169 protein-coding genes, 1 pseudogene, 2 riboswitches and 1 other annotated feature (1 of these 173 running past the window's edge) are annotated in these 192313 nt (G+C 48.8%); of the genes and pseudogenes, 45 read left to right on the top strand and 125 right to left on the bottom strand.

Annotation, left to right across the window (positions count from 1 at the left end; translation table 11 throughout):
• Positions 1 to 390 precede the first annotated feature (390 nt).
• Positions 391 to 1332 carry a glutaminase A gene (gene glsA, locus MRBLPE1_RS16760; protein ID WP_364147204.1) on the top strand — a complete coding sequence of 314 codons (942 nt, stop codon included), beginning with the start codon at positions 391 to 393 and terminating at the stop codon, positions 1330 to 1332.
• An 83-nt stretch (positions 1333 to 1415) separates the two neighbouring features.
• Here the strand turns inward: glsA and MRBLPE1_RS16755 are convergent, their stop codons facing one another.
• The 5 genes from MRBLPE1_RS16755 to MRBLPE1_RS16735 form a co-directional block, all read right to left on the bottom strand.
• Positions 1416 to 1979 (bottom strand): YkvA family protein, encoded by a 564-nt coding sequence (locus MRBLPE1_RS16755; RefSeq protein ID WP_364147200.1) that lies wholly within the window; start codon positions 1977 to 1979, stop codon positions 1416 to 1418.
• A gap of 98 nt (positions 1980 to 2077) precedes the next feature.
• Positions 2078 to 3940 (bottom strand): ABC transporter ATP-binding protein, encoded by a 1863-nt coding sequence (locus tag MRBLPE1_RS16750; RefSeq protein WP_414698878.1) that lies wholly within the window; start codon positions 3938 to 3940, stop codon positions 2078 to 2080.
• A complete protein-coding gene (locus tag MRBLPE1_RS16745) occupies positions 3933 to 5663 on the bottom strand; it encodes an ABC transporter ATP-binding protein (protein WP_364147198.1) in 1731 nt (576 codons plus the stop codon). The genes MRBLPE1_RS16750 and MRBLPE1_RS16745 overlap by 8 nt, the downstream gene beginning before the upstream one ends.
• 177 nt (positions 5664 to 5840) lie before the next feature.
• On the bottom strand, positions 5841 to 6761 hold the full coding sequence (locus MRBLPE1_RS16740; protein WP_364147196.1) for an ArsR/SmtB family transcription factor: 921 nt from the start codon (positions 6759 to 6761) through the stop codon (positions 5841 to 5843).
• Between the two features lie 87 nt (positions 6762 to 6848).
• Positions 6849 to 8360 (bottom strand): alpha-N-arabinofuranosidase, encoded by a 1512-nt coding sequence (locus MRBLPE1_RS16735; protein WP_364147193.1) that lies wholly within the window; start codon positions 8358 to 8360, stop codon positions 6849 to 6851.
• 322 nt (positions 8361 to 8682) lie between these two features.
• On the opposite strand from MRBLPE1_RS16735, the pseudogene MRBLPE1_RS16730 reads away from it, so the two are divergent.
• Together MRBLPE1_RS16730 and MRBLPE1_RS16725 are read left to right on the top strand one after the other, a co-directional pair.
• A pseudogene (locus MRBLPE1_RS16730) lies at positions 8683 to 9486 on the top strand (sensor domain-containing diguanylate cyclase); the annotation flags it as partial.
• 19 nt (positions 9487 to 9505) lie between these two features.
• Positions 9506 to 9595 carry a hypothetical protein gene (locus tag MRBLPE1_RS16725; protein WP_364147191.1) on the top strand — a complete coding sequence of 30 codons (90 nt, stop codon included), beginning with the start codon at positions 9506 to 9508 and terminating at the stop codon, positions 9593 to 9595.
• A 116-nt stretch (positions 9596 to 9711) separates the two neighbouring features.
• On the opposite strand, the gene MRBLPE1_RS16720 is transcribed toward MRBLPE1_RS16725, so the two are convergent.
• Positions 9712 to 10464 carry a YceI family protein gene (locus tag MRBLPE1_RS16720; RefSeq protein ID WP_364147188.1) on the bottom strand — a complete coding sequence of 251 codons (753 nt, stop codon included), beginning with the start codon at positions 10462 to 10464 and terminating at the stop codon, positions 9712 to 9714.
• Between the two features lie 224 nt (positions 10465 to 10688).
• Between MRBLPE1_RS16720 and MRBLPE1_RS16715 the strand changes: the two genes are divergently transcribed.
• Positions 10689 to 12140: a SpoVR family protein gene (locus MRBLPE1_RS16715; RefSeq protein WP_364147186.1), complete on the top strand. Its 1452-nt coding sequence runs from the start codon at positions 10689 to 10691 to the stop codon at positions 12138 to 12140.
• A 103-nt stretch (positions 12141 to 12243) separates the two neighbouring features.
• On the opposite strand, the gene MRBLPE1_RS16710 is transcribed toward MRBLPE1_RS16715, so the two are convergent.
• Positions 12244 to 13506, bottom strand: a complete 1263-nt coding sequence (locus tag MRBLPE1_RS16710; protein ID WP_364147183.1) for an erythromycin esterase family protein — start codon at positions 13504 to 13506, stop codon at positions 12244 to 12246.
• 181 nt (positions 13507 to 13687) lie between these two features.
• On the opposite strand from MRBLPE1_RS16710, the gene MRBLPE1_RS16705 reads away from it, so the two are divergent.
• The gene (locus MRBLPE1_RS16705; protein ID WP_364147180.1) at positions 13688 to 15121 is read left to right on the top strand and encodes a hypothetical protein; all 1434 of its coding nucleotides are present in this window, start codon (positions 13688 to 13690) and stop codon (positions 15119 to 15121) included.
• Between the two features lie 61 nt (positions 15122 to 15182).
• Here the strand turns inward: MRBLPE1_RS16705 and MRBLPE1_RS16700 are convergent, their stop codons facing one another.
• From MRBLPE1_RS16700 to MRBLPE1_RS16675, 6 genes are all read right to left on the bottom strand, one after another.
• A complete protein-coding gene (locus tag MRBLPE1_RS16700; RefSeq protein WP_364147177.1) occupies positions 15183 to 15671 on the bottom strand; it encodes a YhcN/YlaJ family sporulation lipoprotein in 489 nt (162 codons plus the stop codon).
• A 157-nt stretch (positions 15672 to 15828) separates the two neighbouring features.
• Positions 15829 to 16719: a transglutaminase family protein gene (locus MRBLPE1_RS16695; protein ID WP_364147174.1), complete on the bottom strand. Its 891-nt coding sequence runs from the start codon at positions 16717 to 16719 to the stop codon at positions 15829 to 15831.
• Positions 16716 to 17711, bottom strand: a complete 996-nt coding sequence (locus MRBLPE1_RS16690) for an alpha-E domain-containing protein (protein WP_364147171.1) — start codon at positions 17709 to 17711, stop codon at positions 16716 to 16718. Before MRBLPE1_RS16690 ends, MRBLPE1_RS16695 begins: the two co-directional genes overlap by 4 nt.
• Positions 17712 to 17727: 16 nt before the next feature.
• Positions 17728 to 19185: a circularly permuted type 2 ATP-grasp protein gene (locus MRBLPE1_RS16685; protein ID WP_364147168.1), complete on the bottom strand. Its 1458-nt coding sequence runs from the start codon at positions 19183 to 19185 to the stop codon at positions 17728 to 17730.
• Between the two features lie 227 nt (positions 19186 to 19412).
• A complete protein-coding gene (locus MRBLPE1_RS16680; RefSeq protein WP_364147165.1) occupies positions 19413 to 20417 on the bottom strand; it encodes a globin-coupled sensor protein in 1005 nt (334 codons plus the stop codon).
• Between the two features lie 237 nt (positions 20418 to 20654).
• Positions 20655 to 22550 carry a PrkA family serine protein kinase gene (locus MRBLPE1_RS16675; protein ID WP_364147162.1) on the bottom strand — a complete coding sequence of 632 codons (1896 nt, stop codon included), beginning with the start codon at positions 22548 to 22550 and terminating at the stop codon, positions 20655 to 20657.
• Between the two features lie 241 nt (positions 22551 to 22791).
• Here MRBLPE1_RS16675 and MRBLPE1_RS16670 point away from each other — a divergent pair, with 241 nt between their 5' ends.
• Positions 22792 to 23517, top strand: a complete 726-nt coding sequence (locus tag MRBLPE1_RS16670) for a DUF2161 family putative PD-(D/E)XK-type phosphodiesterase (protein WP_364147159.1) — start codon at positions 22792 to 22794, stop codon at positions 23515 to 23517.
• Here the strand turns inward: MRBLPE1_RS16670 and MRBLPE1_RS16665 are convergent.
• From MRBLPE1_RS16665 to trmL, 3 genes are all read right to left on the bottom strand, one after another.
• Complete coding sequence (locus MRBLPE1_RS16665) at positions 23501 to 24697, bottom strand: PLP-dependent aminotransferase family protein (protein WP_364147157.1); 1197 nt, start codon at positions 24695 to 24697, stop codon at positions 23501 to 23503. The two genes, MRBLPE1_RS16670 and MRBLPE1_RS16665, sit on opposite strands and share 17 nt — an antisense overlap.
• Before the next feature lie 433 nt (positions 24698 to 25130).
• A complete protein-coding gene (locus tag MRBLPE1_RS16660; RefSeq protein ID WP_364147154.1) occupies positions 25131 to 25379 on the bottom strand; it encodes an AbrB/MazE/SpoVT family DNA-binding domain-containing protein in 249 nt (82 codons plus the stop codon).
• Positions 25380 to 25554: 175 nt separating this feature from the next.
• Positions 25555 to 26019: a tRNA (uridine(34)/cytosine(34)/5-carboxymethylaminomethyluridine(34)-2'-O)-methyltransferase TrmL gene (trmL, locus tag MRBLPE1_RS16655; protein WP_364147151.1), complete on the bottom strand. Its 465-nt coding sequence runs from the start codon at positions 26017 to 26019 to the stop codon at positions 25555 to 25557.
• A 150-nt stretch (positions 26020 to 26169) separates the two neighbouring features.
• On the opposite strand from trmL, the gene MRBLPE1_RS16650 reads away from it, so the two are divergent.
• Complete coding sequence (locus MRBLPE1_RS16650) at positions 26170 to 26892, top strand: response regulator transcription factor (protein ID WP_364147148.1); 723 nt, start codon at positions 26170 to 26172, stop codon at positions 26890 to 26892.
• A gap of 106 nt (positions 26893 to 26998) precedes the next feature.
• On the opposite strand, the gene serC is transcribed toward MRBLPE1_RS16650, so the two are convergent.
• From serC to liaF, 11 genes are all read right to left on the bottom strand, one after another.
• Positions 26999 to 28084 carry a 3-phosphoserine/phosphohydroxythreonine transaminase gene (gene serC / locus MRBLPE1_RS16645; RefSeq protein ID WP_364147145.1) on the bottom strand — a complete coding sequence of 362 codons (1086 nt, stop codon included), beginning with the start codon at positions 28082 to 28084 and terminating at the stop codon, positions 26999 to 27001.
• A gap of 216 nt (positions 28085 to 28300) precedes the next feature.
• Positions 28301 to 29725: a type I glutamate--ammonia ligase gene (glnA, locus tag MRBLPE1_RS16640; protein ID WP_364147143.1), complete on the bottom strand. Its 1425-nt coding sequence runs from the start codon at positions 29723 to 29725 to the stop codon at positions 28301 to 28303.
• 411 nt (positions 29726 to 30136) lie between these two features.
• Positions 30137 to 31198 carry a 3-deoxy-7-phosphoheptulonate synthase gene (gene aroF, locus MRBLPE1_RS16635; RefSeq protein ID WP_364147140.1) on the bottom strand — a complete coding sequence of 354 codons (1062 nt, stop codon included), beginning with the start codon at positions 31196 to 31198 and terminating at the stop codon, positions 30137 to 30139.
• Between the two features lie 288 nt (positions 31199 to 31486).
• Complete coding sequence (locus MRBLPE1_RS16630; protein ID WP_364147137.1) at positions 31487 to 32461, bottom strand: 4-hydroxy-3-methylbut-2-enyl diphosphate reductase; 975 nt, start codon at positions 32459 to 32461, stop codon at positions 31487 to 31489.
• 37 nt (positions 32462 to 32498) lie between these two features.
• Positions 32499 to 34022: a sensor histidine kinase gene (locus MRBLPE1_RS16625; RefSeq protein WP_364147134.1), complete on the bottom strand. Its 1524-nt coding sequence runs from the start codon at positions 34020 to 34022 to the stop codon at positions 32499 to 32501.
• A 3-nt stretch (positions 34023 to 34025) separates the two neighbouring features.
• The gene (locus MRBLPE1_RS16620) at positions 34026 to 34718 is read right to left on the bottom strand and encodes a response regulator transcription factor (RefSeq protein WP_364147131.1); all 693 of its coding nucleotides are present in this window, start codon (positions 34716 to 34718) and stop codon (positions 34026 to 34028) included.
• Positions 34719 to 34801: 83 nt separating this feature from the next.
• Entirely contained in the window at positions 34802 to 36481 is a 1680-nt protein-coding gene (locus MRBLPE1_RS16615; RefSeq protein ID WP_364147128.1) for a S1C family serine protease, read from the bottom strand.
• Positions 36482 to 36676: 195 nt separating this feature from the next.
• Positions 36677 to 37090 (bottom strand): YugN family protein, encoded by a 414-nt coding sequence (locus MRBLPE1_RS16610; protein ID WP_364147125.1) that lies wholly within the window; start codon positions 37088 to 37090, stop codon positions 36677 to 36679.
• Between the two features lie 75 nt (positions 37091 to 37165).
• Positions 37166 to 37804 (bottom strand): response regulator, encoded by a 639-nt coding sequence (locus MRBLPE1_RS16605; RefSeq protein WP_414698891.1) that lies wholly within the window; start codon positions 37802 to 37804, stop codon positions 37166 to 37168.
• A 23-nt stretch (positions 37805 to 37827) separates the two neighbouring features.
• A complete protein-coding gene (locus MRBLPE1_RS16600) occupies positions 37828 to 38862 on the bottom strand; it encodes a sensor histidine kinase (RefSeq protein ID WP_364147120.1) in 1035 nt (344 codons plus the stop codon).
• A gap of 6 nt (positions 38863 to 38868) precedes the next feature.
• Positions 38869 to 39888 carry a cell wall-active antibiotics response protein LiaF gene (gene liaF, locus MRBLPE1_RS16595; RefSeq protein ID WP_364147117.1) on the bottom strand — a complete coding sequence of 340 codons (1020 nt, stop codon included), beginning with the start codon at positions 39886 to 39888 and terminating at the stop codon, positions 38869 to 38871.
• 270 nt (positions 39889 to 40158) lie between these two features.
• Here liaF and MRBLPE1_RS16590 point away from each other — a divergent pair, with 270 nt between their 5' ends.
• A complete protein-coding gene (locus MRBLPE1_RS16590) occupies positions 40159 to 41454 on the top strand; it encodes an ammonium transporter (RefSeq protein WP_364147114.1) in 1296 nt (431 codons plus the stop codon).
• A gap of 65 nt (positions 41455 to 41519) precedes the next feature.
• Here MRBLPE1_RS16590 and MRBLPE1_RS16585 read toward each other — a convergent pair whose 3' ends face one another.
• The 10 genes from MRBLPE1_RS16585 to metA form a co-directional block, all read right to left on the bottom strand.
• Positions 41520 to 41903: a hypothetical protein gene (locus MRBLPE1_RS16585; RefSeq protein WP_364147112.1), complete on the bottom strand. Its 384-nt coding sequence runs from the start codon at positions 41901 to 41903 to the stop codon at positions 41520 to 41522.
• An 80-nt stretch (positions 41904 to 41983) separates the two neighbouring features.
• The gene (locus tag MRBLPE1_RS16580; protein ID WP_364147109.1) at positions 41984 to 43150 is read right to left on the bottom strand and encodes a methyl-accepting chemotaxis protein; all 1167 of its coding nucleotides are present in this window, start codon (positions 43148 to 43150) and stop codon (positions 41984 to 41986) included.
• Positions 43151 to 43444: 294 nt separating this feature from the next.
• On the bottom strand, positions 43445 to 43573 hold the full coding sequence (locus MRBLPE1_RS16575; protein WP_255314595.1) for a hypothetical protein: 129 nt from the start codon (positions 43571 to 43573) through the stop codon (positions 43445 to 43447).
• A 60-nt stretch (positions 43574 to 43633) separates the two neighbouring features.
• The gene (locus tag MRBLPE1_RS16570) at positions 43634 to 44233 is read right to left on the bottom strand and encodes a 3D domain-containing protein (protein ID WP_364147106.1); all 600 of its coding nucleotides are present in this window, start codon (positions 44231 to 44233) and stop codon (positions 43634 to 43636) included.
• A gap of 61 nt (positions 44234 to 44294) precedes the next feature.
• On the bottom strand, positions 44295 to 46232 hold the full coding sequence (gene thrS, locus MRBLPE1_RS16565) for a threonine--tRNA ligase (protein WP_364147103.1): 1938 nt from the start codon (positions 46230 to 46232) through the stop codon (positions 44295 to 44297).
• 435 nt (positions 46233 to 46667) lie between these two features.
• Positions 46668 to 47600 (bottom strand): putative sporulation protein YtxC, encoded by a 933-nt coding sequence (locus MRBLPE1_RS16560; protein ID WP_364147100.1) that lies wholly within the window; start codon positions 47598 to 47600, stop codon positions 46668 to 46670.
• Between the two features lie 177 nt (positions 47601 to 47777).
• Positions 47778 to 48914, bottom strand: a complete 1137-nt coding sequence (mqnC, locus tag MRBLPE1_RS16555; RefSeq protein ID WP_364147097.1) for a cyclic dehypoxanthinyl futalosine synthase — start codon at positions 48912 to 48914, stop codon at positions 47778 to 47780.
• Positions 48915 to 49080: 166 nt separating this feature from the next.
• Positions 49081 to 50253, bottom strand: coding sequence for a trans-sulfuration enzyme family protein (locus tag MRBLPE1_RS16550; RefSeq protein ID WP_364147095.1), 1173 nt, complete (start codon positions 50251 to 50253; stop codon positions 49081 to 49083).
• A 3-nt stretch (positions 50254 to 50256) separates the two neighbouring features.
• Positions 50257 to 51420, bottom strand: coding sequence for a PLP-dependent transferase (locus MRBLPE1_RS16545; RefSeq protein ID WP_364147092.1), 1164 nt, complete (start codon positions 51418 to 51420; stop codon positions 50257 to 50259).
• 26 nt (positions 51421 to 51446) lie between these two features.
• Positions 51447 to 52364 carry a homoserine O-acetyltransferase MetA gene (gene metA / locus MRBLPE1_RS16540; protein WP_364147090.1) on the bottom strand — a complete coding sequence of 306 codons (918 nt, stop codon included), beginning with the start codon at positions 52362 to 52364 and terminating at the stop codon, positions 51447 to 51449.
• A gap of 100 nt (positions 52365 to 52464) precedes the next feature.
• Positions 52465 to 52574, bottom strand: a riboswitch (SAM riboswitch).
• 307 nt (positions 52575 to 52881) lie between these two features.
• Here metA and corA point away from each other — a divergent pair.
• The 5 genes from corA (at position 52882) to MRBLPE1_RS16515 (ending at position 57175) form a co-directional block, all read left to right on the top strand.
• Positions 52882 to 53817 carry a magnesium/cobalt transporter CorA gene (corA, locus tag MRBLPE1_RS16535; protein ID WP_139996439.1) on the top strand — a complete coding sequence of 312 codons (936 nt, stop codon included), beginning with the start codon at positions 52882 to 52884 and terminating at the stop codon, positions 53815 to 53817.
• Positions 53818 to 53968: 151 nt separating this feature from the next.
• Complete coding sequence (locus MRBLPE1_RS16530; protein ID WP_364147088.1) at positions 53969 to 54871, top strand: LysR family transcriptional regulator; 903 nt, start codon at positions 53969 to 53971, stop codon at positions 54869 to 54871.
• A 41-nt stretch (positions 54872 to 54912) separates the two neighbouring features.
• Complete coding sequence (locus MRBLPE1_RS16525; protein ID WP_364147086.1) at positions 54913 to 55722, top strand: histidinol-phosphatase; 810 nt, start codon at positions 54913 to 54915, stop codon at positions 55720 to 55722.
• A gap of 155 nt (positions 55723 to 55877) precedes the next feature.
• Entirely contained in the window at positions 55878 to 56723 is an 846-nt protein-coding gene (locus MRBLPE1_RS16520; protein ID WP_364147084.1) for a DMT family transporter, read from the top strand.
• A gap of 143 nt (positions 56724 to 56866) precedes the next feature.
• Entirely contained in the window at positions 56867 to 57175 is a 309-nt protein-coding gene (locus MRBLPE1_RS16515) for a winged helix-turn-helix transcriptional regulator (RefSeq protein WP_053371996.1), read from the top strand.
• A gap of 224 nt (positions 57176 to 57399) precedes the next feature.
• On the opposite strand, the gene sdhB is transcribed toward MRBLPE1_RS16515, so the two are convergent.
• The 3 genes from sdhB to MRBLPE1_RS16500 are packed head-to-tail and all read right to left on the bottom strand — an operon-like array spanning position 57400 to position 60620.
• Positions 57400 to 58164, bottom strand: a complete 765-nt coding sequence (sdhB, locus tag MRBLPE1_RS16510; protein ID WP_364147082.1) for a succinate dehydrogenase iron-sulfur subunit — start codon at positions 58162 to 58164, stop codon at positions 57400 to 57402.
• 2 nt (positions 58165 to 58166) lie between these two features.
• The gene (sdhA, locus tag MRBLPE1_RS16505; RefSeq protein ID WP_364147079.1) at positions 58167 to 59924 is read right to left on the bottom strand and encodes a succinate dehydrogenase flavoprotein subunit; all 1758 of its coding nucleotides are present in this window, start codon (positions 59922 to 59924) and stop codon (positions 58167 to 58169) included.
• A gap of 24 nt (positions 59925 to 59948) precedes the next feature.
• Positions 59949 to 60620, bottom strand: coding sequence for a succinate dehydrogenase cytochrome b558 subunit (locus tag MRBLPE1_RS16500; protein WP_364147077.1), 672 nt, complete (start codon positions 60618 to 60620; stop codon positions 59949 to 59951).
• 303 nt (positions 60621 to 60923) lie between these two features.
• Here MRBLPE1_RS16500 and MRBLPE1_RS16495 point away from each other — a divergent pair, with 303 nt between their 5' ends.
• Positions 60924 to 61832, top strand: coding sequence for a LysR family transcriptional regulator (locus MRBLPE1_RS16495; RefSeq protein WP_364147076.1), 909 nt, complete (start codon positions 60924 to 60926; stop codon positions 61830 to 61832).
• A gap of 30 nt (positions 61833 to 61862) precedes the next feature.
• Here MRBLPE1_RS16495 and MRBLPE1_RS16490 read toward each other — a convergent pair whose 3' ends face one another.
• The 3 genes from MRBLPE1_RS16490 to MRBLPE1_RS16480 are packed head-to-tail and all read right to left on the bottom strand — an operon-like array spanning position 61863 to position 65144.
• Positions 61863 to 63092 (bottom strand): cation:proton antiporter, encoded by a 1230-nt coding sequence (locus tag MRBLPE1_RS16490; protein WP_364147075.1) that lies wholly within the window; start codon positions 63090 to 63092, stop codon positions 61863 to 61865.
• A gap of 29 nt (positions 63093 to 63121) precedes the next feature.
• A complete protein-coding gene (locus MRBLPE1_RS16485) occupies positions 63122 to 63784 on the bottom strand; it encodes a potassium channel family protein (RefSeq protein ID WP_364147358.1) in 663 nt (220 codons plus the stop codon).
• A gap of 19 nt (positions 63785 to 63803) precedes the next feature.
• Positions 63804 to 65144 (bottom strand): TrkH family potassium uptake protein, encoded by a 1341-nt coding sequence (locus MRBLPE1_RS16480; RefSeq protein ID WP_364147073.1) that lies wholly within the window; start codon positions 65142 to 65144, stop codon positions 63804 to 63806.
• A gap of 92 nt (positions 65145 to 65236) precedes the next feature.
• Positions 65237 to 65437: riboswitch (cyclic di-AMP (ydaO/yuaA leader) on the bottom strand.
• Between the two features lie 245 nt (positions 65438 to 65682).
• On the opposite strand from MRBLPE1_RS16480, the gene MRBLPE1_RS16475 reads away from it, so the two are divergent.
• On the top strand, positions 65683 to 67311 hold the full coding sequence (locus tag MRBLPE1_RS16475; protein WP_364147070.1) for a type II CAAX prenyl endopeptidase Rce1 family protein: 1629 nt from the start codon (positions 65683 to 65685) through the stop codon (positions 67309 to 67311).
• Here the strand turns inward: MRBLPE1_RS16475 and uvrC are convergent.
• Complete coding sequence (uvrC, locus tag MRBLPE1_RS16470; RefSeq protein WP_364147068.1) at positions 67280 to 69178, bottom strand: excinuclease ABC subunit UvrC; 1899 nt, start codon at positions 69176 to 69178, stop codon at positions 67280 to 67282. The genes MRBLPE1_RS16475 and uvrC overlap by 32 nt on opposite strands.
• A 205-nt stretch (positions 69179 to 69383) precedes the next feature.
• Between uvrC and MRBLPE1_RS16465 the strand changes: the two genes are divergently transcribed.
• A complete protein-coding gene (locus MRBLPE1_RS16465) occupies positions 69384 to 69530 on the top strand; it encodes a YqzM family protein (protein ID WP_364147066.1) in 147 nt (48 codons plus the stop codon).
• 161 nt (positions 69531 to 69691) lie between these two features.
• Here the strand turns inward: MRBLPE1_RS16465 and MRBLPE1_RS16460 are convergent, their stop codons facing one another.
• The 8 genes from MRBLPE1_RS16460 to MRBLPE1_RS16425 form a co-directional block, all read right to left on the bottom strand.
• On the bottom strand, positions 69692 to 71641 hold the full coding sequence (locus MRBLPE1_RS16460) for a hypothetical protein (protein WP_364147063.1): 1950 nt from the start codon (positions 71639 to 71641) through the stop codon (positions 69692 to 69694).
• A gap of 181 nt (positions 71642 to 71822) precedes the next feature.
• A complete protein-coding gene (locus tag MRBLPE1_RS16455) occupies positions 71823 to 72065 on the bottom strand; it encodes a YezD family protein (protein ID WP_364147060.1) in 243 nt (80 codons plus the stop codon).
• A gap of 25 nt (positions 72066 to 72090) precedes the next feature.
• The gene (cysW, locus tag MRBLPE1_RS16450) at positions 72091 to 72972 is read right to left on the bottom strand and encodes a sulfate ABC transporter permease subunit CysW (RefSeq protein WP_364147058.1); all 882 of its coding nucleotides are present in this window, start codon (positions 72970 to 72972) and stop codon (positions 72091 to 72093) included.
• Between the two features lie 16 nt (positions 72973 to 72988).
• Positions 72989 to 73822: a sulfate ABC transporter permease subunit CysT gene (gene cysT / locus MRBLPE1_RS16445; protein WP_364147056.1), complete on the bottom strand. Its 834-nt coding sequence runs from the start codon at positions 73820 to 73822 to the stop codon at positions 72989 to 72991.
• Between the two features lie 34 nt (positions 73823 to 73856).
• Complete coding sequence (locus MRBLPE1_RS16440; RefSeq protein WP_364147054.1) at positions 73857 to 74972, bottom strand: sulfate ABC transporter substrate-binding protein; 1116 nt, start codon at positions 74970 to 74972, stop codon at positions 73857 to 73859.
• A gap of 406 nt (positions 74973 to 75378) precedes the next feature.
• On the bottom strand, positions 75379 to 76335 hold the full coding sequence (gene dnaI / locus MRBLPE1_RS16435) for a primosomal protein DnaI (protein ID WP_364147356.1): 957 nt from the start codon (positions 76333 to 76335) through the stop codon (positions 75379 to 75381).
• 18 nt (positions 76336 to 76353) lie between these two features.
• Complete coding sequence (locus tag MRBLPE1_RS16430; RefSeq protein ID WP_364147052.1) at positions 76354 to 77889, bottom strand: helicase DnaB; 1536 nt, start codon at positions 77887 to 77889, stop codon at positions 76354 to 76356.
• A gap of 104 nt (positions 77890 to 77993) precedes the next feature.
• Complete coding sequence (locus MRBLPE1_RS16425; protein ID WP_364147050.1) at positions 77994 to 78284, bottom strand: YuiB family protein; 291 nt, start codon at positions 78282 to 78284, stop codon at positions 77994 to 77996.
• Positions 78285 to 78448: 164 nt separating this feature from the next.
• On the opposite strand from MRBLPE1_RS16425, the gene hemQ reads away from it, so the two are divergent.
• Positions 78449 to 79195: a hydrogen peroxide-dependent heme synthase gene (gene hemQ / locus MRBLPE1_RS16420; RefSeq protein WP_364147049.1), complete on the top strand. Its 747-nt coding sequence runs from the start codon at positions 78449 to 78451 to the stop codon at positions 79193 to 79195.
• Between the two features lie 69 nt (positions 79196 to 79264).
• Here hemQ and MRBLPE1_RS16415 read toward each other — a convergent pair whose 3' ends face one another.
• The 3 genes from MRBLPE1_RS16415 to MRBLPE1_RS16405 form a co-directional block, all read right to left on the bottom strand.
• Positions 79265 to 80251, bottom strand: a complete 987-nt coding sequence (locus MRBLPE1_RS16415; protein ID WP_364147048.1) for an aminoglycoside phosphotransferase family protein — start codon at positions 80249 to 80251, stop codon at positions 79265 to 79267.
• A 244-nt stretch (positions 80252 to 80495) separates the two neighbouring features.
• On the bottom strand, positions 80496 to 80762 hold the full coding sequence (locus MRBLPE1_RS16410) for a hypothetical protein (RefSeq protein ID WP_364147045.1): 267 nt from the start codon (positions 80760 to 80762) through the stop codon (positions 80496 to 80498).
• Positions 80762 to 81955: an NAD(P)/FAD-dependent oxidoreductase gene (locus tag MRBLPE1_RS16405; RefSeq protein WP_308994441.1), complete on the bottom strand. Its 1194-nt coding sequence runs from the start codon at positions 81953 to 81955 to the stop codon at positions 80762 to 80764. The genes MRBLPE1_RS16410 and MRBLPE1_RS16405 overlap by 1 nt, the downstream gene beginning before the upstream one ends.
• A gap of 331 nt (positions 81956 to 82286) precedes the next feature.
• Here MRBLPE1_RS16405 and MRBLPE1_RS16400 point away from each other — a divergent pair, with 331 nt between their 5' ends.
• The gene (locus tag MRBLPE1_RS16400; RefSeq protein WP_364147044.1) at positions 82287 to 83288 is read left to right on the top strand and encodes an NAD(P)/FAD-dependent oxidoreductase; all 1002 of its coding nucleotides are present in this window, start codon (positions 82287 to 82289) and stop codon (positions 83286 to 83288) included.
• Between the two features lie 390 nt (positions 83289 to 83678).
• Here the strand turns inward: MRBLPE1_RS16400 and sda are convergent, their stop codons facing one another.
• The 4 genes from sda to MRBLPE1_RS16380 form a co-directional block, all read right to left on the bottom strand.
• Positions 83679 to 83825 carry a sporulation histidine kinase inhibitor Sda gene (gene sda, locus MRBLPE1_RS16395; RefSeq protein WP_308994439.1) on the bottom strand — a complete coding sequence of 49 codons (147 nt, stop codon included), beginning with the start codon at positions 83823 to 83825 and terminating at the stop codon, positions 83679 to 83681.
• Positions 83826 to 84183: 358 nt separating this feature from the next.
• Complete coding sequence (locus tag MRBLPE1_RS16390; RefSeq protein WP_364147042.1) at positions 84184 to 84855, bottom strand: YheC/YheD family protein; 672 nt, start codon at positions 84853 to 84855, stop codon at positions 84184 to 84186.
• 156 nt (positions 84856 to 85011) lie between these two features.
• Positions 85012 to 85476: a DUF2269 family protein gene (locus tag MRBLPE1_RS16385; protein ID WP_364147039.1), complete on the bottom strand. Its 465-nt coding sequence runs from the start codon at positions 85474 to 85476 to the stop codon at positions 85012 to 85014.
• Between the two features lie 245 nt (positions 85477 to 85721).
• Complete coding sequence (locus MRBLPE1_RS16380) at positions 85722 to 87896, bottom strand: DNA topoisomerase III (protein ID WP_364147037.1); 2175 nt, start codon at positions 87894 to 87896, stop codon at positions 85722 to 85724.
• A gap of 224 nt (positions 87897 to 88120) precedes the next feature.
• Here MRBLPE1_RS16380 and MRBLPE1_RS16375 point away from each other — a divergent pair, with 224 nt between their 5' ends.
• Complete coding sequence (locus tag MRBLPE1_RS16375) at positions 88121 to 89269, top strand: metallophosphoesterase (RefSeq protein ID WP_364147035.1); 1149 nt, start codon at positions 88121 to 88123, stop codon at positions 89267 to 89269.
• Between the two features lie 102 nt (positions 89270 to 89371).
• Here the strand turns inward: MRBLPE1_RS16375 and MRBLPE1_RS16370 are convergent, their stop codons facing one another.
• The 5 genes from MRBLPE1_RS16370 to MRBLPE1_RS16350 all read right to left on the bottom strand — a co-directional run bounded on the left by MRBLPE1_RS16370 (position 89372) and on the right by MRBLPE1_RS16350 (position 94226).
• Positions 89372 to 90175 (bottom strand): hypothetical protein, encoded by an 804-nt coding sequence (locus MRBLPE1_RS16370; protein ID WP_364147032.1) that lies wholly within the window; start codon positions 90173 to 90175, stop codon positions 89372 to 89374.
• Between the two features lie 39 nt (positions 90176 to 90214).
• Complete coding sequence (locus tag MRBLPE1_RS16365; protein ID WP_364147029.1) at positions 90215 to 91255, bottom strand: FecCD family ABC transporter permease; 1041 nt, start codon at positions 91253 to 91255, stop codon at positions 90215 to 90217.
• Positions 91252 to 92265, bottom strand: a complete 1014-nt coding sequence (locus tag MRBLPE1_RS16360; protein WP_364147028.1) for a FecCD family ABC transporter permease — start codon at positions 92263 to 92265, stop codon at positions 91252 to 91254. The genes MRBLPE1_RS16365 and MRBLPE1_RS16360 overlap by 4 nt, the downstream gene beginning before the upstream one ends.
• A 195-nt stretch (positions 92266 to 92460) precedes the next feature.
• On the bottom strand, positions 92461 to 93744 hold the full coding sequence (locus MRBLPE1_RS16355) for a stalk domain-containing protein (protein WP_364147025.1): 1284 nt from the start codon (positions 93742 to 93744) through the stop codon (positions 92461 to 92463).
• Positions 93745 to 93767: 23 nt separating this feature from the next.
• A complete protein-coding gene (locus tag MRBLPE1_RS16350; RefSeq protein ID WP_364147023.1) occupies positions 93768 to 94226 on the bottom strand; it encodes a hypothetical protein in 459 nt (152 codons plus the stop codon).
• A gap of 286 nt (positions 94227 to 94512) precedes the next feature.
• On the opposite strand from MRBLPE1_RS16350, the gene MRBLPE1_RS16345 reads away from it, so the two are divergent.
• Positions 94513 to 96123, top strand: coding sequence for a helix-turn-helix domain-containing protein (locus MRBLPE1_RS16345; RefSeq protein WP_364147020.1), 1611 nt, complete (start codon positions 94513 to 94515; stop codon positions 96121 to 96123).
• A 60-nt stretch (positions 96124 to 96183) separates the two neighbouring features.
• Here the strand turns inward: MRBLPE1_RS16345 and MRBLPE1_RS16340 are convergent, their stop codons facing one another.
• The gene (locus tag MRBLPE1_RS16340) at positions 96184 to 98121 is read right to left on the bottom strand and encodes an ABC transporter permease (RefSeq protein WP_364147018.1); all 1938 of its coding nucleotides are present in this window, start codon (positions 98119 to 98121) and stop codon (positions 96184 to 96186) included.
• A complete protein-coding gene (locus MRBLPE1_RS16335; protein ID WP_364147015.1) occupies positions 98108 to 98875 on the bottom strand; it encodes an ABC transporter ATP-binding protein in 768 nt (255 codons plus the stop codon). The genes MRBLPE1_RS16340 and MRBLPE1_RS16335 overlap by 14 nt, the downstream gene beginning before the upstream one ends.
• Positions 98876 to 99068: 193 nt before the next feature.
• Here MRBLPE1_RS16335 and MRBLPE1_RS16330 point away from each other — a divergent pair, with 193 nt between their 5' ends.
• The 3 genes from MRBLPE1_RS16330 to MRBLPE1_RS16320 all read left to right on the top strand — a co-directional run bounded on the left by MRBLPE1_RS16330 (position 99069) and on the right by MRBLPE1_RS16320 (position 101713).
• Entirely contained in the window at positions 99069 to 99740 is a 672-nt protein-coding gene (locus MRBLPE1_RS16330; RefSeq protein WP_364147013.1) for a response regulator transcription factor, read from the top strand.
• A complete protein-coding gene (locus MRBLPE1_RS16325; RefSeq protein ID WP_364147010.1) occupies positions 99737 to 100774 on the top strand; it encodes a sensor histidine kinase in 1038 nt (345 codons plus the stop codon). The genes MRBLPE1_RS16330 and MRBLPE1_RS16325 overlap by 4 nt, the downstream gene beginning before the upstream one ends.
• Before the next feature lie 189 nt (positions 100775 to 100963).
• Positions 100964 to 101713, top strand: a complete 750-nt coding sequence (locus MRBLPE1_RS16320; RefSeq protein WP_364147008.1) for an MBL fold metallo-hydrolase — start codon at positions 100964 to 100966, stop codon at positions 101711 to 101713.
• Between the two features lie 448 nt (positions 101714 to 102161).
• Here the strand turns inward: MRBLPE1_RS16320 and uvrA are convergent, their stop codons facing one another.
• Positions 102162 to 104675 (bottom strand): excinuclease ABC subunit UvrA, encoded by a 2514-nt coding sequence (gene uvrA, locus MRBLPE1_RS16315; RefSeq protein WP_364147005.1) that lies wholly within the window; start codon positions 104673 to 104675, stop codon positions 102162 to 102164.
• A 159-nt stretch (positions 104676 to 104834) separates the two neighbouring features.
• Between uvrA and MRBLPE1_RS16310 the strand changes: the two genes are divergently transcribed.
• Positions 104835 to 105542, top strand: a complete 708-nt coding sequence (locus MRBLPE1_RS16310) for a MerR family transcriptional regulator (protein WP_364147002.1) — start codon at positions 104835 to 104837, stop codon at positions 105540 to 105542.
• Between the two features lie 17 nt (positions 105543 to 105559).
• Here the strand turns inward: MRBLPE1_RS16310 and MRBLPE1_RS16305 are convergent, their stop codons facing one another.
• Positions 105560 to 105889 carry a low molecular weight protein tyrosine phosphatase family protein gene (locus MRBLPE1_RS16305; protein WP_364147353.1) on the bottom strand — a complete coding sequence of 110 codons (330 nt, stop codon included), beginning with the start codon at positions 105887 to 105889 and terminating at the stop codon, positions 105560 to 105562.
• A gap of 5 nt (positions 105890 to 105894) precedes the next feature.
• On the bottom strand, positions 105895 to 107139 hold the full coding sequence (locus MRBLPE1_RS16300) for a helix-turn-helix domain-containing protein (RefSeq protein WP_364147000.1): 1245 nt from the start codon (positions 107137 to 107139) through the stop codon (positions 105895 to 105897).
• Between the two features lie 162 nt (positions 107140 to 107301).
• On the opposite strand from MRBLPE1_RS16300, the gene MRBLPE1_RS16295 reads away from it, so the two are divergent.
• Positions 107302 to 109575 carry a beta-glucosidase family protein gene (locus MRBLPE1_RS16295; RefSeq protein ID WP_364146998.1) on the top strand — a complete coding sequence of 758 codons (2274 nt, stop codon included), beginning with the start codon at positions 107302 to 107304 and terminating at the stop codon, positions 109573 to 109575.
• Between the two features lie 122 nt (positions 109576 to 109697).
• Here the strand turns inward: MRBLPE1_RS16295 and MRBLPE1_RS16290 are convergent, their stop codons facing one another.
• Together MRBLPE1_RS16290 and MRBLPE1_RS16285 are read right to left on the bottom strand one after the other, a co-directional pair.
• Positions 109698 to 109991 (bottom strand): hypothetical protein, encoded by a 294-nt coding sequence (locus MRBLPE1_RS16290; RefSeq protein ID WP_364146997.1) that lies wholly within the window; start codon positions 109989 to 109991, stop codon positions 109698 to 109700.
• Between the two features lie 84 nt (positions 109992 to 110075).
• Positions 110076 to 111194: a saccharopine dehydrogenase family protein gene (locus MRBLPE1_RS16285; RefSeq protein WP_364146995.1), complete on the bottom strand. Its 1119-nt coding sequence runs from the start codon at positions 111192 to 111194 to the stop codon at positions 110076 to 110078.
• Positions 111195 to 111406: 212 nt separating this feature from the next.
• On the opposite strand from MRBLPE1_RS16285, the gene MRBLPE1_RS16280 reads away from it, so the two are divergent.
• Positions 111407 to 112489 carry a helix-turn-helix transcriptional regulator gene (locus tag MRBLPE1_RS16280; protein WP_364146992.1) on the top strand — a complete coding sequence of 361 codons (1083 nt, stop codon included), beginning with the start codon at positions 111407 to 111409 and terminating at the stop codon, positions 112487 to 112489.
• A 113-nt stretch (positions 112490 to 112602) separates the two neighbouring features.
• Here MRBLPE1_RS16280 and MRBLPE1_RS16275 read toward each other — a convergent pair whose 3' ends face one another.
• From MRBLPE1_RS16275 to MRBLPE1_RS16265, 3 genes are all read right to left on the bottom strand, one after another.
• Positions 112603 to 113019 carry a VOC family protein gene (locus MRBLPE1_RS16275; protein ID WP_364146990.1) on the bottom strand — a complete coding sequence of 139 codons (417 nt, stop codon included), beginning with the start codon at positions 113017 to 113019 and terminating at the stop codon, positions 112603 to 112605.
• A gap of 172 nt (positions 113020 to 113191) precedes the next feature.
• A complete protein-coding gene (locus MRBLPE1_RS16270) occupies positions 113192 to 113446 on the bottom strand; it encodes a DUF7667 family protein (protein WP_364146987.1) in 255 nt (84 codons plus the stop codon).
• A gap of 215 nt (positions 113447 to 113661) precedes the next feature.
• Entirely contained in the window at positions 113662 to 123027 is a 9366-nt protein-coding gene (locus MRBLPE1_RS16265; RefSeq protein ID WP_364146984.1) for a family 43 glycosylhydrolase, read from the bottom strand.
• 199 nt (positions 123028 to 123226) lie between these two features.
• Between MRBLPE1_RS16265 and MRBLPE1_RS16260 the strand changes: the two genes are divergently transcribed.
• On the top strand, positions 123227 to 123577 hold the full coding sequence (locus MRBLPE1_RS16260; RefSeq protein ID WP_364146981.1) for a hypothetical protein: 351 nt from the start codon (positions 123227 to 123229) through the stop codon (positions 123575 to 123577).
• A gap of 121 nt (positions 123578 to 123698) precedes the next feature.
• On the opposite strand, the gene MRBLPE1_RS16255 is transcribed toward MRBLPE1_RS16260, so the two are convergent.
• The 4 genes from MRBLPE1_RS16255 to MRBLPE1_RS16240 all read right to left on the bottom strand — a co-directional run bounded on the left by MRBLPE1_RS16255 (position 123699) and on the right by MRBLPE1_RS16240 (position 128040).
• Entirely contained in the window at positions 123699 to 124286 is a 588-nt protein-coding gene (locus tag MRBLPE1_RS16255) for an NAD(P)H-dependent oxidoreductase (protein WP_364146979.1), read from the bottom strand.
• 87 nt (positions 124287 to 124373) lie between these two features.
• Complete coding sequence (locus MRBLPE1_RS16250; RefSeq protein WP_364146977.1) at positions 124374 to 125495, bottom strand: Ger(x)C family spore germination protein; 1122 nt, start codon at positions 125493 to 125495, stop codon at positions 124374 to 124376.
• Positions 125492 to 126568 (bottom strand): GerAB/ArcD/ProY family transporter, encoded by a 1077-nt coding sequence (locus tag MRBLPE1_RS16245; RefSeq protein WP_364146975.1) that lies wholly within the window; start codon positions 126566 to 126568, stop codon positions 125492 to 125494. The genes MRBLPE1_RS16250 and MRBLPE1_RS16245 overlap by 4 nt, the downstream gene beginning before the upstream one ends.
• A 17-nt stretch (positions 126569 to 126585) precedes the next feature.
• Entirely contained in the window at positions 126586 to 128040 is a 1455-nt protein-coding gene (locus MRBLPE1_RS16240; RefSeq protein ID WP_364146972.1) for a spore germination protein, read from the bottom strand.
• Between the two features lie 174 nt (positions 128041 to 128214).
• Here MRBLPE1_RS16240 and MRBLPE1_RS16235 point away from each other — a divergent pair, with 174 nt between their 5' ends.
• Positions 128215 to 128979, top strand: a complete 765-nt coding sequence (locus tag MRBLPE1_RS16235) for a VCBS repeat-containing protein (RefSeq protein ID WP_364146970.1) — start codon at positions 128215 to 128217, stop codon at positions 128977 to 128979.
• A 98-nt stretch (positions 128980 to 129077) separates the two neighbouring features.
• Positions 129078 to 129461, top strand: coding sequence for a collagen-like protein (locus MRBLPE1_RS16230; protein ID WP_364146967.1), 384 nt, complete (start codon positions 129078 to 129080; stop codon positions 129459 to 129461).
• Between the two features lie 72 nt (positions 129462 to 129533).
• On the opposite strand, the gene MRBLPE1_RS16225 is transcribed toward MRBLPE1_RS16230, so the two are convergent.
• The 6 genes from MRBLPE1_RS16225 to erpA form a co-directional block, all read right to left on the bottom strand.
• A complete protein-coding gene (locus MRBLPE1_RS16225) occupies positions 129534 to 131477 on the bottom strand; it encodes an ABC transporter permease (RefSeq protein WP_364146965.1) in 1944 nt (647 codons plus the stop codon).
• Positions 131452 to 132228 (bottom strand): ABC transporter ATP-binding protein, encoded by a 777-nt coding sequence (locus tag MRBLPE1_RS16220; RefSeq protein WP_364146964.1) that lies wholly within the window; start codon positions 132226 to 132228, stop codon positions 131452 to 131454. The genes MRBLPE1_RS16225 and MRBLPE1_RS16220 overlap by 26 nt, the downstream gene beginning before the upstream one ends.
• 124 nt (positions 132229 to 132352) lie before the next feature.
• On the bottom strand, positions 132353 to 133450 hold the full coding sequence (locus MRBLPE1_RS16215) for a sensor histidine kinase (protein ID WP_364146962.1): 1098 nt from the start codon (positions 133448 to 133450) through the stop codon (positions 132353 to 132355).
• Positions 133447 to 134178 carry a response regulator transcription factor gene (locus MRBLPE1_RS16210; protein WP_364146959.1) on the bottom strand — a complete coding sequence of 244 codons (732 nt, stop codon included), beginning with the start codon at positions 134176 to 134178 and terminating at the stop codon, positions 133447 to 133449. The genes MRBLPE1_RS16215 and MRBLPE1_RS16210 overlap by 4 nt, the downstream gene beginning before the upstream one ends.
• A gap of 825 nt (positions 134179 to 135003) precedes the next feature.
• Complete coding sequence (locus MRBLPE1_RS16205; protein ID WP_364146957.1) at positions 135004 to 135309, bottom strand: hypothetical protein; 306 nt, start codon at positions 135307 to 135309, stop codon at positions 135004 to 135006.
• Positions 135310 to 135439: 130 nt separating this feature from the next.
• Positions 135440 to 135802 (bottom strand): iron-sulfur cluster insertion protein ErpA, encoded by a 363-nt coding sequence (gene erpA, locus MRBLPE1_RS16200; RefSeq protein ID WP_364146954.1) that lies wholly within the window; start codon positions 135800 to 135802, stop codon positions 135440 to 135442.
• 245 nt (positions 135803 to 136047) lie between these two features.
• On the opposite strand from erpA, the gene mqnE reads away from it, so the two are divergent.
• Together mqnE and MRBLPE1_RS16190 are read left to right on the top strand one after the other, a co-directional pair.
• Entirely contained in the window at positions 136048 to 137151 is a 1104-nt protein-coding gene (gene mqnE, locus MRBLPE1_RS16195; RefSeq protein ID WP_364146953.1) for an aminofutalosine synthase MqnE, read from the top strand.
• 62 nt (positions 137152 to 137213) lie between these two features.
• Complete coding sequence (locus tag MRBLPE1_RS16190) at positions 137214 to 138281, top strand: NAD(P)/FAD-dependent oxidoreductase (RefSeq protein WP_364146950.1); 1068 nt, start codon at positions 137214 to 137216, stop codon at positions 138279 to 138281.
• A gap of 6 nt (positions 138282 to 138287) precedes the next feature.
• On the opposite strand, the gene MRBLPE1_RS16185 is transcribed toward MRBLPE1_RS16190, so the two are convergent.
• On the bottom strand, positions 138288 to 138548 hold the full coding sequence (locus MRBLPE1_RS16185; RefSeq protein WP_364147352.1) for a YuzB family protein: 261 nt from the start codon (positions 138546 to 138548) through the stop codon (positions 138288 to 138290).
• Between the two features lie 98 nt (positions 138549 to 138646).
• Here MRBLPE1_RS16185 and MRBLPE1_RS16180 point away from each other — a divergent pair, with 98 nt between their 5' ends.
• The gene (locus MRBLPE1_RS16180) at positions 138647 to 138892 is read left to right on the top strand and encodes a NifU family protein (RefSeq protein WP_054026871.1); all 246 of its coding nucleotides are present in this window, start codon (positions 138647 to 138649) and stop codon (positions 138890 to 138892) included.
• A gap of 117 nt (positions 138893 to 139009) precedes the next feature.
• Here the strand turns inward: MRBLPE1_RS16180 and MRBLPE1_RS16175 are convergent, their stop codons facing one another.
• The 17 genes from MRBLPE1_RS16175 to MRBLPE1_RS16095 form a co-directional block, all read right to left on the bottom strand.
• Complete coding sequence (locus MRBLPE1_RS16175) at positions 139010 to 139786, bottom strand: SDR family oxidoreductase (RefSeq protein WP_364147349.1); 777 nt, start codon at positions 139784 to 139786, stop codon at positions 139010 to 139012.
• Positions 139787 to 139810: 24 nt separating this feature from the next.
• Positions 139811 to 140512 carry a Cthe_2314 family HEPN domain-containing protein gene (locus MRBLPE1_RS16170; RefSeq protein WP_364146947.1) on the bottom strand — a complete coding sequence of 234 codons (702 nt, stop codon included), beginning with the start codon at positions 140510 to 140512 and terminating at the stop codon, positions 139811 to 139813.
• Positions 140513 to 140713: 201 nt separating this feature from the next.
• On the bottom strand, positions 140714 to 141640 hold the full coding sequence (locus MRBLPE1_RS16165) for a COX15/CtaA family protein (RefSeq protein ID WP_364146945.1): 927 nt from the start codon (positions 141638 to 141640) through the stop codon (positions 140714 to 140716).
• A 157-nt stretch (positions 141641 to 141797) separates the two neighbouring features.
• Positions 141798 to 142145, bottom strand: a complete 348-nt coding sequence (locus MRBLPE1_RS16160) for a thioredoxin family protein (RefSeq protein ID WP_364146943.1) — start codon at positions 142143 to 142145, stop codon at positions 141798 to 141800.
• A gap of 53 nt (positions 142146 to 142198) precedes the next feature.
• Positions 142199 to 143818: a copper amine oxidase N-terminal domain-containing protein gene (locus MRBLPE1_RS16155; protein ID WP_364146940.1), complete on the bottom strand. Its 1620-nt coding sequence runs from the start codon at positions 143816 to 143818 to the stop codon at positions 142199 to 142201.
• A gap of 396 nt (positions 143819 to 144214) precedes the next feature.
• Positions 144215 to 145849: a putative polysaccharide biosynthesis protein gene (locus MRBLPE1_RS16150; RefSeq protein WP_364146937.1), complete on the bottom strand. Its 1635-nt coding sequence runs from the start codon at positions 145847 to 145849 to the stop codon at positions 144215 to 144217.
• Between the two features lie 21 nt (positions 145850 to 145870).
• Positions 145871 to 146596 (bottom strand): ThuA domain-containing protein, encoded by a 726-nt coding sequence (locus MRBLPE1_RS16145; RefSeq protein ID WP_364146935.1) that lies wholly within the window; start codon positions 146594 to 146596, stop codon positions 145871 to 145873.
• A 23-nt stretch (positions 146597 to 146619) separates the two neighbouring features.
• Positions 146620 to 147102 (bottom strand): DUF456 domain-containing protein, encoded by a 483-nt coding sequence (locus MRBLPE1_RS16140; RefSeq protein ID WP_364146932.1) that lies wholly within the window; start codon positions 147100 to 147102, stop codon positions 146620 to 146622.
• 7 nt (positions 147103 to 147109) lie between these two features.
• Positions 147110 to 147862, bottom strand: a complete 753-nt coding sequence (locus MRBLPE1_RS16135) for a Cof-type HAD-IIB family hydrolase (RefSeq protein WP_364146930.1) — start codon at positions 147860 to 147862, stop codon at positions 147110 to 147112.
• 173 nt (positions 147863 to 148035) lie between these two features.
• Positions 148036 to 149463 carry an ABC transporter substrate-binding protein gene (locus MRBLPE1_RS16130; RefSeq protein ID WP_364146928.1) on the bottom strand — a complete coding sequence of 476 codons (1428 nt, stop codon included), beginning with the start codon at positions 149461 to 149463 and terminating at the stop codon, positions 148036 to 148038.
• A 160-nt stretch (positions 149464 to 149623) separates the two neighbouring features.
• Entirely contained in the window at positions 149624 to 150493 is an 870-nt protein-coding gene (locus MRBLPE1_RS16125) for a metal ABC transporter permease (RefSeq protein WP_364146925.1), read from the bottom strand.
• Positions 150490 to 151431, bottom strand: a complete 942-nt coding sequence (locus MRBLPE1_RS16120) for a metal ABC transporter permease (RefSeq protein WP_364146922.1) — start codon at positions 151429 to 151431, stop codon at positions 150490 to 150492. The genes MRBLPE1_RS16125 and MRBLPE1_RS16120 overlap by 4 nt, the downstream gene beginning before the upstream one ends.
• A gap of 1 nt (position 151432) precedes the next feature.
• Entirely contained in the window at positions 151433 to 152242 is an 810-nt protein-coding gene (locus MRBLPE1_RS16115; RefSeq protein WP_414698877.1) for a metal ABC transporter ATP-binding protein, read from the bottom strand.
• A gap of 33 nt (positions 152243 to 152275) precedes the next feature.
• A complete protein-coding gene (locus MRBLPE1_RS16110; RefSeq protein ID WP_364146919.1) occupies positions 152276 to 153235 on the bottom strand; it encodes a metal ABC transporter solute-binding protein, Zn/Mn family in 960 nt (319 codons plus the stop codon).
• Between the two features lie 203 nt (positions 153236 to 153438).
• A complete protein-coding gene (locus tag MRBLPE1_RS16105) occupies positions 153439 to 155517 on the bottom strand; it encodes a peptidoglycan D,D-transpeptidase FtsI family protein (RefSeq protein ID WP_364146917.1) in 2079 nt (692 codons plus the stop codon).
• Between the two features lie 48 nt (positions 155518 to 155565).
• On the bottom strand, positions 155566 to 156714 hold the full coding sequence (locus MRBLPE1_RS16100; RefSeq protein ID WP_364146916.1) for a transglutaminase-like domain-containing protein: 1149 nt from the start codon (positions 156712 to 156714) through the stop codon (positions 155566 to 155568).
• Positions 156715 to 156719: 5 nt separating this feature from the next.
• Positions 156720 to 157169, bottom strand: coding sequence for a hypothetical protein (locus MRBLPE1_RS16095; RefSeq protein WP_364146914.1), 450 nt, complete (start codon positions 157167 to 157169; stop codon positions 156720 to 156722).
• A 161-nt stretch (positions 157170 to 157330) separates the two neighbouring features.
• Between MRBLPE1_RS16095 and MRBLPE1_RS16090 the strand changes: the two genes are divergently transcribed.
• Together MRBLPE1_RS16090 and MRBLPE1_RS16085 are read left to right on the top strand one after the other, a co-directional pair.
• Entirely contained in the window at positions 157331 to 158506 is a 1176-nt protein-coding gene (locus MRBLPE1_RS16090; protein ID WP_364146912.1) for an MFS transporter, read from the top strand.
• A gap of 399 nt (positions 158507 to 158905) precedes the next feature.
• Complete coding sequence (locus tag MRBLPE1_RS16085) at positions 158906 to 159277, top strand: toprim domain-containing protein (RefSeq protein WP_414698890.1); 372 nt, start codon at positions 158906 to 158908, stop codon at positions 159275 to 159277.
• On the opposite strand, the gene MRBLPE1_RS16080 is transcribed toward MRBLPE1_RS16085, so the two are convergent.
• Together MRBLPE1_RS16080 and cyoE are read right to left on the bottom strand one after the other, a co-directional pair.
• The gene (locus MRBLPE1_RS16080) at positions 159274 to 159882 is read right to left on the bottom strand and encodes an SCO family protein (protein ID WP_364146907.1); all 609 of its coding nucleotides are present in this window, start codon (positions 159880 to 159882) and stop codon (positions 159274 to 159276) included. The genes MRBLPE1_RS16085 and MRBLPE1_RS16080 overlap by 4 nt on opposite strands.
• A gap of 23 nt (positions 159883 to 159905) precedes the next feature.
• Positions 159906 to 160784, bottom strand: a complete 879-nt coding sequence (gene cyoE, locus MRBLPE1_RS16075) for a heme o synthase (protein WP_364147346.1) — start codon at positions 160782 to 160784, stop codon at positions 159906 to 159908.
• Positions 160785 to 161024: 240 nt separating this feature from the next.
• On the opposite strand from cyoE, the gene MRBLPE1_RS16070 reads away from it, so the two are divergent.
• Both MRBLPE1_RS16070 and gerQ read left to right on the top strand, forming a co-directional pair.
• Positions 161025 to 161447 carry a cell wall hydrolase gene (locus tag MRBLPE1_RS16070; protein WP_364146906.1) on the top strand — a complete coding sequence of 141 codons (423 nt, stop codon included), beginning with the start codon at positions 161025 to 161027 and terminating at the stop codon, positions 161445 to 161447.
• A 37-nt stretch (positions 161448 to 161484) separates the two neighbouring features.
• Entirely contained in the window at positions 161485 to 162120 is a 636-nt protein-coding gene (gene gerQ, locus MRBLPE1_RS16065) for a spore coat protein GerQ (RefSeq protein ID WP_364146905.1), read from the top strand.
• Here gerQ and MRBLPE1_RS16060 read toward each other — a convergent pair.
• Positions 162117 to 162419: a hypothetical protein gene (locus MRBLPE1_RS16060; protein WP_364146902.1), complete on the bottom strand. Its 303-nt coding sequence runs from the start codon at positions 162417 to 162419 to the stop codon at positions 162117 to 162119. The two genes, gerQ and MRBLPE1_RS16060, sit on opposite strands and share 4 nt — an antisense overlap.
• A gap of 88 nt (positions 162420 to 162507) precedes the next feature.
• Here MRBLPE1_RS16060 and MRBLPE1_RS16055 point away from each other — a divergent pair, with 88 nt between their 5' ends.
• Complete coding sequence (locus MRBLPE1_RS16055) at positions 162508 to 163494, top strand: metal-dependent hydrolase (RefSeq protein WP_364146901.1); 987 nt, start codon at positions 162508 to 162510, stop codon at positions 163492 to 163494.
• A gap of 163 nt (positions 163495 to 163657) precedes the next feature.
• Here the strand turns inward: MRBLPE1_RS16055 and MRBLPE1_RS16050 are convergent, their stop codons facing one another.
• Positions 163658 to 163870 carry an alpha/beta-type small acid-soluble spore protein gene (locus MRBLPE1_RS16050; protein WP_054023438.1) on the bottom strand — a complete coding sequence of 71 codons (213 nt, stop codon included), beginning with the start codon at positions 163868 to 163870 and terminating at the stop codon, positions 163658 to 163660.
• A 133-nt stretch (positions 163871 to 164003) separates the two neighbouring features.
• Between MRBLPE1_RS16050 and MRBLPE1_RS16045 the strand changes: the two genes are divergently transcribed.
• Complete coding sequence (locus tag MRBLPE1_RS16045) at positions 164004 to 164180, top strand: DUF5325 family protein (protein WP_364146899.1); 177 nt, start codon at positions 164004 to 164006, stop codon at positions 164178 to 164180.
• A gap of 34 nt (positions 164181 to 164214) precedes the next feature.
• On the opposite strand, the gene trpS is transcribed toward MRBLPE1_RS16045, so the two are convergent.
• Positions 164215 to 165204 (bottom strand): tryptophan--tRNA ligase, encoded by a 990-nt coding sequence (trpS, locus tag MRBLPE1_RS16040; RefSeq protein WP_364146896.1) that lies wholly within the window; start codon positions 165202 to 165204, stop codon positions 164215 to 164217.
• A 55-nt stretch (positions 165205 to 165259) separates the two neighbouring features.
• Positions 165260 to 165526: a binding site (T-box leader), on the bottom strand.
• A gap of 120 nt (positions 165527 to 165646) precedes the next feature.
• Between trpS and MRBLPE1_RS16035 the strand changes: the two genes are divergently transcribed.
• Both MRBLPE1_RS16035 and MRBLPE1_RS16030 read left to right on the top strand, forming a co-directional pair.
• Entirely contained in the window at positions 165647 to 166666 is a 1020-nt protein-coding gene (locus MRBLPE1_RS16035; protein WP_364146894.1) for a permease, read from the top strand.
• Positions 166663 to 167559, top strand: a complete 897-nt coding sequence (locus MRBLPE1_RS16030; protein WP_364146891.1) for a TIGR03943 family putative permease subunit — start codon at positions 166663 to 166665, stop codon at positions 167557 to 167559. The genes MRBLPE1_RS16035 and MRBLPE1_RS16030 overlap by 4 nt, the downstream gene beginning before the upstream one ends.
• 53 nt (positions 167560 to 167612) lie before the next feature.
• Here the strand turns inward: MRBLPE1_RS16030 and MRBLPE1_RS16025 are convergent, their stop codons facing one another.
• Positions 167613 to 168017 (bottom strand): O-methyltransferase, encoded by a 405-nt coding sequence (locus tag MRBLPE1_RS16025; RefSeq protein ID WP_364146889.1) that lies wholly within the window; start codon positions 168015 to 168017, stop codon positions 167613 to 167615.
• A 517-nt stretch (positions 168018 to 168534) separates the two neighbouring features.
• Between MRBLPE1_RS16025 and MRBLPE1_RS16020 the strand changes: the two genes are divergently transcribed.
• On the top strand, positions 168535 to 169797 hold the full coding sequence (locus MRBLPE1_RS16020) for a methyl-accepting chemotaxis protein (protein WP_414698889.1): 1263 nt from the start codon (positions 168535 to 168537) through the stop codon (positions 169795 to 169797).
• 59 nt (positions 169798 to 169856) lie between these two features.
• Here MRBLPE1_RS16020 and MRBLPE1_RS16015 read toward each other — a convergent pair whose 3' ends face one another.
• Together MRBLPE1_RS16015 and MRBLPE1_RS16010 are read right to left on the bottom strand one after the other, a co-directional pair.
• Positions 169857 to 170675, bottom strand: coding sequence for a (2Fe-2S)-binding protein (locus MRBLPE1_RS16015; protein WP_364146884.1), 819 nt, complete (start codon positions 170673 to 170675; stop codon positions 169857 to 169859).
• A gap of 79 nt (positions 170676 to 170754) precedes the next feature.
• Complete coding sequence (locus MRBLPE1_RS16010; protein ID WP_364146881.1) at positions 170755 to 171648, bottom strand: fumarylacetoacetate hydrolase family protein; 894 nt, start codon at positions 171646 to 171648, stop codon at positions 170755 to 170757.
• A gap of 142 nt (positions 171649 to 171790) precedes the next feature.
• Here MRBLPE1_RS16010 and MRBLPE1_RS16005 point away from each other — a divergent pair, with 142 nt between their 5' ends.
• Positions 171791 to 172612 carry a polysaccharide deacetylase family protein gene (locus tag MRBLPE1_RS16005; RefSeq protein WP_364146878.1) on the top strand — a complete coding sequence of 274 codons (822 nt, stop codon included), beginning with the start codon at positions 171791 to 171793 and terminating at the stop codon, positions 172610 to 172612.
• Positions 172613 to 172666: 54 nt separating this feature from the next.
• Here the strand turns inward: MRBLPE1_RS16005 and MRBLPE1_RS16000 are convergent, their stop codons facing one another.
• The 9 genes from MRBLPE1_RS16000 to yicI all read right to left on the bottom strand — a co-directional run bounded on the left by MRBLPE1_RS16000 (position 172667) and on the right by yicI (position 181610).
• Complete coding sequence (locus MRBLPE1_RS16000) at positions 172667 to 173305, bottom strand: 3D domain-containing protein (RefSeq protein WP_364146876.1); 639 nt, start codon at positions 173303 to 173305, stop codon at positions 172667 to 172669.
• Positions 173306 to 173427: 122 nt separating this feature from the next.
• Positions 173428 to 174282, bottom strand: a complete 855-nt coding sequence (locus MRBLPE1_RS15995) for a CAP domain-containing protein (protein WP_364146873.1) — start codon at positions 174280 to 174282, stop codon at positions 173428 to 173430.
• A gap of 232 nt (positions 174283 to 174514) precedes the next feature.
• Positions 174515 to 175201, bottom strand: a complete 687-nt coding sequence (locus tag MRBLPE1_RS15990) for a peptidoglycan recognition protein family protein (protein WP_364146871.1) — start codon at positions 175199 to 175201, stop codon at positions 174515 to 174517.
• Between the two features lie 134 nt (positions 175202 to 175335).
• Complete coding sequence (locus MRBLPE1_RS15985) at positions 175336 to 176172, bottom strand: DUF4097 family beta strand repeat-containing protein (protein WP_364146869.1); 837 nt, start codon at positions 176170 to 176172, stop codon at positions 175336 to 175338.
• Positions 176169 to 176726 carry an HAAS signaling domain-containing protein gene (locus MRBLPE1_RS15980; protein WP_364146867.1) on the bottom strand — a complete coding sequence of 186 codons (558 nt, stop codon included), beginning with the start codon at positions 176724 to 176726 and terminating at the stop codon, positions 176169 to 176171. The genes MRBLPE1_RS15985 and MRBLPE1_RS15980 overlap by 4 nt, the downstream gene beginning before the upstream one ends.
• On the bottom strand, positions 176723 to 177043 hold the full coding sequence (locus MRBLPE1_RS15975; protein WP_364146864.1) for a PadR family transcriptional regulator: 321 nt from the start codon (positions 177041 to 177043) through the stop codon (positions 176723 to 176725). The genes MRBLPE1_RS15980 and MRBLPE1_RS15975 overlap by 4 nt, the downstream gene beginning before the upstream one ends.
• 213 nt (positions 177044 to 177256) lie before the next feature.
• Positions 177257 to 178279: a Gfo/Idh/MocA family protein gene (locus tag MRBLPE1_RS15970; protein ID WP_364146862.1), complete on the bottom strand. Its 1023-nt coding sequence runs from the start codon at positions 178277 to 178279 to the stop codon at positions 177257 to 177259.
• 31 nt (positions 178280 to 178310) lie between these two features.
• Entirely contained in the window at positions 178311 to 179081 is a 771-nt protein-coding gene (locus tag MRBLPE1_RS15965; RefSeq protein ID WP_364146860.1) for a sugar phosphate isomerase/epimerase family protein, read from the bottom strand.
• Between the two features lie 207 nt (positions 179082 to 179288).
• A complete protein-coding gene (gene yicI, locus MRBLPE1_RS15960) occupies positions 179289 to 181610 on the bottom strand; it encodes an alpha-xylosidase (RefSeq protein WP_364146858.1) in 2322 nt (773 codons plus the stop codon).
• Positions 181611 to 181779: 169 nt separating this feature from the next.
• Here yicI and MRBLPE1_RS15955 point away from each other — a divergent pair, with 169 nt between their 5' ends.
• The 3 genes from MRBLPE1_RS15955 (at position 181780) to MRBLPE1_RS15945 (ending at position 184209) form a co-directional block, all read left to right on the top strand.
• A complete protein-coding gene (locus MRBLPE1_RS15955) occupies positions 181780 to 182691 on the top strand; it encodes an AraC family transcriptional regulator (protein WP_364146856.1) in 912 nt (303 codons plus the stop codon).
• Positions 182692 to 182837: 146 nt separating this feature from the next.
• A complete protein-coding gene (locus tag MRBLPE1_RS15950) occupies positions 182838 to 183065 on the top strand; it encodes a 3-dehydroquinate dehydratase (RefSeq protein ID WP_308994349.1) in 228 nt (75 codons plus the stop codon).
• 244 nt (positions 183066 to 183309) lie between these two features.
• Positions 183310 to 184209, top strand: a complete 900-nt coding sequence (locus MRBLPE1_RS15945) for an ArsR/SmtB family transcription factor (protein WP_364146854.1) — start codon at positions 183310 to 183312, stop codon at positions 184207 to 184209.
• 3 nt (positions 184210 to 184212) lie between these two features.
• Here MRBLPE1_RS15945 and MRBLPE1_RS15940 read toward each other — a convergent pair whose 3' ends face one another.
• The 6 genes from MRBLPE1_RS15940 to MRBLPE1_RS15915 form a co-directional block, all read right to left on the bottom strand.
• Positions 184213 to 185844 carry a response regulator gene (locus MRBLPE1_RS15940; RefSeq protein WP_364146851.1) on the bottom strand — a complete coding sequence of 544 codons (1632 nt, stop codon included), beginning with the start codon at positions 185842 to 185844 and terminating at the stop codon, positions 184213 to 184215.
• Complete coding sequence (locus MRBLPE1_RS15935) at positions 185837 to 187660, bottom strand: cache domain-containing sensor histidine kinase (protein ID WP_364146849.1); 1824 nt, start codon at positions 187658 to 187660, stop codon at positions 185837 to 185839. The genes MRBLPE1_RS15940 and MRBLPE1_RS15935 overlap by 8 nt, the downstream gene beginning before the upstream one ends.
• Positions 187661 to 187670: 10 nt before the next feature.
• Positions 187671 to 188975: an ABC transporter substrate-binding protein gene (locus tag MRBLPE1_RS15930; RefSeq protein ID WP_364146847.1), complete on the bottom strand. Its 1305-nt coding sequence runs from the start codon at positions 188973 to 188975 to the stop codon at positions 187671 to 187673.
• A 36-nt stretch (positions 188976 to 189011) separates the two neighbouring features.
• Positions 189012 to 190766, bottom strand: a complete 1755-nt coding sequence (locus MRBLPE1_RS15925; protein ID WP_364146846.1) for a family 43 glycosylhydrolase — start codon at positions 190764 to 190766, stop codon at positions 189012 to 189014.
• Between the two features lie 102 nt (positions 190767 to 190868).
• Positions 190869 to 191702, bottom strand: coding sequence for a carbohydrate ABC transporter permease (locus tag MRBLPE1_RS15920; protein WP_364146844.1), 834 nt, complete (start codon positions 191700 to 191702; stop codon positions 190869 to 190871).
• Positions 191703 to 192313, bottom strand: partial view of a carbohydrate ABC transporter permease gene (locus MRBLPE1_RS15915; RefSeq protein ID WP_364146842.1) — the 3' portion only. Its footprint extends 286 nt past the window's final position; the window shows 611 of its 897 coding nt (coding positions 287-897); its start codon lies beyond the right edge, outside the window; it ends in the stop codon at positions 191703 to 191705.

Raw genomic sequence — 192313 nt, 5'->3', positions numbered from 1 at the left:
CAAACTCTCCAAATTGGTGTTTGAAATGCTCATTACTTTTTATCGCTTTTCTAACGATCCGTTAGGATCGTAAGGGCAGTTATTACTCGTTGTTCAGTTTTCAAAGAGCAATCTTTTTTCTTTCGTTTGAATCGTTTGTTTCGCTTGTCGTCCGCGTGTTTCTCTCGGCCGGAATTAGAATATATCATGCTACCGCCCAATTGGTCAAGCATTTATTTAAAAAAACTTTTCAAAGCATGTTTTTAACCATATCGGGCTGTATCGAACCTTCGTATTCATGCACCCTATCAAAGGAACAACTTTATAATCGTTTAGCTGTTGTTATAAAATAAGTAGGTGACGAAGCCAATTACTCGATCATTCAAAACGTTGTACGGGAGGAGTAACAAAATGTCATTGCCTGAAATGGAACGTATCAAGGCCCTGCTGCCGCAATGGGTGGAAGAAAGCCGGCAACAATGCAGCTATGGCAAGGTAGCCTCCTATATACCCGAGCTGTCCAAATCGCCGATCGGTGCATTAGGGATACATTTGATCAACTCTAAAGGATACTCCGTTTCCGCTGGCGATACGGAGCTGTCTTTTACTATGCAAAGCATTTCTAAAGTCTTCACGCTCATTCTTGCGCTTATGGATAACGGGGAAGAAGCTGTATTTGATAAAGTCGGAATGGAGCCTACCGGCGACAACTTTAATTCCATGCTTAAGCTAGAGCTTGTACAGCCGGGCATTCCTTTTAATCCTCTTATCAATGCAGGTGCGATTGCGATCTCATCCTTGATTGCGGGAAAGGATCCTAAGGAAAAATCCGGCCGCGTTCTCGAATTCATGCGACTTCTTTCTAATAACCAAGCACTGGATTATGATCTGGATGTTTACCGTTCGGAATCCGCTACCGCCAATTTAAATCGTTCGATGGCTTATTTCCTAAAAGACAACGGCGTGCTGCAAGGAGAGGTCGAGGATGTCCTCGACGTTTATTTTCGGCATTGCTCCATCCGTATTACCTGTTCGGAATTAGCCCAGATGGCTTTGGTTCTTGCCCATAATGGCATAAACCCCCTTACCGGAGAAGAACTTATCCCCCGTCGTTACGTCCAAATTGCCAAAACGTTCATGACTACATGCGGAATGTATAACGCGTCAGGCGAATTTGCGATTCAAGTCGGATTGCCTGCCAAAAGCGGCGTTTCCGGCGGTATCTTAACGCTGGTACCCGGGAGATACGGCATTGGATTGATCGGACCCTCCTTGAATCGGAAAGGTAACAGCATTGCCGGCGTTGCCCTTCTCGAAACCTTGTCGCAGGAGTTTGATTGGAGCTTATTCTAATTGTAGGCTTCTCCTCTTATGAAAAGAAGGATGGCACCTATGCGAAAAAGTCCGCAGGGCCATCCTTCTTGTTTCCCATTATTCTATTGTTGATGGTCAATCAGCTTTACGCCTTTGTTTAATACAAAAAACTGTTCTGCTCTCTCACGGTGATCATCCGTAATTTGGCCGCTGATCGCTTTGTACGCAATAAACACGGCAGTTGCGTCGTCAACAAAGCCTGCTACCGGAAGGAAATCAGGAATAAGGTCCAAAGGCAAGATCCAGTAAGCTAATGCGCCGATTGCCGTTGCTTTGGCTGAAATAGGCGTTTTCGGATCAGCCGAGCAATAGTATAGCGTCACAACCTCCTTGGCAAAAGGAACTTTAGCGGCATGCCGCTTCACTTTCGCCCAAAACCCTTCCTCAACGTACTTCGTTTGTTTCTCGTGGTCTCCGATTTTGCCGATCCACTTATTTATGTCGACTTCCTCTAACGGTTTTTCTTTATTCAAATCCAAGGATGTCTTTAGCTCCTCCTCGGCTATCTCAAAGGGAACGGATTCTTCGATAAGCTTCGAGCCGCAAGCGGAGCATTCCACATCCATCAGCCTGTTTGCATCGACATCGTTGTTGTGTCCGCAGTTGGCGCACTGTGCAATAGTCATATGTCCCACCTCCATGTTATACCTACTTATACTCGCAATCCCTGAAAATAGTTGCAATTTCCGTTACGAATCAGCTTTGTACGGCGGCTGCTAGAAGGTTAGCTCGTTTCGTTCAACATGCCATTCTTCAGCTGTCCGTTAACCAACGAGCTATAGAAGCCTTGTCGTGCCAGAAGCTGCGAATGGGATCCTTTTTCGATAATGGCACCATCCTGAAGGACCACAATTTGATCCGCTTGCTGGATCGTATTCAAACGATGGGCGATCACAAAGCTCGTTCGGCCTTGCATCAAACGCTGCATCGCCTCTTGGATTTTAATTTCCGTAACGGTATCGATACTGCTTGTCGCTTCGTCAAGCACGAGAATGGAAGGATTGGCAAGTATGGCTCTGGCTATCGCAAGAAGCTGCTTCTGTCCTTGGCTGATCCCGCTGCCATCCGTTTTAAGCACAGTGCTATAGCCGGATTTCAAACGGGTGATAAACGAATGGGCATTGGCAAGCTTCGCAGCCTGTTCAACCTCTGCATCCGTCGCATCGAGCTTGCCGTACCGGATATTCTCATGTATCGTACCTTCGAACAAAAAAGGATCCTGCAGCACAAAAGCCATATGCGAGCGCAGATTATCACGCTTGATCATTCGGGTATCGTGACCATCGATCAAGATCCGGCCCGAGCTTGGATCATAAAACCGGCATAAAAGCTGGATTAACGTCGTTTTGCCTGCTCCGGTAGGACCTACTAGCGCGATGGTCTCTCCCGGGGTCAATTCGAAGCTTACGTCGCTAATCGTTGATGCCCGTCCTTCGTAAGCGAACGTTACCCGGTCAAAAATAACGCTCCCCTTTACTTCTGCCAGCTCCTTAGCAGCGCCTTCGTCCGCCCGTTCCTCCTCTTCGACTAGCACGTCAAACACCCGCTCCGCGCCGGCAACGGCGGACAGCAGCGTGTTCCACTGGTTTGCGAGATCATTAAGCGGCCTCGTAAACTGCCGTGAATACTCCGCGAATATAATAATGGTACCTACCGTGATTTGATCATTCAATACAAAAACCGCGCCGATTCCGGCAATAATGGCAAAGCTCAGGTTGTTGAGCGCATTCATCAGCTTGGGAATGAAGCCGGAAATGGCCTGCGCCCAGAAGCCCGAAACGCGAATTCGCTCGTTGCGCATCTTGAAGGCGGCTATAACCGTGCGTTCCTGGGAAAAGGCCTTCACGATGCGCTGTCCAGATAGCGTCTCTTCAATATATCCGTTCAAATCACCTAGATTGCGCTGCTGGGCTTTGAACAGCCGCCCCGTTTGCTTCGTTATCCATTTCATTCCCAGCACCATTAGGGGCACAACAAGAAACGTCAACAAGGTCAAAAGCGGGCTAAGCGAGAGCATGACGCTCACCGTGCCAATGAGCAGAAGCATGCTGGAGAACACTTGGATAACCGAGCTGTTTAAGGATGCGCTGACATTTTCAATGTCGTTTGTCACCCGGCTCATCAGCTCGCCATGCTGGCGTTTGCTGAAATAGGGGATCGGCAGCTTGTGCAGGTGCTCAAACAATTGAACGCGCATACGGTATACGGTTTTTTGCGAGATCGCAATCATCCATATGCTCTGTAACCACATTGTCAAAGAATGAAACACATAAACAATTGCCATTCCAATAAGAAACACCGCAAAGCCGCTGTCCCGGTTGATCAAAAAATGATCGATTGCCGTGCCCGCCAAATAAGGACCAAGCAAGGATAAGGCGGAGCTTAGCACTACCATGATGATGACAGCCGCTAGTTTCCCTTTATATTCAAAGAGATAATTCCACATTTTCTTCAGCGTGCCGGACATGTTCTTCGCCCGCGGCTTGCTTCTGGCATGGCCGCCTCCGGCCATCTGGTCTTTTGATTCCGCCATCTTGCCGTCAAACGGTTTAGCATATTGAAAAGGTTCTTTCAATCGTTTAAGCACGGGATACACCTTCCTTCCCGAACTGTGATTCATAAATTTTCTGATACAAAGGCGACCCTTGGATAAGCTGCTCATGCTTCCCCTGTGCCAAAAGCTGCCCGTCATCTAGAAGCAGAATGGAGTCTGCCGACAGCGTAGAGCTGATTTTTTGCGTAATGAGGAATGTGGTGCATTTGATATGCTTAAGCGCTTGCAGAAGCGCCGACTCGGTCTGGACATCCAGAGCGCTCGTACTATCGTCCAGCAGCAAAATAACCGGCTTCCTTACCAGAGCTCTCGCAATCGTAAGACGCTGCTTCTGTCCGCCTGACAGGTTGACGCCCTTCTGACCCACAATCGTATCGTATTGCTCCGGAAGCTTCATTATCGTGTCATGGATTTGCGCAAGCTTCGCTGCTTCTATAATTTCATCAAGGGTAGCGTCTTCTTTACCCCAGCGTATATTCTCTTCCACCGAGCCCGTGAACAGCATAATTTCCTGCGGCACGTATCCAATCTGCTTGCGGAGATGCTCGAGCTTCATTAAGCGGTTATCTTTGCCATCCACGCTTATTTCTCCAGACTGCACATCGTACAAACGCGGGATCAGCTGGATGAGAGAGGTTTTTCCCGATCCGGTTGCGCCCATTATGGCAATCGTCTCGCCTGGTTTTGCCGAGAAGGATATATGCTGCAGCACATGCTGATCCGAATCCGGATATTCAAAAGATACGTCCTTAAACGAAACATGCCCCTCACGCGGCTTTAAGCCTTCATCGCTTTCCGCCGTGTCGGTCAAGTCAATATTCGTGAGCAAGACTTCTTCTATTCTTTGAGCCGATGCGCGCGCTCTTGAGAAGTTCACCACGATCATCGACATAATGGATAACGCCGCCGTCGTTCTTGTCGCGTAATTGACGATTGCGATAACTTCTCCGACCGTTGCTCCGTTTGTATCAAGCTCAATTCCGCCAAACCAAAGAACAGCCATGACGCTCGCATTCATAAAAAGAAGAACGATAGGCATCGTAGCTTCCGTAAGGCGAAGCGCTGCAACGGTCCGGTCCATCAACTGCCCGCTTGAACGCGCAAACCGTGATGATTCATGCCCCATTCGAACGAATACGCGGACAATTCTCATTCCGATCAAATTTTGCTGCATGACGCTGTTCACCTGATCGAGCTGCTGCTGTACGGAGCGAAATAATTTTTCGCCCTTCTTAAGCACCCAAAGCAGAAAAATTCCAAGAAACGGTATAACGGCGACAAGCCAAATCGCAAGCTTAGGCTGGACGACAAATGCCATCACAATGCTTCCGATGACGAGCAGCGGAGCGCGCAGCATAATACGCAAACCCATAAAGACCGTATTTTGCAGCTGCGAAACATCGTTTGTAAGTCTCGTAATAAGCGATGATTCCGGAAAAAGGTTAAAATTTGCGAACGAGAATGATTGTACCTTTTCGTATAAACGTTCCCTTAAATCATATCCAAAGCTTTGGCTGACGTGAGAGGCGTAAAAGGAGCTGAATATCCCTGCTGCAAATGCAATAACAGAGCAGCCTATCAAGAAGCCGCCCCACTGCAGCACGACCGCCAGATTATCCTTACCGATCCCGTCATCAATGATTTTGGAAATAATATAAGGCTGAAGCAGCTCCACCATAAGCTCTACCAGCATTAGCAGCAGAGCCACATAAACAGCTAAACGGTACTTTTTTAGAAAAGCGAACATGGTCAGCATCTTTGATCCTCCGGGTAATCATGGCATTATCTAGCTATTACACCCATTATATCTTCTAGATATTAGAAATGGCATATCGGAAAATAAAATAAACGGCGGATTCCGTGCATTTGATAACGCGGAGGCGTGAGGTGAGGAGAGCGGGGTGAAGCGCGGCTTCAAAGCAGTTAGACTGCCTTAGACGCCGCGCACATCCTCGTAAAAGACCCGAAACATAATGTCGTGATTGTAATTGCCGAAGCCTTTTCCGTACAAGGTTAAGCCGCCGACATGCACGGCATCCTCTTTTACGCCTATACGGAATGTCCAAAAATTGCGCTCAAGCCCGATTTCCCCGATGCTAATGGACGACATGTGCTGTCCGTCGATCAAGGTGCCGTTCTCTTGTATGCGTATCACCTTAAGCAAGCCGTATTGATTGACGCGGTCTCCCCACCAAGGAGGCGAGAAACGTCCTCTGACTTCGCCATAATCGCCCGGGCTCGTCCACATGCCTATGTCCTTGCCATTGAGCGAGAAATCAATGTCCGAAGGCCAGTTCTCGTTGACGCCCGGAGCTTCAGAGCCAAGTTCCAATGTAATTTCCAGCGCAATCGGACGCTGTCCAGCAAGCAGGTAATTCGGCACCTTGTATTCCACGTAGCCTTTGCCGAACCACAAAATGCCGGCATTCATTCTCTCCGGCTCCAAGAAGAAGCGCGGATCGTCAAATTGGCCGATCAGCTTGTCTACCGTCGCGATGCCGCAGGTCGGAAACACCTCGAACTCCGTAAAATGTCCAACAGGCACGCTTACATCATGCACCTTCTTCACATCCAGCGTAGGATGCGGAAGTTCAATCGCAATGGAACGTTCCGCGAGGGTGCATATTTTGTGAGTGCCTCCCTGCTTGCGCACCATTTTGGTCTGAACGATTCCTGCTTTTTCCAGCTTTCGGATATGCATCGTGACAATCGCGCTGCTCAGGCCAATGGCCTCGGCCAGCTCCTTGACGTTCATCATATCCGTTGCAAGCAGATTAATAATGGAAAGCCTTACCGGACTGGCTAATGCTTCATATAAAGGCAGCCATTCCTCGTTTGTATTGGCATGTATCATCGTTGACCCCTCCTCTCTCTATTCTATAATAAGAGAAGGGCATCCCAAAAGCCGTATTATCGGCTTCCGGATACCCCGTTTGTTTTTTTATGAAAGCTTAATGCGGATAACGTTCCACGATGCTTTGCCAAGCGTCGCTTGAATTTTTCCGCCGTCAGCAAGCGCAGCGTTCCCTGCTGTATGCGGCGTTACGCGGTTAGGCGCATCTGCCGTGTTTGTCATTTTCAGATCCTCATGCTCAAGCACGATATGCTCGATAATCTGGAAAGCGCCGAAGCTGCGAAGATCGATTTCAAAAGGCAGCGCTTCGTCGATATTGCGGTTAACCGCAAAAATCGTCACTTCCTCTTTCTCTTCGTTATGCACGGCTACCGTCTCCAGGTAAGGAACATCCGTGAAATCCTTTGTATCATGCTTAGGCGATTTCACAAGCGGCACAAGAACCGTTCCACGGCCGAAAATGCTTGCGTGCATGTACGGATAATAGATCGTTTGCTTCCAAGCAGGACCGCCGTTTTGCGTCATGATCGGTGCGATAACATTAACCAGCTGCGCGATACAAGCCATTTTCACGCGGTCAGCACGCTTCAGCATGCTGATCAGCATACAACCTACCACAAGCGCATCCTCATGATTATACACATCTTCAAGCTGCGGAGGAGCAATTTGCCAAGGATCAAGTTTTTTATCTTGAGCGTGGGAGTGGAACCATACATTCCATTCATCGAAGGACAGATTGATTTTTTTCTTGCCGCGTTTCTTCGCTTGCACAAAATCACAGGTTGAGATAACCGTGTTAATGTAAGAATCCATGCTCATGGATTGCGCAAGGAAGTTTTGCGTATCGTTATGCGGGTTACCGTAATACTGATGAATAGACACATAATCTACTGTATCATAAGCCAGATCAAGCACCGTAGATTCCCATTCCGGGAATGTAGGCATACCGATATGAGAGCTTCCGCATGCGATCAGCTCGATGGTCGGATCGACCCAACGCATCGCTTTACCTGTTTCGTTAGCAAGACGGCCATATTCTACCGACGTTTTATGGCCAATTTGCCACGGTCCGTCCATTTCGTTGCCCAGACACCAGGTTTTTACGTTATGCGGGTCCTTGTAACCATGCTGGATACGCAGATCGCTCCAATATGAGCCTGATTTATGATTGGAATACTCAATCAAGTTACGCGCGTCATCAATGCCGCGAGTACCCAAATTAACGGCCATCATAGCATCAGTATTCGCCTTTTTGCACCAATCCATAAACTCGTTGAAGCCGATCCAGTTAGGCTCTACCGTTCTCCATGCCAGCTCAAGCCTTTTCGGGCGTTGGTCAACCGGGCCGACGCCATCCTCCCAATTGTAACCGGATACAAAATTGCCTCCAGGATAACGGACGATCGGAACGTCAAGCCCTTTTACAAGCTCGAGTACGTCGGAACGGAACCCCTGCTCATCTGCTTGCGGATGGTCAGCCTCGTAAATGCCTCCATAAACCGCACGCCCCAGATGCTCTATGAATGAACCGTATATGCGTTTGTCTACTTCTCCAATTTGGAAATCCTTATCCACGATCATTGTTGCTTTGTCTGCCATGATCATCCACCTCACATCAATTAATAGTTTCATTAATTAGTTAGTCAATCATTAATATGAATTCATAATATTATTTAACTACAGGTTCGTAATTAATTCAAGTATTAATTTTAGTGTATATGAATTTATATATATGTAAATTCATATTTTGTAAACATTCGCTTTAATGCAATTTCTGATTAGAAAGTAGCACATAGAAAAATATATAGTTCATTTATCCCATTTTTCATCATTTGTTCCTTGAGTTACTCCTCATTTTAGACTACTATGGAACTAATTAGGTAAAACCCTGGTTTCAACACTACGGCAGGAGTTGAGATACATGAGCAGTACTTCACGCTCACTAGAAGATGCAGCCGACCATATCATCGACACCTTGAAGCACTTTCTACAAGTAGACACCATATTCATCACAACAGACGTTGGCCATGGCAGCAGAATCATCCGGGCAATTAACCATCAAGATAGTTTGACGCAAAGCAATCCCATCCTGCCATTGTTACAAAGCTACGGCAGCCTCATTGCGAAGCAATCCGTTCCCCTACTCATCATACCTAACACACTCGACGACCAGCGCACTGCCTCTTTACCGGTCACCCAACAGCTTGGAAAAGGTTCGTTAGCCGGCATGCCTATAAAAACAGATGACGGCCAATCGATCGGCGCCATTTGCGCGTTAAACAGCGAGCCTATCCATCTAGATGAAAGGCAGCTCGGTTTCCTCGAATCCATGGCTGCTTTTGTTGCTTATATTTTGGAACTCGAAAATGCAAGCGTCACCGATAGCTTAACCGGATTATACAACCGGCGTTATTTGTCCCATTTGTACTTTAACGGCTCGGACAAGCAGTTCAGCGTAATGTTTATCGATATCGACGACTTTAAAGAGGTTAATGATTCTTTCGGACATGATTTCGGAGATCTGCTGCTGCTTCAAATCTCTGCAAGACTTAAACAGAACGTCCGTAAAACCGATATTCTCGTAAGGTACGGCGGAGATGAATTCGTTATTTGCTTTCAGCATTTGGTCGACAATCAGGATATCGAATTCGTAGCCGGCAAAATAAAGGATTCGTTCAAAGAGCCGTTTACGATTAGCGGACAAACCATCCGAATTAATTTCCGCAAGCATTGGCATCAGTTCCATGCAGGGGACAAGCAACAGCCTAAAAGACCTGATCAGCGACGCCGACCAGGCGATGTACGACATTAAACTAAATGAAAAAAACCTTTGAAAAACCAGCCTCGCTCGGAGATGTTACTCCAAGCTGGCGGTTCTGCAAAGGTTTTTTATTTTATAGGCGTATGTTCAGATTGCTTAGCAATGAGCCTTTTATTTCTGAAAACTGCTTTATTTGTTAAGTAAAAGCCTTAGCTCGACGGTTAGATTATTTTCCGTTTCCATAACGACCGTATGCGGATTTTTCATGCCAAAATCACCAAAGGTCACGACCGTGCTTGCTTCAAGCTTCAATGAGCCTTGATCGTATGTTGTTTTACCCGTAAATGCAACTTCCTTCGTAATTCCCTTAACCGTAAGCTCTCCTGTAATACTTACATCGTAGACCTCGCCAGATTTCCATGCTGTCGGCAATCCCTCAAAGGAGGTTGCCTTAAATTCAGCATTCGGAAATTGGGTTGTATCTAAGTATTCCGCCTCTGAAATATGCTTGTCCCGCTGCGCATTTCCAGAATCCATACTCGTCACATCTACGGTGCCTTCTGCTTTCGTTTGAGCAGGATCAGAGGAATTCAGCTCCCATGAGCCCGTTACCTTATTAATCTCGTAATTGACGGTATCCCTAGAGGTTGTTACCGAGAAATAAACCTTTGAATCGCTGCCGATCGTCCATGTCCCGTCTACGTCAGTAGCGTCACCTGAGGCCTCCGCGCCGTTATCTGCCGATGCCGCCGTGTTGTCTGCATTTCCTGAATTTCCTGAATTTCCGGATATGACCCCACTGTTGTCTTCTGCAGGAGCTTCCGCAATGACACTTTCGATTTCTACATGATTGCCGGTTAACTGATCATAAACATAATAGAGAGCACCACCAATCACGATAATCATTATAGCTGCCAGCATGGCTATCTTTTTGTTTTTCATCTCGTTCCCTCCTGGATTTTTTCGCGGATGGCGTCTGTGCTCAAGCTCATTCGCACAACCACACTACGCATTGTAATGTAAGTATCTGAGAGCAATCTGAAACAAACCTTAAAATAACATGAAAAAATTTACAGTTAAGCCGTTTAAGCTGCCATCGTCATAACCTTGGCCATTCTTTCATAAACATGGTATGAATCGTATTTACGAGTGCGGAGGGATGACGGATGAAACAGGATGAGATTCGCGCGCTGGAGCGATCCATCGATGAAATAACCGAAATAGCGCAAGGGTTTGGGCTCGACTTTTACCAGATGCGCTACGAGATTTGTCCTGCGGATATCATTTATACGTTTGGCGCTTACGGCATGCCGACCCGCTTCAGCCACTGGAGCTTCGGCAAAACCTTCAACAAAATGAAGATGCAATACGACTTTGGCTTAAGCAAAATCTATGAGCTCGTCATCAATTCCAATCCCTGCTACGCCTTCCTTCTCGACGGCAACTCCTTAATCCAAAACAAACTCATCGTCGCGCATGTGCTCGCCCACTGCGATTTTTTCAAGAACAATGCCCGCTTCGGCGTGACCAACCGCAATATGGTCGAGAGCATGTCCGCTACCGCTGAGCGTATCCAACAATATGAAATGGATTACGGTACCGAAGCCGTCGAGAAATTTATCGATGCGATCCTTGCGATTCAAGAGCATGTCGACCCGACGCTTATTAAGCCTTACCAGCTTGATAAGAAGCGCTACATTGAGATGGTTCAGAAGGACAGCGAGCGTTCTGAATGGAACATTCCTGCTTCCCAGTATGACGACCTATGGAATCTCGATCCCGATCGAACGGCTGCCGCCGCTTCTGCCGCTCAATCCCAGGCCGCCGATGCCAAACGATTCCCGCCGCGGCCGGAGAAGGATGTCGTCTGGTTCATCGAGGAATATTCACCGGCGCTTCAAGACTGGCAGCGCGATATTTTGTCCATGTTGCGCGACGAGATGCTCTATTTCTGGCCGCAAATCGAGACTAAAATCATGAACGAAGGCTGGGCTTCCTACTGGCATCAGCGCATCATCCGCGAGCTCGATCTGACGAGCGACGAGACGATCGAGTTTGCCAAGCTGAACTCCTCCGTCGTCCAGCCATCCCGGCACAGCCTGAATCCTTACTATTTGGGGCTCAAAATATTCGAGGATATCGAGCGACGCTTCGATAACCCAACCCCGGAAGAACAAAGGCGCTTCGGCCGCGTTCCCGGGAAGGGCAGGGAAAAAATGTTCGAGGTGCGCGAGCTCGATTCCGATATCTCCTTCCTCCGCAACTATTTGACAAAGGACTTAGTGAACGACCTCGATCTTTATATTTTCGAGAAAAAAGGCCCGGAATGGAAAATTACCGATAAGTCTTGGGAGAACATTCGCGATCAGCTCGTCTACTCCAAAGTAAACGGCGGCTTTCCGAGCTTAATGGTGAAGGACGGCGATTTCAACCGCGTGGGCGAGCTTTACTTGATCCATGAATACGAGGGCATGGAGCTTGATCTCAAATATGTGGAGCGCACGCTGCCGCATGTCGTTCAGCTTTGGGGGAAAAACGTGCATTTGGAGACATTCGTTGAAGATAAAAAGATCGTGTTTAGCTGCGATGGGAAGAAAACGAGCCGGAAGTTTGTATAACTCATTTCTAAATGTTGATCTCATCGGTTAATTAGCTGAATGATCATAAAAAGGGTGCTCCTATAGGGCACCCTGTTTCACTTATCTCAGAACCTTTTCGGTTTTAATAGTGATAAATCCCCTGCTTTAAAGGAGAGAGGGCATGCGATTCGTCTACATACACAAAAGCATCGTATCGCTCGGCCATCTTCGACGGGACATAATTTCCGCGTTCGCGCCTAGGATTGTATACGACACCAATAGCCCGATGCCCCAGCGGCTCATCGAATAACGCAAGGTTATGGTCAAACACCAGAAGCTTGTCGTAGGCCCCTGCCTTATGAAGCAAATCTTCCCAGCTGCCCTGCTGAGCCTCCGGTACGTTCATCGTTTTTATTTCTCCGCCCCAATGGTCGGCTGCAATCACGGTTCCGCGGTGCGTGCCGAATCCCACAATATAGATCCGATCAACGCCGTACTGCTCACGGAGCAATTGGCCGACGTTCACCATCCCGTCGGCTTCCATATCCGTGGCTCTAGCATCGCCGACATGCGTATTATGCTCCCAGACAATGACTTTGGCATCCTTTCCATGAAAGGCTTTAATGCGATTAAGCGCCTCCACCATATGCCGGTCCCGAACGTTCCAGGAATCCGGTCCGCCTTGAACCATGGAATGGTAATACCGTTCAGCATTCACCGCAACCAAGGCATTCAATTCATCGCTCAGAGCCGATTCATCTTCTCCCTTGCTTAGCTGTCTTTTGGCCTGAAGCTCTTTCAAAAGATGAACCACCTCCTCCTCGCAGCCTTCCGATAAGAAAGCTGCCGAAACCCCGTACTTTTGCGGATCGCGGTTGTGGGGATCAAAACATTCAAACGCCCTTTGCGCCGCTTCCAATTCCGGTGATCCCGTTCTCTTCAGATGGCTGAGTATTTCATCCATGGACTCCCATAGGCTGTATACATCAATCCCATAAAAGCCAATCTTTCTTTCATCCGATCGAGTCTTGTTAACATCATACAGCCATTCCGTCAAATCCATGACTTCGTTATTCGCCCACATCCACGTCGGCCAGCGATTGAAATCACGAAGGGCTTCTCTAGCGTTTGCGACAGCGTCCGGGTATTGCTTAATGTAACGGTTCAACGTGTAACAAGAGGGCCAGTCCCCTTCAACGGCAATGAAGGAGAAGCCTTTTTCCAGGATCAAACGTTTCGATAATTCCGCACGCAGCGTATAAAATTCAGAGGTGCCGTGCGAGGCTTCTCCCAGCAGCACAAAATCAGCATCTCCGACCGCTTGAACGATCACGTCCAGATCATCCGCGCTTTCGAGCTTTACCGACCGGCTTTTTATTTCTTCCAATATTTTCTCGCCATTCACTTGCGTTCATCCTCCTACTCTTTTATTTCAGTAACCGCCTTGCTTTCCGCTATAGCCTTGCCTTGAAGATCCTATATTATGTGGCCGGAAGAGGTGATGCCTGACTGAATTCGGGTTTGAAATACGATAGAAGCGTTTATTATCCCTTACGTTGATTTACGCGATTTAGGAGGAATTTAAGATGTTAGAGCCTGTCATAGAGGAGAAGCAGCTTGATGCTGCATTATTCCAATTTATTTTTCCATTCTCATTAAATAAAAATTGCCAGGATAAGCTTCAAGCCCAGCTTCGAGCCGATGGCTACACCCGGTTTTCCTTGAAGAAAACTGAATTAGAAACGGAATATTACGGCGAACCCTACCGGGTGTCTCATTTGAATATGGAGCGTTATTATTTGCCCTTCACCAATAACATGCTGTTTCCGCATTCTGAGAAACAAGCCGGCCTGCACCGTTTTTCCAAATCGATGAAGCTTCATTGCAGCTTCAAATCTGAATATCGAAATTTTGATTTCATCGTACAATCAACCGATGTGTTCCTCTGTCCTTTCGATCTTGGTTTTATTACTGTGCGAATCGAAATTCCCTGCAGCGATATCACTTTTACGGATGCATTGGAGTTCACGAAACGCTTCAGGGTGCTGCAGGATATGAACAGCCAAGATAAAGCGGCAAGGTGGATATCGGAAAAGAAGACGTTCGATGACGTCGAAGATTTTTTATTCGAGGTGCTTGTTCCGGGGATGATTCCCTACTTGAATTCCGATGAGCTCGAGGGAACTTATTTTGCTAAACATCCTTTTTTCGTAGATGAACGCATGTACGTGCAAGGTCTATTTGCTTTTAAAAATAAAAGCGATATGACGAAGGCAGACTTATTCCGCGCCTCTCAGATCGACGGCGTCGACAAATACGATCAGCCTTATATCAGCTCATCCAGCATGGATTATATTGACCGTTATCTTGATGAGCATTCTTATGACCGCTGGGCACCCAACACCTTTTATATCACGCACGAAACATCGTTTGTTTGCGTCACGAATGAAGATGAAAATATCAGAACACAGCTCGCGAATCATATGTACGGTGAATATTACTATGCCCTTTTGATTAATCTGTTCCATAAAATCGTGCTCCTGAAATTGTCCAATCAATACTCTCAGGTAAGGCTGGATAAAAATCAGGATAAAATTGAAGAGCTGATTCGGTCGATTACTACTTTTTCAGCCAAATATTACTTTAATGAAGTCGTCTCCCAGTCGCAGGGAAAAGAGATTTTCATCCAACTCCGCCGCCATTTCGGGAACATTGACCTTTATGCCGATGTAAAGCATACGCTCGCCGATTTGTATAAATACCAAGAAAATTTCACGGCGAAGCGCAGTAATTATTTGCTGCTTATCCTAACAGTCTATACTGTAGTTAGCGGAATTTACGGAATGAATCAGGTTATTGAGGATTTAAAAGGGGACATTGACTGGGGCAAGCTGCAGGGATACTCGGTTTTTGAGCATATCGCTTTTGTTCTAACCATTTCTGGGATAAGCATTGCTTTATGGCTTGGATTCACTACGATCTTCCAGCTATTCAAAGAGCAGCTTAAGAAAAAGCATTAACGAAAGCGTATGTAAAGGCCGGCAGCTCCCGAAGCAGCTGCCGGTTCGTATTTTTTTATCTTCAAGGCCCGGTTACCCCATCGCCAATATCGCGTATGATGTCAGCTACATCATGGGCAAAGGTTTTTATAGGATGGCCATTCGTCAAGCCGTTATCCAGTTTCCCGATCTTATCGTGTATCCCCCGCTCTGCGGTTACATGGATGTTATACACGGGATATTGGCCTTTTAAAGCCGCGTAAACCTGTTTCTCAATAATCGCTCTTTTTCCCATATCGGATACATCCAAGCCAACGAGCGCCTCTCTTTTATGCAGGACGACCGTTGCTTTGTTCACCCCAGTGACCTGATCCGCGCGATTCGCCAACTGCTTGGCGCTATGCGATAAGTCCAAACCGTTAGGCAATGATTTGGACTCCAACCGATTCCTATTATTTTTTGCCCGCATCGCATTTTCGTTCACCGTATGGTTTTGTCCGCATGCCGCCAATGAGCAGCCCAATACCACAACCATAAATGAAGTAACGACAGGCTTAAATGATTTCAACACGCTTAAGCACCTCCTGCTTGATGCTTATAAGGTTTGCTTCTGCCCATTATTCATACATGGAAATGTCTATATTTCATTAAAGCCAACAAAAAAGAACAGTCGACCGTATGCTCTCTGGAGCGGCCGCTGTTCCTTTTATCCTTGTCTATTCATCTGATTAATCCTCTACATTTCTAACATCGACCGATACATGCAGCACCTGCTCGCCTGTACCTCTATAAACCCCTTTGACCGGCACGATATCTTTATAATCCCGTCCGTGACCGAGCTTCACATACCGCTCTCCCACAGGATCGGCATTCGTCGGATCGAAGCTGCACCAGCCGAGACCAGGCACAAAGGCCTCTACCCAAGCATGGGAGGCTTGCTCGAAATCCGCGCTTCCGCCTTGCAAATCGCCTACAAAATGATAGCCGCTCACATAGCGGGAAGGAATATGGAAAGCTCTGCAGCCTGCAATCATCAAATGGGCAAAATCCTGGCATACCCCTCGTTTGCTGAGAAACATTTCCGAGGTTTTTGTTTTTACGTCCGTTGCTTCTGGGTCGTAAATGAATTCCGTTCTTATCTTGGCAGATAACGCGCTTAGCCAGTCCAGCACGCTGATGAGGCCGTTCTCATCCTTATCCGGGATTTCATTCGCAAATTGTTCTACCTCGTTCGTGACTGCGGTATATTCAGTGGTCAGCAGAAATTCGGTAAACCGGTCAGCTGCTGCGTCCGTTCTTAGCCAGCTCCATGCCTGCTCCGGCGAACGCTTGCTTAAGTATTGGGCTCTCTCCTCGGAGGTAGGCGCCTGCTTCGTTACGACCGTCATGGATGTTCGTATCGTAAGTTTTTTATGTGGACCGTTTACCGAGAAGGCATGTACCCGGTTTCCGAAATAATCCTCGTAAGTAAACAATGAAGCATTCGGCTCGATGGATATCGCCTGCTGGTAGCAGGATTGCCGTTCATTCGTACTCGGCGTAAGCCTGATCTCATTGACACTGTCCGTTACCGCTTCCGCGTATTCGTATTGGGTCACATGTGAAATACTCAGCTTCATGCGCTTGCCTCCCCCATGCGAAAAAAGGTTTTGGCGAACGCCATCCCCAGCTGCTGGCAGGCATCTAGCAAATGAGCCACGATCATTCCGCCTCGATCAATGACCATGTCTTCCCGCTCCAAGCATGCCAAATCCGCTTTCACTTTGCCTACTTGGCGAATGACTCTCTCATGTGCCGTACGCAGCTGTTTATCCTGCAGCTCGATATGGCGCATATGGTCATCCAGCGTATGAAGCGCGAAATGAAGGGAACGCGGAAAGGCGCTGTTCAGCACGACAAATTCAACGATGGATTCAACGGATATCCCGTCCGCATAATAACGGCGGAATGCCTGGTAGCCGCTGACGGAACGCAGGACAGCCTGCAAATACGGATAGGCGCTTGCGCTGTTCCAGCCTTCGTTGCTTGCTGCGTTGCCTACCGCTTTAATAATTCGCAGCGTATTTTCCGATCGCTCCAGGTATCGCCCGCATTCAATGAAATGCCATTCGTTTTCCCTTGGCATGACCGATTGGCTGACCCCTTGGAACAAAGCGGTCCATTCCTTGATTCGCATGAAAAATAAATGCGGGGATTCGCGAAGCAAATCATCCGGCTGCTTCTCCCTCAGCCATAGATAGAATGCATTCGTCACATCCCACATTTCGCTAGGCACCTTCTCTCGAAGCGTGCGCAAGTTGCCGCGAGCATGGCTGACGCAAGAGACTAGGGAGTTCGAATTATCCCGGTCCAGCGTCGTATAGAAAAGCACATCCCGTTCGTTATAGCTGCCGTATTGCTGCTCGAAGTCCTCGCGGCTGCCCAATGCGTCCACGATTCTTGCCCATTTTAAAATGGGCTCCGCAGCTTCTCCTTCGGGTTTATCATCGATGCCTGCGGCGGCTTCATCTCCTTGAAGATGATAGTGAACATCGATCAATCTAGCATGGTTCTCGGCACGCTCCATGTAACGGCCAATCCAAAATAATGCTTCTGCATTCCGGTTCAGCATCGCATTCCCTCCATATTTATCGATTAAGGACCCACGTATCCTTGACGCCGCCGCCTTGCGAAGAATTGACGACAAGTGAACCCTCTGTCATCGCAACCCGCGTTAAACCTCCCGGAATGACATGCGTTTCCTCACCCATCAATGCAAAAGCCCGCAGATCAATGTGACGCGGCGTCATGCTGCCATTCACCATGACCGGCGCGCGTGAAAGCTTCATCGTCGTCTGAGCGATATAACGCCCCGGCTCGCGTTTGATTGCTTCGGCGAAGGTTTGCAGCTCCTTCGAGGTAGCGCTGGGCCCAATCAGCATCCCATAGCCGCCCGAAAGCGATGTCTCCTTCACAACGAGCTGATCCAAATGATCAAGCACATATTCGCGCTCTTCCTTACGCGATAAGATATACGTAGGAACGTTATGAAGGAGAGGCTCCTCGCCCAAGTAGTACCGAATCATGTCCGGAACATATGCGTAAACCGCCTTATCGTCTGCCACTCCCGTACCCGGCGCATTGGCTATCGCGATATTTCCCGCCCGATAAGCATTCATAAGACCAGGAACACCGAGGAAAGAGTCAGGCTGGAAGGCTAGCGGGTCAAGAAAATCATCGTCGATACGCCGGTAAATCACGTCTACCTGGCGTAGTCCCCGCAGATCCCGCAAAAAAATCTTGTGGTCTTTGTAGACAAGATCTCTGCCTTCAACGAGGTGAATACCCATTTGCTGAGCCAAAAAAGTATGCTCGTAATAAGCAGAATTATAAGCGCCTGGCGTTAGCAAGACGATCAAAGGATCCCGTTTGCCGTTTGGAGAAAGCGCGCGGAGCGAGCTTAAGAAGCAGTTCAAGCTGCGGTCAATGCTTTGTACGGAGCTTGATAAATATAAATCATGAAACAATTCATTCATTAACGTTCTTCCCTTAAACAGATAAGAAAAACCCGATGGCGAACGTAAATTGTCCTCAAGCACGTAATAACGGCCTTTTTCATCACGAATCAAATCAATACCCGATGCTGTAATATATACACCGCACGGAACTTGTAGACCAGCCATTTCAGGCCTGAAATAAGTATTGGATACGATCATGCGCCGAGGTATAATGCCGTCGGAAACGATTCGTTGTCCATGATACACATCATGGAGGAAAGCGTTTAGAGCACGAATCCGCTGTCTTACGCCGCGATCCACGCCTTCCCACTCATGCTTGGGAATAACGCGCGGGATGTAATCGAAAGGAATCGTTCGCTCGAGGGGTTCATTCTGGGCTCCGCTGTACAGCGTGAACGTAATGCCCTCTTCCATCATTCTTTGATTAATCGCATTTTGACGGACCGCAAGCTCTGCCGGCTTCATTCTCCCAAACAAACGATGAACCTTGTCATAGTGGGCCCGTACCGAAAGGTCCTTATCGAACATTTCATCGTAAAAGGTTTGAGAATCGTAAAATTGCGATTGCGACTGTTTGGCCGTCGACATGACAACCGCCTCCTCCATGATGGGCGCTGCACCGATTTGGTACGAACAAGTTAAACATTCGATCAATTATGTTATATTTATGTTAAAAAACTTAACAATTATAACCGAATCGCATCTTAATGTTAGGGTTATCATACTAAAATCTGAAAATTGTGTCAACTTATATAACACGAAAGCAGGAACCCTCGATAGAGAGAATTCCTGCTTTTTCTAAGCTGCGATTTATTCTAGGATTGATGTAATTGCTGCAGATCCTTCGTAACCTTATCGACCATGTGTACGAACGAAGCGAGCTCCTGCGAACGGGCCGCTTGATTGCGCGCTTCGACCGATGTCTGCTCGGACTCGTGACGTACGGCGGACAGCTTCTTGTCAATCTCTTCTAGCTTCGACTGTATCCCTTCGAGCGCATTGCGTGAGGATGATGCCAGCTTGCGCACTTCATTCGCGACAACTTCGAACCCTCGCCCGTTTTCTCCGGCCCTCGCCGCTTCGATTGCGGCATTCAGCCCGAGTAAATGCGTTTGATCCGATAAACCGCGAATTAATGAGCCCATTTCATGAATGCCGTCCAGTTCCTCACGAAGCTCTCCTAATAATGTATGCGTCTTATCCTGGGATTGCGATGTCGAAATTGCCGTTGCTGCAATAGATTGCGCACCCTCGTCCAATTCGAGCATAAGCGAAGCCAGCTCCTGCACCGCGCTGGTTACGGTTGTCAGCATGACGGAACGATTGTCCGCGAGCTCCTGAATTTTCTGCTGCTCATGCTGATTATAGGCTTCAAGTACGAATTGCGAATCGAGATTAAACAATTTCGCCAAAGCATGCACTACTTCCTGCCAGCCTTCAGGAATAACCTTTTGAAGCACATTCGCGGATATATCCAGATAAGTCATATAGGTTCCCAAATACCAATCCGTCGTTAATCCGATTCGCGAATGGACAGCACCTATCTTTATGCGGTTTTCAATATACGCTTGATCGATTATCCCTTCGGTAAGCGACATATAGTACCATCGCTGCGTTTCCTTCAGCCGTTCTACGCTGCTTACTTTTGAAATAATCGCAATTAGTTCGGGCTGTTGGCCGACACTGTCATAAAACCGATCAACCACTTCGTCAACGATCTTCTCGAAAATCGGTTTGCATTCAGCCAGTTTTTTTAAATCCTTCTCCGTAATCCCCGTGTACTCAAGCTGCTTCTGGCGTTCTGACGATACTTTAATCAATTAGTCCGACTCCTTCGGTGTATAGTTGATCGCTATCACCTATTATATCGGAAAATATACCCTTTTCATTATTATCAATATGAATTCTTTTTAAACCTATTCGCAAAGTAAAAAAGCCGATAGATTTTTTTCTATCGACCGGGATATCAGCGCGCTTTTACATCCTACTGTAAACTCTTTATTACAATTCGTAAGCGGCGAATGTTACCTGCAACATTCGCCGCTTACACTAACCCGTTACCTGTTTAACAGGCTTCCAACGTACCGGAGCAGTTCATTGGAACAAACCGGGCAGTACCCATGCTCATCCATAAGCCGTTTGGTGACTTCATTAATGCGCTTCAATTGGCTCTCATCCGGCGTTTTCGTGGAGGTCGTTATTTTCACGATATCCTTGAGATCGGCGAACAGCTTCTTCTCTACCGCCTCGCGCAGACGTTCGTGGCTCGTAAAATCGAATTTTTTCCCTTTCCGGGAATACGAGGATATACGAATCAGAATTTCTTCACGGAATGCTTTTTTCGCATTTTCCGAGACGCCGATTTGTTCCTCGATGGACCGCATGAGCCGCTCATCCGGATCCATCTCCTCGCCGGTTAAAGGATCCTTGATTTTGGCCCAGTTGCAGTAAGACTCGATATTATCGAGATAGTTCTCAAACAAGGTGCGGGCAGACTCCTCATAGGAGTAGACGAATGCCTTTTGAATTTCCTTCTTCGCCAGGAGATCATATTCCTTGCGCGCGACGGAAATGAAATTTAAGTACCGCTCACGTTCTTCCTTCGTGATAGAAGGATGGCTATCCAAACCTTCTTTCAGCGCGCGCAGCACATCAAGCGCATTTATACATTGCGTATCCTGCTTAATTAGCGCACTCGAGATTCGGTTTATGACGTAGCGCGGATCAATGCCCGTCATGCCTTCCTCTAAGTATTCATTTTGCATTTCCTTCAAGTCCGCTTCCTTGAAGCCCTCTACTTCCTCGCCATCGTACATCCGCATTTTTTTGACCAAATCCATGCCCTGCTTCTTCGTTTCCTTTAGCCTTGTCAGAATAGAGAAGATCGCAGCCGCGCGCAAGGCATGGGGCGCAATATGGATATGCCGCATGTCGCTCTGCGCAATCAGCTTTTTATAAATTTTCTCTTCGTCCGACACTCTCAAATTGTATGGCACTGGCATAACGATCATCCGGGAATGCAGCGCCTCGTTTTTCTTATTGCTAATAAACGATTTGTACTCGGATTCGTTCGTATGCGCAATAATGAGCTCATCGGCGCTTATAAGCGCGAAGCGTCCAGCCTTGAAATTGCCTTCCTGGGTCAGAGAGAGCAGATTCCACAAAAACTTCTCATCGCATTTGAGCATTTCTTGGAACTCCATCAAGCCGCGGTTCGCTTTGTTAAGCTCTCCGTCAAACCGATAGGCGCGGGGATCGGATTCGGATCCGTACTCCGTTATGGTGGAGAAATCAATACTGCCCGTGAGGTCGGCAATATCCTGCGATTTCGGATCGGACGGACTGAATGTTCCGATTCCTACGCGGTTATCCTCCGAAATAAACACACGCTCGACGAGCACGTTCTCGATGTCGCTGCTGTATTCCGTCTGCAGCCTCATTTGGCAGGATGGGCATAGGTTTCCTTCAATTCGGACACCAAGCTCCTTCTCGATATCAGGACGAAGCTCATGGGGAATAAGATGCAGCGGATCCTCATGCATAGGGCAGCCTTTAATCGCATAAACGGATCCCCGCTCCGTTCTGGAGAAACGCTCAAGTCCTTTTTTGAGCATGGTAACAATCGTTGACTTGCCTCCGCTAACAGGACCCATTAACAGCAGAATCCGCTTACGAACCTCAAGCCTGCGAGCTGATGAGTGGAAATACTCCTCTACCAGCTTCTCAATCGCACGATCGAGCCCAAAGATTTCTTGATCGAAAAACTTATACTGCTTACGGCCGCCAACATCTTCCACCCCGTGAGATTCAATCATTTCATAAACGCGTGAATGTGCAGTCATGGCCGGGGACGGGTCCTTCCTCAGCAACTCAATATAATCCTTGAATGTTCCTGTCCATGCAAGCTTCTCGCTCTCAGCCTGATACTCCGATATTCGCTTGAAAATGTCCATACCGTGCCTCCTCCCATCGCTTCCGCATTCCACTTATCATTCTACGCCCGGGATTTGTCTCTAGACGCTCTATCGAGTGGTGCCAACTTTTATTGAGATATAACAATCCTATGCTTATTCGGGGAGATAATTGCACACTATTTTTGTCCATCATCCATCAAAAAACGACAAGCCGACAGTTTCCTTTGTTATAATGGAGGCAAAAGCTTCGATTGAAACGAGTGGAGAGGAGAAAGGAAACGTGGCAGTCGCACGCGAGGAAGAGCTTTACAGCCCTATAAAAAAGCACTATGAGCAGCTTGGCTTTATCGTAAAAAGCGAGGTGCTGCATTGTGATTTGGTTGCCGTGCATCCGGATCACAATGAAACGATTATTGTCGAAATGAAAAAAACATTCAACCTCGCCTTGCTCCTGCAAGGGGTTGAACGTCTTCGGCTGAACAGCCATGTCGTGCTTGCCGTTGAACGGAACCGCAAAAAAAGCGGCGCCCACAACCAACGCTTCGGCGATTTAACGGAGCTCTGCCGCATGCTCGGACTCGGCCTGATGACAGTCACCTTTTACAAAACAAAGCCGCCGGTGATCGAGATGCTCTGCCATCCAGGCGAATTGCCGCAGCGAGGCGCAAGACGCAAGAAACAAGCGCAGCTGCTGACCGAATTCAGAGAGCGCAGCGGCGACTACAACGTAGGCGGGAGCACCCGCCGCAAGCTGGTGACCGCTTACCGCGAGAAGGCTCTGCGCTGTGCATACGCTCTGCACACCGCCGGTCCGCTTGCGCCGCGGGAGGTATCCGCTTTTACGGGCTACAGCCGCAGCGGCGAAACGCTTCGCAATAACTATTACGGCTGGTTCGAGCGCATAGGACGCGGCAAATACAGCCTGCGCCCGGAAGGCGCGGCTGCATTAGCCGAGTACGGCGAAGTCATCGCGGAATGGACGTCTTCGATCAGCTCCGCGCCGTAAATTCACCGATTGCTTCTACAAAACGCTCCACGCCTTGCTCCGTACGCGCACCCGTATTATACGTATAGTTCAATCTTGCGGTGTTGCGCTGAGGATGCTCGGCATAGAACGAGCTGCCCGGTACGAACGCAACGCCCTTTTGAACGGCGCAGCGAAGCAGTGCTTCCGCATCCAAGCCGTCTGGCAGCTCCAGCCACAGGAACATACCGCCTTTTGGTTTTATCCAGGATACGTCTTGAAGCCCCTGCCGCTTCAAAAGCTCATGCATTTCGATCATGCGCTCCCCGTATGATTTGGAAATCAGCCGGATATGGCCGTCTAAGTCGAAGCCTCTCAACAGCTCGCTCAAAATTTGCTGATCGATTGCGCTTGAATGAAGATCAGCCGCTTGCTTCGCTTTGGCTACCATACCGATAACGCTGCTGTCCCCGATCGCCCAGCCCGAACGCAGCGCCGGCGCAACCGTTTTGGAAAACGTGCTTGTATAAAAAACCGCGCCTTGCTCCGCTTGGCCCTCAAGCGAAAACAGCGTTGGAAATTGCTCGCTCGCATCAAAAGTAATATCCCCGTAAGGATCGTCTTCGATGATCGGCATATCATTTTGCTTACACAAGGCAAGCAGCTTCTTTCTCCGTTCCACGCTCCACACGCGTCCTGTCGGGTTCCCGAAAGTAGGCACAGCGTAAAGCAGCTTGGGACGATGCTCACGAATGAGCCGCTCGGCGTCCTCGGGTATGATCCCATCCTCGTCGCTCTCAGCCGCAATGACATTCAAGCCATGCAGCGCGAACACCTGCAGGCTGGCCAAGTAGGTAGGCTTCTCGACCAGGACAGTATCGCCAGGCTCGGTAAGCACGCCTACCAGCAAATCAATCGCCTGCTGCGAGCCCGTTGTCAAAATCATCTGCTCCGGATTCACATGCATTTGCTTCGCCGCCATACGCGAGCACAGCTGCTCGCGGAGCGGCATGTAACCTTCCGTCAGGCCGTATTGCAAAGCGCCCGTCCCAGCCGTAAAGACGCGGTCAGCCGCTTCTCGGATGGCTTGTACGGGAAACAGCTCCTCTGCCGGCAACCCTCCGGCAAACGAAATCATATCCTTGCCCTGCGTCAGCTTCAAAATATCTCTAACCGCTGACGATTTCAACTGCGATACTCTGGATGAAAAACGATAATTCATAGTATATGCTCCTCCTCGCAAGCTTAAAGCTTGCTATGCTCATACTCTCTATGTTAACAATGTGTTCACAACTTTTAAAGTTTTCTTTTTTGCCGACGTTGGTTATAATAAAGACAACGTACTTGGAGGTGTCCCACAGATGAACTTTATTATTGTCATGACTGTTTTTGCGTTGTTCATTACGGCGATGCTGACCAGCTCCTACAATGAAGACAAAACAAAAGGTCTATAAGCGGGCTGCGGACTGCTTGTAGCAAGCATGCGGTATCGGCCAAGCATTTGGCGGCCATCGCATCTTGATGAAGGAGTAAATGACATAAGTCTGATTTTATGTTTTTCTATTCTTTCCCCCAACAAAAATGAAGCTTCCCGATGAGCATCTTGCTCGACAAGGGAAGCTTCATTTCGTTAGAAAAGCATTCCGCTCCTCTGATTAATGCTGCAGAACTGCCATTTCCTCCATACATTCGCCACATACATAACGTTCCTTGAAATCACGAACTTCAACCATCGAACCGCAAAAAACGCATTTGGGACGGTAACGTTCCAAAATAATATGGTCACCTTGGACGAAAATTTCAACGGGATCGCCCTCGTTCATCAAATAACGTTTACGCAATGATTTTGGAAGTACAATACGTCCGAGTTGATCCACTTTTCTAACTACACCTGCTGGTTTCATCGCTTTCACCTCTTCTGTGTCTGGTTTCGCAAGTCATTTCTGGAAACCTCTGCGTTATAGTCTTTCGTGGGTACTTGGGATTTTCCTTCCTAATTTCATAATTTCTTAATATCCTGCAACTAATCCTTGTTTTTTGGCGAATAAATTCCAAAAAATGATAAATATAGCAGCATATTTATTCAAGCCCTGGAAAATCATTTTGCCTAAGCGCTTCATACACGATAATTGCTGCCGAATTGGATAAATTTAATGAACGCACTTTATCCGTCATCGGCATTCTGATACAAGTTTCCTTATTCGCGTCTATTAGCTCCTGGGGCAAACCCTTTGTTTCTTTTCCGAAAACAAAGAAATCGCCGTCCCGGTAATCAAATTGTGAATACGGCTTGCTTGCTTTTGTGCTTGCATAGAAAAAACGCCCTTGCGGATACGCCGCCAGCACCTCATCAAAGGAATCATGGTACTCGATCTGCACCGAATGCCAGTAATCGAGCCCAGCCCTCTTCAAGGTACGGTCGTCCGTATCGAAGCCGAGCGGTCTAACTAAATGCAAAATTGCACCGGTTGCGGCACATGTACGCGAAATATTTCCTGTGTTTGCCGGAATTTCCGGTTCTACCAATACGATATGAAATGACATAGCTTTCAATCTCACCTCTCATTTTGCCTATTATACACGAATTCGCCGAATATTTTTACACCCACTTTACGTACCGTTAATCTCAAGCATAATTTCCGCCTTCATAATAGGTAACAGAATAGGCGGATACACGTGAAGGAGAGCTGAACCATGCGAAAAAAGATTTTGGTCGTGGATGACGAGCCATCAATTTCGATGTTGATTGAATTTAACTTAAAGTTGGCAGGCTATGATGTACGCTGCGTAGGTGACGGGGAAGCCGTATTTGATATGCTGAAGCCCTTTCGTCCAGACTTGATCGTTCTTGACCTCATGCTGCCAAAAATGGACGGAATCCAAGTTTGCCGCGAACTGCGCAAGCAAAGCAATGCCGTACCGATCGTTATGCTAACCGCGCTTCAGGACGTAACGGACAAAATCGCCGGTCTCGACAACGGGGCCGATGACTATATGACAAAGCCCTTTAGCCCGCAGGAGCTGGTATCCCGCATTCAAGCAATATTCCGACGCGTTCAATCGCTGCCCGGCACCGCGGAAGACACGACTTTCAATATCGGCCGCTTAAAGGTTCAAGTGGAGCAACGCGAGGTTTTCATTGACGGTAAGCCCGTTGAGCTTACGCCAAAAGAATTCGAGCTGCTGCTATTCCTTTGCCGCCACAAAGGGAAGGTGCTCAGCCGCCAGCAGCTGCTACACGGCGTTTGGGATTACCATTTTCTTGGCGACACCCGCATTGTCGACGTTCATATCAGCCATCTGCGCGATAAAATCGAGAAAAATGCCCGTACTCCGGAATATATCATGACTGTGCGCAATGTCGGCTATAAGCTGAACGGACCGCATGTTGCCGAAAGCTCCGTCGCGCAGGCATAGACCCCGTTTAAGCGAAAACCAAAAGCCGCCCTGCCTTCTTCGAAGAAGGAGTGGGCGGCTTTTTATTGTATCCTAGCTCTTACGTCACTTATTGCTTTAGCCGGTACTAGCCGTTACGTTTTTGAAAATCAATCATGAACTGCTGAAGCGCTTGGCAGCTTTCGAGCGGAACGGCATTATACGTTGAAGCTCTCAGGCCGCCAACATCGCGATGTCCCTTCAAGCCAACAAAGCCTTCCTTCTCTGATTCTTTGACGAACAGGCTTTCAAGCTCCTCGTTCTGAATACGGAAAGTAATATTCATGAGTGAACGGCTTTGCGGCTGCGCACAGCCGATATAGAAGCCGCTGCTTTGATCGATAGCGTCATAGATGAGTTTCGTTTTGTCACGGTTGTACTGCTCCAGTTGAGCTACTCCGCCTTTGTCCTTAATCCATTGCAGCACCAGATTGACCATGTAAACCGAGAAAGACGGCGGCGTGTTGTAAAGCGAGCCGCTCTTCGCATGCGTGCTGTAACGGAACATCGACGGGATGGTTTTCGGACTGTTTTCCGCAAGGTCCTTGCGGATAATGACAACCGTAACACCTGATGGGCCTAGATTTTTCTGAGCACCGGCGTAAATGACGCCAAACTTGCTCACATCAATCGGTCTGCTCAAAATATCGCTGGACATATCGGCGATTAAAGGTACATCTCCTGTATCCGGGAACTCTTGGAACTGGGTTCCGCCAATCGTTTCATTCGATGTAAGATGAAGATAAGACGCGTTGCTTGGCACCTCGATCTCCGACAATGCCGGCATACGCATGAATTTATCGGATTCTGTCGAAGCCGCGATCACGGTTTCTCCGACAAGTTTCGCTTCTTTCAGCGCTTTGTCGGCCCATGCGCCTGTCATCACGTAAGCGCCTGGTTTTCCTGGGCTGAGAAGATTAAGCGGCAGCATGGCAAATTGCGTGCTGGCACCGCCTTGCAGCAAAAGCACATCATAATTTTCAGGAACTCCGAACAATTCACGAAGCAAAGCCTGCGATTCGTTATTCACGGCTTCGTACAATTTACTTCGGTGAGACATTTCCATAATGGACATGCCTGCATTTTGATAATCAACAAATTGTTCCTGCGCTTGCTTTAGTACCTCAAGTGGTATTGCGGCTGGTCCTGCATTAAAATTAAATGCTCGTGTCATCTTCGGATACCCACCTCTGTTTCTTTATATATGATATGGTTATGATAGCAATTTTGAAGGGCTGCATCAAGTGTAATCGGCAATTTCAAAAAACAAAAAGTCGAACGTATGACGAAATACTGACAAAAACATTCGGTTTTCATGCATCATTTCTTTAATTTTCATAAAAAAACGGGTCCTAGAAGGACCCGTTTTTTATATTTCTTAACGATCGGATTAGCAATCGTAGTAAAGGCTGAACTCATGCGGATGAATGCGGATTGCAACTGCTTTAGCTTCTGCACGTTTGATTGCTACATAGTTCTCGATGAAGTCTTTGGAGAATACGCCGCCTTCAGTCAAGAAATCGGAATCAGCTTCAAGAGCGTTAAGCGCTTCGTCAAGCGTTCCAGGAACGCTGCGAATTTCTTTTTTCTCTTCTTCCGGCAATTCGTAGATGTTTTTGTCGAAAGGACCATAACCAAGAGCAACCGGATCAAGTTTACGCTTGATGCCGTCCAAACCAGCAAGCAGCATTGCTGCGAAAGCAAGGTAAGGGTTAGCTGTGTTGTCCGGTGTACGGAATTCGATACGACAGCCTTTAGGCGTTACAGCTGCAATCGGAATACGGATTGCTGCGGAACGGTTACCTTTCGAGAATACAAGGTTAACCGGCGCTTCGTAACCAGGTACAAGGCGTTTGAACGAGTTCGTGCTTGGGTTAGTGATTGCGATCAAAGCCGGAGCGTGGTAAAGCACGCCGCCGATGTAGTGCATTGCAAGTTCACTAAGGTTTGCATACGCGCCTTTATCGTAGAACATAGGCTCGTCGCCGTTGAAGATAGAAGTATGAACGTGCATACCGCTACCGTTGTCACCGAAAAGCGGCTTCGGCATGAAAGTAGCCGTTTTGCCGTATTGGCGAGCTGTATTGTGAATGATATATTTGAATTTCATCAGGTTGTCAGCTGTTTTTGTAAGTGTATCGAAACGGAAATTAATTTCCGCTTGACCAGCTGTAGCAACTTCATGGTGATGACGCTCAACGCGAAGACCCGACTCTTGCAATAGGCGAACCATTTCGCTGCGGATATCTTGTTGGGAATCAACTGGAGCTACAGGAACATAGCCGCCTTTTACTGGAATTTTGGCACCTAGGTTGCCGCCTTCTTCTTTGCGGTTCGTATTCCAGCCAGCTTCTTCGGATTCAACCATGTACGAAGAAGAATTCATTGTGCTTTCATAGCGAACTTCGTCGAAGATGAAGAATTCAGGCTCTGGCGCGAAAAATGCTGTCGTACCAATGCCAGTCGTTTGAAGATACTCTTCAGCCTTTTGAGCGATGCTGCGCGGATCGCGGTCATAGCGGTCGCCTTCAGGTGTATGGATATTACACATAACGTTCAGTGTAGGGTGATCAGTGAAAGGGTCGATAAATACGGATTCTGTATCTGGAATCATTACCATATCGGAATTCTCAATACCACGGAAACCGTGGATCGATGAACCGTCAAAAGCTACCCCGTTTACGAAAGTATCAGCATCCACCTCAGCAGCTGGAAGCGTGATGTGGTGTGCATGACCAAGAAGATCTACAAAGCGGAAATCTACAAACATGATGCTGTTTTCTTTAATATTGTCCAAAACATTTTGAACTGACATTAATAATTTCCTCCATTTCCGAACATTAGCGTAGTGTTGAACAGGTATTGTTCAATTATTGCTCCAAATCCATGTCGTTATTATAAAACTAGCTCTCAATCTCCGTCAATAGCTATGTAAGGTATTTTTTAAAGCTATGTAAGCTATACTTACAGGTTTGTACAGTTGTTCACAAATACTCCTTATAAGGCAATTGCAAAACGCTGAAAACCCTGAGAAAACAATGGCTTAGCGGTATTTGAACGAATATCAGTCAGCGGCTTCGCCATGAAATGCTATCCTTGTTTAAAAATAGAAATCTTTAAAATCTGCCGCTTCGAATATTCGGGTTCTCTTCATCCGCTTCATGAACCTTATCCAAAAAACAACGCCTTGCCATCTTGGGATGGCAAAGCGTTGTTTGTTTTTTTATTAGATTTTCCATTCCTTAAATGCTTCTGCCGGCGCTTTTGGCGTATCGAATTGTTTCCCTACGATTGGCGCAAGTTTTTCTAGATCCTTCAAAAGATTAGCGAATTGGTCCGGGAACAACGATTGTACGCCATCGCCTGTCATTGAATTATCCGGATCGGTGTGCATTTCAACAATAAGTCCGTTCGCCCCTGCGGCAACCGATGCTTTGGACATTGGCTCTACCAATTCGCGGCGCCCGGTTCCATGGCTCGGATCCGATATAACCGGCAAATGGCTGAGCGATTGCAGCACCGGAATGGCCGACAAATCAAGCGTATTGCGAGTGTAGGTTTCGAACGTTCGGATTCCGCGCTCGCATAGCATCACATTCGGGTTTCCGCCTGCCAAAATGTATTCTGCCGCATTTAGGAACTCGTCATAAGTTGAGCTGAAACCGCGCTTCAGCAGCACCGGCGTTTGAATGGTACCCAGCTTGCGAAGCAGATCAAAGTTTTGCATGTTGCGAGTACCGACTTGAAGGATATCGGCGTATTCCGCGCAAACATCCACATATTCCGGCGTCATCACCTCGGTGATCGTCAGAAGCCCGTGCTTCTTGCCTGCTTCCGCCATCATTACAAGTCCTTCTACGCCTACGCCTTGGAAGCTGTAAGGCCCTGTACGCGGTTTGAACGCGCCTCCGCGCAATACCTGACCGCCCGCCGCTTTGACCAGGCGTGCGATTTCATCGATTTGCTCCGGTGTTTCAACGGCGCAAGGTCCTCCCATAATAACGAGGTTGCTTCCGCCGATCTTTACGCCTTTGATATCAATGACGGTATCGTCCGGATGAAAGTCGCGGCTTGCAAGCTTGTAGGATTTGGAAATTTTAATAACGTTTTCTACGCCTTTCATTTGACGCAAATGCTCGGCAAGCGTAGGCTCGGCTTTTCCGATGATTCCGATTACCGTACGGTCCGTACCTCTTGAGACATGAGCCTGCACGCCCGCTCTTTCAATATGGACAACGATTTCTGAAATGCGCTCTTCTGCAATGTTTGAATTTGTAATGACGATCATATGGATCACTCCTAATTAGTTTTGTTGGTTTTGTGAATCAAAGTGATTGAGGTATGGATTTGCGCTTTGCACCTGCTGTTCCCATTTCATTTTACCGCTTATACGCTTTATGACTTTTACGCTTCGTAGCTTTTATGCTTTTTAGCTTCTACGCTTTTAATCGCTAAAGTAAATATACAGGAGAACGCCCTTTTCGTCAACCCATAACCTAAAAAAAGAGAGAATGAGCGTACCGTAAGTTTTTACTTACGGTACACTCTTCTTCTCTCCGCGATTCGAATATTCCGTTTAATCTGCTTTCTCTGCGGTAGCGGTTGCCGTGGATTTCACCCGTACGTTAGGAAGCAGCTTATTCATATTAACCGTACGACGGATCTCCCATGTCTCTGGATTATTATGGTCGTACTGCTCCAAGTAGGTAATGACCTCTTTCGTCAACGGTGTCGGCGTGGATGCCCCTGACGTAACGGCTACGCGGTCAACCCCTTTGAGCCATTCCTGTTCAATCTCCGAAACATCGGAAACCCGGTAAGCCTTGACTCCCGCAATTTCTTCGGAAACTTGGGCAAGACGGTTCGAGTTGTTGCTTCTTGGATCGCCTACGACGATGCATAATTGTGCCTCGCCAGCCTGCTCCGCAACCGCTTCCTGGCGTACCTGGGTAGCCATGCAAATTTCATTATGAACCTCGGCCGACGGATAGCGCTCAAGAAGCCGGCTGATGATATGACGAATATCCCACTGCGACATCGTCGTTTGGTTCGTAATAATAATGCGTCCTTCGGGCACGTTAAGAGCTGAAATTTCCTCTTCGCGCTCGATGAGGTGCACCTGCTCCGGCGCAACGCCGATTGCCCCTTCCGGCTCAGGATGCCCCTTCTTGCCAATATAAATGATATGATAGCCATCCGCTGATTTCGCACGGATCAAATCATGTGTTCTCGTTACGTCAGGACAAGTCGCGTCAACGACGGACAGCCCTTTTTCGCGGGCACGCTGGCGTACCTCGGGCGATACGCCGTGCGCGGTAAAAATCACCGTTCCAGTATCGATTTGATCCAGAATATCGAGACGATTGGCACCGTCAAGCGTAATGACGCCTTCCTGCTCGAATGCATCCGTGACATGCGCGTTATGAACGATCATGCCTAATATATAGATGGGCCGCGGCAGCTCTAAGTTTTTGACCGTTTGCAAAGCCAGCACCATCGCATCGACTACGCCGTAGCAATAACCGCGCGGTGATATTCTAACGATTTCCATTCCTTGCACCTGCTTTCTGACCGGATATGCGCCTTAATTATAATTTCTTCATTTCATCCGTTGCTACTATTATAGACGAATGAGACGTGTCAGAAAAGCTTATTGGCAGCCAAATCGTAAACTTGGTTCCCTTGCCTTCGCGAGTCGTCACTTCAACGGAGCCTTGATGTTCGTCAATAATCCATTTGGCAATGGATAAACCGAGTCCCGTCCCGACCGTGACGCCCCTTGATTCGTCCGCCCGATAAAAGCGGTCAAAGATATGCGGAATCTCCTCCGGATTCATGCCGATGCCGGTATCTTCCACGACAAAGCCGATCTGCTGCTCGTTTCTGACTGCGCTAAGCTCAATCGAGCCCTCTGGCGTATACTTGAACGCATTCTCAATAAATATAAACAGCAGCTGCTGCAAATAGTTATGGTTCGCGTTTACGCGTATGCCTTCGAGTGCTGCGAGACTGCCAACCTTCCAATCCGCTGTACGCGGAAGCAATTGCGCACGACGGACAACTTCCTCAGTAAGCGGCAATAAATCAAGCGGCGTTTTCTCCATCGTATATCCTGCGTCAGCCCTTGCTAGCGCAAGCAGGTCATTTACGAGCGTGCTCATGCGTGTCGCTTCCGCGGAAATATCACTCATCGATTCCTTCGACAATTCCCATCGATCCAAGTCGAGCGGCATCCATTCTCCCGTTTCCGTATTCTGGTTCGTCTCACGCACCTTCGTCCACATGCGCTCCAGCAGCTCGATATTGCCTCTAATCGTCGTTAATGGCGTCCGCAGCTCGTGAGACGCATCGGATACGAATCTGCGCTGCGCTTTATAGGCTTCATCCAGCTCGTTATAGGCCATCTCAAGGCGCGCGAGCATAACGTTCAGCGTGCTGACGAGTCTGCCGATCTCATCCTTCGGCCCCATCGCCGGAATGCGGACACTGAGATCAGAGCCGTTTTCTATTTGCTGTGTCGCCTTGATGACTCTCTCGATTGGCCGTAGAGCCTGCCTAGCAATGAACAATCCGACCGTGAATGCAATTAGAACCACAATTAACGATGAAAAAATAAGCGTTGTGCGAACGCCATTCAAAAATTTCTCTTCGTTATAAGGAATTGTGCCAACTTGAAGCAGTCCTACTAATGATCCATCATTTAAAAAAATTGGACGTTGATGTATGATCATGCTGTACTTCTTGTTATTGATCTCAACTTGCTGCTTGACGATGCCCTTCTCCGGATTAGTTGAGGAATCGGCATATGGGATAACAAAGTCCATTTGTCGCATATTATAAGATTGTTTAATTGCACCTTCTTTATAATTTACGATTTGGATATACATGTCTTTTTCTTCAATTCGCGATTGGCGATCCAAATCCAAATCAAGCTGGTCCAAAAAGGTGGTACCGCCTGTGATAACAATATTATGATCTTGGTCCTTAAGCTGTTCTCTTATATCTGAGTAAGTATTCCAATTAATAAATAAATAAATTGTAATGCCAAAAACAAGCAGAGTCACTGCAAGCAAACCTGAATACCAAAGCGTCAGCCGAAGCCTGATCGACATAAATTACCCCGCCTCTCCGCGAAGCACGTAGCCGGTGCCGCGAACCGTCTGAATGAGCCGATTTCTGCCTCCATCCTCAACCTTTTGGCGCAGCATCGCGATATAGACCTCTAGCACGTTCGATTCCCCGCTAAAGTCATAGCCCCAAATTTTCTCCATAATCGCATCGCGCGTAAGCACCCGGCGCGGGTTCTGCATGAATAGAAGCAGCAAATCGTATTCCTTGGAGGTAAGCTCGATCCGGCGTCCGGAGCGGATCGCTTCCCGAGCATCCATGTCCAAAATCAGATCCTCATACAGCAGCTGGTTGCTGGATTGCTCGATCTTATCGGATTTGCGGCGCAGCAATGCGCGCGCTCGGGCCAGCAGCTCTTCGAGCGCAAACGGCTTAACCAAATAGTCATCCGCGCCTAGATCTAAGCCTTTTACCCGGTCGATCACGTCATCCTTCGCCGTCAGCATCATAATCGGTATGGTGCTTCCGCTCTCGCGCACGCGCCGGCATACTTCCCAGCCGTCTACCTGCGGCATCATTACATCCAAAATAAGCAAATCAGGCTCCGCTTTAAGCAGTACTTTGAGCCCTTCCATGCCGTTCGAAGCCGTAGTCACCTCATAACCTTCGAACGCTAAGCTCCTGCGAAGCAAAGATATGATTTTATCATCGTCATCCACTACTACAATATGCTGTCTCATCTGCTGTTCCCCCTCTATTTGCAGCAAAAAACGCAGAGCCTGCTGACACTCTGCGCTTTTTGATTTACATCGCTTGCTAATCCTTATTGTGCGCTTGCTGTATTCTTGTCGCCGATTTCTACCTGCAAATTCATCTCGCTGCCTTTACGAACGATATTCAGCTCTATTTTATCGCCGACCTTCTTCGTTTGTATCGCTGCGATCAGTTCTTGCGTATTCGCATATTTCTTGCCGTCGATACCGACAATTACGTCGAACTGCTGAAGCTCAGCCAGATATGCCGGTGAATTATAGTATACATTACGAACGATAGAACCTTCTACATTATCCATGCCCAACTGCTTCGCTATATCTGCCGTTACATCCTGCAGTTCCGCGCCGATGTAAGGTACAGCCGGCTTCGGAATCGTTTTATTGTTTTTCAAATTATCCAGCACTTCCTGGATCGTGCTCGTCGGAATGGCAAATCCGATTCCCTGCGCTTGCGAACTGACTGCCGTATTAATGCCGACAACTTCGCCATTTACGTTAAGCAGCGGACCGCCCGAGTTACCTGGATTAATGGAGGCATCCGTTTGCAGCAAGTGCTCGTATTTGCGCTCGCCCTGCGTATCTTGAATATCGATTGGGCGTTCCTTCGCGCTAAGTACGCCGACCGTTACCGTATGGTCAAAGCCATAGGGATTGCCGATCGCCACTACCCAGTCGCCGATATTAATATTGTCGGAGTTGCCAAGCGGAAGCGTCGGGAATGCTTTGTCCCCGGTAACCTTAAGTACAGCAAGGTCTAATTCATAGCTCGAACCGAGCAGTTCGGCCGTAAAAGGCTTTTCATAGCCCTGCACAATCACCTTGATTTGATCCGATTCGCCTACGACATGCTGATTCGTCAGAATATAACCTGTGGATTCAAAGAAAAAGCCCGTACCGATGCCTGATTGCTGCATTTGGCCTTCCTCGTTCTCCGTGCCTGTCTCCGGCTCCGTAGTTCCAGGATAGTCATCGCCAAAAAACTGGCGGAAAAACGAATCATCAAGCATGCTTCCGCTGTTGCTGCGCTTGGCAGTGTTTACGAACGTTTCGATTTTTACGACCGCCGGACTAGCCGTTTCAAACAATTGCGCAATATTATCCGGTCTTGCTGCTACCATTGCAGCCGATCCGGTTGTTCCAGCCGACGAAGCTGAACCCGAGCTTGGGCTATTTGACTGCGTATTTGTCGCAAGCGCCTGTTCCTTCGTAAACCAGTTGTTTAAATCTGCCGTATACATTAAAGACCCTACTAAGATAACGCCCGCTAGAAAAGAAGCGAACACGGCTTTAAACGATGTCCGGCGCTTTTCTCTTACCTGCCATGGCCCTTTAGCGGACTGCGGCGACGGGTTGAACGGCCGAATTTGCGATTGCACCGGCGGTTGCGGCCGCACTTGTTCAGGCTCCGCATAACCCTCTAGCTGACGATCGGGCTGCTGCGCATGTGAGGCCTCGGATTGCGCGTTTTGCGCAGTACCGTATGGCTGGTCTTGAATCAGCTTAGGCTTTTCCGATTGATAGCCTTGGTTGGAAGAACCATCGCCTTCCTGGGGGTTAGCCTTAAATGGTCCATACGAATAGTAGTAAGAGGGCTTAGCCGGTTGTTCCTGCGATTCATTGGAAGCTTCTGGATTGGTATTTATCCTGTTTTCGCTGTTTTCTGCACCGCCTTGTTCCTCATCGTTTTTGCGAAAAAAATCATCGAATCCCTTTTTGTTTTGATCATCCATGTACTTTCTCCTCCTTGAATCTTATTGCATCATGCCTCTCATTGGTACTCTTAACCACGAAGCATGTTAATTGATATAGTTCTATCATGCACATTCTACCTTAAAACAAACTTAAAAGGAATTTAAACAGAAATAAAAAAAACGCTCCAAATTGATTTTGGTAACGTTTTTTTTGTTGCAGCGCCGTATTAAAATTCAATGGGGAAAAAGCTGCTCCACGTCATGAAGAGCTTCCTTTGCCTGATCAATCCACTTTGGCTCTACATGCGCATCGGGATCAGCCGGGGCTTGAAATTGGTCGAACAGCGCGCCTGCTACGCGGACGGACGCTTCCGGATCATTCCCCTCCCGGTATAGATGCTTCAGCACATACGGTGTGCCGAGCTTTATCTTGGCTTCATTGTCGGTTTCGCTAACATCGATATTACCGGCCACGACCTCAAACGGAATGCGAAGCCATACCTTATGCCCTTCATCGAGAGAACGGTCAAAGGATCCCCGGTCATACTCCCAATTGCCGCCAAGCGTGAATCGCTGCGTCTCCAGCAGCTCCTTCGTCTCCAAAAAATGTTGCTCCCGCGACTCCAGCACGGACGAAATGGGTATCATGCAAGCTGCTCCTTTACACTAGCATATTTCGTATCTCTTTTTGCTAGTAGGTAGTATGCCCGCCCCATTCTTCCTTTATGTGCGATTCGCCCAGCCTTTGCGGTGAGCAAGCACAGCTAGCTGCGTCCGGTCGTCAAGCTCGCATTTCATCAGTAAATTACTCACATGCGTCTTCACTGTCTTGATGCTGATGTGGAGCTCTTCCGCAATTTCTTTATTCGACTGGCCGTCCGCAATCAGCAGAAGCACTTCCTTTTCGCGCTCCGTTAAGCCTTCGTCGCCTGTTTGCGCCGTCCGCTGTCTCAAACCCCTTGTCAGAGCTTGCGATACATCGGAAGTCATGACCGGCATCCCTTTATAAGCCCCGCTAATTGCATAAATAAGCTCCTCCGCGGATACCGTTTTAAGCACATAGCTGACGGCTCCGGCCTCTATCGCACCGTATACCTTGTCATCCTCAAGGAAGCTCGTAAGCATGACGATTTTCATATCAGGAAATTTCGAGATAATGGCCCTCGTTGCTTCGATACCGTCCATACCGGGCATCATGAGATCCATCAGAATAATTTGGGGACGCTTCTCCTCCGGGCTCGCAGATAACAGGTCGATAGCTACCTGCCCGTTGCCCGCCTCTGCAATTACATGAAATTTCGGCTCCAGCATCAGATAAGTCCGGAGTCCCGTTCTAACCATGTCATGGTCATCCACAATCATAATTTTTATAAGTTCAGATCCACTCACGATTCATGCTCTCCCTTCAACATTTTAGGCATCGTTACCTTAACTCGTGTACCGCCTCCGGGCTTGCTCCAAATTTCTGCTGCTCCGCCCAGCTTCTGTGCCCGCTCCTGCATCGTCGAAAGGCCATAAGATCCTCTCTTCACCTCATCAGGCTTAAAGCCAACCCCATCATCCTGCAAAATCATGATTACTTGCCGTTCCGTATCCGCCAGCGTCAAGGTGCACCCGTTTGCTCCCGCATGCTTCACGATATTAGCCATCGCTTCTTGGGCAATCAAGAAAAGCTGATGTTCCTTAGCTTCCGACAATCGCTCCTTTAAACGCCATTCCAGCTCGCCTTGCAGTTTATTTTGGTTGCAATAGTCCGGAAACCACTTATCGAGTGCTTCGTATAAGGTTCTGCCTTCAAGTTCCATCGGCCTAAGCTGAGCGATGAAATTCCTCATTTGTTTTTGAGCAAGATTAGACATATTCACAAGCTGCTCCAATACGGAATCCGCCCGTTCGCGGTCAACTAGCTGCAGCTTCGGAAGCGAAGAGGCGCACATATGAATCGCAAAAAGCTGCTGGCTTACCGTATCATGCAAATCCCGGGCAAGACGCTTGCGCTCCTCAAGCACGGCCGCTTCATTGGAGGCCGACTCCGTCATGACATACTCTTCGCCGCGCATTTGCAGCCACTTCAACTTTTCTTCCATTTGCTCCGCCAGCTCATTGAATTCGCGGTATACCTCAATAAACGAATTATGGCCGCCCTCCGTAATCCGTATGCCGTAATTGCCGTTGGCCGCTTGCTTCAACGACAAATGCAGCGTGTCGATGCGGCGCCCGATTCGCTGTGCTGCCCAGTAACCGAAAGCCGCGCTCACAAGCAGGAAGACGGAGGCGGCGCCTAGGCGCACTTCCGTCTTTCCCATTTCATCCGCAAGACCTATCCAAGTTACCGCCCCGAGCACGAGAGATACCACCGAAGCAATGACGAACATCCCAATGAGCTCCCATTTGCCGCTCCTCAAAAAACGTACCATCATGCGAAATCACCCAACCTTCGTGACACGCACATCGCCGATAAACGTGCTGACGATCAGCTTAATTTTTTTGTCCGTCTCGATGTACGAAGGCGATTGAATATTAATATTCGTAAACAAACCGCCCTCTTTTTGCCCTAATATCTTCACGTCGCCGATAAAAGCGCTTGATACGACCTGAACGCCTACTTCGTAGTCATTAGGCACATACACTTTTACATCGCCTATAAAGGAAGAAATATGAATTTTGGTTTCGCCCTGCGCTACCTGCGCTTTTGTTAAATCGAGCACCGTGTCACCAATGAAATGGGAAATATTGAGCGGTTTCAAATCCCAATAATCATGGCCAATGTGAATATCGCCAATAAAGCCCGAGCGCGTCTGCACGTTGGAGTCGCCATGGTTCCACCACTCCACATGCTCCTTATGGTTTCGTTTCCATTCCTGCGCATTTTTTTTGATTTCGGATTTGTGATGGTTCTTCCATTCCTTGAACTCTTTTTTACTGTGGGAATAATCCTGATGCCGACCTTGTCCGGCGTCTTCTTGCTTTAATTCCCGGTCTGGCGTTGGAATGGCAATTTTTGTAGGATCCGGATGCAGCGGAGGCGCCGGCGGAACCGAGTCTTCGTCCGGATAAGGACGGTACGGCTTCCAATCATCCGCCGGTGGAGTTTGGCGCTTCGATTTCGGCCTCCAAATCAAATTAATTCCGACTAAAATTACGGCCACTGGCCAAATATAAGGAACAATGTCACCGATGGACCAAGCGAACAGCTCTAAATTGCGACCCAGAAACACGCATCCGATTAACAGGACAACGGCTCCCCACCAGCTTGAGCCTGAGCCATGAGTCCGGGAGGATAACAGACCTCGAATACCGACTATGATAAGGATCACTGGCCAATACGTTGAAAAAAGATCTCCAAAATCAAAGGTCACGTGACCTGTTTGCCTAAGCAAAAACAATACGCCAACTGCAATGATGACTAATCCGGTGAATAACCGGTTTGCGAAATTCCCGTTCAAGCGGCCCCAGCTCCTTACGTTCCATCGTGGTTTGATAATTTTTGATAATCTTAGTATAACGGACCGCAATCCATAGAAAAAGGGACGACCGATTGAAATCGCTATCCGTCTCTAGACTGAGCTTTTGTTGATTCTATCCAATTCAAACCTAACATGCGTTATAAAACATCACCTAGAACGTTGACATTGCTCACTTCTTCTATTTATAATGATGAACGGATTAGGAGAATAGAGACAGCTATGCACGACATTAGGAACGGAGATGAAGCAATGGACGTTATCGAACTGTCAAAAGGACTGGATACGATCTGGGTCGTTTTGACAGCAGCCATGATCTTGCTCATGGAAGGCGGATTCGCTTTGCTTGAGGCGGGATTTGTCAGGCAGAAGAATGCCGTCAGCATTATCATGAAGGTGTTTGTCGACATCGCTTTCGGCGCACTCGTATTTTACTTTTTTGGATTCGCTCTCATGTACGGACAGGATGCTGGCGGTTTAATCGGCACAACCGGCTTCCTCATTAGCGGAGACCTGTCGCACATTGAATTAAATATTACTCATGAAACCTATTGGTTATTTCAATGCGCGTTTGTCATCGCGGTTATTTCTATCGTTTCCGGAGCGGTAGCAGAACGAATTAATTTTAGAGCCTATATTTTGTTAGCGATTGCTATGACCGGTTTCATCTACCCGCTAGCCGGACACTGGGTCTGGTCGGGCAGCGGCTTTCTGGGCAAGCTTGGCATGATCGATTTTGCCGGGTCAGCCGTCATTCATGCTCTAGGCGGTTTTTCAGCGCTGGCGGCCGCCATCTTTATTGGCCCGCGAATCGGAAAATTCAGCGCAGACGGCAAAGTAAACATTGTACCGCCATCTAATCTTCCGCTTGCGTCCGTTGGCGCTTTTATCCTTTGGTTCGGCTGGTTCGGCTTCAATGCGGGCAGCACGCTCAGCGCAACAAACGGTTCCATCGGCCACATTGCGATTACAACGATGCTTTCCGCCGCAGCAGGCGGAGCAACTTGCATCTTGTTTACAATGTTCCGCTACAAGAAGGCTGATCCGCCGATGGTAATCAACGGCTCGCTGGCCGGTCTTGTCGGTATAACGGCCGGCTGCGCTTTCGTTTCCGATATCGCCGCCATCGGTATCGGAGCCGTATCGGGAATTGCGATGGTGCTCGTTACCGAATGGCTGGAGAGCAAACAGGTTGACGATCCCGTCGGCGCCTTTGCCGTTCACGGCGTCAGCGGCAGCATCGGCACCCTTGCGGTCGGCTTGTTCGCAATGCCGGAATTAACTGAGGGCGTAGGCAAAGGATATTACGGACTGCTTTACGGAGGCGGCTGGAACCTGCTTGGCGTTCAGGCGCTCGGATTAGTCATCGTATCGGTATGGGGATTTCTATTGACATGGGGAGCGCTTTGGCTTATTCGCAAGATTATGCCAGTACGAGTCTCCAAGGATGAAGAGCTTATTGGACTTGATGTCGGCATCCACGGCGTTCCTGCTTACAGCCAGGAGCATGACTTCCTCGACGTTGACCAGTTAAAAAGCAGCAAATAAACCAAAAGAACCGTCTATGCCTCAGGGGCTTAGACGGTTCTTCTTTATATGCATGATTCGCTCTGTTATTCGTTCATCTCATTGGCGAGTTCGTAAGACACGGTAACAATATCCGTCGGAGCAGATACGTTCTTGATGGAACGGGCACTTTCAATTTCCAAACGAAGCGCGCGAACCTTTTCCATCGGTTTTCTTACAAAATGAATATATTCAACAGCCAGGTGGTGATCAGGTTTCTTACCCGTGAGCATTCTTCTGAGTGTAGACATCGATTGATAAGCGCGGTCTTCCATCATCCTTCTTTTCTCATAACGCTCAACCATTTGTTCAATTTCGGCTATTTCCTGCTCTTTCTTAGCAACGTAGGCATCAATAAAAGGAAAAACCTCGCCCGCTTTACGATGATGGGCAGCAATTACAAAGCCTGAATGAATAATTGGATCTGTCATGAGAATTCACCTATCTTGTCATGTTATTATTTCTTACATAAATAATAATACAACAAATTAAAGCCATTGAAAACTATTTTTTACGAGATGGAAATATCTGCGCCAATAACCCCGACCACTTTGCCATGCGCTTCAAGAATTGGAACTGAAACCGTCAAGCAGAGCTGTTTCGTTATCGCCGATACGTAAACTTCCGACTGGAAAACTTGCCCTGCAATTGCCCGTTTCCACCATTCCCTACCTTTTGCATTCAGCAAACCGGCTTCCGGCAAAGAAAATATAAAAGAACCATCCAATCGATTAGACCAAATCGCTTCGATCTCCGTCTTCGTTCGCAGCAACGAGGTCAGCTTGGTTTCATGCTCTGCTCTATCCAAAGCCGTTAATCGCGGATCTGCAGCGGTTGTTCGCAGCCATTCTTGTATGGCCGCGACGTTCACCTTTACCTCCTGGTCAGCCCTGCGGATGCCTACTTGCTCAACGGCCAGCGACAAATCCGAGGATGATCGCTTGAGGTTACGGCTGATGCGGTTCATGTTTCCGATTTGCTCGCGCTGCAGCTGATTCATTTGAAGCGTGCTGTCCACGCTTTGCAGCGTTTCATTGACCGAATGAACGACATCCTTGAGCATCAGCGTTGAATCTGCCATATGACCGGTTTGCTGTTTGCTGGCCGCGCTCGTCTGTTCAACCAGCTCGTCCACCTCTACGATTCTCGAGAAAATCACATCCATGCGCTCGCGGTTAACAGCCATTTCCGTTACTCCGCGTTCAACGGACAGCTTTTCCAAATCAACCGCATTCACTACCCGTTTTACCCCATGCTCGATTTGCTCTACGATCGCGGTAGAACGTTTAACAGCTTCTCCGCTTTGCTCTGCAAGCTTCTTGATTTGCTGGGCTACGACCGAAAAGCCCCTGCCATATTCCCCGGCATGCGCAGCTTCAATGGAGGCATTAAGCGCAAGCAAAGACGTTTGAGAGACAATTTCTTGTATAAATTGATTAATTTCATTTATATGGGAGGTTTGCTCGATCAGCTGACTGATATGCTCATCCATTGAACGGTTATTTTTGCTGAGCTCATTCATGACCTCATCCGTATTCGTCAGCGAACGGCAGACATCGAGAACGACTTCCTTCGTCTCTTTGCTCTTTGCGTTCAAATGAGAGGAAGCCCCGCTAATTTGTTCGGCAGCGGAGGCTACCTCCTGCAGCGCGGAGAACGCTTCCTCGATTCGGTTCATGGCAAGCGTGCTGATTGATCTACCTCGTCTACCGCGGCGTTTAATTGGTCAGAAATAACGACGGACTCGTTTAACAAGCGTGTCATTCGAGCACGCTCCTCCATGCTTTGCGCTTCAGCTGACTGAACTTTAGGATTGCGTGAAAACCACCTGGTTGCGGTACTCATGTCAGGTATTAAGCCCCTCTCGCTTGCTGATACAAAATTTCCCTAAATTATATATCAGCATAGGGCAAAAGAAAAGAGGAACCGCTGGGGTTCCTCTTCATTTCACGTCATTGCATGGCAAAAAATATTACTTCTCAGCTTTTTGTTGAGCTGTGTTTGCCGCTTGTTTGCCGGCAGCGTTATTTTGGTTAAACTCTTCGGCGAATTCTGCATTGTATTGATTGTTTTGGGCTTTATTGTTTTTGTTTTTAGCCATTGTAATCACCTCCCCGTTCAAAGATAGTATGGCAAATTCGCCGTTTATTATACGATCTTTTTACGACTCTAAATACGTCTGCGGGATAGGCTTTCCGGCTTCGATTGCCAGATTTATTTTATTAAGCCAGGCTTGCGAGAGCTTCCCTGTTCCGATCCGAAGTACCTCTACATGTACCGTGCGCTTGCCCCACTGCTCGTAAACCTGCTTGATCGTTTCAAAATACAAGTCGATACGTTTTCCTTTTATAGCCGATCCCGTATCCGCCACTACGCCATATCCGTAGCCGGGAATATACAGCAGCGTTCCGATCGGGAAAAGCTTCGTGTCCGCAGCGATGGTCGAGACTTGATCCCTGCGCACTTTCACGCCGGAATACGTTATGCCGTACAGCGGGTGTCCCGGACGTTTTCCCGTCGACTCCACGCCTGCAGTATAGCCTGTAGCGATAACCTCAACCGTATCGGGCTTTTCCTTTTTGGAAGCTGCCGTCTTTCCTGATTTCGCCAAACTAGCGCTCTTACCCGCTACATCGTTTGGCTTTGGCGATGAGGCTTCGGCTTGCGCCGAGCATCTCGTAATATTTAAACCGATCACGATGACTGCGATGAGCAGCAACGCGGTAAGACCTTTTCTGATATAAAAAAAGCTTGTGACCATCTGGGTTACTTCCTCCTCAGAAGAATAATGCCCCAATGGTCCAAGCTTTATGCGTTATTTCTTATTGTTCTTTGTCCGCGATCTGCTTCTGAAGCTGCGAAATCAGCTCCGCGACAGGGATCGCACCCAGGTCGCCTTCGCCGCGCTTGCGCACGGATACGGCTTCCGCCTGCATCTCGTTCTCGCCGACGACGAGCATGTACGGCGCCTTCTCCAGCTGTGCCTCGCGAATTTTGTAGCCCAGCTTCTCATTGCGGAGATCGCTTTCCACGCGGATTCCGCTTTCCTGCAGCTGTTCGGCTACTTTGCGGGCGTAACCCTCATAGGCTGTCGATACCGGAATCACTTTCGCTTGTACTGGCGAGAGCCACAGCGGCAGCGCGCCTGCGAAGTTTTCAAGCAGGAACGCAGTCATTCTTTCCATTGTGCTGATAATGCCGCGGTGGATAACGACTGGACGATGCTTCTTGCCATCCTCGCCGACATATTCAAGTTCAAAACGCTCAGGCAGCAAGAAATCGAGCTGTGCAGTAGACAGCGTCTCTTCTTTGCCTAACGCCGTTTTAATTTGAACGTCAAGCTTAGGTCCGTAGAAAGCCGCTTCGCCCTCTGCCTCGAAGAAAGGCAGCTCCAACTCCTCTACAACCTCGCGAAGCATCCGCTGCGACATTTCCCACATCTCGTCATTTTGGAAATACTTCTCCGTATCCTTAGGATCGCGGTAGGATAGGCGAAAACGGTATTCTTTGATGCCGAAATCCTCGTACACTTTGCGAATCAAGTTAACTACACGAGCGAATTCTTCCTTGATTTGGTCCGGACGGCAGAAGATATGGGCATCATTCAGCGTCATCGCACGTACGCGGTGCAAGCCGGTCAGAGCGCCCGACATCTCATAGCGGTGCATCGTTCCAAGCTCAGCAATCCTTACAGGCAGGTCACGGTAGCTGCGCATATCGCTTTTGAACACCATCATGTGGTGAGGGCAGTTCATTGGGCGAAGCACCAGTTCTTCGTTATCCATGATCATTTTCGGGAACATATCCTCGCTGTAATGCTCCCAGTGTCCAGAGGTTTTGTAAAGTTCTACGTTCGCAAGCACTGGCGTATAAACATGCTCGTAACCTAATCTTTCCTCTAGATCAACAATGTAGCGCTCCATCGTTCTGCGCAGCTTCGCGCCGTTCGGCAGCCAAAGCGGCAGGCCTTGACCTACCTCGCGCGAGAACGTGAACATTTTTAGCTCGCGTCCCAGTTTGCGGTGATCGCGTTTCTTCGCTTCTTCAAGGAAGTGCAGATGCTCGTCAAGCTGCGCTTTCTTAGGGAAAGCCGTTCCGTAGATCCGCTGCAGCATTTTGTTTTTGGAATCCCCGCGCCAATATGCACCAGCCACGCTTAGCAGCTTAAAGGCTTTGATGCGGCCTGTAGACGGCAAATGGGGTCCGCGGCACAAGTCAAAAAACTCGCCTTGATCATACATCGTAATAACCGAGTCAGCAGGAAGATCGCGAATAAGCTCCAGCTTCAAATGATCATCCAGTTCGGTAAAAATCGCCAGCGCTTCGTCTCTGCTGACAATGCGGCGACGGATATCAAGATTTTGCTGTGCGATTTTTTCCATTTCCTTCTCGATCTTTACAAGATCCTCCGGCGTCAAGGATTGCTCCATATCGATATCATAATAGAAGCCGTCCTCAATGACTGGACCGATTCCGAGCTTCACATTGGCATTTCCATATATGCGCTTGATCGCCTGCGCGAGCAAGTGAGCTGTACTGTGGCGATATACTTCTAGGCCGTCAGCCGATTCCACGGTTACGATCTCGATTGCCGAGTCAGCCTCGATAGGCGTATAAACGTCAACAACCTTGCCGTCTATTTTTCCTGCAATTGCATTTTTGCGTAATCCCGGGCTGATAGAGCCCGCAACTTCTTCAATCGTCGTGCCGGCAGCATATTCCCTAACTGCGCCGTCCGGCAATGTGATTTGAATGGCCATTATTGTTCATCCTCCAATTTGTAAGCAAGCGAATCGCCGCATTCCGTTTCCACAAGCAAAAAAGAACACAAAAAAAGCACGCATCCCTAAAAAGGGACGAGTGCTTGTGTGCTCGTGGTTCCACCCTACTTCGACTGCGCCAGCTTCTGTGAAGCAAGCTCTGCAGTCCTCGTATTATCTGGTAACGGAGATTTCCGGTACAGCATACTGCCGTGGCATATCTCAAAGAATGAGCGCCGCAGGTTGGGCTATACAGCTTCAAAGGGGTATATCTGCAGACATTACGGAAGGAAATTACAGCCGAGTTTCCTCTCTCTGGACCAAATATCACAAGCAGACACATGTCTTTGTCATTGCTGATTTCAACGTATATGTGTGTCATTATAGCTTGACTTTCCCGTTTGGTCAAGGGTATAACGATACCCGGCCATTCCTCTACGGCTGAACGAGCTCATCCAAGCTGCTGCTGCAGGATACGCATTGCACGCAAATCGTTACCCGCTGGTCAAAAATCGTTTCAATCGTGCGGATAACCTGCATATCAGGCTGCCTGGTGTGGATCGTGATATGTTTTGGAGATACGGCAATCAATGAACTGATTACCATATCCTCAATATTCATCTCCGTTTCAAGCATTTCCGCTACGATCCGGTCCGATGGAGGATTGGGGTCAAGCGGCTGAAAGCCGTTGTCGTAAAGCATGAAATCATGTCCGCCTTTATGCAGCAAATGCACCATAGGCAGCTTCGTGTCCTGCAGAAACACGAAATATTTTAACAGGGAAATAAACTCCTGGTATTGTTTATCTAACACATATTCGTCCAAGGCGTATTCAACCACCTCGGCTAACTCCTTGCGGTAAGGCTCCAACCTGAAGGCGGTAAAACCCTTCACGTTCAGCTGGGTGTTTTCTTGCAGAAATAGTTCAACTTCGGCCGCCACTTTATTTTTGCGCCGTAACCGGTCTGCATCCAGGAATTTGGTACCAAGTCCATCCCACTCCTTGCCGTGAAGCAAATCATGGCAATACTTTTCGATCGCGGCGGCATCCGCCGCATGATTGTTGCGATACTTTTTGCGAATAATCGCAGCCAGCATACCCGGCTCCAATTCGCTGACAACAAATTCGGCAACCGCTAACGCTGCAGCATGATAAACGGTTTGACTATGGGTCTTTAGCTGAAAATGTGGCAATATAGCCTGACACCGAACTTCAAGTTCGGATATTTGTAAAAACTCGATGACTTCAGGTTGATCCGTTGTCGAGCCGATATGTAAATCGACGAGCGTTTGTTCCTTCAATAGATCCATTAATTTATTTGCTGACTTTTGGAGACTTGCAGGTAACGATACCGTGAATAGCTCCATAAGCTCACCCCTTTCCTTCCTTATCAGTATATGGTGCCGCGTACGGGGATATACGATGAAGACATTGGAATGTAAGGGAAGCATGCAAACAAAAAAACGTTTGTCCAATGCTCCGTCCGGTAAAGGGGGAACATTAAACAAACGTCGAGTTTTCTATTCATTTTGCCTGAAGCGAGCTTAGTTTTGCATTACAAAATCAAGATCAGCTTTATCCGCTTCGTTATAAATTTTCAAAATATTATATTTCGTATCCCGCTGGGCTGGAATTTTGCCAACCTCGCGAATGAGTTCAAGAATAAGTTCGATATTCACTTTATGCGTAGTTCCGGCTGCCGAAACGACATTTTCTTCAATCATCGTGCTTCCGAAGTCATTGCAGCCGTAGGAGAGAGAAAGCTTACCCATCTCTGGTCCCATCGTTACCCATGACGATTGGAAATTCGGTATGTTATCGAGCATGATGCGGCTTGCCGCAACGATCCGCAGATACTCTTCCGGCTTAGCTTTCTCGAGCTTAAGATTCGTATTGTCAGGCTGGAATGGCCAAGAAATAAACGCCAAGAATCCAGTGGAATCATATTTGTTCGCGATACATTCATCTTGCGCGTCTCGAATGCGGAGCATATGCAGCGCACGCTCTTCAACCGTTTCGCCAAGTCCATACACCATTGTAGCCGTTGTGTTCATCCCATGGCGGTGAGCGGACTTCATGACATCCATCCAGTCCGTCCATGAGCCTTTCATCCGGCTGATCTTGCGGCGGGTGCGGTCATCCAATATTTCAGCTCCGCCGCCCGGCAAGGAATCAAGGCCGGCTTCATGCAGCTGCCGTATGACTTCATCCAGCGAAAGGCCGTCTGAAACGACCTTCATCTTCTGAATTTCCGCAGGAGAGAAGGAATGCATCGTAATATCCGGAAAATGCTGTTTGATTTTGCGCAGCAGGTCCAAATAATACGTAAACGGCAAATTCGGATTCGTTCCGCCTTGCATTAGAATTTCCGTACCGCCAACATTGACGGTCTCTTGAATTTTGTTCAATATGGTCTCATCCGGCAGGACGTATCCTTCCTTTGAGCCCGGCGCGCGATAAAAGGCGCAAAAGCGGCAATAAACATCGCATACGTTCGTATAATTCACATTCCGGCCAACGACAAAGGTCGTGATTGGCTCTGGATGATGTCTCAGCATGATCTGATTGGCTACATGCCCCATTTTCTCAATCTGATCTGAAGCAAGCAGCTCCATGCCTTCTTCGAGCGCAATTCGCTCGCCGCGCAATGCTTTATCCAAAATATGGTCTAACGTTCCCATTCCGCAAGACCTCCTTATTCCCGTTCTTAGTTAACAATCGATCACTTTATCCTATCATAAATCGTTGGTTGAAGTCACATGCCAAATGATGCTCTCTCGCCTTGAAATAAGGAAAAACACGGCGTGTTCCTAAGAACAACCGTGTTTTTCTTGCATTTCATCCCTTTTAGGCACGAAGCGCGTTATCTAAATCCTCGATCAGATCCTCTATGTCCTCAAGGCCCACCGAGTAACGGACCAAGCCGTCCGTAATGCCGCGGGCATGGCGAACCTCTTTTGGCATCGCCGCATGCGACATCATCGCCGGATAAGACAGAATGCTCTCTACCGCGCCCAAGCTTACCGCTACAAGCGGTATTTGAACCTTATTAAGCATGGCTTTTGCGCGTTCTCCGCTTCCAACGTCGAAGGAAACGACAGCTCCATAACCAAGCGATTGCTTCTCGTGAATGGCCCGGCCGGGATGGTTAGGCAGTCCAGGGTAATAAACGGCCGTCACTTCCTTATGCTCCGAGAGCCATTCCGCCAATCTGCGCGCGCTGCGCTCGCTGTGCTCCATCCGGGTCTGCAGCGTCTTCATACCGCGCATCAGCAGCCAAGACTCCTGTGCGCTAAGTACGGTGCCCATGCCGTTTTGAAGCTGCTTCAGGCGCTTGCCCAGTGCTTCGTCGGCGGTTACGGCAAGGCCGGCAAGTACATCGCTGTGCCCGCTTAGAAATTTCGTCGCGCTGTGCAGCACAATATCGACGCCAAGCTCGATCGGGCGTTGATGGTAAGGAGTCATAAACGTATTGTCAAGCATGGTAAGCAGCCCGTGCTCCTTCGCCCATGCCGCGGTCTCGGCAATATCCGTGATTTTGAGCGTCGGATTCGAAGGCGTCTCCATAAAGACCGCTTTCGTATTTGGCTTAAGCGCCGCTTTAACCGCTTCAAAATCGGTCATGTCCACAAAAGTGGATTCAATGCCGAGTCGGTCCAAAATCGATGTAAGCAAGCGGTACGTTCCGCCGTATACATCCTCCGTCACGATAACATGCTCCCCTTGGGACAGCAGCAGGAACGTCGTCGAGATCGCGGCCATGCCCGAGGCAAATGCGAAGCCGCGTGCTCCGCCCTCAAGCAGTGCGATATAATCCTCGAGCGCTTGACGGGTTGGATTGCCGGAACGGCTGTAATCATATTGCGGCGGCTCGAAAATATCATGGTGATGGAACGTAGACGCTTGAAAAATCGGTACGCTTGAAGCGCCCGTCTGTTCATCGATCTCAGCGCCAAAATGAAGCAGCTTGGTCGCAAAACGCCGATCCTGAGGTTTCTTATTGTTTGTCTCGTTGCTCATCGGTTATTGAACCTCCTCGATCTCGCGTTTTGCGGCTTCCAGCGCCTGCGCAAGATCAGCGATTAAATCATCCGCATGCTCAATACCGACAGAGAAACGAAGCAGGCGGTCATCCACGCCAATGGCTTGACGGATCTCAAGCGGAATATCCGCATGCGTTTGAACGGCCGGGTAAGTCATTAACGATTCTACGCCGCCAAGGCTCTCCGCAAAAGCAATGAGCTTGATGTGGCGGAGAATCGGCTCGATATAACGGGCATCCTTGAGACGGAATGAGAAAATCCCCGTATTGCCCGATGATTGCTTGTTCTGAATTTCATGGCCGGGATGATGCGGCAGAGCAGGATAATAAACATCTTCGACAGCCGGGTGCTCAAGCAAATAGTTCGAAATGGTTGTCGCATTGTACTGATGGCGCTCCATGCGAAGCGCCAGCGTCTTCATCCCTCTCATAAGCAGCCAGGAATCCTGAGGTCCAAGCACCGCGCCGATCGAGTTGTGAAGGAATGCCATTTCGTCGGATAGCTCTTTGCCCTTCGTTACGATGAGACCAGCCAGCACATCATTATGGCCGCCCAAATATTTGGTGGCACTGTGAATGATTATGTCAGCGCCAAGCTCGATAGGACGCTGGAAGAACGGCGTAAGCAGCGTATTGTCGACAATCGTAAGCAAACCCTTCGACTTCGCCCATGCCGCTACGCGTTTAATATCCGTTATCATCATGAGCGGGTTCGTCGGCGTTTCAATCAGCACCGCTTTCGTGTTTGGTGTCCACAGCGTCGCCATCGCATCGATATCGTTCGTATCCACATAAGACGCAGTCACGCCGAATCTAGACATAATCCGCTCAAGCAGGCGATATGTACCGCCGTACAAATCAAGCGATACGATCAAATGGTCGCCTTGGCTGAACAATGCAAAAATCGTTTGCAAAGCGGCCATGCCGGAGCTGCAGGCAAAAGCCGCATCGCCAGACTCTAATTGCGCGGCCGCTTCCTCAAGCACTGCTCGAGTCGGGCTTTTTGTCCGCGCATAATCGAATCCCGTGCTTTGTCCAAGCTTAGGGTGACGAAATGCTGTTGCTTGATATACGGGAAAGCTTATTGCGCCGGTGACAGGCTCTTTAACCGATCCAATTTGAGCTAAATGGCTTTCAATCTTCATTGTAAATTAGCACTCCTTTTTTATTATTAAATGCCCCCACCCAAATCAAACGGTGTTTGCTGGTATACATAATAGTTAAGCCAGTTTGAAAATAACAGGTTTGCATGAGCGCGCCAGGTTGACCGCGGCAAATTTGCGGGATTATCTCCCGGGAAATAGTTTTTCGGCACGTCTATGCGAAGCCCTTTGGCCTGGTCACGGTCGTATTCAAACTTGAGCGAAGTCGGATCGTATTCGGAATGGCCCGTAACGAATATTTGTTTGCCGTCCTTCGAAGCAACAATATATACGCCGGAATCCGGTGATTCCGATAAAATGTCCAGTGAATCGATCGAATCGATATCCTCTCTTCGAACCTCCGTATGGCGCGACTGCGGCACAAAAAACATTTCATCGAAGCCGCGAAGCAAATTTACGTTGCGTTTCTCGACGGTATGCGGATAGACGCCGAACATTTTGCTGTCCAAGTTATATTTCGGCACGTTGAAATGGTGGTAAAGCCCCGCCTGTGCCGCCCAACAGATGTGGAAGGTGGAAGTTACGCGTCTTGCGCTCCAATCCATGATCTCCTTTAATTCCTCCCAGTAGTTCACGTCCTCGAAAGGCATATGCTCTACCGGTGCTCCCGTAATGATGAGCCCGTCGTAATATTCATGGGAAATCTCATCGAACGTTTTGTAAAAGGATTCCAAATGCTCGGCCGAAGTGTTTTTTGACGTATGCGTCTTCGGATGCAGCAGTACGACCTCAACCTGAAGCGGCGTATTGCCGATGAGTCTCAGCAGCTGCGTTTCGGTCGTCTCTTTCGTCGGCATTAAGTTAAGGATGGCGATCCGGAGCGGCCTGATATCTTGATGATAGGCGATGCTTTCATCCATAACAAAGATGTTCTCGTTGTTCAAAATTTCTTTTGCCGGTAAATTGTCTGGTACTTTAATAGGCATGGTTTTCACTCCTTATTAGGCAGTATGACCGCTTGAACATGAAAAAGACCCTTTCTGCTGTGAGAAAAGGTCGTATGCTCAGTAAATAAGCCATCCGCCTCTCTCATCTCTCAGAAACATAAATGTCTCCGCAAGAATTAGCACCGTGCGTTTTTCACGCCGGTTGCCGGGCTTCATCGGGCTAGTCCCTCCGCCTGCTCTTGATAAGAAAGTAGTCTATTCAATTTTCCGCGGTTACATTTCACTTTCAACTTTAATGCATTCTGTTAATCGCGTCAAGAAGCTCCTTTGCATATCCTGAAGATATCCCTTGAAATCCGTTGTTTTTGTGCTTGAATGTAAAGCAGATGCGGGAGTATACTAGACAAGAATTATTTCATTTATTCCATTAATAAAGGGGTGCAAACGGACATGGAAGGCGACAGACCGAAGCCTGAAAACGATCGAATACGGTTACTGCCGGCCAAGTCCAATTCAGCCGGCAGTTTCCTCTAACGAAAGAAAGGAGTAACTCCGGATGAAAATACGTCTCGTAAGCAATGGCATTTTTACGACTATAGATGATATTAACGAAACTTTAGTTCCCTCCAAAGAGGGTTTTTACTGGATTGACGCTGACGTGGAGGATCTCGCCGTTCTCCAGCCGCTGTTCAGCATGCATGACCTGGCTGTCGAGGACTGCCTCAGCGAAGAGGAGCAGCGTCCGAAAATCGAAATTTATGAAAGCCATTATTTCATCGTGATTAACAGCATTCGTTTCGATGACGAAGAAATTTTTCTAAGGGCGCTCAATATTTTTCTTGGCCGCCACTTTATTATAACCGTCACGAAACAGAAGATTAATGAGCTCCGTTCGTTAAAGCCGGTGCTGTGGGAGCAAGAGGTAAGCCGTCCCGATTATTTCTTATACCATCTCGTCGACATTGTCGTCGATAACTATTTTCTCGTCGGCGACCGGATCGATAACCGGATCGAGGCGCTCGAAGAAGATATTTTGATGCATACCAAAAAATCGCATTTGAACGAAATCATCGGTTTGCGCGGTGAGATCTTGTGGCTGAAAAAGGTTCTTGGACCGCAGCGCGACGTTATTGCTACCCTTAATAAAAAGGACCTAAAGCTAATCGACGATCAGCTGCAAAAATATTTTAGCGATATTTATGAGAATGCGCTCAAAATTGCCGAATCCTTCGATACGTACCGCGATCTCATGGGCAACTTACGCGAAGCCTACCAGTCCAGCGTATCGAACCGCGCGAATGAAATCATGCGCGTGTTTACCGCGATTACGACGATATTCATGCCGCTCACCTTTATTACGGGAATATACGGAATGAACTTTGATTTCATACCGGGTCTTCATCTCCGCCTCGGTTCCTACATTTTGCTGGGCATTATGCTGCTGCTCGGAATTAGCATGTTCTTCATTTTCCGCAAGAAGGAATGGCTGTAACGAGCCGAAAATGGATAGGTTCAGAAGGACTGCAAGCGCTACGGCCATCATGCCTGAAGCGCCGCGGTCCTTTTTTGCCGATGGTACTTCTATCCTTTATAATAAGAAAATACATATTTGAACATTTTGTTCCTTTGAAAGGGGGATTGACGTGAACATTAGTCAGCTTGAAACACTCCTAACGATATCCAAAACGATGAGCTTCCGGAAAGCCGGCGAGCTGCTGAATTTAACCCAGCCTGCCGTATCGGCGCAAATCAAAAGCCTTGAGGATGAGTTCAAAACGGTCCTCATCGACCGTAATCAGCCAGTCACTTTAACGGATCATGGACAAGTATTTCTAGATCATGCCGAACAAATCCTTACGATTGTGGAAGAGCTTAAGCACAAGCTGTCCGATTTGAATTTAACGCCGCAGGGCCATATTCTTCTTGGAACGACTTCATCCATCGCCATCCAAATTTTGCCGCGCGTGCTATCCTATTTTCAAAATCAATTTCCGCTAATCAAAACAACAATACATTCCATGCCATCATCTCAGGTTATGACCAGCGTCGAGAACGGCTCCGTCGATATCGGAATTACATACCTTACCGAAAAAAATCCGAACGTAACCTCCTCCGTTCTTTATTACGATACATTCGAGCTCGTCGTATCACCATCTCATCCCATGAGCAAACTTGTGCATACGACCTTTGATACGCTCAAGGACATTCCGATGATCATGTTGGCTCCGGATACGCTTGGCCGCAAATTCATTGATCAAATATTCCGCAAATACGGCATACAACCGAATATTCTCATGGAGGTCTCGAGCAGCGAGGAAGTAAAGCGCATGGTAGAGATCAATTTGGGCGCGGCAGTCGTTTCAAAACTTTCCATTGCGAACGAGGTGCGGCTGGGTACTCTAAAGATGATTAAAGTAAACGAGCTGGATATGAGCCATCCCGTCGGTGTCGTCTATAAATCCGGACGCTACATCAATACCGCAATGCAGCAATTTCTTAGCGACTTAAAGGGCATGCCCGAGCATCAATTTATTAGCAGCGAATAAACAGCATCCCATTCCAGAAACCCGACAAGGAGAGAATACAAATGAAATTCGATTTACATACCCATCATGTGAGATGCGGCCACGCGAACGGAACAATCGAAGATTATATCCTTGCAGGCCTCGAAGCCGGGCTTCAGGTTATCGGCATCTCTGACCATTCCCCCTATTTCTACCATAAAGAGGATCAACCTTCGCCGGGCATCGCAATGGCAAGGAGCGATTTCGCAAACTACGTGCAAGAGGTGCTTCGTTTAAAGGAGAAATACGCAGGCAAGATCGAGGTTTTGCTCGGCATGGAATCCGACTTCTTCCCCCAGTACATCGAGAGCTATAAAAAAGCTTACGAAGGCGTACCCTTCGACTATTTAATCGGGTCGGTGCATCAAGTAGGCGAGGTGAGCATTTTTAACCGGAATCGCTGGAAAAATTTAAATGAAGAGCAGCATATCGAAGTGAAGCGGAGCTATTATGATCTGATTAAACAATCCGCGCGCAGCGGCATGTTCGATATTTTGGGTCACATTGACGCGATGAAAGGTTATTACCCCGCATTCTCCGACATTCCGGCGCAAGTTGAAATCGACGATACGCTGCAGACCATCGCGGAATGCGGAGTTTCCATCGAGATCAACACATCCGGCAGCACAAAGTATGTAGGAGGCTGGTACCCGTCCGATGCGATCCTGGAGCGTGCGCTCCATTTTGGCGTGAACGTGACCTTCGGATCGGATGCCCATCTGCCAAGCAGAGTAGGCGATGAATGGGAGCTCGTGGAGCAACGACTGAAGGAAATCGGCTTTAAGCATTGGGTTTATTTCCGCAAGCGCCAGCAGGTCATCGTACCGATATAAGCAGGCATGAGGACAAAAAAAATGGACCTGCACGCTGCAGGTCCCAAGTAATATATTAAAAAAGGGGGTCTTGTTTATTATAATAGCCCATTAATGTAATGAGACGATAACAGAACTATTTCAATTGTGTAACAAATTTGAGGGGTTGAACATCCATGTGGCTCATTACCGCCATCAGCAGCGCTATTTTATTTGGACTAGCAGGCTGGTGGATGAAGGTCTCGCAAATGCGCGGCGGCTCAACCAAAACGCTTCTGCTTGGACTATACGCATCCGGAACGCTCGGCTTTGGCGTTCATGCCGCGCTTGAAGGAACACTCGATCGGCTTTCCGAACCTCACATATGGATTGCGGGTTTGATTATAGGCGCCGGCTCCGCTTGGGGAAATGCCTTGTTTATGAAAGCCTTGTATTTTGGGCCGGCAAGCTTGACCTCCCCGCTGACGAACATGAACATCATCTTGGTCGTCGCGATGGCCACTTGGTGGTACCAAGAACCGTTAAGCGCTTCCGAGGCCGTTGGCATTTCACTGCTTCTGCTCGCGGTCATCTTCATTGCCCATAAACGGAAGGAACCGCTTACCATAACGGAAAAAAGGTGGTTCCTGCTCGTAGGTACCGCGATCATCATGTTCGCTCTCCGAAACGGCGGTCTCAAGGTGACCGAGGAGCTGGGATTCCCCAGTGCGCCGATTTTGTTAATTGCTTATGCCGTTTCGCTATGCTGGTTTTTAGTTCCGTCCAACGCTCCCGTATCCCGAAATGCAGAACGAACCGGACTTTGGTTAGGCATCGTTGCCGGTCTATTCTCATACGGCGGATTGCAGCTTTATGCGATGGCGCTTGCCACGGGCCAGGCGAATCTGGCAGCGCCTATCTTTGCAACGAACAGCCTCGTAGTTGCGGCCGGAGCCATTCTATATTACAAAGAAAAGCTTACGTTTGTGCAGTGGACAGCCTTTGCCTGCACCATCCTCGGTTTAATCATAATCCGATTATAAGGAATGGCGTATGCCTTCCCTTGTATCCTAACTTTTATATAGTAAATATATATTTTTGAAATAACACCTATTCCCACTCAAATGAACTTACTTTTAGTTTGTTCATATGCTACAATAGTATTACAAAAAGCGGGGTGATACGGTTGGATTATTCGACAATGTGCCCAAAGTATGAAGCCGCAGCCGACATATTAGGTAAGAAGTGGACTGGCAGAATTATTCGGGTTTTGCTCGGAGGACCTAAGCGGTTCAAAGAGATCAAAGAACAGATTCCCGAGATGAGCGACAAAATGCTAACGGACCGGATGAAAGAACTGGAAACGATAACGATTATTAAACGTCAGGTATATCCTGAAATGCCCGTACGCATTGAGTACGAGCTAACCGGCAAAGGCCGCGAGCTGGAGCCAGTCATTGAGTCCATTCAAAAATGGGGAGAACAATGGATGTAAATTAAGAAACCGCTGAGGCGGTTTTTTTTATTTTCACCTCGTGGAACCGAACGCGAATTTCACTCCTTTATCGGCACGGCTGGTAAGACTTCTTTACTCACTTCCTGTCCCTGACGCAATTGACAAAGGATTACTGATCCACTATCATTGATAATAATAATCAATATCATGTTCGTAAAAAAAGAAACCCTCGAAAAATCGAGGGTTTCCACAACTGGCTCTTCCTACATGCCGAGCCATTTCTTGAATAGATGTTTTGTCGTATCCTTGTTGATTGCAGCAATCGAAGTCGTGAGCGGAATGCCCTTCGGACATGCGCGAACACAGTTTTGCGAGTTGCCGCAGCCTTCGATACCGCCGTCAGTCATAAGCGCATCCAGACGTTCTTCTTTGTTCATCTCACCTGTTGGATGAGCGTTAAACAAACGAACCTGTGAAATGGCTGCAGGACCGACAAAGCTGTTCCGGTCGTTTACGTTAGGGCAAGCTTCGAGGCAAACGCCGCAAGTCATGCATTTGGATAGCTCGTAGGCCCATTGACGCTTCGTTTCAGCCATCCGAGGACCAGGACCCAAATCGTACGTACCGTCAATCGGAATCCATGCCTTAACGCGTTTTAGAGCGCCAAACATACGTTCACGGTTAATGACAAGGTCACGGACAACCGGGAATGTGCTCATCGGTTCAAGGCGAATCGGCTGCTCCAGCTTATCAACCAGCGCGCTGCATGCTTGACGCGGCTTACCGTTGATGACCATTGAGCAGGCGCCGCATACTTCTTCCAAGCAATTGGAGTCCCAGCATACAGGTGCCGTGCTTGCGCCGTCAGCTTTCTTCGGATTACGCTGAATTTCCATCAAACCGCTGATTACGTTCATATTCGCGCGGTAAGGAATTTCGAACTCTTCCGTATAAGGCTTTGAATCAGGAGTGTCTTGGCGCGTGATGATAAACTTAACCGATTTTGTAGCAACAGTCGTTTCAGCCATCATTATTCTCCTTTCTTCTTGTCGCTCGAGTAATCACGTTTACGTGGCTTGATTAAGCTCACATCGATGTCCTCGTACGAAATTTGCGGACCTTCCTTCGTCCATTTCGCAATCGTCGATTTCATGAATTGATCGTCGTCGCGCTCCGGGAAATCCGGCTTGTAATGTGCTCCGCGGCTCTCGTTGCGCAGCAATCCGCCAAGCGTCATGGCTTCAGACAGCTCAAGCATGTTCCAAAGCTGACGGGTGAATGCCACGCCCGCGTTGTTCCACTGCGCCGTATCATTAATGTTGATTTTCGAATAACGCTGCTTCAGCTCTTTGATCTTGTGGATCGTTTGCTCCAGCTTATCGTTAAAGCGTACAACGGTCATGTTGTTCGTCATCCATTCGCCAAGCTCTTTGTGAATGACATAAGCATTCTCGTTGCCGTTCATGTTGATGATGCTGTTGTATTTATCCGTTTGGCGCTTATTCTCGCGATCAAATACGGAGGAAGCAACATCTTCAGCTGATTTTTTCAAGCCTTTGATATATTCCACGGCCTTTGGTCCAGCTACCATACCGCCGTAAATAGCCGATAGGAGCGAGTTTGCGCCGAGACGGTTTGCGCCGTGATATTGATACTCGCACTCGCCGGCAGCGAACAAGCCTTGAATGTTCGTCATTTGGTTGTAATCGACCCACATGCCGCCCATTGAATAATGGACCGCAGGGAAGATTTTCATTGGAATTTTGCGCGGGTCATCGCCCATGAACTTCTCATAAATTTCAATGATGCCGCCGAGCTTCACATCGAGCTCCTTCGGATCTTTATGGGACAGATCAAGGTAAACCATGTTTTCCTGATTGATGCCGAGCTTCTGATCGACACACACGCTGAAAATTTCACGCGTTGCAATATCACGCGGCACCAGGTTTCCGTAAGCCGGATATTTTTCCTCAAGGAAGTACCAAGGCTTGCCGTCTTTGTAAGTCCAGATCCGTCCGCCTTCACCGCGCGCCGATTCGGACATCAAGCGCAGCTTGTCGTCTCCCGGAATCGCAGTCGGGTGAATTTGAATGAATTCGCCGTTCGCGTAGTTAACGCCTTGCTGATACACCGCGCTGGCAGCCGTACCTGTATTGATAACCGAGTTTGTTGTTTTGCCGAAAATAATGCCGGGACCGCCTGATGCAAGAATAACCGCATCCGCACGAACCGTGTGCACTTCCATCGAGCGCAGATCCTGCGCCGAAACCCCGCGGCAAATGCCGTCGTCGTCAACGACTGCGCCAAGGAATTCCCAGTGCTCGTATTTGTTGACCAAACCCGCTGCTTCCCAGCGGCGAACTTGCTCGTCCAGCGCATATAGAAGCTGCTGTCCTGTCGTCGCGCCCGCGAAAGCTGTACGGGAATGCTTCGTGCCGCCGAAACGGCGGAAGTCGAGCAAACCTTCGGCAGTACGGCTGAACATAACGCCCATACGGTCCATTAGGTGGATAATGCCTGGTGCCGCGTCGCACATTGCTTTAACAGGCGGCTGATTTGCGAGGAAATCCCCGCCGTAAACGGTATCGTCGAAATGCTCCCACGGAGAATCGCCTTCCCCTTTTGTATTAACAGCGCCGTTAATGCCGCCCTGTGCGCATACTGAGTGGGAACGTTTGACCGGTACCAGTGAAAACAGATCAACGTGTACGCCGGCTTCTGCCGCTTTGATGGTAGCCATCAAGCCGGCAAGACCGCCGCCAACGATGATAATTTTATTTTTAGCCATAACGCTTCGCTCCTTGTCTACAAACTAACCGATATTCGTAAATGCCAATGCCGCACTTGCAGCTTCTTTAAATTCGTCGCCGGTAAATGCGATAAGCGAAAGAATAAACAAAGCGGACACAATAACAAAAACGCCCATGCAAATGTAAGAAGAAATACGCTGTGCCTTCGGGCCGATCGTAATGCCCCAGCTGATCAGAAACGCCCAGAGTCCGTTGCTGAAGTGGAATACGGCTGCAAGCACGCCGATAACATAAAGCACGAAATACGCGGGGCTGCTCGCAATTTGATTCATCGTCGAGCCCAGCTCTTCATGCGTGATGTTGCCGAGATAGACTTGGATCCGAGTCTGGAATACATGCCAGAAGACGAATACAAAGGTAATTACCCCTGTAACCCTCTGTGCAGTAAACGCCCAGTTGCGTCCATATTTGAAGCGTCCCGTATTCGTGTTCGATTGGTAAGCGACGTATAAGCCGTAAATACCGTGAAACAATAGCGGGAGGTAAATGCCGAAAATCTCGAGCAGCGGCAGCACTGGCAAGCTGTTGATCAAATGTACGCCTTTGTCGAAGCCTTCAGGTCCGCGTTCAAACGCCTGGTAGTTGGTCAGACCATGCACGACGATAAAACCGCCGAGCGGAATGATCCCGAGAAGCGAGTGAAGCTTGCGCGAGAAATACGAGTTTCCTTTCATGTCATTCCTTCTCCTTTCAAAACTGTGAGTGCTAGCATGCTTTTTTTAAAATATAAGAATGTATCGGATATTCCTTTATACATTGCTTATATTTCAGCGCAAATGAAGCGCTGTGCCGCCGAGGGCTGGCATCAGCTTGTTACGCTTGGCAAATCATTCTACATTGTAACCCCAGCATGTACCTCCGTCAACAAAAGTCGACACATATTAGCCACACTTCCCATCCTACTCCTTTTCATCTTATAATGGAATTGCTTATTTTTTATAATTTCTTATAACAAAATGACATAAGGAGCTTCTTTCATGAATGAAGAGATGCATGTCTTCACCGTTATCGTCGAGCAGTCCAGCATGAATAAGGCTTCGGTATTGCTCAATTTGTCCCAGCCGGCGCTCTCCCGCAAAATAGCCAAGCTCGAGCAGGAGCTCGGTTCGCCGTTGTTTCGCCGGATCGGCAAACGGCTCGAGCTCACGCGGATTGGGCAGCTCACCTATGAATATGCCCTTGAGCTGCGCCAGCTTCATCGCAAATATTTGCAAACCTTATCGGAATTCACATCCACGGGACATACCACGCTGACGATAGGAGCAAGCCTAACGACTTTGCAAACGACGCTGCCTGATTTGATCCAAAGGCTGACGTCGGCTCATCCCGAAATCGATATTAAAGCGGTAACTGGCAAAACCCATGAAATTGTATCGCTTGTTCGCGACCATAAAGCGGATATTGGGATCGTAGCCTCCAGCATCGAGGATTCTACGCTCCGCTGCATTCCTTTATTCGAGGATCATTTATCGCTGGTGCTGCCGCGCAATCAGGTCATTACCGACAAAGGCGCATTAGGCATCCAAGATTTGACCGGCATGCCGATGATCTTGTTCTCCAAAGGCACGTGGTACCGGCTGCTTACCGATGAGCTCTTCGACAAGTACCATCTTCAGCCGGATGTGCGGATGGAAATCGATTCGTTTGAAGCGATTTTGCGCTTGCTTCATACCTGCAGGGCAGCAACGCTGCTGCCGCAATCCTATATGCGCAATCAGCTGCTTGAAGACAACGATCTCGCCGTCATTCCCATTCGCGAGCTCGAGGATACGAAGCGGACAACCTCGCTCATTCATGCCGATTCCGCCGCGTTAAGCCCTTCCGTTCGGCTTTGGATTAACGAGCTTGCCGCACGCTTCCCTACAAAAAAGGACATCAGCCTCTAAAGAGGCCGATGTCCTTCAGCATTTCCAATATTAAGCTTCCGAATCCATTCCGAGCTTTTTCGCCAGAAACGCGGTCGTGCTCGCTTGAAGCAGTACCGTCACAAGGATTGCCATTAAGGTAATTGAAGCGATTTTATCCGCATACTGTATGCCGGCGCTCGTGATCATGCCCGATAAAACAGCTGGGATAACGCCGGTCTCTCTCACCCACATCATAAATACCAGCTCATTTTTTTGCCAGGCTGCCTTCCGGTCAGGCAAGCTGCATACCAGAACCGTAATCGGGCGCGCGATAAGCATAAGCACCAATACGACCGCGATGCTTTGCCAGCCGTATTCGAGCAGCAAAGCAATATCCACTTGGCTGCCGAGAAGCACAAATATGAGCATTCGCAGCATCACCGTCACATTGTCGGAAAAATGGATGATTTCCGTTTCTTTTTCATCCAGTTGCAGCTTCAGCAGCCGAGGATTTCCCCATATCAGTCCCGCTACAAAGGTAGCCATAAACCCGCTCACATGCAATAAATCTCCAAACAAATACGCGGCTAAAGCCGTTGCCAGCATGGCGATGGTTGTGTAGTCCCGCAGGATGCCCAGCTTCAGATGAGCCACAACGAACACGGAAACAGCGCCAATCAATAAGCCTAAGGCAATGCCCCCGAAAGCCGTATAAGAGAATTCGTAAAGCAAAGGACCGGCCTCTAACGCCGATTTCCCTATAATCGCGGCGATTAAAGCAAATGTAATAATAGAACCGGTCGCATCATTAAAGGCCGACTCGCTTTCTACGGTTTCCCGTACCTTCTTCCTAATGGAAACCTGCCGGAACACCGGAATAATGGAAGCCGGATCCGTCGAGGCAATAACTGAAGCTGCTAGAAGCGCATACAGCCATTCCAAGCCGAAAATAAAATGGATAGCCGTGCCTACGACAGCAACGGTTATAAGCACGCCGGGAACGCTCAGTAACGCGACCGTCCATTTCACTTTACTTAAACCTGTTAGACTGATATTGCGCCCTCCATCGAATAATATGACGGTTGAGCCTACGATGAGTACGAGCTGGTTAATCAAGGAAGAGCTCGATTCATTTATCCAGTGCAAGCCTTGACCCAGCAGCATTCCTACTATAATAAATGCAGCCACATCGGGAATACGAAGCTGGAGCGCTGCGCGGCCTGCCAGCATACCGGCAATTACAATGAGTATAAGCAATATAAGCAAATGATGAATGACGGGTGTTGCTGCGGTTTCCAAATGCCTCTCACTTCCGTTCCTTAGGCTCCTTAACGTATGACCGTGGCTTCAAAATCTTCGATTTGCTCATTTGTACCAATAATAACCATAACATCCCGCAAAGCGAGTACGTCTGTTGCCGTAGGAGCAATAATAATGCCGTTTGGTTTATTGATGGCTACGATACTGCAGCCGAATCTGGCGCGCGGATTTAAATCATGCAGTGATTTACCATCCAGGCATTGAGGTACCGCAAGCTCCGCGATCGTATATTCCTTGGAAAGTTCGATATAATCAAGCAGGTTTGGCGAAACGAGCTGATGCGCGACCCTGATTCCCATATCTCTCTCCGGATAGACGACGCGGTCCACACCTATTTTCTCAAGCACGCGGCCATGAAGCTCGCTCATCGCTTTCGCTACAACCTGCTTCACGCCTAGGTCCTTAAGCAGAATTGTCGTCAAAATACTGGATTGAATGTCATCGCCAATGGCGACGACTCCGCAGTCAAAGTTCCGTACGCCGAGCGAACGAAGCGTTTCCTCATCCGTGCAATCTGCCGTTACGGCATAAGTAAGCACGCCGCTCATGTCCTGAACGGCCTCCTCGTCTTTGTCAATGCCGAGCACCTCGTGACCGAGCTCAACGAGCTCTTGTCCAAGGCTCGAGCCAAATCGACCTAATCCAATAATGACAAACTGCTTCTTTTTTATTCCCACTTGCGTATGTCTCCTATCCAATCGTAATTTTGCCTTCAGGATGCCGGTATAATTCTTTTTCCGTACGGGGCCCTAACGCATAAGCAAGCGTCAATGGACCAAGCCGGCCGGCAAACATCGTAAATGCAATGACTATTTTCCCCACATTGCTGAGCTCTGGCGTAACGCCAACGGATAAGCCTACCGTACCGAAAGCTGAGGTCGCTTCGAACAACAGCTTTAAAAAGGCCTGATCCTCGGTCATCGATAAGACCATCGTTACAATAATGACGAGCCCCAGTGATATTAAAGTAATGGTGAGCGCTTTGAATATCCTGTCTTTGCCGAGCCGGTACCGAAAGAAGACGATATCCTCGCGTCCGCGAATCATCGCGATTACGGCACCAACCAAAGTCGTAAAGGTGGTGGTCTTGATACCGCCGCCCGTTGAACCGGGGGACGCACCGATGAACATCAATATAATCGTAAAAAATACGGTAGCTTGACGAAGTGCCGTATAGTCGAGCGTATTGGCTCCGGCAGTCCTTGGCGTGACGGACTGAAAAAACGAGGACCAAATTTTACCACTCCAGTCTAATGAACCAAGCGTCTTCGTATTCGAAAATTCAAAAACAAAAATAACGATTGTACCTACGGCAATTAACGTTCCCGTCATGGAAAGGACGACCTTGCTGTGCAGCGATAGTTTTTGGTTTTTGCGGAATTCCATTAGATCAGACATCACGACGAAGCCCAGGCCTCCCGTTATGATAAGAAGCATAGCCGTAATATTGACGATGGGATCTTCTACATAAAGCGTAAGGCTGCGGTATCCTCCGAAAATATCAAACCCGGCGTTATTGAATAAGGACACGGCATGGAAAGAGCCGAAAAATAACGCCTTTCCTATAGGCATATCGAATGCAAACCTAAAAGAAAACAAGATAAAGCCGATAAGTTCGATAGCTAATGAATACCCGATCACCCGCCTGATCAGCCTTACGATCCCTTCCATGCTTGATTGATTCATCGCCTCCTGCAGCAATAACCGCTCGCGCAACGAAATTTTCTTGCGCAGCACGAGAGCGACAAGCGTTGCCATTGTCATAAAGCCGAGACCGCCCAGTTGAAACAGGCACATTAATATAACCTGGCCCGCGACCGAAAAATAAGTCCCCGTATCTACCACAACCAGCCCCGTTACGCAGGTGGCCGAAGTAGCCGTAAACAATGCGTCCAAAAAAGGGAGCCTTTCTCCGCTCGCCGAGGCAAACGGCATGGATAATAACAATGCGCCCAGCACGATAATAAGCGCAAACCCGCTGACCAATATCCGCGGCGGGGACCATTTCAACACATTCCAATCCAGCTTCATTATTCAACCTTCTTCTGCGTTAAGTCATAACCATGCATTATCTATATATAAGCATAAAAAAAAGCACTGAAACTCAAGTGCTCTGTGCGATGAGTCCTGTTCCAGGTTGCCTACGAGGTTAGCTGACGGATTCGGGCCTGGACAGGCAGCCCTATTCGGCGGCGGAAGTCGATGCTTCACCGCTAAAATTCACCCCATGCCGCCAAATGAGAATCGATTCTCTTGAATCTGATTCTGCGATGACAGCTTTATGGTTCCCCCGTTTTCCATAGGAAATTCGGCTTTGCTATGCGATTTGTATGACGTTAACGATTATAATCCCAAAGCAGTCACGATATAAAGGGGATGTTTGGGACAAACCAGACGATTTAAGGCCAAATAAGGGCATCGCGATGAAGCAGCAAGCATCAGGCTTGCCGGATATCGTTATTTCGCATTTTTTTGAAAGCAGACATGCTTTTTCATTGGATAATTCAGGGATTTATATGTTAAGGTAATGGAATAAGTTATTCATTAAAAGGACAGTTGAGGTGAACCCATGATTGATTCAATCAAGCCAAACGAATGGAAACGTTTTCTGTGGGCAGCGATTGCTTGCTTCCTCATTTACGTTGCGGTTGAAGTAGGCCCCATGATCGCATCCATCGTTACAGGCGAATTAAACACAAAAGTTATTGCAAAATCAGACGCCGAGGACCGCGCTGCTTCTTTCGCCGAGAAACACACAGGCCTAGAGGTGAAATCGGCCAAAGCGGTGCATCAAACCGATAAATTGATAAACGGCTACTTAAACAAACATAAACTGGTCAACACGTATAGCGATAAATACGATCCGAGCTTCCCTACGGATACGTTCCAAGTCGATTTGAAATTTACGGACGGTGGAAGCGGCTTCGTTTACGTACATATGCAAAGCGAAAAAATCGTCGCCTGGAACTTTCTTATTGACGGACCAGGGCTGTCTGACACCGATATGAATAAGGAAGTCGCCGCTTTTCTAAACACGCAAAGCTTCGGCGGCGCCGCATTTAAGGAGACCAGCATCAATGAAAAAGGTGAGTGGCACGGCGAAGCGCCTGCCGGTTACGTGATCGAAGAAGCTGCGCTCAATATCGATATCTATGCGCAGAACATAGATGGCAAAAACATGATCACCAAATACAAGCCGGCCTTCGCTGCCCCCGCAGACTATATCAAATATGTGAAGAAACAAGATAAATGGGCGGAGTTCCTTACCGGCTTCGGCTATATGTTCATGAGCTTTGTTCTCTTCGTTCTAGCCATAATTTACGCCGTGCTGTATCGAAAATTCACATCATTTAAATACGGCATTATTTTGACCGTCGTTTATTTTATCACTTACATTATTATGAATTTAAACGTTCTGGACGGCATTCGGGCTACGTTAGGCGAAAACGAGCTTGCCGGGCAGGCTGTTCTGTTTACCGCCATTTTCACGGTGCTGCTCACCATCCCGATGGCCGGGTCCATCTACATCTCGATCGTGGCCGGCGATGGCCTCTGGAAAGCCCAGGGCCGTGCCTTATGGCCGCGATTCGGGCAGAAGGGGTATGGGGATTATGTATGGCGGAGCGTCGGGCTCGCTTATTTATTCGCCGTTATTTTGTTTGCCATTCAATCGGTGATCTTCATTGCGCTCCGATTGACGATCGGTACTTGGGATACGTCTGATGTTACCCAATCGCCTTACAATATGGGCATTCTATGGCTAATGCCCGTACTCGCTTGGGCTGCAGCGATTTCGGAGGAAGCCGTTTTCCGCTTCTTCGGCATCGGATTATTCCGCAGATGGTTCAAAAACACATTTGCCGCAGCACTGTTTCCGACCTTGTTCTGGGCGCTTGGGCATGTGATGTACCCATTCTACCCGTCCTCGACGAGATTGATCGAGCTGATGATAATCGGCCTTCTATTCAGCTTTATTTTCGTCAGATACGGGTTCATTACGGCAATGTTCACCCATGCGATCTTTAACAGCGTAGCGGTTGGCATGTCCTTGCTTACGATCGGAACGGCGCCCAATATCATCTCGGCTATCTTTTTCTCGGTGCTTCCCGTGATCATTGCGTTTGTTCTCAAATATTTTAGCCGCAAAAAAGAAAAGAAGCCGTCATTTACGACGACTCCTCCCCTAGAGCAGCTATAATTTGCGAAGCTAATTTATCTCCAATAGACAGAGGCCGAAAGTCTTCGACTGAGGCCTCTTTTATTTTTTTGATGGAACCAAAATGCTTCAGAAGCAGCTTACGGCGCTTCTCGCCAATGCCCGGGATCGAATCCAGCTTCGATTCAACCATGGATTTAGCCCGCTGCTCGCGGTGAAACGTAATCGCAAAGCGATGCACCTCGTCTTGAATGCGCTGCAGCAAATAAAATTCCTGGCTGTCGCGCGGCAAAGGAACAATCTCCGCCGGATCGCCGGTCATGAGCTGCGCCGTCTTATGCTTCGCATCCTTCACGAGTCCGCACACGGGGATGAATAATCCAAGCTCATTCTCGAGTACGTCCAGCGCCGCCGAGATTTGACCCTTGCCGCCATCGACAACGATTAAGTCCGGAGGGGTGATCTCCTCCTTAAGCACGCGCTCGTAACGGCGGCGTATGACCTCACGCATCGTCTCGTAATCGTCAGGCCCCTTCACGGTCTTGACCTTGTATTTGCGGTATTCCTTGCGGTCTGGCTTGCCATCCGTAAAGACGACCATAGCCGAGACGGGATTCGTTCCTTGAATGTTCGAGTTATCGAAGGCTTCGATGCGTCGAACTTCCTCAAGGCCGAGCCAGCCGGCTAACGACTCCGACGCTTTGACGCTGCGCTCCTCGTCCCGCTCGATGAGACGGAATTTCTCGTCCAACATGACCTTCGCGTTGTCCGTCGCCATCGTTACGACCTCGCTCTTGCGTCCTCGCTGCGGCATTAGGACTTTAACCTTCAACCAGCTGTGCAGGGAAGCAATAACATCGTCCGCATGCGAGGATGCCTCCTCTGCGGCCGCTGAACCCTCTGCTGCTGCCGCTTGCTCATATTCCGGCGGCAAAGGCAGGAGGATCTGTTTAGGCAATGCAGGATTATCGCTGTAGTACTGCGTCACGAACGTCATGAAATCGTCGTAGGCTTCCCCGTAGTACGGAAAAGTCGTCCCATGCCTTTCGATCAGCTTGCCCTGGCGCATATAAAGAATCTGGACGCACATCCAGCCCTTATCCACAGCAAAGCCGAAGATATCGCGGTCAAGCGCATCGGACATCGTAATTTTCTGTTTCTCCATGACGGCGTCGATCGCAACCAGCTGATCCCGAAGCTCCTTAGCCCGCTCGAATTCAAGCTTCTCGGCCGCTTCCTCCATCTTGCGCTGCAGCTCTATTTTCACAACATCCTGACCGCCGTTTAGAAAACGCGAAATTTCTTGAATCATGCGGTCATACTCCGATTGCTCCACATCAAATTCACAAGGCGCGATACATTGCCCGAGATGGTAATACAAGCACACCTTATCCGGCAGCGTCTTGCACTTTCGCAAAGGATAGAGACGGTCAAGCAGCTTCTTCGTCTGCTGAGCCGCGTAGGCGTTAGGATAAGGGCCGAAATACTTGCCTTTGTCTTTGATGATGCGCCTGGTGACCTCAAGCTTCGGATGCTTCTCGTTCGTTATTTTGATGTATGGAAAGGTTTTGTCATCCTTTAACAGGACGTTATATCTTGGATGGTATTGTTTGATAAGATTGCATTCCAGAATAAGAGCTTCCATATTGCTGGAGGTGACAATGAATTCAAAGTCGCGAATTTCAGATACCAGCCGCTGCGTTTTCCCGTTGTGGCTGCCATTGAAATAAGAACGCACGCGATTTTTGAGCACCTTCGCTTTGCCTACGTAAATGATGACGCCTTCGCTGTTTTTCATAAGGTAACAGCCCGATTGATCGGGGAGCAGAGCTAGTTTGTTCCGTATCGTCTCCTTGGCCTCTGCAAGCTCCTGCTCCGCCTGCATCCGGTCCGTATGTTGTTGATCCATGCTCTCGCCTCCGACTGCCTAATGATTCTGTACACATTTTAGCATAATATGACCGTATTTTGTCTTACAATTGTCACCTCTATTGGCTTTACAACTGTTTGGCAGTTTGGGTATACTAATATAAGTTGAATAAACCGATACTACATAGACGACCGCTCAAGGTTGTGATTGAAGCAATCGGTCTTTTTCAAGGAGGACGTAGGCGATGGAAAACGTAAGAGACCCGCGCGAGCATTTTAACGAAGAGCCCCGCGATGACTTGATGGATGTCGTATTCGGCTTTGGCGGAATGCTCGGTTTTATGACCGTCATTTTCGCTGTTGCCGTAATCGTAAAGTTCATCATTTCGTAACAAGCGTAAACGGCTGACGCTGTCCTTGGCGGCAATAGCTCGTTTCGCAGTGAAATATAAGCATCGTATAAGTTTTAAATTTATACTTTCTTATATTTTTAAAAAAAGGAGCAGCATGCTGCTCCTTTTTTTTATTGCCGCTCCTTTTCCCTGTACGTTAGTCACGCAGCCGCATCCTCTTTTGGGGAACGAATCAGATAGGGATATAGCAAAATAAGTCCGAGCATATAAAGAAGAAGCGCAAAAAGAGCCGGCGAAAGATGCCAAAAATCAATATAGCCGATCGACAGATGCACGCTTAAGCCGGCATAGAAGCCCGGCGCCCCGGCAAGGAGCAGCGTCCACCATATCCAGCGTGAGCCCTGCTGAATCCCCCATAACGCCATGATAAGTATAGCTATCGCCGCACAAAGCAGCGCGCCGCCAAACCCCGCTCTGTCATGGGCTATTAACGGAATCAATCTTGCATTCGATTCATCCAGCTCAATAGAAGTCGTATCCAAATAAACGAGATCCGTCCGAACGAAAACCTCTGAAATTCCCACTGCTGATATCGTAATTCCGCCTATCGCAAGCGCAAAACCTAGAGCTACAAAGCAAAGCTGTCCCCATAATGCCCTGCGCCATAGCCTGTCGTTTCGTACGTTGACTGGCAGGCGGTATGCCCGGTCAGGATTGCTCCGCATCGCAAGCAAGAACATCGGCAATAGCACTGCGGCAGCCATCGCGTGCAGAGGGTCAAAGTAGCCGTACCCTACAAAAAGGAAAAAGCTCGCAAAGCCGACAATCCCTGAAGCGAGCAGCGCCGTCCTAGACCAATGCAGGCTGTGCCTTAATCCGTGCCTGGCTAACTGAAAATATAAAATGCCTATCGTAATCATCGTACCCGATAACGTGATCCGATCATGGGACATAAAATGCAGCAAATGATGATTGATATGATGCAGCTCCTCTAATGACATGCCTATGAAGGACAAATCGTAGGGCAGCAGCACCGTGGTTGCGGCTATGATCCAGGATAATAAGCCACCAAGCATCATGCCGGTGCCGAGCAGGCACATCCAGCCCCAATGCCTCCAGAAAGGAGCCGTCTCTTCTATCGGCTGATCCTTAACCTGCTCGAAGATGACGGCTTCGTTTATGCGCTTCGGAAGCCCGGGTCCCGCAAACACGAGGCCGCCATGAAGCATAATGGCGTTAGCCCCCGCTTGAAGCAAATCAAGAGCATCCTGCGGCTCATGTACGCCTCCGCCCGCCTTGATCACCCATCCATGCCCGCATGCCAAGCGCAGAAGCCTGATTTTAGATAAGCAATCGCCCTTTGCGGCTTTGCCTACTATGCATTCGCAGCCTGAACCAGCCTCTAAGCAAACGGATTCGCCAACGACGACCCCGCTCCAAAACCCTTTTTTCGATGATTCGATTAGCGCCAACAGCTGTTCGTTCGGATAATTGGAAGGCACATACAGGAACAACGGTGGATGCTCCCGGGGCTGGCTTTGCAGCAGGCTTGCGAATCTTTCCAGAATAGTGCCGGCATCCTCCCAGCCTCTAGATCCATAATTCACATCAATATAAAATCCGTGAGCGCCTGCAGCGGAAAGCTGATCCATCATGCTTACAAGCTCAAATGCCGCCTGTTCTGGCAATGCAAGCGGCATTGGCGCAATACGCACGAACTGGGGCAATTGATGTCCCGGATTGGCAATACGCCTAGCGAATCGATCAACGCCATCATTCTCATAATAGTCCGGGTATTGCACCCATTCCTTGACCGCATCTTTAACGATAGGTTTGTCGCAGCGGATCGGCTGCGCCGTGACTGGCCCGTGTTCGATAAAACCGATTCCGAATTGCGCAAAGGCTCGGTGAGCAATTCCCTCCGGATCAACGCCCCCGGACAGTCCAATCGGCGTATTTATAGAAACCCCTGCTATTTCACGCTCTAAAAGCGGCGACGGCTCCATATGGCCAAACGTCCGAACCACGAACGACCCGCCGGGTATTTTGCTTAGACCGCCGATGGCATGCAGCGTAAGCGCTCTGCTCAAACGGGCAGGAAGCCTAAATAGCAAAGGACGAAATAAGGTATGATAGCTCCAATCCGGCATGTTCATTCTCCCTGCAAGCTGCTTTTTCTTCCTTCCATTGTAGGAAACAATGGGCTTAGATACAATAAGAGCTTACTTTTCATATAAAAAAAAGGAGCGGTCCCAACGATTCTAGATCGCTTGGGTCAGCTCCTTGCTTAATTATTTCGTTATGGATTTGGTGTGCCGACTTAAAGATCAGCTACTGGACGATACGCAGCGCCTCGCCGGAGTTTTGGTTATCCCGCTGCTTTGCTTGCTGCTGGGACTCGGACGGGACCGGCTGCTTCTGAGAGGATCCGTCATAACGCGTTCTTTCCGTCCGGTCAATTTGTACGATTCTGCCGTCATGAACGGTAATCGTCACATGCCCATATTTCAGGCCACCCACCTGATCTGCGATTCGCTCCAGCCACTGTTGGTCTACTTCTAACGGTTTTGCCATACGAAACCCCTCCATTTAAATTCGTTTAGTCGGAACTTACGGCCTTTTGCTGGCCGGACTTCCATTCCACAATACTTTTTACGATCAACGTAATGACGGCAAGCATAACTAGCAAAGATGCGACCGCAAAGGATGCCGAAAATTGATATTCGTTATACAAGATTTCGATATGCAAAGGCAGCGTATTCGTTTCCCCGCGAATATGGCCGGATACGACGGACACTGCGCCGAACTCGCCCATGGCGCGGGCATTGCACAAAATCACGCCGTATAACAGTCCCCACTTGATATTAGGGAGCGTGACTTTCCAAAAAATCTGCCAACCCTTCGCCCCTAGGCTGGCGGCCGCTTCTTCCTCTTGTACGCCTTGCGCCTGCATGAGAGGAATAAGCTCGCGGGCTACAAAAGGAACCGTAACGAAAACGGTAGCGAGCACGATGCCGGGCACCGCGAAAATAATTTGAATGCCCCGCTCATCCAGCCATGGCCCGAGAAAGCCTTGCGCTCCGAATAGCAGCACGTAGATCAAACCGGAAATGACAGGAGATACGGCAAACGGCAAATCGATTAAGGTGATCAAAATATTTTTGCCGCGGAATCGGAATTTGCTAATTGCCCAAGCTGCCGCAACCCCGAATACCGTGTTAACAGGTACGGCGATCAACGCAACGATAAGCGTAAGCCTCAGCGCTGACAAGGCATCCGGCTCCGTTATGGAGTCGATGTATACGCCGGCGCCTTTCTTGAAGGCTTCGACAAATACGGATGCGAGCGGCAGCAATACAATCAGTCCGAGAAACAGCATGGCGATTCCAATAAGCAGCCAGCGGACGGGAGCCGATTCTGTTACATGCTGCGGGCGTTTCGAGGCTTCTTCATTTGTGTGTACGGTAATTGCTCCAGCCATTGTTATTGCCCCCTTCTCAGTCCGACACAGTGCGGCGGTTCATCCGCCACTGCAGTAGATTTATGACCAGCAGCATGAGGAAGGACACAACAAGCATGACAAGCGCAATGGCGGTAGCGCCAGCGTAATCATATTGCTCGAGCTTCGTCATAATAAGCAGCGGCGTAATTTCAGTCTTCAGCGGCATGTTCCCCGAGATAAAGACAACCGAGCCATACTCGCCGATGCCTCTTGCAAATGCGAGCGCGAACCCTGTTAAAAGCGCTGGCATCAGCTCCGGCAAAATGACCTTCCAAAACGTCCGCAGACGATACGCTCCAAGCATTACGGCCGCTTCCTCCGTCTCCTTATCCATATCCTGCAGCACCGGCTGCACGGTACGCACGACAAAGGGAAGACCAATAAAGATAAGCGCGATCGTAATTCCGATCGGCGAGTAAGCCACCTTTACGCCAAGCGGTTCCAAAAGGGAGCCTACCCAGCCGTTTGGCGCATAGATTGCCGTCAATGCGATACCGGCAACAGCTGTCGGCAGCGCAAAGGGCAAATCCACCAAGCTGTCGATAAGCTTTTTGCCCGGGAAGCGGTAACGGACAAGCACCCATGCGATTAATAGACCGAAGACCGCATTAACAAGCCCTGCAAAAAAGGCAGTAAGGAAGCTGACGCGATAGGAAGCGACTACTCGAGCATTGGTAATCGTGCTCCAAAACTCTGACCAGCTGAGTTCTGCCGTTTTGAAAAAAACGGCAGCCAGCGGAATTAATACGATAATGCCCAAGTAAAACAAGGTGAATCCAAGCGATAAACCAAAACCCGGAAGTACGTTGCGGGACTTGGAACCTTTCATGTGAAGTCAGCTCCAATCATGTTTAAATCATTCATTAAGAGCCCGGCGTGTAGATTTTATCGAAAATGCCGCCGTCAGCGAAGTGCTTCGTTTGTGCTTCTTTCCAGCCGCCAAAATCTTTATCAATCGTCAGCAGCTCCAGCGCTTTAAATTGATCCGCATACTTCGCGGCAGCAGTCTCGGAAATCGGACGGTAGTAGTTTTTAGCCGCAATTTCTTGCCCCTCTTCGGTGTATAGGTATTTCAGGTACGCTTCGGCTACTTCCCGGGTTCCTCGGTCATCAACTACTTTATCTACGACTGCTACTGGAGGTTCTGCCAAAATGCTCAAGGATGGATATACGATTTCGAATTTGTCCGGACCAAGCTCATTAATGGATAGGAATGCTTCATTCTCCCAAGCGAGCAGCACATCGCCAATGCCGCGTTCTACGAAAGTAGTTGTTGAACCGCGTGCGCCGGAATCCAGCACTGGCACATGCTTAAACAGCTCTGCGACAAACTCTTGCGCTTTGGCTTCGTCATTGCCGTTTTGCTTCAGAGCGTAGCCCCATGCAGCAAGGTAATTCCAACGGGCTCCGCCCGATGTTTTCGGGTTTGGCGTAATTACTTCAACTTTATCCTTGATGAGATCGTTCCAGTCTTTGATGCCTTTCGGATTTCCTTTGCGAACCAGGAATACGATTGTGGATGTATAGGGCGAGCTATTGTGTTCGAATTTAGATTGCCAATCCGCATTGATTAAGCCAGGCTCTACGGCTGCATCGATATCGTAACCAAGCGCAAGCGTTACAACATCCGCTTTCAATCCGTCGATAACGGCGCGGGCTTGTTTACCGGAACCGCCGTGTGATTGTTTAATCGTTACCTCTTGGCCGGTTTCCGCTTTCCAATGCTTAGAGAATGCTTCGTTAAAATCCACATAAAGCTCGCGAGTAGGGTCATACGATACATTTAGCAGCTCAACCGGAGGCTTTGGCTCTTCTTTAGCCGGTTCTTCCGTTGCTGCCGCATTCGTTGCCGAAGACTCGTTAGCGGGTTTGTTGGTTGCTTTGTTTCCGCTATTGCTGCCGTTTTGACCGCAAGCAGCCAAAACCAGCGCCAATGCCAATAAAATAACGACGGAACGAATATGAGTAATTTTCTTCATCTCTCCATACACCCCTTTTTAAATTAACAGGTCTGCAGAAACACGTAATAGCTCGATTCATAAAACGCGTTTCTCATTGATCGGTGTTTACTCCGGTTCGTCCGGTCGGAAACCATTATTCCTACCTGTTTAGTTGGTTATGGGAGAATCTTACCAGCGCCCCCCTTATACTGTCAATACTTAATTTCAAAAAAATGATAAGTATAATAAGTTTGCTTTATAATTGAGCTGTTTTTCGCTGCTTTGGTATGCCCTTTCATGATTTCCAGCCTTTCCGGACAAAACGTAACAGCCATTAAACCGATTTGGTTAAAAGCCATTAAGTTTGTTTGTTTGTTCTAAATAAAAAAAAGCTTCGGCAGCAGTATCCAATAGGATGCCGTTACCAAAGCTTTGCTTATTTATATTATTTTCGGCCGCGCTTATTCTCTCCCGTAACCATAACAACCTCGACATAAGGCTTTATACGGTCCATCAGCCGCTGTCCCTTGTGAAGCTCGTCGCCATCCTTGCTTGTGAAGCTGAAATGCTTCTCCAGCGCCTCCAGCTCGTAATTCGAGGTGTAGAACGTTGGCTTGCGCTGCATCCGGTAATTCAAGATCGCGCCAAGCACATGATCGCGGACCCAAGGGTTCAAATTCTCGGCGCCCATATCGTCAAAGATAAGCAAATCGGTCTCTTTCATCATTTCGACCGTTTCCTTCAGCTTGCCCGGCTCATGCATGAGCGACTTGAGATCCTCTACAAAATCAGGCATGTAGACGATGACGCCGGAATAACCGGCCTTGGCCAGCTCATGCAGCAGATAGCACATTAGAAACGTCTTGCCCGTGCCGAAGCGGCCTGCCAAATACAAGCCTTCCTCCTGCAAGCCCTGTTCTTTCGTGCGGTCGATATAGCGCAGAACCTGCCCGACGGCCTTTGCGCGCTCCATGTCATTCGTCAAAATCTCATCGGATGAATATCCCCGCTGCAGCGCCTTCTCGTCAATGTAAAAGCTTCGGACGCGGCTGCGGATTTGATCCTCCGTTTGGCGCGCAATAAATTTCTTGCATGACACTTTGCGGTCATAAAGCTGGGTTAGTCCGTTAATCGTATCCGAGCTAAGCAGCGTATAGTGTCCTTCGAAATCATTCGGGCATTTATCCAGCCCCGGGCAGTTGCTGCAGTTTCGATATTCGGTTACGTATTGGTAAACGCGGTTCAGATTAAGCCGGATCGTCCGCTCATCCAAATCCGGATATTTCACCCGCAGCTTCTCGACAAGCGGTTCCGCGAGCAGCTCGGTCAGCTTGTTCTCCGCTTGCTCCGAAAGTGCCTGACCTGTGGGCCATGCCTTTAGCAGCTCGCCCATTGACTCCATCATCTGCTCACCCCGCTTCTATGATTTGCCGTCTAATTTACGCGCGAGCTTCCGCAGCTCCTCAAGCTCGTCGGCTGAAACGGAAGCCGCTGATTGACCTTCCTGAACAATGGGAATCGAAGGCTTCCGCGATGTTCCTCTGCTGTTGCCTCCGCTGCGAGCGCCGCCTTTGGAGCCGTTATAGCCGCCTCCGGCATAGCTGGCTGCTGCTTCCTTGCGCCGTTCCTTGTCCTGTTCAACTTGAGCTTGCTCCCGCACGTAAATAACGGCCTTCTCGAATGTATCAATTTGTTTCACGAGCATATTCGAGGCTACCGCGTCCAAAAACGTCTTCGTTACTCTTTGAGCATCATTTGCTCCAATAACATAATGAATGAGTACATTTATAACGGGTCCTGCCAATTTATAATTAAGATCCATTCGTTCAAATACGCGTTCTATCCAATCCGGCACCGCGCCAGGGAAAAACCGCTGCAGAAAGCGGGTATGCGGTTCATTCCGCATCAGCATATTGTACTGCTGAACATCGCACCGGCCAAGCAGCTGGTTCGGAACCTGTAAATAATGCTGCTCCTGTACTTCGTATTCCTCCGTCAGTTCATCAGAATCAACCGGCTCTTCATTTGATACCACTTGCGTCCGAGAAAGCGTGCGCTGACGCTCGCCTTCCCGCTTCTTGTCCTGCCTGTAGAATTGGTTGGCCCGCAGTTGAAGCTCGTCAATATTCAGCTCGCCGCCTTCTCCGAAAATGCCGTCCTCATCGAGCAGACGGCATATATCTACGACAGCCAAGTTGTATTTGTAGGCCACATAATTGACCTGCGAGAGCTGCTCTTCGTTGCTTCGCAGCCGCTCTACAAACCGGCGATTCGCCGAATTCCGCGGAAAGCGCAAAATGATTTCCCCATAGGGGATCCCCGCTGTTGCCTGCGCTGATCTCGCGGCAGCTTGCCGCGAAGGCGCTACCTCTGTCAATGCTTGCTCAAGCTCATTGTCTACCGACTGCATATTCAGCTTAAACAGCTCGTAGAAAGGCACCGATATGTTTTCTTTCGTTAGCTGCGCGCCGGCCAGCTCATCCGGTTCATTGGCCCCGAAGGATTCTCGGAGCGATATGACCGCATATTTGCCGACCTTATCCCGCAGCAGCATCGTCAAGTGCATATTGCGAAAAAATTCAACCGGCGACAACGGCTGCGAAAGCTCGTATTCATAGATAACATCTGCATTATCGGGTACGCCTAGTCGAGAGGTTTGAAGCAAGCCTACCGCTTCAAGCTTGGATGCCTGCTCGATCAAATGCTTGCGGCCCCGCTCGTTCATTTCCAGCCCTAATCCAAGAAACAGCTTGCGCTGCGGTTCTATAGAAGAATAACCCGAAGTCCCCTCTGCGATTCCGTGATAAAGCTGCTGGTAAAATGCGACGGCAAAAGCGCCAATCATCGGCTGATAGATTAGCGACAGCATTTTATAGTCCAAGCTGCTTAGCGAAAAATCACGGAATATGTAATACCGATGATGCTCCGTGTAATGCAATATATTATTGATGCGCACTGCACCACTCCATCCCTTACTTTCATTCTATCATTTTAACATAAAAACCGATGCTCAGGACGAGTCGAAAAATAGAAAAATCCCCCGAATGAGGGATTTTCAGATTAAAACATTTTGTAGCCGCCCTTGCGCAGCGCTTGAATCGCCCATCCGCTTACGTACGCGCCGATCAGCGCACCGATAACCGGTATGTAATCAATGACCGTATAATGAGCAAAGTTCTCGATCGTGGCGGTCGCTGATTTATCCCACGGCGCCCATATGCCCAGTACGATTAAAGCGATAATAAACAAATATATCGGAAACCACGTTGTTTTTAACAACATATTCAGAATAAAGCCGATACCGAACATCATGACTAAAAACAGCACTGTTGCAATAATTAACTGAAGCATCCAGACTTCCCCTTTCAGACTCTCGATTATTAGTTTAATTAATGGTCCGGTGGAAGTCAATTACGTTAGGAGAAATGTCACAAGACCGCCATTTGCTCCGCTTGCCTAGATTAAGATACAATGATGGCAGCATCATTATGGAGCTTGAAGGGAGCATTTATACAATGAGTGAAGCAGCACAAACATTAGAAGGCTGGTACGCGCTGCATGATTTCCGCAGCATGGATTGGACAGCCTGGCGCCTAGCCGACGAAAACGAACGCAGCCGCGCGCTGGACGAGCTGCAATCGTTTTTGCAGCAATGGGCTTCGGTGGATGAAAATAAGCAGGGCAGCACAGCCGTATATTCGATTGTAGGTCAAAAAGCAGACTTTATGTTCATGCATTTGCGCGAAACGTTAGAGGATCTTAACGCAATCGAGACCGCGTTCAACAAAACGACCTTCGCTAGCTTTACCTATCCGGTGCATTCGTATGTAAGCATCGTGGAGCTCAGCAACTATATGGCGCAGCCAGGCTCGGATCCGATGCAGAATCCGGATATTATCGCTAGACTGAAGCCGTCTCTGCCAAAAGCAAACCACGTCTGCTTCTATCCGATGAACAAACGCCGCGACGGCCAAGACAACTGGTACATGCTCAGCATGGACGATCGCAAGGCGATGATGCGCAGCCACGGCATGATCGGCCGTTCCTATGCAGGCAAAGTAAAACAAATCATTACCGGTTCCGTCGGCTTCGACAATTGGGAATGGGGCGTTACGCTGTTCGCGGACGATGCTCTTCAATTCAAAAAGCTGATTTACGAAATGCGCTTTGACGAAGTAAGCGCGCGCTTCGCTGACTTCGGTGACTTCTATGTCGGCAATTTCTTAAACGGCGAGAAGTTCGCAGCAATGCTCGCAATATAGGTTTACAGCCTAACGCATAAATAAGACAGTCCGAGCCTTTCGATAAAGGCAGCTCGGACTGTCTTTTTATTATTCGAGATCGTCGATGCTTACTGCAATGAATTTAAGCGCGCTTCGATAATTATGCCGAGTGATATCCATTGCCAGCTGCCGGTTCGGAAACCCGCGATGCAGCAGCTTTAAACCGCTGGCTGTACAGGAGAGATGATGATACATTTTGTAAAACAACATCCGGTTCCGATCCAGCTGGTCATTCCCCAAATAAGAGTAAGCAGCTCCAAATCGAAACGTCAAAAAGCTGTGCTCATATTCGGAATCGTAATAGCGGCTTCCCTCAATATCAATTAAATAGGGCTCCAGCTTGTCATTCACCATGACGTGATCCGGGCCCAGCTCCCCATGAATAAAGCTGTATCGCTCTCTTGCCTCGATATTGGATTCCAGCTCATGCACTTTTTCCAGCAGCTTCATCTGATTTTCCTTGAATGCCGCTATATAATCCGAAGCATAGGCCAGGAGCTGCTCCGCTTGTTCCAATTCCTGCAAATGGCATTTGCCGGAATGAACTAAGCCAGCGTTTATCAATCCAGGGTAATCCCTCTCTAAGCTGTGCATCCGTGCAAGCATCGATCCGAGCTGCCCGAACACTTTCTCCTTAGGTTCCTCGTCAGCATTCAAAAAGCTCGCTGCATCCGGACCGTCGATATATTCGACAAAAGCAAAGTCAAAGGGATACCGCTCTCTTTTCTTGTTTATATAATAAATGCCAGGCGTCCGTATGCCATGCTTGCTTAAAAAAGCTTGATTTCCTTCGAATAGCCCGCATCCGTAGATGCGCTCGTTCTCTGGCAGCCTTTCGATTTCCTCTTGAAAAAAATTCATTGCCAGCTCCCAGACATACAGCATGAACATAAAACCATTCGTGCACTTCACTTTATAGACGGTTTTTTGAGCGCCTCCATGCCTGGTCGTAACTTGCTTGACCATATAGCCGGCACCAAAGGTTTCCTTTGCATGCTGCTGTAAATCTTCAATTGCCACTAAACAATCATCCATAGCTGCAACACTCCAATTCCTTTTTTTTGCTGCCGGCTGCTTTACTATAAATAAAATTCCGCCAAAAGAATAGACTGTTTCTTTCCCGCCTGTTATGATGTTGAATAAGTTCTTTGTAAAAATAGCGATACCTTTTCAAGCGTCTAGAGCATCTTCTAGATGCTTTTTTTTATGCCATTTGGCCAAAAAAAAGCTTTCGCGCTTGACCGGCATCGTGGCCGTATCAAGTGCGAAAGCCTTTATTTTAAATGTCGTCCTCATCCTCGTCTTCTTCGGCGCTTAGACGCTTTGCATCCAAATATTCTTGGGTTGCGCGGTCACGCTCGCGGCCTTTGTCCTTCAACCGCTCGATTGCCGGCTGAATCAGCAGGTCAACTTCCTTTTGCACCGTATAAGCCAAGTCGTAGCGCGTCTGCGATTCTAAGAAGGAACCGACCTCCATCAATGCGTTGTAACGATCCAGCTCATCTCTGGTGAGCAAACCCCGAACTTGTACGCTGCAGTGTCTCATTATAGGAATTTACCTTTACGAAGCACGAGTGAGATGCCGCCGATGATGAACAGGTAACGCAGATCGATTGCTTTTTTCAACCAAGCAGCTACGCGTCCCTTGTATTTTTTGCCGAATGCAATACCGATTGCTTCGCCTTTTCCGAGTGACGCCACCGTACCTTTGTTGCTGAACGTAAAGCCTTTAGGCGGCTGATTGCGAATGGAAGCGACAAGGTTATGCGCGCAAACGACACCCTGCTGCATCGCGATTTGAGCCGTAGGCGGGTATGGACGGCCTTCCGGGTTGAACATCAGCGAGTTGTCGCCAACGATGTAGATGTTTTCATTGCCGGGAGAACGAAGGAATTCATCCACTTTCACGCGTCCGCGCATCGTCTCAAAACCTGCTTCTTCGATCAAGCGGTTTCCGCGGATACCGCCGGTCCAAATCACGGTTGCGGATTTAATTTCTTCGCCTTCGCCGACAATAACGCCCTCCGGCGAGCATTCTTTGATTGCCGTGCCGATACGGAAAGTTACGCCTTTCTTAGTCAAAACGTCCATGCCGTATTCCACTAGCTCAGGGTCAAAACCAGGCAGCGCCGTTGGGGCCGCTTCGATATTGTAAATTTTCACAAGCGCCGGATCTACGTCGAACTGCTTGCAGAGCTCAGGGATACGGTCGGAAAGCTCGCCGACGAACTCGATGCCCGTAAAGCCCGCTCCGCCAACCACGAACGTCAAATAGTCCGTACGATGCGGTTCGCGTTTGAAACGAGCAAATTGATACTCGATATGTTCGCGAATTAAACGAACGGAATTGATGCTGCGAATATTCATGGCATGCTCGCCTAGACCCGGAATGCCGAATGTCTCTGGCTCGCCGCCAAGGCCGATAACCAAATAATCGTAAGACAAAGTGCCGTCTTCGAGAATGACTTTTTTGTCTTGCGGACGGATTTGCACGACGGTGGATTTCACGAAATCGATTTTAAATTCATCGATCAGTTTTGAAATGCTGACTCGCGCATTTTCCGGATTGTCCGTGCCTGCTGCCGGCATATGGAGATGTGTCGTAATATAATGATAGTCATGTTTATTTACTAATGTAACGTCGGCTTCATTGTAATTTAATTCTTTTTGCAGACGAAGCGCGGTCAAAATACCTCCGTACCCTGCGCCAAGAATGACGATTTTAGGTATGTTACTCATCGATTAATCCCATCCATTCCTCTTATCTTTGTATTTATACATTGTGAAAAATTACACATGCTAAACCGAATATCTATAATTATAAGTTCAGTGTGTTCTAAATAAAGCCATTTTATCAATGAATCGGAAACGGTTTGGCGACAACTTTCACCGCTCATAGCAACCAGTCCCGTGCTTAACATACATCAGAAATTTTACATAGTTTTCAGTAAAAGTTCAAGGGCAAATTATACGAAATTGTTTAGAACTCTATACAAATTAAATATTTCCTTCTTCTTCCGCGAAGCATTATAATGGTATTCGTAAAGCTTAAAATGCGGAGGTGGCTACATTGTCTAACCCTGAAACAGCAGTAAAACCCGTCGATATCTTAATTATCGGAGGAGGGCCTGCGGGACTGTTTGCTGCTTTTTACGGCGGTATGCGCCAGGCTTCAGTAAAGCTGATTGAGAGCATGCCGCAGCTAGGCGGCCAGCTTGCTGCTCTTTATCCTGAAAAATATATTTACGATGTTGCCGGATTTCCGAAAGTAACGGCCCAGGAACTGGTCGACCGCCTGATAGAGCAGCTTTCCCATTTTAAACAGGAGATCTGTTTGGAAGAGAAGGTCACTAACGTCATTAAGCATGACGAAAGACTCTTTGAGATTATAACAGACAAAGGCGTTCATTATGCCAAAGCCGTCATCATAACAGCGGGAGTAGGCGCATTCGAGCCGCGCAGGCTTGATTTGGCGGATGCCGCAAGATTCGAGAAAAAAAACCTTCATTATTTCGTAGGCGATTTGCAGCGGTTTAAGGGGCAAAAGGTGCTGATAAGCGGTGGAGGCGACTCGGCCGTGGACTGGTCGCTTATGCTGGAGCCGATTGCTGAGAGCGTGACGCTCATTCATCGCCGCGATAAATTCCGCGCGCATGAGCATAGCGTAGAAAATCTTATGAATTCCAAAGTAAACGTCCTTACGCCAAAAGAAATTACCATGCTCCACGGCGAGGACAGCATTTCAAAAGTGACGTTAACCGACGTCAAGACGTTAGAAACATCCGAACTCGACGTGGATGCCGTTATCGTTAACTTCGGTTTCATTTCGTCCCTTGGTCCGATAGCGGACTGGGGAATCCAAATACAAGGCGGATCAATACTTGTGGATACCCGGATGGAGACCAATATACCGGGCATATTCGCCGCGGGCGATATTACGACCTATCCCGGCAAGCTCAAGCTGATTGCCGTAGGCTTCGGCGAAGCGCCGACCGCCATTAACAATGCGAAGGTTTATGTCGATCCAAATGCCAAGCTGTCGCCCGGCCACAGCAGCAACATGAAACTTTAATGCTTCAAATTCGCTTTGCGTCTTTTAAAAAATAAACAAAAGGGTATCCTAACCTTGGCTTAGTTCATTCATGCACCTATCGCATACATATGCACGGTGTGCCAAGGAGGATACCCTTATGTTTTGTCCGGTTTGTAACGGGATTCAATCTCTGCATGTACGCTGCTCCTCTTGCGATAGCGCAATTGTCGACTGCGGTCGTTCATCCGATCTGACAGGTCCCTATGCACCCTATGAACAAATAGAGGACGAACCGCTTTTAAGTCAGGCCGTCGTGCAAAAAACTTTTTCCTGCATGCATCTTGTATATTGCCAGTCTTGCAATCAAACAACCGAGGTCTCGGTTATGGAATGGTAATCATGTTGTAAGGCAAAGTACTGCAGCAGGGATCAAGCGGTAATTTTGACGGCTTCCGGATTTAACCGTCTGCGCTTCATTTCAATCGCTAGCATTCGAATGAATTCCGGCTCCAGTTCAAACTGGATAGCTGCATAATAGGTGTCTACTAACATTTCATCAGACAGTAGCTCCAACACTACACACCCTTTCTTCCATACTTTGGTTATTGCTTTTTCATAGTAGCATGGCACTATTAGAAGGACAACAGCACTGGTTATACACAATATCTTGTGTATACGCTGTGCACAGCGTGTGCATATTCATTTATCGTTGAGCAAAATCAGGGTGTATAATGTGGATATAGTTATCCACAGGATAATTTTTCAATTTATCAATAAAAAACTTTAATCGGAATCTATAAATCTATTAATGGAATATATTGCCCCTCTATTGCATAGGACGGGATTCAAACAAAAAAATAGGGTGCCGCAGAGGTCAAACCGACTTCCGCGGCACCCTATTCGATTAAGCTGCATCACATGCTTTAAAGTGATTTTATTGCGGCCGCGTATTCACCTCGAAGATCCAAATATGGCCTTGTTTATCGATGCCGTAATCAAAACCCAGCTGGCCGATGCCTGGATATTTGGCTTCAAGCACTCCTGTCGACAGCACGGTGAGCTCCCGCATCTTCTGCTTCTTCTCCGAGACCTGCGCAGGCGACAAGGATCTGCTGATGCCCTGTGCCCCGGATACCAGCTTGCCGCCGCGGCATAAGTTTGTTACGAACAGCCCTTTTTTGGCAATCCGCCCCACGATCGAGCGATATACCCAGCCATTCTCCGTTTTCACGTATTTCACCCGATAGTCGATTGGCCTGCCATCTACCGTAGCCAAATTTATTCCTTTTTGAATCAGATAAGACCGGCCTCTCCGTTTTTTGTTTAGCGCTCCTATTAGCGCTCCAAAACTAGCAAAACGTTTGGTCTGCGAATAATAGGTATAAGAATATCCGTCGCTAGTGCGAGCTACCTTGATAACACCGTGTCCGCCGGCGCCAACGACCGGTTTCACGACAACCATTTGATGCGTATCGAGCATGGCTTTGAGATTATCCGCCGTAAATTTCCGTGTCGGAGGAATATGCGGCGCAATGCTCGAGTGGGAAAGCAAAGTCGCGGTCTTTACCCATTTGCTGGCCAGCTGCCTGCCTGAATGTCCACCCATTTCAATCTATCCCCTTTCCTATTGCTTCATCCATAGCATATGACAGAGTACTATCTGTCTCTTGGATGAATGTCATAGGTTAAGAGCCTTTATTGCTAAGTCTAGCAAATCGTGCTAGCCTTATTCCCAAAAACTTGTTCCGTTTATCGATCACGGTCACCCGGGCTTTACGACCATCAAGAACAAAACGATGATTGGAATAACCGTATTTACCGTCCCCCAGACATTCCATCGCTTTGAATATTGAAAATACTCGTCTGGCAGCTTGCCGGTTTGAATCCCTTGTTTGCTCAGCGTTTGCATTTGGAGCTGGCTTGGCAGCAAAACGACGCCCCACAAAATGCCGGATATCGCGAACAATAGAATAGACAGGGTGAGCCAGTTAAGCTCCGTGAAGGAATAGCCGTACGATTGCGCCGTCAAAACGCCGAATAGAACGAGGAGCACGATGCCTGGTATCGTAAAAATATAATCAGCCCGCATAATGCTCTGCGCCATATGATGCAGCTGCTGAGGGTTACTGCTGTTATCCTGCCTGATTTTCCAAAATGCGGTCGTTATAATGTTCCCTAGAAACAACACCGCTCCAAGCACATGTAAAAAAACGAATACGCGATCCATCCTCAACCGCCTCCTCCTTGCAATACTCGCAGCATAAATTGATAAAAATCCTCTTTCTCGAAAGCACGCGCCAGCGAAACGCCGGCCTCGGCCTGCATAGTATTACGGAGACACCTGCCTTAATCGGATTTTTGTTATTTCCAATATACAGACCGTCGCCCGGTTAGTAAACCATTTTTTCCCATCTTCTACACAAAAAACGGCAAGCCCCCCTAAATGGGAAATGCTTGCCTTTTCTCACTTTTTCACTTGTCTGTTTGCTTCTCCAGCGCTGCCTTGAGCTTATCCGCCAAGCTGTTCGACAATGATGTATTGTCGCTAAACTGCTCGATCAGCTTCTGGTTTTGCTTGCGGTTAACTTTGCCGCCCTGCTTGTCGCCAAGCATCTCAATCACGCTGCATGGCTTGCACTGCGCAAATTTTCCCGCCTTGCCGTCTTTGATTTCCATTTTCTTATGGCAATTCGGACAACGCTTGTTCGAGAGCATTGGTTCCGCAGCACGGCGGTAACCGCAATCGCGGTCCGAACAAACGAGCGATTTGCCCCGCTTGCCGTTAATTTCAAGCAAGGGCTTCTCGCATTCCGGACAGCGCGAATGCGTCAGATTATGCGGCTTGTATTCCTTCGTCTCCGCAATAACCTCCGACACCCATTTCGCCGCTTGCTGGCGGACATTTTTCATGAAAGCCGCCGGGTCGCCTATGCCTTTTGCAATGCGCTCCAGCTCTTGTTCCCATTTTGCGGTCAAATCCGGGCTCCTCAGCTCATTCACCACCAGCTCGATCAGCTGTTTTCCTTTGCCGGTCGGCATCAGCTTGTTTTGCGAACGCGTAATCGTATCCGTACCAAGCAGCTTCTCTATAATATCGGCTCTTGTCGCGGGTGTACCCAGACTATGCTTTTCCATACGGGTCAGCAGCGTCGCTTCGGTATAACGTGCCGGCGGCAATGTCCGCAGCTCGCGCAGCTTAGGCTGCTTAATCGGAATCGACTGCCCGATCGTGAGCGGCGGGAGCAGCTGTGCCGGCTGACGGTCGGCTTTGCCTTGTCCGGACTCGCCCGCTCCGTTGTCGTCCTCTTCCTCCTCCTCTTGGCTGGATGAATACGCATCGGACTGATAGATTTCCTTCCATCCTTTTTCTTTCTCGATCTTGCCCTTCGCATAAAGCGAATCCTTGCCAATGGTCAGCACGACGCTCGTCTCGTCATACTTGTAAGGGCCATAAAATAAAGCGATAAACCGTCTGACGATCAGATCATACAGCCTGCGCTCATCATTGGTCAGAGCTGAAATATTAACGAATTGCTCCGTCGGAATAATCGCATGGTGATCCGTTACTTTCGTATCATCGACAATACGCTTCGTAATCGGAAGCTGTATTCTTACCAGCTTACGGGCCAGCTGCGCGTAAGGGCCTACGGCGATACTCTCAAGGCGTCCTTTTAATGTAGGAACCATATCGCTCGACAAATAACGGGAATCGGTACGCGGATAGGTCACCAGCTTATGCTGCTCGTAAAGCTTCTGAAGAACGTTGGACGTTTGCTTGGCCGAGAAGCCGAGCCGTTTGTTCGCATCTCTTTGCAGCTCGGTCAGATCATAGGCCTGGGGATGGGGCTCGGATTTCTCCACCGTTCGAAGCTTGCTTACCTTTGCGCTTCCTTGTTTGATGCGGGCGGATATCGCCTCGGCCTCTTCGCGGCTCCACACTCTTCCGTCATGCGTATCCTGCTCGCGCCAAAGCGCAGAGAATGATCCGAATTCAGCCGATACATTCCAATAGGGCTGCGATTGAAAGGATTGAATTTCCTGTTCCCGGTCCATCAGCATCGCAAGCGTAGGGGTTTGTACGCGGCCCGCCGCAAGCTGCGCGTTGTATTTGGTCGTTAAAGCCCTCGTTACGTTTAGCCCGATCAGCCAATCCGCCTCTGCGCGGCAAACGGCTGAAGCATATAGATTGTTATATTCCTTGCCCGGCTTAAGGCTGTTAAAGCCGTCCTTAATCGCTTTATCCGTTTGCGATGAAATCCAAAGACGCTTGAAGGGCTTGCGCCAATGAACCAGCTCCATGATCCAGCGGGCGACGAGCTCGCCCTCCCGCCCCGCGTCGGTCGCGATAATAAGCTCGCTAATATCCTGCCGCTTGCACAGCTGCGCTACCACACGGTACTGCTGCGACGTCTCCTTCATGATCTTCAAGTTCATTTTCGGAGGAAGCAGCGGTAAATCTTCCAAATTCCAAGTTTTATATTTGGGGTCGTAATCCTCCGGCTCAGCCAGCGTCACCAAATGGCCAAGCGCCCAGGTAACGATATATTTAGAGCCTTCCATGTAGCCTTTTTGCTTCTGTCCGCAGCCGAGCACACGGGCGATTTCCTTCGCCACGCTTGGCTTCTCTGCCAGTACAAGCGATTTCATTTCATTATTCGCTCCATTCCGTTTAATGCTTCGTTCATTATGACGAAACGATACCATAGGCTTGCAGCCTGCGCAACGCCTATGCGCGGCTGCACGCGCTGAAGCGCTTGCCTAAGCTGGGGACGTTCCTCTCAATCTCGCATTTTTTGCTGCCGGGAATCCCCGTGTGCTATAGTAAATTCAGCTTATATGAAAACAGATTAAGAGCTGGGGAGCGTTGAAGGATGAAGCTGCGTTTTATTGCCATATTTTTTTGTGTGTTGCTTGTATACAGCGGCATATCCTTCTATATCGGATGGAATGGCTGGCTGTTCTTATCTGCACTTTTCAATTGGGAAAATGCAGGCTGGTATGCGTTAACGACTGCCATTATCGCTTATGCTTATATTATCGGCCGAGCTGCTTACCGTACGCCGCTGCGTCCGGTCGCGGAAGTGTTCAAGCTTATCGGTTCCTATTGGTTTGCTGTTCTTGAATACGCAGTCCTCATTTTGCCTGCTGCCAATCTTCTTTCGTTCCTCCTAAAGGCAGCTGGCGCCGGGACATCCATCTACGTCGTCGGTGTCGGAAGCATCGCGATTCTTCTCATGGCCGTTCTGCTCGTCCGCGGATCTTGGAATGCTTGGAGTCCCATTATTCGAACCTACCACGTACAGGTGCCTAAGCCTGCCGGCCAAATGAGCAAGCTGCGCATTGCGATGGCATCCGATCTCCATCTGGGCACGATAGTCGGCAATAAGCATTTGGAACGATTGCTCAGCAAGGTAGAACAAATCAAGCCTGATCTGATACTACTGCCAGGCGACATTCTTGACGATGATATCGAGCCCTTTCTCCGCAAAAACATGTCGGCTGTGCTCGGCAGGCTTAAAGCGCCTTTGGGCGTATACGCGGTTACCGGCAATCATGAATACATCGGCGGAAAGGTGCCCGAATTTATCGCGGCCATGGATGCCATCGGCATTCACGTCCTCATGGACGAGACCGCGCTTATCGCGGACAGCTTCTACGTCATAGGCCGCAAGGACAAAGCCTCCGCCGGCTTCGGCGGGAACGGAAGAATGCCTATCCGTGATTTGATTGCTCCTCTCGACCAGTCGAGGCCGCTTATCTTGCTGGACCATCAACCATCGGACATCGCTAAAGCTGCCGAGAACGGCATCGATATTTCCGTATCCGGTCACACGCATCGCGGTCAAATGATGCCTAACCACTTGATTACAAGAAAATTGTTCGAGTTGGATTGGGGCTACCTGAAAAAAGGCGCCCTGCATGCCATTGTCTCGTCCGGCTTTGGCACTTGGGGGCCGCCTGTTCGAATCGGCAGCCGGTCCGAGGTCATTCAAATCGAGGTGGATTTCGTAGGCGCCTAGAACAGCAATAGCGGCAACAAATGTGCTTATCCCTCCGTAAAGCGGCTCATAAGAGCCCTTCAACGCGGAGACAGCCATGGGTTGCCGCTATTTTTAGTTTAGTTAATCCACATCCGCGATGCGCCACTCGGCATCCTGTTCCTTCCCCTTCTGAAACACGTAAAGCGAACGGCTGCCCTCGCCGTTGTCTTTGGCTTCCGTAACCTCGACGACGGCTTCAAACAAAGCCTTTTGCTCTTTTATCGCAATTTCCCCTTCGGCCTTTATGCTCGTTACCGTGAAGCCGTTAAAGCTTCCGGTGCTTTCCCTCGCCTTGCGGGCGAAATCCGTGTAGAGCTCCAAAAGCTTATCGCGGTTGCCCTCATGCATATACTTGACTCTCAAATTAATGAGCTCGATAAGCGGACGCTCCGCTTCGGAATATAGCTTGCTGTCCAAATAAGCGGGCGTGAACTGCAGCGCATCGGGCTCAGCCGAAGGCAGAACCGGAATCGGAGCCGGTGATTCGCCGCTAACGGAATAAGCGCGCTCTAGCAGCGCTTGAAGCTTCGCGGACGAAGATTCTCTCAGCTTATATAACGTGCCTGTATCCCCGGCTTTCATGAAGAAGCCCGTATCATCGCTGTCGGCTACCCAAAGAAAATAGCGCCGATAGCCGAGCGTCACCGCGTATGGGGGATAAGTGACGTCAACCATGCCGGGCTGCTTCAACCCGAACCGGAACGCAGATTTGAATGCCCTTACGGTTTCCCGGTCTTTCCAAACCACCTGAGAGTTCGGCTCTGCTTTCTCGAATGTCACCATGCGCTCAACGATGACCTGATCCTCGCTTACCCAAAGCAAGAACATGAATAAAGCTGCTGCGGCAATAACAACGCCAATCGCGACTTTGAAACCACGCTTCAAACGGTTATCCCCCATTCGCCTGGTTCCGCCGTGCTGGCGTTACCTGTTATTTCTCGTACGGTACAGCAAATAAATAAAGAAAGGCGCGCCAATACCGGATGTGAACACGCCCACGGGTATATCGAGCGGCAGAAAAGCCGTCCTCGCGATCAAATCGGCTAAAGCGACAATGATACCGCCAATTAAAGCCGAGACCGGAATCAGCCTGCTCACCACGGGACCGACCATACGACGGGCCGCATGCGGGGCAATTAAACCGACGAAGCCAATTACGCCGCCTATCGCAACGGCCGAGCCTGCTAGGCCCACGCTTATTAAAATAAGAATGAACCGGTGCCGCTGCACGCTGCTGCCAAGCCCGATTGCCAGCTCGTCGCCAAGCAGCTGAATGTTCATCTGCCGCGTATAAAAAAATAAGATACCCATTAAGACGACGGTCCATGGCAAAAGGTTCCAGACATACGTCCAAGTTGATCCATATACCGTACCCGTCAGCCAAATATAGGAGGAGCTGGCCGAATAAGCAGGGCTGAATACGAGCATAAAGGTCGTCATGGCCGACAATAAAGAGGCGATTCCGATTCCCACCAACACGAGCCGAAATGGGTTTACGCCATTTTTCCAAGCGATAAAATAGATCAGCAGAGAAGCTCCCAAAGCCCCAATGATAGAGGCGACGGGTAAAAAATGAATGCTGACCGCGCTTGGCATATACGTTATAAAAGCTACCGCGCCCACGGATGCGCCGCCGGTAATGCCGACAACGTCAGGCGCCGCGAGCGGGTTGCGGATCACGCTCTGCAGTATTGCGCCTGCCACGGCAAGCGATGCGCCTACAAGAAAAGCCACGATAACCCGCGGCGCCCGCAGCGATTGAACGATCAGCACATGATCGGGGTTGCCTCTCCCGAACAGCGCATGCCACACGCTGCTGGGTTTGATGACCTGCTCACCCATCGCAAGGTTGGCCACCAACACGATAGCTGCCGCAGCAAGCAGCATCAGCGCTGCGCGCAGCGTTTTTCGATGATAGCGGTTAGAACGGCTTCCTGCTTTCCAAGTTCCGGCTGCTTGCTTCATTTGGCCATCAGCTCCTTACGCGCGATATAGATAAAGAATGGCGCGCCTACCGCCGCCGTCATAATGCCGACCGGAACCTCTTCCGGAAGGATCACGAACCTGGCAACCACATCGGCGAGCAGCAGCAATACGGCCCCGAATAACGCGCTGTACGGCAGAAGCCAGCGGTAATCCTGGCCGCAAACATAACGGGCAATATGAGGGATCACGATACCGATCAAGCCGATCGGACCGGCAACGGATACCGCGTCGCCCGCCAGCACAACGACAATGATTCCGGCAGCGAGCTTGATCAGCCCCGTGCGCTGTCCAAGTCCCTTCGCGGCCTCGTCGCCCATGGCGATCACGTTTAATTGTCTCGACAGCAGCAATGCGGCCAGCCAGCCGGCACCCATATAAGGCAGCACGGCCAGCAGCGTTTGCAGATCACGTCCCGCAATGGAACCGGCCAGCCAGAACATGACATCCTGCAGCCCGCTCTCGTTATGGACAAGCATTCCTTGCGTGAAGGAGGCAAACAAGGCCGTCATTGCAGAGCCTGCCATGATGATCTTAAGCGGCGACAGCCCGTCTCTTCCGAGCGAGCCCAGCGTATAAACCGCTGCCGCGGCAAACGCCGCCCCTCCGAATGAAATCCAGACGAGCATGCTCATTTGCGTTACCTTGAAAATAGTGATAGCCGCTACGATTCCGGCGCTTGCACCTGCATTAATTCCCATTACGCTTGGGGAGGCGAGCGGATTTCTAGTCACTGCCTGCATGATAGCGCCTGCCATGGCGAGGCTTGCACCAATCGCAGCGGCTATGAGCGCACGCGGCACCCTTGTCGTCATTACAACGACCTGCTCCATGGAGCTTTCATCGTAATCCGTAAGCGCAGCCGTCAAATCGCTCCATTTTACCGTCGTAAAGCCGAACCTCACGCTTGCTATGAAGCAGAATAGCAAAAGGACCAAGCCTAATAGCAATCCCGCGGCTTTCAAAATAAAGCTGTTTCTCCCATTATTCATTTCCTTGAACGCTCCCAAGTAAGGTTTGCCGGCAAAATACAGACGGCTCCCGCCATCCTGCGACGGCGAAAGCCCATAAGCGCGGAATCCTATAAAAGTTGTACTGGACATTCCTATAAGGTTTTATATTCGCACAAAAGAATGAGCGCGTTGGCTCATTCTTTTGTGGAATCCTATAGGCATTCCGCTTAACGTTTAGTTAAGGTCGAAGTAGAAATACAAATCATCAAGCATCAGCTTTGCAGCCATTGCGCCGCCCGATAAGTTCCAGGTTACTGCGTTGACTTTATAGTACTTTTTGTTTTTTACAGCGTTCAGATTTTTCCAAAGCGCGCTGTCAGTCCATTCCTTTTGGAACTTATAGATGGCGCCGTCCCCGTCCCAATCCGTTGTAAAGTCAAAGATATAATCGCCGTCGAGCAGACTCACCTGTTCTTTCGAGGTAACGTTAATGATTTCTTGCTTCGCAGCGAGCTGCGCCTTCGGCGTCGCAAATCCGAGTTCTTTGAAAATTTGGTAAGCGAAGCCCGAGTTGTAGGCGCGGGCGCTTCCGTTTGGATTAATGCGAATGATGGAAATTTCCGCTCCTTTATCTTTTGCGGCAAGCTTGCTCTTGAAATCGGCAACTTTGACTTTCCAATCCGCGATAAACTTAGCAGCGATTTCTTCTTTGTTCAATAAGGAAGCAGCAACCTGCAGATTATCCTGCCAATCAGCCAAGTCTTCCGTAACAATCGTAGGCGCGATCGCTTTAAGCTGGTCGTAAATTTTCTCATGGCGTACTTTTGTCGCAATGATCACATCCGGCTTCAGGCCAACGATTGCTTCTATGTTTGGCTGGGTTTCGTCGCCAAGCGTTTTTGTGCCGATTAGGCCGGAGCGGATATATTCGTAAAATGGCTGCTGCACATAAGACTCTACTGCGCCAACCGGCTTAACGCCAAGCAAAACGGAGATGTCTACGCCGCCGTTAAACAAAATAACAACGCGTTTTGGAACGCTGTTCAGCGTCGTGCTGCCAAGCGCATGCTTTATCGTTTTTTTCGTAACAAGCGCTGCAGTCGATGTTTTGGCATTCCAGCTTACCCATACGCCGAGCGATTCGCCGACGAAACGGAGAGGCACAAGCACGCTGCCCTTAATATTGGCCGGGGCCGTATCCATGGCTGTGGAAACACCGTTGATTTTAGCCGTTTTGCTGCCAAGCGTCAGCTCGACCTTTTGGCTGCCTTTTGTGATCGTTGCTTTTTTTGCTTTCGCGTCGTATTTAACCGTGCCGCCCAAAGTCTCGGCGATTGTACGGTATGGAACGAGCGTACGCCCGTTGATCATTTGAGGGGCAACGCCGAAGGAAACCTTTTTACCGTTTACGGTCACGTTGACGGCTGCAGCCGCTGCTGCCGAGGTAACCGGAATGACCGTAACCACCAAAGCAAGTATTAAGAGAAACCCGATGAACTTTTGTTTGACCGAAGACATTTAAAAACCACCTATCTTGTTTTTTATTGGACTTGCATCTTCTGCTTTATATCGCGGAAGCTTTGATAAAGCTTATAATCGAGCTGAATGATCAGCTCCTTGTCCCATTTGGCTGCCTTCGCTGCTTGTATGAGCCGGCCTAAATCTTCCTGCAGCATCTGTTGCTTGGCCGCATCGGCTGTCTCTATCGCAGGCTTCAACGCGTTCCACAAGCCTGCCATCTGCCCGGCATACTCCTTTGCCTCATCCGTTTGATCCGCTTCGACCGCTTGTTTTAGGGATTTGATCAAGCTCGACATATCCGAAATGCCGGTTTGCGTATCCGCGATTTTTGTCGGCGCGATGTTTGCGAACGGATCGCTCTGGTCAACCGCTTCGCTGCTTTGAACGTTATTCCCCTGTGTTTGTTCCCCCTCTTCACTGCCCGATGCTCCGCAGCCGGTGAGTACGACAATTAAGCATAATGCGTATGCTAGCAGCAAGCAGCTGCGTTTCCCGTTCCCCGCCTTGCCCAAAAATACGAAGTAAGAAATTGTTCCACATCCTCTCGCTATGTGAATGATAATCATTTTCATTACTATTCTAACGATCAGAATTTCCAAATTGTATACACGATATTGCCCGATTCACATGGACAAAAAAGTCAGCTTTGCCCCATAGCTTGAAAAATTGCTAGGTTTCTCTCCCTAACTTTGATAGGATATAATTGATAATCGTTCTCATACGCTTTACATTTTACTACTCTCCTATAAAAAGGAATGCATGCTATTGAATCCGGAAAACCGAGTTTTGTCCTATTTGCCTTTATCTTTGAAAGCTCACGAATACGGCGCCGGCTTTCGCTCGAAGCCTATCCAGACCGCGCGAACATCCATCGTCTTCGTTCAAAACGGCAGCGGATGCCTCTATATAAATGAACAGCGTTATCTGCTCAAAGCCGGCGCCTTCTTTTTCCTTCAGCCTGCTATGAAAATTCAACTAATGAATGATTCGGAAAACATTCTTCGCCTTCATTTGCTCCATTACCGGTCCGTCCAGCTGGACTTTGGCGATGATTTCATTCATGCGGCAAGCATGCCGTCACCGTTAAACGAGGGGGCGCTGCCCGTCCACTATTCGTCATCTGCGGTAACAGAGACGCTAGTTCTTCAGCTCCAGCAGGCTTTTAAAGAAAAAAGCAGGCTGAACGATATCAAAAAGCAGCTTGTTTTTTGCGAATTGCTTCTGCATTTACATACCTGCCAGAAATCGGACCGCCTTACGGTGAATGAATCCATCCAGCAAACGATTGCTTTTATGGAAGAGAAGTATGCGAAATCCATTCAAGTAAGCGAGCTCCCGGTCATTGCGGGCATGACGCCGAGCTCCTTTTGCCGCGCTTTCAAGAAAATAACGGGGCTGACGCCCGGCCATTATCTTACAAGACTGCGCATGGTACGCGCCAAGGAACTCATGAGCGAGCAAGGCGCCGCGCTGAGGGACATTGCCGTCGGAGTCGGCTTCCAAGACGAGCTGTATTTCAGCCGGGTATTCAAAAAGACGGAAGGAGTATCTCCTTCCGTCTATCTTAAACGGCGCGATAAACGAATCGCTGTCGTCAGCAGCTTTTTTTTGCAGGATCATTTGCTCGCTCTCGGCATTTTACCGATCGCGGCGCCAAGCTTTCCGAAATATTACGCAACGCCCTCCGGCTTTCCGAGCTACCTGCATGACCGGCTTACAGGCACCGTGCCGCTTAACGCAGAGCGGACCATTATGAGCAGCGATGTGATGCGGTTGTCACCGGATCTGATTCTAAAAACGGAATTTCAGAAAAACCCGAACGACAGCATGTGGAACGCAAACAAGAATACGATTTTTATCGGTCATTCTACGAGTTGGGAGCAGTATTTGCGGAGTATTGCGACGCGCGTGCAGAAGGAAAAAGAGGCTGAACGCATCATACGCCAGATGACCCTGCTTGAACAGGAAACCAGAAAAAAGCTTGCGCCGGTTACGAAAAACGGCAAATGGGTAATCATCCGCCTGCTCCCGAACAATTGCCGGTTATACGGCAGCGCCGACCACACGTTTACGGAGCTGTTCTATCGACGCCTGCAGTTTCAATGCGATGAACGCGTCACGCATCCCATTTATATGGATCATGCGCTGGACCGGCTGATCGAGCTGGACCCCGAAAACATCTTGATCATTTGGAGCGAGGAGACGGAAGTGAACGCTCTCGCAAACCAAGAGCAATGGCTCAATTTGCGTGCGGTCAAAGAAAATCGCGTGTATTATCCCGATTCGCGGGAATGGGACCCTTGGGGACCCATTGGACGCGAGCATATGATCCGGGCGATGACGCGTTATTTTGCTAAAAACGGTATAGACGGTTGAGGGAATGGAGTGATCTCAAGTGATCCGCAGCTGCCCCCTTGTCAAGGGGGCGCTGACCTTCTAGCTATTTACGATTTTATTAAACGAATTGACTGTCAAAAAGTAATAGAACAAATAAATGATAATGTATAATGTCGTCGAGAAGAGAACAGGCACCGTAAAGTTTACGTCAACCATATTGGAAAACAGCTTTGACATCGCGTTCACGGCAACGATGCTGTGCGTGATGCCAAGAATAAGCGGCAACCCGAAAATAAATAACGATTGCTTCAAAATCGATACGCGAATTTCTTTTTTCGTTACCCCGATTTTGCGCAAAATCGCATAACGTTCTTTATCCGAATGCGCTTCTGTCAGCTGTTTGAAATAGAGCATGCTCCCTGTAGCAGCCAAAAATACCAAACCCAAAAACACAGCTGAGAAGGTTCCGATCCCGGTGTCCTCTAATCCCATTTTGTACTCATTATAGTAAGAAGATAAGCCCGCTTGCTCTGCCCCATCAAGCAGCATCAGCTTCTTGGAAGCTTCCACGGCGGCCATCTCATCCTTCACCTTATACGCCTTGTAAATCATAGGGGCTTTAAGCTTCTCCAGTTCCTTATACAGCTCATCGTTAACGACAATCACAAAATCGGGAAACGTCCAGCTTAAAACCCGATCCTCGAGCATCTGGCTGAATGAAAGCTCCCAGCTATGCTGAGGAGCTTCCAGCGTCAAGGTTTCCTTCCCGTAGTCAGACATGCTGTAATCGGTATACATCATTTTGACCGCTACGGCCTCGTCAATTGCCGGATTGACAGTCGCGCTCCTATTTAAAGCTTTAGCGATATCCTTATAGGTGCTGACGGAAATGATTTTGACCGGCTGGTCATCCTCTGCCGAATAACGCTCCGGCAGTACCTCCGAGCTTGAAGTATGGCCGCTCGATTTGATGACCGGAATTTCCAGCTCTGCCGTCACGGGATGCTCTTTATCCGCATCGATGATTTGTTTAACCTGCCCATCGAAGGTTTGCCCTTGCGAGAGATGCATATAGCTGAACGGCGAGAATTGATCGGCATGCTTGGTATTCGTGTAATATTGGCTAAAAGCTATATTCGTCGCAAGCAGCGTGAACGCGCTCAGCAAAGCAATAATCGTCAGCGTGCCCACATTGCCGCGCATGCGGAATAACAGGTGCGAGGTCCCGACGACATTTAAGCCCCGATAATAACGGGCTTTGTTTTTCTGGGCGAGCCGCAGGAGGAAAACCGTTAAGCTGCGGAACAACAAATAGGTGCCTAAAGTTAGGCCGACGAAAGCTACGCTGTAATTACGCAATAGATCGGATTCGGATTTGAACGAGAAGGAAATAAACCCATACCCGGTTGCCAGCAGCACGACTGCCAGAGCGGCTAATACCGGCGACGCCTTAGGAACGGTCTCTGCTTGTTTGTCCGCTTGAAACAGCTCAATGAGCTTAAAGCGATAAATGAGCCGATAACCTTGGATCGACGTGATCAAAATAATAACGGAGAACACCAGCGTCGTATTCAAGATCGCGCTCCCGGAGATGGAAAAGCCGATTTCCGCGGTAGAGCCGAGCAGTTTAAGCAGGAGCATCGCGAACATTTTGGAAAGCAGCGTCCCGACCAAAATCCCAGCGGCAAGCACGATAATACTGATAACCAAATTTTCATAAAACAGCATCTTTCCAATCGACCGTTTGCGCACGCCGAGCAAGGAATAAAGAGCAACCTCCTTCTTCCTTTTTCGCGTAAAAAACGAGTTGGAGTACCAAATGAATATGGCGACGAACAAAATCAGGATAGCCGATGCCGCTTTAAATGTCATATCTATATTTTTGGATAACGCGATGCTGGCTTGAATGTCGGCGCTGTATTGAAGCGAAACGAATGTATGATAAATAACGACGCTGAACATCATGGATATAAAGTAGATCAAGTAGTTGCGGAAATTGCCTTTCATGTTTTTGACGGCGGTACTAAATAACGTCACCCGCTCCACCTCCAAGCACCGACAGCACATCCAGTATTTTTCGAAAAAAGGCTTTACGCGGCGTTTGCCCCTTTACGATTTCGGTGAAAATCGTTCCGTCTTTTATGAACAGCACGCGGCTGCAATAGCTTGCAGCGAACGCGTCATGCGTCACCATTAATAAGGTAGCTTGATCCTGCTCGTTCAGCGCCTTTAAGCTTTCAAGCAAATCGGTTGCCGATTTGGAATCGAGCGCTCCGGTCGGCTCATCGGCAAGGAGCAGGCTGGGTTTGGCGATGATGGCCCTTGACGCTGCCGTGCGCTGCTTCTGTCCGCCCGAGAGCTGATACGGATATTTTTCGAGCAGCTGCCTGATCCCGAACTTGTCCGAGATCTCCTCTACGCGGCGTTCAAGCTCGGCAACTTGAACCTTGGCGAGCGCAAGCGGCAGCAGAATATTCTCCTTCACGGTGAGCGTATCCAGCAAATTATAGTCCTGAAATAAGAAACCAAGCTTATCGCGGCGGAACATCGATACCTGCTCCTCGTTCATCGTGTGCAGGTTGACCCCGTCGATATGAATTGTACCTGCAGTCGGTTCATCAATCGCCGCGATCAGATGCAGCAGCGTCGACTTACCTGAGCCGGATGGGCCCATAATGCCGACAAACTCTCCTTCAAGCACCGTCAGATCAATTTCATGCAGTGCCGTCGAAACGCTTCCCTTAGAGCCGTATATCTTCTTTATTTGCCGAGCTTCTACAATCGTTCTCATCTCTTATTCCTCCAGCCAATCAAGTTTTGTCTCTATCGCTTCCTTTATTCTACCTTAGCTATTATGCGCTGTGGCTTACAAGACGGCCGCCAACCTTACATTTTTGTCAGGATGAGTGAAATAGGTTTACGGAGCATGCATCCTTTCGTAGTATAGAGACGAAGCTTTTAATAGCCTAACGGAGGAACTAACCATGAAAATATTGCTTGTTGAGGACGACCGCACGATTGCCCAGATGCTTGGCGAAACCTTATCCAAATGGGGCTTCGAGGTCGTAATCGCAGAGGATTTCGACCGTATTCTGCTGCTTTTCTCGAGCGAAAATCCGCATCTCGTGCTCATGGACATCAATTTGCCGTCCTTCGACGGCTTCCATTGGTGCAATAAAATAAGAGAGGTCTCCAATGTCCCCATTCTCTTTCTATCGTCGCGCGATACGCCGCTTGATATGATCATGGCCATGAATATGGGCGGCGATGACTTTATTCAGAAGCCCTTCTTTACGGAGGTGCTGCTGGCAAAAATTAATGCGCTGCTTAGGCGGACATACTCCTATGCAGAAGTAAGCGCCAGCAGCATCGAGCATGACGGCATCGTTCTCAGCCTGAAGGACGGCGACGTGAGATGCGGCGAGCTGAAGGCCGAGCTTACGAAAACAGAATTTATTATTTTACATATGCTCATGAAGCATAAGGGCTCGATTGTGACCCGTCAGAAAATCATGCGCAGTCTTTGGGAGGATGAAAGCTTTGTCGACGACAATACGTTAACCGTCAACATTACCCGCCTGCGCAAGAAGCTCGCTGAGCTTGGCAAGGACAGCTTTATCACGACCAAGAAAGGGCAAGGGTACCTCGTCCAATGAACTTCTCCCACTATTTAATGGATAAACGTTACTTTGGCATGCTTTACGCCGCGCTTATGCTTTTTGTATCGGTCATCCTTTATATAAGCGGGTCGGCCAACTCGTCTGCGAGCAATGTCGTATATGTTAACACGGTTTGCTTCGTCTTGGCGGCGCTGTATATTGTGACCGGATATTTTTATAGAAAAATGTTTTTGCGAGAGCTGACCGTCGTCATCGATCAAGGCGGAGATACGATGGTTGCGGCCCTGCCCGCACCCCAAAATGCGGAGCAAGCGCTGTATTTGCAGCTCATCGCCAAGCTTCAGCGCGAGCATTCGCAGCAAATGCAGCAGCTCGTAAATGAAAAGCGCGATCATCAGGATTTCATCATGTCATGGATTCATGAGGTCAAGCTCCCCATCGCGGCAAGCCGGCTGCTTATTAGCAACAGCGGCGGCAAGGACGTAGACTTCATCGTTGATAAATTCGAAGATGAGCTCGGCAAAATCGACGGATGCGTCGAGCAGGCTCTTTATTATTCGCGAATCGACTCCTTCTCGCGGGATTATTTTATCAACGAGGTTCAGCTTGGCCAATTGATGAAGGACAGCGTCAAAAAATACGCGAAGCTGTTCATTAACAAGCATATTCGCTTTGTGATGGAGGAGACGCGATGCGAAGTTCAAAGCGACAGCAAGTGGCTGGCGTTCATCATCGATCAAATTACGGCCAACAGCTTAAAATACACGAAGGAAGGCGGACAGTTGTCTGTTTCTTTTGAGGAAGATGGCAAGGAGAAGCGAATGACCATTACGGATACCGGTATCGGAATCGCTTCTGAGGATCTGTCCCGCGTGTTCGAAAAAGGCTTTACCGGTGCTAATGGCAGAACCCAATCGAAATCCACGGGAATGGGCCTGTATCTGGCTAAGCAATTGGCGCTCAAGCTCGGCCATGACTTGTCCATTCAATCCGAAGAGGGACGATTTACAAAATTGACGATTCATTTTCCGAAAATTAGAAATTACAATGAATGGTACGGCAATATATAACGAAGATTGCCAATCCGGTTCCATGTTTTTTCATCCTCTTTGCACTAACAATAAACCATTGACAAATAATTATTTTTGTGATATAATATAATATTTTTCTATTTACACGAAGGTATTTTATAGATAGAATATGACCTGAAACCAATTGTCCACATGCACGATCACTTCTAACAACGGCGGAGGGTTAAAATGAACATTGCAAGCGGAGTTAATATGCTGCCCATCTCAGCGCTCATGATGGGAAAAATGGAGACGATTTATCCTACATTGTTATGGGATGACGATGCGGCGATTTTAGTCGATACCGGCTATCCCGGTCAGCTGCCTTTATTCAAGGAGCAATTCGAGCGGGCAGGCCTATCCTTTGACAAGCTTACCAAAATCATTATTACTCACCAGGACCTCGATCATATCGGCAGCTTGTCTGCCATACTGAAGGAGCTCCCGCAGCCGGCGGAAGTAATGGCTTCATCCCTTGAAGCGCCCTATATTCAAGGCAGCGAGCAGCTGCTCAAGCATTCGCCGGTGGCCATCGAGCAAGCCGTCAACGCTTTGCCGCCGGAGGTGCCGGAGGAATGGCGCGCCGCATTTAGAAAGACGCTGGAAAACCCGCCTAGAGCAAGCGTTGATACCTTCATTGCTGACGGCCAGGAACTCCCGCTATGCGGTGGCATTACCGTTATCGAAACCCCCGGGCATACGCCGGGACATTTAAGCTTGTATCATAAAGCAAGCAAAACCTTAATTGCCGCGGATGCCTTAATCGTCGAAAACGACCGTTTGCTGGGACCGGTCCCGCAGTACTGCATGGATCCTGTTCTTGCTAAACAATCGATCAAAAAACTAACCGAATACGATATCGGGACCGTCATCTGCTACCACGGCGGGTTATATGCCGATCGCGTGAATGAGCGCCTTCTGGAGCTCGCTTCCGAATAAACAGCTTATGATTAATGCCTACGAGCAAGATGCGATTCATGCTTGACCATAAAGGGCAATTGTTTGATAAATCATCCGCGATATGCCTTTTTCTTCTCAGCTGCATTGCAGTTTGTACAACGTAAAACCGCTGTAATTGACAATAATTGAGCTACATTGCAGTTCATACAGCAGAATGTAGAGTGCTGGGTGATTTTTCGGCGCAGCAGGCTATTACTATTGTATTTTCTGCAGCGCAGCTCCTCCAACTCCGCGTTTTAATGAGGTTATAGTGTACGTTGTGCAGTGTACACCGTGTAGTATATTGTGTATTGAAATCCATCCAGCATTAGATCTGTGGTGGCTGCAGAGGTGCAATCGCCCACTGCCGGCCTAGTCAAATGAAAAGAGCTGTCTCCATGGGCAAATGGCCCGTAGAGACAGCTCTTTCCTTGCCTGGATTATTCCTTTAAAATCCGCCGGCCAAAGCCTGCTTCAAAAACTGCCCGGTATAGGAAGCAGCGGCTGCCGCTACCTGTTCCGGCGTTCCGGCGGCAATCAACTGGCCGCCTGCCGCTCCGCCCTCCGGACCGATATCGATGATCCAGTCGGATTCGCGGATCAGCTCCAAGCTGTGCTCAACCACAATAACTGTGTTGCCGGCATCCACTAATTTATTCAGCAGCGCAAGCAGCTGTCCTACGTCGGATGGATGCAAGCCCGTTGTCGGCTCATCCAGCAAATACAGCGTATGCGTGTTTGATTTTTTGTTCAGCTCCCTGGCGAGCTTGATCCGCTGGCCTTCCCCGCCGGACAATGTTTTTACCGACTGCCCCCACTGAAGATAACCGAGACCAACCTCGCACAAAAGCTCGATCATGCCCGATATTTTCTCCCTGCCCTTAAACACGGGGAAGCTCTCTTGAACGGTCATGTTGAGCAGATCGGATATGGAATAGCCACCGAAGGTAACCTGCAGCACCTCATCCTTGAACCGTTTCCCTTTACAGGCCGTGCAGCGGATTTCAAGATCAGGCAGGAAATTCATATCGACCGATAAAACGCCAAGCCCCTGGCAAGTCTCGCAGCGCCCGCCCGGCGTGTTGAATGAAAAATGCTTCGAGGTGAGCTTTAAGCGCTTCGCTTCGGGCAGCCCGGCAAATAAATTGCGCAGCTGCGTAAATACTTCCGTATACGTAGCAATGTTCGAGCGCTGCATCCGGCCGAGCGGCGATTGGTCAACCGTAATTTGGCTGCCGATGTGCTCAAATCCCGTTACGCTGTCGCAGCCGGGTATTTGCTGCTCCCGCTGTCCGCCCTTGGCAAGCAAATCGAACAGCAGCGTCGATTTGCCCGACCCGGACACGCCGGTTACCGAAATCAAAGTCCCGAGCGGGAACGAAACGTCAAAACCCTTTAAGTTACGGGCAATCGCATGATTAACGGTTAACTGCTTGCCGCTGCCCGCTCGTCTTGTCCTAGCCGGTGCCGGCAAGCTTTCTTTGCGCAAATAGGCGCCCGTGACCGAATGCACGCTTGCCATCAGCTCCTCCAAGCTGCCTTCTCCCACAACCGTACCACCCAAGTAGCCCGCTCCCGGACCGATATCGATAATATGATCCGCTGCCCGCATCACTTCGATATCATGCTCGATGACAAGCACGGTGTTGCCAAGGTCGCGCAGCTGCATCAGCACGCGGATCAAGCCGGATGTATCGCGCGGATGAAGACCCGTCGTCGGCTCGTCCAAAATATAGAGCACGCCCGTTAAACCGGAGCCGAGCAGCGAAGCCAGCCTTAATCGCTGCGCTTCGCCGCCGGAGAGCGAGACGGTCTGCCGGTCAAGCGACAAATAGCCAAGCCCGACATCGATAATGCGCTCCAATCGAACCGGCATATCCGTTAAGACCGGCGTCAGCATAGGAAGTCCTTCTGGCGGCAAGGCTTCCTGCAGCCGACCGGTCCAGCTCAGCATATCCTCCAAGGACCAGGAGGACACTTCCGAGATGGAGGCGCCCGCAATGATAGCCGATCTGCTTTCCTTCTTCAAGCGCAAGCCATGGCAAGCCGAGCAGACCTGCTGCTTAAAGTAGTCGCCTTCTTTTTCCATTCCGGCCTGCTCGCCGTCCTTTTCCTTGTATCTTCTCCACATCCCGGTGACGACGCCCTCAAACTTGCCGCCTCCGACGGTTTTGGGCACCTTCGTATTCGGAAAATGCTTCGCGAACGCTTCGCTTTCCACGCCGTAATAGAGCAGGTCGCGCTGAACCTCGGAATATTCTTTTAGCGGCAGATCCGGATCGAACAGAAATCCGTAATGCTTGGCGGCAGCCATCACATTATTGATTAAGTACTCGACATAAGCATCGTACATGAAAGTCACGCAGCCCCCGCGGAAGCTCTTCTCTTGATCGAACACCGCATCTAAATCGATCGTTGCCACATACCCAAGCCCGCTGCAGCATTCGCAGGCGCCCTCCGGCTTGTTAAACGAAAAATGAGACATGCCCAGCTTCTCCAGCACGGTATGGCAGCTTGGACAGGTGATCGTTTGCCGTTCCTCTTCTTCCTCTGCCGCCGCGATATCGAACCCTTCATTAAACGTTGGCGGGATGCTTTCGCCGCACGAGGAGCAAATCCGCGTGCTCAGCCTGGAGTATACAAAACGCAAATAGGTGTAAATATCGGTTACCGTTCCGACTGTCGAGCGGGGATTGCGATTCGTGACATGCTGACCGATGCTGATCGATGGCGACAGTCCGGTAATTGAATCGACCTTTGGCTTGCTGATCGAATCCGATACCATTCCCATCGACTCCATATATTGCCGCTGGCATTCCCTTTGCAGCGTATCCATAGCGAGCGTTGATTTCCCCGATCCGGAAGGTCCCGTCAATACCACCAGCTTATATTTGGGAATATCAAGCGTAACGCTTTTTAAATTATTTTCGCGGGCGCCTTTAATGACTATTGAATCATTCATCCTTGTCCTCCTTGATATCGAATCCATTTTCAACTCCAGCATACTACATTGATGCAAGTGAGAAGGTTCAGTAAATCTATGCTTGATATTATTCAGTATTATTGATAAAACATTGTCATGGTTGTTTAAGGTTTTGAGAACGCTGCGGAGGTGTTTTTTATGAATGTTCGGCCCATTGATATCGCAAGAAAGCTAAAGATAAGCACATCTGCATTGAGGCACTATGAGGATTGGGGAATTATTCCTCCCGTTGAACGCAGGAGCAACGGTTACCGGCAATATACGGAGGAGCATGTCGCCTATTTCGAATGTATCCGTGCCATGAATGAGGGCTTTGGCATGACCGTTACCAAGGAAGTGATGCTGAAGACTATCGACGGCTGCATAGATGAAGCTTTATGGCTTGCGAACGAGGCCCAAGCTTCGCTGCACCGAGACAAAACCATAGCCGATAAAACGATTCGCGCACTGGAAACCGATGATATCGATCTGCTTCATACGATAGGGAAACGAAAATGGATGACCATAGGGGAGATATCCAAAGAAACGACGATACCAAGCTCTGCTATCCGTCATTGGGAGAAAATGGGTCTGCTTACGATTGTACGCGACAACGAAAATGGCTACCGCCGATTCACTCCCGCAAACTTGCGCCAAATATTAATTATTCGCACATTCAAAGCAGCTGTATGGTCGCTTGAGATTATTCAGCAGGTACTCAAAGAGGTTGATGACAACCGCGTCGAAAATGCGATAAAAATTGCGCGCGAATCCATGCTGTTTCTCAATCGAATCAACAGAAACCAGCTGCGCGGAGCGTATTATTTGCACGAGCTCCTGCAGGTCATTGAGCGGAAGCAGCCATGAGGAAACCATGTTGAACGTTAATCGTCTAGCCCGATATGCAAGGATACGCCCGATTGAAGCAAACCGATCAAATCCTCGTTCATGTATTCGAATTCGTCTGGAATGTGCAAACAAATAAGCCGCTTGCCTGCAAGCTCATGGCCGAACTTATCCTGCAGCCTTCGGATATGCTTCTTCTCCATGGCAAAAATCAGATCCGCCCAGCCAATATGCCCTGCCGTAACCTTAATCCGGGCATTCTCTTCCGTGCCCGCCGATCTCGCCTCATGGCCGCCGGCGCCTTGAAATATCGTCTCCGCCGTCAGGCTCCGCCACTTGTTTCTGCTGCATATGAATAATAAATGGATACCGCTCACTCCCTCGGATAGGCTCGAAATTGCTTAGGCGTTATGCCTGTCAGCTTTTTAAACGTTTTCGTAAAATGGCTCTGGTCGTAAAAATTAAGCCTTGCCCAAATCTCGGACAGCGTGAGCTCCGAAGCGCTTAGCAGCTTCTTCGCCTCCTCCACCTTCTCCTGGATGATATAGCTGTGAATGGGCATTCCGACTTCCTGCTTAAACAGCTGCGATAAATAATTTGCATTTAGGCGCATCCGCTCCGCAAGCTTCGCAACGGTTACCTCCTCATAAATATGGCTGTAAATAAATTGCTGGCACTCGGCAACCACCCTTGAATATTTGCCGGCACGGCTATGCTTCACGCGCTCCGCAAATGCGAGCATCGCTTCCGTCCTGCTCTTGACGACGCTCCCGGTATCGGTAAGCTCCTCCATATGCTGAATATATAAATCGCTCATCGTAAACGCAATTTCAGAATGCAGCCCTCCCTCAATCGCTGCCCTCGTCGCCAAAGTGATGCCCGCCACCGCTATGTTTTTCTGGCTTCGCAAATAGCTGTTTTTGGACAAAATGCCAAGGTTGCCCGGCTCGAACCGCGCATACTCCCCCAGCTGCTCCGTTCTGCCCTCTTTGATGAATTGAAAAAGCTGCTTCTCCAGTCCCACATCATGATGCAATGCGGTTATTTCTCTTTGGCTGGACAGGTTCCGGTCAATATGCTGCGCAAACCCCGCATCCTCTTCCTCCGATAATGCCGCTCCGCGCTGGAGAATATCAAAGGTGCTTAGTTCTTCGCCATATAGCAAAAAATATAATAATGCGCTCGCATGCAGCAGCTTCAAGCTCCCTATCACCGGCAGTGAAAGGTAATATTTCCGCGCGTCCTCCTTCAGATCCGAAGGCAGCCCGTGATCGTTGATTATTCCTGTAATGGCTTCATCGGAGATGTCCGTAAAGGCCGAGGGCCCGACGATGACATAGCCAACATGCTGTTCCTCCCGCCGCACCTGCGTGATGACAAAGTTCTCCAACCCGTTCCGGCTTTGGATAAGCGGATACTCTGCAGAAGCTTCTTCGATTTGCAGCTGTTCCACCGATTCGCGAAAGCTTTTATGCAATGGGCCCTCTAAAGCAGTGCTGCCTTGCGAGCTTGCAAGAAGCACCATATCCCTGTTTATATAATAGGCCGGTACTTGAAAATTATTGTACATCAGCCTGCATATGGCCGTGATTTGCCCATCGGATACGGCTTGTCCCATTAAAAGCTCTCCTTTTAGGCGCCATCCTTGCCTATGGCCGCAAGATTTAGAATAAATACTATTTTTCAATGTATTTTACCATAAATCTTTGTTTTTTTCGTTTAAAATGGGCTTACGAAAAGAAATGAAAGCGCTATTAATGTTCTGAAGGGAGCTAGGACAATGACAAGAGACATAAAGAAAATCGTATCGGAATTGACGCTGGAGGAAAAAGCGGGGTTATGCTCCGGGCTTAATTTCTGGCATACGAAGGGTGTAGAGCGGCTGGATATTCCCTCGGTCATGGTGACAGACGGTCCCCATGGACTTCGCAAGCAAAGCGGGAGCAGCGATCATCTCGGCCTGCTCGACAGCGTTCCTGCAACCTGCTTCCCGTCTGCTGCAGGGCTCGCCTGCTCTTGGGACGTCGAGCTCGTGCATCAGGTCGGCATTGCGCTTGGCGAGGAATGCCAGGCAGAGGATGTAGCCGTACTGCTCGGGCCGGGCGCCAATATTAAACGCTCGCCGCTTTGCGGACGCAACTTCGAATATTTCTCGGAGGATCCTTATTTATCCTCGGAAATGGCCGCTGCGCATATCAACGGCGTGCAAAGCCAAGGGGTCGGCACCTCGCTCAAGCATTTCGCCGTTAACAACCAGGAGCATCGCCGGATGACGGTTGATGCGATCGTGGACGAGCGCACGCTGCGGGAAATCTATTTGGCCAGCTTCGAAGGCGCGGTAATAAAAGCGCAGCCATGGACGGTCATGTCCTCCTACAATCAAGTAAACGGCGCGTTCGCTTCGGAAAACAGCCGCTTGCTTACGGATATTTTGAAGAAGGAATGGGGCCACCAAGGCTTTGTCGTCTCCGACTGGGGCGCGGTCAATGAACGCGCTGCAGGCCTAGCAGCCGGGCTTGAACTGGAGATGCCGTCCAGCAACGGCGCAGGAGACCGCAAAATCGTCGAAGCGGTTCAAGCAGGCCTTATCTCCGAGGCTGCTCTGAATGATGCGGTTGAACGGATTTTGACCGTCGTATTTAAATCCGTGGACAATAAAAAGGAAAATGCATCCTATGACGCGGAAGCCCATCATCAATTGGCAATGAAGGTCGCGGCTGAGAGCATGGTCCTGCTGAAAAATGAACAAGCCATCCTCCCGCTGGCCAAAAGCGGCTCGATCGCTGTGATCGGCGCCTTCGCTGATGCGCCAAGGTATCAAGGCGGCGGAAGCTCGCATATTAAGCCGACTAAACTCGATAACACGTACGCAGAGATCGTCCGCACGGCCGGAGAAACAGCCAATGTCTCCTATGCGCAGGGCTATAAGCTGGAGAATGACGATTTAGATGAGCTGCTGCTGCAAGAAGCGAAGACTGCGGCAAGCCAAGCGGACACTGCCGTATTGTTCCTCGGCTTGCCTGACCGCTACGAGTCGGAAGGGTATGACCGCCAGCATCTTAACATTCCAAACAACCAACTCGCTCTTCTTGAAGCCGTAGCAGAGGTTCAGCAGAACCTTGTCATTGTGCTCAGCAACGGCTCGCCTATTATTATGCCATGGCTTGGCAAAGCCAAAGCCGTGCTTGAAGGCTATCTAGGCGGCCAAGCGGTGGGCGGCGCGATTGCCGCCATCTTATTCGGCGATGCCAACCCTTCTGGGAAGCTTGCCGAGACATTCCCGGTTAAGCTCAGCGATAACCCTTCGTTCTTGAACTTCCCTGGCGAAGGCGATAAAGTCGAATACAAGGAAGGCGTGTTTGTCGGATACCGCTATTATGATACGAAGGAAGTCGAGCCGCTTTTCCCGTTCGGCTATGGTTTGAGCTACACAAGCTTTGCTTACAGCAATCTGTTCGTGGATAAAACAGAGTTTACGGATCAAGATACCGTAACGGTTACCGTCGACGTTACGAATACAGGAACGGTTGCCGGCAAAGAAATCGTACAGCTCTATGTACGGGATACCGTCAGCACCGTGATCCGCCCTGCCAAGGAGTTGAAGGGCTTCAGCAAGATTGAACTTCAGCCAGGCGAGAAGAAGACCGTTTCCTTCCAGCTGAGCAAACGCGCTTTTGCCTATTATCATGTAGGCTTACAGGACTGGCATGTCGAAACTGGCGAATTCGAGATTCTCGTAGGCGCCTCCTCAAGGGATATCGCCTGCAGCCAAACCGTGCAAGTACAATCCACAGTCAGCATCCGCAAGCCTGTGACGATGAACACGACTTTTGGCGACCTGCTTCAGGATCCCGAACGGGCCGCGGTTGCAAACGGCATGCTGCAGCAATTTTCCGAGGGCAGCGGCATGATGAGCTCGCTTATGGAGGACGCTCCCGAGATGATGGAAGCCATGCTGAATTTTTTGCCGCTTCGGGCGCTTGCCATGTTCAGCCAAGGGGCCGTATCCGAAGAAGCCATTCATAAGGTTATTGCGCAAATGAACGAAATGTAACCAAAAGCTGTCCTTGTACCGCAAAAAGAGCTGTCCCGCTGGTTTTTAAAGACCGCGGGACAGCTCTTCCTTTTTTCGTTTCTTCGTCGAGCTCCATCAAATAGTGCTGCTCGTGATAAAGCTCATTCTTCCTCAACTATGCGGCCGAACGATACACGCGAGGGCAATTGGCTCGTATCCATGCTTGCATACGCATCCAACATATTCGGCACATGCAGGCGTGTCAGCCTCATTCCGGAAACGATTTTATACAGCGTGGAAAGTTCCTGTTCCTTCCATTCCAGCAAATTTTCAGACGTCAGCTCGCCTTCGTATGCAAAAATCTGCTGAAGCCCCGCATGAAACGGTTCACGGTTATTTTGACTCGTTTGTTCATATTCCTCCAAAATAAAAGCAATCATAGCTGTCCTATCCATGCTTCACTGCCTCCCCCTATCCCGATGGCGATTCCTATAAATGGTAAATGAATCCTAATTATATCAAATCATTGAATGAAAGCACTAGCTTTGCATGCGAGACCAGCTCTGGATAGACGGGATGACCGCATGGCAGCCTGTACCCTCATAATGAGTTAGACGCAGCGTAATCCCATGATCCATTAAATCCAGCTCAAACAACTGCTCGATATGAAAGATGCCCTTCGGCAGCTTGTTTTCGTACATCAGCTTCGCGGCCGCCGCAGCAACCGCAGCGGTTATATCCGCTTCCTTCTCGCCCTGAAGCCCAAATTCGGCCATGGCGGCAGCGCCGGCAAGCTTTCCGTAACCGGTTACCTTCACCGCAAAGCCCTCCGAACCAAACCTCAGCTTTCCTAATGAATGGATCATTAGCTTCTTAATGGGGCTGAAAGACATGAAACGCACGAAACCGGCTTTCCTTAACCAAGCGATTAAAACTGTCGCTATTCGAGAATCGAAGCATAAACGCGTCGAAATCGTTGGCATGCCGAGCGTCTTCGGCAGCGTCTGTTGATCGGAGAAAGGAAAACGATAGGCGGTTCTTGTTCCCCATCCATCGCCGAAGTCTGTCTTGACTCCTTCCGTGAAGCTGTCCGCCTTCCTTGTGCGGCCCTCTTCCGTAATATCGAAAGTCGCGCCAAGGCTGTTAACCGTCCATTCAATTGCAGCTTTCCCATGCGTGTCTCCTAATCCGAGCATAATCCCAATGTCGGCTCTGGTGACTTCCTCCAAGGCTTGCATGGCCTTAAGCACAAGAAGATTCGTAAGGCCGGGCGCAAGACCGACACTTAACAGCGCAGTTCCGTCTACCTCCTCTTTCCGCTGCTTCACTTGCTCCATCGCTTCAAAAAAACGGCCGTTTGCCGATACATCCACATAATCCGCGCCAGCCTTTAAACAAGCCTCCGCAAAATCCGCCGCGGTCTGATCCAAGCACATAATGACGAGCTTGACCCTCTCGAGATGCTCCCTGCTTACCGGCTTCTCCACATCTATAACAAGAGGCTTAACCCCGCCTCCCATTCTGCTGCAGAAGGCCTCCGCCCGCTCGAGGCTTCTGCCTGCCGCATAGACGCTGCCAAAATATGAAGCTGAAAGAAGCTTGCATATCTGCCCTCCGACATGACCGTATCCGCCAACTACTATAATGTCTGTTTTCATAACGGAGCCCTGCTTTTCTTTATCTCGAACAAGCTCTCATTGCCGTCCATCGACACATCTGATTCCTTCATTGCTGCTCTCTCCTATGCTCGTTCTTCTGTTCATCCTCGTCTCTGTTCTGTAAAATAAAAAGGAATTACTTTTCATTATTCCTGAGGAACAAAATGAACGCTATCCCACAAATGTGGGGATTTTGAGTAGGAGGCCATGCTATGGCTGATCGTTTGGAAACTTTGAAACGTAAATTAGGCACGCTGGAATCCTCAGCGCTTTCCGTGCAGCAATGCCGTGAAGCCGCTTTGACCATGATTTCGGATACTGTTCCTTTTGCGGCTGCATGCTGCACCTCCGTGGATCCAGTAACGCTGCTGTCGACCGGTTCTTCTACCGATGATGTCATTGAGGCCATTCATCACCAGTTATTTGCCTATGAATACGGACATGGGCATGAGGACTATAACAGCTATGAGCACTTGATCCATGCGCCTCTTCCGGCTGCCAGCTTAAGCGCTGCGACAGAGGGGATACTCAGCCGCAGCGGGCGATTCCGGGAGGTACTTGCACCGGCCGGCTTTGGCGACGAGCTTCGCGTCGTATTGCTTAGCGAAGGAGCCTGCTGGGGGTATTTAACGTTATTTCGCCGAACCGGCGAGCCTGCTTTCCGGGAGGAGGAGCGTCTGATCCTAGCCGCGATTGCTCCCGGTCTGGCGAAATCGATAAAAAACGTTGCGCTAAAGCCGTCTTCGTCAAACATTACCGCCAAAGCAAAGGAATCTGGCATTCTTATTCTGACCGACTCGCTTGAGCTGAGCAGCTCCAATGCTTCCGGCGCCCACTGGTTAGCCGAGCTCCGAAAGCTGGAGCGAATCGACACGGAGAGGCTGCCTAGACCGCTGCGGGCGGTTTGCTCGCGCGCGCTCGGTCAAAGCCGCGAATATGCCGCTTCAACCCAGATGAACGCAGCGAAGGTGTGCCTCCTGATGCCGGACGGGTTATACCTGGCAATTGAGGCAACCAAGCTGGAAAACCCGTACGGCCTTGTCCAGCTTGCGGTAACGATGTTGCCTGCCAAACCGGCCGACATCCTCCCGCTTATTACGTATGCATACGCACTGACTGCGCGGGAATATGAAGTGACCGAGCGAATCATTAAAGGCTTCTCTACCAAGGAAATGGTGCAATCCCTGCATATCTCCGCCTACACCGTCCAAGACCACCTCAAATCCATTTTTGTCAAAATGGGCGTAAACAGCCGCCGCGAGCTGCTATGGGAATTGGTCTCCAAACATAGCTGATGCGGGGATTCCCGTTCTCTGCATTCGTTCGGCTTTCTTGCTCGGCTCCCCCTCCTGTAAAAAGCACAAAAAAGAGGCTGCGAAATTCGCCAGCCTCTTTCTTCGTATATCGTTTAGCCCTGCTCGATGGCGCTAGGCTCCATAAACACAAGCTCCCATAGATGATTATCCAGATCCTGAAAGCTCCAGCTATACATAAATCCATGGTCAACCGGATCTCGGTATGGCTTTGCATCCGCAGCAAGCGCTTTGTTTACGATCTCGTCCACTTGCTCTCTGCTTTCCGCTCCAAGGGCAACGATAACCTCAGACGTTTTTGAGGCATCCGCAATTTCTTTATCGATAAATGATTTGTAGAAATCTTCTACCAGCAGCATCGCAAAAATATTGTCTCCGATTATCATGCAAGTGGCGTTCTCGTCGGTGAACTGCGGGTTAAATTCAAAGCCAAGCTTCGTAAAAAATTCAACGGACTTATTCAGGTCTTTAACCGGAAGATTCACAAAAATATTACTGGATTTAAATGCCAAGACCAATCACCTCTTCATTAGAATGTTATGCATTTGCTAGGATACATATCGAATCGATATGATTATATCCTTATTCTAGCATTTTTTACAACCTATGATTTCTTTTGGATTGCTATTTTTTGAGATTGCGCACAAGCAAAAACAAGCGGTTCGCTGCGGTTAAGCATTTCGGTTATTTCTCAAAAAATGCCGGCCGTTTGCTTTCATAATACCGTTCCATCTTATCGATGTCCGTTGAGATTTCGAGCAGCCAGGTCTCATCGCCCGTCATGCTGGCCATGTACCCGAAATTATATTGCTCGGCCAGCCGCTGCGCATATTTGGCATTCAGCTTCAGGCAAGAATCCAGTTCCGAATTTTCTTGTTCCGTCAAGCCCCGGCTCTGCTTCAGCAGCCAAAGTTCGGCCATCCTCCAATGAATATTCATCATATCGATCATTCCTATCCGTCAAGATGTACTCTCCCTTCCATTCTTTCCCCTTTTTCTTGAAAATAGTCCCCTGCTTCCTAATCTCGTACTCTATTATTTCTCAAAATGAAAAAACACCCCTAGGAAATCAGAGAAATAACCGGCTTGCCGTTATTTCTCTGTTATACCTAAAGGGTGTCTTTCATCCTGTTATTAAAGCCCGTTTGATTCGCTTACAGCAATTGGAACAAGCTGTAAATGATTTTTGCGGCCTCCGCTCTTGTTGCGGTTTCTTTCGGAGCAAAACGGTTACTACCTTTCCCGTTAATGACGGCTGCTTGCTGCATCGCTGCTACGCTCTCGGCTGCGTAAGCGCTAATTTGCGCTTGGTCCACAAATGGCTGTGCAGCGCCATCCCCGGCAAGAACGGCACCTGCTGCCTTCGCAGCACGGTACGCCATAACCGCCATTTCTTCCCTGCTGATCGCATCGTTAATGCCGAAGCTTCCGTCCTGCTTTCCTTGAACAATGCCAAGCTTCTGCGCCGCCGCTACCGCATCATAGTACCATGCATCCTGCTGCACATCGGTAAATGTGCTAGTCGCATCAACAGAAGGCAATGACAATGCTCGCATCAGCATCGTGATAAATTGTGCTCTTGTAACCTTAGCGCTTGGAGCAAATTCATTATTGCCCACTCCGTTAATCATTTCACGGGCCGCTAATGCCTCAATGCTCGTTTTGGCCCATGCCGCTTTCGCAAGATCGCTGAAGATAACCTTCTTATGCACAGCCGCATACTTGCTGAAGTGGGCCACTGTAAAGGCAACCTTGCCTGTTTCCGCAATGTATTTCGCATTTCTTACGATTTCAGGCTTGCCGTTCTCATTAATGTAGTACGCCACGACGAGATTCGGATCTTCATTAGGCTGGAGCTCGTAATCCAGAATGACGTTAATCGGCTCGCCTCTGAATTCACTGACGCTTACTCCATTGATGGATGCCTTGAAATCAAACAAAGGTTTATTTCCGAGCAACGCTTTGGTCTCGGCCGACATCGAGCCGAGATCCGATTTTGTAACCGACCAAACGACCTTTGCCATCGGATCTTCATGGCTTGTGAATGCTCCCGGATTGAAGGTAAAAGCTGCAAAGCCCAAATCAACGGTTAGGCTTTGGATTCCTTTAGCAGCCGCTGCCTCCAGCTGACCGTCCGTAAAGGCTAAGGCTACTTCCTTCGCCGCTTCAAAGCCGCGAACCTCCACGACAATCTTGCCAGCTGCAGCCTGTGCGAGCAGCTTATTGAAGTCCGTGCTTGAGACCGCGACCGCAAGCAATCCTTCGCTATTTGGCTTACCTGTAGGAAGCTTCATCGTATCGCCGTCAATTTCCGCTTGCGGATCCGCCGGCGGTGTCACGACAGGAGGCACATTCGGTTCACCGCCCGTTGTTTGTCCCGTAACCGTTATCGAAATCGTCCCATAAACAGCCGGTGTGCTGATTGATACGGCTTTTACGATGACCGTACCGTCCGCTGCTGCCGTCAACAAACCGGTTGACGAGATTGTCGCATAGGCTTCTCCGCTTACAATGGACCATGCTACGCTTTTATCCGTCGCATCCTCCGGCAATACGGAAGCATGCAGCTGCAGCTTACCATCATTTTCAGTAATCGTTGTTGCCCCGGCCTCCCCTGTGACTTCAACGGACAGCACCGGCACCTCTACTGGCGGTTTTTGGTTAGAAGGCATAAGCTTAGGCGTGATCGTCGGACCCCATACCTCCATCACATCCAGGCCGTCTGCCGTCTTAACAAATTGTACGCGGTCAATCGCGAGCTTTCTTGGTTCGGTTTGGTCAACATTGTAATGCGTGTGATACACCATAAACAGCTCTGTGCCGTCTGGCGAGTAGACCAAGGAATGATGGCCTGCGCCAGGCACGATGACATTCGATTTCATGATCGGATTATACTCATATTTTGTCCAAGGTCCCGTCGGCGTCGGTGCAGTCGCGTACCCTACGCCGTAATCCGGGCTTTGGAAATGATTGCCGGAATACGTCATATAATAGGTTCCATTATGCTTGATGACGAATGGCCCCTCATTAATTTGCGCGACAGGCGGCTTCTGGCTCAGCTCCCACTCTTGGGTCGGGCTAAACACCTTCTGCAGCGTCTCGTCTTTCATCGTTTTCATATCGTCGTTCAACTCGGCTACCCAGATCTCATTGTTGTTGTTGAAGCGCACAAAATAAATATACGTTTTTCCATCATCATCCGTATAGATATGCGCGTCGATCTCTTTCGTCGCATGCATTGGCTCTTGCACGTCTTGGACAAATGGTCCAAGCGGCGAGTCGCTTGTTGCAACCGCCAGATGCTCTTCTACTACATAGTACATGTAGAATTTGCCTCCGCGTTCAATGACCTCCGGTGCCCAAAAATTGATGCTGCCCCATGAATCTTCGTTCGAAAGCGCCAATTGGCCATGCTCTGACCAGTGGACCAGATCCTCGGACGTGTACACCTTGAATCCATCCCTCATTCCGCCTGCCGTCGTGTTTGTGCCGTAGAGATAATACATTCCCTCATGCGACAGCACGAACGGATCCGCAATGTTTCCAAGCAATGAATTCGTATAAGTCGGTTCGGTTAAATTTTCCGAGTATGAGCTGATCTTCACGTTATCAAACTCGGCATTCGCATTCCAGGTTCTGAAGCCGATAAAGCCCGTTGCGGCATGCGAGCTGTCGAGCAAATCAAATTTAGGATAACCGTTAACGTTAAGCGGGTTATCGTCAATAAAGACTTGAATGTGGTTTTCATCGGCAACGACCGTAATTTTGTAAGAGACATTCGTAAAGACCGGAAGCCTCTTAGACGCGATTTCTTTCCACTTGCCGCCGCTCATTTCCCCTAGCACGGCTGTATGCGCAGCCGCATTAATGCCCACATAGTATCCTTCCAAAGCATCTGGTCCGACACCAAGCCCGGATGCCCGGAAAATAAGGCCCGCTTCGTTACCGCTTACGATTTTTACATCTGCCTCAAGCTTGAAATCGGTAAATTTACGTTCTTGCAATACCGATTTGTAACCGGCTCCCGCATTTACCGAATAAACGCCGTTCGCGGATTTCCATTCTCCTCCGAATATGCCCCAGCTGCCTTCGTTATAGCTGCTAAAGTCCTCCTCGAACAGCACGCTTGGAGACGGCTCCGACTCCGGCACATTTACGACGGCCTGCCCGCTGAAGTCTCCAGCAAGGGATACGGCCTTGATAACGGCTCTTCCGGCTGTCTTCGCTTCTACTAAGCCTTCTGCATTCACCGCAGCGATTTCCGGATTCGAGGATGTCCAGATCACCTCGGCGCCGCTTGCGCCAAGGTTCGTCAGCTGGCCCGTTTCTCCTGCTTGAAGAGTTAGCGTCTTAGGCGCCAGGTCCACGCCGCCTTGAATCGCTCTTACCGCGAAATACTCGAACTTCGCGTTGATCGGATCATTCCCGGCCACGATGTTGTTCGCGAAAAATCCGATTTTAATAGTCGTAAGATTCGCTGTGACGGCAGCAGCCGCTTGTATCCATTCGTAACCGTCCCAATAATAAGTCGTATAACGGTTGCCGATCTTCCGGATTTTAAGCGTCATGGTATCTCCGCCCGGATGTTCAACTTGATTAGCCGGTTTCTGATACACGCGGTTTATTTCATAGGCGGTTTCTACCGCTCTACCATTCACCCAAACATGGGCAAGCTTGATGAAATTATCCGCATTTTGCCAAACGAACAATCCCGCCTGCTGATGGTTTTTGGCAATGGGCGCCGTTACTTTCGTAACGATCTCAAAATCGCCGTCCCCCGGGACGTTTCGAAGAAATACGTTATTTTGCGAGTTATTGTCTTGATAAACATCGGTAGCCGTCGTATGGATCGTCATCGAACCAGGGTTTTGCGTTAAGCTCCAATTGCCTGCGCTCTCTTGGAAAATCGACCATACTCCGTTGTCCAGCGTCGTGTTGTCGAACGAATCTACCATATACCCGGCTAGATTAGGTTCGCCTGCTTCCCCGCGGACAGTCACGGTGATTTCCGCAATAATCGCAGCATTATCCGCGCTTGCGACTTTGATTTGAGTTGTGCCCTTTTGCAAGCCATTAACCGTAATCGTGATGCTGCCCGATGCGGTGTCCTTGGCCGTTACCGCTGCGCCAGCCACCTCAGGATTGGAAGAAGTGACAATCACATTTTTATTCGTCCCCATGATTGGGCGAATCGAAGTGACGATGGCTGCGGAATCGCCTGCAGTCACGGTCAAGCTTGGCTGATCTACCCGGAGCGAGGTTACCGGCTGCGAGCCTCCTTCTTCTTCGATACGCGTTAATATAATCGAATCCAGCTGCGCAAAATTCGTTTTCTTCGCCAAACGGATCTTATTCGTACCCGCTTGAAGCTTTACATCCATGGATGACGAGTTTATTTGGTTCCAACCGAAATTTTTATACGTGATTTCTTGTTCGGCACCGCCATTAACGGTCACGGCATGCTTCGCAATCGCGCCTCCGGCACTTCCGTTATCCGCCATAACAACCATGGTGTAATCGCCGGCATGCTGCATGTTGACGTTAAATTCCACATAATCGCTGCCAGGCGCGTCCAAATGGCCGACTACTTTGCCGCCCGATGCGTTTCCGGAATCGCCTGCTTTAGCTGTGCCGCCAAGCACGGCATCCTCGGCTTCTAATTTAAATCGCTCAACGGCAGGCGTGCCTGAAGGCTGCTCAATCTGCTCGCCGTAAGCTGCAGGTATGCCAAAATTCGGCGTGCCGTCTGGATTCCAGGTAAACTTCTGCGCTCTCACGCTACGGTTTGCCCAGCTTCCGCCGCTGTTTAAGGTTGCATGGTAAACAATCCAATCTTCTGTGCCGTCCGGCGAGGTCGTGAACGTGTTATGTCCCGGACCGTAAGCCTTCGGCGCTTTGCTGAACACGGGCCCGCTCTTCGTCCATGAAGCCGCGTTCAGCACATCGCCATCCGTATTGGCCAGCATGCCGAGCGTATAATCATCCGTCCAACTGCCGCTTGCCGAATAAACAATAAAGATTTTCCCGTTTTTCTTCAGCACCTCCGGGGCTTCGTTGATGAATGGCGAACCGTTCAGCTCCCAAGCCTGATCCGGCGTCGAAATGAGTACGCGGGGGCCACTAATCGTCCAAGGATTGCTCATCGGAGCGATATAGAGATTTTGGCGGACGTTGACGTCGCCTTCCCAGCCAGACCAAACAAAATACATCGTTTGATCGTCCTTAACCAAGACGGAACCGTCGATCGCCCATTTATCCGTCGCGTCCGCTATTTTTCCTTTGAAAGTGTATTCTCCCTGCGGGTCCTGCGACATGCCTTCCAGCACGTACATGCGATGGTTGTTGTTATTGCCGTCGTCCGCCGCGAAATAGATATACCACTTGCCGTTCAAATATTGCAGCTCCGGCGCCCAAAGTTCCTTTGAATACATCGTGCCGCTAGGCGGCGTATATACCGTCACGCGCGGAGCCGTACCGATATCCTGCAGTCTTTTTGCTTTGGCTACCTGCAGAGAAGAATCCTTCTCCGACTTCACGTAGTAATAGTAGCCATCCTTAAAGACGATGCTCGGATCAGCCGAGCCCGCTCCGCTTGATACCGGCACGATCGGATTTTGGAAAAGCGTGCTGGCCGCAACCGAGACCTCGGCCGTTGCGGTTTTGCCGCCTTCAACCGTCGTTACGGTTACCGTTGCCGTACCGGGGCTTACGCCCTTCACAACGCCGTTTGCGCTAACAACGGCGACACCCGGATTATTGGAGCTCCAGGTCACATCTTGCTTCGATGCGTCTACCGGCGTTAGCACCGGAATCAGCTGCGTCGTTTGATTCACCTTCAGGCTTACGGCTTCCGGTGTAATCGCGACCGATTCCACGCTTTTTCCGGAATAGATCGGAAGCATGGCTTGCTTAGGCATTCCCGCCGCGGACCATTTCAAATGCAGGCTGGCATCCCCCGCTGCGTGCACATATTCAATTTTGACCGGAAGCTTCTGGCCCGCAATGAAGCTCAGCTTGCCGCTAACCTCTTCTCTAACGAGGCTGTTTTTATTAATGACCAGTTCACCATTTACCCAGACTCTTGCGATATTATCGCTGTCTGCAAAAAGGGTGTATTCCCCTGTCTGCTCCGGCATGACCGTTCCCGTCCAGCGGATGGAGAAATGATCCTCGCCAATGCCTGCCGTCGGATCCGGCGAGCCCGTTCCCTTCTCGTCGCCAAGATCAAAATCAATTCTTGTCGTAATCGATTTTTTGGCCAATTCCGAGAAATTGTCGTCCTTATAATATTGCACGTTGAACACCGGCAAGGTCTCAAAGCCTTCGCCCAGCAGCGCTTTAACATCATTTACATCCCAAGGATGGCCGTCCGGATACACGATGCCGTGGAAAGGAACCGCCGGCTCCGAGGTCAGCGGCGTCACATCCGAGCCCCATGGGAATCTCGTATTGGAGCGCCCGATGCCCAGCTCCCAAATCACATACCCCATACCTCGGCCGCCGTAGTTCTCGACAACGCCAGGAAGGGTTTGGGTCAGCCTGTTCATCAGCTCATCGGCCAGCACTTCCTTGCTCACGCCAAAAGGCGTCGGGTAATCCGATTCATACGGATGCCAAGTAATGAAATCAGAGAAGGGGCCGCCGGAGAATTGCCCTCCCGTCGATGAGATTGGCAGAGTTGAACCCGTTTCTTTAATCCAAATGCGCGCATCGTTCATAATTTGCTTCGTCACAACATCCATCAAGCCGCTTTCGCCATTGCTCGGCTCATTATAGACGTTCCAGAACGCAATTCTTGGATCATCCTTATGGGCATTGACGATGCCCTGAACGTATTCCTTCAGTTTTTGTTTATTAGCGCCATAATTCGATTTGACCGCATCACCCGGTCCCTCTACCCAGCGGCTGTTATGGGCCCCGTACCTTGGTGCCTGCTGCGGTCCGAATACAGGGTAATCATTCCAGCAATCATCAAAGAAAACGAGCTCCACTTTGATGTCATACTTATCCGCCAGCTGCAAGAAATCTTCCAAATTAGCGAGCAGCGCGTCCTTGTCATTTTCCCATAGCAGGTTATGAACGAACACCCGCACAAAATTAATGCCGTAATCATGGGCGTAGGAAAGCTCCCTGTCATTAATATCATGGTCATACTCATTCCATTGCTGGATCTGATTAACCACATTCGTCGGAACGAATACGGCTCCCTTCACCCAAGACCAATCATAGGCTGGCTGCGTGACAGGCCCTGTGTCCGTTACCAAAAGATTGTCGTACGACGCGTTCAGGAAATGCGATCTTACGCCGACAGCGCCTTCCGTAAACATCCGGTCGACGACACTGACGACGATTTCATCGTTGATGTACACTTCGATATTGCGCCCTTCGGCAACTACCTTCATCCGGTAGACCGTATTCAGCTTGACTGTAAAAGGAATGGAGGCTAGTTCCGTCCAATTGTTGTTCAGCCTGCCAACCTGAACCCGGTTATTCATGCCAATGCCGGCATAATAGCCTTTTAAATTATCGGCTCCGACGGATGGATTGCTCACCCGGAAGATTAAGCCCGCATTATCAGGGCCGGCACCCTCATTAATTTGAATGTCAGCCTCGTATTCGAAGTTGCTGTAGTTGGTGCCGTTCGCGACTGCCTTAAAGCCGGCTCCTTTGTTTACACCGTACTTTCCTTCGGACACATTCCAAGTCCCCCCGTAGACTGACCAGCCGTCCGCGTTGCCGTCTTCGAAGTTTTCGGAGAAGCCCGGGCTGTTTTTGGTATATACGCCGCTGCGAACGGCCGAATCAAACAAACCGCTTTTACCGGCGATTGCTTTCACGGTTGTCGTTTCCGTTACCGTAACCGGCCCGTTATAAACGGCTGAAGCCTGAGTCGGGACGCTTCCGTCCGTCGTGTAATAAATGGCGGCTCCTTCTGTGGGACTTGTTATAACGACCTGCTGTGACTCGGCAAAATTTGCTGCTTGCGGCTCAAACACCGGCGGAGCAGCTTGCTCCGTAATCGCGGTTAAGCCCGTCAGCTTCAGGTTGTCGTAAGAAACCTTGCCGCCATCGTTCCAGGCCCTAATCCCTACCGTTCCCGCAGTATAATCCGCATCCGTAAATTGCGTTGTCAGCTTGCCATTCACGTATACGTAATAAGTCGTACCGATTCCGATAATTTTCAGATGGTTATATTGATTCGGATAGACATCCACAGCCGCTTTGGCTACCTCTGTCCACGAACCGTTTCCATTGTTTGCATCCGCATTCATTTTCCCAATTTGCACATAACCCTTTAAGTTAAATCCAACATAATAACCGTTCATCCGATCGGCGCTGTTGCCGGGAGCCGTTACCCGGAACACAAAGCCGTTATCCTGCCCGCTGGTGCCGGGATTGATGTCGCCTTCCCATATAAAGCTTTCAGGCGCTGCTTGGATCATGGCTTTGTCGCCCCGCGGGTTTTGAACGGCATACCGGCCGTCCGCAACGGTCCAAGCTCCGTTTTGAATTCCCGTATACGTGGTCCAGCCTTCCGCATCGCCATCCTCGAATGATTCATCCAGGAGGCTCTCGCTTGCTGCGATTACATAGAGAGCGCTTACAGTATCGGACGCCATTTGTCCGTCCTTCTCCGCATACGCCTTAATGCCTACTGCCGACGTCACGACGAACGGCGAGGCATACACGGGAGAATCCGCATTCGGCTCACTGCCGTCAAGCGTATATCTAATTACAGCATCCGGCGTAGCAGAGGTTAGTGCAACGGTTTGCTGTGTTTCATAGCTGCCGCCGGCCAGGCTGAATTGCGGCGGAGCGGCCGCCTCTGCGGAATATTCCCTAACTTTGATGTTATCGACCGTACTCGTCCCCCACCAGGTACGAAGGCCGATTGCACCTCCCGTCACGATTTGTTTGCCGTCATCGTCGATGACATCGATTTTGGGCGTAACCATATCATTCACGTAAACTTGAATATGATTTCCGACAGCTGTAACCTTCACCTTGCCGCTGGTCCAAGGGATTGCGACGCGGCTAAGCTCCTTCCACTCGTTATTTCCGGTCACTCTGCCAAGAACCGCCTTTTTGTCGACCGTTATCGCCGCAAAGTAGCCGTTATACCCGTCAAGCGCGTTATCGGAAATATGGGTTGTACGGAATAACAGACCTGTCATATCCGAATTGTAGCCGGACACCCGAAGATCCGCTTCATAAACCAGATCGGTAAAATAAGTGCTGCCCGCAACCGTTTTGGCCCCAGGAGCACCGTTAATGCTGTATTCCTTTGCGGAATTTACCGCCCAAACCCCGCGGTTACCCGCGTTATCCGAACCGTATTTATCCCAATCATCCGCATTGCCGTCACTGAAATCATCCGTGAATACGGCAAGCGGCTGCCCTTCGGCCGCGTACACCGGCGGTATGGATGGCATAAAGGTGACTAACAAGCAAACGCATAATAAGCAAGACATGATGGCATGAAATGAATTACCTTTCTTCCTGATCAGAAATCTCTGCACTTGTTCTATTCCCTCCCCTTGGATAAGACGCTAAACCAAATCGGTTTAGTAATCATTATTCATCCATTATAGGAAAAAAGGGAAGACAAGTATTTACGAAAAAAGGCTATTTTATTTAAAATTCAGCACTACGCCGATGTTTCACCGGCACCGAACTTGTTTTATTACTTAGTAACGATGATCTAGAGGAGTGAGGGCCATGACACAGAAAAAATTATACTATGTATCCATTTCCGGAAAGCGGATCGAGCCAGAGCCGTCTATAAATGACCAGCTGACCGTGGTTGGTACGGATGATGAGATGAATGCCCTTCAGCAGCAGCTGGACCAAATTCAGCGGGATGACGAGATCACGCAATTCCGGGCTCCGATTCCCTACAAATCCTCGGACCATGACAAAGCGACGGATAAATTTAACGAGGACTTGATTAAGGTTTATCACGCCATCTATGAGCTGGGCACGGATGAAACCCGGGCTCATATCCGTCAGATGAACATCTTAGGCAAGCTGCAGGATACCGATTACAATTATCCCGGCTATGAGCGCTAAAAGCACTCGTTACATCATAAAAAGGTGCGCCTAGAAGGTCTTCCGACCTTTTGGCACACCTTTTTTTTACCGCTGTCATTGGCTGGAACATGTCTCGCGGAATGAGGTTAAGTCCCGCTTTTTATTCAAACAAGCTTATCGCTTTTCCTTTGACTTCCTCCAGCATCTGCTTGCGGGCGTCATCGCCGATCTGCGTCACGCTGCCGAAAAATATATGCCCCACCGGCTCGATGCCGCAAAATTCATAAATACCGGTGTCCGACGTTATTTTCAGCCCATCGTACATGCCGGTCTTGCTATAGATCTCCGAGGGTGTTCCGTGCGTATTGATAATAAGTCCTTTTTTACCGGTTAGAAGCTTCTTTATTTCCCCATTCTCCCCGTATACATAGGCGAAGCCGTAGGAAAATACACGGTCGATATAACCTTTAATAAGTGCAGGCAGACCTGTCCACCAAATCGGGTACACCATCGTAAAAGCATCCGCCCACTTCACATGCTCCTGCTCCGTTTTGATATCCGTTGGAATATTGCCAGCGCGCAAAGCCTCGAAATCACTTGCTTTGAGCACGGGATCAAAACGCATCGCATACAAATCCCTTACGACAACCTCATGCCCTTGACCCTTAAGCGATCCGATAAACGCATCGACAATCGCATTGTTAAAGCTATCCGGATTCGGATGACAATAGATGATTAAATGCTTCATGAATAGCGACACCTCCGCAAATATGAGAATCGGTCGGCTTTAGTGTTGCCTAATCTTATCGCATTATGTAAAGCAGGCCTAACCGGTTTATTTAAACTTGCCAAAATCCTTAATGACCACCTTTGCCGTACAGCGTACTTCTAGGTTGGTATACACCTCATCCCAATCCAAAGCTTGCCACTCCTCATAGCTCAAGCTGTTCCTAACATATTTGCCGATGCCAAGACTGTCGACTTTGTTTTTCTGCATCAGCTTAATCATCGCATCTGCCTCATGCACGATATACTCTGAGATCAACTTCTCTACTTCCCGACGGTCTTTGTCTTTGCTAAGCTGATGCTCTCCCGTATATTCCAAAACAGCCCCCTCGATCTTAAGCTGGATTTCAACGGCAAATGATTTATCCTTCATTCGTTTTACATGAACCTTGCGGTGACTATTGATTGAGTTGAGCAGCAGGCGTTCTATCCTGTCTTTCGCCTTGCCTAAATCAATGCTGATTTCTCCTTTTCTGAAATTATGCCGCAGAAAGGCAAAAATAAGCGTTTTTTCCGTTTCGATTTTGGTGATATATCTATCCTTTTTAAATAAGGCAATACCGTCCATTGTTATATTTTTGGTACTTTCTTTAACAATCGGTGCGACCGGGTCTATTCCGTCATCGAAATAATCCCTTGTGAAATCGTAAATCGTGACAACCGGAATTTGGTTGGATGCCGCTTCCTTTTCCAGCATTCTGTCTATATATTGGCTGGTACGGGGGTGCTGCGGGTAATTCTTGACAAGTAAATCATGCGCGACTCCGTTAACGACTACCACCTTCACATTTTGAGAAAGAGAAGGATCTCGAATTAAATCATCAATATGCTCCCATATCCCGCTCTTTGCCAGCTTGATACCGTATAAAGTATCCCGTAATTGTCCGCTTACAAGGGATAGCTCGGTTTGCTCTGAAAATTTAATCTTAGCTTCCTTGCCTGAGTGTGCTAAAACCGATAACGTTTCTCTGCGCATCTGCCCTTCGGGATCGGCCTTGGGAATATCAACGCTGACTAACAATTCATCTTCCCCCGTTTTTTCTTCCTTCCGGAGCAGGTCATAGCCAGCTGTTTGTATAAAGCCCTGCTTCTCCAGTATCCGTTGATCGTTGCATCCAAGCAGAATCAGAAAGCACTCTACGGCAATGACGAGCTGCAATATCTTCCTCAAGATGATCGGGCTCCTTTAAAAACAAGTAGAATGAAAATAAGCAGAATAGGCAGGCCAACCGCAACCATCAGCTCCAACATGCCTAAAAATTGCAGCCACTGTCCTACTTCCGTTAATGAATCCGGAATCCATGCAATGATAAATCCGATTGCAATAATTAGGAAGGTGATAAGCTTTATATTCATTTTCGGCAGCATTCGGCTGACGGTCAATTGTGCCGACCAGGTATACAGCGCCGCGGTAATGACCGTCGTAAATAGAAAAAAGCTGTATAACAAATTTTCGATCCGCTCGATAAAGGGCAATTGAATGTAGGAGAGCAAATCAAGAAGCGGATACATCATATTCTTCAACTGCCCGAGGCTGTAAAAACCAAAACAGATGAAACAAAAAACGACGTAGACCAAGGTAACCAGAACATTGCCTACGACGACAGCTTTTATAAAGTTTTTGTTAGGTTCGGCATACGGATACAGCAGCATGCTAAGCTCATATCCCAAAAAAGCGGTAAACACCATTACGCCGCCTTCGATAAAATGGGTGTCTCCTTTAAATACGAAAGGCGTCAGCCTTGCCCAATCAAAATCCTTAACAAAAAAGAGCTGCAGCAGCACCATCCAAATCGTGATCCAAAAAAAGCTGGTTGCTGCTTTTGACATGTTGTAGATTCCCTTGATGACGAGGAGGAAGCATAGAATGTCGATAAGAAATTTCAAGAGCATCGGATGTGTCGTATTATAGGAAACGATCTGAAAAATAAAAACATAGTTTTTCACGACCATGCAGCCGGTAAGCATCCAAATGCCGATCAGACATAAATACAGGGGAACAAGGATGAATCTCGGGAGGACGCTTTCCAAGATTTGAAAAATCGATTTCCCTTTTCCCATGCGGTACACCAGCGAAATAAGATATATGTTCACATTGACCAGGATAGATATGATGAATAATACGATCCATCCGTTATATCCGAAGTTTTCGGCCAGTAATTGTGGCAGGCTCATAATAACCACGCCGCTCTGGATCATAAAAATCAAGATTGCGGTATGAAAAGGATGCAATTTTTCCTTCAATGATCGGCCACTTCCCTTTATTGCTTCATTTTATTTTTTACTTGGTTTGGCGATTTGGATTGGCTCGGCCTATTGATGAGCATCCAGAATGGAGCTCTTATAAAGGTATCGCGCCAATCACGGGTTTTATTGGGAGCAATAGGCGTCAAATACGAGCTATTTAGACTGGTTAAACCGGATAAATGGATAACCATCAGAGCAAATCCTATTACTAACCCGAAATTCCCCAATAAACCCGCGAGCAAAATAAGCCCGAATCGAGCCAGACGGATCGATGCGCTCATCATATAACTCGGAATAACAAAAGATGCAATGGCGGACGATGCAACCGCAATAATTAAAATATTGCTGGTAAGCCCCGCTTGAACGGCAGCTTGCCCGATTACGATACCGCCGACGATACCGATCGTTTGGCCGATTTTGGATGGAAGCCGTGCTCCCGCTTCCCTTAACAGCTCAATCGTCACTTCCAGCAATAAGGCTTCATAAATCGGAGGAAAAGGAACCCTGCTTCGTGATTCGGTCAGGGTGAGCAATAAATCCTCCGGGACCATCTCATAGTGGAAGGTAGTGACGGAAACATATAAAGCCGTAAAAGAGATCGTAATGATAAAGGCGGCAAACCGAAGCAGCCTCGTTGCTGTGCCGAGAGCCCATCTTTGATAATAATCATCCGGCGAAGCGAAAAATTCAAAGAAGGACGCCGGCGCCGAAATGACGGAAGGGCTGCCGTCTACAATCGCTAAGACTCTCCCTGCCACCAGCTTGGAAACAGCGGAATCTGCTCTTTCTGTCGTCGGAAACTGCGGAAAGATCGAATTGGGGGCATCGTCGATGTATTGCACGAGCATCGTACCGTCATGAATCGCATCCACTTCAATGATTTCGATCCGTTTCACGAGTTCTCTTACATAATCCATATTGGCAAGACCGTCAATATAGAGAACATAGACATGGGTTTTCGTTACTTCGCCTACCTCGCATTTCAATACTTTCAAGCGGGGACTCTTAACCCGCCGTCTAATAAGAGAAAGGTTTAAGGCCGCTGCTTCTACGAAAGAATCATGCGGGCCTGTAATGACAACCTCGTTTTCCGATTCTTGAATGGGGCGGGAATCAGGCTTGTACACATTTATGGCATAGCATTTTTCTTGATGGAATATGGCTACCGAGCCGTTTAGTATGCTGTTGATCAAAGTATCGGAATCGGTCATTTCAATAAATTGGGAATGCTTTAACAGCTGCGTGACTTCATTTTCCTTCACGTTTGCGAAAGGAATGACAATTTCACGCGAAAACTCTTCAGTCCCCATTAAATGGCCGAAATACACCATTTGCACTTGAAGATCCGGCATCGTTCGGTAGATGATGTCTGCACAATCTTTAAACTCGTCTAACATATGCTCAAATGAAGGTTTTTCGCTTGGACGCAGCAAATCTTCCCGTGTTTTGGATTCATCCTTATGACTCATTTCATTCCTCGCTTATCATTCGCTGTTATCTATTCAATGTGGGCATATTTATCGAAAATATACGCCGCTAGGCATCTTCTGCGTCTCTGAATTAGGCATCCGCACAATCCAAAACCCATTCGCCTGCATAGGTATAGACAGGAGAACTGTATATTTTTGCTTGGAGGAATGGTCATGCATTCATCTTTCCATACACACCGGTTACAACAGAATGGCTTATCACGCGATGAATACTTGCTTGATATGAAGCAAGGCGATATAAACGGCGACGGAATTCCCGATCAGGTTTACTTAATCGGGCATAAACCGGATGGCCCATCCGGTATATTTGCCGATCAGATTAAGCTTGTCATACAGGATGGCTATTCCCAGAAACGCTATGTCGTAGCCTTGCAAAACAATGCCGGGTACAACGCCTCGGTGCTGCTTGGCGATTTTGATCAGAATAAAATACCGGATATTCTCGTGGGCATTGATTCCGGGGGAAGCGGCGGATATGGGACCTTCTATATTTACTCTTTTGCGGGCAGCACGCTGCGCAAACGTTTTGATTCGGAAAGCTATAATCAAGAGTACAAGTTTCGAGTCAATTATGAAGACCATTATAAAGTAGCCGTATCAAGCGCCACGCTTGATGTGCTGTTCCTGATTGATATCAGCGGTAAAGGCAGCAGCTACTTAAATGAATTTTACGACGACAACGGAAAATTAAAAAAGCCCGTTCAGGGCGAGGTGCTTGCGATTGCGGCTTTGAATCCGGTTGTGACGAATGAAAATCGCATTTCCTTTGATTTGCTTGCCCTCCAGCGCATTATCGGTCCAACGAACTCCGATACGTTAGGGTATGTGGAGAATCTGCTGACTTGGGAAGGAAGCTCCTTTGCCTCTTCCAGGCTCACCGTTGCCATTCTTGGCACGAAGCTCATCTCCCATTTCTAAACCTTTTGGCGTGATGGCGCGAATAGTCAAATGGCCCAATCCTAGTAAGCCCCTTTTGCATACAATGCTCTAGCCCAATTGATTAGGAGTGATCATGCATGTCATTTATGCCTCCTCCCGGCCCGCCTCCGGGACCGTTTGGACCGCTTGGACCGATCGGGCCGTTTGGCCCCCAAGGACCGCAAGGACCGCAAGGGCCCCAAGGCCCGCAAGGACAACAAGGCATGATGGGAGCGCCAACTGCGCCGCCCCCTCCGTTTACGCCGCAGCAGCCTTCACCATCCTTATTCGCCGTTGATCCGGGCGCAATATCAGGCTGCTTGTTCCGATATACCTTTGTATGGCTCGCAAATGGTCAAAGCTTTTGGTTTTTCCCCGTATTTGTAGGCCGCAATTCCGTCGCCGGCTTCCGTTGGTTCGGCAGATCCTGGATGTATATGGGGATCGATTTGCGTCAAATCAGCTCTTTTACTTGCAGCTAGATCCATCTTTCATAAAAAACGCAAACGGCTTCCTCTCCATGGATGAGAGGAAGCCGTTTTTTTTTCAATCCCTTATGCGCTTGCACCGCGAAGCATGCTTTTCATATAACTGCTGCATGCGACAAGGAAGTACAGGGTCTGCATGGCAATATAAATGCCAATGACAATGAAAGAATAGATCCAGTTGGAGGATTCCATCATATTATCGAGTGCCTTCATGGCAAACAAAGCGTGGGAAATACCGACGACGACGGGAACAAAAAATACGATGCCGACCTGCGTAACCACGATTTTGCGAATCTCGCCCTTTGTCATGCCGATTCGGGTCAGCGCTCTAAACTGTGCTTGATCCTCCTGCAGCTCGGTGAACAGCTTGAAATAAATCATGCTGCCGGAAGCGATAAAAAATAACAAGCTGATAAACATGCCAATGAACAGCGTTAATGAGACCGTTTCGTTCATTTTTTCCAAATTGCCTGCGCGCCTAAAATCGATTTGCCCTTGAAGCTCCTCGGGTACCTGCTTGCTAAGCTTATCGGCAGTCGCCGCCGCATTCTCCCAATCGCTTAGCTCGTAACCGTACATCGTAAACAGCTGATCCTCCGGCACGCCCGATGTTAGCTCAATATAGGAGAAATCATCCATGACAAACGTGTAATAATTGCTCTGAAGCCAGTTCATGACTTTCGCATTGCTCACGCCGCTAATATCGAATTGCGCCGCTTTACCGTTAACGCTTCCTTTTACAACGCCGGACGGCTTTGTATCTTTTCTGAAAATTGACGAAACTAGAATCAACTTGCCATTCTCAGGTTGAATGCTCGGCTGATTCGATAATTCGGCAAGCTTATTGTAATCCGTAGCCGAGAGAATCAACGCATCAAAATCCGATTCGCGGAACTCCTCGTCTCCCCATTGGATGGCATAACGATTTATCAGCACGCCTGCAGCTTTTGCTTCTTTCGTTATCGTGAAGCCGTCCTCTGCGACAATGCGCTTAAGCTCTGCAGGATCGATGACTTTATGCGTATTTAAGCCCGTCTCGCTGTAGGCAAGAGTGAAAGGCGAGTTCTCGAGAATCCCCTTTTTCCCGCCGATCTGCATAATATAGACGGTTCCTAAGGCGGTCATAATGACGGCGCTCAAAATCGATACGATAAAAAGAATCCGTGCATTGTCTCTTATTTTGTAGCCAAGCTGGGCGAAAACAATCATATTCGTGCGCTTGTAATATACCGAAGCCCGCTTCTGGATAAACCTTAGCAGCAATATGCTGAGCTGCGTAAAGAGAAAGTAAGTTCCGATTACGACGGTAACCAATATGGGCAGTGCCAATATAATAAAAGTTCCGCTGTTCATGGCCAAGGCCATTCCGTACGCTGCCACTAAACAGAAAACAGCCACGGCAACCAGCCAGGGTGAAAACACGAGCTGTCCCTTTGGCTTGCGCGCGGCTTTCAGCAAATCGACTATTTCGGTACGGCCGATGCGCAGCGCAGTCCAAATGGAAATAAGCATAAACAGGACAAAAAATCCGCCTGCGGTAAGTCCAATCGCTTTAACGGGCGCAGCGAAAGGAATGGTTTCTTCTAGTTTCAACAGCACGGTTAGCGCCATAAAAAACAGCTTGCTGAACAGCATCCCGAGTCCGATGCCTACGACGATGGCCATAAAGGCGATCGCGGCATTTTCGTAGATGACCAGCTTTCGCAGCTGAACTTTTGTCATGCCGAACAAGGAGAATAAACCAAACTCCTGCTGCCTCGTCTTCAGAAAAGCGGAATTGGAATACAGCACGAACAAGAACGAGAAGATGACGATGATGTATTCGCAGAACACCATCCCGGTACGAATTTTTGATGCTGCCATAATATAACCGCTTATGACCTCGGGATGGTATAGAAATGCCGCATAAATATAAAAGATCATAACGGAAAACACGCTGCTCAGAAAAAATGCGCTGTATGACCGCCAGTTGCCCCGAATGTTGCTAAGCGCGAGCGAACGGAACGTCATCGAAATTACCTCCCAGCACGCTGAGCGCATCTAAAATTTGTTGGAAAAACGCTTGCCTATTCGAGCCGCGGCGGATTTCCGAGAAAAACTTCCCATCCTTGATAAAGACGATACGCTGGCAATAGCTCGCCGAGAAAGGATCATGCGTTACCATGAGCACGGTTGCCTTAAACCGCTCATTCATATCCTTAAGCGAATCCATGACATCCTTCGCCGATTTGGAATCCAGATTCCCAGTAAGCTCATCCGCTAGAACAAGCGACGGTTGATGAATAATGGCCCGCGCGATCGCAGCCCGCTGCTTCTGTCCGCCGGATACTTCATAGGTCCGTTTATTCAATATGGATGCGATTTGCAGCAGTTCGGCAAGAGGGGTTAGCTTCTGTTCAATTTGCTTCGGAGCCATTCCCTCCAGAACGAGCGGCAAAATGATGTTTTCCTTTATCGATAACGTATCCAGCAGGTTAAAATCCTGAAAAACGAAACCAAGCTCGCGCCGGCGGAATAAAGCCAGCTTCTTATCGGTCAGCTTGCTTGGATTAACGCCGTTGATTTCGATCTCGCCGGAAGTCGGCCGGTCAATCGTTGACAACAAGTTCAGCAGCGTCGTTTTTCCGCTTCCTGACGGTCCCATTACGCCTACGAATTCTCCCGCTTCAACCTGCAATTCGATATCTTCAAGCGCTTTATAGGCAACGTTTCCTTTGCTGCTGTATATTTTGCCTAGCCCTTGTGCTCTTAGTACGCTCATTGCTTTGTTCCTCCCCAAATCTCTCTATAATGTGCTTCAATAGCCTTAGTATAGACGAGAAGGCTGCCGGGATCCCATCGATTTCCCTTTCAATTATTTGCTGTAAACCTTACAAAGTTGTCACCTAGCGGCGCTCCCCGCCTTCATGGCTGCCCAATAAATGGATGCCTCGCGGCTTAAACGTTACCGTTAGCGCCGTGCTCTCCCCCAAGACAGAGGAAACAGAAAGGCTGTGCCCCAACCGGTTACATACCTGCTTTGCCAAATAAAGCCCCATCCCTGTCGACTCTCCCGTTGTACGTCCGTTCTCCCCTGTGAAAAATGGATCAAAAATCCGCGGGAGCTCATGCGCAGCAATGCCGATCCCTTCATCCGATACGGTAAGCTTGCCTCCGCCATTTTCGAAGGCTTCCAGCGCAAAAACAATTTTTTTGGCGCCTGCTTTGCTTTTGCTGTATTTGATCGCGTTGCTGACAAACTGATTTAATACAAACGTCATCCACTTCTCGTCCGTTTCCACCCAAGCCTCTCCGTCTATGCGCGGGAAAATGGAATGACGGATGCAAAGCTTCTTATGCGCGTTCACCACATTCCTTGCCAGCTCATGCAGCGCCGTTTGCTTCACGTGCAGATCAATTTCAAACTTGTCCAGCCGCGCGGTGAAAAGCATCATTTCAAGCCCGCGCGTCATCCGGTCCGTCTCTTCCTGCAGGCTCTGCGCAAGCAGCCGTTGCTCTTCTTGCGAGGATGCCTGCTTCTGCAGCGCTTCTTGCGCCAGCAGGTCGACGACAGACACTGGCGTTTTCATATGATGAACCCATTGGAGCACAAAATGATTGTGAAGCTCCTGCTGCCGACGATATTTACCGAGCTCATTCAAATAGGCGCGGTTCTGCTCCTCGAGCATTCTTGAAACCAGCTTCTGCTCCTGCGTAACGGTCGCATTTATAATCGTCGTCGCCTGGAGCTCCTCAGACCGCTGGATGGCATCGAATAACTGCTTAAAATAAGCGCGCTGACGGACATAATCAACGGCCAGCCAAATCCCGAGAAAAAATAGGGCCAGCACCATAAAATAAAAAACCGTTCCCAGCTCGACCAGGCCCGGGTAACGCTCCCTCTCGAGAAGCAGCATGCTGACCGCCAGCAATACAATCAATAATGCCATAACAATAAACAACAGCCGGTCTCGCAAAAACAACGCCAGCGATAAGCCTCTCATCGGGACGCTTCCTCCGGAATCATTAGCTTATAGCCATGACCGCGTACGGTTTCTATCGCTTTGTGGAGGCCAAGCTCCTCCAGCTTTTTACGCAGCCTCGTCACGTTTACGGTGAGCGTGTTGTCATCGACGAATTGCACATCATCCCAAAGCGCTTCCAGCAATTGCTCCCGGGACACGACAGCGCCTGTCGTTTTTATTAAGCACTCGGCAAGCAGCTGTTCATTTTTCGTCAATTCAACGCGCCGTCCGCTCCATTCCAGTTCGTTTCGGTTCAAAAAAAGGCGCAAACCGCTTGCCGATAACTCCCCGGGCGGCGCCGCTCCCGCGTCGGCTGCTGCCGCCGGGCCGGAAGTAGCATATTCCCCGTATGTTCTCCTAAGCACGCTCTTTACCTTCGCCATGAGCAAATCCAAATGGATCGGCTTCGTTATGTAATCATCGCCGCCGTTCTCGATCGCCATCACCTGATCCATCTCGCCTGCCCGGGCAGAGATAAAGATAATCGGAATGCTGGACCTGGCACGGATTTGCCTGCACCAATAATAACCGTCGAAATACGGCAAATTAATGTCCAGCAGCACCAAATGCGGTTCAAAGGCTTTCAGCTCTGGCATAATATCGCGAAACTGCGTAACGGCAGCGGCCTCAAAGCCATATTTATTCATATTGTTTTTCAAAATAGCAGCAATCTTGTCATCGTCCTCCACGATAAAAATGCGATACATGGGGGTCCTCCTCATCCTTGTCGTTTCTAACTATATTATAGCGTACATCACAATCCTATCGCCTCATAGCTGTCAAAGGACAAGTAAGGCAGTAGTTCGCCATGCAGGCAATCCGTGGAATAGAAAAAAGAGGAGCCCTTTTACAGGCCCCTCTTTCGACGGTGTTTGATCGTATGAGTCTCTTCGCATCTAACACTTCACATTGTTAAGATTACTTGGGCACCGCTTGTTTGCATTCCGGTTTAACGGATCACAGCAAGCGTGTGTGTTCGAGAATGCTCTACGACACAACCCCTCGCTTTCATAAAAGCTTAGTGATTAAATAAGTTCCTCCTGTAGCCCTAGCACCAAATGGTCCAACGGAACCACACCTCTCTTCACACCGTCAATACTATCATGCTCCAAATTCGCAAGGCCTATTCAGTAATTTATTTTTTTTTGAAAAATAATTACGAGCATCACCTTCGACATTTTGGCATGCCGCATGAACATAAAAAAGGAGCCCTTTTACAGGCCCCTCTTTCGACGGTGTTTGATCGTATGAGTCTCTTCACATCTAACACTTCACATAATTAAGATAACTTGGGCACCGCTTATTTGCATTCCGTTTTAATGGATCGCAGTAAGCGTGTGTGTTCAGAAGTGCTCTGCGGCACAACCCCTCGCTTTCATAAAAGCTTAGTGATTAAATAAGTTCCTCCTGTAGCCCTAGCACCAAATGGTCCAATGGAACCACACCTCTCTTCACACCGTCAATACTATCTTGCACCGATTTCGCAAAGCTTATACAGGCTGCCGAATTTTTTTTATTGTAAAGCAAACCGTTTACGAATGGAACATATAAACCATTTCTCCCGCGAAAAAAACGATAACAAAACCGATGACAAACATCATCTTGATTGTTGTCCCTCTGCTTCGCTTGAAGATGTCATTCGATTCTGCTTTGCTTGTCCATGTTTTCTTTTCTTTCATTGCCGTGCTTGCCAAATGTCCGCAAGTACATCTGACCGGCGAATGAAACGTATAACCTTGCATCGTCAAGTTGTAGCTTCCTTTTTGAACCGTATGCTTTCTGCCGCAAGCTGTACAAGCTGCTTCAATAAAATGTCTATAATCATGAATGAATTTCATGTGCTGCTATCCCCCAAGATGATTGATCAATAGACGTAAACTTATCATTATTGGCTTGCATATGATCAAAAAAATCTTCCGGGATGCGTATGGAGCCATACGCATTCCGGAAGATACATTCATTTCATAATTAACACTCACCGGCAGCAGCCGGTTTACCCGCATCGCTTGCCGTGCGGAATGAGGAACCGCACCCGCAGGTTGCGCTGGCATTCGGATTCTCGATCGTGAAGCCCCCGCCCATCGCGGATTCCTTAAAATCAATGACGAGACCGTGCAAATATTTGATGCTGTCTTCGTCAACGACAACCTTCAGTCCTTCCATATCCAGCGCTTTGTCGCCTTCATGCTCCTCATCGTCGAAGCCCATGCCGTAGGAAAAGCCGCTGCAGCCGCCTTCCTTTACTCCGATACGCAGGAAGAGCTCGGGTCCGCCTTCTTCGGCGAGCATTTCTTTTATTTTGTCAGATGCTGTATCACTAATTGTGATCATGCTACATCCCTCCGTTTATCCATCTAATCGAATATGTTGCAACTCACTTACTTATTTGTAGTATACTCCAGTTTCTTCACTTGCTCAATAGCGGCATGCCTACTTGTTCTATTCCCAATTCTTGGCATGTCACTTACTTTTCTTATTGCTCCTGCTACGTATGAGGTTTATAATAGTTACAGCTTCTTTAACCGGAAAAGAAAGTTCTTTTTTTCACAATCTAAAGAAATCGAGGTGGCCCGGCCATGAACGTCGTTATACCGACAGAAGATACACAAATGCAGCACATTATTGAAAAAGTGCGTCATGGACAGCGTTTAACATTTGAGGATGGCGTTTATTTATATCAATCAGATGATTTACTTACGATTGGACAGCTGGCTAATGAAGTCGCGATGCGCAAAAACGGCAAAAAGGTTTATTTTATCGAGAACATGAGCCTTTACTTCACGAACGTATGCGAAGCCCACTGCGCGTTCTGCAACTTCCGCAAGGATGAAGGCGACGAAGGCGCGTATACGCTTAGCGGTCAACAAATGATTGAGTACGTAGAGAAACATTTCCACCCAGGCGTCCGCGAGTTCCATATCGTCGGAGGTCACAACACGAATGTTCCATTCCAATATTATGTAGATTCGCTTAAAGCGTTAAAAGATCGTTTTCCGGAAGTAACGCTTAAAGCTTACACGGCCGCAGAAATCGATTTTTTCTCGCGTATTAGCGGCTTGTCCTACCGTGAAGTGCTTGAAGAGCTTATGAAAGCCGGCTTGCAGTCGCTCACTGGAGGTGGCGCCGAAATTCTATCCGATCATTACCGTAAAAAAATGCGCGTGGACAAAGCCGACGTTTCCCAATATTTGGAAGTGCATCGCACAGCGCATAACCTAGGTTTGCGTACGCATACTACGATGCTTTACGGATCGATTGAAACCAAAGAGGATCGGATCCGCCACTTGATGCAAATACGCGAGCTACAGGATGAAACAAACGGATTCCTTGTTTTTATACCGCTTTCGATGCAACCGATTAATCCGAGAGCCGGCATACGCCGCCGCAACTCTGCGTTTGAGGATCTGAAGACGATAGCCATCAGCCGTTTGATGCTTGATAACTTCCAGCATATTAAAGCCTACTTCATCAACATTGGCGTACAGCTGACGCAGGTTGCCTTAACCATGGGCGCTTCGGACGCGCACGGCACAATCGTCAAGGAAAAAATCAGCCATGCTGCCGGCGCGCTTACGCCGGAAGGCATTACCCGCGAGGACTTGATTTGGTTAATTAAAGGCGCGGGCCGCATCCCGGTTGAACGCGATACCTTTTACAATGAAATTAAAGTTTATGAATGAGTAATCGGCAACACGGAAGCACAAAATAGAATATCATCAAGAGTCGTGGAGTTGGAAATCCTATGAGAAAACTTATTATTTTGGGCGGAGGCTATGGCGGTCTTGCTATCGCTAACGAGCTGCTTGAAAAACACATGCCCATGGACGTATCCATCGTATTGGTTGACCGGATGCCATTTCAAGGTTTAAAAACAGAATATTACGCACTAGCTGCCGGAACGGTATCCGATTTGGAGCTTCGCGTGAAATTCCCGGTTGATCCGAGAATTTCACTGGCTTACGGCGAGGTTACCGATGTCGATATGGAGCATAAGCTCGTCCATATCGAAGGACAGGAATCATTGGAATATGAATGGCTCGTTATCGGTCTTGGCTGCACGGACAAATACCACGGAATCGAAGGCGCCGAGCAATTCTCGACAAGCATTCAAACCTTCTCGGCTGCAAGGCAGACCTATGCCCAGCTGAATGATATTAAACCTTACGGGCAGGTATCGATCGTCGGGGGAGGTTTAAGCGGCGTCGAGGTTGCGGCTGAACTGCGCGAGAGCCGGCCTGACCTTAATATCCGAATTTTGGACCGTGGTCCAAGTGTGCTTTCTGCTTTCCCAAGCAAGCTGCAATCTTTTGTAGCAGAGTGGTTCGAGGAGCATCATGTTGAAATGCGCGGCCATGTCGGTCTTACGAAAGTCGAAGGCGGCATTTTGCATGACTGTAATTCATCAACGCCCATTTATACCGATGTCACGGTATGGACGGCCGGCATCCAGCCAGTACCGCTCGTTCAACGCATGAATTTGCCCAAGGATAACCAAGGCAGGCTCGTCATCAACGAATATCATCAATTGCCGGATCATAACGATGTATTCATCGTAGGAGACTGCGCCTCGCTGCCGCTATCGCCGAGCGGTCAGGCGGCAGGAGCCCAAGGCAAACAAATAGCCGAAGTAATGCAGGCAATCTGGCATGATAAGACGCCTCGTCTCGGTAAGATAAAGCTGAAGGGCGTGCTTGGCTCGCTCGGGAAGAAAAGCGGGTTTGGCCTTATGGGTGGCACAGCCATCATGGGCCGCGTACCTCGGCTCGTTAAGAGCGGCGTGCTCTGGCGCTCTAAGCGCCACCTAGGCTAGCATTGATCATAAGTCATCCAGCAGCTTGTCCAGCGCCTCTTTGTCGGCCTGCTGCTGTTCTATGGCTTTCAAAATGTTCACATGAAGTTCTTCTACGGTTTCGGCAGATACAATGGCGCCGTCCACTAATGCGAACGGATTGAGATAACATTCGCCGCAATTGCCTAAGCAGCCGTATTCGGTCACTTCATAATCGTCATTTTCTTCAAATTGTTTCATTATGCGGTCGGTGCCGTGATGCATATTGCTGGCACAAAATTCGATCATTGGTTTAAACACCAGGCTTCACCTAACTTTACTTAGTTACTATCCATTTTCAATTGCTTCACTTTGTACTATAATAGGGGAGAAAGGAGATGATTGCAATGAGTGAACAAGTACAAGACACGATGTATGACGAAGTTTTGGACGTACTCGATAAGCTTCGTCCGTTTTTGCAGCGCGACGGCGGCGACGTTGAGTTAGTTGATGTCGAAGGCGGCATCATCAAGCTTCGCCTAATGGGGGCATGCGGAAGCTGCCCAAGCTCGACGATCACGCTTAAAGCGGGTATCGAACGTGCTCTTCTTGAAGAAGTTGAAGGTGTAATTGAAGTCGTTCAAGTATTCTAAAATATAAGAACGAATCATGATCCCTTTGAATGACAACGATGAAGAGTCTTATCAGACGCAAGGAGCCCTGCTCCTTTGCTCAATGATAAGACTCTTTTTTTTGCGTATTTGCTTCGACTAAAACATGCCCTTGATGTTAGCCACGATGGGATCGAAGCCGCCCGTAACGTCAATGACGTTACCGGTCAAGAAATTCGACTGCTTGTCACAAAGAAAAAGCACTACGCGCGCTACATCCTCGCCTGCACCAGGCCGGCCGATCGGCGATTCGTTGTCGTATTCTTCCTCTACTTCGGCAATCGATCTTTCCTTATTCACGCCGCGAATATCGCCGGGACCGATAAGATTAACCGTAATGCCGTGAGGCGCTTCTTCTACTGCCAAAGATTTCGTAAAGGATACAAGCCCCGTCTTCGCGGCCGCATAAACGGCCCTGTGGGGCCAAGCCCTTGCTTCTCCCGCATGGCCAAAGCCAAAATGGATCACGCGTCCCCATTTGCGTTCACGCATGCCTGGCAGCAAGCGGTGATCAAGCAGCATCACCCCTAATAAGTTGCCATGCAGCAGCCTAATGATGGTCGCCTCGTCATATTCGCTGAACAGCCGCCGCTTGCGAACGAACGGTCCTGCGTTATTAACCAGGATGTCAACGCCGCCTGCCCATTGCTCCGCCGCATTTGCGAGCTTCTCGGCTCCTTCGACGGTCGCGACATCCGCTTGTACCGTAATCGCCTTTACGCCCAGCTGCTCGATCTGTGCCTTAACCTGCTCTGCCTCAAGCTCGCTCTCGTAGTAATTAATGACAACATTACAGCCCTGCTCGGCCAGCTGGATTGCCGTTCGCTTACCGAGTCCTTTCGCGCTGCCTGTTACTAATGCTGTTTTGCCTTTCAGTCCCACGAGTTTTCCCCCCTCGGGTTATGTGTGCTTGTTGCGCATCAATCCGCAAGCGTATTGAAACGTAAGCAGCAGTGATTCCATCGCAAGGTACAAGCCCTGCGTCAAGTCGGCAGATTGCTCCGCCACATTTTCCAATTTGATTTCTTCGCCATACATTCGGCTGCTCTGAATTAAGTCGTCCTGCATCTCCGAGTTCATATAATGAATCTCGGTGTTCCTGCGCTGCCGCAGCCTTGTCATTGACACCTTGTATTTCTCCTTCACTTCATTAAGCTTCCAAGTCAGCTCCGGATGGGCTTTCTTTTCCCTCATATTCCGCAAAACCGTGAAATAAGAAAAATGGGCTTTAACCCGTTCCGTCCGCATATCAAGAAGCTCGTTAAGGAGCGTACCAAGCTTGTCGAGCAAGGAGAAGACGCGGATAAAGGCATTTTTATCGAAGTAGATATAACGATTATAATAGATACGTTCCTCATCTGTCATTTGATTAAGCGAAGAAGAGGTAACTTTATGTTGAAATTGCAGCGTTGCATAGTGGCTTTGCTCAAGCTCATCCAAAGAGGAGCGCAGGCCCAGCGTCCATATTTCGTATTTGCGAAGCTTTTGAACGTCTGCTCCGCCTGCCTTTATTTTCGGTGACAGGAGAGCGACGAACTGGTCCATTAAACGGAAGGTCTCCGCAAGGGTGCCTTCCGCTTCTCTCAAGGGTTGATTAAACATGAAGCGCAGCATCATCGAACAGTCCCTTCATCAAAACTTCTGTTAACTTTAAATTTCAGCTTGCAATAGCAGGCAAACCTGCAAGCGGATAGTCACGTTTGCAGGTTTGCTGATTTGGCTCATGGCTGGAGGGTTGCTCTTATGCACTACCTTCAGCTTGTCCGATATTTGCTTTTTCTCTCCCTCAGCAGCAACAAACCATCATGATCGCTCTTCGCGCAGCCTCCAAGAACGGACTAAAATATCCATAAGTAAGCCGAATAAGCCGGTGACGATTAAATTATGCAAAAGGTTGGTGAACAAAAACCATTCCGAATTCGATATCGTTGCCGTCAGCAGCGCGCCGCTGAAAATTTGAGTAACAACAAGGCCAAGCGTCCAGGCAGCGGGCTTCGTTAAACCGGCCCCGCCTTGGCTGACTTTACGGATGTGCAAGAATAGGCCAGCTAAGCTGATGGCTAACAGCAAGGCTGCTACGCGATGGATGAATACAGCTCCGGTAGCGCCATTGATTTCCGGAACGAACTCTCCGTTGCAAAGCGGCCAGCCTAGACAGCCGCCTCCTGAATCGGTATGCCGTATAAAGGCTCCAAGGTAGACAACGACATAACTGTAAACAGCTGTTGCAAGCACCCGGGGAAATATGGAACGCGGCACTTTAAACACCTCAGGCGGTCCGTTTTTGGCACGGAACGTCCAGATGACGAGCAGCAGCGTCGAAGCAAAAGCAATTAACGAAATTCCGAAGTGAATCGCCATAATGGGCGGTGACTGGGGCCACATAACCGCTGCTGCTCCCATTAAGGCTTGTATAACCGTAAACAGCAAAGCGCCGCCTGCATAAAAAAGCGGCTCCTTAAAGCCGGTTCTATCTTTTCTGAACCGCATAAATATAAAAAGGAAAGCAGCAAAAACAAGAAGTCCCTCAAAGCCGGTAATCAGACGATGTGAATATTCAATCATGGATTCAATCGTATAAGCAGGTATAAATTTCCCATGGCATAAAGGCCAATCATCCCCGCAGCCGCGACCTGAATCCGTATTCGTGACCAGTGCCCCGCCGAGCAGTACAAGAAGCATTCCGATGCACGCAGCAACAGCTAACGCGCGAAAACGCCCGGTTACCATAATAAAATCACCTTATTTCATGTTTTAATAACAGTTCAATTATAGCCATAAAAAAAGGCAAAAGCCATGTTGAAAATGTGACACTTCCGAGTAAAAGCTTGATAAAAATAGGAAAGCCCGCGCCCAGGGAAAATCCCCCTGAAACGCGGACTGACGATTACTTTTGATTCAGCGCATCGCTGACTTGTATCGCACGATTTACGAATTCCTCTATTTCCTCACGGGTCTTGCGCAGCTTGCTTACGAAGCGGATAAGCTCCTGGCTGCCGCGGAAAGCGATAAAGCTCGGAATGCCTAAAATGTTCAGCTCAGAGCACAGATCCGGAAGATCATCGCGATCTAACTCAATGAATGTGACCTTGCCTTCATATTGACGCTCCAAGTCCGGCATGAAGGGATCAATAAAATGACAATCCTTGCACCAGGTTGTTTTGAATACCGCAATCGTAAGTCCCTCGCTGGCTACCGCATCGCGAAACGCTTCATCTGTCGTTAATTTTCTCATGCTGCACCCCTTATCGGTTCTTATTTATTCGTTCACGTAATCCCAGCTAGCTATTAGACTTCCCGATCAAGCGTAAATACTTTCATATCCTCGCCTAAATCCGACCAGCCAATCTTTGCTTTTAATGCTGCAGCCAAATTGCGTGCTGGCACGTATGTTACCCCGTCAATAACAGTCACCGGGAATGACCATTTGGCGGTTTTGCCGTTAACAACTGCGGAATCGCTGCCGTTCTTCAAAACAATCGTTGTATTCGTTGCTTCATCGAATACCTTTAAGCTTTTCGTTTTTTTATCATAAGTCAACACTCCGCCCAGCTGCTCGACCGTATCGCGCAGCGGTATAAGCGTAACGTGGCTGGCAGTGAGGATGACCGGATTATAATAATCGTCAGAATACCATGTAAGATTCTGTTTGTTAATATGCAGCTTGTTTTTCAATAGATCGTAAATCGTAGATTTCTCGTCAAATTGCTTTAACACTTGGTAACCCTGCATCGCGAACAATTTTTCAACCGGGAAATCCTTAGCTGATGCGACCGGAACTTCAGCCTTTACCTGTCCGTTTACATTCCAGGATTCGCTCTCGAATTTAAGGGTGAGGCCTTTAACCGGCAGTACGCCGATTTCCGGATCCAAGCTCGGTACGTACGAAAGCTCGAAAGCCTGCTTGCGGATATCAAGCTTGCTGTCCACGAATACATCTGCTTTTATCGTAAGATTCTTGCTGAAAATTTCATCAAGCGATTCCTGATCCTCTTCCTCAAGCAGCTTCAGCTCATCCTGCAGCTCGGTCAGCATAAGAGCGATGCCGTCCGTTGCTTCCTTAAGCATCTCTGCCGGATCGACAGCATCAAGGCCGCCTTCCTCAAAAGGATTGACCGTACCGGCTGCTTCCCAAATATCTGGGTTGCTTTTCAATACTTCGAATACGCCGGCAACCATTTTATCCAGCCCCGCGCGGTCAGCGATAAGCGCATCTACGTATTTTTTCACCCAAGCCCAAATCTCGGGACCGTTTAAGTCAACATGAACCTTCATCATAGAAGTGGAGGTTCCATTAATGTTCTCATATACCGGCTGCACATCAATGCGTTCCGGGTTCGGCAGGTTATGTATGACATATGTTCCAATCGTATCGATCAGCTGATGGCCAAGTGCCGTCAAAGCTGCATTGTCTAACGCCGGTGCATCTTCAGCTGGAGCCTCCGCCGGTAAGCCGGTCATAACGGCAGCACCAGACATTCCCAGAAGGCTCCCGCTTGTCAGATCAAGCACAAACGGCTGCTTCGCGCCTTCAAGCTCCATGACCGCTAAGGTATCGGACATTTTCAAAGCAAACTTAATGCTTGCGGTATCCCCAAAAATCAAGTTTCCGTCAAAAGAAATATGCGTGTCGTCCTGCGTCTTCACGTTATTCAGCTGCAGCTTTACGTTGGACACAAGCTTCATCATTGCCAAATCTTCTTCAGAGGAGCCCTTATATGCCGCATCATCGAGCAATAGCTTTATCTCTACGGATTGTTTGCTCTCGCTTGAAGTTACCTTCAAGGCATTTTTTAATACCGTATTGAAATCCAAATTAGAAATCGCTTGACAACCGGCCGCAAAAACAAGCGTAAACGCTAATAACAGCATGATCATCTTTCTGGGTCTTGCAAATAAATTTTTCATCCGTTCGTCTCCTTTATAAATGAATTTAGTAGGCCCTTTTTACTGACAAACTCTACTTATTGTACAGGAGACTCTACTTATTGTAAATGTATGGAAAGCGCTAGTTTTGTCGAATTTAGTAGAATCCTGCGGTTTTTCACAGCGAATATTGCCTGATGATTTCTACCTGCTTGTTTGACTTGCTCAAATGAAGTTTCCAGCCGAAAAAACTGCAAAAATCACGTAAAACAATCATTGGCTCTGAAGAATCTGGCCCGATAGAAAACTGGACGCTTCCCGCCTCCTGCCCGTCGATAAATAAGATGCTTATTTTGGTTATTTTTTGCATATTAGTCAACAAAAAAGAGGACGTTCCCTTGTGTGGAAACGTCCTCCCCGATTCAATTATCTAACCTGCTATACCGCTTTCTTGTAAAATGGCTTCAACACTAGGGACAGAATCTTGCGCAGCGGCCCTGGGAACGAGCGTATATCCTCCGGCGTTATGACGCGAAGCGCAGCTAATAAAACGAGATAAAGCCCTCCTACAATGACCGAAGTAACCGCAAAAGCTAAGAAATAGGACATCTTCTCCGCCCATGCATCGGTCCATGCCAATACGGCGTATTCCGCGCCCCAGCCGGCCAAGGCAGGAATCGCGATGGCAGCCATATAAGCCGGCCATTTGCTGCCGAGTATGTTCAAGTTAACTTCCTTATTGATCGTTCGTACATTCAGTATCGTAATAACAATAAAGCAAATCGATGATCCGATAATAAGACCGTATACGCCAAGAAACGGGGCAAGAGCAAGACTTGAAACAATCTTTAAACCGAGCCCGATAAAGGTATGGTACATGGGCTGCTTCGGCTTATTAAGGCCGTAGAGAATCGAGTTGGAAATCATCATCGTAATTTGAAAGATCGCTCCGGCCGTCAGCATAGCGACCGTGTCGCTGCCGCTTGGGCTCATAAATAAAAGACCGGTTACCGAATAGGATGCGACCGTTAGCAGCAATGCAATAGGAACGCCAGTAAAGAAAACAATCCGCATAACGAGCGAGGATTGCCGCTGTACTTCTTGCATGTTCTTCAAGGCATAGGCCGATGAAATGACCGGAATAATCGAAGCGCCAAGCGCGATTGCCAGAATAGGCGGGATGCCGGCGATACCCATCGCTCGGTTTTGATATTCCGCCAGCACTCTTAATGCCGTTTCATGGTTGTAAAAAGCAGTCGTCAGCCTAATAAAAAGCGATTGGTCGAAGAAATAGACAAATTGCACGGTCATAGCCGTCACGACGGCTGCAATCGAGGTTCTGAATATTTCCCGGTAAATCGTACGGAATGGCAGCGGCGAGCCCGCCTTTGCAGCTTTGTCGCTTGTTACGGCCAACGCTTCGGTACGATCCTGCTTTTTGAGCTTTCTCGCAAACCACATCATGACCGAAAACGCGCCGATGCTTCCGAGAACCGAACCAAACGCAACAGCCGCTGCGCCGTATTTATCTCCCCAACCCAAACCCAGCACGATAAAGGCAAGCCCGATACCGCCGATGAGCCGCAGAATTTGTTCCATGATTTGCGAGATGCCGCCGGCGGCCATAATTTGCCTGCCTTGGAAATAACCTCGCATCATCGCAATAATGGGAAACAGAAGCAGTGCGGGTGCTATGGCTTGAAGCGATAAAGCAGAGTCCGGCACCCGCGACAAGCGTTCGTAGGCAGGAGCCAGAACGAACATAGCCGCAGCAAGCAGCAAGCCTGTTGCCGCGCCGAACATTAAAGCGGCCTGATAGATCCGTTTTGCCTCGTCAGGCCTGCCCAGCGCATAGCGCTGCGATATCATTTTGCTAATGGATAAAGGGATACCGCCCGTCGCGATCGTTAACAGTAATAAATAAATGGTATTCGCAGAGTTGAAGGCGGCCTGCCCGACAGATCCCAGCATGTAGTCCAGCGGTATCCGCTGGAATAAGCCTAGGAAACGGACAACCAAGGCAGCAGCCGCAAGAATAATAGTGCCTTTTAGTAAAGAGTCTTTTTTCAGCATGATGGTATTCCGAAGTCTCCCCTATCCTTTATTGCCAATCGGCTCTAGCGGCTGGTGGTTGCCGCGAACCGGAACTGCAGCATGCGATGGAGCCGCCCAGCGTACGCCATTTTGTATAACTTGCAAAACCTGCGGGTTGTAGTAAGTAGGATACGTCTCGTGGCCCGGGCGGAAATAAAAGATTTTGCCTTGGCCGCGGCTGAACGTACAGCCGCTGCGGAACACTTCTCCGCCTTCAAACCAGCTTACGAAGATTAGCTCATCCGGCGCGGGGATGTCAAAATGCTCGCCGTACATTTCTTCATGCTCCAGCGTAATGTATTCCGGCAATCCGGCAGCAATCGGATGCGCCGGGTTAACGACCCAAATCCGTTCCTTCTCACCCGCTTCGCGCCATTTCAAATCGCAGCCTGTGCCCATAAGTTTTTTGAAGATTTTCGAGAAATGGCCGGAGTGCAGCACGATCAAGCCCATGCCTTCCCATACCCGCTGCTGGACGCGTTCAACAACCGCATCGTCTACTTGATCATGTCCCATATGCCCCCACCAGATGAGAACATCCGTATTGGCAAGGCGCTCGGCCGTTAGTCCATGCTCCGGCTCTTCCAGCGTTGCCGTTGCCACTTCGATATCGCCGTTCGCAATGCCTTTGGCCAGCGCTTGATGAATGCCGTCCGGGTATACTTTTTTCACTTCCTCGTGGATCTTCTCATGCAAATACTCATTCCATACCGTTACTTTAATCATCGAATGAATCCCCTTTTCATCGTTTAGAATACGAGCCAAAGCACGAACAACACAATCATCGCCAGCTGCAAAATAAACTTCACGGCTACGCTCGTAAATAACCCGACAACGGAGCCTAGGCCAACCTTGAGCGCCTTATCAAAGCGGGTGCCGATAATCATTTCGCCGATAACGGCACCGGCAAAAGGACCGATGATAAGACCAAGCGCAGGGATAACGAAAGGACCAAAAATAAGACCGATCGTACTGCCGATTACAGAGGCGCGCGAGCCTCCGAACCGTTTGACGCCCCAAGCGCTGACCGCATAATCGGCGACAAACAGTACGACTACAATGATGGTCTGGATGAGCCAGAACCATATTCCGAATTCACTAAAGGAGAAAAACAATCCGTAAACAAAAAACGCTCCGTAAATGGCAAGAGCACCGGGCAAAATCGGATAGATCGCCCCGGCCATACCCACGACAAACAAAATAATAACTAATGTCCAGCCTAAAATATCCATACGTTAATCATCCTTTCATAACGTATCGTTTGATCACTTCTGCAACGCCGTGCTCATTATTGGTCAGGGTAATGAAATCAGCTGCTTCTTTGACTGATTCTTGGGCATTGCCCATGGCCACGCCAAGGCCGGCCTCGCGGATCGCTGCGATATCGTTCAAGCTGTCGCCGACAGCAATGACCTGCGACATTTCAATGTTAAGCAAACCGCAAAGCTCTTGCAAGGCGCTTGCTTTCGACACGCCCAGCGGATTAAGCTCCAAATTCCAGGGCGATGAGTTCGTAATTTCAAGCGCGCCCCAGCTCTGTACCTCGGCCAGCAGCTTTTCCCTGATGCCGTCATCCTCCGTATAATAGCCGAATTTCAGCCAGTGATGCGAAGCATAGTCGTCAGCGGGAGCAATCCATTTTTCTTTGTTGAAAATATCATCGGCCGTATAGGCCCAGAACCATGGCTCGCCGTGAGAAAGCGCCAGTTCATGCAAACGCTGCACGTACACATGGCTTAGATGCGTGCGCTTATGCAGCACATGCGGGCGATGCCAAATCTCGCTCCCGTTGACAGTAATCATAGGTGTCTCCAGCTTTAGCTGCTCCGCAAAGGGCAGCGCGCTCCGAAAGCCGCGGCCGGTAGAGAAGCTGACAATCACGCCGGCATCCAGCGCTTTCTGAATCCACTCCGCATTCTCCGCGCTTATTTCGCTTTGTTCGTTTAGCAGCGTCCCGTCCATATCGAGCGCCAACAATTTATACTCTCCCAATAGTGTGCCTCCTCGTAAATGCCGTTCAAAGATGTAACCCGCTAGTAAATTATTTTAGCACATTTACGTCAGATTCCAAACGATAGACCATAACCTTGCAAATTCTTAATCAATATAAAAAAGAGCAGCTCCCGCGTAATGCGAAAGCATGCTCCTTAGCTTTTAACCCCGTCTTACTCCGCCGTAGTCGTATTCGCCTCGGCCGCCGGCGCTTCCTCTTTGACCGCAGGAGGCTCTTTCAAAAGCATTTCTTGCCCTTTCACCTGCAATATTTCAAGCGCCTCATTAATCGTTTGCTGATCATCCTTTACCTTCTGGAACTCCTGCTGGGTCGCCCCGCTAAATTCGCCCCAGAACGTTTCTGGAAGCTTGTCGAAGTCCTTATAGCTGTTGAAAGTGCTGGGCTTCAAATTATAAAATGCCGCATAGTTGCGTCCTTCGGCATCGGTTATGTATTTGGTGCGGACGGGCATGCCGTTATAGTTATTGGATTTGGATTTTACCCTCGCAAATTCCTCGCCTGTTACATACCGCAAAAATTCCCATGCGGTTTCCATGTTCGGGGATTCCGCTCTAATCGCAAAAAGATTTTGGAAGGAGGTCATATTGGATTGGTCAGGGTACTGCTGTCCTACCGGAACGGTCACCAGATCCCAATTTTTCACGACTTTATCTTTGACCTTTTCGTTTTCGCTTGCCTGCTTTATTTGATTGATATAGTTATTATCGCCGATCGCCATGGCCAGGCGGCCCGATATGAAAGGATCCCGCAGCAGATAATCCTCATACGTTTGCGCCATATTCGATTCTTGATTATTCATGCTCTCGAAAAACAGCGAGTTTGAATCCATTGCGTCCAAAGCAGTCTGGACTGCATTTTTCCATGAATCCGTATTGATCGTCATTTCTTTCTGGGACGCATTCACATAGCTAATGCCTTCGGAAGCGGCAAGCGTGCTCGCCAGCTCGAACAAATCTTCGCTGTAGCCCATTTTCAGGCCATAGATCCGTTCCTTGGCGTCACCCTCGACAGGAAAACGGCGCGCCAGCTGTATGACCTCGTTCCAGCTCATCCGATCGGTCGGATACTCGATTTTGTAATCATCGAACAAATCCTTATTGTAAAAGAGTACCTGGCTGTAAAAGTTAGGCGTCATGCCGAACAGGCTGCCGCCGCCGAGCTCTCTCAAATAATCGATCATGCCGGGAATAAGGCCTTCCGTATCATACTTTTCTTTCTCGATAACCGCATCCAGGTTATAGAGCTTCCCATCCTGTGCCATCTTCTTATATTTCTCGGTGTCCAGCATAAGGAGGTCGGGCTGCTTCTCTTCAATAAACTTGTCAAAGGCGGCCTCGTAGTCCTTTTGTTCCTCCGCGTAGATCCCTTGTGTGGACACAACCTCGATTTCCACATTCGGATATAAAGCGGAGAACACCATGCCGTAATCCTGGAAAAAAGCACCCTCATCGTAATACATGACTTTCAGTGCCGATTGCTGTTCTTTGTCCGATTCCTTATCATCTCCCCCAAAGCTGCATGCCGATAACATAACAGTCATGATGACAAACAGTATTACGAATTTAGACCAAGCCTTCATTTGTAAGTCTCTCTCCTTTTATCTCCTAATAAGTTCCAAATATAGTACGTCCATAACTGGATAAAAGTTGCATATTTGGATCTTATCCTGATAAATAGAAAAAAAGCAGCCAAATTAGGCTGCTCATTTCTCGGTCTATGCTATTTATTTCCCACTTCGGTTAGGCAAGCTTACGCAGCCGAAGCTTCTTGATTACAATGCCGTGAGACGGCGAGAATAAAAAGGCGATGACGAACAATAAGGCAGCCGCGCAAACCATGCAGCCTGCGATCGAAGCATCCAGCATGACCGCTGCTCCATAGCCGATAAAGGTACTGGCTATGCCTGCAGCTACGCTTAAGCCGATCATGATGCCGAGCCGGTCGGTCAGCAAATATGCCGTAGACGCCGGAATGATCAACAAACCGACTACCAATATCGCTCCCACGCTCTCGAAGGAACTGACCGTCGCCATAGACACGAGTCCCATCAACAAGTAATGAAACAACGCTACGGGGATGCCGATGGCTGCCGCAAGGGCAGGATCAAACGCGCAAAGCTTGAATTGCTTATAAAACAAGGCAATAACGGATGTAATAATAAGAAGCGTAAATCCAAGCAGCCATACCGCCTTCGGCCCCATATTGACGCCGCCCAGCTCCCATATATTCCAGTGCACATAAGCAATTTCGCCGTACAAAATCGCATCCTGGTCCAAATGGACCTGACGGGCATATAGGCTGACAAGCACGACTCCGATTGCAAACAATGCCGTGAAAACAACGCCAATGGATGCATCCGATTGAATGCCGCTTTGCTGGAACATTTGAATGAGAAAGGTCGTCAGCAAGCCGCATAACAATGCGGCGAACATCATAAGCAGGGAATCGCGCGAGCCGCTGAGCAAAAACGCGATAACGATGCCGGGCATGACGGAATGGCTGATGGCGTCACCGATCATCGCCATTTTGCGAAGGACAAGAAATACGCCAAGCACCCCGCAGCAGCTCGCTACCAGCGCGCCGGTAAGCAAAATCCAAAAGTCGCTCATAACGCCGCCTCCTTCTTCACATTGCCCTCGAGGAGACGCTCATTGTCGCGGTTAAAGTTATGCTTTACCCTTTGGCGAAGCAGCCGCTTCGCAATCAGGCCGCGCTGCGGTCCAAATAGAATGGAAAAACAGAACAACAGCGTCGCTGCTAGTACGGTTACCGGCCCAGTCGGCAGGTTAGAGACCGAGGCGCTGATCCAAGTCCCGATGGCGCCGCTGACAGCGCCGAATAAGCCGGACAATATAACCATGTAGCCTAAACGATCCGTCCAATACCTGGCTGAGACGGCTGGAGTAATCAGCAGCGCTGCCACAAGCACAACACCGACCGCTTGAATGCCGGATACTACGGCTACCACAATAAGAAACATGAGCAGTTGCTCAAGAAACGCTACCGGATAACCAAGGCCTCTTGCAAAGCCGGGATCAAACGAGATAATTTTGAACTGCTTAAACAGCAAGGTACAAATCGTAATCAACGAAATGCATACCACCGTCATCGTAATCACGTCGGAAGCGATCATTGAAGCGGCCTGCCCGAATAAAAACTTATCCAGACCTGATTGATTGCCATAGTTGCCATGCTGGATTATCGTAAGAAGCACGATGCCTAAGCCAAAAAATCCCGACAATACAATGCCCATCGCCGCATCCTGTTTAAGCTTGGAATTGCGTGTAATATATCCAATGCCGAATGTTGCGACAATTCCCGCCACGCCCGCACCGATTAGAAATAGGCCAATTGATTTGATACCCGTAAGCATAAACGCAATGCAAATTCCCGGGAGCGCCGCATGTGCTAACGTATCGCCCATCAAGCTTTGTTTCCTGAGATAAGAGAAGCATCCGATGACGCCGCTGCTTAAACCAAGCAGGGTGCATCCGAGAAATATCCACTGCATATTCGGATCAGACAGCATTAACCAAATCTTTTCCATCCTACTCACCCTTTCCGTCAAATGGTGACGGGGACTGCAGGCTGCGGTCAAGGAAGGCAAGCCGGCCGCCGTAGGTACGCTGTAATTGCTCCTGCGTGAAAGCTTTTTCTGTCGGCCCAAACGCCTGGAGCTCCACATTCAGCAGAAGAACCGAGTCGAAATAATCCTGTACCGTCGCAAGATCGTGATGTACGACAATCACGGTTTTCCCCTGCAGCTTCAGCTCCTGCAGCAAAGTTATGATCGCTTTCTCCGTCGCGGCATCCACGCCGGCAAAAGGTTCATCCATAAAATAAAGCTTCGCGTCCTGCGCGAGCGCGCGAGCCAGAAATACGCGCTGCTGCTGCCCGCCTGACAGCTGGCTGATTTGTCTGCCTGCGTAGTCAGCCATCCCTACCTTGCTGAGGCATTCCAGTGCAAGTGCCTTATCCTTCGCGCTTGGGCGGCGGAACCAGCCCAAATGTCCATAACGGCCCATAAGCACAACATCCAGCGCATTGGTTGGGAAATCCCAATCGACCGATTCCCGCTGCGGTACATAACCGATCATTTTACGCTGCTGCTTATATGGCTTCCCATAGACGAGCACCTCGCCGCCAATGCTTGGGATGAGTCCAAGAGCCGCCTTCATCAGCGTTGATTTACCGGCTCCGTTCGGACCGATTACACCGATTAGCTCCCCTTCTTTTACTTCAAAGGTTATGCCGCGAAGGACGGGTTTCTTCTGATATGCGACGCTTAGTCCTTTAATGCTTAGCGGCGCTATTGTTGATTTCACGTCTTGCTTAGCTGCTGTTTGAGATTGGCTCATGTTCATCACTCGCTTTCCTTCGTGTATATTCTGCTATTTCAAAGCGGCTACAATCGTATCCACGTTGTGCTTCACCATTCCGATATAGGTTCCTTCTTCCGTTCCCGCGTTGCCCATTGCATCGGAGTAGAGCTCTCCGCCGATTTTCACTTCGTGGCCTAATTGGCGCGCACCTTCGATAACCGATTCAATGGATTTTTTAGGTACGCTGGATTCGATAAAGACCGCTTTAATTTTTTTCTCGACCAAGTAGTCGCGAAGCTTGCTGACATCCTTAGACCCGTACTCAGACATCGTATTCATCCCTTGCAGCCCCGTGACAGTTAACCCGTATGCCTCGCCGAAATAGCCAAAAGCATCATGCGCGGTTACAAGTATGCGGCTAGCCTCGGGGATCGTTGCAATTTGTTCCTTCGCATAGGCATCCAGGTCTTCAAGCTCCTTGATGTAGGCTGCTGCGTTATCTTTATAGTAGTCTGCATGGGCGGCATCCTTCTCGACCAATGTATCGCGGATGACCTCCGTTGCCGAAATCCAAAGCTTTACGTTAAACCAGATATGAGGGTCATGCATGCCTTGGCCCTGCCCCGGCGCGGCGTGCAGCTGATCTTCTGTCAGATACTCGGATACGGCAACCGTCGGCTTGCGTTTCTCCAGGGCTTCAAACATTTCCGCCATCTTTCCTTCTAAGTGCAGTCCGTTATAAAAAATAATATCGGCATCGTCGAGCTTCTTCACATCGCCTTGCGATGCTTTGTACAAATGGGGATCGATTCCCGCTCCCATCAAGCCGCTGACCTCGACGTACTCTCCGCCTACCTGCTGTGCAACGTCCGTAATCATTCCGGTGGTCGCCGTAATGTTGAGCTTGCCGCTGCCGCCGGGCGATCCCTCCTGCCCGCAGGCTGTTATCAACACGGCCGTCACCGTTAAAAATACAATCGTCATGATGAATCTGCGGAGAGCAGAATTCGTTTTAAACGTTTTGCGCATACATATGACCTCCTAAGTCCCTATCTTATTTTATATTCACCATAGTTTGCCCTTATGAATCTTAGTTTGCCTAATGCCTTTTTTTTAATAATACACAAAAATGTTTCACTAGTGCAACATTTATTTTAAAATGGGCTCTCTCCTCAGAAAAAAAAGGCAGGCTGGAGCCATTGCTCCAGCCTGCCGTTCATTATAAATTATGCTTATTCGTTCGTGTTCGTCGTATCCGCGGCAGTATTCCCAGCAGTTGTATCCGCTGCATTTCCCGTATCCGCAGTCTTTTTCTTAGGTACGCCGTACAGGCCGATCTCTTCATTGTAAGCATCGAATATTTGCCGCGCGATCGGGGATGCTCCGTAACTACCGAAGCCGCCGTCAGGCACGACAACGGCTACGGCAAGCTTCGGCTTATCTGCAGGGGCGTATGCGATGAAGACCGCATTTTCCGCCGTGCGCTTCGCCACATCCTGCTCGGATGTACCTGTCTTTCGCCGGTAGGTATAATCAACGCCTTCAAAGCCCTGCGAGCTAACCTTGGACATGCCCGTTTCGATCTCTTTCCAATATTCAGCAGGAAAAGTTACCTCATTCAAAATCTCGGGCGTGTAGCCTTGAACGACATTCCCGTCCGAGTCCTTGATTTGGTTAACGAATTGCGGCTTAAGCCGTTTTCCGTGGTTAGCCAGCATCGCCGCATATTGGGCAAGCTGAAGCGTCGTATAACGTCCTTGCTGACCAAATGAAGCCAAAATGAGCGCTGCTTGCGAACTGTATCTTTCGGCCGAGTCAAAATATTCGATAATCCCTTTCGATTCACCGAGTAGTCCGCTCTCCGTAAGAACGCCTAGCCCGAACTGCTTCATGTATTCATCCCAAATTTCTACGCTGCTCTTTCCGTTAACGGTGCCGCGCCTATAAAGCTTATCTCCGACCATCGCAGCCATGAACGGGTTGGACGAATGCTCAATAGCTTCGGCGCCGTCTATGTTGCCGTACACATGCCGCTGCGAATTTCGAATAAATACCTCATAACCTTTTTTACCGTAGGTGAATACGCCCGTGTCGTCATAATAGCTCGATGTGGTAAATAATTTCTCATTCAGCCCGATCAATACGGACAACGGCTTCATCGTAGAACCGAGCGGAACGATGGAAGAAGGATGCTTCTTTCTTTCTTCCTCCGAGTCGTATTTCCCGTAAACGCTGCGAATCGTCCCGTTTTCCAGTACGTTGGAGAAGTTTTCGTAATCTTGGGAGCTGATTCTGCCTCCAGCCCAAATATTTGAATCGTAGTCCGGCATGCTCGCCATCGCGACGATCTTGCCGGTATCCACTTCCATGGCCACGGCGAAGCCTGTTTTGGCGTATTCCGCGCGCTCATATCTATTGGAGGAGGTCGTTATTTTTTTCAATTGATCCATGATCGCTTGCTCTGTTTTTAGCTGCACGTTTTTATTAATAGTCAAATAAATATCAGAGCCTTTTTGAGGGTTCGTAATTTGCATGGGACCAATAATACGCTCTGCATTGTTAACCGGATACGTCTTCAAGCCGTTTGTTCCGCGCAAAACGTCCTGGTACATGTACTCCAGGCCGTCCATGCCGACATCTTCTTCTTCGAGGTACTGAAGCGTCGCATCTTCTTCCGTCGTTTTTTCCTTATAGAAATCAACCGTCTCGCGAACGCCTTTATACTTCTTCAAATACCCGACCAGCTGGACCGCGATGGAATTGGTATCGTAATTCCGAACGCTTTCCTCCATGATGTCGACGCCTTTAAAGTCCGTGCGATTTTCCATGAAATGGGCGATTTCTTTATTCGTTAAGCCGGATTTGATCCGCCTTGGCGTCGAGATCGTATTCCGTCTAAAGTCCAGATCCATCTGCCGGATAATGTCGTCGACGGTCATCGCTTTCGTAGGATCGCCGTATTCCGTAAAGACCTCCACCAGCTTCGCCGCCATTTCCCTGGCGTTCTCTTTGGCATCCTCCAGCTTAAGCTCCGGCTGTATGCTGAAATACAACGACTGCGTCGAAGTGGAATAAGCGATCGGATAGCCTGTGGAATCATAAATATTGCCCCGTATAGGCGGAATTTTCACGCTGCGCGTCGCCTTATTGATGCCTTCTGCGCTAAGCGTCGGCCCTTCCACGAACTGCAATATGGCCAGACGAACGATCAATACGCTAAACAATGCGAAAGTAATAAAGAAAAATAAGTTCAGGCGAAAAGAAAAATGCCGCCGGTTTATGATTTCCCGCTTTTGCGGATCATCTTGCACGTTGAATCACCTCATATTCTTAAACTAAATCCTCTTCCAAAAATCCGGCTATGCTTCGCGAATATGCGTGTCATCGAAGGCCGGCGGATTAAACCAATCTCCCGCGTTTGCCCATGTGGCATCCAGCGGAATCCAGCCCGATCCGATCCGTACCTCATTCCAAGCATGCGGACCAAAGCCTCCGCGTCCGTCCGCTCCCATTCCCGTTACAACACGCACCTCTAGTCCTGCTGACCTCGCCATTACAGCATACAATCGAGCTATATCTATACATACGCCTTTACGCGTATCAAATGTCTCGGGAGGTGTCTGTTCCTTCCAAATCCCATGCTCCTCGTAATTGCGGGCCTTGTCAAAATCGTAAGCGATTCTTGTACCCAGCCACTCGTAAAGACTCCGCGCTTTCTCTTCATCCGTCTGCGCATCCTTCGTGACATAGAGGGCCGCCTGCTCGATTTCCGCAGGAATGGCGTAATCAATCATTTCATATTTTCGTTGTAAAATTTGCTTAAACTGCGCTTCGACTGCTTTGGTAAAAACCGGCCCTTGACCCTCGAGAACATCTCCCGCAACCGGGCTAAGCCAAGCAGCCGCTTTGTTGTACACCTGCGAATCGGATATTTTATCGACATACCAGCCATTCGGCATAAGAGACACATAAACGAACAAGAAAGCTACGAAAACAAATGACCGCCCAGCGCCATGAACTGCGCCAAGCAGCGCCCCAACCGCACGGCTTGCCTGTTTCTTGCTTCGCAGGCCGTCGGCTGAATCTTCCCTCCCGCGGCTCAGCAGCCCTTGCAATCCGCGTTCTGCCAAAGGTTCCACGAAGGAAGCCAGTGCGCGCAGAAGCAAATAACCGAACAGGAATACGACGCCGTAGCGCAGCAGCGCGAAATCCCGCAGGCTCGTAAGCAGGGTGAACCAAGCTTGCTCCATGCTGCTGAGCTCATGCTCTGGAACCTTTACGCGCGCTGCGAGCCAATGTGCGATGACGGGCGATAATTTATTCGTAAGCTGTGCGGAGAGCACCAAACAAACAATCATGACTATGCCCTCCCAGACAAAAAAGAAAAGGCGCCTCGCAGAACCCGATGCGCCTCTCCTCATCCCTTGAACAAGAGAGCCAAGCAGAAGCAAAAGCACAATGACGGCAACGGGCTCTACTCCATCTAATCGCTCAATCCAGTTAGTCATAAGCATTACCCGTTCTGCTTCGCTTGGTCAATAAAGGTTTGTATCGTGCTGTCAAGCTCCCACTTGCCAAGCTCGGTTCCCCGAAATGAAACAGCTACCTCGTTCTCGCCCGGTACGCCGGTAAGCTCTACATTTTTTGTTTTTACGGTGAAGGTTCCATCCGAGTTGTTCACGAAAGATGCATCCTTTGCCTCGCCTACCATGGCATTAACGGCTTCCTGCTTCACCGTATCCGCTACCTTCGTCCCGATTTCCTTCAGATCATCCATGCTGTAGCCGCTATAAACGACGATGCCAAGTACGATTGCCGCAACGATCGCCCATTTGAGCACGGTTTTCACAATGCGCACAATCATAAATAGTACAACAAGCGCTATAACAAGCATCAGCCAATGGTCTTTAAAAAAAGTCATCCATGTGTCCGTATCATAAGTCGAAAAATCTAAAAAATCCAATTGCATCCCCTCCATTATACCTCGTACAAAATCCCATTACAAAATATTATAACCTACGAAATATAGGGCGTAAACGCTTGCCCTCTTTTTATCCAGACATATCCTGTCCCATTTAAACGTACAAGTATAGAAGCGTGTAATTGGCAAGGAGGGGAAGCCCTGTGAAAACAGCGGTTTGGCTTTATTTATTTTTGTTCGTCGCTTTTTTTGATTTGCATGCGCAGTATCCTATTTTGACGCCTTTTGCGATTTCCTTAGGGGCGGCACCTTCTTTTATCGGACTGATGATGGGCATGTACTCCATTACGCATTTGCCCGGCAATCTAATTGCCGGCTTTGGCGTTGACCGATACGGCAGCAGGTTTTTTATCGTGTTCAGTCTCATGGCAGCGGGCATTGTGCTACTGTTCCAATCGCAGGTTACGAATCCTTGGCAATTGCTTCTGCTCCGCTCCATAAGCGGCTTCGTGCTGGCATTCCTATCGCCCGCATGCCTTTCCTTGCTCGCAAAAATGACGAGCGACCGAACGGAACAAGGGAAGCTCATGGCCGGTAACGGACTGGTTCATACGCTTGCTTCCGTCGTTTCCCCTGCGGCAGGCGCCTACCTCGTTGCAAAAATCGGATTTACGACGGCGTTCACTTTGCTTGGCTGGATTCTCATTGTCACATCCGTTTGCGCTCTCTTCTTTATTAGAGATATCCGCCAAAGTGCCGTACAAGGTGAAACTCCGGTTCCGGCGGAAGCGAAAAAAGAAAAAAGCAAAGAAAAGCTGCCGCTGGAGCTGCCGGTTCCCATACCGTGGCTCGTTTACCTGCTGCCGATTGCGCTTAGCTGCGCGCAGGGCATCTTGTCGTTTGAACTGCCTCTGCTAGCCAAAACGAAGGAAGCGATGATGACGACCGGGCTCCTGTTCTCCGTCGTCAGCATCGGAGCCCTCGTGACGCTGAGCATGCTGTTTTTAAACCGGGTATCCGCCTATCAGCGTACGTTATGGGGCTCGCTTTTTCTTGCCATATTTTATTTCGGGATCGCCTCTCAAGTATCGGCTCCGCTCACTTTAATGCTGCTATTGGTCGGGATGGCCAAAGGGGTGATCCTGCCCGCGCTCTCCACGCTGTTAATCGAGCTCAGCGGCGGCGCGCGCTATGGCCGGACCTTCTCTGTTTTATCGATCGCCTTTTCAGTCGGCGCATTTATCGGACCGATGGCAGCGGGGCAAGTACGCGACTATATTTCTCCTTACTACATCGCATTTCTCGCGCTGATGATCGCTGTAACGCTGCTTCCGCTGCATCGTTCCCGCTCTCTTTCCTCCCGCACCCATTTTTCGTAGGCATGGGTATACGCACAGGGCTAATTACACCCCTCTACATAACATACATTATGGCAAATGACCAGCCGAGACAGCCGGCTCCGGCTGACGGCTATCATCGCTTTTACGCAAAAGAAACGGGGTGACTCATCTATGTCTGGAAATAATGTGGGTGGATTGAACCAAGGTTGCGGACACCACGGCAATTCGAATATCGGCATCATCCTCGTGCTGTTTATCCTGCTCGTAATCATCGCGTGCACTTGCCTATGCTAGATTAGACGAGAACGGCCTGCTGCGAGCAGGCCGTTTGTTGCATCTGCAGCCGCTATCGGTAAAATCGAGAATTGGTGGTAAACTAGGAGTATGGCGCAAAACGCTGCACCGACTTTCGTAATCGAGGTGATTTCAATGGATTTTGTGGATATTGCCATTATCGTAGAAGGTAAAAATGACAAAGCAAGGCTAAAGCGCGTTCTTGATGAACATGTGCCGATCTATTGTACTTTTGGAACGCCTGGCTCCGAGCAGCTGGACAAGCTTCGCAAGCAGGTGGGGCATCATCAAGCGTATATTTTCACCGACAATGATTCCTCCGGAAAACGAATCCGTTTCCTGCTTCGCGATGTTTTTCCGGATGCAGAGCATATTTATACACGCAAAGGCTACTCGGGCGTCGAGCACACCCCTCTTGAATACTTAATCGAGCAATTAGAAAAAGCGGGCCTCGATGCGCATATCCAATATCCTGCGCAGAGTCCCGCTCCCGGTTGGAGCAAAGATGAATTTTAAAGCACTTTGTTTAAATCATCGACGATATCTTCCGCCGTTAAATCTTCCTTGCTGCCGTCAATCCACTTTCGGATTTGCCCGTCCTTGTCCACGATCGTGATGACATTCATATGCGTAAAAGACTTGTCTTCGTTCTTTATTACCGCTACGCCAAAATCCTTAGCCAATTGAAGCGTGCCCGCCTCTTCTTCTCCGCGAAGGAAGCGCCAAGTGTTCGTGTCGGCAAAATGCCGTTTTGCAAAATCGCGTATGACATCCGGCGTATCGCGTTCCGGATCAAACGTGATGGAAATCAGCTCTGCCTCTGTGCCGAGCTTGCCTTCCGCTTCAAGCTGATCCTGTACCTGGGAGAGCAGGAAGGTGGTCGGCGGACATACATCCGGACAGTTCGCAAAATAGAAATAAACGATTCTCGCCTTGCCGTTCGTGGATTGGAGCGAAACCTGCTCACCATCGATATCCGTAAGCTCGAAGGCTGGTGCAGCCATCTCGATGGGAAGCGTCTGCTTCGGCTGCATGCCGTACGTTATAAATAAATAAATGCCCATAGCTGCGCAAAGCGCCAGTACTGCGATCTTGAAGCTGTGCTTCTTCAAAAAAACCACGTAAGTCACCCCTAAACCAATAATTATGATCCCGTTGTATTCAGAATCATAACAACGAATATTACCATTAAGTAGTTAACCGAAATAAGAAAATTCGTTTTTGCCCATTTTTCCGTATCCTTGGCACCCGTGCCGCGCAGCGTATGAACCAGCCACAGGAGACCGCCCAAAACGGAAATAATCAAAAAGTAAATGCCTACGTACCCGTAAGTGTAAAACAAGATGCCGGTCGGCAGCAGCAGCACGATGTAAGGAATCATTTGCAGCTTCGTCCGTTTGATCCCCTTTACGACCGGAAGCAACGGATAGCCGGCTGCCCGGTATTCCTCCACCCTCCGAATCGCAAGCGACCAGAAATGAGCCGGCTGCCAAAGAAACAGCAGTGCGAATAATATCCAAGCTCCTGCATCAATCTCATTCGTAACCGCGCAGTATCCGATAACGGGCGGCATTGCTCCCGAAATCCCTCCGACCGAAGTACTCCACGTGGATGTCCGTTTCAGCCACATCGTGTAGATGACAATGTAAACGAACCACCCAAGCAGGCCAAGCCAACCTGACAAAGGATTAACGAGGATAAACAAGACGGCTAGTCCAGCTATTCCCAAAATAATGCCGTAAAGCAATACCGTCCCTGGCTGCATTCGACCGGTAGGCAGCGCGCGGTCCTTCGTACGCTCCATTTTCAAATCCAATTCCCGGTCCCAATAATTATTAATGACGGTGGCTGACGCGATCGTCAAAGTCGAACCGATAAGCGCCCATATAAGCAATAGGAAATCGATATCCCATTTGGAAGCAACCAAGAAGCCACCCAGCGCAGCAAACACATTCAGTCGAAGTAGCCGCGGTTTTGTCAAAGCAATCAAGTCTTTCAGCACGAAGCGAGCCTCCCGAGTTATGCGACAAGACGCTTGATGCGTCTATCATCCATTGATGAATCGTTTTTAATCATACCGAAAAAAGACCGCGATGACAACGTTCGACGGCTTTGTTCATCATTTTGCCACGCAAATTGTGACAAATCATTTAGTAACCATTTGGATGGGCGCCGAGTACAATGACTATGTAGTTTGATGCCTATTCCAAACCGCGCATCAAACCGTCCTAAAGTAAGCGAAGGGAAGTGAACCGTCAAGTCTATGGCAGTCATTAAAACGAACTCCGAGGACACGAAGATGCTCGCCCGTCTCATGCGGGCCGAGGCAGAGGGCGAAGGCGAACTTGGAATGCTTATGGTCGGCAATGTCGGCGTAAACCGTATTCGCGGCAACTGTCTTGATTTTAAAAACATTCGCTCGATTCCGCAGATGGTCAACCAACGGCCCGGCGGCTTCGAAGCAATAACCAAAGGCTATTTTTACCAAAGCGCCCGCGAAAAAGATATTCGATTGGCGAAGCGGATGATCAACGGCGAGCGTCAGCGTCCGGCTTCCAACGCGCTGTGGTTTTTCCGTCCGGCAGGAAGCTGTCCCCAAACTTGGTGGGACCAGACGCACAGCGGAAGATATAAGGCGCATTGCTTCTACATTCCAAAGCAAGGCGAATGCCCAGCTGTCTATTAATTTCAATTTCTAACGTGTGAAAGCGAGGAATTTCAAGATGTCTAACGGTTATGGCTTCAAAACTCAGGTAAGTCCCGCTCAGGTAAGCCCGGCAAATGCAGCTCCTTATCATGGCTACGGTTACGGCGGATATGGCAGCTATCCTTATCCAATGGGCGGGCAGCCTACTACGCTTCCTGCCGGGATGCCAATGGGACAGCAGCCTACTACGCTTCCTGCCGGCATGCCAATGGGGCAGCAGCCTACTGCGTTCCCAGCCGGTATGCAGGTACAGTCTGCTCAAATGCAACAAATGCCGCCAGCTGTACCAAGCGGATCCTTTGTTACCCCGACAGGCGGCAACATCGTTACTCTTCCTGCAGTTGAGGAATCTTACGTAGAAAACATTTTGCGTCTAAACCGCGGCAAAATGGCAACTTTCTATATGACTTACGAGAACAACCGCGAGTGGAACGCCAAAATTTTCAAAGGCATTATTGAGGCTGCCGGCCGCGACCACATCGTTATTAGCGATCCGACGACCGGTATGCGTTACTTACTATTGACGCTGAATCTTGATTATGTGACCTTCGATGAGCCCATCGCTTACGAATATCCGTTTAACGGAAACGTCGTAACCTCTTCTACACCGCTCGGCATGGCTACCTTAGGCACGGTTAATTCCAGCCGTTAATCCGGGTTCCCGACGCGTGAATGCGCCGGCTTAAATGTCCAAACATGCATTTTCGCCGGCCCGCCCGCGATCCAATTCGATATGGGGTACCATAAGGAACGCTCGCTGCAGCGTTCTTTTTTGATTTGTTCCGCCTGCTCGCAAGAAGCTGCTTGCCAGACCTCAACGAAAAGGTTTTCCTGATCTGTTCCTTCATATAAATATACGTTGTTTCCTTGCTGCAGAAGATCCTTCGTATAAGCGAGGAAATGCTCTCGCCATTCAGGTAAAATACGGTATTCCGCAAAACAAATGCACATTTGCCTCAAGTCTCCTTTTGCTTACCTTGATAAAGTTCCCCTCCTCCGCCGATACTACACCTAATCAATGATTTGGGGAGGACTCGACATGGATACAGGCACACATCTCGTCATGGGCATCGGACTCGCCGGACTGGCGACCATCGATCCCGTAGTTGCAGCAAATCCATCCATACTAACCGCAGTCTTAATTGGTACGGTAGCCGGATCGCAAGCACCAGACTTTGACGGTCTGCTGCGTTTAAAGGGGAACGCGGTATATATCCGCAACCATCGAGGGATTTCTCATTCTTTGCCGGCCATCGCCATTTGGACGATTCTGATTACGGCCGTGCTTCAATTATTTTACCGCGGCAGCCTGCCATGGCTGCATGTTGGAGGCTGGGTGCTGCTCGCCGTATGCGTTCATGTATTCACGGATTTGTTCAACACTTACGGCACGCAGGCCATGCGGCCATTTACGGATAAGTGGATCTCCTGGAATATCATACACATCTTTGATCCCATTATTTTCACGGCGCATGTCATTGCTATTTTACTTTGGGCAGGCGGTTTCGTAAATCCGGCATTTATTTTTCCGCTTATGTATTTGTTTCTGGCCGTTTACTTCGTGTGGAGGACATTTACCGCAAGAAGCACCGTGCAAAGGTTAAAGACACTCGATTCCGAATATGCGGAAGGCGATGTCTATATTGCCATTCCGACGATTTCCCTTTCGATATGGAATGTAGTTAAACAAACCAAAAATGGCGGCTTTGTCATCGGCAACCTGCGCAGCAGCAAATTAAAATGGCTGGATCGGGTACAATGCTCGGATCATCCGTCCGTCGCCAAATCCAAGAATGACCCGGCGATCAGCTCGTTTTTATATTTCACCAGCTTTGCTTGCGCAGACGTCCGGGAGCATCATTGGGGATATGAAGTCAGGTGGTGCGATGTAAGATACCGTCACCGTAAACAATATCCTTTTGTAGGGGTACTGCTTATGAACAAAAAAGATGAGACGATCGGCTCTTACGTGGGCTGGCTCAGCGATGAGCGTTTAATGAAAAGACTCCGCATGGATACTTATTGATATTGACGCCGGAAAGCCCTTGCCGCATGATTAGGGGGGCTTTCTTTTTTTTGTTAAAAAGATCGGTTCATCTTTCTTCCCGCTGTGATAAAATAATGGCTAACCAAACTAAAAAGCCCAAGGCAAGCCTTGGGCTTCGTTGATCATTGTGTATAAGAATCGATTAACGGGAGCCGCCAGAGAGTTGTTGTTCAGCAATTTGGACCAGCTTTTTCGTAATATAGCCACCTAGGGAGCCTGCATCACGAGTCGAAACATTACCGTAGTAGCCATCTTGAGGAATTTGAACGCCCAGTTCTTGCGCTGCCTCAAGTTTCATTTGCTGTAATGCTGCAGTTGCTTGTGGAACAACAAGTTGATTTCTGCTTCCTGCCATAATGTATTTCTCCTTTCGTCCTCTGCACTTTGATGTGTGTTGCAAGCTTGCAAGCTTATTATGTGCACGGCCCGAGAAACTATTCTTAATATTTTAAAAATATATTGACGATTTGTTAAGGAGAGAAAACCCCATGTCTAAGCCGCTTTCATTGTTCTTTTCCGTTGTTGCTATCGTATTTATGAGTGCTATGGCAGTCTCAATCAGCTATAGTGGCTGGCTCGTACTATTGTTCGGATTATTAAGCCTTTTCACCATTGGGGCCGGTTTTATCGTAAAAGCCCGCTTGCGCAGAAAAAAACAGGGCTGACGATTGCCGTCAGCCCTGTTTCATTTTTCAGTCTCTAGCCGCGAGGAGGAAGAAAGCCCATAAGCTCCTTCACGTCTGCCAGCGTGCGGTCTGCTATGACAGCAGCACGCTCGGCTCCCTGCTTCAAGATTTGGTGGATTTCGCCGGAACTCCGGATTTCATTGTATCTGGCTTGAAGCGGTTCGATCACGGATACGACATGCTCAGCCAGCTCTTTTTTGAAAGGCCCATAACCCTGCCCTTCGTACCGGGCCTCGATCTCTTCAATGCTGATATTCGCGCAATGCGCGTAAATACTCATCAAATTGCTGACCTCCGGCTTATTCGCGGGATCAAACTTCACTTCGCGGCCCGAATCCGTCGTTGCCCTGCTAATTTTTTTGCGGATGACATCAGGAGGGTCAAGCAGCGCGATAAAGCTGCCGGCATTCGGGTTGCTTTTGCTCATCTTTTTGCCGGCATCGTCAAGCGACATCACCCGGGCGCCAACTTTCGGAATATAAGGCTCCGGAATCGTAAAGTATTTGCCGAACCTCGTATTGAAGCGATGAGCCAGATCGCGGGTCAGCTCCAAATGCTGCTTCTGATCGTCACCAACCGGTACTAAATCGGCATTGTATACCAAGATGTCCGCAGCCATTAATGTAGGATAGACGAACAAACCCGCTCCGACCGACTCTTTGCCCGCAGATTTGTCTTTGAACTGCGTCATTCTTTCCAGCTCGCCCATGTTAGCCAGCGTCGTAAACAACCAGCCGAGCTCCGCATGCGCGCGAACATGGGATTGCACGAACACATTGGCTTTAAGCGGATCTATGCCGGCGGCAATAAACAGTGCGGCTACCGCTTCCGTTTGTTCTCTAAGCGCAGCGGGGTCTTGGGGGACCGAAATGGCGTGCAGATCGACAACCATAAAAAAACATTCTTCCGTATGCTGCAGCTTCACGAAATTTTGCATGGCGCCGATATAGTTCCCAAGAGTTAGCTGTCCGCTTGGCTGTATGCCCGAGAGTACCTTTTTCATTATGCTTCAACCTCTTTCCGATAATATCTTAAAAAAACGCAAAAAATCCCCCGCCGCAAGGGACGAGGGACCGTGGTGCCACCCTAATTCGCTTATGGTACGCTTTTCTGGTAAAACGAAGCGCAGGATAAATCCCATAAGCCTTATTGCTCCGTAACGGGGAGCTACCGTACAAATATCTCCGGCTGCGCACGCATGCCGCCAGCTTCCTTTTGTAGGCTCCGGGGCCCATTCGGCATCGACGCTTGCACCGGTTCACAGCGACCACCGGCTCTCTGCACGCAAATCAATCGAGCTTACTTTTTCCCATCATTGCATTTAAAACGATTATACCTGTGAAAACCGTAAAGTCAAGCGCCGAAATCGTTGTCCTATTGTTGCCATTCCCAGCATAGGCTATACTGATATTCGTAATCCTTACCAAAAGAAAGGATACTGGACTATGCTAAAATATATTTTCCGCTTCGGCACCCCGCTGCTTGGGGTAGGATGCTTAATTATGTTAGCCCTCATTGTTACCAATCGGGAACTGCCCCCTAATATCTTCACCGCAGCCAACCTGCAGTCTTTCAAAATATTATTTTTTAGCATTATATTAGAAGCATTTCCATTCATCCTGCTCGGCGTCTTATTTTCTGCCCTGCTGCAGGTCTTCGTTACGGACGAGCTGATCCAAAAATTCACGCCCAAAAATCCGGTGGCCGGCGTTTTGTTCGGCGCATTGCTTGGGATCTTGTTTCCCTTATGCGAATGCGGCATGATTCCCGTCGTCCGCCGATTGATTCGCAAAGGCATGCCTGCTTACATTGGAATTGTATATCTGCTTGCAGGCCCTATCGTAAATCCGATCGTATATGCATCCACCTTTACCGCGTTCCGCACGAAACCTGAAATGGCTTATTCCCGAATGGGACTAGCCTTCGTCATCGCCGTCATCGTCGGCTTGCTGCTGTATAAATTCATGAAAAACAGCCCGCTTAAGACGACCCATTCGGCTCATATGGCTCATCATGGCCATTCCCACAGCCATGACCATGGAGCAAGCGGCAGCGGGTTCAGAGGCCGAGTCGCCTCGATCCTATCCCATGCGTCGGACGAGTTTTTTGAAATGGGAAAATATTTGATTTTCGGCGCCTTTTTAACCGCAATTATCCAAACGGCGATTGATCGCAGCACCCTGGCGGCATTTGCCGAACAGCCTGTCTTTTCATACGTATTCATGATGGGCTTTGCATTTATTCTATCGATCTGTTCGACATCCGATGCGTTTATCGCGTCCTCATTCAGCGGTATGTTTGATTTCGGGCCGCTGCTCGCATTCCTTGTATTCGGTCCCATGATCGATCTCAAAAACACGCTGATGCTCTTAAGCACCTTCCGCGTTAAATTCGTATTGATTCTAATTGCTTTAACCGCAGCGCTGACCTTCATCGGCGCTTGGATAACGGAGGTATTATTATGACTCATCATCTGATACGGGCTGCTATCTTAACCGGCTTCGCCATGTTCATCGTCTATTTGGACCGAACGGGTGAAATGATGCTTTACATCGCGCCAAGGATGGAGCTTTACGTTAAGCTGTCGGCGCTCGGTCTTTATGCTGCTGCAATTTACCAGGTATATGCCGCGCTCCAGAAACGGATGGGTAATCAAACCCCTAGCTGCGATTGCGAGCATGAACCTTCGCCCTCCATTTTCAAAAACACCATCATTTACGGTTTATTCGTATTTCCGCTGCTGCTTGGCTTCCTCGTCCCTACCGGGACGCTTGGCAGTGCGCTTGCCGCCAAAAAAGGGCTCAGCCTCTCCGGCAGCGCCGGCTTTGAGCGGCCGTTAGCGAATAACACGCCAGCACCCGATGTCCATGACGCGGCAGAAGCAGCACAGGCCAGCACCACGGGCGAAAGCATCGATTCGCTTTTTCCAGCCGATGAATATACGGAAACGCATGCCGCTTACGGAAAAAAGCTTTATGCCGAGCCGCTCGTCAGCGTACCCGAGAAGCAGTTTATCGAGACCTTAACGACGCTTGATCTATATCGGAAAGCGTTCATGGGGAAGGAAATTGAAATAACCGGATTCGTTTACCGCGAGGAGGAGATGGGCAAGGAACGTATTGCGGTCAGCCGATTCGCAATGAACTGCTGTTCAGCAGACGCTCTGCCCTACGGACTTATGATTACATGGCCAAAAGCCAATGAGTTTGCGGATGATGAATGGGTAACGGTTAGAGGAACCTTGACTACCTCAACTTATTTGGATAATGAAATCATCCTATTGGATGCCATTAAGGTCGAGAGGATCAAAACGCCGGAATCGCCTTACGTGTATCCCGACCTCGATTTTGGTCTATAAAGCAGCGAGCTGACGGTGTCCGTCAGCTCGCTTTTTTTGTTTATTGTGCCTGTTTATTGTGAATCCCATAAATCATTTCGTTTTGGATAATAGCGTGAATTCCAATTCGCCATATTGTAATTGGATTCAAAAAGAATGCTGGCCGACCATGAGTTGGAGCTTGTACGTACAGAGAAATCATAAAGAATCTCGCCATGCGACCATTCTTTCCTATACTTCAACGATTCGATTGCCATTTGTTTGAAGGCCTGCACCTGAATAGCCGTAAGCCCTTTGTCCCCGTTCTCGAACTTTCCGTTTTTGCTCTCGATGGGATGGTGCCTAACCCCGAACTTTCCTACCGCGTTATTTCTCACATGAATTAATACCGTACCGGCTGTAGCGTTAGTCAGTTCGCCTTCAAGCTGGCGAAATACAAATTCTACTTGACGAGCAAGCGATGCCGAATCCGTTTGCATACATTTTATCCTCCTTTATGATTTATTGGGTATGAGTTTCCATATAGGTCTCAACGCATATTATATAGTCCTTTTCTATCATTTACAACATAATATTTAATATTTATTTACAATTATTCGATTAAATTCGACTTTATAAATGTAATTGCTACCTTTATTATACATAATTAAATAAGACCATGCGAAAAATATCAAACTGAAATGATTCTTTTGAACTAAAAAACCAATTTATCCAACTAAATGTTTTGGCGTCTCCTTCTTTCTTCAAGTAATAAATCAATAATTAGGAACTAGGAACCATTCCTGAAAAATAGAAATAAATCAAAAATATAAATGCGATTACCGATAATGGTATCATTTTCTAATTTGCGTTACACCGAAAACGTATTTGGTATTTTCCGAAAAGCCGATTGCGGGCGCTAAATATTTATGTATTTTGCAAATCGACAATTATAGACCAATTTCGCGGCGGGTGCTATAATATGGATAATCTAATAAAAGGAGCGCTTACATAATGATCCAATGGTACTATTCGCTTTCCGTGCGCAATAAGCTAATGATCACTTCTTATCTGAATTTAGCCGTGTTCGCCCTCATTATGCTTCTCGTTTTATCGGTATCTGGCGGTTCGCTTCTGACAGGCATTATCGTCACAATCATTATGGCAATCGCTACGTTTCCGCTTGTTTCCTTTATCGAGAAATCAATCAACAGTTCCTTCGAAGAAATCAAAGGAACCGCGCTTCGCATCTCCAAAGGGGATTTCACCCAAAAAATCGATACCAACTCCTCTTCTGCTTTAGGCGAGCTCGGACATTCCTTTAACAGCATGATTGACAAGCTTCGCGACATCCTGACGGAAACGTCCAACATTATCCGTCACGTATCCGATACAAGTCACAGCATCTTTGATAAAAATAACAATATCCAAATCGCTATGCAGCAGGTTGCTGCTTCCGCCAACGAGCTTGCAACCGGCGCAAATGAAATTTCCGAAGATGTATCGGATATGAGCGAGTCGATCACCGAAATCGAAGAGAAGGTGTCCGACTATGCTACTTCCACGAAAGAGATGAACACCCGCTCAGAGCAGACGCTGCAGCTCGTGGACAAAGGCATGAAGGCTCTGGATGTACAAGCCGAAGGAATGCGGCGCAACGTTGAGGCCACGGAAAAGGTATCGGCAACGATCGAGGATCTCGCTCGCAAAGCACAGGGGATCAGCGCCATTACGACGACCATTTCCGATTTAGCCGAACAAACCAATTTGCTTTCCTTGAATGCTTCGATTGAGGCAGCAAGAGCAGGCGAGCATGGCCGGGGTTTTGCGGTAGTTGCCCAAGAGGTTCGCAAGCTGGCTGAGGAATCCAGTGCTTCAACCAAACAAGTATTCCAACTGGTGAAGAGCATTGATGAGGGCATCAAGCATACCATCAGCAATATGAAGACGAACGAAGAGGTCGTTAAGCTGCAAACCGAGCATATCAAGGAATCGGAACTCGTCTTCTCGGAAATCGTGCAAAGCGTTCAATTTATTACGGACAAAATATTTGTTTTCTCTCAAGAAAGCGATGCGATGCTCGAGAGCGCCCGAAAAATATCCGGTGCGATCCAGAACATTTCCGCGATTACGCAGCAATCCGCAGCAGGCACCGAGCAAGTATCGGCTTCCATGAACGAGCAAATCGCATCCGTGCAGGCGGTTGTGGAAGAAACCGAGCGTATGCGCACGATGGCAGCCCAACTTCTTAGAACGATCAGCGTATTCAAAATGAAATAAATTTTGCAGCGAATAAAAAAAGACCGTAATCTCCTCCTAAAGATTACGGTCTTTACTATTTATTTGGCCTCAACTTGCTGCTTCGCCCGATATTCTTGACGGCGTTCCTCGCGCTCGCTTTCTTTGATTCTTGGACAAGTATAGCAATAATATCCGCCATCCACGTGATAATATAAACAACAAGACGATTTCAAAGGAACCTGTTTTTCTGGATTATCCAGCGATTCTGTCATGCGGAACTTCACGTTCAGCGGATTTTTGTTTCGCCCGAATACAGAAGCCTCCAGCGATTTCACAAGCTCGAAATGGTTATGGACCTGCTGTTTTGCTTCCTCGTTCTCATTCATACTCATCAGCCGGTCATAGCCGTAAGCGAGCGAGGTTGGAAGCTGTCCCCAAAGCATGCCTACCTGCAGGGTTCCGACCTTGGCAATGGATTCAAAAACCGGCAGTACCGTACGCTCAAAAAAGCCGCTAATCCTATCCTTTGTCCAAGCTGGGTGTTCATGCTCCTGCTCAGGTGCGTCAATTAGATCTGTATGATGCAAATAAAATTCAGATGCCGTATATTTATGCCCGTTATAGTCTGCCGTATAAATTTGAACCGTAATATTTTCTAAGGATAAATCCAAGGTTTTGTTCCAGGATGAGAGCATGTAGATCAGTCCCAGCATCGGCCCGCGAAACCATCCCGCCATATAAACTTCCCCAACCGAAGGATCATTGCCCTTAACTAAGGGCGTATAGAACTCCAACAGCTGCTTCATCTTATTCTCATCCAGAAGATCCGCAGCGGGACAGCTGAATAAGAGATCTTCTCGTTTTTTTACCGACAAACCAAAATTACTCTCCAGCAGCTCCAGCATTGCTTCATTCATCGATGCAATCGTCCTCTCATCCCCATACATATACAATAATTAGTCAATATAACGATTATAACGCAGGCGATAATGATTATCAATTACATTTAGCCATCTTGACCGTAAGCTCGCCGAGCTGCTCGATTTTAACCGTCACGACATCGCCTGATCTCAAATATACCCGTTGATCCTTGGGGTAACCGATCACGACGCCTTCGGGCGTTCCGGTTAAAATAACATCGCCAGGCACAAGGGTCATATGCTTGGATATATAGCTGACAATGGTGCTGCATGAGAAAATCATATCCGCAGTATTAGAATTCTGCTTCTGCACCCCATTTACGCTGCATGAAATTGCCAGCTTATCCGGATTAGCCACCTCATCGGCAGTCACGAGGTATGGTCCGATCGGAGCAAAGCCGTCGCAGCTTTTCCCAAGCATCCATTGCGAAGTGCGGCGTTGCAAATTCCGTGCGGACAAATCATTGGCGCAGCTGTATCCAAAAACATAATCCAAAGCTTCTGCCTCTTCAACATTTTTGGCCGTTCTACCGATGATGATCGCCAGCTCCGCTTCGTAATCCACTTCATCGCTCGTTTCTGGAAGCTCGACCTCATCGCCATGCGCGCTTAGAGCATTCGCAAACTTATTAAACAGAATCGGTGACGTTGGGATTTCCGCTTTCGTTTCTTCCGCATGCTTGCGGTAATTCAAGCCCACGCAAATTATTTTTTGCGGATTGGAAACGGCCGGCGCATACACAAGCCCCGCTTCTTCCTTTAAATAGTCAGGATTAGCTTCCACACCTACGGCCGCTCTAAGCGCTTTCAATTGCGAGTTTGCAGCTTCGCCGCCTAAGAGAACGGCTTCCATTGAACCAGGCACTTCCATCTTCAATGCCAGTGACGCAGCTTCAATATCGATAATTCCTTCTTCTATTTTCATGCCAAGCTTTACTTCATCCAAACGCTTAAACTGCAGCAGCTTCATAATTTACATCCTCCTTCAAATAGACAAGCATCCTTTATTCATCTTAAGCCTCCCGTTTTTCCTTGTAAAGTGCATGAAAGAGGAGTGCGGGGGTAAAATAGCGGCACGGCTATATAATCTCAATCATAGGGACGGATAAGGGATGCGAAAACACCGGTTTCAAAAATGGCTGCCTGCTGCAGGACTTGCGTTGCTTGGCATTTTCCTGTTGGGATTTACGACAGACGCTTACGCAGCTGTCAATGGACAGCAAGCAGTGCAATTCGCGCCGGATAAAGAAACAAAAAAGCGCAGGGCTGACTCCATGTCATGGGTAAAGCTTCATAAACAGTTTCCAAGAACGTTTCTATTAAACGGACCGCGTCATTCGAAGCGGATTGCGCTTACCTTCGATGATGCTCCAGATCCGAAATACACGCCGCTTATCTTGGATATTTTGGCTCAACATGATGTTTGCGCAACCTTCTTCGTCGTTGGCAACCGCGCAACCCATTATCCGGCGATCGTAAAACGGATACATAACGAAGGACATATCATTGGCAATCACTCGTATGACCATGCGGTATTATCTACGCTTAGTTTAATGAACTATCAAAAACAAATTTGGCGTACGGATGCCATTATCACGAATTTGATCGGCTACTCCCCGCATTTCATCCGTCCCCCGTACGGTGAATTGCTGCCTCAGCAGGTGAAGTGGAGCAAACAGTCCGGCTTTGCCATCGTTAACTGGGATGTCGATTCCGTCGATTGGAAAAACAATCCGAGCAGCGCATTGGTTCTAAGAAACATCAAAAAAACGCTTCAGCCCGGCTCGATCATCCTGCAGCATGCTGGAGGCGGAATAGGTCAAAATTTATATGGAACGGTAAACGCATTGCCGCAGCTTATTCGGCTGCTGCACAGCAAAGGATATGAACTCGTCACTTTGCCTGAACTGTTAGGCCAGCCGGCAGCGCGTTAATTAGAAAAAAAGGCAATACCCTCCAAGGAGGGCATTGCCTTTTCGCATTCTCACTTATTTAAGAATAAATACCTTAACGTTCTGGAAGCCGAATGATCTCGCTTGGCTCGTTACGCCGGGCACGAAAATATCGATACGTTTGCCTTTAATCGAACCGCCAATATCCGTTGCTGTTGCAACCATTCCGCCTTGAGGAAGTCCATTGTAGTCATAGCCCGTCACATAAAGCTTGGTGCCGAGTGGAATTATTTTAGGGTCAACCGCAATCGTGCCGACCTTAAGCTTATCGCCGAAATAATCTACCGCCCCCCATTTGCCGTTTTCCGATGCGGCTGCCGTATAAGCCGTCGCTTTCACGGTAAACGATTTCGAGTAAGCGAATTCTTTGCCATTTATCGCTGTTACCGTCTTAGCGGAATCGATAGCGGAAGCTTTCATCACGATTGATTTCTTTGCCGCAGCCGCTTTCGCCGTTGGAATGTTCAGTTTTTTGCCAACCGATAAATTCAGCGGATTAATAGTTGGATTCGCTTTCATCAAAGCATCCAAAGGGACGTTATACTGCTTGGAAAGCTTCCAGAATGTATCATTGTCAATCGTTGTATGTGTTTTTGAAGCTGCATCTACCGTTCCTGCCGCCATCATAACGGATAATCCGATTACTGCTGCTGCTAAATTGCGTTTTTTAAACATGCGGTAAATCCTCCTGTGCACTTCCGAAGTTTCACAACTTCGACAGCGTTATTATAAATAATGTTAAGGGCGCAAAGCGCCCTTAACCTTGCTGATTCTTGTCCACTTTTACTCTAGGCAAATTAGCCGATAAACATTTGCACCCATTCGCCGTTTACGTAACCAACGCCGATTTTAGTAAAGTTTTGGCTCAAGATGTTTGCTTTGTGACCTGCGCTGTTCATCCAAGCCGTCATCACGTCTTGCGGCGTCTTTTGACCGGAAGCAATGTTTTCACCTGCATAAGAATAAGTTACGCCGTAAGAACGCATCATATCAAATGGTGAGCCGTAAGTTGGCGATGTGTGGCTGAAGTAATTGTTAACATCCATGTCTCTTGCTTTTTCTGTAGCGACTTTCGTAAGCAAAGCATCATTTTTCACAGCTGGCAGTCCAGCTTTTGCACGTTCTTGGTTGACTAAATCGATAACTTGGGATTGAAATGCGCTCAAGCTTCCTCCAGTCGTCGTGCCAGTACCAGGTGTTGCAGTACCTGTGCCTGTGCTCGGTTTTGTTACTGTACCGCTGCCCGTACCCGTGCTCGGCTTCGTTACTGTACCGCTGCCCGTACCCGTGCTCGGCTTCGTTACTGTACCGCTGCCCGTACCTGTACTCGGTTTCGTTACTGTACCGCTGCCTGTACCTGTGCTCGGTTTTGTTACTGTGCCGCTGCCTGTACCTGTGCTCGGATTCGTTACTGTGCCGCTGCCTGCCGTTGGCCATTGAAATGTACCGCCGCCCAGCAGTTGGTTAATATCTACTCCATATCTATCTGCAATTTGCTTAAATGTATCTTGACTAATCGTAGTAATCATTGGACAGTCGGAGTATGTTTTCACAGCCGGTGCTGCCCCTGCAGTTGGAGCCGTAAATCCTGCGCCGATTACCGTTGCTGCGATTATGCTGGCGACACCTACACGTATTGGTTGCATCTTCATGAATAATTCCTCCTAATAAGATAAGTTTTTTTTATACAAAAGCGACTTACGCTGATGCTTGATGAAGCAGCGCATTCGTTTTGTTTGCGTATCGTTCTTCCCGACGCCACTTATCTTACCATGGGGTTTTGGCCGTTTCATGACACAAAAACTGGAATTAACGCGAAAATGACCTGTAAAACAGCACCGTTACTGCTTTATGAGAATATGCTCATCACCGAATATAAGCGTTTCAAAGCTGACCGCTGGCTTTACGCAGCTCATTGGCCAACCGATGGATCTCATCGCGCTCTGCTTTTGTGCTTGCGGCAAACCATGCAGGCGACAACCAAGTCGAGATGATTTTGTTAGCGTCGGCAGGACTCATATCGACATCCCTCCAATCGCGAACAAGTTCTAAGAACGAAGCTTTATTTATCGAGCTGCCCGGACAAGTTTTGGCGGGATTCATTTCGCGATGGAATTTAATTTGCGAATCCGGCAGCTTCCACATCGTCGCAATATGGCTAGTCAGCTTAACCGCTGTCGCCAGCTGGGCACCTTCAAGCTTTTCCGCGCCAATGTCAAAATTACCGATCATCTCGAACATGAACGGATGGATACGGTCCTTATCCGCATCGTTATAGCCTATGGCAGAGGCTGGCGCTTCCAGCAGCGATCTTCCTTCCCAGATATACCCGTCCGGATCGATCGTCGCATGCTGCGCAATGTCGCCCCAATTTTGAGTAATGGCATGAAAACGCCACATTGCTTGTATAATTTTCATCTTATCCGCCGCTTTGCGATAATCGGCAATTGTAGGCTTCCATGTCCCATGGACATGCACCTGCGAAAATTTCACCTTTAAAAGAAAAGGCTTCAAATACTCGACATATTCCGCATAAGTAAACCTACGGAAGTTTTTGCGTTCAACAGCCATCCAGCATCGCTTCCTTTCGGTATAACAATTGTTATATCTTATGCTTTAAACCTATGAACAGAAACGGCATATGCATAAAAAAAGCAGACCCTATGCAGCTAGGCCTGCTCTTGCATCGTATATACCTGTTCCTGCTATCTAGCGCCCAACCTGACGTTGCCTACTTCCGAATTAATATGAATCTTGATATCGCCGCTGCCGATCTTGCCATCCACGATGCTCTTCGAATCATTGGAATCGGAGAAGCCGCCCCATTCTACTTTGCTGCTTCCGACATCTTTTTGGATATAAACGGCCGCAGAAGCAGGCTCTTTGTCTACATTGACCGTGATATTGCCCGTATCCGACTTTAAGGTAATATCTTCTCGCAGCTCGGCTGTCTCTATGCGAACATTTCCTGTATCGGTCTCGCCATTCACAATGCCTTCTCCATCCGTAAAGGAAACATTGCCCGTGTCGCTTTCAAAATCGATCTCCGCAAAGTTATAATTCGAAACCTTCACATTGCCGGTGTCCGACGTAACATGAAGCTTGCTCCCTTCCATCTGGTCAAGAACAATATTGCCTGTATCTGTCTCAATATCGACGGAATTCCAAAGCTTCTCCGGCAGTTCGACCACCATTTTCAAATTCATGACGGAGTAACCGATCGTAAATCTGTTTTTCGTATTTCCTTCAATGTAAAGCGTATCTCCCTTTGTTTCGGCCGTAAAAATAATTTTGTCAATCGAGCTTTTGGTTACACTGCCATCCAGCTTGATTTGAATATCCTTCGATGTTCCGCGTTCGAAAGTAATGTTGAACGTATCCGTCTCCGCATGGATCGACCGGATTTCGGAAGCATCCACGGTTTTCTCGTCTGAATACGGTTCTCCTTTAAACTTAACCAGGTCGCTTTCATTGAAAACAAAGAATGCGCATAATACACCGACTCCAAGCATAATGAGCGCGATTGCCGCCAGCTTCTTCATTTGTTATTCCCCTTTACGATTCTCGTATTGAATTTCAAATATTTTAAAGTCATTTTATAGAAGGAAGTTGTAAGTGCCTTTAATCCGATGACAAGTAAAATCGTAATCGCGCTGCTGATCAAGCCAATCGTCAAAGCCTGCGGTATGGTGAACGTACCGTTCCATAAGCTTTCGATCACGATTCCGATGCCGGCAACGCCGATGGCGACTGCGGAAGCCCACAAAGCGAGGAGGACGGCCGCAAGGGCAAGATAAGGACCTAATATGAAAATGACATTGAATAAGCCTAAGCTTACCGTCGCAAACACCGCTTTGGAAAGTTTTCCGAAGCTGTTGTTTTTCTCAGCCTGACCTACCCGGTACCCAAGCAAAAGCTCATTGGCTATCATTCTCGGGTCACCCAGTTCGCGTGCGGCATCCTCCTCGCTCTGGCCGTTTTCAACGGCTTGCTGAAAGTGAATGTAATAATCATAAAGCCACTCCTTGCGCTGCGCCTCCGGGATAACTTTAAGCATACCTTCAAGCTCCAACATATATCGATCTCTTGTCGTCATGGCTTCAAACCTTCCTCTACGATTTCATTTACGGCTTGCGTAAAACTTTCCCACTCGGCAATCAGCCTTCTCATATGGCTCCAGCCTTCCTGCGTCAATTGATAATATTTGCGCGGCGGCCCTTCGTTCGATTCCTTCAAATAAGTCGAGAAGTAACCGTCCTGCGTCAATCTGCTTAACAATGGATACACGCTTCCAACGGCTACCTCGAATTTCTCGGATATTTTGACAGCCAGCTCATAGCCGTAACGGTCGCCTCTTGTTGCCAATACCAGAACGCAAATTTCGAGCACGCCCTTTTTAAACTGAATGTTCATTTCCTGTCCCCCATAAGTGAACTTTAAGATGCATCGCTTCATAAGCATTCATATGAAGCATAACTTACTATTCACCATTGTAGAATAGCGATGCGCGTTTATTTACTCTTTTTAACAATTTACCACATACTATTCTACAATGCAAGATAGTGTTCAAAAAAGAATACCTCCGACATTCAGGCTTACGTTCGCCTATCGGAGGTATTCGTTATTTTAGTTTATGCTGATGAACTTGCCAGTCGCTTGCGATTCGAATGCGCACAAAATCACTTTCAAGGATGCGCGGCCGTCCTCGCCGCTGACAGCAGGAGTTGTGTTCGTTAGAATGCTTTCCAGGAATGCATTGACAACGCCGCTTGATTCTTGTTTATCATTCGTCGAGATCGCGCCGACCTTATGCTTCTCAATCGTTCCGTTACGCAATTCAACGATTACTTGATCGTCAGGATGCGTGCCGATTTTCATAACGCCGTTCTCGCACCAAAGAATGGTGCTGTTATCTTCGCCTTTGTAGTAAGTCCAGCTAGCTACAAGCGTGCCGATTGCGCCGCTCTTCATGCGAAGCAAGCAAGAAGCGTTATCGTCAACTTCTGTGCCTTTTTTGTCCAGCGTGCCCACAAAGCCGGCAACCTCTGACACTTCATCATCCAGCATCCAGCGGATAAGATCGGATTTATGAACGCCTAGATCGCCCATAGCGCCCATGATCGCTTCCGGTTTACGGAAGAACCAGCTTTCAGCGCCATCAATACTCCAAGCATCCGGTCCTGGGTGACCGAAGGACGTGCGGAATGTAAGGACTTTCCCAAGTATGCCTGATTGCAAAACTTGCTTCGCCTTTACATGAGGCGGCATGAAGCGTTGATTATGGCCAACCATCAGATGAACGCCGTTTTTCTTAGCTGCTTCGATCATCGCTTCTGCTTCCTCGTCGGTAACAGCCATCGGTTTCTCAACCAATACATGAGCACCGGCATTAGCAGCCGTAATGGACATAGAAGCGTGGAGCGCATTTGGCGTACATACGCTTACGGCATCCGGCTTAATTTCAGCAAGCATCGTTTCATAATCCGAGAAAGCTTTGCCGCCGTGAAGGTCAGCGTAAAGCTCAGCGCGCTCGATAATCGGGTCTACGAATGCAACAAGCTCAACATTCTCGTGTGCAACGTACTCCGGGATATGACGGTATTTCGAAATGGATCCGCAACCTATAACTGCTACGCGTACTTTTGACATTGATTTTTTCCCCTACCCATTCTGAATTAGATTATTTGTTTAAATAATTCGTTTTCATCCATTCCATGCTTTCCGCAACGGCTTCAAGCGGCGGATTGGCGCAGGTGTCCTGTTCCACAATCAACCATTCAACCTGTGCGTTCGATGCAGCATTAATGATATCCAGCAGCGGCAAATCACCGCGGCCCAGCTCGACGGTATCGATCTGCTGACCTTTCTCGCCCGCGCGGAAATCCTTCAGATGCAGAAGCGGCAGGCGACCTGCATATTTCGCGATATAAGCCAAAGGATCAACGCCTGAATATTGCACCCAGCCAATATCCATTTCAACTTTCAGGTACTGCGCGTCAATACGCTCATACATTGCGTCAAATACGATTTGGCCGTCGATTTCCACTTCAAATTCGAAATCATGATTGTGGTAAGCGAACGAAATGCCCGCATCGCGGAAACGCTTCCCATATTGTTCGAATTTCACGAGATGGCTGCGCCAAGCTTCGGTATCGCGAGCATCTGCCGGCAGCCATGGGCAAATCGCATATTTTGCGCCGATCGTTTGAAGATAAGCGATCTCCTCGTCAAGACGCTCTTCAAGAAGATGTAAACCGATGTGGCTGCCGATGGCTTTCAGGTTTAACTCTTGAAGCAAATCACGCATGGCTTCGGCAGGGATATCTCCGTAGCCTGCAAATTCCACGCCCTCATAGCCCATAGCCGCAATCTGGCGAAGAGTGCCTTCGAAATCCTGTGCCGTAGCATCCCGTACCGTGTACAACTGCAAACCTACATTCATTCGTGTCATGTGAGCCGCGCTCCCTTATATCTCTTATTTTGATGTATTTGATTTTGTTTTACGACTCTCATTATATCGACAGTTACATACGAAAAACAGCTATTTTATTAACATTTTCTTATGCGATTTTGGTCAATGCCTGAATTTCTTGCGAATAAAGAGGAGCAGCTCCTGCCTGTCCGCAGGCGGACCGTGAAAGAGCTGCTCGTTTATGGTTTAGATGTTGATTGTGAATGCCAGCTGCTTCGAACCCGAAGCAAATTGTGCAACGCTGCCTTCTACTTCTGCTTGCGCGCCGTCTATCGAAACGATATCTCCTAGGCCTTTAAGCGCAAACGAGAATGGTTTGCCGCTGCCGTCGATTTGAACCGCAATGGCTCCGCCTTGGCGGCTAGCCGTTACCGTCAGCTCCGCAGCGCCTTTTACATCGCGAACCGTTGTTGCTGCTGTTTTGCCGTCCTCCAAATGATGAAGCTCAAGCGATACGCCGTCCGCATAATCATAATCCGGCCGAACGTCGTTAGCGCCAAGCGCAATGATTGAGTTCGGACGAACGAATAGCGGCAGGCTGAAGAAATCATAATTCTCCTTGCGCCATGAGCCTCCCTCAACGATTTCGCCGGACAACATATGCGTCCAGTTGCCCGCTGGCAAATAATAAGTAACATTGCCTTGCTCGTTAAAGATCGGAGCAACGAGCAGGGAGTCGCCGAGCATATATTGGCGGTCAAGAATTTCGCTTGTCGGATCCTCAGGGAATTCCAGCACCATTGCGCGCATCGAAGGCAAGCCCAGCTCTGTTGCTTGCACTGCCGTATTAAACAAATAAGGCATAATGCGGCATTTCAGCTTCGTGAAGAAGCGTGTTACGTCAACTGCCTCCGTATCGTAAGCCCAAGGCACCCGGTACGATTTGCTGCCGTGCAGGCGGCTGTGGCTGGAGAGCAGGCCGAATTGAAGCCAGCGCTTGAATACATGCTCCGGCGCCGTGTTTTCAAACCCGCCAATGTCATGGCTCCAGAAGCCAAAGCCTGAAATACCAAGGGATAGGCCGCCGCGCAGGCTCTCTGCCATCGACTCATAGTCCGCATAGCAGTCGCCGCCCCAGTGAACCGGGAATTTTTGGCCGCCGGCAGTAGCAGAACGGGCAAATAATGCCGCTTCGTTTTTGCCGAGCTTCTCTTCAAGCACTTCAAATACAACCTTGTTGTACAGCTGCGTGTAGTAGTTATGCATTTTCATTGGATCTGATCCGTCGAAATAAGCCACATCCGTTGGAATACGTTCGCCGAAATCCGTCTTGAAGCTGTCCACGCCCATATCTACTAGCTCGCGCAGGTAGCCGGCGTACCATTCGCATGCGGCAGGATTCGTGAAATCAACAAGCGCCATGCCCGGCTGCCATAGATCCCACTGCCATACATCGCCGTTCGGTTTCTTCACTAAATAGCCGTTCTGTTTGCCTTCTTCGAACAAGCGCGAGCGCTGGGCGATATAAGGATTGATCCAAACGCAAATCTTCAATCCTTTTTCCTTCAAGCGGGACAGCATGCCTACCGGGTCCGGGAATACCCGCTCATCCCATTTGAAATCCGTCCAATGGAATTCGCGCATCCAGAAGCAGTCGAAATGGAAAACATGCAGCGGCAAATCGCGCTCTGCCATGCCGTCAACGAAAGAATTAACCGTTGCTTCGTCATAATTGGTTGTGAAGGACGTCGTCAGCCACAAACCGAATGTCCATGCGGGAGGAAGCGAAGGCTTACCCGTCAAGTCCGTATATTTGCCGAGTACTTCCTTCATGCTCGGACCGTCGATAATAAAATATTCGAGCGATTCGCCCGCTACGCTGAACTGCACCTTTTTCACTTTTTCCGATGCGATCTCAAACGATACCAGCTCGGGGTGGTTGACGAATACGCCATAACCTTTGTTCGTAATATAAAAAGGCACGTTTTTGTAGGCCTGTTCGGAGCTTGTACCGCCGTCTTTGTTCCATAGATCAACGACTTGACCGTTACGCACGAATGGCGTGAAGCGCTCTCCAAGTCCGTATACCCACTCCCCGACGCCGACATCAAGCTCTTCGCGCATGAAGGTATTTCCGTTATCTTCTTTAATATAAGCCATCGATTTTTGCGTGCTGCCCGTAATGCGTTCGCCGCCGCGGTAGAAATCAACGGCCCATACCGGACCTTTGCGGATATGCACGCTCAGATTGCCGCTGGTCAGAACGGCTTCGTCGTCATTTTCTTCAATCACGACATGGTCTCCGGTTTGCGAGGAAAGCTCGAATGCCGGCCCCCGCTCATTTACGCCTGCATGATGCACAAGCTTTACGCCGATAATGCCCGGCAGCGGAGAATGAAAATGGACCGTCAACAGCATCGTATCCAGCATGTTAGACCGTGTTACGATCGGCTGCGGCGATGCATAAGCCGTCAGCTTGCCGTCCTTTTGCTCGAAATCATGTACTTGCACTGCTCCTAATACTTTGTATTCATCACGAATGAGCCAGTTGCCGTCTGTAAATTTCATGGACTGAACCAACCTTCCTGTTTGTTTTATTTGCATTCCTACATAATTGCATTATACTGATAATTAATCAGACAAATCTAACAGAATAATGCTCAACTATAGCACTATTTTGACGATGTGCCTCTTTCCATTCCAACTAACTCGACTCAAGCACAGGAGGCCTTTCAAAATGGATCAAACCACGCGTCACTCCTTAAAGGAAGACCGTTTGCATGGCGACAACATGTTTCCGCTTGCCGCTTATTGGATTGCACTCGAAGAGGCTGGCGTACCCGTTCTGGATTGCCACTGGCACGCCGAAGCAGAGTTTTTTTATGTGCTCGAAGGGGAAGTGCTGTTTCAGATTGATACCGATTATTTTCCCGTTCGGGCCGGCGAGGCCGTGTTTATAGACGGCGGAGATATCCATGCCGGACATGCCCTTGGCGATCAAGCCTGCTCATTCTGCGCAATTGTATTCGACACCCATTTGCTTTCAAGCGCAAGCTACGATGCCGTGCAGGAACGTTTCATCTCGCCGCTTCAAGACAAGAAACGAACGTTCCCTAGGCATATACAGCCAAATACGGTTTGGGGGGATGCCCTGCTTCGGCATTTGAAAAGCATAATGAATATTTGCGAGAGCGAGCCGCCGGGTCTTGAAACCGCCGTGAAAGGGCATTTTTATTTAATGCTCCATGAAATTGCGGCAGAAGGCTGCTTCTGCAACCGCAGCGAGACAAGCACGGCCGACACGACGAAAATTGACAGGCTGAAAAAAGCCATTGTTTATATGCAGCAAAACTTTCACCGCCCTATTCGCATTGTTGAAATCGCTGACCAAATCCCAATGAGCGAAGGACAGTTTTGCCGCTTCTTCAAAACAATGACGAGACAAACGCCTATCGAGTATTTAAATGCCTATCGGATCAGGCAGGCAACCGAGCTTCTGCTGCGGCCCGAGCTCAAAATATCGGCCGTGGCGCTTGATGTCGGCTTCGATCATATTAGTTACTTCGTTAAAGTATTTCGCAAAATGATGAAATGTACACCTTCTCAGTTCCGTAAAAAACAGCTGGAGGCGCCGGAACGCCGGTCCTGATTGCCATATTTCAACGATTTGAAGGCATTTTCCCAAAAGTTACAGCTTTGTAACCAAATACTCACCGAATTTTAAGAATTATTTAATAATTGTCAGTTACACTAGTGAAAATTAAAAAAATCCTTCGCGGGATGGAGGTCCTTACTATGAAAACGATGCTGATGTTCCAAAATAAAACGATACCCGTTTATTTAACCGATACGAATAAACAAGCCATTGAAAAGCTGTCCGCCGTACTGAACCGCAAGCTGACTACAGGTAAAAATGCACTTAAAACATGTATCAAATCGTTAATTAGCGTAGAAATTGTGGGCAGTGAGGCGACGCTGCATTCCTATTTCGAACGCGATACCCTGACCATTTCCCTTTACTAATCCGTTTTGCTTTTACTTCGGCGTGGATTGCCGTCCTATATAAGAAAATGACTAGCCCGCCTCAATAAACGGAATGGCTGCACAACATGGAAAGAGAGTGGCAAGATTTTATCTTGCTCCTCTCTTTTTTATTTGCCGCCCCTTCGAAAAAGTTTCCAAGCAGCAAGAATAGTGAACTATTAAGTTGTGTAATTAACTTTTGGATTATATAATAGGAGCAAAAGAACGGAATGAGGCGCTTTTCATGAACATCGAGGTTACCAGCCGCAATTTAAAATTTCTTGAATGCTTTTCATCGGATACCCGGGTTAAAATCATCGAATTGCTGAACATCAAACCCATGAACATAAAAGAATTGGCAGAAGCGCTCGGGATTTCGTCAGCCATTGTAACCAAACATATCCAAAAGCTCGAGGAAGCTTCTATTATAACGACAGAAAGCGTGCCGAGTTCGCGCGGCCGCCAAAAAATATGCCACCTGACGCTTGAATCGGCAACGCTGCAGTTTCGCGTGAAGGAACAAGCGGACCAAAACCGCTACGCGGTTTCCATTCCCATCGGACAATATTCCTCTTATGAAGTAAAGCCTACCTGCGGTCTGTCCTCGGACACAAAAATCATCGGCATGGTGGACGATCCCCGCTACTTCTCCGATCCCGAGCATGTAAAGGCATGTCATCTCTGGTTCGGAAGCGGCTATATCGAATACCGCATCCCTAATTATTTGGTCGGAAAACAAAGCATACGCAGCATCTCCATCTCGCTGGAGATTTGCTCGGAAGCCCCCCACTACAATGAAAATTGGCCGTCAGACCTTTCATTCTACTTGAATGACGTTTGCCTCGGCGTTTGGACCTGTCCAGGGGATTTTGGCGCGGTAAAAGGGGTTTATACACCTGCTTGGTGGGATCTTGGCACGCAGCATGGCTTGCTAAAACAAATTACCATCGATGCGGAAGGCTCCTACATCGATGGCATCCGTATGTCCGACCGCACAATCAAAGATCTCGCCGTAGGGTTCGGCGAAGATATCCGGTTCCGGATTTGCGCGCCTGAAACGGCGACGCACAGCGGCGGATTAAGCATGTTCGGCAAGCAGTTCGGCAATTATGACCAAGACATTCAAGTATACGTCGCCTACTGACAGCTACGGCCGGACTGCTTCCGTATTCCCGTGGACGCGGTCGCGGTACAGCTTAGGCGACATGCCGGTTTCATTTTTGAATACGCGGTTAAAGTGGCGAATATTGGTAAAGCCGGTATACTCGGCGATTGCCGCTATTTTGTTATCGGTTTGAACCATTCTTCGCTTCGCTTCTTGAATTCGAATTTCGGTTAGTCTCTCAATAAAGGATTTCCCGGTCCGCTGTTTGAACAAGGTGCTGAAATAAGCCGCATTCAAATAGACGGAGTCGGCAACCTCCTTGAGGGTCAATGCTTTTGCGTAGTGCTGCTCGATGTACCGGATCGATTTCTCTATCGGATCATGCTCGGGCTGCACCGCACTTTCGTTGATGCATTCCGATAACCGGACCAGCAAACGCGAGCACTCCTCCGAAAGCTCCTCGCGCGAGGAAATCGAACAGATATGAAACAAAACCGCTTTCATATCCTTTATTCCAAGCCATTGCTTCGTAAGCCCAAGCTTGCCTGCCGTTTCATAATAATGAAGAAGCAGCTTGCAAAGCTGCTGGTGCACGGTTTCCGGAGCTAGCGCCTGACTGCAAAGCTCGCTGACCAAGGCCTGCGCAGCCTCTGCCACCTGTCCGGGCTTCCCCTCGTTAATCGCCAGCTCAAGCTTCTCCCATGTCAATGACTTCTGCTCGCTGTAGTAGCGCTCATCCCGAACCAACCCGTTATAGGAGAGCACTTTATCGCCGCCAACGATAAGCCGGTGCAAGAGAGCGATTTCCGCTTCATGGTAAGCGCCCGATATCGACCTGAAGCCTTCGGCAGCCGATCCAATGCCGATCGTGACCGTCATATTCGAAAGCGAGGTCATTTGTCTGCGAATGGTCTCCCCAATTTCAATCGCATCTGCCATGCCCTGATTAACGTTTGGGATGTTTAGCAAAGCGACGACTTCCGTCTCCGACATAATGAAGCAGAAACCGTTCGTTCTTCTGCCCAGCACCTCCTGCACCAGCTGCTGGATATATAATTGAAACAAGGAAGGATCCGCCTGTTTATAGCGTTCGCTCCCGATGGAGTTTTTGTCGAGCTTAATGACCATGCACGTAAAAAACGGCTCCTTAAAATCAATGCCAATCGATCGAAGCAGTTCTAAATCCGCTTCGTTCACGCTGCCTCTCAGCAAGCCTGTTATAAGATGCTCGCTCACATGCTGGCGAATCTGATGATCTTCGCGATGGGATTTGCTGGCTGGCATGCTTTGCCTCTGCTGCAGCTTCACGTTATCGCCAAGTAACTTCAGTACCTTGGCCAGCTCCTCGCGTTCGATAGGCTTCATCATATAATCCTTAGCACCCTGCCTCATCGATTGCTGGATATAAATAAAATCGTCAAAGCCGCTAATAACGACGCATAAGATGCCCGGAAATTTCTCGCGCAGCATTTGCTGAAGCTGAATGCCGTTCATGCGAGGCATTCTAATATCCGTTAAAACCGCCTCCGGCTTCAAATCCTCGACTAGCTGCAAAGCTTCATAGCCGTCGCGCGCCTCGCCGACAACCTCCCAATCCGGATCGAGCTCCGCTATCATTTTGCGCAAGCCTCTGCGAAAGATGGATTCATCGTCTACGATAACGATTCTAGGCATGGACGCTTCCCTCCACATCATTAAGCTTTTCTTGAACGGCCGGTAATGTCAGCATTACTTTCAGCCCTTGATACGGCATACTCTCAAGCGTTAAGCCATACGGCTCTCCGAAATGAAGAACAATTCTTCTATGCACGTTAAGCAGTCCGTTGCCGGAGCTCCCTCCGAGATCCTTCGAATGCTGTAATCTCCGGCGAATCGTTCCTAGCTGCTCTTCAGTCATGCCGATGCCGTCATCCTCGATTACGATACGCAGCAGATTTTCATCCAGCTTGCAGGATATAGCGATTTTCCCTTGCCCAATCCCTTGGTCGATCCCATGGTTAATCGCATTCTCTACGATCGGCTGAATCATTAACGGTATGACCTTACAGGAGAGCGAAGCTTCATCACGCTCCAACCGAAATGCGATCCGGTCCTCGTAGCGCATTTTTTGAATCGTCATATAGCCCATTACATGGTCCAGCTCATCCCGGAGATTAACGCGTTCCTTCTGGCCGCTTAAGCTGTAACGAAGCAGCCTGCTTAAATTATTCGTCATCTTGACGACTTCCTGGTTGCCTTCGACCTCCGCGTACATACTGATCGAGCCGAGCGTGTTGTACAGAAAATGCGGATTGATTTTACTTTGCAAGGCTGCGATCTGCGCGTCCTTCTCCCGAATCTCGGTTTCATACAGCAAATAGCCAAGCTCGCTTAGCTTCGAAACCATCGTATTAAAAGCCTTGCCCAAGTGGCCCACCTCATCCCACTGCTTCACAGGGAAGGAAACGAGCAAATCGCCCCGTTCCACCTTGCGCATGAGCTTAATTAAGCTCCGCAGCGGCTGCGTGATCCGAAATGCCAGAAATACGGACATCAGCATGGCTAAGCCTACGCTTATAATGCCAAACAGCATAATGGAATTGCGTATAATGATGCTGTCTTTCATCAGTTCGTCTACCGGCACGATTCCTATCGTTGTCCAATGGGTAATCGGCGACGTTACGTAGGAAACAAGCTGCCTCTCGCCGCTTAACGCAGAGTGGGTAACTCCCTCGGATTGTTCGCCGTCCATTAAGCTTGTTATGCTCTCCATCGGCTGCGATGGATCCTTCGAGGCAACGATGCCTCCGCTTTGATCAGCAATATAGAGTGCTTCACGGCTGCCAAGCGTGACCTGGGACAATATTTTATGAATGACCGAAGGATCTACATCTATGACGATATAACCAAGCTTCTTCCCTGTGTCAAAGCTGCGCAGCTCTCTGGCAATCGAGAAAACGGAAAATACCGTTCCGCTCGTGGATTGAATCGGATGCGTAGCGATAAAGGTGGATTGCCCGCTCTTCATCTGTTCGTTTTTTAGCCATTGCGCATTCTCATCCAGCCGATATGTCGTGACATACTGGCTTTCGGGCAGCACGACATACGAAGCACCGTTTTCCCCAAACAGCGAAACGCCGACAATATCGATTCGACCGTTCAAAAACACTTGGGAAACGAAGCTGTTGAGCTGCTTGATTTCCTCTAAGGTCAGAGCTTGTCCATGAAATTTCTTGCTCTCCAAAAATGTAATAATCTGCTCATACTGATAAGGCATGAGCGTTAAGCGGTCCAGCTCCGCCATATAAGTATCGAGGTTAAGCGTCAATTGCTTGAGCGTCTGCAGCTGATAATCGCCGACTTTCTGCTCCAGCGTGCCGGCAAACCTTGTAAAAGCGAAATAACCCATGACGCTGAGCGGGAGCACGACGAGTATGAAATTAATTAAAATAAGCTTTCGCGCGAGCTCCTGATTTTTGAACCACCCAATCGCCTTGATTATCCACTTCATGGTTTTCTCCTTATTTCTTCAGCTCGGTATTCACCCGCTTCACGGCCGCCTGCAGCGTTTGCTCCGGCGATTGCTGAGAATAGTTCATTTTTTCGAACTCTTGAATGAGGATTTCTACGATAGACCATTGCCTAACGTGGCGGGGCCAGTAAGCTACATAATTCGCCGTCGCCGCATATGCGCTGCGGTAATTCAAGCTGTTGAACGGCTCGCTAGCAACAACCTTCGTCATGCTTGGCACATGTCCGGCCTCCGCCCACATCGCGCCATGCTCCACGCACCATTTCGCAAAGGTCAACGCCGCCCGCTTTCTCTCATCCGTCATGGCATGCCTAGTAGGAATCGCGATGGTATGGGAGTCTCCCCAAACGGCAGGTTGATCGAACAATACCGGCATCGGTATCACGCCAAAATCTAAATTCGGCGCCTTCTCGAAAGCGCCCGTTCCCCACATCCCGGTAATGAGCACTGCCGCTTCCCCATCATAGAACAGCTTAAAAGCATCGTTGATATTCGGAGGAATAAGCTGTTTTTTGTATAATTGATCCACGAAGGTTAAAGCTTTCAATGCTCTGGGATTGTTAAAAACCGCTTCAGTGCCTTGTTCATTATAGAAGGTTCCGCCGCCGTTAATCTGATTGTAAAGGCTCCACCAAAGCCAAACGGAGTCAATCCGCGTGCTCGGCTGAGCCATCGGCGCTATGTTTGGCGGTATCGAAGCCTTCAGCTTCTGCAAGAAGGCAGCAAAACCATCGGCACCGGCGCTCAGTAACGGATTACCGTCGGCATCCAGCAGCCCGGCTTGACTCAAAAAGCTTTTATTGTAGTACATCACCAAAGCATGCGTGTCCAGAGGCACCGCATACGAATGGCCGTCGTACATCGTGGAATCGAGAATATTTTTATTGAAGCCCGTCCAGTCGAGATTAATTTGCTTGGCCGGCTCCGTCAGCTTCTCAATATAGCCGTTCTGGACGAACTGCTGCAGACTCGTCTGGTGCAAAATGGCCAGATCCGGCGCATTCCCGGACATAATGGCGGTTTTTAATCTGGAGTAGTAGTCATCCAATCTGGAATTGACTTGGACGACCTCGATCTCCTTGTTTTCCTTATTGAAGCGATTGACCATTTCGGTCATGAATTGGTTATCGCCGCCGCTGAACGGTGTCCAAAATTCCAATCTTACCGTAGATGCCTTCGTTTCGTTTTCGGCAGGATTCGCCTCTTCTTTGGAAGCGCAGCCAGTTAACGCTGCGATCAGAAGACCTATAAGCATATAGATCAGCCAATGCGCGCCCTGTTTTTTTGTTTGCATCCTTAGGCCTCCGCTACCTGTGAATTGTTTCACCCATCAATGCAATTGGGATAGGATATCCAAATAATCGATCTCCAGCTGTCCCGTCGCGTTTCCGATGATTACCGTGTTGGCAGCTGCGCTAAGCTTCACGTTAACTTCAACTTCCGCGAATTGATCGCGCTCGCCTGCAGGAACGGCCAGCTTATGAACGCCTCCGCCATTTACCGTAAACTGAACCTGCTGCTCGCTGTCCGTCGGATTGGAAATTTTCAAACGCAGGGTATAGGTCCCTTTCGCGGGCACCCTCACATTCCCGAACCGAACAGCATCCTTTCCCCCTTCCAGAATACGAACAGAGCGGCTATTCGATCTTAACGGACTCTCCACCAGCTCGCTGTCTAGAGAAAGCTGGGCGTATTCCGCTTCAAATCGAGGCAGCTCGACAGCAATGATCGATTTGATGGCCTGCCCGCCGTGAAGGTCAATCTGATTTTGGCCTTCGGCCAGCATAAGCTCAGCGTAAACATAACCAGCCTCATTCGGCTTGGTCGGAGGAAGAATGATTTCCGATAATGCTGCATCGCCAGCACCTGCCTGCAACCGCAGCTCCTGCTCAGTATCATTGGTATAGTGCACCAGAAATGGCGCTTTCGCCGTGATCGTAGATGGAATACCGCTAAAAGATAATAAGTCTTCTCCCGCGCTGATCCCATGCCGTACCGGGAATATACCCGACCCTGACGGAACCTCGATCGCTGTATCCAATGATAAAGGCGCTCCGAAAACGGGCATCCCGTCAGCCTGCCATTCGATTCGCTGGGCGCGCGCCTTTCGATTGTTCCAGCCGTCTGCGTCTCCGCTGGTGGCATGATAGACAATCCAATCCTCCGTTCCGTCCGGCGAGCGGACGAACGTATTGTGTCCGGGACCGTAAACCTCGGCTTCCCCGTCCATTTTCATGAGCGGCTGTTCTGCTTTTTTCCATTTGGAGGCATTCAGCGGATCTGCGCCAGGCGCAAGCGCCAGCAAACCAATGCTATAAAACGGAGTCCAACTGCCCGCTCCGGAATAAGCGATAAAGAGCCTGCCGTCTTTTTTCAAAATCGCTTGCCCTTCATTGATAAACGGCGGACCGCCTGCTTTTTCCCAATCAAGATCCGGCTCGCTTAGCAGCACTCGCGGCCCGCTGATCGTATACGGATTGCTCATTGGCGCAATGTAAGTATTTTGCTTTATGTTCAGATCGCCATCCCAGCCTGACCAGACAAAATAAAGCAGGTCTTCATGCTCAAGCACAACGCCGTCAATGGCCCATTTGCCTGTCGAATCCGTTACTTGTCCTTTGAATGCATAGCTGCCCATCGGATCATCGGTCTCGGATTCCAACGCATACATGCGGTGGTTTTCATTTTTACCATCGTCGGCCGCGAAATAAATATAATACTTGCCTTCGATATATTGCAATTCCGGTGCCCACAAATTGGCCGAGTACTTCGTATCGATAGGCGGGTACCAGACGACCTTCCGCTCCGCTTGATTGAAATCGAGCGTTCTCGATTTCATGATCATAATATCCGTCCCGTTATGCGTGAAAGTCATATAATAATAGCCATTCCGATAAAGGATACTCGGATCGGGCGTATCGATCGGCGCCAGCGTGTTTTTGAATGTCCCGCCATGCCCATTATAAACGCCGTCCGCCCCGGTGTCATGGTTCGTTTTGTTCATGATAAAAACCCCCGATAATAGGATGATAACTGCAGCAATAAGCACTGCGATTAATGAAATGCGCTTCCGTATCGTTTTCATGCCCTTTTCTCCTCGCTTACAACGTTATGTGCAGAAAGAGACCTGTAAGGCAAGGTCTCTTGTTAGTGCCGTATTTTCATAGGGAGGGGATGCCGAGCCCGCTTACTTCACCGCCGATTGCGTAATGGCCTTCACGAAGGAGCGTTGTCCAACAATGAAGACAATAACGACCGGAAGCGTTGCAACGGTGGTCATGGCCATCAGTTTGCCGTAGCTTTGCGTGTAGCTGCCCGTAGCCATCATTGCGATCCCTGCGGTGATCGTACGCATCTCGGGCGAAGTCGTCGCGTAAAGCGGCCAAACAAAATCATTGTAGATCCCCATAAACGTGAAGATCCCCAGCGTAACCATAATCGATACCGCGGAGGGCAATAATATACGCGCGTAAATTTGCCATTTATTCGCGCCGTCAATACGTGCCGCTTCCTCTATTTCCTTCGGAAAAGAAGCGAAAAACTGGTAGAGCAGAAAAACGCCGAACGCTCCGGCGGTTGCCGGCAAAATCAGCGCTGGATACGTGTTGATCAGATTAAGCGCGTTAAATTCCAAATACATCGGCAGGAACGTCAGCACGCCAGGAATCATAAGCGAGGCGATAAACAACGAGAGCATGATTCTGCGCAGCGGCAGGTCATTTAGTCTAGCCAGCGCGTAAGCGGCCATGGAATCGATGATCAGAACGATTACGGTTCCGATTAATCCGACCGACAAGGAGTTCATTATCCAGCGAATAATCGGAACATTCATTAATTCGCCGTTAATGCCTTGCACGAAGTTATCGACCGTTGGCTTTAACGGGAAGAAATTCATTTTACCGGACAAGGCTTCGAAATCATTTTTAAATGAAGTCGAAATCATCCAAACGAGCGGCAGCAGGAAAAATACTGCAACGATTACAGCCAGCAGGACAAGCCACAGCTTTCTCGTTTTCACCATTTAAACCTCTCCCTTTCTGCCATTCGTAAGCTTGAACTGTACGACTGAAATGATAATGATGAGCAAAGCCATGACGATGGCCATCGCCGAAGCCGAACCGATTTCTTTGCGGATAAAGGCTTGATCGAGCACGTTAATTAGCAGCACCTTCGTTGTGTCGCCAGGTCCTCCCCGCGTTAGCAAAAACGGCTGGGCATAGATATTAAAGGAAGCAATCGTCGATGTAATCATGACAAACAGCATCACCGGGCGAATCGACGGAAGCGTTATTTTCGTAAAATTATGCCAAGCATTCGCTCCATCGATCGAAGCGGCTTCATAGTAATCTTCCGGCACTTCGTTTAACGCATTGATGAAAATAATCATATTGAACCCGATTGTCCACCAAAGGGTAGTGATGATGAGCGAGATCCAGGTCCAAGGCGTATCCGTTAGCCAAGGTATGCCCGCAATGCCAAGCTTCGTCAGCATACTGTTCAGAAAACCGGCGTTCGTATCAAACATCATCAGCCAAATAACGGCCATGACGGAAGCCGACAGTGCATACGGAAGGAAATAAAACGTCCGGAATAACCCGCGGATTTTTGCTGGCAGCGCATTAATAAGCATCG

The sequence above is a fragment of the Paenibacillus sp. LPE1-1-1.1 genome, from assembly GCF_040676435.1.
Lineage (GTDB): Bacteria > Bacillota > Bacilli > Paenibacillales > Paenibacillaceae > Pristimantibacillus.
Note: the sequence above shows the minus strand (reverse complement) of the source record. Positions and strands in the feature narration are given on the sequence as shown.

What these genes read in the sequence shown, in the direction of transcription:
- glsA (WP_364147204.1), top strand. Translation starts at nt 391, where the DNA reads ATGTCATTGCCTGAAATGGAACGTATCAAGGCCCTGCTGCCGCAATGG.
- MRBLPE1_RS16755 (WP_364147200.1), bottom strand. Translation starts at nt 1,979, where the DNA reads ATGACTATTGCACAGTGCGCCAACTGCGGACACAACAACGATGTCGAT.
- MRBLPE1_RS16745 (WP_364147198.1), bottom strand. Translation starts at nt 5,663, where the DNA reads ATGCTGACCATGTTCGCTTTTCTAAAAAAGTACCGTTTAGCTGTTTAT.
- MRBLPE1_RS16740 (WP_364147196.1), bottom strand. Translation starts at nt 6,761, where the DNA reads ATGATACATGCCAATACAAACGAGGAATGGCTGCCTTTATATGAAGCA.
- MRBLPE1_RS16735 (WP_364147193.1), bottom strand. Translation starts at nt 8,360, where the DNA reads ATGGCAGACAAAGCAACAATGATCGTGGATAAGGATTTCCAAATTGGA.
- MRBLPE1_RS16725 (WP_364147191.1), top strand. Translation starts at nt 9,506, where the DNA reads ATGCAGGGGACAAGCAACAGCCTAAAAGACCTGATCAGCGACGCCGAC.
- MRBLPE1_RS16720 (WP_364147188.1), bottom strand. Translation starts at nt 10,464, where the DNA reads ATGAAAAACAAAAAGATAGCCATGCTGGCAGCTATAATGATTATCGTG.
- MRBLPE1_RS16715 (WP_364147186.1), top strand. Translation starts at nt 10,689, where the DNA reads ATGAAACAGGATGAGATTCGCGCGCTGGAGCGATCCATCGATGAAATA.
- MRBLPE1_RS16705 (WP_364147180.1), top strand. Translation starts at nt 13,688, where the DNA reads ATGTTAGAGCCTGTCATAGAGGAGAAGCAGCTTGATGCTGCATTATTC.
- MRBLPE1_RS16695 (WP_364147174.1), bottom strand. Translation starts at nt 16,719, where the DNA reads ATGAAGCTGAGTATTTCACATGTGACCCAATACGAATACGCGGAAGCG.
- MRBLPE1_RS16690 (WP_364147171.1), bottom strand. Translation starts at nt 17,711, where the DNA reads ATGCTGAACCGGAATGCAGAAGCATTATTTTGGATTGGCCGTTACATG.
- MRBLPE1_RS16685 (WP_364147168.1), bottom strand. Translation starts at nt 19,185, where the DNA reads ATGTCGACGGCCAAACAGTCGCAATCGCAATTTTACGATTCTCAAACC.
- MRBLPE1_RS16675 (WP_364147162.1), bottom strand. Translation starts at nt 22,550, where the DNA reads ATGGACATTTTCAAGCGAATATCGGAGTATCAGGCTGAGAGCGAGAAG.
- MRBLPE1_RS16665 (WP_364147157.1), bottom strand. Translation starts at nt 24,697, where the DNA reads ATGAATTATCGTTTTTCATCCAGAGTATCGCAGTTGAAATCGTCAGCG.
- MRBLPE1_RS16660 (WP_364147154.1), bottom strand. Translation starts at nt 25,379, where the DNA reads ATGAAACCAGCAGGTGTAGTTAGAAAAGTGGATCAACTCGGACGTATT.
- trmL (WP_364147151.1), bottom strand. Translation starts at nt 26,019, where the DNA reads ATGTCATTTCATATCGTATTGGTAGAACCGGAAATTCCGGCAAACACA.
- MRBLPE1_RS16650 (WP_364147148.1), top strand. Translation starts at nt 26,170, where the DNA reads ATGCGAAAAAAGATTTTGGTCGTGGATGACGAGCCATCAATTTCGATG.
- serC (WP_364147145.1), bottom strand. Translation starts at nt 28,084, where the DNA reads ATGACACGAGCATTTAATTTTAATGCAGGACCAGCCGCAATACCACTT.
- glnA (WP_364147143.1), bottom strand. Translation starts at nt 29,725, where the DNA reads ATGTCAGTTCAAAATGTTTTGGACAATATTAAAGAAAACAGCATCATG.
- aroF (WP_364147140.1), bottom strand. Translation starts at nt 31,198, where the DNA reads ATGATCGTCATTACAAATTCAAACATTGCAGAAGAGCGCATTTCAGAA.
- MRBLPE1_RS16630 (WP_364147137.1), bottom strand. Translation starts at nt 32,461, where the DNA reads ATGGAAATCGTTAGAATATCACCGCGCGGTTATTGCTACGGCGTAGTC.
- MRBLPE1_RS16625 (WP_364147134.1), bottom strand. Translation starts at nt 34,022, where the DNA reads ATGTCGATCAGGCTTCGGCTGACGCTTTGGTATTCAGGTTTGCTTGCA.
- MRBLPE1_RS16620 (WP_364147131.1), bottom strand. Translation starts at nt 34,718, where the DNA reads ATGAGACAGCATATTGTAGTAGTGGATGACGATGATAAAATCATATCT.
- MRBLPE1_RS16615 (WP_364147128.1), bottom strand. Translation starts at nt 36,481, where the DNA reads ATGGATGATCAAAACAAAAAGGGATTCGATGATTTTTTTCGCAAAAAC.
- MRBLPE1_RS16610 (WP_364147125.1), bottom strand. Translation starts at nt 37,090, where the DNA reads ATGATACCCATTTCGTCCGTGCTGGAGTCGCGGGAGCAACATTTTTTG.
- MRBLPE1_RS16605 (WP_414698891.1), bottom strand. Translation starts at nt 37,804, where the DNA reads ATGATTGTGGATGACCATGACATGGTTAGAACGGGACTCCGGACTTAT.
- MRBLPE1_RS16600 (WP_364147120.1), bottom strand. Translation starts at nt 38,862, where the DNA reads ATGATGGTACGTTTTTTGAGGAGCGGCAAATGGGAGCTCATTGGGATG.
- MRBLPE1_RS16590 (WP_364147114.1), top strand. Translation starts at nt 40,159, where the DNA reads ATGGACGTTATCGAACTGTCAAAAGGACTGGATACGATCTGGGTCGTT.
- MRBLPE1_RS16585 (WP_364147112.1), bottom strand. Translation starts at nt 41,903, where the DNA reads ATGACAGATCCAATTATTCATTCAGGCTTTGTAATTGCTGCCCATCAT.
- MRBLPE1_RS16580 (WP_364147109.1), bottom strand. Translation starts at nt 43,150, where the DNA reads ATGAACCGAATCGAGGAAGCGTTCTCCGCGCTGCAGGAGGTAGCCTCC.
- MRBLPE1_RS16575 (WP_255314595.1), bottom strand. Translation starts at nt 43,573, where the DNA reads ATGGCTAAAAACAAAAACAATAAAGCCCAAAACAATCAATACAATGCA.
- MRBLPE1_RS16570 (WP_364147106.1), bottom strand. Translation starts at nt 44,233, where the DNA reads ATGGTCACAAGCTTTTTTTATATCAGAAAAGGTCTTACCGCGTTGCTG.
- thrS (WP_364147103.1), bottom strand. Translation starts at nt 46,232, where the DNA reads ATGGCCATTCAAATCACATTGCCGGACGGCGCAGTTAGGGAATATGCT.
- MRBLPE1_RS16560 (WP_364147100.1), bottom strand. Translation starts at nt 47,600, where the DNA reads ATGGAGCTATTCACGGTATCGTTACCTGCAAGTCTCCAAAAGTCAGCA.
- mqnC (WP_364147097.1), bottom strand. Translation starts at nt 48,914, where the DNA reads ATGGGAACGTTAGACCATATTTTGGATAAAGCATTGCGCGGCGAGCGA.
- MRBLPE1_RS16550 (WP_364147095.1), bottom strand. Translation starts at nt 50,253, where the DNA reads ATGAGCAACGAGACAAACAATAAGAAACCTCAGGATCGGCGTTTTGCG.
- MRBLPE1_RS16545 (WP_364147092.1), bottom strand. Translation starts at nt 51,420, where the DNA reads ATGAAGATTGAAAGCCATTTAGCTCAAATTGGATCGGTTAAAGAGCCT.
- metA (WP_364147090.1), bottom strand. Translation starts at nt 52,364, where the DNA reads ATGCCTATTAAAGTACCAGACAATTTACCGGCAAAAGAAATTTTGAAC.
- corA (WP_139996439.1), top strand. Translation starts at nt 52,882, where the DNA reads ATGAAAATACGTCTCGTAAGCAATGGCATTTTTACGACTATAGATGAT.
- MRBLPE1_RS16525 (WP_364147086.1), top strand. Translation starts at nt 54,913, where the DNA reads ATGAAATTCGATTTACATACCCATCATGTGAGATGCGGCCACGCGAAC.
- MRBLPE1_RS16520 (WP_364147084.1), top strand. Translation starts at nt 55,878, where the DNA reads ATGTGGCTCATTACCGCCATCAGCAGCGCTATTTTATTTGGACTAGCA.
- sdhB (WP_364147082.1), bottom strand. Translation starts at nt 58,164, where the DNA reads ATGGCTGAAACGACTGTTGCTACAAAATCGGTTAAGTTTATCATCACG.
- sdhA (WP_364147079.1), bottom strand. Translation starts at nt 59,924, where the DNA reads ATGGCTAAAAATAAAATTATCATCGTTGGCGGCGGTCTTGCCGGCTTG.
- MRBLPE1_RS16500 (WP_364147077.1), bottom strand. Translation starts at nt 60,620, where the DNA reads ATGAAAGGAAACTCGTATTTCTCGCGCAAGCTTCACTCGCTTCTCGGG.
- MRBLPE1_RS16495 (WP_364147076.1), top strand. Translation starts at nt 60,924, where the DNA reads ATGAATGAAGAGATGCATGTCTTCACCGTTATCGTCGAGCAGTCCAGC.
- MRBLPE1_RS16480 (WP_364147073.1), bottom strand. Translation starts at nt 65,144, where the DNA reads ATGAAGCTGGATTGGAATGTGTTGAAATGGTCCCCGCCGCGGATATTG.
- MRBLPE1_RS16475 (WP_364147070.1), top strand. Translation starts at nt 65,683, where the DNA reads ATGATTGATTCAATCAAGCCAAACGAATGGAAACGTTTTCTGTGGGCA.
- uvrC (WP_364147068.1), bottom strand. Translation starts at nt 69,178, where the DNA reads ATGGATCAACAACATACGGACCGGATGCAGGCGGAGCAGGAGCTTGCA.
- MRBLPE1_RS16465 (WP_364147066.1), top strand. Translation starts at nt 69,384, where the DNA reads ATGGAAAACGTAAGAGACCCGCGCGAGCATTTTAACGAAGAGCCCCGC.
- MRBLPE1_RS16460 (WP_364147063.1), bottom strand. Translation starts at nt 71,641, where the DNA reads ATGCCGGATTGGAGCTATCATACCTTATTTCGTCCTTTGCTATTTAGG.
- MRBLPE1_RS16455 (WP_364147060.1), bottom strand. Translation starts at nt 72,065, where the DNA reads ATGGCAAAACCGTTAGAAGTAGACCAACAGTGGCTGGAGCGAATCGCA.
- cysW (WP_364147058.1), bottom strand. Translation starts at nt 72,972, where the DNA reads ATGGCTGGAGCAATTACCGTACACACAAATGAAGAAGCCTCGAAACGC.
- cysT (WP_364147056.1), bottom strand. Translation starts at nt 73,822, where the DNA reads ATGAAAGGTTCCAAGTCCCGCAACGTACTTCCGGGTTTTGGTTTATCG.
- MRBLPE1_RS16440 (WP_364147054.1), bottom strand. Translation starts at nt 74,972, where the DNA reads ATGAAGAAAATTACTCATATTCGTTCCGTCGTTATTTTATTGGCATTG.
- dnaI (WP_364147356.1), bottom strand. Translation starts at nt 76,335, where the DNA reads ATGGAGTCAATGGGCGAGCTGCTAAAGGCATGGCCCACAGGTCAGGCA.
- MRBLPE1_RS16425 (WP_364147050.1), bottom strand. Translation starts at nt 78,284, where the DNA reads ATGCTTCAGTTAATTATTGCAACAGTGCTGTTTTTAGTCATGATGTTC.
- hemQ (WP_364147049.1), top strand. Translation starts at nt 78,449, where the DNA reads ATGAGTGAAGCAGCACAAACATTAGAAGGCTGGTACGCGCTGCATGAT.
- MRBLPE1_RS16415 (WP_364147048.1), bottom strand. Translation starts at nt 80,251, where the DNA reads ATGGATGATTGTTTAGTGGCAATTGAAGATTTACAGCAGCATGCAAAG.
- MRBLPE1_RS16410 (WP_364147045.1), bottom strand. Translation starts at nt 80,762, where the DNA reads ATGAGACACTGCAGCGTACAAGTTCGGGGTTTGCTCACCAGAGATGAG.
- MRBLPE1_RS16405 (WP_308994441.1), bottom strand. Translation starts at nt 81,955, where the DNA reads ATGAGTAACATACCTAAAATCGTCATTCTTGGCGCAGGGTACGGAGGT.
- MRBLPE1_RS16390 (WP_364147042.1), bottom strand. Translation starts at nt 84,855, where the DNA reads ATGGGTGGACATTCAGGCAGGCAGCTGGCCAGCAAATGGGTAAAGACC.
- MRBLPE1_RS16385 (WP_364147039.1), bottom strand. Translation starts at nt 85,476, where the DNA reads ATGGATCGCGTATTCGTTTTTTTACATGTGCTTGGAGCGGTGTTGTTT.
- MRBLPE1_RS16380 (WP_364147037.1), bottom strand. Translation starts at nt 87,896, where the DNA reads ATGAAATCGCTTGTACTGGCAGAGAAGCCAAGCGTGGCGAAGGAAATC.
- MRBLPE1_RS16375 (WP_364147035.1), top strand. Translation starts at nt 88,121, where the DNA reads ATGAAGCTGCGTTTTATTGCCATATTTTTTTGTGTGTTGCTTGTATAC.
- MRBLPE1_RS16365 (WP_364147029.1), bottom strand. Translation starts at nt 91,255, where the DNA reads ATGAAGCAAGCAGCCGGAACTTGGAAAGCAGGAAGCCGTTCTAACCGC.
- MRBLPE1_RS16360 (WP_364147028.1), bottom strand. Translation starts at nt 92,265, where the DNA reads ATGAATAATGGGAGAAACAGCTTTATTTTGAAAGCCGCGGGATTGCTA.
- MRBLPE1_RS16355 (WP_364147025.1), bottom strand. Translation starts at nt 93,744, where the DNA reads ATGTCTTCGGTCAAACAAAAGTTCATCGGGTTTCTCTTAATACTTGCT.
- MRBLPE1_RS16335 (WP_364147015.1), bottom strand. Translation starts at nt 98,875, where the DNA reads ATGAGAACGATTGTAGAAGCTCGGCAAATAAAGAAGATATACGGCTCT.
- MRBLPE1_RS16330 (WP_364147013.1), top strand. Translation starts at nt 99,069, where the DNA reads ATGAAAATATTGCTTGTTGAGGACGACCGCACGATTGCCCAGATGCTT.
- MRBLPE1_RS16325 (WP_364147010.1), top strand. Translation starts at nt 99,737, where the DNA reads ATGAACTTCTCCCACTATTTAATGGATAAACGTTACTTTGGCATGCTT.
- MRBLPE1_RS16320 (WP_364147008.1), top strand. Translation starts at nt 100,964, where the DNA reads ATGAACATTGCAAGCGGAGTTAATATGCTGCCCATCTCAGCGCTCATG.
- uvrA (WP_364147005.1), bottom strand. Translation starts at nt 104,675, where the DNA reads ATGAATGATTCAATAGTCATTAAAGGCGCCCGCGAAAATAATTTAAAA.
- MRBLPE1_RS16310 (WP_364147002.1), top strand. Translation starts at nt 104,835, where the DNA reads ATGAATGTTCGGCCCATTGATATCGCAAGAAAGCTAAAGATAAGCACA.
- MRBLPE1_RS16300 (WP_364147000.1), bottom strand. Translation starts at nt 107,139, where the DNA reads ATGGGACAAGCCGTATCCGATGGGCAAATCACGGCCATATGCAGGCTG.
- MRBLPE1_RS16295 (WP_364146998.1), top strand. Translation starts at nt 107,302, where the DNA reads ATGACAAGAGACATAAAGAAAATCGTATCGGAATTGACGCTGGAGGAA.
- MRBLPE1_RS16290 (WP_364146997.1), bottom strand. Translation starts at nt 109,991, where the DNA reads ATGGATAGGACAGCTATGATTGCTTTTATTTTGGAGGAATATGAACAA.
- MRBLPE1_RS16285 (WP_364146995.1), bottom strand. Translation starts at nt 111,194, where the DNA reads ATGAAAACAGACATTATAGTAGTTGGCGGATACGGTCATGTCGGAGGG.
- MRBLPE1_RS16280 (WP_364146992.1), top strand. Translation starts at nt 111,407, where the DNA reads ATGGCTGATCGTTTGGAAACTTTGAAACGTAAATTAGGCACGCTGGAA.
- MRBLPE1_RS16270 (WP_364146987.1), bottom strand. Translation starts at nt 113,446, where the DNA reads ATGAATATTCATTGGAGGATGGCCGAACTTTGGCTGCTGAAGCAGAGC.
- MRBLPE1_RS16260 (WP_364146981.1), top strand. Translation starts at nt 123,227, where the DNA reads ATGACACAGAAAAAATTATACTATGTATCCATTTCCGGAAAGCGGATC.
- MRBLPE1_RS16255 (WP_364146979.1), bottom strand. Translation starts at nt 124,286, where the DNA reads ATGAAGCATTTAATCATCTATTGTCATCCGAATCCGGATAGCTTTAAC.
- MRBLPE1_RS16240 (WP_364146972.1), bottom strand. Translation starts at nt 128,040, where the DNA reads ATGAGTCATAAGGATGAATCCAAAACACGGGAAGATTTGCTGCGTCCA.
- MRBLPE1_RS16235 (WP_364146970.1), top strand. Translation starts at nt 128,215, where the DNA reads ATGCATTCATCTTTCCATACACACCGGTTACAACAGAATGGCTTATCA.
- MRBLPE1_RS16230 (WP_364146967.1), top strand. Translation starts at nt 129,078, where the DNA reads ATGTCATTTATGCCTCCTCCCGGCCCGCCTCCGGGACCGTTTGGACCG.
- MRBLPE1_RS16225 (WP_364146965.1), bottom strand. Translation starts at nt 131,477, where the DNA reads ATGACGTTCCGTTCGCTCGCGCTTAGCAACATTCGGGGCAACTGGCGG.
- MRBLPE1_RS16220 (WP_364146964.1), bottom strand. Translation starts at nt 132,228, where the DNA reads ATGAGCGTACTAAGAGCACAAGGGCTAGGCAAAATATACAGCAGCAAA.
- MRBLPE1_RS16215 (WP_364146962.1), bottom strand. Translation starts at nt 133,450, where the DNA reads ATGAGAGGCTTATCGCTGGCGTTGTTTTTGCGAGACCGGCTGTTGTTT.
- MRBLPE1_RS16210 (WP_364146959.1), bottom strand. Translation starts at nt 134,178, where the DNA reads ATGTATCGCATTTTTATCGTGGAGGACGATGACAAGATTGCTGCTATT.
- MRBLPE1_RS16205 (WP_364146957.1), bottom strand. Translation starts at nt 135,309, where the DNA reads ATGAAATTCATTCATGATTATAGACATTTTATTGAAGCAGCTTGTACA.
- erpA (WP_364146954.1), bottom strand. Translation starts at nt 135,802, where the DNA reads ATGATCACAATTAGTGATACAGCATCTGACAAAATAAAAGAAATGCTC.
- mqnE (WP_364146953.1), top strand. Translation starts at nt 136,048, where the DNA reads ATGAACGTCGTTATACCGACAGAAGATACACAAATGCAGCACATTATT.
- MRBLPE1_RS16190 (WP_364146950.1), top strand. Translation starts at nt 137,214, where the DNA reads ATGAGAAAACTTATTATTTTGGGCGGAGGCTATGGCGGTCTTGCTATC.
- MRBLPE1_RS16185 (WP_364147352.1), bottom strand. Translation starts at nt 138,548, where the DNA reads ATGATCGAATTTTGTGCCAGCAATATGCATCACGGCACCGACCGCATA.
- MRBLPE1_RS16180 (WP_054026871.1), top strand. Translation starts at nt 138,647, where the DNA reads ATGAGTGAACAAGTACAAGACACGATGTATGACGAAGTTTTGGACGTA.
- MRBLPE1_RS16170 (WP_364146947.1), bottom strand. Translation starts at nt 140,512, where the DNA reads ATGTTTAATCAACCCTTGAGAGAAGCGGAAGGCACCCTTGCGGAGACC.
- MRBLPE1_RS16165 (WP_364146945.1), bottom strand. Translation starts at nt 141,640, where the DNA reads ATGGTAACCGGGCGTTTTCGCGCGTTAGCTGTTGCTGCGTGCATCGGA.
- MRBLPE1_RS16160 (WP_364146943.1), bottom strand. Translation starts at nt 142,145, where the DNA reads ATGAGAAAATTAACGACAGATGAAGCGTTTCGCGATGCGGTAGCCAGC.
- MRBLPE1_RS16155 (WP_364146940.1), bottom strand. Translation starts at nt 143,818, where the DNA reads ATGAAAAATTTATTTGCAAGACCCAGAAAGATGATCATGCTGTTATTA.
- MRBLPE1_RS16150 (WP_364146937.1), bottom strand. Translation starts at nt 145,849, where the DNA reads ATGCTGAAAAAAGACTCTTTACTAAAAGGCACTATTATTCTTGCGGCT.
- MRBLPE1_RS16145 (WP_364146935.1), bottom strand. Translation starts at nt 146,596, where the DNA reads ATGATTAAAGTAACGGTATGGAATGAGTATTTGCATGAGAAGATCCAC.
- MRBLPE1_RS16140 (WP_364146932.1), bottom strand. Translation starts at nt 147,102, where the DNA reads ATGGATATTTTAGGCTGGACATTAGTTATTATTTTGTTTGTCGTGGGT.
- MRBLPE1_RS16130 (WP_364146928.1), bottom strand. Translation starts at nt 149,463, where the DNA reads ATGAAGGCTTGGTCTAAATTCGTAATACTGTTTGTCATCATGACTGTT.
- MRBLPE1_RS16125 (WP_364146925.1), bottom strand. Translation starts at nt 150,493, where the DNA reads ATGAGCGACTTTTGGATTTTGCTTACCGGCGCGCTGGTAGCGAGCTGC.
- MRBLPE1_RS16120 (WP_364146922.1), bottom strand. Translation starts at nt 151,431, where the DNA reads ATGGAAAAGATTTGGTTAATGCTGTCTGATCCGAATATGCAGTGGATA.
- MRBLPE1_RS16115 (WP_414698877.1), bottom strand. Translation starts at nt 152,242, where the DNA reads ATGAGCCAATCTCAAACAGCAGCTAAGCAAGACGTGAAATCAACAATA.
- MRBLPE1_RS16110 (WP_364146919.1), bottom strand. Translation starts at nt 153,235, where the DNA reads ATGCGCAAAACGTTTAAAACGAATTCTGCTCTCCGCAGATTCATCATG.
- MRBLPE1_RS16100 (WP_364146916.1), bottom strand. Translation starts at nt 156,714, where the DNA reads ATGACTAACTGGATTGAGCGATTAGATGGAGTAGAGCCCGTTGCCGTC.
- MRBLPE1_RS16070 (WP_364146906.1), top strand. Translation starts at nt 161,025, where the DNA reads ATGGCAGTCATTAAAACGAACTCCGAGGACACGAAGATGCTCGCCCGT.
- gerQ (WP_364146905.1), top strand. Translation starts at nt 161,485, where the DNA reads ATGTCTAACGGTTATGGCTTCAAAACTCAGGTAAGTCCCGCTCAGGTA.
- MRBLPE1_RS16060 (WP_364146902.1), bottom strand. Translation starts at nt 162,419, where the DNA reads ATGTGCATTTGTTTTGCGGAATACCGTATTTTACCTGAATGGCGAGAG.
- MRBLPE1_RS16055 (WP_364146901.1), top strand. Translation starts at nt 162,508, where the DNA reads ATGGATACAGGCACACATCTCGTCATGGGCATCGGACTCGCCGGACTG.
- MRBLPE1_RS16050 (WP_054023438.1), bottom strand. Translation starts at nt 163,870, where the DNA reads ATGGCAGGAAGCAGAAATCAACTTGTTGTTCCACAAGCAACTGCAGCA.
- MRBLPE1_RS16045 (WP_364146899.1), top strand. Translation starts at nt 164,004, where the DNA reads ATGTCTAAGCCGCTTTCATTGTTCTTTTCCGTTGTTGCTATCGTATTT.
- trpS (WP_364146896.1), bottom strand. Translation starts at nt 165,204, where the DNA reads ATGAAAAAGGTACTCTCGGGCATACAGCCAAGCGGACAGCTAACTCTT.
- MRBLPE1_RS16035 (WP_364146894.1), top strand. Translation starts at nt 165,647, where the DNA reads ATGCTAAAATATATTTTCCGCTTCGGCACCCCGCTGCTTGGGGTAGGA.
- MRBLPE1_RS16030 (WP_364146891.1), top strand. Translation starts at nt 166,663, where the DNA reads ATGACTCATCATCTGATACGGGCTGCTATCTTAACCGGCTTCGCCATG.
- MRBLPE1_RS16025 (WP_364146889.1), bottom strand. Translation starts at nt 168,017, where the DNA reads ATGCAAACGGATTCGGCATCGCTTGCTCGTCAAGTAGAATTTGTATTT.
- MRBLPE1_RS16015 (WP_364146884.1), bottom strand. Translation starts at nt 170,675, where the DNA reads ATGAATGAAGCAATGCTGGAGCTGCTGGAGAGTAATTTTGGTTTGTCG.
- MRBLPE1_RS16010 (WP_364146881.1), bottom strand. Translation starts at nt 171,648, where the DNA reads ATGAAGCTGCTGCAGTTTAAGCGTTTGGATGAAGTAAAGCTTGGCATG.
- MRBLPE1_RS16005 (WP_364146878.1), top strand. Translation starts at nt 171,791, where the DNA reads ATGCGAAAACACCGGTTTCAAAAATGGCTGCCTGCTGCAGGACTTGCG.
- MRBLPE1_RS16000 (WP_364146876.1), bottom strand. Translation starts at nt 173,305, where the DNA reads ATGTTTAAAAAACGCAATTTAGCAGCAGCAGTAATCGGATTATCCGTT.
- MRBLPE1_RS15995 (WP_364146873.1), bottom strand. Translation starts at nt 174,282, where the DNA reads ATGAAGATGCAACCAATACGTGTAGGTGTCGCCAGCATAATCGCAGCA.
- MRBLPE1_RS15990 (WP_364146871.1), bottom strand. Translation starts at nt 175,201, where the DNA reads ATGGCTGTTGAACGCAAAAACTTCCGTAGGTTTACTTATGCGGAATAT.
- MRBLPE1_RS15985 (WP_364146869.1), bottom strand. Translation starts at nt 176,172, where the DNA reads ATGAAGAAGCTGGCGGCAATCGCGCTCATTATGCTTGGAGTCGGTGTA.
- MRBLPE1_RS15980 (WP_364146867.1), bottom strand. Translation starts at nt 176,726, where the DNA reads ATGACGACAAGAGATCGATATATGTTGGAGCTTGAAGGTATGCTTAAA.
- MRBLPE1_RS15975 (WP_364146864.1), bottom strand. Translation starts at nt 177,043, where the DNA reads ATGAACATTCAGTTTAAAAAGGGCGTGCTCGAAATTTGCGTTCTGGTA.
- MRBLPE1_RS15970 (WP_364146862.1), bottom strand. Translation starts at nt 178,279, where the DNA reads ATGTCAAAAGTACGCGTAGCAGTTATAGGTTGCGGATCCATTTCGAAA.
- MRBLPE1_RS15965 (WP_364146860.1), bottom strand. Translation starts at nt 179,081, where the DNA reads ATGACACGAATGAATGTAGGTTTGCAGTTGTACACGGTACGGGATGCT.
- yicI (WP_364146858.1), bottom strand. Translation starts at nt 181,610, where the DNA reads ATGAAATTTACAGACGGCAACTGGCTCATTCGTGATGAATACAAAGTA.
- MRBLPE1_RS15955 (WP_364146856.1), top strand. Translation starts at nt 181,780, where the DNA reads ATGGATCAAACCACGCGTCACTCCTTAAAGGAAGACCGTTTGCATGGC.
- MRBLPE1_RS15950 (WP_308994349.1), top strand. Translation starts at nt 182,838, where the DNA reads ATGAAAACGATGCTGATGTTCCAAAATAAAACGATACCCGTTTATTTA.
- MRBLPE1_RS15945 (WP_364146854.1), top strand. Translation starts at nt 183,310, where the DNA reads ATGAACATCGAGGTTACCAGCCGCAATTTAAAATTTCTTGAATGCTTT.
- MRBLPE1_RS15940 (WP_364146851.1), bottom strand. Translation starts at nt 185,844, where the DNA reads ATGCCTAGAATCGTTATCGTAGACGATGAATCCATCTTTCGCAGAGGC.
- MRBLPE1_RS15935 (WP_364146849.1), bottom strand. Translation starts at nt 187,660, where the DNA reads ATGAAGTGGATAATCAAGGCGATTGGGTGGTTCAAAAATCAGGAGCTC.
- MRBLPE1_RS15930 (WP_364146847.1), bottom strand. Translation starts at nt 188,975, where the DNA reads ATGCAAACAAAAAAACAGGGCGCGCATTGGCTGATCTATATGCTTATA.
- MRBLPE1_RS15925 (WP_364146846.1), bottom strand. Translation starts at nt 190,766, where the DNA reads ATGAAAACGATACGGAAGCGCATTTCATTAATCGCAGTGCTTATTGCT.
- MRBLPE1_RS15920 (WP_364146844.1), bottom strand. Translation starts at nt 191,702, where the DNA reads ATGGTGAAAACGAGAAAGCTGTGGCTTGTCCTGCTGGCTGTAATCGTT.